Annotated in this window: 221 protein-coding genes, 9 pseudogenes, 1 riboswitch and 1 other annotated feature (1 of these 232 running past the window's edge); of the genes and pseudogenes, 139 read left to right on the plus strand and 91 right to left on the minus strand. The window is 44.1% G+C overall.

What is annotated here, in order from left to right:
* The 6 genes from LC20001_RS00260 to LC20001_RS00285 all read left to right on the plus strand — a co-directional run.
* Positions 1-813 carry the 3' portion of an efflux RND transporter periplasmic adaptor subunit gene (locus LC20001_RS00260; protein ID WP_003677733.1) on the plus strand. The gene continues 318 nt to the left of window position 1, outside the view, so only the last 813 of its 1,131 coding nucleotides appear in the window; its start codon lies off the left edge, out of view; the stop codon is at positions 811-813.
* Positions 806-1,501, plus strand: coding sequence for an ABC transporter ATP-binding protein (locus LC20001_RS00265; protein WP_003677731.1), 696 nt, complete (start codon positions 806-808; stop codon positions 1,499-1,501). The genes LC20001_RS00260 and LC20001_RS00265 overlap by 8 nt, the downstream gene beginning before the upstream one ends.
* Positions 1,488-2,702, plus strand: coding sequence for an ABC transporter permease (locus LC20001_RS00270; RefSeq protein ID WP_003677729.1), 1,215 nt, complete (start codon positions 1,488-1,490; stop codon positions 2,700-2,702). The genes LC20001_RS00265 and LC20001_RS00270 overlap by 14 nt, the downstream gene beginning before the upstream one ends.
* Positions 2,703-2,738: 36 nt before the next feature.
* Positions 2,739-3,272, plus strand: a complete 534-nt coding sequence (locus LC20001_RS00275) for a hypothetical protein (protein WP_010010503.1) — start codon at positions 2,739-2,741, stop codon at positions 3,270-3,272.
* A gap of 108 nt (positions 3,273-3,380) precedes the next feature.
* Positions 3,381-4,154 carry a helix-turn-helix domain-containing protein gene (locus LC20001_RS00280; RefSeq protein WP_010010504.1) on the plus strand — a complete coding sequence of 258 codons (774 nt, stop codon included), beginning with the start codon at positions 3,381-3,383 and terminating at the stop codon, positions 4,152-4,154.
* The gene (locus LC20001_RS00285; RefSeq protein WP_056943306.1) at positions 4,151-4,618 is read left to right on the plus strand and encodes a GNAT family N-acetyltransferase; all 468 of its coding nucleotides are present in this window, start codon (positions 4,151-4,153) and stop codon (positions 4,616-4,618) included. The genes LC20001_RS00280 and LC20001_RS00285 overlap by 4 nt, the downstream gene beginning before the upstream one ends.
* A gap of 3 nt (positions 4,619-4,621) precedes the next feature.
* On the opposite strand, the gene LC20001_RS00290 is transcribed toward LC20001_RS00285, so the two are convergent.
* Positions 4,622-5,397 (minus strand): IS5-like element ISLpl3 family transposase gene (locus LC20001_RS00290; protein WP_086989537.1). Its coding sequence is split into 2 segments (ribosomal slippage): positions 4,622-5,073 and positions 5,073-5,397, totalling 777 coding nucleotides; the frame shifts between segments, so codons are not numbered across the junction.
* A 159-nt stretch (positions 5,398-5,556) separates the two neighbouring features.
* On the opposite strand from LC20001_RS00290, the gene LC20001_RS00295 reads away from it, so the two are divergent.
* From LC20001_RS00295 to LC20001_RS00315, 5 genes and pseudogenes are all read left to right on the plus strand, one after another.
* Positions 5,557-6,096, plus strand: a complete 540-nt coding sequence (locus LC20001_RS00295) for a hypothetical protein (RefSeq protein WP_010010506.1) — start codon at positions 5,557-5,559, stop codon at positions 6,094-6,096.
* A 16-nt stretch (positions 6,097-6,112) separates the two neighbouring features.
* Positions 6,113-6,481: a DUF6483 family protein gene (locus LC20001_RS00300; RefSeq protein ID WP_010010508.1), complete on the plus strand. Its 369-nt coding sequence runs from the start codon at positions 6,113-6,115 to the stop codon at positions 6,479-6,481.
* Positions 6,478-6,666, plus strand: a complete 189-nt coding sequence (locus tag LC20001_RS00305; protein ID WP_010010509.1) for a hypothetical protein — start codon at positions 6,478-6,480, stop codon at positions 6,664-6,666. The genes LC20001_RS00300 and LC20001_RS00305 overlap by 4 nt, the downstream gene beginning before the upstream one ends.
* A 533-nt stretch (positions 6,667-7,199) precedes the next feature.
* Positions 7,200-8,645 (plus strand): annotated as a pseudogene (locus LC20001_RS14750) (IS6 family transposase).
* Between the two features lie 290 nt (positions 8,646-8,935).
* A complete protein-coding gene (locus tag LC20001_RS00315) occupies positions 8,936-9,421 on the plus strand; it encodes a pyridoxamine 5'-phosphate oxidase family protein (protein WP_010010510.1) in 486 nt (161 codons plus the stop codon).
* Between the two features lie 113 nt (positions 9,422-9,534).
* Here LC20001_RS00315 and LC20001_RS00320 read toward each other — a convergent pair whose 3' ends face one another.
* The 3 genes and pseudogenes from LC20001_RS00320 to LC20001_RS00330 form a co-directional block, all read right to left on the minus strand.
* Entirely contained in the window at positions 9,535-10,014 is a 480-nt protein-coding gene (locus tag LC20001_RS00320) for a helix-turn-helix domain-containing protein (protein WP_010010511.1), read from the minus strand.
* A 1-nt stretch (position 10,015) separates the two neighbouring features.
* The gene (locus LC20001_RS00325; protein ID WP_010010513.1) at positions 10,016-10,456 is read right to left on the minus strand and encodes a GNAT family N-acetyltransferase; all 441 of its coding nucleotides are present in this window, start codon (positions 10,454-10,456) and stop codon (positions 10,016-10,018) included.
* Between the two features lie 653 nt (positions 10,457-11,109).
* A pseudogene (locus LC20001_RS00330) lies at positions 11,110-11,346 on the minus strand (transposase); the annotation flags it as partial.
* Between the two features lie 85 nt (positions 11,347-11,431).
* Between LC20001_RS00330 and LC20001_RS00335 the strand changes: the two are divergent.
* Complete coding sequence (locus LC20001_RS00335; protein ID WP_244901111.1) at positions 11,432-12,127, plus strand: zinc-binding dehydrogenase; 696 nt, start codon at positions 11,432-11,434, stop codon at positions 12,125-12,127.
* A gap of 261 nt (positions 12,128-12,388) precedes the next feature.
* Here LC20001_RS00335 and LC20001_RS00345 read toward each other — a convergent pair whose 3' ends face one another.
* Positions 12,389-12,928 carry a biotin transporter BioY gene (locus LC20001_RS00345; RefSeq protein WP_010010519.1) on the minus strand — a complete coding sequence of 180 codons (540 nt, stop codon included), beginning with the start codon at positions 12,926-12,928 and terminating at the stop codon, positions 12,389-12,391.
* A gap of 176 nt (positions 12,929-13,104) precedes the next feature.
* On the opposite strand from LC20001_RS00345, the gene LC20001_RS00350 reads away from it, so the two are divergent.
* The 4 genes from LC20001_RS00350 to LC20001_RS00365 all read left to right on the plus strand — a co-directional run bounded on the left by LC20001_RS00350 (position 13,105) and on the right by LC20001_RS00365 (position 18,033).
* Positions 13,105-14,178 (plus strand): LCP family protein, encoded by a 1,074-nt coding sequence (locus LC20001_RS00350; RefSeq protein WP_010010522.1) that lies wholly within the window; start codon positions 13,105-13,107, stop codon positions 14,176-14,178.
* 256 nt (positions 14,179-14,434) lie between these two features.
* The gene (locus LC20001_RS00355) at positions 14,435-15,271 is read left to right on the plus strand and encodes a CPBP family intramembrane glutamic endopeptidase (protein WP_010010523.1); all 837 of its coding nucleotides are present in this window, start codon (positions 14,435-14,437) and stop codon (positions 15,269-15,271) included.
* A 47-nt stretch (positions 15,272-15,318) separates the two neighbouring features.
* Positions 15,319-15,558: a binding site (T-box leader), on the plus strand.
* A gap of 72 nt (positions 15,559-15,630) precedes the next feature.
* A complete protein-coding gene (locus tag LC20001_RS00360) occupies positions 15,631-17,280 on the plus strand; it encodes a peptide ABC transporter substrate-binding protein (RefSeq protein WP_010010524.1) in 1,650 nt (549 codons plus the stop codon).
* Positions 17,281-17,355: 75 nt separating this feature from the next.
* The gene (locus tag LC20001_RS00365) at positions 17,356-18,033 is read left to right on the plus strand and encodes a Crp/Fnr family transcriptional regulator (RefSeq protein WP_010010525.1); all 678 of its coding nucleotides are present in this window, start codon (positions 17,356-17,358) and stop codon (positions 18,031-18,033) included.
* A 57-nt stretch (positions 18,034-18,090) separates the two neighbouring features.
* Here LC20001_RS00365 and LC20001_RS00370 read toward each other — a convergent pair whose 3' ends face one another.
* The 6 genes from LC20001_RS00370 to LC20001_RS00395 form a co-directional block, all read right to left on the minus strand.
* Entirely contained in the window at positions 18,091-18,435 is a 345-nt protein-coding gene (locus LC20001_RS00370; protein ID WP_010010526.1) for a hypothetical protein, read from the minus strand.
* A gap of 37 nt (positions 18,436-18,472) precedes the next feature.
* Complete coding sequence (locus LC20001_RS00375; RefSeq protein ID WP_010010527.1) at positions 18,473-18,859, minus strand: iron-sulfur cluster biosynthesis family protein; 387 nt, start codon at positions 18,857-18,859, stop codon at positions 18,473-18,475.
* Between the two features lie 51 nt (positions 18,860-18,910).
* Positions 18,911-19,686, minus strand: a protein-coding gene (locus LC20001_RS00380) for an IS5-like element ISLpl3 family transposase (protein WP_086989537.1) whose coding sequence is annotated in 2 segments (ribosomal slippage) — positions 18,911-19,362 and positions 19,362-19,686 — 777 coding nt in all. Because the reading frame shifts where the segments join, the coding sequence is not laid out codon by codon here.
* Positions 19,687-19,854: 168 nt separating this feature from the next.
* Positions 19,855-20,700 carry an acetoacetate decarboxylase family protein gene (locus LC20001_RS00385; RefSeq protein WP_010010528.1) on the minus strand — a complete coding sequence of 282 codons (846 nt, stop codon included), beginning with the start codon at positions 20,698-20,700 and terminating at the stop codon, positions 19,855-19,857.
* 14 nt (positions 20,701-20,714) lie between these two features.
* Positions 20,715-21,575: an SDR family NAD(P)-dependent oxidoreductase gene (locus LC20001_RS00390; protein WP_010010529.1), complete on the minus strand. Its 861-nt coding sequence runs from the start codon at positions 21,573-21,575 to the stop codon at positions 20,715-20,717.
* 115 nt (positions 21,576-21,690) lie between these two features.
* Entirely contained in the window at positions 21,691-23,640 is a 1,950-nt protein-coding gene (locus LC20001_RS00395) for an NAD(P)/FAD-dependent oxidoreductase (protein ID WP_010010530.1), read from the minus strand.
* Positions 23,641-23,811: 171 nt separating this feature from the next.
* Between LC20001_RS00395 and LC20001_RS00400 the strand changes: the two genes are divergently transcribed.
* A complete protein-coding gene (locus tag LC20001_RS00400) occupies positions 23,812-25,275 on the plus strand; it encodes a PucR family transcriptional regulator (RefSeq protein ID WP_010010531.1) in 1,464 nt (487 codons plus the stop codon).
* On the opposite strand, the gene LC20001_RS00405 is transcribed toward LC20001_RS00400, so the two are convergent.
* Together LC20001_RS00405 and LC20001_RS00410 are read right to left on the minus strand one after the other, a co-directional pair.
* A complete protein-coding gene (locus LC20001_RS00405) occupies positions 25,259-25,801 on the minus strand; it encodes a dihydrofolate reductase family protein (protein ID WP_010010533.1) in 543 nt (180 codons plus the stop codon). The genes LC20001_RS00400 and LC20001_RS00405 overlap by 17 nt on opposite strands.
* Positions 25,802-25,870: 69 nt before the next feature.
* On the minus strand, positions 25,871-27,244 hold the full coding sequence (locus LC20001_RS00410; protein WP_010010534.1) for an NAD-dependent succinate-semialdehyde dehydrogenase: 1,374 nt from the start codon (positions 27,242-27,244) through the stop codon (positions 25,871-25,873).
* A 298-nt stretch (positions 27,245-27,542) separates the two neighbouring features.
* Here LC20001_RS00410 and LC20001_RS00415 point away from each other — a divergent pair, with 298 nt between their 5' ends.
* On the plus strand, positions 27,543-27,878 hold the full coding sequence (locus tag LC20001_RS00415; RefSeq protein ID WP_010010535.1) for a VOC family protein: 336 nt from the start codon (positions 27,543-27,545) through the stop codon (positions 27,876-27,878).
* A gap of 55 nt (positions 27,879-27,933) precedes the next feature.
* Here the strand turns inward: LC20001_RS00415 and LC20001_RS00420 are convergent, their stop codons facing one another.
* From LC20001_RS00420 to LC20001_RS00435, 4 genes are all read right to left on the minus strand, one after another.
* Positions 27,934-28,764, minus strand: coding sequence for a transporter substrate-binding domain-containing protein (locus LC20001_RS00420; RefSeq protein ID WP_010010537.1), 831 nt, complete (start codon positions 28,762-28,764; stop codon positions 27,934-27,936).
* Between the two features lie 106 nt (positions 28,765-28,870).
* A complete protein-coding gene (locus LC20001_RS00425; RefSeq protein WP_003677701.1) occupies positions 28,871-29,608 on the minus strand; it encodes an amino acid ABC transporter ATP-binding protein in 738 nt (245 codons plus the stop codon).
* Between the two features lie 14 nt (positions 29,609-29,622).
* Positions 29,623-30,306, minus strand: a complete 684-nt coding sequence (locus LC20001_RS00430) for an amino acid ABC transporter permease (protein WP_010010538.1) — start codon at positions 30,304-30,306, stop codon at positions 29,623-29,625.
* Positions 30,287-30,946, minus strand: a complete 660-nt coding sequence (locus LC20001_RS00435; protein ID WP_003677697.1) for an amino acid ABC transporter permease — start codon at positions 30,944-30,946, stop codon at positions 30,287-30,289. Before LC20001_RS00435 ends, LC20001_RS00430 begins: the two co-directional genes overlap by 20 nt.
* Before the next feature lie 708 nt (positions 30,947-31,654).
* Between LC20001_RS00435 and LC20001_RS00440 the strand changes: the two genes are divergently transcribed.
* Positions 31,655-32,296: a pentapeptide repeat-containing protein gene (locus LC20001_RS00440; RefSeq protein ID WP_003677695.1), complete on the plus strand. Its 642-nt coding sequence runs from the start codon at positions 31,655-31,657 to the stop codon at positions 32,294-32,296.
* Between the two features lie 144 nt (positions 32,297-32,440).
* Complete coding sequence (locus LC20001_RS00445) at positions 32,441-33,118, plus strand: GntR family transcriptional regulator (RefSeq protein ID WP_010010539.1); 678 nt, start codon at positions 32,441-32,443, stop codon at positions 33,116-33,118.
* A 50-nt stretch (positions 33,119-33,168) separates the two neighbouring features.
* Here LC20001_RS00445 and LC20001_RS00450 read toward each other — a convergent pair whose 3' ends face one another.
* Entirely contained in the window at positions 33,169-33,648 is a 480-nt protein-coding gene (locus LC20001_RS00450) for a GyrI-like domain-containing protein (protein WP_010010540.1), read from the minus strand.
* A gap of 170 nt (positions 33,649-33,818) precedes the next feature.
* Between LC20001_RS00450 and LC20001_RS00455 the strand changes: the two genes are divergently transcribed.
* The 4 genes from LC20001_RS00455 to LC20001_RS00470 all read left to right on the plus strand — a co-directional run bounded on the left by LC20001_RS00455 (position 33,819) and on the right by LC20001_RS00470 (position 40,593).
* A complete protein-coding gene (locus LC20001_RS00455; RefSeq protein WP_003677693.1) occupies positions 33,819-34,736 on the plus strand; it encodes a helix-turn-helix transcriptional regulator in 918 nt (305 codons plus the stop codon).
* 116 nt (positions 34,737-34,852) lie between these two features.
* Positions 34,853-36,838 (plus strand): cation:proton antiporter, encoded by a 1,986-nt coding sequence (locus LC20001_RS00460; RefSeq protein WP_010010541.1) that lies wholly within the window; start codon positions 34,853-34,855, stop codon positions 36,836-36,838.
* Between the two features lie 192 nt (positions 36,839-37,030).
* Positions 37,031-39,742, plus strand: a complete 2,712-nt coding sequence (locus tag LC20001_RS00465) for an HAD-IC family P-type ATPase (RefSeq protein WP_010010542.1) — start codon at positions 37,031-37,033, stop codon at positions 39,740-39,742.
* Between the two features lie 206 nt (positions 39,743-39,948).
* The gene (locus LC20001_RS00470; RefSeq protein WP_010010543.1) at positions 39,949-40,593 is read left to right on the plus strand and encodes a hypothetical protein; all 645 of its coding nucleotides are present in this window, start codon (positions 39,949-39,951) and stop codon (positions 40,591-40,593) included.
* A 60-nt stretch (positions 40,594-40,653) separates the two neighbouring features.
* Here LC20001_RS00470 and LC20001_RS00475 read toward each other — a convergent pair whose 3' ends face one another.
* On the minus strand, positions 40,654-41,334 hold the full coding sequence (locus LC20001_RS00475; RefSeq protein ID WP_003677690.1) for an EAL domain-containing protein: 681 nt from the start codon (positions 41,332-41,334) through the stop codon (positions 40,654-40,656).
* Positions 41,335-41,512: 178 nt separating this feature from the next.
* On the opposite strand from LC20001_RS00475, the pseudogene LC20001_RS00480 reads away from it, so the two are divergent.
* Positions 41,513-42,849 (plus strand): annotated as a pseudogene (locus LC20001_RS00480) (FAD-dependent oxidoreductase).
* Positions 42,850-42,906: 57 nt separating this feature from the next.
* Here LC20001_RS00480 and LC20001_RS00485 read toward each other — a convergent pair.
* Complete coding sequence (locus LC20001_RS00485; protein WP_010010544.1) at positions 42,907-43,653, minus strand: nitroreductase family protein; 747 nt, start codon at positions 43,651-43,653, stop codon at positions 42,907-42,909.
* Positions 43,654-43,845: 192 nt separating this feature from the next.
* Here LC20001_RS00485 and LC20001_RS00490 point away from each other — a divergent pair, with 192 nt between their 5' ends.
* The gene (locus LC20001_RS00490) at positions 43,846-44,463 is read left to right on the plus strand and encodes a flavin reductase family protein (protein ID WP_010010545.1); all 618 of its coding nucleotides are present in this window, start codon (positions 43,846-43,848) and stop codon (positions 44,461-44,463) included.
* A 1-nt stretch (position 44,464) separates the two neighbouring features.
* Here LC20001_RS00490 and LC20001_RS00495 read toward each other — a convergent pair whose 3' ends face one another.
* Entirely contained in the window at positions 44,465-45,043 is a 579-nt protein-coding gene (locus LC20001_RS00495; RefSeq protein ID WP_003677686.1) for a DUF2179 domain-containing protein, read from the minus strand.
* A 110-nt stretch (positions 45,044-45,153) separates the two neighbouring features.
* Entirely contained in the window at positions 45,154-45,672 is a 519-nt protein-coding gene (locus LC20001_RS00500; protein WP_003677685.1) for a DUF1836 domain-containing protein, read from the minus strand.
* Positions 45,673-45,796: 124 nt separating this feature from the next.
* On the opposite strand from LC20001_RS00500, the gene trhA reads away from it, so the two are divergent.
* Positions 45,797-46,432: a PAQR family membrane homeostasis protein TrhA gene (gene trhA / locus LC20001_RS00505; RefSeq protein ID WP_003677683.1), complete on the plus strand. Its 636-nt coding sequence runs from the start codon at positions 45,797-45,799 to the stop codon at positions 46,430-46,432.
* 178 nt (positions 46,433-46,610) lie between these two features.
* Positions 46,611-47,789 (plus strand): annotated as a pseudogene (locus tag LC20001_RS00510) (IS256 family transposase).
* 177 nt (positions 47,790-47,966) lie between these two features.
* On the opposite strand, the gene LC20001_RS00515 reads toward LC20001_RS00510, so the two are convergent.
* Together LC20001_RS00515 and LC20001_RS00520 are read right to left on the minus strand one after the other, a co-directional pair.
* The gene (locus LC20001_RS00515; RefSeq protein ID WP_016376044.1) at positions 47,967-48,476 is read right to left on the minus strand and encodes an HdeD family acid-resistance protein; all 510 of its coding nucleotides are present in this window, start codon (positions 48,474-48,476) and stop codon (positions 47,967-47,969) included.
* Between the two features lie 322 nt (positions 48,477-48,798).
* The gene (locus LC20001_RS00520) at positions 48,799-49,728 is read right to left on the minus strand and encodes an IS30-like element ISLpl1 family transposase (RefSeq protein ID WP_015473476.1); all 930 of its coding nucleotides are present in this window, start codon (positions 49,726-49,728) and stop codon (positions 48,799-48,801) included.
* Between the two features lie 244 nt (positions 49,729-49,972).
* On the opposite strand from LC20001_RS00520, the gene LC20001_RS00530 reads away from it, so the two are divergent.
* Complete coding sequence (locus tag LC20001_RS00530; RefSeq protein ID WP_003680692.1) at positions 49,973-51,391, plus strand: IS5-like element ISLrh3 family transposase; 1,419 nt, start codon at positions 49,973-49,975, stop codon at positions 51,389-51,391.
* A gap of 27 nt (positions 51,392-51,418) precedes the next feature.
* On the opposite strand, the gene LC20001_RS00535 is transcribed toward LC20001_RS00530, so the two are convergent.
* A protein-coding gene (locus LC20001_RS00535) for an IS5 family transposase (protein WP_099267083.1) occupies positions 51,419-52,206 on the minus strand; the annotation gives its coding sequence in 2 pieces (ribosomal slippage) (positions 51,419-51,939 and positions 51,939-52,206; 789 coding nt in all).
* Between the two features lie 280 nt (positions 52,207-52,486).
* Between LC20001_RS00535 and LC20001_RS00540 the strand changes: the two genes are divergently transcribed.
* The 4 genes from LC20001_RS00540 to LC20001_RS00555 all read left to right on the plus strand — a co-directional run bounded on the left by LC20001_RS00540 (position 52,487) and on the right by LC20001_RS00555 (position 57,003).
* A complete protein-coding gene (locus LC20001_RS00540) occupies positions 52,487-52,918 on the plus strand; it encodes a CopY/TcrY family copper transport repressor (RefSeq protein ID WP_002816262.1) in 432 nt (143 codons plus the stop codon).
* A 250-nt stretch (positions 52,919-53,168) separates the two neighbouring features.
* Positions 53,169-55,322, plus strand: a complete 2,154-nt coding sequence (locus LC20001_RS00545) for a heavy metal translocating P-type ATPase (RefSeq protein ID WP_056943339.1) — start codon at positions 53,169-53,171, stop codon at positions 55,320-55,322.
* Positions 55,323-55,438: 116 nt separating this feature from the next.
* Positions 55,439-56,113 (plus strand): helix-turn-helix domain-containing protein, encoded by a 675-nt coding sequence (locus LC20001_RS00550; protein ID WP_010009086.1) that lies wholly within the window; start codon positions 55,439-55,441, stop codon positions 56,111-56,113.
* Entirely contained in the window at positions 56,110-57,003 is an 894-nt protein-coding gene (locus LC20001_RS00555) for an IS3 family transposase (protein WP_010009085.1), read from the plus strand. Before LC20001_RS00550 ends, LC20001_RS00555 begins: the two co-directional genes overlap by 4 nt.
* An 85-nt stretch (positions 57,004-57,088) precedes the next feature.
* On the opposite strand, the pseudogene LC20001_RS00560 reads toward LC20001_RS00555, so the two are convergent.
* Together LC20001_RS00560 and LC20001_RS00565 are read right to left on the minus strand one after the other, a co-directional pair.
* Positions 57,089-57,775 (minus strand): annotated as a pseudogene (locus LC20001_RS00560) (MFS transporter); the annotation flags it as partial.
* Positions 57,776-57,784: 9 nt separating this feature from the next.
* Positions 57,785-58,572, minus strand: a protein-coding gene (locus tag LC20001_RS00565; protein ID WP_099267084.1) for an IS5 family transposase whose coding sequence is annotated in 2 segments (ribosomal slippage) — positions 57,785-58,305 and positions 58,305-58,572 — 789 coding nt in all. Because the reading frame shifts where the segments join, the coding sequence is not laid out codon by codon here.
* A gap of 283 nt (positions 58,573-58,855) precedes the next feature.
* On the opposite strand from LC20001_RS00565, the gene LC20001_RS00570 reads away from it, so the two are divergent.
* Genes LC20001_RS00570 through LC20001_RS00580 form a run of 3 tightly spaced genes read left to right on the plus strand, consistent with a single transcriptional unit; the run spans position 58,856 to position 61,470 of the window.
* Positions 58,856-59,599 carry an ABC transporter ATP-binding protein gene (locus tag LC20001_RS00570; protein WP_003581836.1) on the plus strand — a complete coding sequence of 248 codons (744 nt, stop codon included), beginning with the start codon at positions 58,856-58,858 and terminating at the stop codon, positions 59,597-59,599.
* Positions 59,577-60,794, plus strand: coding sequence for an ABC transporter permease (locus tag LC20001_RS00575; RefSeq protein WP_010009081.1), 1,218 nt, complete (start codon positions 59,577-59,579; stop codon positions 60,792-60,794). Before LC20001_RS00570 ends, LC20001_RS00575 begins: the two co-directional genes overlap by 23 nt.
* Positions 60,795-60,798: 4 nt before the next feature.
* Positions 60,799-61,470, plus strand: a complete 672-nt coding sequence (locus tag LC20001_RS00580) for a TetR/AcrR family transcriptional regulator (RefSeq protein WP_005691104.1) — start codon at positions 60,799-60,801, stop codon at positions 61,468-61,470.
* A 103-nt stretch (positions 61,471-61,573) separates the two neighbouring features.
* Here LC20001_RS00580 and LC20001_RS00585 read toward each other — a convergent pair.
* Positions 61,574-62,308: pseudogene (locus LC20001_RS00585) on the minus strand (nicotinate phosphoribosyltransferase); the annotation flags it as partial.
* A gap of 65 nt (positions 62,309-62,373) precedes the next feature.
* Between LC20001_RS00585 and LC20001_RS00590 the strand changes: the two are divergent.
* A protein-coding gene (locus LC20001_RS00590) for an IS5 family transposase (RefSeq protein ID WP_099267085.1) occupies positions 62,374-63,161 on the plus strand; the annotation gives its coding sequence in 2 pieces (ribosomal slippage) (positions 62,374-62,641 and positions 62,641-63,161; 789 coding nt in all).
* Between the two features lie 4 nt (positions 63,162-63,165).
* Here LC20001_RS00590 and LC20001_RS00595 read toward each other — a convergent pair.
* Positions 63,166-63,405 (minus strand): annotated as a pseudogene (locus tag LC20001_RS00595) (hypothetical protein); the annotation flags it as partial.
* 261 nt (positions 63,406-63,666) lie between these two features.
* Here LC20001_RS00595 and LC20001_RS00600 point away from each other — a divergent pair.
* Entirely contained in the window at positions 63,667-65,040 is a 1,374-nt protein-coding gene (locus tag LC20001_RS00600; RefSeq protein ID WP_145955950.1) for an IS701 family transposase, read from the plus strand.
* A 134-nt stretch (positions 65,041-65,174) separates the two neighbouring features.
* Here the strand turns inward: LC20001_RS00600 and LC20001_RS00605 are convergent, their stop codons facing one another.
* A complete protein-coding gene (locus LC20001_RS00605; protein ID WP_003567312.1) occupies positions 65,175-65,732 on the minus strand; it encodes a hypothetical protein in 558 nt (185 codons plus the stop codon).
* A 94-nt stretch (positions 65,733-65,826) separates the two neighbouring features.
* A pseudogene (locus LC20001_RS00610) lies at positions 65,827-66,696 on the minus strand (DUF2075 domain-containing protein); the annotation flags it as partial.
* Positions 66,697-66,795: 99 nt separating this feature from the next.
* Here LC20001_RS00610 and LC20001_RS00615 point away from each other — a divergent pair.
* Together LC20001_RS00615 and clpL are read left to right on the plus strand one after the other, a co-directional pair.
* Positions 66,796-67,725, plus strand: a complete 930-nt coding sequence (locus LC20001_RS00615; protein WP_015473476.1) for an IS30-like element ISLpl1 family transposase — start codon at positions 66,796-66,798, stop codon at positions 67,723-67,725.
* A gap of 216 nt (positions 67,726-67,941) precedes the next feature.
* Complete coding sequence (clpL, locus tag LC20001_RS00620) at positions 67,942-70,056, plus strand: ATP-dependent protease ClpL (RefSeq protein ID WP_099267087.1); 2,115 nt, start codon at positions 67,942-67,944, stop codon at positions 70,054-70,056.
* A gap of 181 nt (positions 70,057-70,237) precedes the next feature.
* On the opposite strand, the pseudogene LC20001_RS00625 reads toward clpL, so the two are convergent.
* Positions 70,238-70,983 (minus strand): annotated as a pseudogene (locus LC20001_RS00625) (transposase).
* A 507-nt stretch (positions 70,984-71,490) separates the two neighbouring features.
* Between LC20001_RS00625 and LC20001_RS00635 the strand changes: the two are divergent.
* From LC20001_RS00635 to LC20001_RS00650, 4 genes are all read left to right on the plus strand, one after another.
* Positions 71,491-72,669: an IS256 family transposase gene (locus LC20001_RS00635; RefSeq protein WP_099267088.1), complete on the plus strand. Its 1,179-nt coding sequence runs from the start codon at positions 71,491-71,493 to the stop codon at positions 72,667-72,669.
* A gap of 172 nt (positions 72,670-72,841) precedes the next feature.
* Positions 72,842-74,410, plus strand: coding sequence for a glucosaminidase domain-containing protein (locus tag LC20001_RS00640; RefSeq protein WP_010011213.1), 1,569 nt, complete (start codon positions 72,842-72,844; stop codon positions 74,408-74,410).
* A gap of 811 nt (positions 74,411-75,221) precedes the next feature.
* Positions 75,222-75,836, plus strand: coding sequence for a histidine phosphatase family protein (locus tag LC20001_RS00645; protein ID WP_010011214.1), 615 nt, complete (start codon positions 75,222-75,224; stop codon positions 75,834-75,836).
* 40 nt (positions 75,837-75,876) lie between these two features.
* Complete coding sequence (locus tag LC20001_RS00650) at positions 75,877-76,224, plus strand: hypothetical protein (protein WP_010011215.1); 348 nt, start codon at positions 75,877-75,879, stop codon at positions 76,222-76,224.
* A 24-nt stretch (positions 76,225-76,248) separates the two neighbouring features.
* Here the strand turns inward: LC20001_RS00650 and LC20001_RS00655 are convergent, their stop codons facing one another.
* Together LC20001_RS00655 and menB are read right to left on the minus strand one after the other, a co-directional pair.
* The gene (locus tag LC20001_RS00655) at positions 76,249-77,664 is read right to left on the minus strand and encodes an o-succinylbenzoate--CoA ligase (RefSeq protein ID WP_010011217.1); all 1,416 of its coding nucleotides are present in this window, start codon (positions 77,662-77,664) and stop codon (positions 76,249-76,251) included.
* A 2-nt stretch (positions 77,665-77,666) separates the two neighbouring features.
* Positions 77,667-78,488 carry a 1,4-dihydroxy-2-naphthoyl-CoA synthase gene (gene menB, locus LC20001_RS00660; protein ID WP_010011218.1) on the minus strand — a complete coding sequence of 274 codons (822 nt, stop codon included), beginning with the start codon at positions 78,486-78,488 and terminating at the stop codon, positions 77,667-77,669.
* 31 nt (positions 78,489-78,519) lie between these two features.
* On the opposite strand from menB, the gene LC20001_RS00665 reads away from it, so the two are divergent.
* Positions 78,520-78,894 carry a hotdog fold thioesterase gene (locus LC20001_RS00665; protein WP_010011219.1) on the plus strand — a complete coding sequence of 125 codons (375 nt, stop codon included), beginning with the start codon at positions 78,520-78,522 and terminating at the stop codon, positions 78,892-78,894.
* A 242-nt stretch (positions 78,895-79,136) separates the two neighbouring features.
* Here the strand turns inward: LC20001_RS00665 and LC20001_RS00670 are convergent, their stop codons facing one another.
* Entirely contained in the window at positions 79,137-79,427 is a 291-nt protein-coding gene (locus LC20001_RS00670; protein ID WP_010011220.1) for a hypothetical protein, read from the minus strand.
* Positions 79,428-79,564: 137 nt separating this feature from the next.
* On the opposite strand from LC20001_RS00670, the gene LC20001_RS00675 reads away from it, so the two are divergent.
* From LC20001_RS00675 to LC20001_RS00770, 20 genes are all read left to right on the plus strand, one after another.
* A complete protein-coding gene (locus tag LC20001_RS00675) occupies positions 79,565-80,479 on the plus strand; it encodes a DMT family transporter (protein WP_056943333.1) in 915 nt (304 codons plus the stop codon).
* A 320-nt stretch (positions 80,480-80,799) separates the two neighbouring features.
* Positions 80,800-81,678 carry an IS982 family transposase gene (locus LC20001_RS00680; RefSeq protein ID WP_010500113.1) on the plus strand — a complete coding sequence of 293 codons (879 nt, stop codon included), beginning with the start codon at positions 80,800-80,802 and terminating at the stop codon, positions 81,676-81,678.
* 48 nt (positions 81,679-81,726) lie between these two features.
* On the plus strand, positions 81,727-82,122 hold the full coding sequence (locus LC20001_RS00685; protein ID WP_056943308.1) for a WxL domain-containing protein: 396 nt from the start codon (positions 81,727-81,729) through the stop codon (positions 82,120-82,122).
* A 266-nt stretch (positions 82,123-82,388) separates the two neighbouring features.
* Positions 82,389-83,099, plus strand: coding sequence for a response regulator transcription factor (locus LC20001_RS00690; protein WP_010011225.1), 711 nt, complete (start codon positions 82,389-82,391; stop codon positions 83,097-83,099).
* Complete coding sequence (locus LC20001_RS00695; protein ID WP_003678138.1) at positions 83,080-84,483, plus strand: sensor histidine kinase; 1,404 nt, start codon at positions 83,080-83,082, stop codon at positions 84,481-84,483. The genes LC20001_RS00690 and LC20001_RS00695 overlap by 20 nt, the downstream gene beginning before the upstream one ends.
* A 256-nt stretch (positions 84,484-84,739) precedes the next feature.
* Entirely contained in the window at positions 84,740-85,669 is a 930-nt protein-coding gene (locus tag LC20001_RS00700; protein WP_010011226.1) for a glycosyltransferase family 2 protein, read from the plus strand.
* A 63-nt stretch (positions 85,670-85,732) separates the two neighbouring features.
* On the plus strand, positions 85,733-85,879 hold the full coding sequence (locus tag LC20001_RS00705) for a teichoic acid D-Ala incorporation-associated protein DltX (RefSeq protein WP_010011227.1): 147 nt from the start codon (positions 85,733-85,735) through the stop codon (positions 85,877-85,879).
* Positions 85,880-85,907: 28 nt separating this feature from the next.
* The gene (gene dltA, locus LC20001_RS00710; RefSeq protein ID WP_010011229.1) at positions 85,908-87,410 is read left to right on the plus strand and encodes a D-alanine--poly(phosphoribitol) ligase subunit DltA; all 1,503 of its coding nucleotides are present in this window, start codon (positions 85,908-85,910) and stop codon (positions 87,408-87,410) included.
* The gene (dltB, locus tag LC20001_RS00715; protein WP_056943309.1) at positions 87,403-88,620 is read left to right on the plus strand and encodes a D-alanyl-lipoteichoic acid biosynthesis protein DltB; all 1,218 of its coding nucleotides are present in this window, start codon (positions 87,403-87,405) and stop codon (positions 88,618-88,620) included. Before dltA ends, dltB begins: the two co-directional genes overlap by 8 nt.
* A gap of 25 nt (positions 88,621-88,645) precedes the next feature.
* Positions 88,646-88,879 (plus strand): D-alanine--poly(phosphoribitol) ligase subunit DltC, encoded by a 234-nt coding sequence (gene dltC, locus LC20001_RS00720; protein WP_010011231.1) that lies wholly within the window; start codon positions 88,646-88,648, stop codon positions 88,877-88,879.
* Entirely contained in the window at positions 88,876-90,135 is a 1,260-nt protein-coding gene (gene dltD, locus LC20001_RS00725) for a D-alanyl-lipoteichoic acid biosynthesis protein DltD (protein ID WP_003678129.1), read from the plus strand. Before dltC ends, dltD begins: the two co-directional genes overlap by 4 nt.
* Before the next feature lie 14 nt (positions 90,136-90,149).
* Positions 90,150-91,304, plus strand: coding sequence for a serine hydrolase domain-containing protein (locus LC20001_RS00730; RefSeq protein ID WP_010011232.1), 1,155 nt, complete (start codon positions 90,150-90,152; stop codon positions 91,302-91,304).
* A gap of 96 nt (positions 91,305-91,400) precedes the next feature.
* Entirely contained in the window at positions 91,401-92,669 is a 1,269-nt protein-coding gene (locus LC20001_RS00735) for a PTS transporter subunit EIIC (RefSeq protein ID WP_003678126.1), read from the plus strand.
* A complete protein-coding gene (locus LC20001_RS00740) occupies positions 92,666-93,514 on the plus strand; it encodes an alpha/beta hydrolase (RefSeq protein WP_010011233.1) in 849 nt (282 codons plus the stop codon). The genes LC20001_RS00735 and LC20001_RS00740 overlap by 4 nt, the downstream gene beginning before the upstream one ends.
* Before the next feature lie 127 nt (positions 93,515-93,641).
* Positions 93,642-95,066, plus strand: coding sequence for a C69 family dipeptidase (locus tag LC20001_RS00745; protein WP_003678122.1), 1,425 nt, complete (start codon positions 93,642-93,644; stop codon positions 95,064-95,066).
* A 202-nt stretch (positions 95,067-95,268) separates the two neighbouring features.
* On the plus strand, positions 95,269-96,474 hold the full coding sequence (locus LC20001_RS00750; protein ID WP_056943310.1) for an acetate/propionate family kinase: 1,206 nt from the start codon (positions 95,269-95,271) through the stop codon (positions 96,472-96,474).
* Between the two features lie 485 nt (positions 96,475-96,959).
* Entirely contained in the window at positions 96,960-98,342 is a 1,383-nt protein-coding gene (gene ltrA / locus LC20001_RS00755) for a group II intron reverse transcriptase/maturase (RefSeq protein WP_069700543.1), read from the plus strand.
* A gap of 287 nt (positions 98,343-98,629) precedes the next feature.
* A complete protein-coding gene (locus LC20001_RS00760; protein ID WP_010011235.1) occupies positions 98,630-99,928 on the plus strand; it encodes an ammonium transporter in 1,299 nt (432 codons plus the stop codon).
* Positions 99,929-99,964: 36 nt separating this feature from the next.
* Positions 99,965-100,345, plus strand: coding sequence for an SMU1112c/YaeR family gloxylase I-like metalloprotein (gene gloA2, locus LC20001_RS00765; RefSeq protein WP_003678115.1), 381 nt, complete (start codon positions 99,965-99,967; stop codon positions 100,343-100,345).
* A gap of 332 nt (positions 100,346-100,677) precedes the next feature.
* Positions 100,678-101,307, plus strand: a complete 630-nt coding sequence (locus LC20001_RS00770) for an LVIS_2131 family protein (protein ID WP_010011236.1) — start codon at positions 100,678-100,680, stop codon at positions 101,305-101,307.
* Positions 101,308-101,345: 38 nt separating this feature from the next.
* Here the strand turns inward: LC20001_RS00770 and LC20001_RS00775 are convergent, their stop codons facing one another.
* Entirely contained in the window at positions 101,346-103,688 is a 2,343-nt protein-coding gene (locus tag LC20001_RS00775) for a cation-translocating P-type ATPase (RefSeq protein WP_003678113.1), read from the minus strand.
* A 176-nt stretch (positions 103,689-103,864) separates the two neighbouring features.
* Between LC20001_RS00775 and LC20001_RS00780 the strand changes: the two genes are divergently transcribed.
* From LC20001_RS00780 to LC20001_RS00795, 4 genes are all read left to right on the plus strand, one after another.
* Positions 103,865-104,356, plus strand: coding sequence for a hypothetical protein (locus LC20001_RS00780; RefSeq protein ID WP_010011238.1), 492 nt, complete (start codon positions 103,865-103,867; stop codon positions 104,354-104,356).
* Between the two features lie 210 nt (positions 104,357-104,566).
* Positions 104,567-105,544, plus strand: a complete 978-nt coding sequence (locus tag LC20001_RS00785; RefSeq protein WP_010011240.1) for a ribose-phosphate diphosphokinase — start codon at positions 104,567-104,569, stop codon at positions 105,542-105,544.
* A gap of 116 nt (positions 105,545-105,660) precedes the next feature.
* Positions 105,661-105,930, plus strand: coding sequence for an ACT domain-containing protein (locus tag LC20001_RS00790; RefSeq protein ID WP_010011242.1), 270 nt, complete (start codon positions 105,661-105,663; stop codon positions 105,928-105,930).
* 14 nt (positions 105,931-105,944) lie between these two features.
* Positions 105,945-107,288 carry a PFL family protein gene (locus tag LC20001_RS00795; RefSeq protein ID WP_003678108.1) on the plus strand — a complete coding sequence of 448 codons (1,344 nt, stop codon included), beginning with the start codon at positions 105,945-105,947 and terminating at the stop codon, positions 107,286-107,288.
* 197 nt (positions 107,289-107,485) lie between these two features.
* Here the strand turns inward: LC20001_RS00795 and LC20001_RS00800 are convergent, their stop codons facing one another.
* Positions 107,486-108,904, minus strand: coding sequence for an aminotransferase-like domain-containing protein (locus LC20001_RS00800; protein WP_010011244.1), 1,419 nt, complete (start codon positions 108,902-108,904; stop codon positions 107,486-107,488).
* Positions 108,905-109,033: 129 nt separating this feature from the next.
* On the opposite strand from LC20001_RS00800, the gene LC20001_RS00805 reads away from it, so the two are divergent.
* From LC20001_RS00805 to LC20001_RS00815, 3 genes are all read left to right on the plus strand, one after another.
* Complete coding sequence (locus tag LC20001_RS00805; RefSeq protein WP_003678103.1) at positions 109,034-109,648, plus strand: LysE/ArgO family amino acid transporter; 615 nt, start codon at positions 109,034-109,036, stop codon at positions 109,646-109,648.
* Between the two features lie 25 nt (positions 109,649-109,673).
* On the plus strand, positions 109,674-110,210 hold the full coding sequence (locus tag LC20001_RS00810; protein ID WP_010011245.1) for a DUF1697 domain-containing protein: 537 nt from the start codon (positions 109,674-109,676) through the stop codon (positions 110,208-110,210).
* Between the two features lie 74 nt (positions 110,211-110,284).
* Positions 110,285-111,061 carry a Cof-type HAD-IIB family hydrolase gene (locus tag LC20001_RS00815; RefSeq protein ID WP_003678101.1) on the plus strand — a complete coding sequence of 259 codons (777 nt, stop codon included), beginning with the start codon at positions 110,285-110,287 and terminating at the stop codon, positions 111,059-111,061.
* A 94-nt stretch (positions 111,062-111,155) separates the two neighbouring features.
* Here LC20001_RS00815 and LC20001_RS00820 read toward each other — a convergent pair whose 3' ends face one another.
* The 3 genes from LC20001_RS00820 to LC20001_RS00830 form a co-directional block, all read right to left on the minus strand.
* Complete coding sequence (locus LC20001_RS00820; RefSeq protein WP_003678098.1) at positions 111,156-111,710, minus strand: ferritin-like domain-containing protein; 555 nt, start codon at positions 111,708-111,710, stop codon at positions 111,156-111,158.
* A 62-nt stretch (positions 111,711-111,772) separates the two neighbouring features.
* On the minus strand, positions 111,773-112,000 hold the full coding sequence (locus tag LC20001_RS00825) for a heavy-metal-associated domain-containing protein (protein ID WP_035457152.1): 228 nt from the start codon (positions 111,998-112,000) through the stop codon (positions 111,773-111,775).
* A gap of 185 nt (positions 112,001-112,185) precedes the next feature.
* Entirely contained in the window at positions 112,186-114,084 is a 1,899-nt protein-coding gene (locus LC20001_RS00830; protein ID WP_003678095.1) for a heavy metal translocating P-type ATPase, read from the minus strand.
* Positions 114,085-114,633: 549 nt separating this feature from the next.
* On the opposite strand from LC20001_RS00830, the gene LC20001_RS00835 reads away from it, so the two are divergent.
* Positions 114,634-115,944 (plus strand): IS1380 family transposase, encoded by a 1,311-nt coding sequence (locus LC20001_RS00835; RefSeq protein ID WP_099235821.1) that lies wholly within the window; start codon positions 114,634-114,636, stop codon positions 115,942-115,944.
* A gap of 253 nt (positions 115,945-116,197) precedes the next feature.
* Entirely contained in the window at positions 116,198-117,520 is a 1,323-nt protein-coding gene (locus LC20001_RS00840) for an MATE family efflux transporter (RefSeq protein ID WP_099267089.1), read from the plus strand.
* Positions 117,521-117,929: 409 nt separating this feature from the next.
* On the opposite strand, the gene greA is transcribed toward LC20001_RS00840, so the two are convergent.
* Positions 117,930-118,394, minus strand: coding sequence for a transcription elongation factor GreA (greA, locus tag LC20001_RS00845; RefSeq protein ID WP_010011248.1), 465 nt, complete (start codon positions 118,392-118,394; stop codon positions 117,930-117,932).
* A gap of 214 nt (positions 118,395-118,608) precedes the next feature.
* Between greA and ppdK the strand changes: the two genes are divergently transcribed.
* From ppdK to LC20001_RS00895, 10 genes are all read left to right on the plus strand, one after another.
* Positions 118,609-121,257 (plus strand): pyruvate, phosphate dikinase, encoded by a 2,649-nt coding sequence (gene ppdK, locus LC20001_RS00850; protein WP_010011250.1) that lies wholly within the window; start codon positions 118,609-118,611, stop codon positions 121,255-121,257.
* A 68-nt stretch (positions 121,258-121,325) separates the two neighbouring features.
* Entirely contained in the window at positions 121,326-121,970 is a 645-nt protein-coding gene (locus LC20001_RS00855; RefSeq protein ID WP_010011251.1) for a helix-turn-helix transcriptional regulator, read from the plus strand.
* A 247-nt stretch (positions 121,971-122,217) separates the two neighbouring features.
* On the plus strand, positions 122,218-123,003 hold the full coding sequence (locus LC20001_RS00860) for a pyruvate, water dikinase regulatory protein (protein ID WP_003679300.1): 786 nt from the start codon (positions 122,218-122,220) through the stop codon (positions 123,001-123,003).
* A 141-nt stretch (positions 123,004-123,144) separates the two neighbouring features.
* Entirely contained in the window at positions 123,145-124,080 is a 936-nt protein-coding gene (locus LC20001_RS00865) for a Dyp-type peroxidase (protein ID WP_010011253.1), read from the plus strand.
* A gap of 4 nt (positions 124,081-124,084) precedes the next feature.
* The gene (locus tag LC20001_RS00870; RefSeq protein WP_029508028.1) at positions 124,085-124,690 is read left to right on the plus strand and encodes an SGNH/GDSL hydrolase family protein; all 606 of its coding nucleotides are present in this window, start codon (positions 124,085-124,087) and stop codon (positions 124,688-124,690) included.
* 214 nt (positions 124,691-124,904) lie between these two features.
* Positions 124,905-125,975: a MupG family TIM beta-alpha barrel fold protein gene (locus LC20001_RS00875; RefSeq protein ID WP_010011256.1), complete on the plus strand. Its 1,071-nt coding sequence runs from the start codon at positions 124,905-124,907 to the stop codon at positions 125,973-125,975.
* Positions 125,975-126,865 (plus strand): N-acetylmuramic acid 6-phosphate etherase, encoded by an 891-nt coding sequence (gene murQ, locus LC20001_RS00880; protein ID WP_010011257.1) that lies wholly within the window; start codon positions 125,975-125,977, stop codon positions 126,863-126,865. The genes LC20001_RS00875 and murQ overlap by 1 nt, the downstream gene beginning before the upstream one ends.
* Before the next feature lie 21 nt (positions 126,866-126,886).
* Positions 126,887-128,344: a PTS transporter subunit EIIC gene (locus LC20001_RS00885; RefSeq protein WP_003679286.1), complete on the plus strand. Its 1,458-nt coding sequence runs from the start codon at positions 126,887-126,889 to the stop codon at positions 128,342-128,344.
* A gap of 69 nt (positions 128,345-128,413) precedes the next feature.
* Positions 128,414-129,262 carry a MurR/RpiR family transcriptional regulator gene (locus LC20001_RS00890; protein WP_003679285.1) on the plus strand — a complete coding sequence of 283 codons (849 nt, stop codon included), beginning with the start codon at positions 128,414-128,416 and terminating at the stop codon, positions 129,260-129,262.
* 13 nt (positions 129,263-129,275) lie between these two features.
* Positions 129,276-129,764: a PTS sugar transporter subunit IIA gene (locus tag LC20001_RS00895; protein ID WP_003679284.1), complete on the plus strand. Its 489-nt coding sequence runs from the start codon at positions 129,276-129,278 to the stop codon at positions 129,762-129,764.
* A gap of 49 nt (positions 129,765-129,813) precedes the next feature.
* Here LC20001_RS00895 and LC20001_RS00900 read toward each other — a convergent pair whose 3' ends face one another.
* Genes LC20001_RS00900 through LC20001_RS00910 form a run of 3 tightly spaced genes read right to left on the minus strand, consistent with a single transcriptional unit; the run spans position 129,814 to position 132,682 of the window.
* Positions 129,814-130,845 carry an ABC transporter substrate-binding protein gene (locus LC20001_RS00900; protein ID WP_010011258.1) on the minus strand — a complete coding sequence of 344 codons (1,032 nt, stop codon included), beginning with the start codon at positions 130,843-130,845 and terminating at the stop codon, positions 129,814-129,816.
* Between the two features lie 14 nt (positions 130,846-130,859).
* Positions 130,860-131,657: an ABC transporter ATP-binding protein gene (locus tag LC20001_RS00905; protein ID WP_003679282.1), complete on the minus strand. Its 798-nt coding sequence runs from the start codon at positions 131,655-131,657 to the stop codon at positions 130,860-130,862.
* Positions 131,654-132,682, minus strand: a complete 1,029-nt coding sequence (locus LC20001_RS00910) for a FecCD family ABC transporter permease (protein ID WP_010011260.1) — start codon at positions 132,680-132,682, stop codon at positions 131,654-131,656. Before LC20001_RS00910 ends, LC20001_RS00905 begins: the two co-directional genes overlap by 4 nt.
* A gap of 186 nt (positions 132,683-132,868) precedes the next feature.
* Between LC20001_RS00910 and LC20001_RS00915 the strand changes: the two genes are divergently transcribed.
* From LC20001_RS00915 to LC20001_RS00935, 5 genes are all read left to right on the plus strand, one after another.
* The gene (locus LC20001_RS00915; protein ID WP_003679278.1) at positions 132,869-133,276 is read left to right on the plus strand and encodes a molybdenum cofactor biosynthesis protein MoaE; all 408 of its coding nucleotides are present in this window, start codon (positions 132,869-132,871) and stop codon (positions 133,274-133,276) included.
* Positions 133,273-133,521, plus strand: a complete 249-nt coding sequence (locus tag LC20001_RS00920; protein WP_029507605.1) for a MoaD/ThiS family protein — start codon at positions 133,273-133,275, stop codon at positions 133,519-133,521. The genes LC20001_RS00915 and LC20001_RS00920 overlap by 4 nt, the downstream gene beginning before the upstream one ends.
* 142 nt (positions 133,522-133,663) lie before the next feature.
* Entirely contained in the window at positions 133,664-134,659 is a 996-nt protein-coding gene (gene moaA / locus LC20001_RS00925) for a GTP 3',8-cyclase MoaA (protein ID WP_003679276.1), read from the plus strand.
* 5 nt (positions 134,660-134,664) lie between these two features.
* Positions 134,665-135,846 (plus strand): nitrate/nitrite transporter, encoded by a 1,182-nt coding sequence (locus LC20001_RS00930; protein ID WP_003679274.1) that lies wholly within the window; start codon positions 134,665-134,667, stop codon positions 135,844-135,846.
* A 124-nt stretch (positions 135,847-135,970) separates the two neighbouring features.
* Positions 135,971-138,055 carry a DNA topoisomerase gene (locus LC20001_RS00935; RefSeq protein WP_010011264.1) on the plus strand — a complete coding sequence of 695 codons (2,085 nt, stop codon included), beginning with the start codon at positions 135,971-135,973 and terminating at the stop codon, positions 138,053-138,055.
* Between the two features lie 262 nt (positions 138,056-138,317).
* Here LC20001_RS00935 and LC20001_RS00940 read toward each other — a convergent pair whose 3' ends face one another.
* A complete protein-coding gene (locus LC20001_RS00940; RefSeq protein WP_010011266.1) occupies positions 138,318-139,121 on the minus strand; it encodes a putative ABC transporter permease in 804 nt (267 codons plus the stop codon).
* A gap of 277 nt (positions 139,122-139,398) precedes the next feature.
* Here LC20001_RS00940 and LC20001_RS00945 point away from each other — a divergent pair, with 277 nt between their 5' ends.
* Positions 139,399-139,635 carry a DUF1858 domain-containing protein gene (locus tag LC20001_RS00945; RefSeq protein WP_010011268.1) on the plus strand — a complete coding sequence of 79 codons (237 nt, stop codon included), beginning with the start codon at positions 139,399-139,401 and terminating at the stop codon, positions 139,633-139,635.
* A complete protein-coding gene (locus LC20001_RS00950; RefSeq protein WP_010011269.1) occupies positions 139,622-141,235 on the plus strand; it encodes a DUF438 domain-containing protein in 1,614 nt (537 codons plus the stop codon). Before LC20001_RS00945 ends, LC20001_RS00950 begins: the two co-directional genes overlap by 14 nt.
* Positions 141,236-141,271: 36 nt before the next feature.
* On the opposite strand, the gene LC20001_RS00955 is transcribed toward LC20001_RS00950, so the two are convergent.
* From LC20001_RS00955 to LC20001_RS01020, 14 genes are all read right to left on the minus strand, one after another.
* On the minus strand, positions 141,272-142,249 hold the full coding sequence (locus LC20001_RS00955; protein ID WP_003679269.1) for a polyprenyl synthetase family protein: 978 nt from the start codon (positions 142,247-142,249) through the stop codon (positions 141,272-141,274).
* 15 nt (positions 142,250-142,264) lie between these two features.
* On the minus strand, positions 142,265-143,248 hold the full coding sequence (locus LC20001_RS00960) for a hypothetical protein (RefSeq protein WP_010011270.1): 984 nt from the start codon (positions 143,246-143,248) through the stop codon (positions 142,265-142,267).
* A 46-nt stretch (positions 143,249-143,294) separates the two neighbouring features.
* Positions 143,295-143,549 carry a hypothetical protein gene (locus LC20001_RS00965; protein ID WP_010011271.1) on the minus strand — a complete coding sequence of 85 codons (255 nt, stop codon included), beginning with the start codon at positions 143,547-143,549 and terminating at the stop codon, positions 143,295-143,297.
* A 76-nt stretch (positions 143,550-143,625) separates the two neighbouring features.
* Positions 143,626-144,387: a flavodoxin family protein gene (locus tag LC20001_RS00970; protein WP_010011272.1), complete on the minus strand. Its 762-nt coding sequence runs from the start codon at positions 144,385-144,387 to the stop codon at positions 143,626-143,628.
* A 207-nt stretch (positions 144,388-144,594) separates the two neighbouring features.
* Positions 144,595-145,254: a response regulator gene (locus tag LC20001_RS00975; RefSeq protein WP_010011273.1), complete on the minus strand. Its 660-nt coding sequence runs from the start codon at positions 145,252-145,254 to the stop codon at positions 144,595-144,597.
* Positions 145,255-145,513: 259 nt separating this feature from the next.
* Positions 145,514-146,542, minus strand: a complete 1,029-nt coding sequence (locus LC20001_RS00980) for a sensor histidine kinase (protein WP_010011274.1) — start codon at positions 146,540-146,542, stop codon at positions 145,514-145,516.
* 247 nt (positions 146,543-146,789) lie between these two features.
* The gene (locus LC20001_RS00985) at positions 146,790-147,227 is read right to left on the minus strand and encodes a GAF domain-containing protein (RefSeq protein WP_010011276.1); all 438 of its coding nucleotides are present in this window, start codon (positions 147,225-147,227) and stop codon (positions 146,790-146,792) included.
* 111 nt (positions 147,228-147,338) lie between these two features.
* A complete protein-coding gene (locus LC20001_RS00990) occupies positions 147,339-147,566 on the minus strand; it encodes a hypothetical protein (protein WP_010011277.1) in 228 nt (75 codons plus the stop codon).
* A 4-nt stretch (positions 147,567-147,570) separates the two neighbouring features.
* The gene (mobA, locus tag LC20001_RS00995; RefSeq protein ID WP_225358806.1) at positions 147,571-148,167 is read right to left on the minus strand and encodes a molybdenum cofactor guanylyltransferase; all 597 of its coding nucleotides are present in this window, start codon (positions 148,165-148,167) and stop codon (positions 147,571-147,573) included.
* Complete coding sequence (gene moaC, locus LC20001_RS01000; protein ID WP_010011279.1) at positions 148,124-148,606, minus strand: cyclic pyranopterin monophosphate synthase MoaC; 483 nt, start codon at positions 148,604-148,606, stop codon at positions 148,124-148,126. Before moaC ends, mobA begins: the two co-directional genes overlap by 44 nt.
* Positions 148,606-149,100 carry a molybdopterin-guanine dinucleotide biosynthesis protein B gene (gene mobB, locus LC20001_RS01005; RefSeq protein ID WP_010011280.1) on the minus strand — a complete coding sequence of 165 codons (495 nt, stop codon included), beginning with the start codon at positions 149,098-149,100 and terminating at the stop codon, positions 148,606-148,608. The genes moaC and mobB overlap by 1 nt, the downstream gene beginning before the upstream one ends.
* A complete protein-coding gene (locus LC20001_RS01010; RefSeq protein WP_010011283.1) occupies positions 149,079-150,299 on the minus strand; it encodes a molybdopterin molybdotransferase MoeA in 1,221 nt (406 codons plus the stop codon). The genes mobB and LC20001_RS01010 overlap by 22 nt, the downstream gene beginning before the upstream one ends.
* A 9-nt stretch (positions 150,300-150,308) precedes the next feature.
* Positions 150,309-150,776, minus strand: a complete 468-nt coding sequence (locus LC20001_RS01015; protein WP_010011284.1) for a MogA/MoaB family molybdenum cofactor biosynthesis protein — start codon at positions 150,774-150,776, stop codon at positions 150,309-150,311.
* A complete protein-coding gene (locus LC20001_RS01020) occupies positions 150,776-151,813 on the minus strand; it encodes a HesA/MoeB/ThiF family protein (protein WP_099267182.1) in 1,038 nt (345 codons plus the stop codon). The genes LC20001_RS01015 and LC20001_RS01020 overlap by 1 nt, the downstream gene beginning before the upstream one ends.
* 393 nt (positions 151,814-152,206) lie before the next feature.
* Here LC20001_RS01020 and LC20001_RS01025 point away from each other — a divergent pair, with 393 nt between their 5' ends.
* From LC20001_RS01025 to ahpF, 6 genes are all read left to right on the plus strand, one after another.
* Positions 152,207-155,875 (plus strand): nitrate reductase subunit alpha, encoded by a 3,669-nt coding sequence (locus LC20001_RS01025; protein ID WP_010011286.1) that lies wholly within the window; start codon positions 152,207-152,209, stop codon positions 155,873-155,875.
* Positions 155,865-157,424 carry a nitrate reductase subunit beta gene (narH, locus tag LC20001_RS01030; RefSeq protein ID WP_010011288.1) on the plus strand — a complete coding sequence of 520 codons (1,560 nt, stop codon included), beginning with the start codon at positions 155,865-155,867 and terminating at the stop codon, positions 157,422-157,424. The genes LC20001_RS01025 and narH overlap by 11 nt, the downstream gene beginning before the upstream one ends.
* On the plus strand, positions 157,417-157,989 hold the full coding sequence (gene narJ, locus LC20001_RS01035) for a nitrate reductase molybdenum cofactor assembly chaperone (RefSeq protein WP_003679795.1): 573 nt from the start codon (positions 157,417-157,419) through the stop codon (positions 157,987-157,989). Before narH ends, narJ begins: the two co-directional genes overlap by 8 nt.
* Positions 157,990-158,688, plus strand: coding sequence for a respiratory nitrate reductase subunit gamma (gene narI, locus LC20001_RS01040; protein ID WP_003679793.1), 699 nt, complete (start codon positions 157,990-157,992; stop codon positions 158,686-158,688).
* A gap of 200 nt (positions 158,689-158,888) precedes the next feature.
* Positions 158,889-159,452 carry an alkyl hydroperoxide reductase subunit C gene (ahpC, locus tag LC20001_RS01045; protein ID WP_003679791.1) on the plus strand — a complete coding sequence of 188 codons (564 nt, stop codon included), beginning with the start codon at positions 158,889-158,891 and terminating at the stop codon, positions 159,450-159,452.
* Positions 159,453-159,567: 115 nt separating this feature from the next.
* Positions 159,568-161,133: an alkyl hydroperoxide reductase subunit F gene (gene ahpF / locus LC20001_RS01050; RefSeq protein WP_003679788.1), complete on the plus strand. Its 1,566-nt coding sequence runs from the start codon at positions 159,568-159,570 to the stop codon at positions 161,131-161,133.
* Positions 161,134-161,179: 46 nt separating this feature from the next.
* Here ahpF and LC20001_RS01055 read toward each other — a convergent pair whose 3' ends face one another.
* A complete protein-coding gene (locus LC20001_RS01055; RefSeq protein WP_010011290.1) occupies positions 161,180-162,502 on the minus strand; it encodes a metallophosphoesterase in 1,323 nt (440 codons plus the stop codon).
* Between the two features lie 105 nt (positions 162,503-162,607).
* On the opposite strand from LC20001_RS01055, the gene LC20001_RS01060 reads away from it, so the two are divergent.
* Together LC20001_RS01060 and map (LC20001_RS01065) are read left to right on the plus strand one after the other, a co-directional pair.
* Positions 162,608-163,315: an aspartate/glutamate racemase family protein gene (locus LC20001_RS01060; RefSeq protein ID WP_082602224.1), complete on the plus strand. Its 708-nt coding sequence runs from the start codon at positions 162,608-162,610 to the stop codon at positions 163,313-163,315.
* Between the two features lie 132 nt (positions 163,316-163,447).
* Positions 163,448-164,242 carry a type I methionyl aminopeptidase gene (map, locus tag LC20001_RS01065; RefSeq protein ID WP_010011296.1) on the plus strand — a complete coding sequence of 265 codons (795 nt, stop codon included), beginning with the start codon at positions 163,448-163,450 and terminating at the stop codon, positions 164,240-164,242.
* Positions 164,243-164,280: 38 nt separating this feature from the next.
* On the opposite strand, the gene LC20001_RS01070 is transcribed toward map (LC20001_RS01065), so the two are convergent.
* Positions 164,281-165,216 carry a helix-turn-helix transcriptional regulator gene (locus tag LC20001_RS01070; RefSeq protein ID WP_010011298.1) on the minus strand — a complete coding sequence of 312 codons (936 nt, stop codon included), beginning with the start codon at positions 165,214-165,216 and terminating at the stop codon, positions 164,281-164,283.
* An 83-nt stretch (positions 165,217-165,299) separates the two neighbouring features.
* Between LC20001_RS01070 and LC20001_RS01075 the strand changes: the two genes are divergently transcribed.
* Positions 165,300-165,929 (plus strand): FMN-dependent NADH-azoreductase, encoded by a 630-nt coding sequence (locus LC20001_RS01075; RefSeq protein ID WP_010011299.1) that lies wholly within the window; start codon positions 165,300-165,302, stop codon positions 165,927-165,929.
* 43 nt (positions 165,930-165,972) lie between these two features.
* On the opposite strand, the gene LC20001_RS01080 is transcribed toward LC20001_RS01075, so the two are convergent.
* Together LC20001_RS01080 and LC20001_RS01085 are read right to left on the minus strand one after the other, a co-directional pair.
* Entirely contained in the window at positions 165,973-166,905 is a 933-nt protein-coding gene (locus LC20001_RS01080; protein ID WP_010011301.1) for an FAD:protein FMN transferase, read from the minus strand.
* A gap of 3 nt (positions 166,906-166,908) precedes the next feature.
* Positions 166,909-169,296, minus strand: coding sequence for an NAD(P)H-dependent oxidoreductase (locus LC20001_RS01085; RefSeq protein ID WP_010011303.1), 2,388 nt, complete (start codon positions 169,294-169,296; stop codon positions 166,909-166,911).
* A gap of 299 nt (positions 169,297-169,595) precedes the next feature.
* Between LC20001_RS01085 and LC20001_RS01090 the strand changes: the two genes are divergently transcribed.
* The 3 genes from LC20001_RS01090 to LC20001_RS01100 all read left to right on the plus strand — a co-directional run bounded on the left by LC20001_RS01090 (position 169,596) and on the right by LC20001_RS01100 (position 173,286).
* A complete protein-coding gene (locus LC20001_RS01090; protein ID WP_010011304.1) occupies positions 169,596-170,525 on the plus strand; it encodes a LysR family transcriptional regulator in 930 nt (309 codons plus the stop codon).
* Positions 170,526-170,808: 283 nt separating this feature from the next.
* Positions 170,809-171,765: an NAD(P)-dependent alcohol dehydrogenase gene (locus tag LC20001_RS01095; protein ID WP_010011305.1), complete on the plus strand. Its 957-nt coding sequence runs from the start codon at positions 170,809-170,811 to the stop codon at positions 171,763-171,765.
* A 249-nt stretch (positions 171,766-172,014) separates the two neighbouring features.
* Positions 172,015-173,286 (plus strand): ISL3 family transposase, encoded by a 1,272-nt coding sequence (locus tag LC20001_RS01100; RefSeq protein ID WP_099267091.1) that lies wholly within the window; start codon positions 172,015-172,017, stop codon positions 173,284-173,286.
* Between the two features lie 122 nt (positions 173,287-173,408).
* On the opposite strand, the gene LC20001_RS01105 is transcribed toward LC20001_RS01100, so the two are convergent.
* The 3 genes from LC20001_RS01105 to LC20001_RS01115 form a co-directional block, all read right to left on the minus strand.
* Positions 173,409-173,807, minus strand: coding sequence for a hypothetical protein (locus LC20001_RS01105; RefSeq protein WP_010011310.1), 399 nt, complete (start codon positions 173,805-173,807; stop codon positions 173,409-173,411).
* Between the two features lie 47 nt (positions 173,808-173,854).
* Positions 173,855-174,835 carry a hypothetical protein gene (locus tag LC20001_RS01110; RefSeq protein ID WP_010011311.1) on the minus strand — a complete coding sequence of 327 codons (981 nt, stop codon included), beginning with the start codon at positions 174,833-174,835 and terminating at the stop codon, positions 173,855-173,857.
* Between the two features lie 83 nt (positions 174,836-174,918).
* The gene (locus LC20001_RS01115) at positions 174,919-175,209 is read right to left on the minus strand and encodes a hypothetical protein (protein WP_010011313.1); all 291 of its coding nucleotides are present in this window, start codon (positions 175,207-175,209) and stop codon (positions 174,919-174,921) included.
* Between the two features lie 159 nt (positions 175,210-175,368).
* Here LC20001_RS01115 and LC20001_RS01120 point away from each other — a divergent pair, with 159 nt between their 5' ends.
* Positions 175,369-176,400 (plus strand): IS30 family transposase, encoded by a 1,032-nt coding sequence (locus LC20001_RS01120; RefSeq protein ID WP_169925056.1) that lies wholly within the window; start codon positions 175,369-175,371, stop codon positions 176,398-176,400.
* Positions 176,401-176,650: 250 nt separating this feature from the next.
* Here the strand turns inward: LC20001_RS01120 and LC20001_RS01125 are convergent, their stop codons facing one another.
* Positions 176,651-177,433: a hypothetical protein gene (locus LC20001_RS01125; RefSeq protein WP_010011315.1), complete on the minus strand. Its 783-nt coding sequence runs from the start codon at positions 177,431-177,433 to the stop codon at positions 176,651-176,653.
* 169 nt (positions 177,434-177,602) lie between these two features.
* Positions 177,603-177,647: riboswitch (PreQ1 riboswitch) on the plus strand.
* 23 nt (positions 177,648-177,670) lie between these two features.
* Between LC20001_RS01125 and LC20001_RS01130 the strand changes: the two genes are divergently transcribed.
* Both LC20001_RS01130 and LC20001_RS01135 read left to right on the plus strand, forming a co-directional pair.
* Positions 177,671-178,657, plus strand: coding sequence for a nucleoside hydrolase (locus LC20001_RS01130; protein WP_010011317.1), 987 nt, complete (start codon positions 177,671-177,673; stop codon positions 178,655-178,657).
* Positions 178,657-179,211, plus strand: a complete 555-nt coding sequence (locus tag LC20001_RS01135; RefSeq protein WP_010011319.1) for an ECF transporter S component — start codon at positions 178,657-178,659, stop codon at positions 179,209-179,211. Before LC20001_RS01130 ends, LC20001_RS01135 begins: the two co-directional genes overlap by 1 nt.
* Before the next feature lie 40 nt (positions 179,212-179,251).
* Here the strand turns inward: LC20001_RS01135 and LC20001_RS01140 are convergent, their stop codons facing one another.
* Positions 179,252-180,196: an alpha/beta hydrolase gene (locus LC20001_RS01140; protein ID WP_010011320.1), complete on the minus strand. Its 945-nt coding sequence runs from the start codon at positions 180,194-180,196 to the stop codon at positions 179,252-179,254.
* Between the two features lie 420 nt (positions 180,197-180,616).
* On the opposite strand from LC20001_RS01140, the gene LC20001_RS01145 reads away from it, so the two are divergent.
* On the plus strand, positions 180,617-181,309 hold the full coding sequence (locus LC20001_RS01145; protein WP_010011321.1) for a DUF975 family protein: 693 nt from the start codon (positions 180,617-180,619) through the stop codon (positions 181,307-181,309).
* 289 nt (positions 181,310-181,598) lie between these two features.
* Here the strand turns inward: LC20001_RS01145 and LC20001_RS01150 are convergent, their stop codons facing one another.
* Both LC20001_RS01150 and thrC read right to left on the minus strand, forming a co-directional pair.
* Positions 181,599-181,856: a hypothetical protein gene (locus LC20001_RS01150; protein WP_010011327.1), complete on the minus strand. Its 258-nt coding sequence runs from the start codon at positions 181,854-181,856 to the stop codon at positions 181,599-181,601.
* A 266-nt stretch (positions 181,857-182,122) separates the two neighbouring features.
* Positions 182,123-183,619, minus strand: a complete 1,497-nt coding sequence (thrC, locus tag LC20001_RS01155; RefSeq protein ID WP_010011328.1) for a threonine synthase — start codon at positions 183,617-183,619, stop codon at positions 182,123-182,125.
* Between the two features lie 957 nt (positions 183,620-184,576).
* Here thrC and LC20001_RS01160 point away from each other — a divergent pair.
* The 5 genes from LC20001_RS01160 (at position 184,577) to LC20001_RS01180 (ending at position 190,505) form a co-directional block, all read left to right on the plus strand.
* Entirely contained in the window at positions 184,577-185,743 is a 1,167-nt protein-coding gene (locus tag LC20001_RS01160; RefSeq protein WP_010011329.1) for a 2-isopropylmalate synthase, read from the plus strand.
* Complete coding sequence (gene leuB, locus LC20001_RS01165) at positions 185,740-186,801, plus strand: 3-isopropylmalate dehydrogenase (protein WP_010011331.1); 1,062 nt, start codon at positions 185,740-185,742, stop codon at positions 186,799-186,801. Before LC20001_RS01160 ends, leuB begins: the two co-directional genes overlap by 4 nt.
* Positions 186,801-188,174, plus strand: a complete 1,374-nt coding sequence (gene leuC, locus LC20001_RS01170; RefSeq protein WP_010011332.1) for a 3-isopropylmalate dehydratase large subunit — start codon at positions 186,801-186,803, stop codon at positions 188,172-188,174. Before leuB ends, leuC begins: the two co-directional genes overlap by 1 nt.
* A gap of 156 nt (positions 188,175-188,330) precedes the next feature.
* Entirely contained in the window at positions 188,331-188,918 is a 588-nt protein-coding gene (gene leuD / locus LC20001_RS01175; protein WP_003676883.1) for a 3-isopropylmalate dehydratase small subunit, read from the plus strand.
* Between the two features lie 297 nt (positions 188,919-189,215).
* Positions 189,216-190,505, plus strand: coding sequence for an MFS transporter (locus LC20001_RS01180; RefSeq protein ID WP_010011333.1), 1,290 nt, complete (start codon positions 189,216-189,218; stop codon positions 190,503-190,505).
* A gap of 46 nt (positions 190,506-190,551) precedes the next feature.
* Here LC20001_RS01180 and LC20001_RS01185 read toward each other — a convergent pair whose 3' ends face one another.
* The 5 genes from LC20001_RS01185 to LC20001_RS01205 form a co-directional block, all read right to left on the minus strand.
* Positions 190,552-191,415, minus strand: coding sequence for an ROK family protein (locus LC20001_RS01185; protein WP_010011334.1), 864 nt, complete (start codon positions 191,413-191,415; stop codon positions 190,552-190,554).
* A gap of 115 nt (positions 191,416-191,530) precedes the next feature.
* Positions 191,531-192,460, minus strand: a complete 930-nt coding sequence (locus tag LC20001_RS01190) for an ABC transporter substrate-binding protein (protein WP_010011335.1) — start codon at positions 192,458-192,460, stop codon at positions 191,531-191,533.
* A 55-nt stretch (positions 192,461-192,515) separates the two neighbouring features.
* Positions 192,516-193,517, minus strand: a complete 1,002-nt coding sequence (locus LC20001_RS01195; RefSeq protein WP_003676877.1) for a FecCD family ABC transporter permease — start codon at positions 193,515-193,517, stop codon at positions 192,516-192,518.
* Entirely contained in the window at positions 193,514-194,494 is a 981-nt protein-coding gene (locus LC20001_RS01200) for a FecCD family ABC transporter permease (RefSeq protein ID WP_010011337.1), read from the minus strand. The genes LC20001_RS01195 and LC20001_RS01200 overlap by 4 nt, the downstream gene beginning before the upstream one ends.
* On the minus strand, positions 194,491-195,306 hold the full coding sequence (locus LC20001_RS01205) for an ABC transporter ATP-binding protein (RefSeq protein ID WP_010011338.1): 816 nt from the start codon (positions 195,304-195,306) through the stop codon (positions 194,491-194,493). Before LC20001_RS01205 ends, LC20001_RS01200 begins: the two co-directional genes overlap by 4 nt.
* Positions 195,307-195,768: 462 nt before the next feature.
* On the opposite strand from LC20001_RS01205, the gene LC20001_RS01210 reads away from it, so the two are divergent.
* Both LC20001_RS01210 and LC20001_RS01215 read left to right on the plus strand, forming a co-directional pair.
* Positions 195,769-196,014 carry a YdeI/OmpD-associated family protein gene (locus tag LC20001_RS01210; protein WP_010011339.1) on the plus strand — a complete coding sequence of 82 codons (246 nt, stop codon included), beginning with the start codon at positions 195,769-195,771 and terminating at the stop codon, positions 196,012-196,014.
* 100 nt (positions 196,015-196,114) lie between these two features.
* Positions 196,115-196,450 (plus strand): hypothetical protein, encoded by a 336-nt coding sequence (locus tag LC20001_RS01215; RefSeq protein ID WP_010011340.1) that lies wholly within the window; start codon positions 196,115-196,117, stop codon positions 196,448-196,450.
* A gap of 187 nt (positions 196,451-196,637) precedes the next feature.
* On the opposite strand, the gene LC20001_RS01220 is transcribed toward LC20001_RS01215, so the two are convergent.
* The 3 genes from LC20001_RS01220 to map (LC20001_RS01230) all read right to left on the minus strand — a co-directional run bounded on the left by LC20001_RS01220 (position 196,638) and on the right by map (LC20001_RS01230) (position 199,098).
* Positions 196,638-197,834, minus strand: coding sequence for a DUF2075 domain-containing protein (locus LC20001_RS01220; RefSeq protein ID WP_010011341.1), 1,197 nt, complete (start codon positions 197,832-197,834; stop codon positions 196,638-196,640).
* 40 nt (positions 197,835-197,874) lie between these two features.
* Positions 197,875-198,123: a hypothetical protein gene (locus LC20001_RS01225; RefSeq protein ID WP_010011342.1), complete on the minus strand. Its 249-nt coding sequence runs from the start codon at positions 198,121-198,123 to the stop codon at positions 197,875-197,877.
* 183 nt (positions 198,124-198,306) lie between these two features.
* Positions 198,307-199,098: a type I methionyl aminopeptidase gene (gene map / locus LC20001_RS01230; RefSeq protein ID WP_003676869.1), complete on the minus strand. Its 792-nt coding sequence runs from the start codon at positions 199,096-199,098 to the stop codon at positions 198,307-198,309.
* Between the two features lie 186 nt (positions 199,099-199,284).
* On the opposite strand from map (LC20001_RS01230), the gene LC20001_RS01235 reads away from it, so the two are divergent.
* From LC20001_RS01235 to LC20001_RS01245, 3 genes are all read left to right on the plus strand, one after another.
* Positions 199,285-199,638, plus strand: coding sequence for a DUF1827 family protein (locus LC20001_RS01235; RefSeq protein ID WP_010011343.1), 354 nt, complete (start codon positions 199,285-199,287; stop codon positions 199,636-199,638).
* A 195-nt stretch (positions 199,639-199,833) separates the two neighbouring features.
* The gene (locus LC20001_RS01240) at positions 199,834-200,022 is read left to right on the plus strand and encodes a hypothetical protein (RefSeq protein ID WP_010011344.1); all 189 of its coding nucleotides are present in this window, start codon (positions 199,834-199,836) and stop codon (positions 200,020-200,022) included.
* 148 nt (positions 200,023-200,170) lie between these two features.
* Positions 200,171-200,476: a hypothetical protein gene (locus LC20001_RS01245; protein ID WP_010011346.1), complete on the plus strand. Its 306-nt coding sequence runs from the start codon at positions 200,171-200,173 to the stop codon at positions 200,474-200,476.
* A gap of 77 nt (positions 200,477-200,553) precedes the next feature.
* Here the strand turns inward: LC20001_RS01245 and LC20001_RS01250 are convergent, their stop codons facing one another.
* Positions 200,554-201,864 carry an NCS2 family permease gene (locus tag LC20001_RS01250; RefSeq protein ID WP_010011347.1) on the minus strand — a complete coding sequence of 437 codons (1,311 nt, stop codon included), beginning with the start codon at positions 201,862-201,864 and terminating at the stop codon, positions 200,554-200,556.
* 296 nt (positions 201,865-202,160) lie between these two features.
* On the opposite strand from LC20001_RS01250, the gene LC20001_RS01255 reads away from it, so the two are divergent.
* Entirely contained in the window at positions 202,161-203,018 is an 858-nt protein-coding gene (locus LC20001_RS01255; protein ID WP_010011348.1) for a glycosyltransferase family 2 protein, read from the plus strand.
* An 18-nt stretch (positions 203,019-203,036) separates the two neighbouring features.
* Positions 203,037-203,711, plus strand: a complete 675-nt coding sequence (locus LC20001_RS01260) for a carbonic anhydrase family protein (protein WP_010011349.1) — start codon at positions 203,037-203,039, stop codon at positions 203,709-203,711.
* A gap of 51 nt (positions 203,712-203,762) precedes the next feature.
* Here the strand turns inward: LC20001_RS01260 and LC20001_RS01265 are convergent, their stop codons facing one another.
* The 3 genes from LC20001_RS01265 to LC20001_RS01275 form a co-directional block, all read right to left on the minus strand.
* Positions 203,763-204,095 (minus strand): hypothetical protein, encoded by a 333-nt coding sequence (locus LC20001_RS01265; protein WP_010011350.1) that lies wholly within the window; start codon positions 204,093-204,095, stop codon positions 203,763-203,765.
* 8 nt (positions 204,096-204,103) lie between these two features.
* The gene (locus tag LC20001_RS01270; protein ID WP_010011351.1) at positions 204,104-204,874 is read right to left on the minus strand and encodes a tyrosine-protein phosphatase; all 771 of its coding nucleotides are present in this window, start codon (positions 204,872-204,874) and stop codon (positions 204,104-204,106) included.
* A 113-nt stretch (positions 204,875-204,987) separates the two neighbouring features.
* The gene (locus LC20001_RS01275; protein WP_003676859.1) at positions 204,988-205,224 is read right to left on the minus strand and encodes a hypothetical protein; all 237 of its coding nucleotides are present in this window, start codon (positions 205,222-205,224) and stop codon (positions 204,988-204,990) included.
* Positions 205,225-205,399: 175 nt separating this feature from the next.
* On the opposite strand from LC20001_RS01275, the gene LC20001_RS01280 reads away from it, so the two are divergent.
* The 14 genes from LC20001_RS01280 to LC20001_RS01345 all read left to right on the plus strand — a co-directional run bounded on the left by LC20001_RS01280 (position 205,400) and on the right by LC20001_RS01345 (position 218,339).
* The gene (locus LC20001_RS01280) at positions 205,400-206,470 is read left to right on the plus strand and encodes a permease (RefSeq protein WP_010011354.1); all 1,071 of its coding nucleotides are present in this window, start codon (positions 205,400-205,402) and stop codon (positions 206,468-206,470) included.
* 123 nt (positions 206,471-206,593) lie between these two features.
* Positions 206,594-207,988: an FAD-binding oxidoreductase gene (locus tag LC20001_RS01285; RefSeq protein ID WP_010011355.1), complete on the plus strand. Its 1,395-nt coding sequence runs from the start codon at positions 206,594-206,596 to the stop codon at positions 207,986-207,988.
* A gap of 329 nt (positions 207,989-208,317) precedes the next feature.
* Positions 208,318-209,034, plus strand: coding sequence for a D/L-lactic acid transporter LarD (gene larD / locus LC20001_RS01290; RefSeq protein ID WP_010011356.1), 717 nt, complete (start codon positions 208,318-208,320; stop codon positions 209,032-209,034).
* Between the two features lie 72 nt (positions 209,035-209,106).
* Positions 209,107-209,529 carry a GNAT family N-acetyltransferase gene (locus LC20001_RS01295; RefSeq protein ID WP_010011357.1) on the plus strand — a complete coding sequence of 141 codons (423 nt, stop codon included), beginning with the start codon at positions 209,107-209,109 and terminating at the stop codon, positions 209,527-209,529.
* Between the two features lie 120 nt (positions 209,530-209,649).
* Entirely contained in the window at positions 209,650-210,384 is a 735-nt protein-coding gene (gene rsmG / locus LC20001_RS01300) for a 16S rRNA (guanine(527)-N(7))-methyltransferase RsmG (protein WP_056943245.1), read from the plus strand.
* A 28-nt stretch (positions 210,385-210,412) separates the two neighbouring features.
* Entirely contained in the window at positions 210,413-211,177 is a 765-nt protein-coding gene (locus LC20001_RS01305) for a ParA family protein (RefSeq protein WP_003676850.1), read from the plus strand.
* Positions 211,170-212,039: a ParB/RepB/Spo0J family partition protein gene (locus LC20001_RS01310; RefSeq protein WP_010011359.1), complete on the plus strand. Its 870-nt coding sequence runs from the start codon at positions 211,170-211,172 to the stop codon at positions 212,037-212,039. The genes LC20001_RS01305 and LC20001_RS01310 overlap by 8 nt, the downstream gene beginning before the upstream one ends.
* A gap of 80 nt (positions 212,040-212,119) precedes the next feature.
* Positions 212,120-212,311 (plus strand): DUF951 domain-containing protein, encoded by a 192-nt coding sequence (locus LC20001_RS01315; protein ID WP_010011360.1) that lies wholly within the window; start codon positions 212,120-212,122, stop codon positions 212,309-212,311.
* Between the two features lie 286 nt (positions 212,312-212,597).
* Positions 212,598-213,698, plus strand: coding sequence for a redox-regulated ATPase YchF (gene ychF, locus LC20001_RS01320; RefSeq protein ID WP_003676846.1), 1,101 nt, complete (start codon positions 212,598-212,600; stop codon positions 213,696-213,698).
* Positions 213,699-213,713: 15 nt separating this feature from the next.
* Complete coding sequence (locus LC20001_RS01325) at positions 213,714-214,418, plus strand: DUF1129 domain-containing protein (protein ID WP_010011362.1); 705 nt, start codon at positions 213,714-213,716, stop codon at positions 214,416-214,418.
* A 267-nt stretch (positions 214,419-214,685) separates the two neighbouring features.
* The gene (gene guaB, locus LC20001_RS01330) at positions 214,686-216,173 is read left to right on the plus strand and encodes an IMP dehydrogenase (RefSeq protein WP_010011363.1); all 1,488 of its coding nucleotides are present in this window, start codon (positions 214,686-214,688) and stop codon (positions 216,171-216,173) included.
* A 142-nt stretch (positions 216,174-216,315) separates the two neighbouring features.
* Positions 216,316-216,750 (plus strand): SHOCT domain-containing protein, encoded by a 435-nt coding sequence (locus tag LC20001_RS01335; protein ID WP_010011365.1) that lies wholly within the window; start codon positions 216,316-216,318, stop codon positions 216,748-216,750.
* A 27-nt stretch (positions 216,751-216,777) separates the two neighbouring features.
* Entirely contained in the window at positions 216,778-217,407 is a 630-nt protein-coding gene (locus tag LC20001_RS01340) for a hypothetical protein (protein WP_010011367.1), read from the plus strand.
* A gap of 29 nt (positions 217,408-217,436) precedes the next feature.
* Positions 217,437-218,339: a YihY/virulence factor BrkB family protein gene (locus LC20001_RS01345; protein ID WP_010011369.1), complete on the plus strand. Its 903-nt coding sequence runs from the start codon at positions 217,437-217,439 to the stop codon at positions 218,337-218,339.
* Positions 218,340-218,350: 11 nt separating this feature from the next.
* Here LC20001_RS01345 and rbsK read toward each other — a convergent pair whose 3' ends face one another.
* Together rbsK and LC20001_RS01355 are read right to left on the minus strand one after the other, a co-directional pair.
* Positions 218,351-219,280, minus strand: a complete 930-nt coding sequence (gene rbsK, locus LC20001_RS01350) for a ribokinase (RefSeq protein ID WP_010011370.1) — start codon at positions 219,278-219,280, stop codon at positions 218,351-218,353.
* A 108-nt stretch (positions 219,281-219,388) separates the two neighbouring features.
* Complete coding sequence (locus tag LC20001_RS01355; RefSeq protein WP_010011371.1) at positions 219,389-219,574, minus strand: hypothetical protein; 186 nt, start codon at positions 219,572-219,574, stop codon at positions 219,389-219,391.
* A gap of 144 nt (positions 219,575-219,718) precedes the next feature.
* On the opposite strand from LC20001_RS01355, the gene LC20001_RS01360 reads away from it, so the two are divergent.
* The 5 genes from LC20001_RS01360 to LC20001_RS01380 all read left to right on the plus strand — a co-directional run bounded on the left by LC20001_RS01360 (position 219,719) and on the right by LC20001_RS01380 (position 224,214).
* Positions 219,719-220,045 carry a hypothetical protein gene (locus LC20001_RS01360; protein WP_010011372.1) on the plus strand — a complete coding sequence of 109 codons (327 nt, stop codon included), beginning with the start codon at positions 219,719-219,721 and terminating at the stop codon, positions 220,043-220,045.
* Between the two features lie 406 nt (positions 220,046-220,451).
* Positions 220,452-221,552: a prephenate dehydrogenase gene (locus LC20001_RS01365; protein ID WP_003676838.1), complete on the plus strand. Its 1,101-nt coding sequence runs from the start codon at positions 220,452-220,454 to the stop codon at positions 221,550-221,552.
* 2 nt (positions 221,553-221,554) lie between these two features.
* Entirely contained in the window at positions 221,555-222,079 is a 525-nt protein-coding gene (locus LC20001_RS01370) for a shikimate kinase (RefSeq protein ID WP_003676837.1), read from the plus strand.
* A complete protein-coding gene (locus tag LC20001_RS01375) occupies positions 222,069-223,271 on the plus strand; it encodes an MFS transporter (protein WP_010011373.1) in 1,203 nt (400 codons plus the stop codon). Before LC20001_RS01370 ends, LC20001_RS01375 begins: the two co-directional genes overlap by 11 nt.
* 127 nt (positions 223,272-223,398) lie before the next feature.
* Entirely contained in the window at positions 223,399-224,214 is an 816-nt protein-coding gene (locus LC20001_RS01380) for a DUF3114 domain-containing protein (RefSeq protein ID WP_010011375.1), read from the plus strand.
* Between the two features lie 30 nt (positions 224,215-224,244).
* Here the strand turns inward: LC20001_RS01380 and LC20001_RS14505 are convergent, their stop codons facing one another.
* From LC20001_RS14505 to hflX, 3 genes are all read right to left on the minus strand, one after another.
* Entirely contained in the window at positions 224,245-224,397 is a 153-nt protein-coding gene (locus LC20001_RS14505) for a hypothetical protein (protein WP_010011376.1), read from the minus strand.
* A 34-nt stretch (positions 224,398-224,431) separates the two neighbouring features.
* On the minus strand, positions 224,432-224,581 hold the full coding sequence (locus tag LC20001_RS14340; protein ID WP_010011377.1) for a hypothetical protein: 150 nt from the start codon (positions 224,579-224,581) through the stop codon (positions 224,432-224,434).
* Between the two features lie 106 nt (positions 224,582-224,687).
* Positions 224,688-225,968: a GTPase HflX gene (gene hflX, locus LC20001_RS01385; protein ID WP_010011378.1), complete on the minus strand. Its 1,281-nt coding sequence runs from the start codon at positions 225,966-225,968 to the stop codon at positions 224,688-224,690.
* A 272-nt stretch (positions 225,969-226,240) separates the two neighbouring features.
* Here hflX and LC20001_RS01390 point away from each other — a divergent pair, with 272 nt between their 5' ends.
* Complete coding sequence (locus LC20001_RS01390; RefSeq protein WP_010011379.1) at positions 226,241-226,618, plus strand: DUF1694 domain-containing protein; 378 nt, start codon at positions 226,241-226,243, stop codon at positions 226,616-226,618.
* 15 nt (positions 226,619-226,633) lie between these two features.
* Here the strand turns inward: LC20001_RS01390 and LC20001_RS01395 are convergent, their stop codons facing one another.
* The 4 genes from LC20001_RS01395 to LC20001_RS01410 form a co-directional block, all read right to left on the minus strand.
* Entirely contained in the window at positions 226,634-227,809 is a 1,176-nt protein-coding gene (locus LC20001_RS01395; RefSeq protein ID WP_010011380.1) for a multidrug effflux MFS transporter, read from the minus strand.
* Between the two features lie 132 nt (positions 227,810-227,941).
* On the minus strand, positions 227,942-228,736 hold the full coding sequence (locus tag LC20001_RS01400) for a metal ABC transporter permease (RefSeq protein WP_003676826.1): 795 nt from the start codon (positions 228,734-228,736) through the stop codon (positions 227,942-227,944).
* Positions 228,729-229,445, minus strand: coding sequence for a metal ABC transporter ATP-binding protein (locus tag LC20001_RS01405; RefSeq protein WP_010011382.1), 717 nt, complete (start codon positions 229,443-229,445; stop codon positions 228,729-228,731). Before LC20001_RS01405 ends, LC20001_RS01400 begins: the two co-directional genes overlap by 8 nt.
* Positions 229,446-229,700: 255 nt before the next feature.
* Positions 229,701-230,603 (minus strand): metal ABC transporter solute-binding protein, encoded by a 903-nt coding sequence (locus LC20001_RS01410; RefSeq protein WP_010011383.1) that lies wholly within the window; start codon positions 230,601-230,603, stop codon positions 229,701-229,703.
* Positions 230,604-230,686: the final 83 nt, after the last annotated feature.

A 230,686-nucleotide genomic window follows, 5' to 3' on the forward strand; every position in this document is an offset into this window, starting at 1 on the left:
GAGGCTAACCAAACTGTAGCGAAAACCGAACTGGCGATTCAAAATGATCAGCAGGCAATTACAGCGTTGAAAAAACAGTCAAATCAGCCGACAACAGAAGTCACTGGTGATACTGATAGCTCAGTTGCTGACTCAGGTGCAGCTGCTGATCAGCTGCAACAAGCACGGAATACATTGGCGGCGGACCAACTGACATTACAGCAGACTAATGATAGTTTGACGCGTTTACAAGCAAAGTTAGACCCACAAGTGACGGCCAAAATTGCTGGTACGATCGTATTGGATACCACAAATAATAGTAATACTGGCATTCCGGATATGCAGATCATCAGCGATGGGCAGATCATTGACGGTCAAGTGACTGAGTACGATTATGCCAAGCTCAAACAGGAATTGGCAGTCACAGTTATGCCTGTTAGCAACACCGATCATTACCAAGGCAAAATTGTGACCATTGACCAAACGCCGCAAGCGGCTACACCAACAACAAGTACGGCGCAAGCTGGCGGCAGTGAAGCCGCAACCTATCAATTCACTGTAAAAATCGACCATAAATTGACTAATGGCTTTAATGTGCAAATTCGCGTTCCGCAGAATACGATTCGTTTACCTGCGGCTAGCTTAGTTAAAAAAGCTGGTACGCACTATGTCTATGTGGTTAAAAAGCATAAAGCCTATCGGCAAAAGGTGGTGGTTAAAAAAGTTGATGGCTATTGGCATCTGATGTCAGGACTACAACTGAAAACGACGATCATTACCAACCCTGATCATCACTTAAAGAATGGGCAAGAGGTGACGGTCAATGCTGATTGAGTTAAAATCCGTCAATAAATACTATCAAAATGGGGCACAAAACTTTCATGTCTTACGCGATATTAATTTAGCCATCGATCGCGGTGAATTTTTATCGATCATGGGACCATCTGGCGCAGGTAAAACTTCGTTGATCAATTTAATTGGTTTTATTGATCGCCAATATGAAGGTGAGTACCTATTTAACGGTGATTCTTATCAAAAAGCTAGCGATAATACGTTGGCGCGTATCCGCAATCGCAGTGTCGGCTTTGTCTTCCAAAACTTTAAGTTGATCGGCAACAACACGATTCTAGAGAATGTTGAGCTGCCGTTACTTTATGGCGGTATGACTAAGCGGGCCGCTAAGCCAGTCGTTGAGCAAGCCCTGATTCGTGTCGGATTACCTAACAGTAGCCAAAAGGTTCCCAGTGAACTTTCTGGTGGGCAACAACAGCGAGTCGCAATTGCGCGGGCATTAGTGCATCAGCCTAAATTTATCATCGCTGATGAACCAACGGGCGCGCTGGATACCAAAACTTCGGCGGAAATCATGCAAATCTTTCGTGACCTTAATCGCAATGAGGGGACCACAATTGTTTTAGTGACCCATGATCCTCAGGTTTCGTTATATGGTGATCGGCTGATCAAGATTCTTGATGGTGCGATCACAGCCGATGAGGAGGTGACGCAGCATGCGCTTCGCTGAAATTTGGACCACCGCACTACGTTCGATCCTAAAAAATAAACGCCGCAGTATTTTGACCATGCTAGGGATCATTATCGGGATTGCGGCCGTTGTTACGATTTTAGCGATCGGCGATGGTTTCTCCAATTGGGTGACTAAAAGCATTACTAGCAATAAATCTGGTAAAGTCGAAACCCAGATTGTTTACATGCCAAACGATACTGCCAATACCAGTGCACAACCCTTTAATGAGCGTGATCTGACTTTAGTGCGTCAAGTCAAAGGCATCGCTAAAGTGAAGCAGAGTAGTTCGGATTCCGATTATGCGCAGCTTACGTTGCCGGTAAAGAATAAGACCAAAAGTGTGTTGGTCCATTACACCAAAGGTAAGAGTAGTAAAGTGATCGCAGGCCGACGTTTGACCGCGATGGACAATGAAATTGGTAATCAAGTTGCAGTGATCGATGCCAGTTTGGCCAAAAGTCTATTCGGTGGCACAACTAACGCTTTACATCATGGGATTACCGTTGACGACCAGTTATATGAAATTGTTGGTGTCCGCAGTTCAGTAGCTAGTAGCGTTAATTTTACTGATGCCATGAGTGGACAAATCCCGACAAATATCACGATCCCGCGTAAAGTGCATCAGTACTATACGCGCAGCGAACGCACTGGTGATTTATTGACGTTGTCGCTAACTAAAGGTGCTAAAGCGAGTCGTGTAAACAAACGGGTACTGCATATACTGAAAACGCAAGGTAGTATGCGCAGCCAGGGAGAATATCAAAGTAACGATCCAACAGCGCAAGCAGATACGTTCGGTAAAGTCCTCAATGCGATCACCTATTTTGTTTCGGCCGTTGCTGGGATATCGTTATTTATCGCCGGTATCGGCGTGATGAATATGATGTATATTTCAGTTGCTGAACGGACTACCGAAATTGGGATTCGCCGCGCGATGGGCGCCCGGCAACAGGATATTCGGCTACAATTCTTATTAGAAAGTGCAACTTTGACAATTCTAGGTGGTTTGATCGGTTATGGACTGGGCGTGTTGTTGGCGTTAGGGGTTAGCGCGCTGCCAGTGATGCCGTTTAAGGCCAGCTTTAGTTTTGGTGGGTTTGCGTTAGCGTTTGGCGTCTCCACTGCCGTCGGTTTAGTCTTCGGCGTGATGCCAGCTAATGCTGCTAGCCGCAAGGATCTGATTGAGATTATTCGTTAAAAAACTCGTCATACAACTTATTTGGAGGAAATTAAAATGAAAAAATGGTTCAGTCAAGCTAGTGCTAATGACACAAAAATTTGGATCACCTTATATTTCATCGTTGATTTGGTATTAGCCTACTTTGTTGCATTTGTTTACCCGCCAAAAGCGTTATTAGTCAATGCACCGGCAATGGTCAAATGGGTCACCTTTGGTAGTAGTGCGATCGGTTTGGTAATTGGCTTGTTTTTATCAACGTATATCGGTTATTTGATCTATTTCATCTGGCGCAGTATTTTGCACGAGGAGCCAGCCAACACAGCTGCCACTAAGCGAAGTTTTTATTTAACGACTTGTCTTTCTGGTATATTAGTTAGTTTGGTGCATTTAGTGATGATCATTATTACTGGTGGTGTGATCAATCAAACTGTTACGATTATTTTGGCAGTAGTTAGTGCAATTGTGACGGCAGCGTTGATCTACACATTTTTTACAGTGTTACTGCATAAAATTAAATTAGGTCGGGCAGTTGCACTGACTTTGCTGGTGATCGATCTGATCCCAACGATAATTGGGTTATTTAGATAAACTTTAAGGCTAGGTGTTGTAACTGACACTTGGCCTTATTTTATTGACAACTAAAGAGTGCTAGCGTTTTTAGACAGATACACCTATAGTTTAGGCGAGGTGATCGATATGTTATTGACCCAGCAATTGAAGCACCTGCGTGAAAAAAATGGCTATAGCCAAACTGATCTGGCGTATGAATTGGGCATTAGTCGGCAGTCGGTTTCCAAGTGGGAGCGGGGTGAAAATTTTCCCGATATCAATAATTTGTTGCGCTTAAGTGAACTCTATAATGTTTCCTTGGATGAATTAGTCCGTGGTAGCCAATTTTTGCGCCGACCGTTTGTGGTGGGGCGCAAAGTGCATTGGCGACGGTTGATCGTTGATTTTGTACTATGGACGGTGACTTGCTTGCTGTTAACGGGATTTGGTTATCAACCGTGGTGGCTGTTTGGCGGTATTTTTCTGTGTGGCATTATCCTAGTAATACCAGTAGATTTTGACGATTACTGGATCGTTGAAAAAACGCAGATCAGATTTGTTCAGTATGATCGACGGTCGCTGCACAAATTTTTGCAGGTGTTGGGCCTAGCACATAAAACAATCAGTAAAATTCCGTATACAATGATCGACAACAGTGAGTTACTCTATAACAAACGGCAACGGATGCCGTTTGATTGGTATCCCGATAATTTTGGTTTACGACTGTACTTAAAGGATCAGCGGCAGATTTATTTGCCACTTAAGCAAAACTTTACACAATATCTGCCGCAATTCATTCTTTCGTTGAAGAAAAAGGGCATTGTGACTAGCGATGCTCAGCAGCTGCAGACTGCGATCATGAACAAAGAAAATCTCTACACCTATATGGAAAAACGACTAAGTGATGGTGATGTGAAATGATTAAAGCAAGAAAGTTTGTGGCTGGGGATGCCACAGCAGTAGCGCAATTAATCGCGGCAACGTTACGAACAACTAATCGTAAAGATTACTCAGCTGCTTACATTGAACATGATATTCAGCAAATGGATGCTGCCTTTTTCAAGCAAAAAGCGCAGCAAACGCATTTTTATGTTTTTACTGATGCTGCGCGAATTATCGGGACTGGTGCGATTGGCTCGTACTGGGGTAGTCAAACGGAATACAGCCTGTTCGATATTTTTGTTCATCCGGAATATCAAGGTCACGGCATCGGTCGCCAAATTATAGCTACTTTAGAGACAGATGACTATTTTCAGCAAGCGACGAGGGTTGAAATACCAGCCTCGATCACTGCGTTAGGTTTTTACCAGAAAATGGGTTATCAGTTCAAGGCTGGCGTGGCGGAAGTCGATGCGGAACAATTATACCGACTAGGGTCCGTCTGAAAACTACTTAAGTAAGATGCAAATTGAGGCAATGTAGACCGTAGCCAGATAAACATGAGCGAGCTTATCATAACGCGTTGCAATCCTACGAAAGTTCTTCAACTGATTGAAGAAGTTCTCAATCAAATGGCGCTCACAATAAACGTGGTAATCACAGGTCCACTTGTCTTTGGTATTTTCCTTTGGCGGAATGGTATAGACGCCTGCTTTATCTTCAATATACTGGCGAAGTTTCGCGGTGCCATAGGCTTTATCCGCGATAATATTTGATTGAGAAATATCGAAGCCTTCCAGCAACTCACTGGCAACTTGGCTATCATGTACTTGACCACCTGTTAGGCGAAAACCCAAGGGATTCCCTAATCCGTCAACGAGTGCGTGAATCTTGGTCGTTCGGCCACCTCGACTTAGTCCAATAGCTTGATTTTCGACCATACATTCGGCGTTTTTTTTGCCCCAGTGGCCTTTTGATGCGCTCGAACGATCGTTGAATCTAAGCTCAAGTTTTCCATGTCGGGATCGTCAATCAATTCGAGAAAAACCTGTTCGAACAAGCCTGAACTTACCCAGGCTCGGAAGCGACTATACACCGTTTTCCAAGAGCCATAGCGTTCAGGTAGATCACGCCAAGGAGCCCCGCTGCGCATGAGCCAGAGGATAGCGTTGAGGGCGGTACGGTTGTCTAGGCTTGATGGACGGCCAGTCCGGTATGGCGGGAAGTATCCTTTGATTCGGTCCCACTGAGCATCTTCCAGTTCGTATCGTTTAGGTGTTGTCATCGGAATGCCTCGATTCGTTTTTCCTCAGATTATACCTGAATTTTTAGTTTTCAGACAGTCCCTAGAAAAATACCCAAATCATTAACTTTGAATGCGCTTTCTAAAAATGGCTGTTACAGGTATAATTAATCTATAATAGTGGTTAATGGGGGCATTTTGATGCAAAAGTGGTTCAGCCAAGTCGGTAAAAAGGATACGAAAATCTGGGTGATACTGTATATTATAGTCGGTATTGTCTTGGCGTATTTCAGTACGATCGTTTATCCGCTGTCGGTACTACTTGCGCAAATGCCTGGGCGGGTCAAGTTTATAATGTTTATCGCCAGTATTTTGGGATTGGTGCTGCGACTATTTATTTTTACGTATGTTGGGTATCTCGTTTATTTACTACTATGCAGTGTCTTGCATGAAGCGCGCGCCGATAAAACGGCCACTAAACGCAGTTTATATTTAGCCGTTTGCATCTCTAGCGTTATCGTTGCTTTGTTACAGTTGGTTGCGATCATCGTAACAGCGGGCAATATTAGTCAAATTCTAAGCATCGTCTTGACTGGTTTAAATGCGGTAATGTTGGCTTACTTAAGTGCACAATTTTTTGCACAACGACTGCATAAAGTCCACTTAGGCCGTGCGGTAGCTGGAGTGCTATTTATCTTGGGATTAGTGCCAATCGGGTTGAATTTGTTGTTGCCGCAATGAAAGTGAGCATCAGATAATGCAAAACGAAAGTGACTATATTATGCGCCAGATCAAGGCCTTCGCTGAGGGTCTTGGTTATATGCTGAGTAAGAACAAAAATAATACCGACACTGAAATTATATTTCATATGGATGAACCGTTGTTGCCACATCAATTCGAGTTGCAGCAACTGATTGATAAAAAGCAGTACGCTGCGGCAGCCAAACGATTGCTGAGCCTGAGGTACGCCATATCAGAAACGGATTTCTTCAAACTTGGTGTATGGTTTTATGATACGTTGAATCAGCGTAGTGATACCGAATTACAGCAAAACAATTATTCGCGCGCTGCGATCGTTGCCGGGCTAAAACAATTGCAAGAACTGCAAGATGGAGGAGACCGATGAAGAAGCGTAAAAAGAATTATTCAGCCTGGCTGAGTGGGGCAATTGCCTATTATGCGATGTTAAGCGCTTTGCTAGCGATTACCGTAGTTTTAATGATTAAAGGAAAAAATCCTAGTGTGCCGCTGGGCGTTGCTTCCATGGGTCTGGCTATTTATTTTATTACGTATGCACTTCAACGCAAATAAATTGCAAGATGGAGGAGACTGATGAAGTCGTGGAAGCATAATTATGCAGGCTTACTGGCAGGTACGATCGCTTTTTTGTTGTAGCTCTACTGGCAATTGAGCTGGTTTTAGTTATTAAGGGGGGAAAATTACAGTATCCCATTCTGAATTATTTTGATTGGCACAACCACCTTTTTCACTAGTTATCTTTATTTACTGAAACATCCGCTAAAACGTTAAACTAAAGCCAGCAGCCTTAATCAAGGTCGCTGGCTTTGTTAATGATTTGGATCATTTTAGTAACTGCCGCTGGGATAGTTAATTCAGTCGTGTCTAATTGTGCCGCAACTTGTTTCGTAATCGTCGTTTTGCGATACCCATGGTGCCGCTAACAAAAATTAGTTTTTTCATCGTTTTACCTCGCTATTTATACCGGTACTGTCAAACGTACCTCGTTTTTGTTATTAATTTCCGAATATTAAAAAACACCCGAACGTCTTTTTCTGGTATTCTTGGTGTGCGAACAACAAGAAAATCCAGAAAGAAGGATTCGAGTGCATACACCATTAATAGCCTATTTAGTTCTAATAATCAAGCTCCAAAGACAAATTATTTTGATCCTTTTAGCTCAGTTGGCTGAGATCTTTGATCATTCACGGCTGCCAAGCGCTGATAAACCGGTATTCAAGCGTTTTAACCAATTTCAGGTCGATGAGAAAGTCCCACTACTTCAAGCTGATATCGGTTCTGAAGCCCTCGACTACCAGCAGTTGATCGCTGAGTCGCTTGAAAAGAACGGTAAGCCGATACTGCCAGTCAGGCGGCGTAAACCAATCAGCTTTGCGGCGCAAGACTGTCCGCGGTGCTCGGCACCACAGGACTATCTTTACGCCAATAACGGTGCTGGCGGTCAGCTACGGTGCAAGGTCTGTCAGTTCAAGTTTCAAGATGGTCACGCCGAGAAGAATAAGACGGTCGCTTTACGTTGTCCTTATTGCCAGAATCGCCTGAGTATTCACAACCGTCGGACCAAGTTCGACGTCTGGTGTTGTTACAACGATAAGTGCGCATTTCGCCTTGGTGCGATTGCCTCAATGTCACCCGCTGAAGTCGCTGACTTCAACGTCCATCCAACTGCCCACAAGGTGCGCTACACTTGGCGAACCTACAACTTTGAACTTAAAGGCATTGCGCCAGAATCGCCGATCCAAGCACCGGTAGACCTCGATCGGATTCAAGCCAGCCCTGAAGTGCTGGGCTTGGTGCTGACCTATCACATCAACTATGGTCTGTCAGCGCGGCGAACCGCGGCGATCATGTACGATATTCATGGCGTTAAAATCTCACACCAGACCATCCATAACTACGAAATGGCGGTAGCCGCTGTTGTCCGGCCTTTCTGGGCGAATTATCCTTACGCACTGTCCGATCAGATTGTTGGTGACGAGACTTACGTGCGCGTGAAAGGCAAGTAGCACTATATCTTCTACTTCTACGACGCCAAGTGTAAGCTCATTCTCGCCGACTACGTGACCCCTAATCGCACAACCGAATCAGCGGTCATTGCGATCAACCAAGTCCTCCAAAAGATGCCTCAGATCCCTGAGAAGCTTAACTTCGTCGTTGACGCGAATCCGATCTACCAAGTTGCCCAGATCTATTTTGCACAACAGGGCATCAAGTTTGGCATTCACCAGGTTGTTGGTCTTGAAAACAAAGATGAGATCAGTCGTGAGTACCGCTTCTTAAAGCAAACCATTGAGCGCTTGAATCGTTCCTACAAAGAAAATTATCGTTCCAGTACCGGCTTTGGCTCTGCCACAGGTTCAGCGAGTTACACGGCACTTTATTCAGCGGCCTATAACTTCTTGCGGCCTCATGAAGCACTGCATTACCGCATTCCTGTTGAGTTACCACAACTCAAACCGTTTGAACGAATGCCGGACAAATGGCTGGCGCTAATTGAACTAGCGCAGTCTCAATTACCAACAGCAGCCTAGATATTCTGAAAAATCAGACTAACTAAGGCTTAATTTGTGTACCCTAGAACACATAAAATAGGCAAGATCCAGTGAGAAGCAACACCTGAATTAAGTTCGATTCATCCGTGAACGGTGATTCCATATATTAATCGTCATCCCCCCTTGAACATCCGGTTTTGAACTTGGGTTTCATGGAACTTTAGACGTTACCTTTATACCAATTATTATGCCATTAATTATGAGATTATAGTTAAAAAATTCTACAAATAGCGTATACTAAACGAAAAACGATGAAGAAGATGAAGTTAATGCGGCGAAAAGACAGAGAAGTTACTGATACAACTGAAATCGCGGCGATTTTACAAGCTGCGCATGTGATCCATCTTGGTATCCAAACACCAGATTATCCGTATGTGGTGCCAACTAATTACGGTTTTGAATTTGTTGATCAGCAGTTATTTATTTACTTGCACGGTGCACCAGTTGGACGTAAACATGATTTGATCGCTCGGTACCCTAAAGTTGGTTTTGAGATCGATGACGGTGGACATTTAATGACGTCAACCAATGGTGATCCTAGCAAAAATTCTTTCGCCTATCGTAGCATTATTGGGACTGGTAATGCTGAATTAGTGACCGACCTTGCGGCTAAGCAACACGCCTTACAGACGATCCTAGTGCATGAGACGGGGCACGCTTGGCCTAACATTAAGGAACATGACGTTGAGTATGTTGGTGTCATTAAAATTACAGTCAATCAATATAGTGCTAAAGCCCATTATGATCCTAAATAATAGCGTGGCTCCGTCAACCAATGTTGGTTAGCGGGCCACGCTATTTTGCTATACGGTTTGTTTTTTTTAAATATCTGATTTTTGGTGAAAAGTATAGCCTAGATGAGACTTGCTTAGTACAACTTGATTACTGCACTAGTTCCTACTACCTTAAATAATTCCGCCCAACGATTGATCGAAAGTGAAGTCTGTGCGCGTTCGGCCTTAGCAATCTGTGCTTGCGAAATATGCCCAACTTTGGCAGCGACTTCTGCTTGAGTCATTTTTGCTTGTCGCCGTGCTATTTGAAATTTAATAGCTGTTTTAACTTCAGGTGTCAGCGGAAGAACTTCACTAAGATCTTCCCCTTTAGCACCGGCAACGATCAATTGGGCAATTTCATGTTCAGTGATTGGATGGTCTAGATGATGACCGATTAAATAAAAAATGCGAATTGGAACATTTGAATCAAGCAGTTCATTATTAGCTGCAGTAGCCGTCATAAACTCGTGTGAATCTCTGGGATAAGTTTCGATGATATGTGCAATTTCACGTCGCTTTGCTTCTACCGCGGCGATATCAGTTAAATCAATTGGCTGATTGGTGATTTGCATATTATAACCTCCGATACTTAGATAAATATTTCTCTATTACTTGAGTGCTGGCATACTCGTCAAAAATAACCTGCTGGCCAAAAAATTCACCGCCAAGTTGTTGATAAAATTTCTCAACCCCACTAGTTTTTGTTAGCAGTTTTACGAAGCCATCAAATCCATGAGCGAATGAATCTTGCATCACTAATGCCAATAATCTCGCGCCAACATGATGATGTTGTGCGGCAGCAACTACTTCGATATTATAAACAAAATTGTAACGATCGCTTGAAATTCGTTCAAAATTGGCTATGCCGACCAATTGATCTTTATAATACGCAACAATAACAATTGAATGTTGGTTTTCATCAAGGATTTGTTGCCAATTGAATTTAAACTGAGAGTTAGGTTGAAAATTATCTAGGAACTCTGCCGATGTAGACGTTGTATACACTACCTGCATAACTACATTATAGCATAATATTCATAAAATGAATATTATGCTAATCTCCTTTTATTTTAATTAGGGATACTAAGATAAAATTATCATCGGAGTATCTAATTAAAATATACGTAAAATAACGGCTAATGGTTTATTTTAATCGTCACTATGTTTTATACGACTCCAGTTAATTACATAGATGAGGAAAATGATTAAAGAACCGATGATCAATGAACTTATGATATTGTCCCACGTAGTTAAAGTGGTCAGAAAAACAGCCTACGCACTTTGCACTAGGTGACTTATACTGTGCAATAGATACCCATAATAATAGCGTTATGCAAGGCTTTTTGTCGGGCCTTTTTTAAATTTTCGGTCGTCACTTTACAGATTTTTTAAACACAACTAGCACAAGACTGATAACGGCTGTAAACATATCCTTAACCCTTCTATAATGTTTTTTTCCAACTATTCCAGCAATTTCGTCACGCATTCTTCACATTTTCTGGTTATAGTAATAGACATAGAGATGAAGGACCCCACCTAAATCCCTAACCCAAAACTTAATTTTTTCATTACCCCCCAAGTAATGAAAAACCCAACTCCTTTTCCAGCGTAAGCCCATACGCTGGTTTTTTATTGGTGGCAGATTGCAAGAAATAACTTGAACAAATTTAGTAACGCAGATTACGCAAAAAGATCTCAATCGGTGTTCGCCAATTTAAACATTTGAGTGGTCGGGAATTCAAATACCAGTTAATTTGAATCAATTCATCATCGGTAATCTCATCAATCGGTTGACCTTTGGGAATGAAGCGGCGTAGTACTCGGTTGCGATTTTCATTACTGCCTCGTTCATGTGGCGAATAAGCGTGCGCAAAGTACAGCGGAACACCGGCCTGTTCTTCAATGGTTACGAAGGTGCAGGCGTAGTCGCTGCGGTTGGCGCCGCGGGTTTTCTTTGCTGATGTTCCGCTAGCGCAGGCTGAGTACGTCGTGACACAACCGGAAAAGTTGATCCCGCTGCCGGACACAGTTAGTTTTGAGTTGGCTGCCAGTATCGCTCTGCAGGGATTGACCGCTGACTTTTTAGCACATGATTTAGGCCGTGACCAGCCAGGCGCAACTGTTTTTGTGCATGGTTTAACTGGTGGTGTTGGTCAAATCTTAGCGCAAATGTTGACTGCAGATGGGATCAATGTTATCGGGGTGACTGGTAATGAAGCTAAACGACAGTTAGCGCTGCAGCAAGGTGCTAAACAAGTTTTTTTACGTTCAACTGATTGGGTGGCGCAAGCCCAAAATGGCGCACCGATCACTACTGTTTACGATGGCGTTGGGTCTACGTTGGCCGCCAGTTTAAACATTGTGCAATCGCGGGGAAAAGTTGTTTTCTTCGGTATGGCGGCCGGTGACCCAGCACCGGTTGATCCTATGGCAATGCTTAGTTCGTCTAAAAGCTTATTAACTGGCGATTTGTGGGATTACTTAAGTGATCATTCAGCGCGCTTAAAACGCAGCTGGCGCCTGTTTAGTTATTTTCAAGCCGGTAAAATTAACTTAACGCCGGCCCAAAAATTTGATTTAAGTGCTGGTCGTGCTGCATATGAGCGGTTATTAAGTGAGCATACTGGTAAAATTATTTTAACGATTGGAAATAAATCGTCTGATGTAGTGCGCACCGCGGATTAAAAGCGTGCTGACAAAAAGGGCACGTGCCAGTTTGATATTGTGTCCAAGTGAGTTCATGGCGGCAATTGCCACAGCACACTACTTTTGCTGTCGGTGTCACCGGCATAGCAACAAAGTGGTGAGTACGCATGGCATCATGGCACTGGTAGCAAGCAAAATATTGCTGACAGCGTGCACATTTATTGGCGACGACATCAGTGGGACCATGATAGTGTTGACAACGACCATCTGCGGTCAGTTGCAATCCAAGAATCAGCGCGCTCATTTTTCTACCGCAGCAAATTGATCGAGTAGGCGTAAGCGCCGATGCAGCGCAATGGCAATACCTGACTTCAAGAGATCACCAGGTAGAAAAACGAGGCCAGCCAATAGTGCTTTGGGCAAGGCTAGATGGGTGGTGACACTTAGCCATAATGCGCCGCTTAAATTGATGAACAGCACACCAATCAAAATTGTGGCGCCGATTTCCCAAGCTAAATGCTGGTGGTTGTGTAATAACGTACCTAACAAAAATGGTGTGACCAGCCAAGCGTAAATATAGCCAGCTGTGGGACCGACAAACACAGCGGCGCCACCGTGGCCACCAGATAGAACAGGGAAACCAACGAATGCCAACGCCACAAATAAGCCCACCGCGTAGCTACCATTTTTTCGACCTAGTAGTAGGCTAGCGAGGATGATCCCCATATTTTGTAGCACTAATGGTACAGGAATTAGGCCGATCGGAATTGGGGGGATGTAACCAAGGACGATGATGACAGCCACCATAACGGCAATTTGGGTAATATCACGAGTTTTCATTGACTTAGCTCCTTTGGTTAACCATATATCTTAATTGGTTAACGTTGATTATAAAATACCACGTCTATACGCATTTGCCAATGAAAATATTAAATTTATTAAAAATTACAGCTATGTGCATTAAAAACGGGTAAACTAATGATGACAAGGTTTTGAAAAGGTAGGTATTGGGGTAAATGGATCAGAATACTCGGCGTGATGAGCGCAGTACAAAAAAGCATAAACATTTGGGTTTGAAAATTACTTTAGCAGTTGTTGCTTTGTTGGTGATCGGCATCGGGGCCGTTTTTGGCATGATGTGGAATCAAACGCAATCAACATTTAATAAGATCTATGATAGTGACGGTACTAAGCACGATACGACGATCAAGCAGAAAAAACCGTTCTCGATTCTGCTGCTAGGGGCCGATACCGGTGCTGATGGTCGGATTAGCCGTGGGAATTCCGATACGATCATGGTAGTCACGATCAATCCCAACACGCATAAAACCGTCGTTACTAGTGTTGCGCGGGATACATTAGCTGAAATGGTTGGGACCAAGTCGCTGAATGTGCAGAAATTGAACGCTGCCTATAACATTGGCGAATCAAAGATGGCGAAAGCTAGTGTTAAAAAGTTACTCAACGTGCCGATCAACTACTATGCCGCGATCAACATGGGTGGCTTAGAAAAAATCGTTGATGCAGTTGATGGGGTCACGATCACTTCATCAATGAACGTTACGTTTGATGGTATTACGATCACCAAAGGCAAGCATCATTTGAACGGGAAGCAGGCGTTGGCTTATTCTCGGATGCGTTATCAGGATCCCCGCGGCGATTATGGTCGGCAGATGCGTCAGCAACAAGTGATGATGGCTGTTTTGAAGAAGTTAGCGACGCCAAGTGGGATCACTAAATACAGCGCGCTGATGAAGACGTTGGAACCTTACTTGCGTACTGATATCACGTTGGATGATGCGATGAAACTAGCGACCGATTACCGCAGCAATTTGGATAACGTTTCTTCGAAGCAATTGACTGAAAAATCAGCAATGATCAATGGCAGTTCTTATCAGGTTCCATCCACGGAAACCTTACAATCCGTTTCTGATGAATTACGGACACAGTTGGGCTTGTCTAAGGAAACGCTAAGTAATCAGAATACGCGCTTGAACAAGTTAAATGCCGCATTCTTTAATGACGAAAGTAGTACAACTTACAATACTGATGGTGCGGTTACGCAGTATTACACGAACACCACATATTAGTAAATAAGGAGCTGGAACGATTTTAGTTGCGGCTCTTTATTTTTTTGCCTTGATCAAGGGTGGCGCGATTCTTTAATGGAGTAGGTAATTGATTCTCAGAACGCTGAAGCTTAGCGGGCACCTAACTAGTTTCAGTCACAGGTCATCTAGTTTAAATATGATGATTAGCTAAAAAATAATTGCACAATGCCCCATGTTTAGCGTAAGCTAGTTAAGGACCAATTTCGACCGAAGTTAGTTAGTATGGAGGAAAACAATGCAACACGTTAAAAAGATCGTGCAGGTTACTTTAATTGCAATCGGCTGGTTTGTACTGGCTCAATTGCTAACACTGCTGGTCAAGTACTTACTTTTGCGCCATATCACAGTATTAAATCATGGTCTTGGTGCAGTCGCAGCAGAATTATTCAGTACTGGTATTTTAATACTATTACTTTATTTTTATTATCGTCGGCGAGATCCAGCGGTTTTACCGTTTCCACGCAAAAAATGGTTTTGGTACTATGGTTGGGCCTATCTTGCTGGACTGTTCTTTTTTACGTTAGTCTGGTTAGGCACATTAGGACTAAATGCGGCAGCTGTCCATTCGGTCTTGCGTTCTGGCGCTTGGTTGTGGTTACTGATCCTCTTTTTCGGCTACGTGATCCAAGGCTTCAGTGAGGAACTGCTGACCCGTGGTTACATAGTGGGTAAGTTACTTAAAACCGAACGGACCTATGTCGTGGTGATCATTAATTCACTGGTTTTCGCAGGGTTGCATTTAATGAATACAGGAATTAACGGCCTGGCTTTTATTAACATTCTAGCCTTTAGTATTCTGTTAACACTGCTACGGTTGCGTTTTGCTAATTTATGGGTCGCGAGTGCCTTTCATAGTGCCTGGAATTTTGCGGAGGGGCCACTATTTGGGGTACCAGTATCCGGTGGCGCTAGTGATGCATTGGTTTTAAAAACGACTTCACACCTAGGCTTTGATCTGATCAATGGCGGTAGTTTTGGCTTTGAGGGCGGCTTCGTTATTTTATTGGTTTTATTGATCGCCATTGCTGGTTTTGTCTGGTGGGAGATCCAGCGGCCCAAAATTAATGATTGACAGCTAGTCTATCTGGTTGCATAATAAACACAATTAAAGCGGATCAATTCAATGCGTTGACGAGAAGAGTAATGTGCTGAGCAATGAACAGAGATGGCGGTAAGCTGAAAAAGCCACATTGCAATGAACATGAAGATGAGCTCTGAGCAGGTTGTTGGTATAAGCTAACAACTCGTGGGCAAGCGTTACTTTGCCGGGTATCAAAGTCTGGGCACAGACTGGCGTACCGGCGAGGTGTCGTTAGCGACACGAATCAGGGTGGTAACACGCAAAGCTGCGTCCCTAGTCTAGTTAAATCTAGGCTGGGGGCGCAGTTTTTTTGTCCAATTGAAAATGACCGTGTGAATGGAGGATTTGATATGCGTAAATTAAGATCCGTACTAGCAGGTGCGGCGTTAGTGATATTAGTCGGGGTGCTGAGTGCCTGTGGACAGAATTCCAATCAGCAGGCGGCCACAAAACAAGTTTTGAATTTACCAGCCAGCGCTGCGTTGGACACGATCGATTTGTCTAAAGCCACTGGTTATGGGCAGACTGGGAACGTTTTTGAAAGCTTTTATCGCTTAGGTAAAAATGGTAAGGCCACTGCTGGCTTAGCTAAATCAGCTAAAGTATCAGCGGATGGTAAGCAGTACACTTTCACGTTGCGCAACGCAAAATGGAGTAACGGTGATCCAATCACAGCACAGGATTTCGTTTATTCGTGGCGCCGGACGTTGAATCCGAAAACGAAATCACCGTACGCGTATTTATTTGAAGGCATCCAAAACGCTACCGCAGTTAGCCAAGGTAAAATGGCGGCCAGCAAGTTAGGCATCAAAGCCACTGATCAGCACACAGTGGTCGTAACCTTGGATAAGGCGATCCCGTACTTTAAAGTTTTGATGGCGTACCCACTTTTTGCGCCTCAAAACCAAAAAGTTGCCGAAAAGTACGGTAAAAAATACGCGACTAAATCGCAATATATGGTTTACAGTGGCCCATTTAAGATCACCAATTGGAAAGGAACTAACAATAAATGGTCATTTGTCAAAAATAATCAATACTGGGATAAAAAAGTAGTCAAGCTGCAGAAAATCAACTTCACTGTCGTTGAAAATGCTTCGACTAGTTTAGATCTGTATCAAAGTGATAAATTTGATTTAACGCAACTTTCTAGCGAACAAGTGGCAACGTATAAGAATAGTAAGGCCTATATCCAGTACCCATATTCTTACGTTAGTTACGTTGGTTATAACTTCGCCGACAGTGACGCTACCAAGCGTAAGGTGCTAAATAATCAAGATATCCGCCAAGCCTTTTCATTAGCAGTCAACCGTACACAGTTAGCGCAGAAAGTGATTGGTGATGGCACGTTGATCCCGACTGGTTTTGTTTCAACTGATCTAGCCAAGAATCCTACCACTGGTAAAGATTTTTCTGTTGAGCAAAAGCGTGGAAATACAATGTCACATGATGAAAAACTAGCGCAGCAGAAGTGGCAAACTGGTTTAGCGGCAACGGGTGTCAAAAAGGTTAGTCTGACCTTACTAGCTGCCAACGATAACGGCAGTGATCAGGCCACGAGTAAAGTAACGCAGTACCTGAAAGGGCAATGGGAGAAGCTTTTCCCAGGTTTGACGATCAAAATTCAGGCCGTACCATCGCAAATTGCCTTAACTGATCGGCAAAAAGGTGACTTTGATTTAACTTTAGCGGGTTGGGGTGCCGACTTTAACGATCCAATTTCCTTCTTGCAGATTCCAACAACAGGAACTTCTTACAACTATGGTAAGTACAACAATAGCGAATACAACCAATTAGTTGATTCAGCTACGAACGCTGACGCAAATGATCCCGCTAAAAGGTGGCGTGATTTAGTCAGCGCCAGTCACGTTTTACTCGATGATCAAGGCATTACGCCACTGTATCAAAGTGTTTATTCATACTTGCAACGCAGCTCAGTTAAAGGGATTATTCATAATACTGCCGGCACACAGTGGAATTATAAATACACCTATATCAAGTAATACTTGATTTGAATCAATTTTTTTAGAGTCATTTAGGTTTATAATAATTTTGAAATCTAAATGGAGGCGGAAATCATGGCTCATAACGGCGAGCACGCAGAACAATGTATTAAACTAGTCCCAATCTTTCAGACTTTGTCAGATGCTGAACGCGCAGAAATTGCGCCCTTAGTGCAACATCGCCATTTTACAGTTGGTGAAAGCTTATTCGCAGCTGGTGATGTCGTTGAATCATTGATGATCGTGGCGCATGGTCAAGTAAAAATCACGCAAATTGCAGCTAATGGGAAAGAACAGCTACTGTATCTACTGAATCCTGGCGACTTCGACGGAGAAGCCGCGCTATTTACAGCTAGTACGCGTCAAAACTTTGGCACTGCTTTAGCGGCGACTGATGTTTGCATGATCCGCCGCCAAGATTTCCAAAAGCAACTCAAGGTTTCACCGCAATTAGCGCTGAATATTTTAAATGCTTTCGGCCAGCGCTTGGCCAATGTAGCCGAGCAATCAACGCAAGCAACGACGGCTTCGATCGAAGAGCGGTTAGCTAATTACTTGTTGGAAACGGCAGGCGATACTGCTGATGATTTCAAATTACCAATGAAGAAAAAAGATATTGCTAGCTACCTTGGCACCACACCGGAAACGATCAGCCGCAAGTTCCGTGAATTTACGGATGACGGTTTGATTGAAAAATTAGCGGTCAATCGTTTTCGAATCTTGGATGCTGACGGGTTAGCATTGGTTGAATAATAAAAAAACGTGCGGCTAACGCCACACGTTGAAGTAAGTCTACATTTCGGTGTAGACTTATTTTATTGCCCGAATTTCGCCGATGATTTGACTGAGATGTTCTGCTGCCAAACGATACGGTTCTAATTGATCGCCGTATTTAGCGTTGAAGGCAGCTAAACCATTCGCTGCGAATTCATATTCATATTGATAAACTGTATCGTAAACACCAGTAAAACGGACTAATAAGTCATGTTGATCTTGTGCTAGTTGCAGCGCTAGTTGAATCGTACGAAAGTCGGTATAAGCCAGTTCGAACTGAACTGCCCAGGCGCGCATGAAATCGTGTTGTGCGGCGATATGTCGATAATGATGTTCAGTCGTCCAAGCTAGCCGATCAAGTGAATCAGATACATCAAGCATAGCGTAGCCTCCTAACTTAAGCGCGCTGAATAATCAGTTAGCGCGCTGGATTTTCTTTGAGTCCAGCGTTATTTGGTTCAGTGAAATCGATAAAACCAAGGTTATCATCGATCAAGCCACCATCACCGGATAAACTGAGTGTACCCAAATTAGCGTTTAAGTGTACGACCATGTTCTCATCCAAACTATCCATGGAGTAACCTTTAACTAGAAAATCCCCGATATTGCTGGTGATCGTTTGATCATAGCCGGGTGCTTCCATATCTGAATTAATAATGTTAATCGAGAATTGAACTTGCATATGAATCATGGCATGTTGTGAATAAGGCCCAACCCCGTCTTCAAAGGTTAGTAGTAATTTCTTACCTGGTGCCAAATGTGCTTGAATTTTTGCAGCAGCTGCATCATCAAATTGAATCTTCATTATCATTCACCCCACTCTAAATTTTTGTTTTGACTAGGGTCCGTCTGAAAACTACTTAAGTAAGATGCAAATTGAGGCAATGTAGACCGTAGCCAGATAAACATGAGCGAGCTTATCATAACGCGTTGCAATCCTACGAAAGTTCTTCAACTGATTGAAGAAGTTCTCAATCAAATGGCGCTCACAATAAACGTGGTAATCACAGGTCCACTTGTCTTTGGTATTTTCCTTTGGCGGAATGGTATAGACGCCTGCTTTATCTTCAATATACTGGCGAAGTTTCGCGGTGCCATAGGCTTTATCCGCGATAATATTTGATTGAGAAATATCGAAGCCTTCCAGCAACTCACTGGCAACTTGGCTATCATGTACTTGACCACCTGTTAGGCGAAAACCCAAGGGATTCCCTAATCCGTCAACGAGTGCGTGAATCTTGGTCGTTCGGCCACCTCGACTTAGTCCAATAGCTTGATTTTCGACCATACATTCGGCGTTTTTTTTGCCCCAGTGGCCTTTTGATGCGCTCGAACGATCGTTGAATCTAAGCTCAAGTTTTCCATGTCGGGATCGTCAATCAATTCGAGAAAAACCTGTTCGAACAAGCCTGAACTTACCCAGGCTCGGAAGCGACTATACACCGTTTTCCAAGAGCCATAGCGTTCAGGTAGATCACGCCAAGGAGCCCCGCTGCGCATGAGCCAGAGGATAGCGTTGAGGGCGGTACGGTTGTCTAGGCTTGATGGACGGCCAGTCCGGTATGGCGGGAAGTATCCTTTGATTCGGTCCCACTGAGCATCTTCCAGTTCGTATCGTTTAGGTGTTGTCATCGGAATGCCTCGATTCGTTTTTCCTCAGATTATACCTGAATTTTTAGTTTTCAGACAGTCCCTAGTACGGCTATTGGAAACGATTTTATTATAGGTCCTTTAGCTAATACTGACAATTTTTTTGGCTTGAAAAAGCTACCGTAAAATGAACTTGCGGTAGCTTTGAGCTTAGATGATAAAAGTAGTTACGTTGGGATTGATGATGCCACGATCGTAGCGTCCACTGACTAAATAAGGCATGATTTTACCGGCATCAGCATCTTCTAATTTGATCGTATTATGCATGACAGAAGAAGCCACGTGATACCAAGCTGCACCAAGTGGTTTGATTACCTTTAGTTCGCCATAGGGATCATCCTCAGAAGAGGCTACTTTAATCCTTAGGCTGCCGGGTTCTAAGCGATCAGTGATCACCGATTGCTGTGTACTAACTAGTGCTGCATCGTGAAATACGTTCGTGCCGTCAGCAGCTTGATCCATTTGATATTTGTAGAACAAACTCGCTTGTTCGACTTGACTGTTTAATTTGAGTTGGCTAAAGACTTGTTGCGCAGTTTGCGGATCGTTGGGTGTCCCGGCAGTCCAAGTGACTTCTAGTAGGCGTACACCATGGCGTTCGACGATTGCTGTTGCTTGTTGGTCATTACGACGAATCTCCATGTGGTCGGCCATTTTTTTAGGAATCCCTGCACCTTCACGACCAGAAATAATACCAGTTTCAGCGCCAGGACCATGCAGCATCAAATTAAACGGATAAGCACCAACCACTTTATCGCGATAGTTAGCTAATACATAAAGGACTGATTCTAAATAGGGTCCACCAAAGCTAGGCTTACCCATCTGGACTACATAGCCACAAACCATAGGTGCGACAAGTTTTAATGGTGGTGGTAATAATTTAGCAAGTACTTCAGCTGGTGCGGCGTAAGCGAACATGACCCCTTCTTGATCATCCAAACGAGGACGAACTAGGAATTGTTTCATTTCACTAGGATCGATAAGAAAACTACTCATCATTGCTTCCTCCTCTACATTAAGCCATTCATAACGGAAACATCAGGACCATCACCATTAACTATTCGTTTGACGCGGTCACCGATCAGTGTATTGAAGACTGGGTGAGTCAAAATATAAAATTCGTCATCCTCAATAGCTTGAAAAACCGTCAGTGCAATTGAATCGATCGGCATCCCAGTTTCGATCACATATTTAGCGAATTGTTGGCCACCCTTGAAGATTGCACTTTGATAATAAGGATCATCAGGTGCTTGATATCGTTCTGGCCGCCGATCTTCGGTATGATAAAGGTCAGTTTGTACAAAGCCAGGGCACATGACGGAAAGTTTGATATTAGCGTTAGCGCGTTGTAAATCGTAGGCGGTAGCTTCAGTTAAGCCAACACTGGCAAATTTACTAGCGTGGTATGCTGGCATCCCTGGCGTATCGATCAAACCAGCAATCGAAGCAACATTAACGATATGGCACGCTGTTTTTTGTTTGCGCATGATCGGGATAACACGCTGCATCGCATAAACTTGGCTCATCACGTTAACATGCATGATCCATTCCCAGTCACGTGAGGGGAGTTGCCAAACCGTTCCTGGTAGTGCAATACCAGCATCATTGATCAATAAATCAATTTGACCGAAACGAGCCATGGCGGCTTTGACCATTTTATCAACGTCTTCTTCTAATGAAACATCGACAGTAATACTTTCGACTTGGGCACCAAGGTCAGCTACTTGCTGGACAGAACGCTTCAAGGCGGGTTCATCGATGTCAGCTAAAACTAATTTCATCCCCCGACGTGCAGCTTCTTGGGCAAGCTCAGCGCCAAAACCATGAGCTGCACCAGTGATCAAGGCAACGCGATTCTTAAATTCCTTCATTATAGATTCCTCCTAGGCGGTATTGAAAAGTATTACTAGGTTGGTTTTCACAATTTATATGTGGTTGAAAAATCACGAAATAAGCTTTTCAACACAGGTTAACTAAAAGTTTTGCTTAGTCATTCGCAAAAACGTAGGCTTTCGTATAGCCATCACGCATTGCCTCAGCAACACGGCCGCTAGCTTCAGCGTCACCGATGATTTTAGTTTGATCAAAAGCGGCAATAAATGGTGCGCTAATGCTTGTGTCTGGCGTAACACCTAATGCTAAAATAACGGTGTCAGCGACAATATCACTCATCCCGTGATCGATCATATCAAGAACTTTGACGCCATGTTCACCAGCGCCAACTAAACGTTTGCCGGTCATGATCGTTGGTTCGTATTTATTTAACCGCTGCATTAAGTCAAGCAAAATCGTCGGGTTAACACCGGCACCAACTTTTGCCTGCATTTCAACGATCGTAACTTCGTGGCCTTCACCAGCTAGTTTTTCAGCGGTTTCTAAGCCGGTCATACTGCCACCGATCACGGCGACTTTACCGCTGACCGGCGCCTTACCATAGAGATAATCTTCGGCAGTGATCACATTTTTGCCAGCCATTCCAGGTAATTGGGGAACAATTGGCTTTGCACCGCTAGCGATGAAGACGCCAGCTGGTTGCAGCGCTCGGACTTTTTCCACGGTTGCTTTTTCGTTTAAATGAAGCTCAATATTTTGGTTCGCTTCAACTTGATTGATCAATTGCTGATTTAATAGGGTGATCTTATCCTTTAATGGTGTCTTATCAGCGGTATTCAAAGTGCCGCCTAAAACTTTGTGTTGTTCGAAAAGCGTAACTTTGAAGCCGCGTTCAGCTAAAGTCTTCGCTGCGGTCATCCCGCCAGGACCTCCGCCGATCACCGCTACTGTGCGTTGAGCACCATTATGATTTAAGGTCGCAAATTCACGTTCACGGCCTAGTCGTGGATTGACCGCACAGATGATATGTTTACCGGCTTGTAAGGCACCAAAGCATAGTAAACAGCCAATACAGGTTGTGATTTGATTGCTATGGCCGGTAGCCGCTTTACGGGCCCAATCAGGATCAGCCAAAGTCGCGCGGGCAACGCCAATGTAATCACAAACGTCATCAGTCAGTAATTGTTCAGCGATTTCAGGTGTTTTAATGTTGTTAACGGCAATCACTGGGATCTTAACGTTCGCCTTGATCGTTTTGGCGAGCTCTTTTTTCCAGCCTTGAGCGTAGGAACCAGGCTCAACGATCGTTGGGGCACTTTCATAGATACCACTAGAAACGTTGATTGCGTCAATGCCATAGCTCTCTAAAGTACGCGCAATTTTGACGCTATCGGCAATCTTTAAGCCGCCAGCGACAAATTCATCTGCGCTGATCCGTACACTGATCGGAAAGTCAGCACCGCACATATATTTGATCCCGGCGATAATTTCTTGAAGAAAGCGCAGCCGGTTATGAAAGCTACCCCCATAACGATCGGTTCGTTGATTAGAATAGGGTGAGAGGAATTGATTGAGCAAATACCCGTGGGCGGCATGAATTTCAACACCATCGATCCCAGCAGTTTTAGCGATCACGGCGCCTTTGATAAAGGCTTTAACTAAGGCTTGTACCTCTTCTGTTGATAATGCTCGTGGAACTTCCTTAACGGTTTTATCTGCAATCGCAGAAGGCGCAACTATTTGTTCACCATTTAGTAATTGCGAAGTGGTTTCACGTCCAGGGTGATGCAATTGAACAAAAATTTTCGTATCATATTTATGCACGGCATCGGCTAAGCGCTGTAATTGCGGGATTTGTTTAGGATCAGTCACGGCTAATTGCTTATAAGTTGCAACGCCGTATTTGTCATCAATTCGGGTCACTTCAGTGATGATCAAGCCGACACCCCCGCGAGCACGTTCTTCGTAATAACGAATAATATCATCGCTAGCCTCACCATTAGTACGTGCGAGTGAAACCCCCATTGCGGGCATCACAACATGATTCTTTAATGTGAGTTTACCAATTCGGCCGGGTTGAAACAGTTGCGGAAAGTCAGTCATCAAGAAAACCTCCTTAAATTGTGAAGAAATAAACTTAATTGAACGGTTTGTTTTTGAATACATCTTCACAATAGCATAGTTAATTGCTATGATTAAGGTACAGTTCGTCCAGTTTTTATCAAATAAACTGTGCAATTTGCCTAGTGGGTTGAGTGTTAAGGGGTGCGGGGTATGAAATATAGTGAACTAGTAAGCAAGCTTGAAAAGAAATTTATTTTAACCGATATTCAAATCCATCAAGATAATGAAATCAACACGATTCAAATTGGGAACGGCACACAGCCGCATACTCTATATATTGAACAGGCGGTAGCAGGACCACTTAAATTAGTCAGTTGTGCCGATCATGCATGCGTTCGTTGTCCTTGTATCAGCCAGACATCTACGAACCTAAGTAATCAAGCCGTTGTCGCTTTATTCAATGACGCCAACGAAGTATTAGCAGCTGAGCAACAACAGGAAGTGTTGTTTAGTGGCATTTTGCAGTATAGCTTGACGCATGATCATCAAGCGGTGATCGATTTTGCGGCGACACAGCTTAATAATACGTTGATGATCATTGACGATAATTATCGAGTGTTGGCTTATTCGCACACTTTTCCATTTCCAGATCCGTTGTGGCAACAAAATATTGACCAGGGTTATTCGCGGCTAGATTTTATTCAAGGCATCAAAAAAATGTTGGCGCAAACTAAGCCTTCTGCGCAAGCCAGTTATCGTTTTCCTTGTCCAGTTTCACCGTATCAACGTTTAGTGGCACGCTTGTACTTTCAGCATGAATTAGTTGGGTATGTTGTAATGTTCAATGATCAGCAGGATTTTACCGTTGCGCAGCAGCAATTACTGCCGCGGACTGGCCAAGTTTTAAGTGATTTATTAGGTCGCGCGGCGGCGTTTAAGGATTATCAGGTGTCAGTAAGAGCACAACTATTAAGCGACTTATTAGAAGGAATCAACGTTAACGCGATCAAAGTTAACGCGCAGATCGTTGGCTATACAGTGCCACAAAGCATGTGTTTAGTAGTTTTAAAAGCAGCAGATCGATTGGCACGACTGTGTCAGAAAATGCGGGAACGTTTCCCTGAGGCGTTGGTCGTAGTTTATCAGGAACGGGTCGTGGCGTTATTACCAGGGTCGTTGCCGACACTAAAAAAAATCACTTGGTCTGATTTGCAACAACAGCTGCAATGCCAAGTGATCGTTTCGAATTGCTATCATGATTTTTTTGCTACCAAAGCGCAGTATATCATCACTCGCCATACGGAAAAGCTTAGTTTACAGTTACAGGATCAGGCCCAGTTGCTTTTTTGCCGCGATTATTATTTTGCGATCATGTTAGATCGTATCAAACAACGTGATGTATTGACTGCCTTTATTGATCCTGGTGTGCAACAATTACAGCAGTATGACTTAGCAAACCAGACTGAATTGATCACGACGCTGGCGCAGTATATTCGTTGTGGTGGCAATCAAACAATAACAGCCGAGCGCTTATTTATTCACCGCAATACGTTATTAAATCGATTACACAAAATCGAGGATTTGACGGGCTTGGACCTTAAGGACAGCCAATTGTGGTTTCAGCTGGAATGCAGCTTACAAATGCAGCGTTTGTTAGCTAGTTTGAATCGGTAGTTTTCTTCCGTTCATAAGTCACCATTACACCCGGACCAAAAACCGTGGTTGATTTTAATTGCAGTAGCAATGGCTTTGTGCGTTGGCCAAATAGGGGAACGCCTTTACCAAGAATAACTGGTGCGGTGAATAGCTGGTATTCATCGATCAAATCGGCTTCGATCAATGGCTGAATAACAGAACCGCCGCCGAAGATCCAAATACCTTTACCGGACCCTTGGCGTAATTTTTTGACAAGTTCAACCACAGAACCGTTGATGAAATGGCGCTTTGGTAAATCGGTTTTGTCTTGATGGGTGAGAATATAATTGTCTTTTTCAGCATAGGGGAAGGTGGGGCTTAACTTCAGGGCGTCACGATAAGAAGTTGCGCCCATGACGATCGTATCAATACTGGACATGAATTGATCGTAGCCCCAATCGAGATCGAAGCCCACGGTAGCGTCGATCCAATCCACACTACCGTGCTCGTCAGCAATGTAACCATCGATCGTGGTGGCGAGTTGCAGAATCACTTTTTTGGGCATTATACAGCCTCCTAAATCATATTTAGATGAAAAAAAGATCTGTCTAAATGGCAGATCGTCAGTATAACATTATTTATCGGTAGCGTTAATAACCAGATGCTCATTAACAAAGGCGTTGAGCCCGAGATCACTTAATTCACGACCGTAGCCGGAATTTTTGACCCCACCAAATGGTAATTCTGGTAAGGATAACCAGCCAGAGTTAACAAAGGACATCCCAGTTTCGATCTGTTCAGCCACATAAGCAGCGTGTCTTGGGTCTTTCGAGAAGACAGAGCCGCCCAAGCCGTAACTAGAATCGTTAGCTAAAGCAATTGCTTCGGCGTCGTTTTCGACTTTATAAACAACGGCTACTGGGCCAAACATTTCCTCGTTATAGATTGGATTGTCTTTAGTGACGTCAGTTAAAATCGTTGGTGGGAAGAATTGACCAGGTAAGTCAATTGGTTCGTTACCATAGTAGACTTTTGCACCAGCAGCGACTGCTTTTTTAACTTGGCCGACTAATTTTTCTTTAGCCCGCTGTGACGATAGTGGTGCTAAGGTAGTCTTTTTGTCCAACGGATCGCCAGGCTTAACCGCTGCAAAACCAGCTTTTAAGTTCTCCAAGAATTCATCGTAATATTTAGCTGTAACGATGAAACGTTTGGAAGAGGTGCAGACTTGGCCAGCATTATATAAACGCGCTTGTGGTGAAACTTTTTTGACTAAATCAAAATCAGCATCATCTAGAACGATAAAGGCGTCATTACCGCCAAGTTCCATCGTTGATTTCTTCAAGTTTTCACCGGCAACTTTGGCGACTGAACTACCGCCGCGTTCTGAACCGGTTAACGCTACCCCAGTAACACGGGGATCAGCGATCGCTTTAGCAACTTGATCGTAGCTAACAAATAGGTTCTTGAAGCTGCCAGCAGGCGCACCAGCTTTTTGCACTAATTTATCAAAGGCATCAGCTGAGCCAGGGGTGTTAGAAGCGTGCTTGAGGATCATTGGATTGCCGACCATAAAGTTAGGGGCAAATACCCGCACGATTTGGTAAAGTGGAAAATTCCACGGTTCAACCGCAAAAATAACCCCGGTCGCTTGTTTAGCATAATAAGCATTACCAGCATCAGTTTTCAGTGGTACTGGTTTTAAAAGATCAACGGCGTGGTCAGCGTAGTAATCAACGATGCTTGCACATAAGTCGACTTCGCCTTCCGCTTCACTCAATAATTTGCCCATTTCTTTGGTCATGATCGTCGCCAATTCTTGTTTTTCCGCCCGTAACAAGTCAGCGACCTTCTTTAAATATGGTGCCCGCGTTGATATGGGATCGTTGCGCCATTGATGATATAATTTATCACCAGCAGCCAACGCCTGTTCAAGCTCAGCGTCAGTTGCGTCGGGATATGTCTTCAAAACCTCATTCGAATATGGATTAATTGATTGGTATGCCATTGTGTAACCTCCCTTTCATATACAATCCATTATAGCGATTGCAGAAAGCGGCTTCAACTATTTTGAGTAAATTTCTATAAGTGGTATAGTTAACCATTTCACATATATACGCTATTGAAGCGGAATTTATTTAATCATTTTTCAAAAATTGGTCTATCTAGCGCATAGCTGGCAATCGCGCTTGATATCGGTTACAATTGTGATGATTAATTAATGAGCAACATGCTAAAAATGATACTAGGAAGTGATTTACGTGAAAATTTCTCATGTCGCGATCTATGTCGATGATCTCTAAAAAATGCGTGACTTTTATGAAACTTATTTTGCAGCGCAGGCCAATACAAAATATCATAATCCACGTACCGGCTTGTCGACTTACTTTTTAAGTTTTGCTGACCAAACACGGTTGGAAATTATGCAGCGCCCAGATATTTTAGAACATCCCACTAAATTATTACAGGGTTACACGCACGTTGCGTTTAGTGTGGGTGATTCAGCGGCGGTGGACGCCCTGACGACTAAATTAGCGCAGGCTGATTACCAAGTGATCAGTGGGCCACGAACGACCGGGGATGGCTATTACGAAAGTGTTGTCCTTGATCCAGAAGGGAACCAAATTGAAATTACGATTTAAAAAATCGCCGTGCATGCAACCAAATTAGGCTGCAGCACGGCGATTTTGTTTAGTGTTATTTGATGACGATATCTTTGGCAGTAACGTCAGAACCGAAGTATGGCTTCAAGTTTTGATTGTAGTTCTTGTCAAAGAAACCGTTGTTGTTCAATTTAGTAATTTCTTTGTTCGTCCAGTTCAACAGGCTCTTGTTGCCTTTTTTGATCCCTGGTGCGATGTATTGATTTGGACCTAAATGTTTGATACCAACGGTGTACTTAGGATTGTTCTTGACCCAAGCATATAAGTAAGAGTTATCATCAGCTAAAGCAGCAGCACGACCGTTTTTCAAAGCGTTAAACTGTTGTGTCTTTGAATCGTATTTTTGCAAAGTGGCACCTTTGGAATTCGTAGTGAAATATTGTTCTGCCGTGGTCCCTTTGTTGACAATCAAGTTTTTACCTTTCAATTGGCTGACCTTAGTGATCGGCTTGCTCTTAGGTGAAATAACCCCGATTGAGACTTTCATGTAAGGCTTGGCGAACGAAATCACTTGTTTCCGTTCAGGTGTAACGGTGAAATTAGCTAAGACGAGGTCAACTTTATTAGAGTTGAGTGCGTCGACCCGGCTATCCGCGTTAACTTGTACGTATTTAACTTTAACGCCGAGATCCTTACCAACTTGTTTGGCTAAGGCAATATCATAACCTTGGCGCTTACCATTTTTGTCGACCCAACCATAAGGTGGCAAGTCACCAAAAACTGCAATTTTAATCGTGCCGCGTTTTTTGATCGCGCTGACGCTAGTCGTTTCTGCTGCTTGTGCTGGCTGAGCAAAGCCTGCAAATAAACCAAATAATGTAACCAAAGCCAAAAAGGCTGCAATCAAACGTGTGTGTTTCTTCATAAAAAATCCCCCCAAAATTTAAATAAGTGCTGAAACGTGGTTGAAAAAGCCCTGTTACTCATTTTCGGCAACGCTCCGTAATCTAAGTGCTTTTGCAACAGATTCTTTAGAAATCCATACTATTCAAGAATAGTTGGGCCCGTTCGGTTTGTGGCTGCGTGAAGAATTGTTTGCCTGGTGTGCGTTCAAGAATATGGCCGTCTTCCAGGAAAATAACTTGATCAGCGATCTCACGGGCGAAATTCATTTCGTGTGTGACGACTAACATGGTCATCTTTTGCTTCGCCAAGTTGCGCATAACTTCCAAAACACCGCGGACCATTTCTGGATCTAGCGAAGCGGTCACTTCGTCGAATAACATAAACTCAGGATTCAACGCTAGGGCGCGGACGATGGCGATCCGTTGTTTTTGACCGCCAGAAAGTTGTCGTGGATAAGCAGCTTGGTAATCAGCTAGCCCCACCTCCTCTAATAATTTAATTGCTTGCGCCTTGGCTTCAGCTTTAGCGCGGTGTTGCACTTTTAGCGGACCGAGCAAAATATTGTCCAGTACCGTTAAATTAGGAAATAAATCGTAACTTTGAAAAACCATGCCGATTTTTTGCCGTAGTTGTTGCCAAGTTTTCGGGCTAGGGGTAACGGGCTGGCCGGAGAAGGTCAGCTGACCGCTTTGAAAGTCCTCTAAGCCGTTGAGGCAGCGGATCAGCGTACTTTTACCAGAACCAGAAGGCCCCAGTAAGACGGTGACACTGCCAGTTGGAACGGTTAAATTAATATCGTGTAAAATGTGGACATCGCCGTATGATTTTTCGAGATGTTCCACCTGTAATAATGGCGTGGCCATAACAGTTCGCTCCTTTATGCGTTATTATTTTGTCGCCGCTCGAGATGTCGGGCCCAAGCCGAAAGCGGGTAGCAAAGTAAGAAATATAAAATGAAAATTAATCCGTATACCCAGAAAGCACCGTCGGGATAATGCTGACGGTTGGCTTCGATAATTTGCTGACCGATATTGATCACATCCATGACACTGATCAGTAGCAGTAGTGAAGTCGTTTTGATCACCCGGGTCATTAAGTTGATCGTCGCCGGAATCATCAAGCCAATTGCTTGTGGTAATAGGACATAACGAAAAAGCTGTGGTCCATTGAGCCCAATGGCGATTCCAGCTTCACGTTGGTGTTGCGGTACCGAGATCAATGCGCCACGAACGATATCACTCATTTCAGCCCCGACCCACAAAGCGAAAACTAACATGGCAACTGCCTGAGCGTTCAAATTGACGTTAAAGTTTTTCGGTAAAATATAATAGAACAGAAATAGTAGAACGACAGTAGGTACGATGCGGAAGAATTCCAAATACAATCGCAAGATCACTCGCAAAATGGGATTCTTCACTGTTCTTAAAGCACCGAGAAAGATTCCTAACGCAATTCCGAAGACCAACGCTACGATCGAAATCTTTGCCGAGATCCATAAACCGCCAAGTAAACGGCTAAAATTAGTGCCGGCAAATAAAATATTAATTCCCGAATGTGCCACGACGCGCCCTCCTCTCTAACCAAGTCAGTATCAATGATAATGGGATCAAGATAATCGCGTATGCAATCACTAAAACAAACAAGGATTCATCGGTATGATAGTATAAACCGATTTGATCCAGTGCCGTATTGGTTAACTCTGGAATCGCAATGACGGTAAAAATCGAGGTTTCCTTGATCAGAAAAATCACATTAGCAGCGATTGCTGGTACGCTAAGGGTTAATCCTTGGGGAAACACGACATAACGGGCGAGCTGTCCGCGGCTGAGACCGATGGCTAACCCTGATTCCACTTGAATTTTAGCGACGCCTTGTAGTCCACCATAAATCGCCTCAGCCATGTAGCTTCCACCAAGGAAGATCAAGCCGCTGATTCCAGCTGCGGTAGCAGAAATTTTGATTCCAAGCTCCGGAAAGGCGTAATAGATGAAGAATAATTGAATCAACAAGGGTGTATTTCGCGAAATCTCGGTGTACGCGGCGCTGATTTGGCGTAACACAGGCACTTTAAAATAACGTAGAAAACTGGCGATCAGGCCGACGATAATAGCGCCGATAATACCATAGAATGAAAGCTTAAGCGTTAGCCAGAAAGCTTGCGCAAAAACAGGAATACTTTGTTGGATGACAGTCCAACTCATAATGACACCTCCAAATAAAAAACCGACACCGCAAAAAGCAGTGTCGGGACGTAATGACGTGTTACCACCCAGATTTGTTCGTACCTTGCGATCCGAACCTCGTTCAGTCATAGACTGTGCAGTGTATCGCCTGCAAAACGACTAAGTCAGCTTGCGTAAACCGACTAGTAAAGCTCCAAGTTCATCTTCAATCATAAAATAACGCTTCTTTACACCAAAATAGAAGCTCACTGTAGTTACTTTATAATCTACTCTTCTCTTCATAGCTTAATCTTTCTAACTTGATTTTAATATTACACTATTTTTAAGGTGTGTCAACGGGCTTATTTACAAAAAGTCAGGAAATTAGTATGCTGGAAGCAATATCTATTTAGAACCATGCTTTAACTTGGTATTTTTTGCCGTAGTTGAATGGACAACCGACTGCGACTTGGACTTGCTGGTCTTCGACTTAGTCCAATCGACAGCGGGAAGCAAGATCTGTTTGGCGAATAAGATCCAGTAATGAATGTTTGCTAAACAATAATTTCCAGAAAACGAGCGATAGTGTAACATCAGAAACTAATTAACCTTAATAGTGAAATAGGGCCATGTTTCAACTTGGTGGTTTTCACCATAGTTGAATGGACACCAACTGTAACATCAGAAATTAATTAGCGGACTTGGCTGATTAATTAACTTTAATAGTGAAATAGGAGCGATCACGCCATGGTTCAACCAAAAATTACGGCACCGCGTTTAGCGGCAGACTTGCCGCTGGGCACGCTTGATTTAAGTAATGAAGCCTTTATTCAAAATGTACGTTTAGAAAATCAGCACGTCAGTGAGCAGGTTTTTACTGGCGTTTATTTTAAAGGTGTGCAGTTTGACCACGTCACGTTTGATCAAATTAATTTTGAACGCTTTGAATTACAAGATGTGATTTTTACACACTGTACATTTTTAAATTCGGAAATGATCGAAGCTAGTTTCAAACGGGTAGTATTTGATGATTGTAAGTTGACTGGTAGCAACTTTGCGGGCGCGGTTTTTAATGAACTTAGCTTCACCAATTGCAAGGCGGACTATTTGAGCTTGGCCGGAGCACGGTTGCGCCACGTCCAATTTACACAAACAGACCTGAGTGAATTGGACTTTAGTGAAGTCAACTGGCAGTCACTTAGTTTTACTGACTGTCAGTTGACCCACGCCAATTTTTTACATACGCGTTTGAAGGCGCTGGATTTTAGCCATAACGAAACTAGTGGTATTAGTTATAGTTTAGACTTGTTGCGCGGGATGATTATTTCGCCGCAGCAAGCTTTAGATTTAGCATTGGCGTTAGGGGTAACGATCAACGATGAGCCTTGAGTCTGATTCAGAAAAAGACTATAATCTGATATATCAGCTAAGCCTAAATCTGGTGCTTGGCACTGCAAAAATATCCGCGACCACCCTGTATAGATAAGTACTAATATACAATCACGGATACTGTACATATGAAAGGACTTGAATATGCCATTACCGAAAAAAGTTTCCAGTTCATCTAAATTAAACGCAAAAGATCGTGTTTATCAGCAATTGCGTGCTTGGATCATCACTGGGACATTAGCCCCGCAAGAGAAAATCTCTGATCAAGCGATTGCTGCCTTATTTGGGGTCAGTCGGACACCCGTGCGTGAGGCGTTACAATTGCTGGCAACGCAGGAGTTTGTCGAAATGATTCCGCGAAGTGCAACGCGTGTGACGGCTGTCGCTACTGATCAGATCAGCGCAATTTATCGACCACTGGCAGCGTTACAAGGCTTGGCGGCTGAACTAGCTGCGACTAAGATCACGGCGACTGAATTAGAACGGCTAACTGCGCTAAATCAGCGTTACGAACAGGCTCAGCAACAAAATCAGCCACAAGCGGTGTTAGTTGCTGATAACGACTTCCATAACTTTATTTTGCAAGTCGCTGCTAATCAGTACGTCAGTGAATTTTCCCAGCTGGTCAATGCCCACGCACAACGGATCGAGAATTTTTATCTAGATCAGTTGAACGTGCAACAGCCAGACGCGGTACGCGAGCATAATGAGATCATTATGGCGATCGCTGCTGATGATGCGGTCGCTGCACGGGAACAAATGGAACGTAATTGGTTACGTTCATTGCGTATGCTTGAAGCCTGCGTTAAAAATGAAGGCTAATTAAAAAAGTAGTCACCAATTCAGTTGAAATTTGGTGGCTACTTTTTTTATTATTTGCTAACCGGAATGCGCAATTCAACAACAGCATCAGCGGGATTGCCGTTCAGCAGAGCTTCGATCACAAAGCTGTCTTCCTTATAGAGTTGCGGGTTTTCTGGTAAAATTTTGCTGAAAAATTGGCCGATCAGTTGATCGAATAATTGGCGGCTAGGGCCACCTTGGCCAGTTAGGACAACGTAATCACCAGCAGGTACAGTACGTGTTTCTGCAGCTGTGGGTGTCACTGTTGTATTGGCACCGGCAAAATATTCGAGTTGTTCATCGGTCACGCCACTAAGGGCGTAGCCAATTTTATCGCGACTAGCGCTCATTAGTTCACCAAATTGGCCGCTTTGGGCTAAGGTCATAAAATGGTGGCTTTTTAAGGTAGAAACTTCTTGAATATTAGCCATAGTTGGTAAAGGGAGTTGTGCTGCGTAGCCGGTGATCGTTACCGTGGGGAATTGTTTGATCGTATAGTTTTGTGTCATGATATCCTTCTTTCTGTTAGCGTACAGCACGGGATTTTTGATGTTGCCCGCTAAATTGCTGCTACGCGTCACTTTAAAAATTTTAGGGCTAAAGTTAAGCTCATGTGTAGTAGAATAACAGGTAATACCTGACAAAAAGCTGTCATATTTTATGAAAAGGTGGCAAAAAGATGCGAATCAGTCGTTTGATCAATATTATGCTGATTTTATTGCGCAAAGAATTGATTTCAGCGCGGGAGCTAGCGACGTTATTGGAAGTCACTGAACGCACGATCTATCGGGATGTTGAGGCGTTAAGTATGGCGGGCCTACCAGTTTATACGACCCGTGGGCGCAATGGTGGCATCGGCTTATTACCCAACTATAAAATCGCCCAAAATTTTCTAACGGCTAGTGATGTACGCAATCTACTAACGGCGTTGTCCAGCGTGCAGACATTGATCGAAACGCCAGAGATCAAAGCAACTGTGCAGAAGTTACAAGCGATGTACGGTACTGACGAGTTTACTGAACTTTTGATCCAAGATGTGAATTGGCAAGGGGCGGCAGAGATCAAAGCATTAGCGCAGCAATTTAGCCAGGCCATCAAGCAACATCAGTTAGTCGAATTTATGTACAGTGACCGTAACGGTAAGTTAAGTCAGCGCCAGGTTGAGCCATACCGCTTGGCCTATAAAGGTGACCGTTGGTATTTGCAGGGCTATAGCGTGGAACGTCAGGATTTCCGTACCTTCCGCCTAGCGCGGATGGAGTCAGTACAGGTTTTGACCGCTGAATTTGTGCCGCGGTCGCTGCCAATGGCGCAGCTGGCCTTTAGCAATAAGTTTCCCCACGCCGAGCTAACGACGATCACCGTTCGCGCGGCCAATAGTGTGCGCGATGTTTTTGCGGAACGTTATGGTAGTACGGCGATCAAACAGCTGACAGACGGCCATTTTGCGGCAACGCTGACTCTACCAAATAACGAATCTGCTTATCGCTTTATTTTGTCGCTCGGAAATAAGGTCAAAATTATGAGTGGGGCGGCTTTTCGCAGTGGCTTCAAAACTTATTTAGCGCAGGTGAATCAACTGTATCGGGATAATTGAAGCCTGATTACCATGCGTTGTGTGCTTTTTTGGTATAATTTGGGCTGCCGTAGCGTGCTTTTTTAATTGGCAAAGGGCGGTTAGCTGTAAATAACCTTGATTGAGGGGCTGGAATTGTGGAAGCTGTTTTTGCGATCGTTTTACTATTAGGTGCGGTGGTGGCCGCCAATATTTTATACGGACTCTATTCAAAAATTCCCTTAGCATTCTATCAGATCGGCATGGGCTTGCTGTTTACCTTATTACCGTTATACCATCATTATCAACTTGATCCATCGATTTTTCTGTACGCGATCATCACGCCGCTGATGTTCAATGATGCGCAAAATACGTCACGGCGCAGTTTATCGCGTAATTTAGGCACAACGTTATCCTTAGCAATCACTTTAGTTGTGGTGACCGTTTTAGTTTTAGGTTTCAGTATTCACGCCTTATTACCACTGTTTACGCTGCCGCTAGCCTTTGCGTTAGGGTCAATTGTCAGTCCAACCGATGCAGTGGCGGTAAAATCGATCACGGCTAGTATCTCGTTGCCCAAACGAATCATGAATACGTTGGAAAATGAGTCACTATTTAATGATGCAACAGGGATCGTTGCTTTAGCGTTAAGTTTGGCTGCTTTCCGAACTGGTCATTTTTCGCTTGGTCAGGGGATCACTGACTTTCTGTATGTCTTTTTAGGTGGCTTGTTGGTCGGTGCGGTGTTAGGTTATCTGATTGTCCATTTACGGATTCTGTTGCGGCATTTAAATATTGGTGCGGTGCAAATTCTATTGCCGATTCAGATTTTAACGCCGTTTGTGGTTTATTTTATCGCTGAGCATATCGGCACATCCGGTATTTTAGCGGTGGTGGCTGCGGGGCTGATCCATGGCATCGAGCAGGACCATTTAAAGTTGACTTCAACTAAAGTGCAATTTGTTTCGCAGACAACTTGGCAGATCATTAGTGATATTTTGAATGGCTTCGTCTTTGTTTTGCTAGGCTTAACGCTACCGACAGTTATTTACGCGTTGAGTACGCAACATACAGAGCAGTTTTTCATTTTGCTTGGGCTAGCCTTGCTGATCTATTTAGTTGCGTGGGCGCTGCGCTTTGGCTGGGTTTATTTGGGCTTCGTTAAAGTATTTAGTCGTTCATTGTCAAAACGGACGATCAGTGCATTGATCGCTACCGGTGGCATTCACGGAACGATGACGTTATCCTTGGCACTGTCATTGCCATTTACAGTGGCTGGAAAAGCTTTTCCGCTGCGGGATGAACTTATCTTTGTCGCTGCTAGTGTGATCTTATTTAGCCTGCTTGTGCCCACTTTTGTCATGCCTTGGTTAGTGCCTAAACCACAGCCGACTAAAGCGCCGATCAATTTGCGTTTGGTGCGTAATGATATGTTGGAATACGCGATCATGCAATTGAAAAATAATCCTGATGCGGATTCAGTTGCTCAGCAAGCAGTTTTAGGAACGCTGTACCGGCAAAAACAAGATTCGACACGGCCAGCGCGACAGCAGGTCGCAGCAATTTTTACTCAAGCTGAAGCGGCCGAACAAGCTGCAATAGCAGAACTGAAACAACGCGGTGACTTAACGCCAGAAATGGAAGCGTGGTACCAACGCTTTTTGACGACCAGTAACTATATGGCGCAGCATTCAGCTTGGCGCTTATGGTTTACGCGACTTAAATTGATTTTTAAATTTCGTAGCCGCTTTTTCAAAAAGAAGCAAAATTACGCACAGATACAGCACAAGCGTGCATTAACGATCGATCAGTTGAAGCAGCAACGACAGCAAATGGTCGTGGTTGAAGAATATGGTTATAACGCAGTTAGTACCTTTTTGAATCAGCAGACGACACCAGAAAACTATGCCGCAATTTCGCTGGTGCGGCGCACTTATAATGTGCGCCACCGCCGTTTTAGTAATTCGGAAACCGCGAATCAAGCGCAAACTCATCTCTTCATCGCGGCATTTCAATATGAATATGATTACGTTGAAAATCAGGTGCGTGATCAACAGATCGACCATGCCACCGCCAGCGCACTACGCGAACAGATTTCATATGATGAAATTGTTTATATGCAAAATAGTCGTGATCGGGATTAAAAGTTATTGCGTAGTTTACTGAATAGTGACACTCAATTAAAACCGGGTCTGCACATAAGATTTAAGTAATAATACTTTCGCAACGATTTCTGCCTATGCTATACTGAATTATCAAGAAATACTGCTAAGTTAGTTTTTAGCGCTAGTTTAGCCGCTTTTTTAACGCAAAGAATACGGAGGATGATGTACTTCATGGAAAAACAACCAACTGTTCCACCCGATGCGAAACCTGGACCGGCGCCGCTATTTACGCAAAGCGAAACGCAGGTGGTGACTAAGTTCGACAGCAATCTCGAACAAGGACTTAGCGCAACCACTGCGAGTAAACTTTTAGCACAAAATGGCCCCAATGAATTGACTGCGCACGTTACCCCCAAATGGGTGATGTTTTTGCGGCAATTCAATAATGTGATCATTTATATTCTGTTGTTTGCGGCGGCGTTAACGTTGCTACTGCGACACTATTCTGATGCGATCGTTATTGGCTTAGTCGTCATCATTAACGCACTGATTGGTTATTTTCAAGAAGTCAATGCTAGTAATTCACTAGAAAAAATTAAGTCGCTGCTGTCTACCGAAGCAACGGTTATTCGCGACGGACAGCGCACCGATATTCCGGCTAGCCAGCTGGTGATCGGCGATATCGTTTATTTAGAAGCCGGCGATAACGTGCCAGCAGATATGCGCTTGCTGGATGCCGATAATTTGCGGATCCAAGAAGCTGCGCTGACCGGTGAGGCCGATTCGGTGCTGAAAACTTTTGCACCGTTGACCGATGCACGCACACCGCTAGCTGAGCGGACTAACATGGCCTATGCCAGTACGGCGGTGACTAATGGTAGTGCCACTGGGATCGTGGTCGCAACTGGCCATGATACTGAGTTAGGCCAGATCGCTGATGACGTCAGCAATGTTAAGGCTGCGAAGACGCCATTGATGAAGGAATTAGACGATTTAGGTAAATGGATCTCGTATTTTATTATCGGGATCGCGATCGCCTTATTTGTCTTTGGTTGGTGGATCAACCTCTATGCCTTGCCGACACTAGCCTTAGCCGTGGTGACCATGGTGGTTGGTTCGTTGCCGGAAGGATTGCCGGCATCGACCTCGGTAATTTTAGCCATGGGTGTCAATAAAATGGCGAAGCATAATGCCATCGTTAAAACACTGCCGGCAGTGGAAACTTTAGGAGCAGTCGATGTGATCGCCACCGATAAAACGGGGACGTTGACTAAGAATGAAATGACGGCGCAGGATATTATCACACAGCGCCATCATTACCATGTTACCGGGACCGGCTATGCGCCGGAAGGACAAATCTTGTTGGACCAGCAGCCGGTTGAAATGGATACGGACGTTATGCTATCCAAGTTGTTGCTTGCTGGTTTTGAGGCTAACGACACGATGCTGCAGCAAGAAGATGGCCACTGGGTGATCAATGGTGAGCCGACGGATGGTGCGTTTTTGACCTTATACCATAAGGGCCTAGGCGCAGCAGCACCAGCTGTGACTGAATTGGATCGGATACCGTTTGACTCGGATTATCGTTATATCGCACGCCTAGATATCAATGAACAAGGGCAGCACGAGATCTTTATCAAGGGTGCTCCCGATAAACTGTATGAAATGGCCGCTGCTGCTGATCCGCATTTTGACCAAGATCATTGGAATGATGTGATCCAAGATTTGACCCATCAAGGTAAGCGGGTCGTGGCCGTGGGGCATAAAATCGTTGGCGCTGACGTCAATGAAGTGACCCATGAGATTTTACGGCAGGGTATCAACTTTCTTGGGATCGTGGGGATCATTGATCCACCACGGGAAGAAGTGATTGCAGCGTTGAAAGAAATGCGGACCGCGGGGGTCAAGGTAAAAATGATCACTGGGGACCATCCGGATACAGCGGCTGCGATTGGCCGTCAACTAGGCTTAGCAGATGATATTCAGTCGATCACTGGGGCGGAGTTGGATCAAATGACCCCCGAAGAGTTGCGCGAAAATATTAATCGTTACGATGTTTTTGCCCGCACAACGCCAAGCAATAAGTTAGCGATCATTGATGCCTACCAGCAAACCGGTAAAGTAACCGCGATGACTGGTGATGGGGTCAATGATGCACCGGCGCTGAAAAAAGCTGATATCGGGGTGGCGATGGGGATCAAAGGAACCGACGTGGCTAAGGATGCTGCGGATATGATCCTAGTCGATGATAACTTTACCACGATGACCAAAGCGATTCGTGAAGGCCGGCGGCTGTATACTAATATTAAGAAGACGATCGCTTTCTTATTACCAACGAGTTTTGCGGAAGGGTTGATCGTTGCTTTTAGTATTTTAATGCAACAACCATTGCCATTAGTGCCAACGCAATTACTATGGATCAACATGGTTTCTGCGATCACGATCCAGTTTGCCTTTATCTTTGAGCCAGAGGAACAAGGTATCATGCAGCGGCCACCGCGTAAAACGGGGACGTCGTTATTAAATAAGCATGATGTGTTCCAAATGACATATGTCTCCATATTGATCGCTGGTATGGGCTTGTGGGCCTTCGATTGGCTGACTGCTGGTGGCGTTTCGCATATTATTGCCAGCACGATCACCGTCAACATTATTGTATTAGGTAAAGTCTTCTACTTGTTCAATATTCGGACACCGCATCTCGCCTTTTCCCGTCATTTTTGGAGTAACCCGATGGCCTTCGCGACGATTGCTTTATTAATGGCTTTACAACTATTATTGGTTTACTTACCATTTATGCAAGGCGTCTTTAAAACCGGCAATATGAATTGGGGCCAGTGGGGGATTGCGATTGCCGCAGGGTTTGTTACCTTGATCGTAACCGAAACCGATAAAATTATTCGAATTTTAATCGACCATCGTCGGCGTTCAGCGATGCGTTAATATTGGAGTTAAGCGTGCTTTCAAGTGCGCTTAACTTTTTTTGCATTAAAATGTAACCGCTAACTTTAAAAATAATTAAAAAATCTTTTAATGCGATAAAATCGCTGTTTATGACGCTTTCATTAATTGTGGTTTTTTGTGCTAATTAACGATAACCTTTTCATTATGAAGATTATAAAAAATCGATTTGCACTAACTGAAAGTAAATGCTAAGCTTAGACCCCAAGCAAGGTTTAGTCGCTGCAGTCACTTTGATTTTCGCAGGTTTTGGTACCAAAACATTGGCCGATAGTTTCTGGTCTGGGCATACCGATGTTGAGGCAATCAACGCTGCTCTGGATAAGATCAACGGCCAAATACAAACTAAAAATAAAGCATTAGCTGACGCAAAGACGGCTTTAACTGACAAACAAAATGAATTAACGACAGCACAACAGAACTTGACAACTGCGCAACAAGATCTAACCAATAGCAAGGCGCAAGTCACGGCGCTACAACAGCAATATAATACATTAAAGAATCAATACGACACGGATACAAGTTCCCTGCATCAACAAATTCAGCAGAAAATCACTGAAGGTGATGAAAAAGTAGCCGCTAAACAGACAGAATTTGATGCTAAACAAGCAGAATTTACGGCTAAGCAGAAAGAATTAGATACTGCTAATCAAACGATTGCTAGCCTAAACACTAAAATTACTGATTTAACGCAGCAATTAAATACAGCTAACAAAGCCGCTAGCAGTAAATCTGCTGAACTGACTCAATCCGAACGTGACGCATTGCAAGCAAAACAAGATGTCAGCCAGACACGCGCAAAGGCTGAAAGAATCGCCAACGCTAACGAATAAATTGAAAAAATGAGCTAGACCATCACTGGTTTAGCTCATTTTACATACACACGCTTAAATTTAATCGGGGTCATCTGGTTGTAGCTTCAATAGATGCGGTTTACCGTAGTAATAGCCTTGGCGTAGGTTGATTTTTAATTGGTTAGCCGTAGCGTCATCCGTGGCGTCCTCAATACCCTCCAAAATGAAACGTAGATTATGCTTAGCAGCAAGATCACGCCAGAAAATTACTTTTTGCTGCATGGCGGACATTTGGAATGAGGTGGTAAAATCTTGTAGCGCAAACTTGATCTCGGTGGCGTAAGGAATCAGTGGTTCAATGTGAGCTAATTGATTTTCGCCAGTGCCAACGTCATCTAAACTGACTTCCATGCCGCGGATCGTGAAGTTTTCGATCATCGGCAGCAACTGCTCGGTGCGCCAGTGTTCATCGCCTGGTTCTTCAGTTAATTCGACGACTAATTTAACTGGGCGCAGCTGCATTTGTGAACGGATGATTGCCTCGTCGATCTGCGAATCCATTAATTGGGTACGGTTGAGATTGACGGAAACCGAACCGATCTTTAATGCCAATTGTTTGGTCGTAGCTACCAGCGTTTCGGCGATGATCTTCGCTGGTATATCGGAGAAATGCTGTGGTGGTCGCCAGCCATCGGTGGTGTACTTTTTCATCAATAATTCATAGCCGATCAGCGAGTTATTGATTTTGTCTAATTGTGGTTGGATAAAATAACGATACATTGTATACTCACTTTCATACGCTTAGTTACAGCGTAAATCCACTTCAACAATAGTAACCTAATGGTCTATGTTCTAGATTCTCATAGCTTGTTTATTCTATAACGTATTATAATATAAATTGAACATATTGGTTTAGCTTTTTGTTTTGAATAAACAATTTCATGAAAGGAAAATTATTATGAAAGTAATTGTAGTTGGTTGTACGCACGCCGGAACGGTAGCGGTGACACAGATTTTGCAAGAACATCCAGAAGCCGAAGTCACAGTTTATGAGCGTCATGATAATGTTTCGTTTCTATCGTGCGGAATCTCGCTATACTTAGGCGGTCAGGTGAAACGTTTGGAGGACATGTTTTATTCTAGTCCAGAACAGTTGCGCGATTTAGGTGCTAAAGTAAAAATGAAGCACGATGTTTTGAAGATCGATGCTAAGGCTAAAACGGTGACGAGCGCAGATTTGGTGACGACAGAGTTGACCACTGAATCCTATGATAAATTAATCATGGCCACAGGTTCTTACGTGGTGGTACCACCGTTGGTCGGTATTGATAATTCACGGGTGTTATTGTGCAAAGATTATGCACAAGCGCAGGAAATTTATAAAACAGCACAAAACCATAAGCACGTGGCGATCGTTGGTGGTGGTTATGTCGGGGTTGAACTAGCTGAAAGCTATGCTGACACGGACCATGAAGTCACGTTGATCCAAAGTCGTGATCAGCTTTTAAATAATTATGTAGATAAAGCCTTGGCGGATAAAATCGCCGCAATGTTAACTGACCACGGGGTACACGTTTATTTAAATGAGCGCGCACAGGCTTTTAGTGGGGCCGAGCAAGTTGTTGTTGAGACTAATGCCGGAAAACATGAGGCGGATCTTGTGATCGTTTGTACGGGCTTTGTGGCTAATACGGAGCTCTTGCGTGGTCAAGTGGATATGGATCGCCGCGGTGCCATTATTACCAATGAGTATCTGCAAACATCAGATCCAGATATTTATGCGGCTGGTGATGCTTGCACGGTACATTACAATCCAACTGGTAAATCAGCTTACATCCCATTAGCATCTAATGCAGTGCGCCAGGGTATTCTGGCGGCAACCAATATTTTTGGCCATATACAGAAATATATGGGGACTCAAGGTACTTCGGCAATGGCAATTTTTGGGCACACTTTAGCTTCGACTGGTTTGACTTTAAGTGCGGCTAAAGCAGCTGGTTTTGATGCAGCAGCCGTAACTTTTCATGAGAACTATCGGCCAGAATATATGCAGCCATGTTAACGATCGTGCTGGTTTATGATCGTGCCAATCGCCGCATCTTAGGGGCACAACTATTCAGTAAACATGAAGTGGCGCAATCAGCTAATACGATCTCGGTTTGCATTCAAAATCAAAATACGATCGATAATTTAGCTTACGTGGACATGTTGTTCCAGCCTAACTATGATCAGCCGTTTAATTATTTAAACTTAGTTGCGCAAATGGCAGTTGCCCAGGAAAAGCAAGCTCAGTGAATTTGACTAAATAAACTAAAAAACGTTTGGGCAGGATAATTCCTAACCCAAACGTTTTTAATTGGCTTCATTTAGGAAACCTTGTTGCTGTAGTACTGCTAATAGTTCGCGCCGTGGCGTTTTTGAAAGCAACGCACCGCGGATCACTTGAGTGAAATCTGCTTGCCGAGCGTTGTGACTGCGCGCTTGATAATACTGCTGTAAGGTTTGCTGATAATCGGCTAACGCAGCAGTATAGGCAGTTGGTTCTTGATAACCATTAGTGAAATGAACTGCCGCTTCCGGTAAACGTGGCTTGAGTTCGTTTTGTCCGTTGGGATAACCAACTAATAACCCGAATACTGGCATCGTTAATTTAGGCAAGTGTAGTAATTCGATCAATTTGGCGGCATCGTTTAGCACACTGCCGAGTACCACGGCACCTAACCCTAGGCTTTCCGCGGCCGTAATCAAGTTTTGGCTGGCTAAGGTGGCATCTTCAACACTTGCTAAGAAGCGGTCAGCGCCGCCTAAAAGTTCTGGCGTTAATCCTTGTTGGCGCGCTAAAGTTGCATTGCGATGCTGGTCAGCGATCACGATCAGTAGGTGGCCGTTTTGCTGAACGAATGGCATCGTGGTGATCGCCGCAATTTGTTGTCGCAAGGCCGGGTCAGTAACGCTGATAAAACTATAGGCTTGTAAGAAAATACTTGATGATGCGTGTTGTGCTGTGGTGATCAACTGTGAGACTGTTTCTGCGCTTACTGGCTGTGTAGTAAAATCGCGTTGTGAGCGATGTTGATTAAGTAATTCAAGTGTATTCATGGGGTAAAAGCTCTTAATTCATATGCAGATTATTTTGACAATGAATCAAGCTTAGCATTTTTAGCTAAATAATACTGTCAGTTTGCTTGCTAAATTAAAGAAGAAAGGCTAGGCTTGTGCTTAAAAATATACGGCTGATCATGCAATAAATGATTAGCGCTTGTAGTCAATTAGAAATGTGAGGTTCAGGCAATGCATCATTTTACGCGTCAAGATCTATCGGCACGACAACAATATAAATTTATCAGTGGTAGTATTATTCCGCGGCCGATCGCCTGGGTGACCACCTTGGCTGGTGCTGTGGTCAACTTAGCGCCGTTCAGCTTTTTTTCCAGTATTCCCGGTAGTGAACCCCTGATGACGCTAGCAATCGGGCGTAAAACACCACAGCAGCCGAAGGATACTGCGGCTAATTTATTAGCAACCGGAGAAGCCGTGGTGCACATTGTTTCTGCTGACTTGGTTGAGCAAATGAATGCTACTGCGGCTAATTTACCGGCGTCTGAAAGTGAAGTTGTTGCCACGCAATTAGATTTGGTGACTAGTCATTCAGCTGCAGTACCAGGTTTAGCAGCTGCTAAAATTCGCTTTGAATCCACGGTTTATCAGCATTTAGTGATCAACGATCATACCGGGCAGGCGATGGCTGATTTATTTGTACTGCGGGTCAGTGATTTTTATTTTGCTGATGAAGTGTTCGATGCGACGCATGATTATATTTTACCAGCTGCGTTAAAACCGGTAGCGCGCTTAGCTGGTGCCGAGTACGCTGAATTAGGACCGACTTATCAACTAACGCGGCCCCAGTAAGTTATTTATTTTTACGATCGCGTTGGGCAATCAATTGGCGCCGGCGCTTGAGGCGCTTGACCCAGAAGCCACCATTGAAGGTCGTTGGTTCCAACGAGAGCATAAAAGCCCGCGGATTAAAGGCCAGAACCATATCGTAAATCGTTTTTTCATCTTTACGCGGCACTAAAACTTCCAGTACCATCCGGGCACCGTCACGACCAATACCGTCAAATTCGGTCACGCCATAGCCGGCATCACGCAATAAATGGACCAATGTTTTTTTGTCTTGGTTTTCTTCGCCTTGGGGAATGATGATCTGCACGATCACATAACCAATGGCGAGCCAACGATCGATCAGCATACCTAGGCCGATCCCGAGCCCAAAACCCAGTGCGTAAGCCACTAGGTAGAGCGGATTAGCCAAACTATTTAAAACGTAATTCAATCCCATCGTGTATAAAGTGATCTCGACCATGCCAAAAAAGGGTGCCACCCAGATCAACCCTTTATTTTGAAAAATCAAACGTAGTGTGTTGATCGTGAGGTAAAGTACGTTAATGCCGAAAACTAAGAAGATAAAGCCGATATTAATATGCATATATGAGCGCTCCTTTATTTCACAACTAAACCAATATCATAAAGCTACATGAGCCAATTCTAAACTGGTAACAGCCAATCAGCAAATCGTATTAAAAAAGCGGCACAAGTTTAGGCTTGCGCCGCTTTTGGGGTTGCGCTATGCAACGTATGTTGAGTGATGATCTGGTATAAAATCGCACGAATCGCTGCCTTTTGCGTCAGAACTTCGGCACTATCAGTGGCGCTAAATAAGGCCGTTGTTGGCTGGACCAGGCTAGCCAGTTCTGTGTTGCTTAGCTCAATGAAGCGATCGTAGGCTGTTTGCGCATTCGTTGTGGTGACCGCTTGTTGGATTCCAGCGTGGATCGCCTCCAGCGGAAATACCGCCTTAAACAGACTCACAATGATGATCTCAGCTAAATGTGTCCGAGTGTAGTGTTTTTTGTCGGGATGATGAACGATTTTGCGTTTGACGTAGCTATTAACCATACTTTTGGTCAATGGTTCGATGCCCAGTGGTCGTAAATAGCGATCAGTTTCGGTGATCACTTGATCCATATAAAGATCAAATTCAGGAAGCTCATGCCATTCAGGTAAGCGAACTGCCGCTAATTCGCTTAACCAAGTATTGAAATCAGTCTCTGCCATTATTTTTCCCCCAAGATAGTTTATCTCTATTATGCCATATAAAAAAATAATTGCATCATCTAGACTTTGTGTCTACGTGTGGTAAACTATAGTTAAAGATAAACAAATAGTAGGGGGCATTTTTATGACTGCGAATATGAAGCATCAAGTTGTCGTATTGGAAATTTGGAATGCAATTACGCATGGTGTCGGCTTTATCGGTAGTGTTGTGATGTTTGTTTTATTAATTCGGCGCGGTTTGTCTGAGCCGGAACCAGGATTATTAGCATTGATAATTTATGGAATCACACTAATGTTGCTTTATTTAGCGTCGACTTTATACCATTGTTTATCACTAACCCGGGCCCGGCGCGTATTTCAAATTTTTGATCATTGTAATATTTATTTGCTGATTGCCGGAACGTATACCCCTTATTGTTTATTGGCGATCCGTGGCGGCTTTGGCTTAGGGATGTGTCTGGCGATCTGGGGTCTAGCGCTAGCCGGTATTGGGCTACATATTCTGAGTGGGGCCCGGCAACAAAAATTAGAAACAACGATCTATGTTGTGATGGGGTGGCTGTGTTTAATGGCGATGCGCCCATTATATCTGCATTTAGGCACACTAGGTTTTAGTTTATTAGTTGCCGGTGGGGTGACCTTTACGCTTGGTGCCGTGATCTATAGCTTTCCTAAAGTTCCATACTTACACTTGATTTGGCACTTTTTAGTTATGCTGGGAACGACCCTGATGTTTTGCTCGATTTATTGGTTTATTTAACAACAATATCTATTTTCAGGTTATTTTGAACATAATTTTAAACTTATTTCAGTTTTCGAGACAGAATGCTTGAGAGTATAAAATAGTTTGTGTAAATGAATAAAAGTCCTGTTGAAAAGGGAATCCCTTCCCCGTATGATTAAATCATCCAAATCAAACCAAAACGGAGGGATTCCCCATGGATCAGTTTACCAAAAATCTAACCAAAACTCTATTGTCAAATGGCGATGTTAAAGAACTTTTTCGTCAACAACTCGAAACGGCTATTAATCACATCTTGCAAGCTGAACTAACTGCCTTACTTGGTTATGATCCTTATGACCGCAGTGGCTTTAATACTGGCAATTCTCGTAATGGCCAGTATTATCGTTTAATTGACTCTGAATATGGTAAGTTGAAAATTGCTGTGCCGCGTGACCGTAAAGGCCATTTTCATAACCACCTGCTTCCAGCCTATTCTCGTCGTCAGGACGCTTTAGCAATAACAATCATTCAGCTTTATTCCAAGGGCGTTACGACCCGTGAAATTACAGATTTGATTGAAAAAATGTATGGCGCTTAGTATTCACCTACTACTGTTTCTAATATCACTGTTCAGGTAACAAAACAGATTGAAGCTTTTCATCAACGAACTATTAAGGCAAACTATGTTTGTCTTTTCTTAGATGCAACTTACTTACCTTTGCGCCGCGATTCAGTTCAAAGAGAAGCGGTCTATATTGCTTTAGGTATTACATCTGTCGGCATCAAAGAAGTTCTTGATTATCGAATCGCTCCAAGTGAAAATGCAGGAGTTTGGTCAGAAATGGCAGAAGATCTTAAAAAACGTGGATTAGAACAAGTCCAGTTGATCATTGCAGATGGAATGGTTGGTCTGCAGCCAGCATTATTGCACGCTTTCCCGAAAGCTAAATTTCAAAGATGCCTAGTACATGTTATGCGCAATATTGGTTCGCATGTGCGTTTAAAAGATCGTGAGGCGATCTTAAATGACTTTAAAGAGTTGCATTCAGCGACCGATGTAACTGCAGCACACAAGATCTTAAATGATTTTTATGGTGCATGGGGGAAATCGTATTCCAATCTGATCCAGCAACTTAAATCCATTGAAAATGAACTATTAGCTTTCCTGAGTTTTCCCCCGGCCATTCGACCAACAATTTATTCAACCAATATCTTAGAATCACTGAACAAAAGAATCAAACGCAAGACCAAACCAAAGGAATAATTTCCAAACGAAAAATCTTTAGACAATTTCATTGGAGTTCAAGTCATAAGCTATAACGAAAAGTACTTCAATCGTAGCCATCGCGGATTTGGTCAAGTCAAAGACACGTTAGAATCACTTTTCGATTAATGGTTTAATTTTACAAGGGAAAGGGATTCCCATTTACACAAACTTCTTGACACTCCCAAAAACTCATCTCCTAAAACGACTTAGCTTTTAAAGTCATCAATGTTTGGACTTATTCCCGTACACAGAATCGAACTGCGTCTAGTCACCAGAACGGGAAGCGGCATTTAATTTAGTAAATTAAATTGAGTGAATAATCGCACTAATCCCAGTAATCATAAAGAATAATCCTACTAGGTAATAGATTGATAAGATTGAAAAGGCGGGATAAATCAATAAAAGAACACCTAAAATAATGCCAATTACGGATAAAATCACGTCAACCATAAAATACTTTTCGTTAACTAACTTGATAATGTTCGAAAGCCATAACGATATTATTGAATCCATCAAGAACATAATTGCAAACGAAATTGCAACAAATAGAATGCCAAACTTTCCGTTGAACAACATTAAAATTCCGATAATAATGTCAACGACCGCGTTAAAAACGACCCATCCAGAATTTTCTAAAGCACCTCTAAGAACGGTTAACTTGTAAATCCCGGACAAAATTGCGGTAATTGCTGCAATAACGACTACCGCACTGAAGGTTGCTAGGGGATTTCTTAAAGAAATGACCGCAACGAAAATACTTAAGATCCCGACGACAAACATAAATGGGTCAAATCTGTCCAATAACTTATTCATATAAAATTCCTCCCAATAATGTACAGCTTTTATAGACATCAGATTGTTGGTCGTAAATTAAATAATGCTATAAAAATTGATTTCGGTGTAATTTTACATTTGTGGGTTAACCTTATGAAAAATAATTTGATTTTAACCCGTATTATACAAGCAAATAATAAATAAAAAAAGAAAAGTTAACTGGTTTTGATTAATTATCTCTTACGCTAAACATACAAAAAAACCCGCAATTGCGGGCTGATTTAGTAAACTTAAAATGATGTAGGCGCGGAGGACATTATGCCCCAAAATACCTTAATTAAGTTATTGGTAGGTTGCAAATTTAATCCGAATTTTTGGACAAATTTGTCAGCATAACCTGATACGGTGTTTGCCAGTCGAGTATTTTAAGCGGTCGCTGGTTAATTTGGAGTAACGTCGTCGTTAAATCTTGAGCACTAATGTGCTCAAAACGAGTCCCTTTAGGATAAAAATAACGTAAATTCCGATTAAAGCGTTCATTACTACCACGTTCAGCTGGCGTATAAGCATGGCAGTAATAGGTCTTAATACCATATTGTGATTCAAGTGATACTAGCCCACTAAACTCAGTGCCACGGTCCACAGTAAAGCTGTGCACCGGACCATTAAAAGTGGTTAGGAACTTAGTTAGTGCTTCATTAACAGTCGCTGTCGTCCGATCTTTTAACCGGTATGCCCAAAGGAACCGTGATTTGCGATCGATTAAAGTTAATAAAACTGCCTTACTATGCCCACGAGGACCAACGACGGTATCTAGTTCAAAATCGCCGATGCGATTACGTTGATTAATCATCATGGGACGCTGTTCAATTGATCGCCCCAAAGATTGATTATATTTGGATCGTTGGTCAACGTTACGCCGTTGGCGTACGCCATGTTCAGGTAGATCATTCAAGGAGAAATCAATTCTCCCCTGATTTAGCCAATTATAAATAGATTTAGTAGCTAGTTTAAATTCGTGAGCAATCATTCCTGGTGACCAGCTTAGACGTAAATGGTTGAGAATTTTTTGCTTTAACTCATCGCTCAGCTTAGTTTTCCGACCACATCGTGATCGCTTGTATTCGGCATCTGTTTGTGCTAATTCAGCCTGATAAGGTTGACATCGAGATAATTCATAAGAAATTGTTGACGGTGATCGGTTCAGCCGAACGCCCATTTGGATATTGGACAGCCCTAGTTCACAAAAGGTTTCGATTTTAATTCGTTCGGAATAGGTTATACTAGACAAAAGATCAGCTCCTAAAAGATGGGTTTGTGGTAAACACCATTTTAAAGGAAGCTGATCTTTTTTGTCCGAACAGCGTTCGGATTAATTTTACAATCTACCGAATACTATCTAGTGGCTGGTGAAAGCAGCATAACTGCAAGCTTTATTGGCATCAAAGAATAGTAAAGATTATAATTAGTGCAAAGTAAACATGGGCTAACGCCTGTTTTCCTTGCACTTTTTATTTTTCCTGGAGGAAACCATCATGGCTTATCGACATCGTGCTACCCAATTGTCATTTCAATCCTTTAACAACGGCCTTGGTGTGCCACTTTCTTCCGACAATGAGTGGGTTCAATTAGCCGACATGCTCCCGTGGCAACAGCTCGATGAAGCCTATCAACTTCTTTTTACTGAGATGGGTGGGCGCGCTGCTAAACCCTTTCGTCTGCTTTACGGTGCCAGTTTGATCAAGCAAGCAGAACATCTAACCGACCGTTCGGTCGTTACCGCTATTCGTGATACCCCGGCTTACCAGTACTTTATCGGGCTAGACACCTACACAACCGACCTGCCGTTCAACCACTCAACCTTGGTTTATTTTAGACGACGCATGGGTCAAATAACGGAACTAGTGCGAAATATCATCAGTGATACCTTGCGCGAACAAATCCAAAGCTTATTGCCAGATGATGAGCTCCGTGTCTTGATCACAGACGCTACTGCGGTGCCAATTGAAATTCGTTTTCCACAAGATACTTCGCTGCTAAATCAAGCTCGGCTCAATCTAGAAGAAATGTTATTAGACATGGCTCATCAGTTGCAAATCAAGCCTCCACGAACCTACAAACGTGAAGCAAAAGCTAAGTGGACCGCTTTTGCTAGAAAACCGCGGCGTTGGGCTAAGGAAACACGCAAGCAGATCAAAGTACAGCTCCAGTATGTCCGACGTGATCTACGTTATATCGATGTGCTGTTGGCCCACGGTGCCTCTCTTAACGAAAGGCAAACCAAACGATTGGCTGTGATTCGTGAACTTTTTGACCAGCAAATGTTCATGTATGAAAATCGGACCCATCGGGTCCCAGGACGGATTGTTAGCTTGGCACAACCGTGGATTCGCCCGATTAACCGTGGTAAAGCCAAACAACGAACCGAATTTGGTCCCAAGATTGATGCTTCAATTGCCGATGGCATGATCGATATCGAACGATTTGATTTTAAGGCGTTCAATGAAAGCCAAGATTTAGCAACAACCATCGATCATTATTTTGACGTGCATGGTTATTATCCCGATGAAATCTTAGCTGACACACTTTATCGTACCCGCGAGAATCGTCAGCTCTGTCAACGACTAGGCATTAGGTTGTCGGGACCACGTTTAGGACGTAAGCCTAAAAAGATGGATGCTAAGCAGCGGCAAGTTGATCGTAACGCAGAGAAGCGGCGCGGGAAAATTGAACGCGGTTTTGCCTTCATGAAAGGCCCTTTGGGCCTTTCATTGGTGCGGACTAAAACGGTAGCCAGCATCGCAGTGACGATTGATATTGCGATCAATCTAGCCAATCTAAAGATGCTACTAAGGCTTTTTAATGGACCAATTTTGATTTTCGTAAAATATAAGCAGGAATCCATCTTAATTCACTATCAAATTCACGTTTCAGGTAGCCGGAATGTTGCCTAATTCACCAGCCACTATCTAAGAACCTGTCTAGTATCTTTTAAGAACTATCTTCAGGAAGGCCAATACAACCATTTGAAGACTGCTGTTAAGGGCACGTTCACAGTTTTTCCAAAGTCGCCGACATTTGTCTAGCCAACTCCATGAACGTTCAACGATCCATCGTTGCGGTAACACCGTGAACATATGCAACTCGTTGCGTTTAGCTACCGTCGTCTTAGCATTCAAAATGAGCTTCACCTGATCCGCAAAGTCATTGCCAGTGTAGCCACCATCAACCATGACATGCTGAACCAGCTCTAAATTTTGGCTAGCCAAACTAAGCATAGACAATGCACCTGAACGATCTGATACATTAGCTCGTGTCACGAGAATGGCTTGTGGTAAACCATTAATATCAACCGCCATATGACGCTTAATCCCTGAAATCTTTTTGCCGCCATCGTAGCCACTATTTTTCGTTAAATCAGTGGTTTTAACACTTTGAGCATCAACAATCACAAACGACGTTCGGGCCGATCGGCCCTGTGCAAAACGATAGGAAGCGACAGTTTTTTTAAAAGCCTTTCTAATAGCGAATCAGCTGTCGGGTCTGGTTTATCTCGCCACATATCGTAATAGCGGTAGACAGTGTGCCATTCCGGGAAATCGTGCGGTAATTCACGCCATTGACACCCTGTAGTAAGCGAGTAAAGGATGGCATTGAATACGTCATAAAGATCATAACGACGCGGTCTTGTATGCTTGCGGAAGTTTTCTAAATCAGGTTGTATTAACGCAAATTGCGCGCGAGAAATATTGCTTGGATAATCTGGCATGACAAACTCCTCAGTCGGTTTTCCACAATTCTACCAGATTCAGCAGATACTAGACAGGTTCTAAGAGGCATTTCACCATACTAACAAGAAAGCCAAAAATTCCCAGATCATTAATTTAACATATCGTATCAAACCACGCCTGGAATATTATCTAGGCGTTTTTTTAGTGTCATGGTATTTTCTGGCAGAAAGGTTGCATTATTGTGACTACGGTTGTAAACTAATAAGCGTTAAGAGACTACAAACGTAAACTTAGAATTCAATTAATGGAGGAGGCCAATTGAAGGATGCAAAGAATGTAACCATCACCGATTCTGAATGGATGGTTATGAGAGCAATTTGGACAATGGGACATGCGACTAGTCGTGAACTAATCGATGCTATGAACGAATTAGAAGGCTGGTCAGCTTCAACAACCAAAACGCTACTTCACAGGTTGATTCAAAAACAGGCGGTTGCGCAGCATGGCGGCAGTCGACCATTCACGTATAAGCCGGTTGTTGGCGAGAAGGAATCAATGGCGGCAGCGGCAGATGATTTGTTTGACCATATGTGTGCGATGCGGGCTGGTTCAACAATTGCCGGCGTTATTCAGTCAAGGGAACTCTCACGGGCGGATATTGCGAACTTACAGGCGATTCTAGCTGAAAAGGCCAAAACAGCGCCCGAGGAAGTTCAGTGTAACTGCTTGCCGGGTGATCAAACGTGTTAAGACTGTGGTGTTCTGTTTACTTTTAGGATTGCTGCACAAAAATCCAGAATCTGGGATTTCTGATGGCGGAAACTTATGAATTTTTGTCGTAATTCTCATTCATATAGTGGCATGGTGCTCCGCAAAGCAGAAGCCTAAATATAAGAACCTGGTGGAAAAATCCCGAGCCCGGGGATTTCCACACAAGGAACTTATATTCCAGCTTCTAACCGCTTTGCTACGCACACTTATTTTTAGGGGGTCGATAATCATGGCAAATAAAGAGGACCATATGAACATGAAAAACATGAGTGCTAAGAATATGGAAAATAATGAATCAAATATGAGTCATATGGATCACGATATGGCCGAAATGGATCACAGCCAAATGAACATGAATCACGGTGATATGGATATGGCTGGGACCGACATGATGATGCACGGTGGCTCAATGATGCATATGGGGAATTTGCAAGTTAAATTTTGGGTCTCCGTTGTCTTAGCGATTCCAGTTTTACTGTTAGCACCAATCATGGGTTTAAACGTTTCCATCCTTAGTTTCAGTTCACCGCTAATTGTTGGCATTATCATCGTTTTGTTTGATACAGCACTTTACTTTTATGGCGGAATGCCATTTTTAAAGGGGGCTAAAGCGGAAATTCAGAATAAATCTCCTGAAATGATGACGCTAGTAACCCTTGGAATTTCCGTTTCGTATTTCTACAGTTTGTACGCATTTATTGCCAACAACTTCTTGAACCCGGCAAATCATGTAATGAATTTTTCGTTCGAACTTGCAACCCTGATTTTAATTATGCTTCTAGGACACTGGATTGAAATGAATGCATTGATGGGGGCTGGGGATGCCTTACAAAAGATGGCGGCCCTGTTGCCTAAGACGGCCCATCTAGTTACAGATAATGGTGAAACAAAAGAAGTTCCAGTATCTGATTTAAAAGTTGGTCAAGCTTTCCAAGTGCGTTCAGGTGAGAGTATTCCAGCCGATGGTGTTATTACGGCTGGGGAGTCGACCGTGAATGAAGCACTGGTAACCGGTGAATCTGCTGCCGTTACCAAGAACGTTGGCGATAAGGTCATTGGTGGTGCAACCAACAATAACGGGACGCTAACGGTTAAAATTAGTGGTACTGGTGACTCCGGCTATCTTTCTCAAGTAATGAAAATGGTTCAAAATGCCCAGCAAGCTAAATCTAAAGCAGAAGATAAAGCTGATTTAGTTGCCAAGTATCTATTTTACGCGGCACTTGGTGTTGGGATTATTGCTTTCTTTGCCTGGTTACCCCAGGGATTGGCGACTGCAATGACGATCATGGTGACCGTCTTCGTGATTGCTTGCCCGCATGCATTAGGATTAGCGATTCCATTAGTGGTTTCTCGTTCTACTACGATTGGCGCTCAAAATGGGCTATTAGTTCGAAATCGCCAAGCCATTGAAGCAAGTCAACATGTTAGCCACGTTCTCTTGGATAAAACTGGCACGTTAACAGAAGGTAAATTTACGGTGAATGCATTGATTCCAAATGATGGGATTGACGAAACAACGTTATTAAGCCGACTGGCCGCCCTTGAAAATAATTCGACTCATCCGCTGGCCCAAGCAATCATTACTGAAGCCCAAGCGAAGGACATTGAAGTCGTTGCGGCTGAAAAGTCTCAAAATATTCCGGGCGTTGGTATTTCCGGTAATGTTGATGGCACTGACTATACGATTGTTAATGGTAACTATTTAACGAAGCAAGGGATCAGGTTTGACGAGGCCGCTGCTAATAAATGGGCTGCTAAGGGTAATTCCGTCAGCTTCCTATTGCAGGGCACCCAAGTTCAAGGAATGGTTGCTGAAGGCGACACCATCAAAGCGGGTGCTAAGGAATTAATTAGTGGTCTTCAGAGGCGAGGAATTACCCCCGTAATGCTCACTGGCGATAATCCAAAAGCCGCGGAACACGTTGCTAACTTACTAGGATTGACTGAATTCCATGCAGGCCTATTACCAGATGATAAGCAAAAGATTATTGCTGATTATCAAGCAAAGGGCAATCACGTCATCATGGTTGGTGACGGCGTAAATGACGCACCAAGTCTTGCCGCGGCCGATATTGGAATTGCAATTGGCGCCGGAACCGATGTTGCCATTGATTCCGCTGATGTTGTGTTGGTTAAATCAGAACCCAGCGATATTTTACATTTTCTTGATTTGGCTAAAATCACAAATCGGAAAATGGTTCAAAATCTCTGGTGGGGAGCAGGCTACAATATTGTCGCAATTCCACTCGCTGCCGGTGTGTTATCATTTATTGGAATCATTCTAGACCCAGCCGTTGGTGCTGCGGTCATGGCGATGTCGACAATTATCGTGGCAATTAATGCGATGGGATTGACTGGTGAAAAGATTAAAAACGTGTAATTAAGTGATGACAAAAAGAGGAGAAAGATCAGCTGGTAGTCTGGTTGCGATAATCCCTTTATGGTTGTCAGATGAAATACTATAATTCATCTGACTAATCATAGGGGGATTTTTGTATGCCTAGATCGAGACACACGCTTCAGGAAAAGTTGGCGCTGTTAGCTGAATTCAAGCAATCAGGTTTATCAATTGGGACTTTTACCAGACAACATGGTATCCATCGAGAAACGCTCATGCGTTGGCAGTCGCGCCTTGAACGTGATGGGTTGGCAGGGCTCACGGAAGCGCACACAAATAATCATTATTCCAACGAATTGAAACTTAAAGCTGTTCAGGCTTTTTTGGCCGGTGAAGGGTCACTGCTGGATTTAGCCACAAAATTTGGTTTACGTTCATCAACACAACTCGACAACTGGGTTTCCAGGTATAATAGGGATAAAACCTTGACGGCCAGACCGTCTAGAAAGCGGGTCCCTACCATGAGTCGGCAAACAACTTTTGAAGAACGCATCAAGATCGTTGAATATGTGACTAAAGCTAAACACTCGTATACCGAAGCCGCGGATCACTTTCAAGTCTCCTACCAACAGGTCCGTACTTGGGTGATCAAGACTAAAAGTGGCGGCTATGAAGCGCTCGTAGATAACCGTGGGCATCGAAAAGCCAATCATGAATTAACCGAACTAGATAAGGCTAATCTCCAGATCCGAGAACTAAAAGCACAACTGGCAGATAAGGAACTCTACGAGGCCTTCATAAAAAAATTTCAGGAACTTCAGCGCAGGGGGTGAACAAACCACATCGGCTGGCTTACCACGCTATCAAGGTAGTCAGCCAAGGTAATCATGGTGCCGTAACGAAACTTTTAACCGTTATCGGCGTCAGCCGACAAGCTTATCATAAAGGGCTTAGACGACAGGAAACAACATGGGAAAAGCACAATAAACAACTCAAAACACGCACCCAATATTGGTTTGATTTTCACCACCAAGGTATCGGTGCTGGAAATCTTCTGACTAACTTACAAGCGGATAAACTAATTGATTTTCCGGTAACTTTGAAGCAAGTTCGCCGGGTCATGCGTGAACTTGATATTCGCTGTCAAGTACGGCCAAAGAAGCATAAACGGGCCAAACAAACTGAACAATATTTACTCGACAATGTTTTAAAGCAAAACTTTCAAGTGACAGCGCCCAATAAAGTTTGGTTATCTGATTCAACTGAACTAACTTATGGGCTTAATGGTGAGTACAAAGTCCGCTTAAGTGGTGTCTTGGATTTATATGGTCGCCGACTCTTGGCATACAATCTCAGCGCCACAGAAACGAGTGCCGCTGAGATCCAGGTTTTTCAGCGTGCCTTTACTGCAGTTGGTAAGGTCCCATCACTTATTCACACCGATCGTGGTTCGGCGTATACCTCAAGAGCGTTCAATCATTTCATCAATCAATTTGAGATCACCCGCAGTATGTCGCGTCCAGGAACACCATATGATAACGCCCCGATGGAGCGCTGGTGGAATGAATTTAAACTTCGCTGGATGGCGCGTCATCCGCGAGCAAAGACCTATCAAGAATTAATAACGCTCGTTGAATCAGGAATCGAATATTTTAATCATGACAATCGCTCAGCACAAAGAAATGGCCTCACCCCGGATGAATACTGGAATGAAGCCATCTAAGTGACCAAAAACTTTATATTATTTCATTTGTCAACTTGACAGGGCCTAGTGCAGGTCTTTCTCCTCTTTATGATCATCATGTTAATTACTTATCTGGTTGCTCAGTTAATTTCGCCAATTTTTGATGCAGCCTAATGTCATATTGCCTGGTAATTGGCATTAACACCGCGACCACCCCGCAAATGGCAGCACCGATTCCTGCAATCACAAATAGGCGTTCAATGCCAATCACATCAGCTAGGGGACCGGCAAAAATTAAGCCAATTGGTCCAGCTAGATTCAACAAAGAATTCAAAACGCCTAGAATCCGCCCTAACTCTTCTGCTGGATAACTTTGTTGAATCATTGCCATTAAAAGCGTTGTAAAAAATGGGGTCGCAATTCCTTCAATGATGTTTAAAGCTGCGAACCATAAAAATCCGGTTTGGTTACCTGGCAAAATGCCGCTAATACCGGTTGGAATGCCAACCAGGAAAAACGCGATGATTACGGGCTTCATCCGGTCCTGCCACTTACCAAAGAGGCCAATGATAGTGCCGCCGATTAGCATGCCAGTTGAATAAATGGCTTCAATTAAGCCAGCCTGACTAACGGTTCCCTGAAAGTATTTCATGGTCATGAGTGGATACATGCTGGCAGCAGGCATGTAGGTTAGTGTGAAGACGGCGCCGATCAACGTAATGTACCACAAGCCCTTGTTGTTCGTAAGTTGTTTGATCCCCAAGCGGGTGTTGTGGAGCACATGCATTGGCTGATCAATTTTTTCATTGTTAGAACCTGTCTAGTATCCTTTAAGAACTATCTTCAGGAAGGCCAATACAACCATTTGAAGACTGCTGTTAAGGGCACGTTCACAGTTTTTCCAAAGTCGCCGACATTTGTCTAGCCAACTCCATGAACGTTCAACGATCCATCGTTGCGGTAACACCGTGAACATATGCAACTCGTTGCGTTTAGCTACCGTCGTCTTAGCATTCAAAATGAGCTTCACCTGATCCGCAAAGTCATTGCCAGTGTAGCCACCATCAACCATGACATGCTGAACCAGCTCTAAATTTTGGCTAGCCAAACTAAACATAGCCAATGCACCTGAACGATCTGATACATTAGCTCGTGTCACCAGAATGGCTTGTGGTAAACCATTAATATCAACCGCTATATGACGCTTAATCCCTGAAATCTTTTTGCCGCCATCGTAGCCACTATTTTTCGTTAAATCAGTGGTTTTAACACTTTGAGCATCAACCATCACAAACGACGTTCGGGCCGATCGGCCCTGTGCAAAACGATAGGAAGCGACAGTTTTTTTAAAAGCCTTTCTAATAGCGAATCAGCTGTCGGGTCTGGTTTATCTCGCCACATATCGTAATAGCGGTAGACGGTATGCCATTCCGGGAAATCGTGCGGTAATTCACGCCATTGACACCCTGTAGTAAGCGAGTAAAGGATGGCATTGAATACGTCATAAAGATCATAACGACGCGGTCTTGTATGCTTGCGGAAGTTTTCTAAATCAGGTTGTATTAACGCAAATTGCGCTCGAGAAATATTGCTTGGATAATCTGGCATGACAAACTCCTCAGTCGGTTTTCCACAATTCTACCAGATTCAGCAGATACTAGACAGGTTCTAAAACATTGCTAACGCTTATATCAGTGCTGCTATTTAATTAAAATGCGACATCCCAACAACGGGGTGGCGCATTTTTGTTTACAATGCGGTGACAAATGGGCCGGAAACAAAATAAGTGAGTGATAACTCATTTTAATGTTGATAAACCGAGATGTACTGATTATACTAAAGCCATTAAGTGAGTGAGTATACACTCACTTTGAGAAAGAGGGTTCTTAAAATGGCAACGGATTATGTCATCGCCAAGCAGGTCAGCAAGCACTTTGGTCATCAGCAAGTGCTCAATCAGATTGATTTGACACTGCCGGCTGGAATGATTTATGGCTTGATTGGGCCATCAGGAGCTGGGAAGACCACCTTGATCAAGAGTATTTTAGGGATGGAAGCTGTGGATAGTGGCACTGTTAAAGTCATGGATACGGTGATGCCCAATAGGGCGGTAATGGCACAAGTAGGGTATATGGCCCAAAGTGACGCTTTGTATGAGACACTAACGGCCCGTGAAAACCTGACCTTGTTTGGGCAATTGATGAGCGTTCCAAAAATAAAGTTAGCACAGATGATTGATTATGCAGCCGGATTAGTTGATTTAACGTCCCAATTAGACAAGCGGGTCAGTGGCTATTCGGGTGGGATGAAACGGCGCTTGTCGTTGGCAATTGCCCTGATTCAGGATCCCCAATTATTGATTTTAGATGAACCGACCGTTGGGATTGATCCAGAATTACGGCAACAAATTTGGACCGAACTAAATAAGCTCAAGGATACCGGTAAGTCGATGCTCGTGACAACGCATGTCATGGACGAAGCAGAACGGTGTGATTATCTCATGTTGATTCGGCACGGGATTGCGCTTGCTGAGGGGACACCCGCGGCACTGAAACAACAGTATGCAGTAGATACGATCGAACAGGTCTTTTTGAAAGCGGGGCGGATGCAAGATGCGAACGATGGCAATCGTTAGACGAGTTTTTAAGCAAATGTTACGTGATAAGCGTACCTTGGCGCTGATGTTTTTGGCACCACTCTTAATTATGGCGTTGATGTATTTTTTGTTTCAAAATAACACGACTCAAGTGGCGACTTTAGGTGTTCACAATGTTGATCATCAGGTGGTCAAAGCCATTAATACGAAGCATGTCGATATTCACCATTACAGCAGTAACCAGGCAAAAGCGATGATTAAGCAGCATGATTTGGATGGATATTTGACGCAAAAAGATGGCAACTTAACGATCACGTATTCTAATAGTAATCCGACCAATACGTCATTGATCAAAGCTTCTTTGCAAAGCGGACTGGTCAAATTAAAAATTCAGACGTTGGTCACGGCTACTAAAGCACAAAAAAAGGTGTTGCAAACGCAAAAACAGGCAACGGTTAGCAAGCTAAAGACGGCCTTGGCCCAAGCACAGGCAAGTGGGAATACGGCTGCTGCGGCTAAAATTCAAAAGCAATTGAGGCAGGCTACAGCGAGTGCTACGGCGCCAACAAATAGTCAATCACAAACGACAACCTATACCACTAGCAGTCATTATATTTATGGTAGTAGTGATTCAACGTTCTTTGAAAACTTTTTGCCAGCCTTTCTCGGTTTCTTTGTCTTCTTCTTTGTGTTCTTGATTTCTGGCGTTTCACTTTTGAATGAACGCACTACTGGAACCCTAAGCCGGCTACTTGCAACCCCAATTCGACGGAGTGAAATTATTATGGGCTATCTAATTGGTTATGGGGGCTTTGCCATCATTCAGACTGTCCTGACCGTTGTTTTTACAATTACGGTCTTCAAGATTCACTTAGTTGGTAGTATTTGGCTGGTCTTTCTGACTAACTTATTATTAGCGTTAGTGGCTTTGACCTTGGGTATCTTTATTTCCACCTTTGCTAACTCAGAATTTCAAATGATTCAGTTTATTCCACTGATTGTTGTACCACAAATCTTTTTTGCTGGGTTGGTTCCAGTCGATGGCATGGCCAGTTGGTTGCAAGCAATTGCCCACATCATGCCGTTATACTATGGTGCTAATGCGTTGACGGCTGTTGTGACAAAGGGTGCTGGGCTTGGCGATATTGGTGTCAATTTGTTAATATTAGTAGGGTTTATGGTCGTACTAACAATGTTGAATATTGTTGGAATGAAACGTTATCGGAAGGTGTGAGGATATGGAACGACCACGGATACGGGATTATTTTCAACAGGATCTGAGTCAGAATGAAACGATTACACCTAAGCAACGGGCCATCCTCCAGGCAAGTCTCGATTTGTTTGCTGAAAAGGGTTTTGACCAGACCAGTACTAGTGATATTGCACAACGGGCCGGCGTTGCGGAGGGGACGGTCTATCGGCGGTATAAGACTAAGGCTGCCTTACGGGATGCCATCTTAGCACCAATTGCCGCGCACATTGTGCCAATTTTAGCGAGTGATTTTTCAGAGGATGAATTACGGCAGCGTTATCCCAGTCTACAGGCATTCGTCACAGCAATTTTTACGGACCGAGTTGCATTTGCTAAAGCTAACGTGAAAGAGTTAAAGGTCATTTTTGAAATGGCAGCTTTTGACACCGAACGACGCGAACAGATTCTTAGCCAGATTGCGCCTAAGATGGTCAAGCAGATGGGAAGTGTCATAAATCAACTAAAAGCAGATCATTTGATTGTGGATTGGCCGAATGATTTGATACTGCAAAGTTTGTTATCGCAGCTATTCGGTTACCTAGCGCGGTTAATGCTGGAATTGCCGGGAACTGAAATTGAGCGCGAACAAGCGTATTTGATTACGGTGATGACCAAAATATTGACCCCGGGTGAACATGATCAAATTACTGGTCAGTGAGCTAACTGTTACTTGATATAAACTAAAGCCACTTCTGTACTTAGCGGTCATTTGAACGCTAAGTACAGAAGTGGCTTTGGTCGTTGCTACGCGTGTTCGTTTGTTAATCTGCTAGTATCGTCATTTTATTCAACAAACTAGTTTGTAACTGGCTGAGTGTGGTCGTCATGTAGACCGGGTAAAGATCTGGGTTGACGAGCCGCTGGGTTGTTCGTGGGAGCTCGGCAAGTTTAGCCTGGGTCGTTGCCTGAATGGTTGTAACCGGAATTGACGTGGTGTTGGACAAATCTACCGGCGCGAGTAAGGGCCGGACTTCAAAATGGGTGAGTCGCTGTTGACGGTCGACACTGAGTGGGTCACTGTTGACGACGGTTAGGCTGGTCGCATCAACGATCGTCTCGGTAGCTAGTGCAATCAAATCAGCAAAGGCCCGCTGAGTTCCTGGTTCGTACAGACGATAGACTTGCTTATCACCAGGAATCGTTAGTTTTTCGCGACTGGCACTGACCTTGATCTTGGGGGTGCTCTGACCATTGCTCTCAGTTGCCGCAAGCTTGTAGACGCCACTTAGAACCGGTGCGGACGCGCTAGTGATGAGCTTTTCACCGATACCAAAATTATCGATCGGTGCGCCTTCGTGCAACAGCGAGGTAATGATGTGTTCATCCAATGCGTTAGAAATAGTGATTTTGGCGTTGGGAAAGCCAGCCGCGTCCAATTGTGTCCGGGCAGCTTGTGATAAAGTCGTGACGTCCCCCGAATCGATTCGAATACCGACGGGTTCATGCCCAGCTGCTCGTAGCTCCTTAAAGACCGTCACCGCGTTAGGGATCCCAGAGTTAGAACCTGTCTAGTATCTGCTGAATCTGGTAGAATTGTGGAAAACCGACTGAGGAGTTTGTCATGCCAGATTATCCAAGCAATATTTCTCGCGCGCAATTTGCGTTAATACAACCTGATTTAGAAAACTTCCGCAAGCATACAAGACCGCGTCGTTATGATCTTTATGACGTATTCAATGCCATCCTTTACTCGCTTACTACAGGGTGTCAATGGCGTGAATTACCGCACGATTTCCCGGAATGGCACACTGTCTACCGCTATTACGATATGTGGCGAGATAAACCAGACCCGACAGCTGATTCGCTATTAGAAAGGCTTTTAAAAAAACTGTCGCTTCCTATCGTTTTGCACAGGGCCGATCGGCCCGAACGTCGTTTGTGATGGTTGATGCTCAAAGTGTTAAAACCACTGATTTAACGAAAAATAGTGGCTACGATGGCGGCAAAAAGATTTCAGGGATTAAGCGTCATATGGCGGTTGATATTAACGGGTTACCACAAGCCATTCTCGTGACACGAGCTAATGTATCAGATCGTTCAGGTGCATTGGCTATGTTTAGTTTGGCTAGCCAAAATTTAGAGCTGGTTCAGCATGTCATGGTTGATGGTGGCTACACTGGCAATGACTTTGCGGATCAGGTGAAGCTCATTTTGAATGCTAAGACGACGGTAGCTAAACGCAACGAGTTGCATATGTTCACGGTGTTACCGCAACGATGGATCGTTGAACGTTCATGGAGTTGGCTAGACAAATGTCGGCGACTTTGGAAAAACTGTGAACGTGCCCTTAACAGCAGTCTTCAAATGGTTGTATTGGCCTTCCTGAAGATAGTTCTTAAAAGATACTAGACAGGTTCTCAGAACTGCTCATTGCTGCACTTGTCTGTTTCTTGTCAGACTCAATTGTGTCTTGGCTAATTGCCGCTTGTCCGCTCGCATCGTTCTGGTGTGAGGATGGATCGGATTTTGGCGCCGCACGGTCATGTTCGGTGATGTTTGTCTCACCGTTGTCGGCTACAGGGACAACGGCGCTGCCGACCTGGGTCAGCATCAACATCGCCAACATGACGATATGGATCAACTTCTTAGGCATCTGTGCGCCTCCTTCCATTGTTTCCGGCGTCTCTCTTCTTCCAACACCAGCTTAACAAGTTGACCCCGCGCAAAGGAATGATAATGTTCGTTATTTAACAAGATATTTTTAACAGTGCATACTTATTGACATTATAGGTATTAATCTGTACATATAATCAGCACTTTACAGCTTTTTAAAAAAATTTGGATATAAAAAGGCACGAATGCCTATTCTTTGCTAAAATGAGTTCGACAAAAAACCATTTAGAAAGAAGGATTCGTGTTGAACTCATTTTATCAAAAATCATCACTTTTAACCACCCTCCACGCCTATTTTTCTGATTTAAAAGCGGCTGGCTTGTCTAAGCCAATGGGCCTTAACTATTTTTGGTTGTGTCTAGCGTTGTTAGTGATCGGTGACCGCCACTCGATCCGCCACTTATTTGAACAATTTCTGGGCCGGGTGACGAAGCATTCTTTGAACACGTTTTATCGGGCTTTGGCAGTGATCGGTAACCACTTGCCACAGTTAGAAGTGCGCAACTTGACGTATTTACTGACCTTGATTCCCACTACTTGTCAGGACTTGCCCTTATTATTGGTTCTGGATGACACGGTCCAACCCAAGTTCGGCCACAAATTTACCGGCGTCAAATATCTATTCGATCACGCCGCACATACGGGTAAGCGGCTCGTCAATGCCCATGATTTCGTTACTTTAGGTCTGATGATCCCAACACAGCGGGACCAAGATGACCAGCTAGTTTATACGTTCTTGCCGTTAGCCACGCACCTTTATCAGGCGGAACAGGCGACCAAATACCAGCAAGCGGCGCAAATGATCAAGACGACTTTGAAATCGATCGCCAGCGACCAACAAGTGTTCCTACTGTGTGACAGTTGGTATCCCAAAGCTGAGATCAACCAACTGGTCATGACGCAACCTAATCTAGCTATGATCGCCAATGTGCGTAAAGATACCGCCATGTTTGGCTTACCCAAACGCACCGGTAAGCGCGGCCGGCCGCGGAAATATGGTGACCAGATCCATTTGGGAAATATTGCATTAAATCTTTGTTCGGCCGGAGATCAGATCGGTATAGTGCGGTGTCTGACACGCTTGATGCCCCAGCCAGTTTACATGATCCGCGTACAACGCAAGACGACTTGTCGTCTGTTCATGGCGACGAGCGCGCCCGAAGAATTAGCGGCGGTCACAACCGAAACCCTAGCCGTTGATCCGACCCAGCTCACCTATCGGACGCCGGAGACCAGCGCCCCTGCGCCAGCGCTACGAGCGTTGGCCTACTATCAAAAACGTTGGGCGATCGAGACCTATTTTTATGAAATGAAAACATTCTGGCACTTCGGTGATTACGCCGTGCGTTCAGTAGCCAAGATTGAAGCCGATCATCATTTATTGAATACGGCGTATACCTTGATGATCGTATTGCCATTGACCCAACCTAGTTTAGCTTTTTTGGTAACCAAAAGTTTGCGTGAACGCAAACTCTGGTTAAGTCGGCAAATTCAAGCGGCGCTGTTTTTGGCTAGTTTAGCGCGGCAAGTGCAAAGGCGGTTAAAAACAACACCGGCCAAAGTGGTGATTCAGTGGTTGGCTTCTTGTTGGTCGGGGGTCAGTGAAAAGCTGTAAAGTGCTGCATATAATGTAAAAAGCTCTATTTATAGGTAAATAAGGTCTTCAAACCCAAAAGTAGCCTTGAAACAGCCGGCGTATTGCCAGTAAGTTCCAAGACTACTTATAGGTTATTTATTAAACTAATTAGTTTAAGCTTTGATGATTTTCCCAACTGCAATTGGTAAAGTAACGTGGGCATCGTAGTTCATGACAGTTCCTTGAACAGTAGCCGGTAGCTTCAAGGTATCCGGCACACCATGAATATAAATGACCCTTTTATCGAGCTGCAAATCGTCACTGCCAAAAGCGGCTTTAAACGCTGTCTGCAATTCCTTCAGATCAACGAGTTTGTCATAAGCATAGTGACCTTCTGCATCAGCCACTGGGTAACTGTCATTTGGCACATGCATCTTGGCCGGTTCAGCGTCAAATGGCACCATCGTTGTACCGGAAACCGGTTCTGTTTCTGGCAGATCAACGAAACCGTCACCATTAGCATCTTGTGCCGCTGTGGCGATTTCTGCTGGCTTACCATCCGGGAATCCGTGGAAATGTTCCCAATGCTGCACATTAGCAGGTGTATCAAACATATCGATATGAATCTTCATTTGCGCACCATCAATCGTGAATGTCGCGGCACCGTGCGGCGCGGTGCCAATCTTCTCAGCGTTCAATGGCACAATTTCTGCTGTATACTTTTCAGCCATGCAAACCACTCCTTTTAGATTTAGACTCAGTTTCAGTATAGTGCTAACTGGAACGACTCACAATCTATTGCATTTCAAAAGTGAGGTTGCAAGATTATTTGGCCAATTGCAATAACCGTTGGCGCAAAGCAGGATCAGCTGCGTAAAGATAAAGCCCGTGCTTCGCCCTCTTCAGCAGAATATTAATGGCATTCATGATAATCGCGGCTTTAGCGTCGGTGGTGTCGGCCAAATCAGGGCGCTTTTTGAAGGCTTCCTTGTCTTGGTACTGCGCCAGATCAACCGTAAGTCGGTCTTTTGAGGGATCATAGCCTAGACTCGGCCCTAGAATCACACCTGCGTAATTCAAGTCAAAGCCTTGAATAGTATAAATGGAACCAACTTCATGCAATGTCTCAGGACGTTGTGCCCACGGGCGATCGGTGAAGTTGATCTTGTCCCAAGGCAACCGCAGAGAGCCAGCTTGGACATACCAGGTTTTACCATCGAGCACTGTGAATGGATAGTCAGCTGTCGCAATCATGCGCGAAAGGCCGGTTTCGGCATTGCGCCGCTGAATGAGGTCATACATCGGCTGACCATCAGAAAAAACTTGAAAATCAAAATGTTGCGGATGTGGCAAAGGCAACACTTTTCCACGAACAAAATGATCAATCCAATCATTCACCGCCGCATCGCCTACCCGCATCTGTTCGGTCAGATGATAATGTGTCACTGCGTAATCGCGCGTCACTCTTTTCAATAAAGCAGGTGTCCAAAAACTCTTTAGCTTGACTAGCTGGTGGAAATCGAACACGAGCACCACCACTCGAGCCAACTGAAGAATATCAGCAAGCTGATTATGCCCACGGAATTTATTATACGGATCAGGCATCGTCAGTAGTAAATGGCCTTCATCGATCAGCACGACATCTGCCCGCTTACCGGCTTTGCGGTACGCGTTAATAAATGGTGTTGGTTTCATGGTAGATTGTAAAATTAATCCGAACGCTGTTCGGACAAAAAAGATCAGCTTCCTTTAAAATGGTGTTTACCACAAACCCATCTTTTAGGAGCTGATCTTTTGTCTAGTATAACCTATTCCGAACGAATTAAAATCGAAACCTTTTGTGAACTAGGGCTGTCCAATATCCAAATGGGCGTTCGGCTGAACCGATCACCGTCAACAATTTCTTATGAATTATCTCGATGTCAACCTTATCAGGCTGAATTAGCACAAACAGATGCCGAATACAAGCGATCACGATGTGGTCGGAAAACTAAGCTGAGCGATGAGTTAAAGCAAAAAATTCTCAACCATTTACGTCTAAGCTGGTCACCAGGAATGATTGCTCACGAATTTAAACTAGCTACTAAATCTATTTATAATTGGCTAAATCAGGGGAGAATTGATTTCTCCTTGAATGATCTACCTGAACATGGCGTACGCCAACGGCGTAACGTTGACCAACGATCCAAATATAATCAATCTTTGGGGCGATCAATTGAACAGCGTCCCATGATGATTAATCAACGTAATCGCATCGGCGATTTTGAACTAGATACCGTCGTTGGTCCTCGTGGGCATAGTAAGGCAGTTTTATTAACTTTAATCGATCGCAAATCACGGTTCCTTTGGGCATACCGGTTAAAAGATCGGACGACAGCGACTGTTAATGAAGCACTAACTAAGTTCCTAACCACTTTTAATGGTCCGGTGCACAGCTTTACTGTGGACCGTGGCACTGAGTTTAGTGGGCTAGTATCACTTGAATCACAATATGGTATTAAGACCTATTACTGCCATGCTTATACGCCAGCTGAACGTGGTAGTAATGAACGCTTTAATCGGAATTTACGTTATTTTTATCCTAAAGGGACTCGTTTTGAGCACATTAGTGCTCAAGATTTAACGACGACGTTACTCCAAATTAACCAGCGACCGCTTAAAATACTCGACTGGCAAACACCGTATCAGGTTATGCTGACAAATTTGTCCAAAAATTCGGATTAAATTTGCAATCTACCACATATTATATTTTGATATACTAATTAACGGCAATTTATCCTGAAAGGGTTTGTTGTAATGGTATTTCAAAGTATCTCGTTTAATACACCGATAAGCACTTTACTTAATGATACATAAAAATCGTGATATAATTAGCTGAAGTTTTAAAGGATATTATGGTCACTAAGTTACACGTGTAAATTTTTATGGAGGTGTTGTACTATGGCGAATTTCTACGAAAATGATCCTTTTTTCAACAATGATATGGATGATGTTTTCAATCAATTATTTCGGCGCATGGATAATCAAAATTCGGAGCGTGCACGGTACTTAGTTAATGGAAAATCGTTGACACCAGATGAGTTTGCTCAATACCGAGCAACTGGTAAGCTACCCCAAAATAATAAAACAATAGAAGTATCTAAAGATGGTAAACAGGCTTTTAAAAAAGGAGGGATTTTAGAAAAGTTAGGGACTAATTTGACGGAACAGGCTCGTGATGGATTACTAGATCCAGTGATTGGACGTGAGAATGAGATTCAAGAAACTGCAGAAATTTTGAGTCGTAGAACGAAAAATAATCCAATCTTAGTTGGTGATGCCGGTGTAGGTAAAACTGCAGTCGTCGAAGGTCTGGCACAAGCAATTGTGGCTGGTAAAGTTCCAGAAACGATTCAAGATAAAGAAATCTATTCGATTGATTTATCGTCTTTGGAAGCAGGAACTCAATATCGCGGTTCTTTTGAAGAGAATATTAAACAGCTGGTAAAGGAAGTTAAAGCAGCTGGTAATATTATTCTATTCTTCGATGAAATTCATCAGATTATCGGCACGGGTGCCACTGGTGGTGAAGACGGTGGCAAGGGATTGGCAGATATCATTAAACCTGCTTTGTCACGTGGCGAGCTGACTGTAATCGGGGCTACGACTCAAGATGAATATCGCAATACTATTTTGAAAAATGCGGCTTTGGCACGGCGATTCAATGATGTTGTGATTAATGAACCGACGGCCGCTGACACTTTACGTATATTACAAGGTGTTAAAAAGCTGTACGAAAAGCATCATCATGTTGTATTACCAGATGATGTTTTGAAGGCGGCTGTGGATTATTCAATCCAATATATACCACAACGCACTTTGCCAGATAAAGCTATCGATTTGATCGACATGACTGCGGCTCATTTAGCGGCTAAAAATTCGCAAACTGATGTTGAGACATTGGATCAACGCGTTAAAAAATTAGAGGCAGCTAAGGAGGCCGCCGTTAAATCGGAGGACTTTAAAAAAGCCGCTGATATCAAGAAGTCGATCGAGGAAACCAAGCAAAAAATTAAAGAAACGGATCAAAAAGAAAAAATCACTGCCACGATTGATGATGTGGCACAATCGGTTGAACGTTTAACTGGTATACCAGTTTCTGATATGGGCGCTAATGATATTGAGCATTTGAAAAATCTTGATAAGCGTCTGAAAAGTAAGGTAATCGGTCAAGATGAAGCGGTTGAAATGGTAGCAAAAGCAATTCGGCGTAACCGTGCGGGCTTTTCAGAGGGTGATCAGCCGATTGGAAGTTTTCTGTTTGTGGGCCCAACTGGCGTAGGAAAGACTGAATTAGCTAAGCAATTAGCCTTAGATATGTTTGGAAATGAAAATGCGATTATTCGGCTAGATATGAGTGAATATGCTGATCGTACAGCTGTGTCGAAATTAATTGGTACCTCGGCTGGATACGTAGGCTATGAAGATAATGCTAATACTCTAACTGAACGGGTTCGGCGTAATCCATATTCCATTGTATTATTAGATGAAATTGAAAAGGCTGATCCACAAGTATTAACGTTACTATTACAAGTGATGGATGATGGGCGCTTAACGGATGGACAAGGCAATGTCATTAGTTTCAAAAATACGATTATTATTGCTACTTCTAATGCTGGCTTTGGTAATGAAGCATTAAGTGGTGACAAGCAACGAGATCAGTCATTAATGGATAAGTTAGCACCATTTTTCCGCCCAGAATTTCTGAACCGTTTTAATGGAATCGTGGAATTTTCACATCTGACTAAGCAAGACTTAAGTCAAATTGTCGATTTGATGTTGGCGGATGTACAAAAAACGTTAGCCAAAAAATCCATCAAACTTGAGGTAACTAAAGCGGCCAAAGATTGGCTGATGGAACAAGGCTATGATGAAGCAATGGGTGCGCGGCCATTACGGCGAGTAATTGAACAACAAATTCGTGATAAGGTAACGGATTTCTACCTTGACCACTTAGATGTCAAAAACTTGAAGGCTGATTTAGTGGATGGTGAGATTGTGATATCGGCAGCTTAGCTTAAATCAGTGTTCATAAATAACTTTATGTAAGAGGAGATTTATTGGGCAGGAGATCGCTTGATAGATCTCCTTTTTTCGTTGATTTTCACCATTTGATATTAATCTATTGAGTAAATATGGATATCGTCAAGAATCTTGTGTAAATGAAATACCTCCGTACATATAATATGTAGTTAATTTAAATAAAGGATGATTCCAGGGTGTCCTGAAGTCCGTTGAATCTGCGATGGATTCGCTTCATGGACTTCTCGTTGTAGACGTTAAACTGAGAAACCAGGAATCGATTCAGTGAATCTTCCGTTGGAAATTGTTCTTTGTGGTTGGGGTTGCGTTTGAGATGCTTGTTAAAGTTCGCAATCAAGTTGGTTGAATACAATGAACCGCTTCTTTTTGGACGGTGTCCCGCTTTAAAGGCAGGTAATTGGCATCTAAGAAGATGGCCGCATATTGCGAAGGCAGTCGCCGTTGCTGGAAAGCTTGAACTTGTTCATCAACGACTTTGGTCATGTTGGAAACCGTGGCTTTGGAGTAATGAGCACCGTACATTTTCTCAATGAGTTAGGCGATTTCGGTGGTGGTAATTCCCTTGGTGTATAGCTGAATAACCGTTGTTTCCAAGCTGTCACTGTGCCGACCGTAGGCTGGCAAGATGTGGTTGTGGAAAATACCATTGCGATCCCGCGGAATGGTTAAGTTGAGTTGACCATACTTCGTATCAAACGAGCGTTCATAACTGCCATTGCGGTTATTTCTAGTGTTAATTCCAGCATACGAGTGGCGCTCATAGCCTAAAAAAGCTGCCAGTTCGGTTTGAAGCAGCTGGTTAATCGCAATTTCGAGGTGGTGCCGAAAAACTTCGTCTAAATCTTGTTTTTGGACTAGCGTAGCGATAATTTCTGTGGTAAGTTCATTCCCTAGTTCTATACAATTTAGAAATCTTTTTATGCGTTTACACAAGTTATTTTACGCTCTCTGTTATCGAGCTTGCAACTTTGTATTATCAAAATAGAGGAGTATTAACGACCGTAAAGGACTTCCCGTATTCATTGCGTGTTTTGATTAATCAAGTTAAAATATAATCAACTTCTATTTATTTGGTATTGGCACATATATCAGAAAGACGTCATTCTTAATTGAGTGGCGTTTTTTTTGTGTATCTAATAAAATTTCGATTTTATAACGTGACAATCTCGTGACTTTATTTTCAGACGTAATATAAACGCATTCTCGTGCATTGTTTGCTTATACGTGTATATAGGTTGTCAAATGCGTGCTATGATTGTATCAATAACTTAGCATATACTTGAAAGGGTGGTAGATTTGACGAGAGTATAAAATAGTTTGTGTAAATGAATAAAAATCCTATTGAAAAGGGAATCCCTTCCCCGTATGATTAAATCGTCAAACCAAACCAAAACGGAGGGATTCCCCATGGACCAGTTTACCAAAGATTTAACCAAAACTCTATTATCAAATGGCGATGTTAAAGAACTTTTTCGTCAACAACTCGAAACGGCTATTAATCACATCTTGCAAGCTGAACTAACAGCTTTGCTTGGTTATGATCCTTATGACCGCTGCGGCTTTAATTCGGGCAATTCTCGCAATGGCCAGTATTATCGCTTAATTGACTCTGAATATGGTAAGTTGAAGATTGCTGTGCCGCGTGACCGTAAGGGCCATTTTCATAACCACCTGCTTCCAGCCTATTCTCATCGTCAGGACGCTTTAGAAACAACAATCATTCAGCTTTATTCCAAGGGCGTTACGACCCGTGAAATTACAGATTTGATTGAAAAAATGTATGGCGCTTATTATTCACCTACTACTGTTTCTAATATCACTGCTCAGGTAACAAAACAGATTGAAGCTTTTCATCAACGAACTATTAAGGCAAACTATGTTTGTCTTTTCTTAGATGCAACTTACTTACCTTTGCGCCGCGATTCAGTTCAAAGAGAAGCGGTCTATATTGCTTTAGGTATTACATCTGTCGGCATCAAAGAAGTTCTTGATTATCGAATCGCTCCAAGTGAAAATGCAGGAGTTTGGTCAGAAATGGCAGAAGATCTTAAAAAACGTGGATTAGAACAAGTCCAGTTGATCATTGCAGATGGAATGGTTGGTCTGCAGCCAGCATTATTGCACGCTTTCCCGAAAGCCAAATTTCAAAGATGCCTAGTACATGTTATGCGTAATATTGGTTCGCATGTGCGTTTAAAAGATCGTGAGGCGATCTTAAATGACTTTAAAGAGTTGCATTCAGCGACCGATGTAACTGCAGCACACAAGATCTTAAATGATTTTTATGGTGCATGGGGGAAATCGTATTCCAATCTGATCCAGCAACTTAAATCCATTGAAAATGAACTATTAGCTTTCCTGAGTTTTCCCCCGGCCATTCGACCAACAATTTATTCAACCAATATCTTAGAATCACTGAACAAAAGAATCAAACGCAAGACCAAACCAAAGGAACAATTTCCAAACGAAAAATCTTTAGACAATTTTATCGGAGTTCAAGTCATAAGCTATAACGAAAAGTACTTCAATCGTAGCCATCGCGGATTTGGTCAAGTCAAAGACACGTTAGAATCACTTTTCGATTAATACATTATTTTGCCAGGAGAAGGGATTTTCATTTACACAAACTTCTTGACACTCCCGAATGCTTGATATTTGGTGCCCAAAAGATTTAGATATAGGTGTGAATAGTAAAAACAAATAGATTAATTTGCGTATATTAAGAGTAGTACCTAATTTAATAATGGAGGGACATGAAATGACTCAGAAAAATTTAAAAATCGCACAGCGGGCGGCGACGGTAGCCTTATCTAGCATTCTTTTAAGCTCGACGATTTTGGCAGCGGTTCCGCCACTAGTTCATGCGACAGCAACGACTAGTACCGAACAGACGACCACTAAAAATGCCGCACAATTAGCTGCGCAGCAAGATGTTTTAGCCGATAAGGCCAGTGGCACCAGCAGTGATCCAGCCGGTGATGCGACATATCAAGCTGACTATCAAGCAGAGTTTACTCGTGGCAGTCAAGAAGTCGCACAAGGAAAAGCAGCGGCCGATTCTGATGTAACAAGTCAGAAGACGCAAAATACGAGCAAACCAGCAGGTAGTAGTGTTTATTACGCACATGGTTATGATACAGAATTTGTAGCGGCTACTGCGACCTTTAAAACTGGTGTTACCGCTGGTCAAGCGGCTGGCTATGCACAAAAGCCTAGTCAGCCAGACGCACAATTAGGCAATATTTATGCGGCTGGTTATGCGGTCGGTTACGCACAAGGAAAAGCACAACAGTCGGCTGAAGCCAGTACGGCTGCCAGTCAAGCTGCTGCGGCGAGTCAAGCAGCAGCTAAACCGGCAACGAGTACCGCAGCCAGTGGTGCAAATAGCACAAATAGCCAAGCCACAACTAAACCGGCAGCGAGTCAGGCTAAGCCAGCTACAAGTAGTCAGGCACAGCAACCAACTGCTAGCCAGGCGACGAGTGCAGCGACTACCAATGCGGCTAAGCCAGCCGCTGCATCCAAAGTCAATGCCGCAACTGAATCTAGTACAGCTACTGCGGCCATTGCAGTGACACCAGTTTTACAGCCAGCTCCAGCACCCGGTGACAATAACGGATTTAGCAATAATGTGACGAACAGTGATGATGGTTGGCTTTATACCACCGGAACGCCAGTGGCTTCGCACGAAGAATTCATCAAGCTTTTTGCTAAGGACGCCCAGAAAATTGCACAAACTAAGGGCTTATACGCATCAGTTATGATTGCGCAGGCTGCATTAGAAAGTAGCTGGGGGACTAGTACATTATCGCTGGCGCCTAATTATAATTTATTTGGGGTCAAGGGCAGCTTTGACGGGCAGAGTGCCTTAATGGCGACGCAAGAAGATAATGGTTTTGGTCAACTATATACGATCAAATCAAGCTTCAAGCGCTACCATAATTATAAAGATTCATTGACTGATTATGCTGATTTGCTCCGCGACGGTCCTGGTTTAGCATCTAATTATTATGCAGGTGCGTGGAAACAAAACGCTAAGGATTACCAAGCAGCAACCAAGGCTTTAACTGGTCGCTACGCTACAGATACTAAATATAATTTGAAGTTGAATCAAATTATTGCCACTTATCATTTAACCAAATACGATCAAGCACCAACGACGCAATCAACGACCGCCAGTGCTAAACAAGTTGATTTCACAGCAACATTGAAGCAAAAGCCACAATTAAAACAAGTTTTACATGGGTATTTTCTTACGAATAACCACCCCGCTTATTTGATCACGAAGACCAATTTGTTGCGGACGCCAATTATTTGGCATTTATAAGCCGGTAATAAAAAAGCGCACCGACAAAGTCAGTCCGCTTGATGAACCGGTGAACAAACAGCTTACGGGGGACGTAATCTGAGCTTTACCGGTATCATTAATAATGGTACCATTAATGCCGCCCAAATCAAGCTGAAAATGCATATTTATACCCAGTTAAGGATTCCTAATTTATGGGGATCCTTTTTGGTTCGATTGCATCCTCTGATAATTTTTAAAATAACAATTTTACTTGGAAAATAGCTGGTATACTTGAAGTTAACGGTTATTAGCACAAGAGATGCTTACAGCGGATGACAGTTATAGTTGGTGATGTTTTTAGGCATATTAAGTAGAATTAATTACGATTTTCTAACTAACATTGATAATTTCTGTACGCACTTATTTTTCTACGCGACGAAAAAGCTAATCACTAGGTATCAGTATAATTCGGTGCAGTAAATTAAGGCAAAAATTGCAGATGAGTATGGGCTAGTTGTTTACTTCTAGGTGGTTTTACCGCTATCTGTGTATTGTTCCATATGAAACAATACGTATATTTTCCGTCAAGTTATACAAAATATAACGATTAACTATGGTATATTTAAAGAAACTAGGCAGGAATTTATACAATAATTGTGAAGTAAGATCATATTCCTTGCGGCATGAATTATGTTACAAGAATGGATACGGTCGCTTGTTCTTAATAACACTTTTAAGCAAGTATTGAATTTGGGGCTTACTCGTTAGACAGAGTAGACTAATGCTGTAGTACGACAAGCCCAAGTGGCATCGTCCGTAACATCTGAGTTAATTAGTAGGAGGCTTTGAAATGACTGAATTTTACATTGTGCGTCATGGACAGACGCAGGCAAATACACAAGATATTAAACAAGGTACGATCAATACGCCAGCAACTTATTTGAACGATACCGGTAAGGCACAAGCACAAACGCTGCATGATAATTTTGATTTAAGTTTTGCTGATCGAATGATTGCCAGTCCATTAGAGCGCACCAAACAGACGGCCGCAATTCTGAATAGCGGGTACGATCTACCATTAAGCTACGATCAGCGGTTGATTGAAATTTCTTATGGCCGCTGGGATGGTCAGACGAATGCCCAGCTGCGCAAAACTTATCCGGAATTATTTAATCCGATCACTGGTGAAGTTTATCCAGATTATGCCATTCCAGCTAAAGGTGAAGAATTTAATGCGGTTGAAACACGGGTGCGTGCATTTACTGAAGAGATGACCCAGCGTTATCCGAAAGAAAAAATCGTGATCGTTTCGCATGGTTTTACGGTACGCAGTTTTGCGGTCAATGCAGTACAGCCGCAAGATCCGATGAGTATGCCAGAGCCAGAGAATACCAGTGTAACCAAAATAATCTGTGCACCAGGGACCTTACAACAATATTTGATTTACTATAATCGACGTTATTAGCTTCAATTTGTGCTATAGTCAAATTGATGGGGATGATCATATGGCTGAAGTTGAAGTAGCTGATTTGGAAAAAATTAAGCAACGGCTAAGAAAGTTAGCAGCGCAGATGCGTAAATTAGGTGGTAAAACTAGTGGTTTAAGCCAGCGCTGGACACAGGATCGAGCAATTCGTGAAGTGAACGCGATCGTAAGTGAAACTAAAAAGGCGACCGCTACTGGGCAACCCTTAACTACAGCTGAGCGCAAGTCACTCGAGTATATTGAAACTGAATTTGTTGATCTTGACGATGCACTCGTTAATTTACCCGATTCTGCGGATAAATTAAAAACAACTATGCTGAAGCAGGAAGCTTTGAAAGCTGTTCGTCAGCGATTAACACTAAAATAAGCGTTAGGCATTTTTGCCTAACGCTTATTTTAGTAAAGTCCCACTGTCCGGCGTTAATGCGCGCCGCTTTAACTTGCCATTACCAGTACGCGGAAAATCAGTGACCAAATAAAAAGCATGGGGAACTTTGTAATGCGCTAAATGATTGCGGCCATAATCGCGTAGCTCCGCTGCACTGATCGGTGTTTTTAACTGAAGATAGGCTAATGGAACGCTGCCCCAAGTGGCATCAGCATGACCGGCAACAACGATCTGCTTGACCGCTGGGTGCTGCTGATAAACAGCTTCGATCTCACCAGGAAAAATATTTTCGCCGCCAGAATTGATCATATCGCCGCTACGACCTTGGACAAACAGGAAGCCTTCGTCATCCAGATAGCCAATATCGTCGGTGTCAAACCAACCGTCATGTAGTTGGCGGTTAAATGCTGCTGGCTGATTTAAGTAGCCGGCGGCCAGGGTTGGTGTTTTAACCAAAATATGTTGATCAGTGGCGATCTTAATTTGAACAGGGAACAGTGGTTGCCCAGCCGAGCCTAATTTACGAGCGGCGTTAGCGAAATCTAGCGCCACGATCTGCGAGGCAGTTTCGGTCATGCCATATGACTGAATCACAGGAATCTGTCGTTGTTGACACTCATTCAGTGTCGCCCGATCGATCGGGCCGCCGCCGAGGAGCATACAGCGGAACGCAGCCTGATAATATTGGTCTGTTGGCAGCGTCTGCAGTAATTTTTGTAGCATGTACGGGACGACTGAAATCGTTGTGATCGGCTGTGTGCAGAGTAGGTGGTTGATCAGCGGGGCATCAAAATGATCGACCAATACAACGGTCATGCCGTAGATCAAGCCGCGTAACATGATCGATAAGCCACTGATATGAAATAGCGGCACACAACATAACCAACTATCGGCGGCAGTCAAGCCGAGATTTAGAACCGAACCGATTGCCGAATAAAAATGATTGCTGTAAGTTTGCAGCACGCCTTTTGCGTGGCCTGAAGTACCAGAAGTAAACATAATGCTCGCCACTGCCGCTGGTTCGAATTCAACTGGCGGGATTATGGGCAAGGGAGCCTGCTGGGCTAACTGACTAAAGCTGACCACTTTAACTGGCAGTGGCCGCACCAATTGATCGGCGGCCAAACAAAGAGTGACTGCAGCGTCAGTTAATTGCTGACTTAACTCGTCAACGCTCAGTCGCTGATTGAGCAAAACAGGGGTAAAACCCAATTGCTGCAACGCTAAAATGGTCAAATAACCAGGTAGCGTGTTATCAGTTAAAATGGCGATGCGCCCCGTTGGCTGCAATTGTTTGATCCGGCCAGCTTGTTGTAGAACTTGTTGCTGCAATTCAGCAAAGGTCAACTTTTCGTGTTTGGTCCGCACGGCACAGCGTTGCGGTGACAGCCGTGCGCGCTTACTTAACCAATTTTCCATCGTTAAGGGAACTTCGGGAACTGATCGAAATCAGGTTTGCGCTTCTCATTGAAGGCATCCCGACCTTCCTTACCTTCGTCGGTGGTGTAAAATAGCATTGTGGCATCGCCAGCGAATTGTTGTAATCCAGCTAAACCATCTGTGTCTGCGTTCATTGCGGCTTTGATGAAACGTAAGGCGGTCGGTGATTTAGTCAAAATCTCATTACACCAATCTAAAGTAACTGATTCAACTTCAGCTAATGGGGCAACTTTGTTGATCCAATTCATTTGGTAGGCTTCTTCAGCGCTGTAAAAATGATTCAAGAACCAAACTTCTTTAGCGCGCTTATGGCCGATCACGCGGGCTAAATAGCCAGAACCGTAGCCGGCGTCAAAACTACCGACTTTAGGCCCGGTTTGACCGAATTGCGCGTTATCAGCGGCGATCGTCAAGTCACAGATCAGCTGGAGAATATTGCCACCACCGACTGACCAACCTTTGACCATTGCGATAACCGGCTTAGGGATGATCCGAATCAAATGTTGCAGATCTAATACATTGAGGCGGGCAATTTTATCGGGACCCACATAGCCACCATTACCGCGAATACCTTGATCACCGCCAGAAGAAAAGGCTTTGTCACCGGCACCCGTTAAAATAATCACGCCAATACTTGCATCATCACGGCAGATCGTGAAGGCCTCGATCATTTCTTGGATCGTTACTGGCGTAAATGCGTTCAACTTTTTGGGACGGTTCATCGTAATTTTTGCGATTTTATTGGCCCGTTCAAAAATAATTTCTGAGTAGTCTTTGACGTTTTGCCAAGTTACACTAGTCATAAATACAACTTCTTTCTATATGGAGGTCAAAATGAATTTACTTGAATTGTTGGGCGTTAAAACGGTGCGCGCTACTGCTACTGAGGCGATCGTCGAAATCGCAGTGACTGACCAATTAAAGCAGCCCTTTGGTGTTGTCCATGGCGGCATCAATACCATTTTAGCTGAAACCGCGGCTAGCTTAGGTGCTAGCGCTGGTCTGGACACGACGCAACAAATAGCAGTAGGCGTCAATGTGGAAACGCACCACCTTTATACTGTAGCACAAGGTCGTCTGCGCGCCAATGCCAAACCGCTCCACGCAGGCAAGCGATTACAAACCTGGCAGGTTGAAGTTCACGAACAAGCCAGCGCACGGCTAACGAGTGTCAGCACCGTTACGCTTATGATCACAGCTCGTCAGTAGCGCAAAAAGAATTTTACGATCGTGATTCTAGCACGTTTATTTCCAAAGTACTGATTAGGTGCGTCTGGGTGTAAAAGCCCTTCGCTAGAACTGATATTGGGTCGTTTTAGATTACTGATTTTAGCTGAAAACTGAAGGAATCAATAGTAATTGGATCCTAGTTTACTAGGATGCCAGTTAAGCTCTAACCCCAGTGGGATTTATCCTGCGGGGGTTATCTTTTTACTTACAAAAAAACACCGTTACTGGCGTTTTTTCTTTTGCCCATTTTCTTCCGCTGGTTCCGGCACCATGCGCCGATAGCCCCAATAACCGACTAACAGTAAAATCAGCAGGTTGATCCCTAGATTGGTGTTTTGCAGCAACCGCGCACCGCCATAATTCAATAGCCGCACCACCGTGATTACACAATTTGCCACTAGCAGCCACTTGGTCAGCGTCAGCAAGTGCTGCTCGCGCATGTTGTGCAGAGGCACGTAATCTAGAATAAAGACGATCCCAATTTGCATCAGTAAAACTAACCAAACATCCATAGCGCACACCTCACTCAAATATTTATAATAATTATAGCGCTTACATAAAGTGTGAAGCAATCTTTTTCCAGGCAAAGTTGTTTACCGCCGCTGGTTTCCTGTTATGATAGAGGTAATGTTGAACGTTGGAGGGAATCATGCAAAAGTCACGAACATTATCAGGGGTCTTGCTTGCCAGTGGTGGCGCGGTTTTGTGGGGCATTTCTGGTATTTTTGGTAAATTATTATTTGAAGGGCCGAATGCAGTGACACCGGCTTGGCTAACGGCAGTGCGGATGCTTCTAGCCGGGGGGTTGTTATTGCTGTATAGTTTGGCGCGTCACGGCGATCCATTAGCAGTATGGCGGACGCCGAGTACGGCGATTCGGCAAATTTTATACGGGGTACTTGGTTTGTTGCCGGTGCAGTTTTTTTATTTTTTGGCAGTTGATTACGGTAATGCCTCGATTGCAACCATTCTACAGTTTCTGGGACCAATCGTGATCGCGTTGTACTACGTGATCTTTAAACGGCAGTTACCATCACGGGCCGAAGCAATTGGGATGTTGTTGGCGTTACTGGGGACCTTCATTTTGGTCACCCACGGGCACTTCAATCAATTAGTGGTCGCACCGTTAGCCTTATTTTGGGGTTTGATGTCGGCACTAGCAATTGCTGGTGATACGTTATTACCGCGGCCACTGTTACCAAAATTCGGCTCGATCAACGTCAATGCTTGGGGGCTTTTAGTCGGCGGGGTGCAGATGAATTTCATTCAGCCAGTCTGGGTCGGTGTGCCGCAGTTTACATGGCAATTGGCCGGCGAGATCACCGTGGTCGTGTTGTTTGGGACCTTGATCGCCTACGTGATGTATTCTAATAGCTTGTTGTATATCACGCCGACCACCGCCAGTTTATTAGATGCCTTCGAACCACTAGCAGCGACGATTTTATCGATTATTTTCTTCAGTATTCCATTTGCTTGGGCCGATGCTGTCGGCGGAATTTTGATTGTTTTGGCGGTGGTGATGCTGTCATTGAATGTACGACCGTTTAAGAAACGGCGTAAATGAAAAGAGCCTGTGGCATAAGTCTCAAAAAATAAATAGACCGACTGAAATTATTCATGTGGTCAGTTGAGCCATTTTTAGTTATAAGCTAAAGGTTGAAAGCATCAAAAATATCAAAAGGTTATGGCGCAATATATTACTAGTTTTTACTCTATTAAGCATTACCTCAGAGCTTGTCAAAGCTATGAGGTAATGCTTTTATAAATTCGTCAAAAATTATATTTAATGTACGTGTGGTGCTAGTTTGTAACATTTAGAAATTTAACAAAAAAGTCCAACCCAGTTAGACTCATAAGTGACAAAACTTAAAAGGAGTAATAACTGTGTTGAACCACCTCAAGTTTAAGCAAAATCGTCACGAATTACAAGTTAGTTTCCATTACTTTTACCAGTTATGTTCATTGCTTTATCAGCGTTATTGTCCGCGTAGCGTCATTGAGCGGCGCAACGTTGAACATACTAAAATTACTGATATTAAACTTTTAGCTTTACTGTGCTTACAAGTCACACTGGGAATTCAATCGCAACGCCGCTTCTATTATCTGATGGCAGCGTTTATGCCGCGGCAAATGGTGGTATCACGTTCACGTTTCAACCGCCGCGCGCAACAATTACTGGCAGTAGTCAATGCCATTCGCTCAGGTATCACTAAGGATTATGCTCATTCGGGCGACCTAGCGATTATCGACAGTTTACCCAACCCACTATGTGCCAAAGTTCGTAATTTCAGAGTTAGAATTTTTGCTGGGAAGGCCAACATTGGCTATAATGCCACCAAGAAAATGCCATTTTATGGGTTTAAAACCCACATGGTCGTCACGGCTAATGGCTATATTCTGAATTATGTGATCACGGCGGCCTCAGTTCATGATGCTAAGGTAGCGCCTGAGCTAATTAGCGGTTGTCCTTGTCCCAATATTTTGGCCGATGTTGGTTATGTTGGGAAAAAACTCAAGACCAGTTTTAGGGCCCTAGGCTATAACTTATGGACGCCTTATCGTTCTAATATGAAAGGTGCTAAACAGCATAATAAGCGTCAACTCAAGGCGTTACGGCGGACAATAGAGTCACGCTTTTCAATTTTAGCCCAGCAATTTGGGATTGAAACCAATCTCACCCGTAGTCTATTTGGTTTTCAATTAAAGATTGAATTGACGATATTGGTATACAATTTAGGCTTTTTTGATTTTATGACGAACTAGCAACACGCGTATCATGATATTACTGAGGGTAGTGCTACTGCCAACTTAGTGGATGGTAACGTTAATCGTGATGCAACGCAAAATTCTGATCAGAGAATCAATTTGACCGATACGCGTAGCACTGATCGTAATTGGCAATTAAAAGCTGTAATGACTGACTTTGAAAATGGAAATGATACGATTACAGTTGGTCTTGGTAGTGGGATTGGCTTGGATATAGAAAATGGTGGTGCTGCAGTTGTAAACCCGATTGATAGTAGCGGCGCCCAGGTTGTCATTAGTTCCGAAAATGCCATCCATCATCGTGACACTAATCAACAGTATAGCTTAACTACTAATACTGATTTAACATTAGATCGTAATGAGTTGTTGCCAACTACTGCTGCTGGTACGACATTCCAATCTGATATTACTTGGACATTGGAAGATGGGTTAACATTTTAAAATAGATTAATTTGAATAGCTGGTAGTACACATTTTATAAGGACGTTACTTTCATTAAGAAAAATCTAGAAATTAATATTCCTGTGATAAAGTGAACCTCCAAGGCTGGATTTGGTGTCTAACCTTGGAGGTTTTACTATCTCCAGATCTTTGTTCTTGAATTTGATTATTTTAAGTTAATATTTCTTAAAAAACGTTGCTTTTTCTCATTGCTACATTCTACTATAGATTCAATGAGTCTAATTGTATCAAGGAGAAAATTAAAAATGGGTAAAACGATTCTATTGGTCGAAGATGAAGATAGTTTAATTTCTTTTTTAAAAACTGAACTAAAGTTTGAAGATTATACGATAATTGTAACTAAAGATGGTCAGGAGGCGTTAACTAGCTATGCTAGTAACCAGCAGCAGATCGATTTGATTATATTGGATTGGATGTTGCCTAAATTAGATGGACTGGAAGTAATGCGGCGCATTCGCCGCCACGATGATGTACCGATCATTATGATGACGGCGCGTGACTATATTGGCGATAAGGTAGCCGGGTTAGATAATGGGGCCGATGATTACATTACGAAACCGTTTGAAATTGAAGAGTTATTAGCGCGCATTCGTGTCATTATTCGGCGGGAGCAAAGGCATGATGAGCAGACACAAACCAATTATCAAATTGCTGACTTAGCATTAGATACCAAGTCGCGGCAGGTGCACCGAGCCGGTAAAATAATTCAGTTAACGCAACGCGAATATAATTTATTGCTGATATTGATCAAACACATCGGAGAAACTTTAACACGTGATGAGTTATTGGATCTGGTGTGGGGCGTTGATTTTGAAGGCCAGCTAAATATTGTTGATGTCTATATTCGCTATTTACGGCACAAAGTTGATTTTGAAAGCCAGCCGTTGATCCATACCGTACGGGGTGTGGGCTATACGCTGAGGGATGATAACGATCATGCGAAAAAAGCAGAATAATACTAATACGAGCGCAGCACAGATCACTAAGGCATACGCCATAATTTTAATTTTAATTACGTTACTGATGAGCGGTTCAATTATCACGGTGGTTGGTTATCGGCTAGTTACAAATAAGCGTGAAGAAGCGCAGTCACTGATGAGGATTTTAAAGCAATCCTTGGTTGGGGACCAACCAGATTGGGTACGCTGGCGCGGTGAGACTACCCTCGATACTAGTAACACGTTTGTAAAAGTAAAAGTAGATCCGCCTACGCGCACACAAGCTGTCTTTTATTCGCCGCGCACCAAAGGCTTTTTGAATGAAAATTATCACGCATGGCCACTTTTTAAAGATGTTCAGTATCGCTCTAAACAGGGGGTCTACTATCATATTATTGATTACGATCATGCTAGTGAGGGCCCCAATAAAAAGCCAGAAATTAAGTACGAAATTTGGTTAAGTTTAAATAATATGGTCCATATATTTAAAACGATCTTAGAAACAATTAGTTTAATCACCATATTTAGTTTCTTAATTGGCTTATGGTTTATTTCTAAGTTAGCGCGGCGGTTGAATCAACCATTGGTAGATTTAACCAAGGCAACCCATGAAATAAATAAGGCTGAGAATATTACCTATCATGAATCTTTACCAATTTCTGGTAATCCACAAGAAGTGCATGAATTGAGTATTGAATTTAATCGGTTGTTAAGTTCGCTCAACCAGCAAATATTACGTGAGCATCAGTTTGTTTCCGATGCTTCACACGAATTAAGAACGCCGTTAGCCGGTGTACGGGGTCATATAAGTTTAATTCGCCGACATGGTCAAGCGCATCCAGATATTGTGCCGACCTCACTAGATTATATTGATTCCGAATCGCTACGGATGCAACACTTAATTGAAAGCCTATTGCAACTATCACGTATGGATCATGCTGAATTAACCTTGGAATATTTTAATTTAAGTGATTTATTAGCCAAGATTTGTGCGCGCTATCAGCAACAAATTCCCCAGCAATTATGCTTAAAAATTCTACCGACTACAATTGTTTATGCTAACTGTGATAGTGTTGAACAGATCATAACGGCATTATTAGATAATGCACATAAATACTCACCTACCGCTGCGACTATTACGCTTGAAGTAACGACTGATCCTAATGATATTGCGGTGAAGGTTTTTGATGAAGGTAACGGAATCAGTGATCAGGATAAACCGCATATTTTTGATCGTTTTTATCGTGCTGATCAATCTCGTTCCCAAAAAATCACTGGTTCTGGTCTCGGGCTAGCAATTGCCGCCCGCTTGGTTGATTTGAATCATGGTAAGATTGCGGTGCAAGATAATGTACCGCACGGTAGTTGTTTTGTTGTCATTCTGAAAAAAACTAAACCTTAATTCTGAGAAATTTAAAGAATTTATTCAGAAATTATTAGTAGACCCGATTTAAATAGCTAACTACAATTCCTATTGTAATCAACTGTTTGAACTGGGTCTTTTTGTGTGATCAATTATTCAATTGTCGGTATAAGCTATTTTGATTGAGCTAGAGCATAGTTAATTAAGCAGCAATTTTACACCATGTGCTAAATAATCGCGCTTCTAAACTGAATATTGGCTTTACTGATAATTTCTAAGGAAAGGAGTAACACTAATGGCGACTATGTCACTGGTTATCCCATGCTATAACAATGAAAAGATGATTCCGTTATTCTATGCCGCGGCTGCAGAAGTGGTTAATACGATTCAACAGACTTGGGAAAATATTGATGTTGAGTATTGGTTTATTGATGATGGCTCGTGCGATCGAACTTTAGATCAATTGCAGCAGCTGCAGGCTAGAGCAAAATTTGTGCATTATATTTCTTTCTCACGTAATTTTGGTCAAGAAGCGGCAATCTATGCTGGCTTGCAACAGGCCACTGGTAAATACGTGGCTTTAATGGCGGGTGATCCACAGATACTACCTAATTTATTGCCACAAATGCTATCTGCCATTATTGAAGAACATTACGATATCGTTGTTGGCACTAGACAAGCAGCCAGAACAGAAGTGCCTAATTTACGGGCCTGGTTTATAAAAAAAATCAACCATTTTACTAAAGTGAAAGTTAATGCGCCTGTTGGGGATTGTCGGCTGATGACTAGGCAAGTGCTTGATGCTGTGATGTCATTGCCTGAATATAATCGATTTTCATTAGGAATTTTCAATTGGGTCGGCTTCACAACAAAGTATTTAGCCTATCAAAATGATGAAGACGGCGATGGGCAGCCCACTAGAGGATTTTGGCAAGTGATCAGTGATTCAGTGAATGGAATCAGTGGCTTTTTGAGCGGGCCATTAGCTTTAGTTTTTTATGTTGGCTTAACTTCTTTTATTGCGGCGCTGATTGTGCTAGTAGTCATTGTTATGCGGCTATTAGTGCTTAATGATCCGGCCAATGGTTGGCTAGCACTTATTTCAATCATCCTGTTGCTTGGCGGGATTCAGCTATTATGTTTGGGCATCGTTAGTAAGTATATTGCTGAAATTTATTTAGAAACGAAACATTGGCCTATTTACATTGCTAAAGAAATTAAATAGTTCAAATAAATACTTAGTCAGAAATGATCGTAACTAGTGACTGAGTGAAAGGGGGCGGACTGAATGGAACGCTTAAAAGCGATTATAGCACGGCCAGGTGTTAAGTTTATTTTACAAACTATTTTTTATTTTTTTATCTTGTTAATTCTGGTTTATTTGTATAGTTATAGCGGAATCAGCAATAGCAAGTTTATTTACACTGAATTTTAGATACCATGTTTTTGGGGGTAAAAGAACGATGATAGCAGATATTATTAAGGCAATCGATATGGTTGCCATACAAACACCTAGTGCAGTAGCTTATAATTATTTAGGTCAAACTAATACGTATGCTGAACTAAAACACTTTTCCGATTCACTAGCTAATTACATTGATCATCTGGATTTACCGGCGGGCTCACCAATCATAGTTTACGGTGATCAGACTTTTTCGATGATCGCGGTTTTTTTGGGCTGTGTTAAATCAGGTCACGCCTACATCCCAGTAGATCTGCATTCACCAAATGATCGGTTGACGATGATTCAGGCGATTGCCCAACCACAGCTGGTTATTGCCGTAAAACCATTACCAGTGAAATTACTGGTGGCTAATACTATTGAAGCACCGCAACTACAAGCTATTTTTCGCCAAGCTAATCCGTACCAATTAACCCATGCGGTGAAGGATACTGATAATTTCTATATTATTTTCACTTCTGGAACTACTGGTAAGCCCAAGGGCGTGCAGATCAGTCATCAAAATCTACTTAGTTTTGTCAATTGGATCTTGACTGATTTTGGGCTGCCAGAAAAACCGACCAGCTTAGCGCAAGCACCATATTCATTTGATTTATCGGTGATGGATCTCTATCCCACCTTGGTCATGGGCGGTCAGCTGCAAGTGTTGCCTAAGGCGATAACTGATAATTTCAAGACCTTGTTTGCCACCTTACCTAGTTTATCTTTAAATATCTGGGTATCAACCCCTTCGTTGATCGATATTTGCCTGTTAGAGCCAAACTTTAAACAAGCAAAGTATCCCCAATTGTCGCATTTTATGTTTTGTGGTGAAGAATTAACGCATCAGACCGCTGCTAAATTAAAGCAACGCTTCCCAGCCGCCAAAATTTTTAACACTTATGGTCCCACCGAGACCACGGTGGCTGTGACTGGTATTGAAATTACGACTGCGATACTTAATGATTACCAACGCTTGCCCATTGGTTACGCTAAAGCAGACACTACGGTTAAAATTGATCCGATAACACCGACAAAGCAATCTGGCGAGCTTATTATTAGTGGTCCCAGTGTTTCAAAGGGTTACCTTAATTCACCAGAAAAAACCAAACAAGCTTTTTCTGAAAAAGGTTATCGTAGCGGCGATTTAGTGACGATGACTGCGTCCGGTTTAATTTTTTATCGCGGGAGAACCGATTTTCAAATTAAATTAAATGGTTACCGAATTGAATTAGAGGAAGTTGATCATTATCTAAGTCAGCAGAAACTGATCAAGCAAGCGGTGGCCGTACCAAAATATAATCAACAACACAAAGTTACCGCATTGTTGGCTTATGTTGTTTTACAGACTGCGACGGATCGACCTGCATTTGAAGTTACCAAAATTTTGAAGCAGCAATTGCAGCGGGAAATGATGGCCTACATGATTCCGCAACGATTTATCTATCGTTCCTCATTGCCACTGACTATTAATGGCAAAATTGATGTTAAAGCCATGATTAAAGAGGCCAATACAAATGATTAATTTACAGCCATATAGTAATCCGATGTATTTTGTTTGGCTCTTAGTGAGCCTATTGCCATTGATGATTGGGTTATATTTTGGTAAGCGGTTTGTGGCCTATCAAACGATTATTTCTGGGATATTTTTATTATTGATTTTTGGTGGCTCAAAGTGGCAACAAGGCTTAGCGCTAATTGGCTATATTATTTTTCAGTTTATAGTTGTTGATGGCTATGTGCGCTATAAAAAGCGGGCCAACCAGACCTGGGTATTTGTTGGTGCCGTGTTACTAAGTATATTGCCACTGGTTATTGTCAAAATCACGCCGGCAGTTCAAGTGGGCCGGAAGTCTTTGGTTGGGTTTTTAGGAATCAGCTATTTAACCTTTAAATCAGTCCAAATGATTATGGAAACACGTGATGGGACCATTAAAAAATTTGATCCGATCATGTTTGCTCGGTTCTTACTATTTTTTCCCACCGTTTCATCAGGTCCAATTGATCGGTATCGTCGCTTTCAGCATGATTATTTAAAAATACCGGATCGGGAACGTTATTTAGAAATGTTAGGTAAAGCGGTGCACTATATTTTTCTAGGTTTCTTATATAAATTTATACTGAGCTATTTATTTGGTACTGTTATGTTGCCGCACATAGCCCATATTGCCATCATGCACCGGGCCGCATTTTTCCATACGGGAATTTCACTAGCCTTAGTTGGCTACATGTATACGTACAGTATGTATTTATTTTTTGATTTTGCCGGTTACAGCCTATTTGCGGTAGCCGCCAGTTACTTGATGGGTATTGAAACACCGATGAACTTTAACCAACCTTTTAAGGCGCATAATATTAAGGATTTTTGGGATCGTTGGCATATGACGTTGTCATTTTGGTTTCGTGATTTTATTTTTATGCGTTTAACGTTCTTTATCATGAAACATCATTTGCTTAAAAAACGCGTTCGTATTTCACAGGTCACTTATCTAGCCAACTTCTTAATTATGGGCTTTTGGCATGGTGTGACCTGGTATTATATCGTTTATGGGCTTTTCCATGCGAGTGCAATCATCACTAATGATTATTGGTTAGCGTTTAAGAAAAAACATCGCCGATTGCCGCATAATCGGTTGACTGAAGGTATCGCGATTTTTATCACGTTTAACGTCGTTTGTTTTAGTTTTTTAATTTTTTCAGGTTTTTTGAACACGCTTTGGTTTCAGGCACATTAAATTATATAAATAAGGGGTAATCAAGATGGATACAAAACAAGCAGTAGTCGCTATTTTAAAAGAATTAACTGGCACCGATGTCAGTAATAATTTAGATGATAATTTATTTGATTCCGGGATGATCGACTCCATGGCAACAGTTGAAATGTTATTGGAGTTGCAAGAAAAATTTGGGATCGACGTACCTGTATCTGAATTTGATCGCAGTGAATGGGATACGCCTAATAAAGTTATTGCGAAGGTGGAATCAATGAAATGAAGGTTAAGGGTAGTCAACTATGGTTGATATTTGGACCGGTGATCGTTGCTGCTAGTTTATTGGTTTTATTTTTATCACTACCACTTGGACTGGGTCATTTTAGTGCGCAAACCCAAAAAAAGGCTGCAGTTTCACTATCATCCAAGGTTTTTCGGGGTCGTAAAATTAAACAGCAGGCACTGCAAAATGGTTATGTACCCTTTTTTGGCTCATCAGAGTTATCACGGCTGGATGCGTTTCATCCAGCTGTTTTGGCTGCCAAGTACCACCGAGCTTACCGACCATTTCTGTTAGGTGCCGCGGGGTCACAGTCATTGACTCATTATTTTATAATGCAAAATTTAGGCCGTCAGTTAGAGGGGAAAAAGGCAGTTTTCATTATTTCACCTCAATGGTTTACTAAGTCAGGACAGCGGCCTGATGCTTTTGACTTTTATTATTCACCCTTGCAAACAACTGATTGGATTATTAATGCCAAAAACAATATTGCTGATCGTTATACAGCTAAGCGCTTGCTCCAGATGCCATCAGGCCGTGCTAGCCAAGTCACTGCAGCAGCGCTTAAAAATATTGTAAATGGTAAACCAATTTCAAATTTTCAAAAAATTTTTCTACAAGGTAAAGAGACGATTCTATTAAATGAAGATTCATTATTTTCACGGTTTCAAGCGAATAAAAACCTAGCTGAAGTCCAAAAAGGTGAAAAATTTTTACCCCCGCATTATTCAGTTAGTCAACTAAATCGTCTGGCCATAAAAGTGGGGCACCATGAAACCAATAGCAATCAACTAGGCATTAAAAATTCGTTTTATAAAACGCGATTAAGTGGTGATCGAATCAAAGTATTAAAAAATTCGCAGAATAATTTCGATTATCGCCAGTCTCCAGAATATAGTGATTTTGAACTTGTACTAAATCAATTTGCTAAATGGCACGTTAAGGTTCAGTTTATTATTCCACCGGTTAATGCGCGCTGGGCGAAGTATACTGGTTTGTCTATGCCAATGATCCGACAAACTGATCAAAAAATTGAATATCAGTTACGACAACAAGGTTTTAATAATGTGTTGGACTTAACCAATAACGGTAGCGAAAAGTATTTTATGGAAGATACGATCCATTTAGGCTGGCGCGGCTGGGTAAAGGTCGATCAAACCGTTGATCCATTCTTAACCAAGCAACAACCGCAACCAAATTATAATATTCAAAATAGATTCTTCACTAAAAAGTGGCAAACAGCCACGAAAATCGAATAAAGGGGCTGTTTGCCTTGCTAAATCGATCCCGGATGGTCAAAGTCTTATTTATTGTCGGTTTTGTTTTGCTGGGGCTGGTTTTAATCAGATTTGTTGCCAGTGGGTCGCGCCAAAGTGTTACGCCAACGCATAGAATTGCCGCAGCCAGCGTTGAACCAACACACCAAAATACCGCAGTTAAACAGGCAATTAATTCTAAGTTTCAAACTAAGCTAGTTCAAACCCTAAAACAAGATAATTATTCTGGATCGGCCATTATTTATGATAATGGACAGCAAGTAGCTAGTTATAATGCCGGCTACGCTAACTATTTAAGCCGAATTAAAAATCAAGCTAACACAATGTATGAGATCGATTCAATTCAAAAATCAATTACGGGTGTGTTAGTCATGCAGCAAGTGGCCAAACGTCAACTAGCATTATCCGACCGGCTAAATAAGTTCTACCCGAATGTTCCTGGTAGCCAAAATATTACAATTCGACAAATGTTAAATATGACTTCTGGGTTGATTATGACTGGTCCAGTTGGGCCTATGGTAGCCAAAACAGATACACAGATTATTCAGAGTGATATTTCACGGGTACATTATCTTCGTGTAATGCACGGTCGTTGGAATTATCAGGCGATTAATTTTAATTTGTTATGTGGTATTTTAGAAAAAATCACTCATCAAAGCTACCAACAACTGTTTTATGAGCAAATTATTGAACGGCTCCATTTGCAACGCACGGCCTTTGCCTATAAATTACCTAACAGTACGATAGCCGCAACCGGATACGATGGCCTGATCGGTAAGAATCAAAAACTAATTTATACCAAGCCTAGTGTTAGAAATCAAGCATTAGAGCAAGATGAGTTGGGCACCGGTCAAGTTTACATGAGTGTCGGTGATCTTTATCGAGTTGAAAGCGCAATTGTGTCTGGTAAAATAGTTCCATTGCAATTGCTGCAACAGCTTTATCAAGGTGGCTCATATAGTAAATATGAAGCTGGTTTTTACACCCATAAGCAGGTCAAATCAGCTAATGGTTCCGGATATGGTTTTGAATCTTCCATTCACATCAGTCCTAATGGTAAAAATGCCGTTATTTTACTCAGTAATTATCAAGAACCATTGTTTAGAGTCAGAAGTTTAGCACAAAAATTTGATTATTTATTGTTTAATTAGAGCGTATCTCAAAGGGCGCTCAGTCTGCTAGCCACGGCTACGCTGATTGGCTATCAATCAATAACTTTTAGTTGCAAGCTACCTTAGGAGGTCACTTTGTTACGATTAAAACATCAATGGGCCAATGACTTGGTTAATTTTAGTCAGTGGTTAAGTGAACGTAAATTTTATCAAGTAATCCTAATGTCATTGACGACTATCTTTCCAATCGCCGCTGTAGGTGCATTTATTACTTTGATTGATAAAATAATTTTTATTCCCACCGGAGTGTTTAATCAATTTTATCAGGTTAGTAAATGGCTACCATTTTATGCTGAATGTAGTAATTTCTGGTCGAGCCTAGATATTTTAATCAATAATTTAGTTGTTATTTGGTTGGCCTTTTTAGTGGCAGCCAACGCGGCTAAGTTGAAGCAGCAAAATGAACAGTTAACCGGAATTGTCAGCGGTACATTTTTGTGGCTAGGTAATCAATCACTATTCATGAGTGCCACTAAGCATGGCATGCTGCAGTTAACATTAAATTTTAGTGGTTTGGCAATGCACGGTGTTTTTGCAGCAATTATGGTTGGCTTCTTCGTTAGCTGGTTGCTAGGGCGCTGCCCTAAACACCAGCTGTTAGCGATGACCTTTTTAATTTTAATTGGCGCTGCCACCGCAGCCGGCTTTCATACATTCATTCCTGATAGTTTTACGGGAATGCTAATGTCAAAGTTAACGCAAGTCACTGCTAACTGGGGAACCAATATTTTTCTAATGGTCTTGATCGTTCTAATTAGTAATTTATTGATGATTTTCGGTATAATAGGGCCGCTTAATTCGGGTGATGGATATAATGATGCAGTATTTTCAATCCAGAATTTGAATTACGCTTTACAGTATCATCACCTAGGCAATATACCATACCCCATTAATTTACATGCTATTTATGATACCTATGCTTTTGTCGGGGGTAGCGGCATGCTGCTGGCACTATTAATTGCTATTTTGTGGCGCGCGCGTGATCAACGAGTACAACAAACTGCAAAAATAAGTTTTTTACCGGTCCTTTTTAATTTGAATTCGCCGATGTTTGTGGGATTGCCGGTTCTATTTAACCCACTATTAGTGATTCCTTTTATTGTGACCCCGATCGTAGCGTGTTTAGTTGCTTGGCTATTTGTTAGTTTACATTTGATGCCAACTGCCGTTTATCCAGTACCGCTGACCACACCAGGATTTTTGAAAGGCTTTTTAGCAACCGGTGGTAATTGGGTATCCCTATTGGTCGGCATCCTTAATCTGCTGATTGCCACAATTATTTATTTACCGTTTGTCACCTTGAATGATAAATATGACTTAGTTAGTAAAGTTGGTGAAAAATGAGTAAAAAGAGAATCTTGTATAGTTCATTAATTTTATTAATTACGGCGGTCGTTGGATTGTCAGGCTACCAGTGGCAAAAGCAAGCGATTGGTTTACAGCAAAGACAGTTTCGCTCACCAATGGATCCAATTTTCTTAGTGCCTGGTAGTTCGGCCAATCAAAATCGATTTGATTCGTTAGTAACGTTACTAAATAGAGGTCGTTCTAAGCGTAGCCTTTTAAAAGTAACGGTCCAAACGAATGATCAATTGAAATTTAGTGGTCATTTACAGCCGGGGGACAAACATCCTTTTATTGTCGTTGGTTTTCAGAATAATCGTGATGGTTACGCCAATATTGAACGCCAAGCACGATGGTTCGGCATTGCTTATCGAAAATTAGCTACGATCTATCATTTCAACCATTTTTCGGGAATGGGTCATTCAAATGGTGGCTTAGTACTGACCTTTTTCTTGGAAAAGTATTTGCCTAAAAACAATACCGTCGATCGGTTAATGACGATCGCCTCACCATTTAATTTAGAAAGAAATACAACAAAAAAAACGCCGATGTTGAAGAATTTGATTGCACATAAGGCTAACTTGCCCAAAAAGATGAAAGTCTATTCAATTGCAGGAACTCAAAATTATAAGGGTGATGGGATCGTTCCCTTCGTTAGTGTTGATAGTGGTAAGTATATTTTTCAAGATCAAGTCGCCGGCTATACAGAAATAATTGTGACCGGGGCAAATACCACACATTCCAATTTACCAAAAAACCGCCAAATTGTTCATATTATGCGTCAATATATTTTGCAGGAAGACAATTCAAAAACAGTAAGGCATAAGCAAATGCGGACACCATAGAATACGTGAATGAGTAGAAAGCTGATCTCGATAAGGCTCGTCTTTGTCGGGGTCGGCTTTTTGCCACCCCTGCCTAAAAGCGGTAAAATAGGCAAGAATACAATGTAATAGTAGAGGGGATATTTAAATGGCACAATATGAACGCGCGTGCACGTCGATTTTGGTCGGTAAAAACGCGAGCTTAGATGGCTCAACACTGATTGCACGTAACGATGATACTTTTTTGCCCAACACACCACAGCGTTTCTTGGTCCATCCAGCGGTCAAAGGCCAGAAAAAGACGCTGACGTCTTATTTAAATGGCTTCAAAGCCGAATTACCCGCTGACGCCTACCGCTACCAAGCGGTACCTAACGTTGACCTGAATAAGGAAGGCGTGTACGACGAAAGTGGCTTCAACGAGAAGAACGTTGCCATGAGTGCGACTGAGAGTACTTATGGTAATGAACGGACTTTGGCCTATGATCCTTTGGTGGTTGATGGCATGGACGAAGATACGATGCAAACGATGGTTTTGCCTTATATCGATTCCGCCGTTGATGGGGTTAAGCGTTTAGGCGCGCTGATCAAACAATACGGCTCACCGGCTGGTAACAGTGTGCTGTTCAGCGATAAGGACGACGTTTGGTATATGGAGATCGTCACCGGCCATTTGTGGGTCGCCCAACGGATCCCTGATGACGCCTACGCTGTCGCAGCCAATCAGGTGGCGATCCAGCAAGTCGATTTTAACGATCCAGCTAACTTTATGTGGGCGGACGGCATCCAAGACTTTGTTGAAAGTCATCATTTGAATCCGGACAAAACCGGCTGGAATTTCCGCCACATTTTTGGCACAGACACGGAAAAAGATCGCCATTACAATACACCGCGGGTCTGGTTTGCCCAACGTTATTTCAATCCGGAGATCGAACAAAATCCGGAAAGCTCTGAATTACCATTTATTTGTCATACTGACCGCAAAATTGGTGTCGAAGATATCGAATATATTCTCGGCTCCCACTATAATGAAACGCCATTTGATCCGTTGGGTCATGGCAGTGACGCTGACAAATACCGTTACCGGCCGATCGGCTTGAACCGCACGCAAAATTCGCACGTTTTGCAAATTCGCAATGACGTACCAGAAGCACAAGCGGCGATCATGTGGATGGCGTTTGGTTATCCGGCATTCACCCCGTACGTACCGTTCTACGGTAACGCCAACGATACGGATCCTAGCTACAGCGAAACCCCATTGAAATTTGATTTCAAGAGTGCTTACTGGATGTACCGTGCGACTTCTGTTTTAGTCGAAAGCCACCACAGCAAGTTCATTGAAGCCAACAATGCTTACCTAAAGGATGCCCGCGAACAACAACGGCGTTTAATTGCTGCGACGGATGCCGCGGCAAAGCAGTTAAGTGGTGCGGCATTAACTGACTATTTAACGAAGCAAAACTACGCCATGGTTGCGGATATGCGCCAGCGGACGATGGACTTCTTCGGTGAACTGATCATTGCTGGGTTAGATCTGTCCAAGTTAACGTTTGATATTGATAAGAATCTATAGATTTAGGAAAGAGTCGTATTTTTTGTGGCTCTTTTTTTCGCGGCATTTTTTAGAAGTTTGTTTCTAAGTTAAAGGGGTATACTGGCTAAATTTCCGAGCGCTTTTTGTAAGCGCTTGAAAAATAGTTGGAACTCCTTTAGAATTAAGCGTATGATCTGCGCAGACGCGCGCGACAAGTTTCACGAAGATGGAGGAAATTCGGATGGCAAAAGTATTGGCAATCAACGCCGGCAGCTCAACACTTAAATGGAAGTTGTTTGAGATGCCAGCTGAAACCGTTGTGGCTTCGGGGATGATCGATCGCTTGGGTTTAGCTGACTCGGTGTTCACCGCAAAATATGGTGACGGGCAAAAGTTTAAACTCACTCGCGACATCAAGACCCACGATTTGGCAGCAACGTTATTATTAGAAGAATTAAAGGATCTCGGTATTATTGATCATTTTGAAGAAATCACCGGGATCGGCCATCGCGTGGTTGCTGGTGGTGAAGATTTTAAGGATTCTGTGGTTATCACTGAGCAAACGCTGAGCCGTATTGAAGCGCTGGCCGAATATGCACCATTACATAATCCAACGCAAGCTTATTATATTCGTGTGTTCCAAAAATTATTACCGCGGGTCATTCAAGTGGCCGTTTTTGATACTTCATTATTTGCCGGGATGCCGAAAGAAAACTATTTGTACAGTATTCCCTATGAATACTATCAAAAATTTGGCGCACGTAAATATGGCGCTCACGGCACGAGTCATCGTTATGTGGCGGCCCGAGCGGCGGAATTATTAGGCAAGCCGCTAAGCGAATTGAAGCTGATTACGCTACATTTAGGTAGTGGGTCATCGATCACCGCCTTTAATCACGGTCAAGCAGTGGATACGTCGATGGGTTTCACGCCACTGGCTGGGATCACGATGGCGACCCGCTCCGGTGACATTGACGTTTCATTGTTACCCTACTTGATGCGTAAATTAAACATTACCGATATGGCGGAAATGATCGATATTCTGAATCATAAATCCGGCTTGCTGGGCTTGTCGCAGCTGTCGCCGGATCAACGTGACCTGGAAGAAGCTGCCGCGACTAATAAATTGGCGCAGCAGGCGTTAGCTATTTTTATCAACCGGGTTGTCAAATACGTTGGTTCTTACGTGGCAACGATGAACGGTCTGGATGCACTAGTGTTCACCGCGGGTAGTGGCGAGAATGGCATTGAGTTGCGCGAAAACATCGCCGCACAATTACACTATTTCGGGGTTAAATTAGATCCAGAAAAGAACCACGTACGCGGTAAAGAACGTGATATCAGTGCAGCTGATGCGAGTGTGACCACCTTATTGATTCCAACTAATGAAGAATTAATGATCGCGCGTGACGTCATGCGCTTGGGCCATAATGATACGGCGTTATAAAACAGTTTGGATCGTACTTCAAGGTACGATCTTTTTTTGGTGCGCCCGGCATGGGCGTCAACTAGGTGGTGAAAGTCCACTGCGGGCCGTAGTAGTCGGAACCGCTAGCCAAAGGCAAGGCCTTTATCGTGAGGTGAAGACTGAAGGAAGCCTGATGAGCAAAGTACTGCACCGATGAACAAGAAGCAGCTATAAGGCCGGAAGTAACTGGATAAGGTGGCCAAACACACTGAAGTCCGATACTACCCGAAGTTACGACAGTAAAGCTGACGGTGACATGGTACGAAAGTTGACGTTCTTACCCGGGGAGACCTGTACACACAATCCTGATTTTCTTAGGGAATACCCAAATGACAAGGAAATATGAGTTCAAAGCAAGTCAGAAATGGCTGGTTAAGTGTACAGGAGTCAGCCGAGGTCATAGTAGTGGGTAACCATGAAGGACCAAACAATAATAACTCATATTGCGACTGGAAGTGAAGACGATGCGAAAATCGCAGAAAACAGAACAAGCTGACCGCCAGCGGATGATAGGTCTGGAAGACCAAAGACAAACTGGGGCGCGTAGTATCGCCTCCGGTGAAGGAGAAAAGATGAGTGGCACTCAGTTTCAAGCATTAGTTTTGGCCCGCAACAACCTGAATTTGGCTTATCAACGTGTGGTCAGGAACAAAGGGGCGGCCGGAGTTGACGGTATGACCGTTGATGAATTGAAACCGTACCTGAAAGTACATCGCGAAGAATTACTCGCAGAATTGGCCAATGGGACTTATAAACCGGCACCAGTCAAGCAAGTCTCAATTCCAAAGCCCAACGGTGGAACGCGTAAGCTTGGCATTCCGACCGTGATCGACCGGCTAGTCCAGCAGGCCGTGGCCCAGGTCCTTTCGCCGATATATGAACAGATCTTCGCCAACAATAGTTTTGGTTTTCGACCCCAACGCAGTGCACATGACGCAGTTCAACAGGTCGTTCAGCTAGATAATGCGGGTTATCACTATGTGGTTGATCTGGATTTGAAGGCCTACTTCGATACGGTTAATCATGACATGCTTATGAAGTTTCTCAAGCAGCGAATTAGTGACCGCTGGATACTACGGCTCATTCGCCGTTTTCTGACTAGTGGCACCATGAATGGGCAATTGTTTGAACGCAGTGAGAAAGGCACACCGCAAGGCGGGCCGATCTCGCCACTGTTAGCGAATATTTATCTCAACGAATTCGACCAAGAACTAGCTAGGCGCGGTCATGAATTTGTCCGTTACGCCGATGACTGCAATATCTTTGTTAAAAGTCCACGCGCGGGCCAACGAGTCCTCGCTAGTGTGACTCGTTTTCTCGAGCATGAGTTAAAACTCACGCTCAATCAGGAAAAGACACAAGTGGTCGCCACCAACAGAATGAAGTTCTTAGGTTTTACGTTGGGCCACACTAAAGGCAGGGCTTTTCCCTATCCGGTGTGGTCAGCGAAGCAGCGAGTTAAACAAGCATTGAGGCGGCTGACTAAGCGTAATCGTGGTGTATCCGAAGACCAAATAATGGCAGAGATTCGTCAAAAGATGCGCGGTTGGTTGCAGTATTACAGCTTGGGTAGAATGAAGCGGTTCATCACGGAATTAGATGCGTGGCTGCGGTCACGTATTCGCCAGTACATTTGGAAACAATGGAAGAAAGCCAAAACTAGAGAGAACAACTTGAGCGGATTAGGATTTACGAAAGATGAAGCTAAGCTATCCGCTAACACGCGTAAAGGGTACTGGCGGACAGCGCATAGTAAAACGCTGTGCCGTACCCTAACTAACAAAGAGCTGGAACGTCGTGGACTCATTAACTTGAGTCAGACGCTCCAGCAAATTCAGAGTGCTTAAATTATTGAACCGCCGTATACGGAACCGTACGTACGGTGGTGTGAGAGGACGGTAACTTACAATTACCTCCTACTCGATTGATTAAATCTAACATTAAACGTAACTGAACGAATGACTATTTACAGCGCTGTTAAGCCGGATTGTGCTTATTTACAATCAACACGATAAAAGCGTTTCCACCACTTTATTTGAACTAACATTAAAAAAACGCCACTAAAAGATTAATTTGATGTTATAATTTCTAACATAAAATTCATTCAGCATTTAAATGAAGTGGAGGAGATCTAATGAGTACAGCAAACACAGCTTTTATTCTGGTCGCCAGCATTTTGGTTTTATTCATGACCCCCGGCTTAGCCTTTTTCTATGGTGGCTTAGTTTCACGGCGCAATGTAGTCAATACAATGTTGTCGGTTTTCTTCATTTGCGGGATCGCAATTTTATTGTGGGTCGCGATTGGCTATGAATTAGCGTTCAACGGTGATATTGGTGGTGTGATCGGTACCGTACATCACTTTTTCTTAACCAATCTTAATTTAAACCATGTGATGGCCAATGGGCTGCCGACTGGGGTGTACTTATTATTTCAAATGATGTTTGCGATTATTACACCAGCATTGTTTGTTGGTGCGATAGTCGGTCGGACTCGGTTTAAATTTTTGCTGTGGTTCATCGTTTTGTGGTCAGTACTGCTTTATTATCCGATGGTACACATGGTTTGGAGTGCAAATGGACTCTTAGCGCATATCGGGATGATCGATTTTGCTGGCGGCACGGTGGTGCATATTAATGCTGGGATCACAGCGTTTGTACTCTCTGCTTTTCTGGGCCGGCGGCATAATTACGGGCAAGAACTGCAACATTATAATTTGCCGTGGGTGTTACTGGGAACGACGATTTTGTGGATCGGCTGGTATGGGTTCAATGCCGGTAGTGCTTTAGCGATGAATTCGGTGGCGTTGCAAGCAGCGCTGACGACAACGGTAGCGACAGCCACTTCAATGATTGCATGGATGATTTTAGATATCATGATCGTGGGTAAACCGACCTTGGTCGGCGTCTGTACGGGGACACTGTGCGGCTTGGTCGGAATTACGCCTGGTGCCGGTTACGTCACGTTGGCAGGTTCATTTTGGATCGGCATTTTAGCCGTGGCGGCTAGTTACACTTTTATCACGTTATTGAAGCCGCGAATCGGTGTCGATGATGCGCTGGATGCTTTTGGTTGTCACGGCGTTAGCGGCATCATGGGCAGTATTGTGACTGGGTTATTCGCGACAAAAACGGTCAATGAGACGATTCCGGAAAATGGTTTGTTTTACGGTGGCGGCTTTAAATTATTGGGCGCGCAGTTATTTGGCACCGTGGCAACAATTATTTTTGTCGCCGTGTTGTGCGTCATTTTGATCAGTTTATTGCGGTTAGTCGTCCCGATGCGAGTGGATGCGGCCGAGGAAGATCTAGGCTTAGATCAAGGCGAGCACGGTGAAAGTGTCGATTATATTGTTAAAGGTGATCGCGATATCCTTAATCATCAGGCCGAATTCCAAGGGCAGATGGCGCGGTTGCAGCAGCGGCATAAGTAGCTGTGGTAAAATGAAAATAAAAAAGGATACTGACTAATGCAATTAAATCAACTACACCATATCGCAATCATCTGTTCCGACTACACTGCCAGTAAACATTTTTACTGCGATCTATTAGGTTTTACCCCGCTGCACGAAGTTAAGCGCGCTGACAAAGGTGACGTTAAGTTAGATGTTACCAATGGTAATTTGCAATTGGAATTATTTATTAAAGCCGCCGCGCCGCAACGAATCAGTTACCCGGAAGCGCAAGGGTTACGCCACATTGCCTTTAAAGTTGCCGACGTTGCGGCCACCGTTGCGGAATTAAATCAGCGCGGCATTAAAACTGAGCCGATCCGCCAAGATAGCGAGACGGGCGCGGCGATGACTTTCTTTTTCGACCCGGATGGTTTGCCGCTAGAATTGCATGAATGATCTTATAGATACTGTTATATACTGTTAGATACTGTAAACTAGCTGCGTAAACGTGGTTAAAAAAGCAGATTATGGGCGGTATAGCAACGCTAGTTGAACGAGCCACTGTGTGTCTCTTATCGTCTAGCTAAGCTATACGTCATAATCTGGGCGCCTTTCTAACTGCACTCTGAATATTTTTGGTGGTCATTCCCCGCGACTGTCGGTATAATCATAGGTGTTACCAAAGTTTAAGATCTGCTGATTTGGCTGATAAAATAGGTTGAATGTTGTAAACTTAAATCAGGTGATGATCGAAGTTAGATGATCTATAGTAACGAGGGGGGAAAAACGTGGCACTAGTGAACATACTTGGTATTGTGTTATGGCTGATCGTGTTGGCCTTTATCTGGTACACGATCCACAATATTCGTAGCCGTCGTCTGCGGCGTTTAGTTAAACACCAACGGAATTTTAGCGGTAAAGACTTCACCATATCCACGATCTTGGTGCTTGTAGCAGCTTTATTGCTGGGAACGGCCAGTTATTTAACGTTCTTCCGCGACGTTGATCTAGAAGATCAATCAGCGGTAACACTGAAATACAGTTATGAACCGTTAGTGATGACTGAGGTCGGCGGGAAGTTCTATGACGTTAAGGTTGAAAACGGCAATGGCAAGCAGCCGCAGCAGCATTACACGTACTGGGTAAAAGGCGCACGTTACCAAATTACCAGTAACAATGCGACGGTGGCAGCCGGCGCTAAACCAATCAACCTCACGGCAGCGAATTATCCATGGCCCCGTAAAGAATTAGCACGCAAAGATAAGCAATACGAACAGACCTTTGCGGCCACTTTACAAGCTACGTATAAGGAAACTTGGTTAAACGGTCTTGGCCTACGCGCTGGTCGTACGGCGACGCACTTTACCATTATTCGCGTACCAAACTCATCAGTAATTTATATGAAACCAGTAAAATAGATAATAAAAAAGTTGCCGGCATCGCACGGCAACTTTTTTTAACGCCAATGAATTCGCTGGATCACAAAATATTCCATTAAGACTTGTAGACCGCGAAACAGCGGGTAGCTCGCGCAGATCAGTGGCAAGTAAATCAACGCCAGAGACCAGTTGAACAATGAGATCAACGAGAAAAACTGGCCGGCTAGCGGGAACATTAAAATAAATGCAGTGATCAGGCTACCAACGAGTAGACTTTTCCAACGATTAAACGGTCGGGTGATCGAAATCAGCGCACTGAAGCTGACAGTGCCGGTTAGCAGCACGCTTAAGGTCGAAGTTTGCGCGTGGTTAAGCTGCAGCTGACCACCTAACAGGTGAACGAATAAAATGTAACTGACGATCAACGCTGCAGCGGGTACTGCGGTGCGCATGACTTTCGCCATAAAATAGCCGGTGATCCGCTGATAATTTGGCGCCATCGCTAGGAAGAATGAGGGGATTCCCACCGTCAACGCGGCGATCGGGGTTAATTGGATCGGCGCAAACGGATAATCTTGGTTAAGAAAGATAAAAACGAAGCCCAGCACCACGGAGTAAATGGTTTTGATCAAGTATAGTGCCGCCACCTGTTCAATGTTGTTGATCACGCGGCGACCTTCGTTTAATACATGCACCATGGCGTCAAAGTTAGAGTCTAGCAGGACAAAATCAGCAACACTTTTGGGTGCTTCGCTGCCACTGGCCAAAGCCACGCCGCAGTCAGCTTGGCGTAACGCTAAAACATCATTAACGCCATCGCCGGTCATCGCGACTGTATGGCCAGCAGCTTGATAAGCACGGATCAGCTGTTGCTTTTGTGTTGGCGATACCCGACCAAAAACCGTGTAATCACGAATCAATTGATCGAAGTCAGCCGTTTCGCCTTGGGTGTGCATGTCGATAAAATGGGTACTATCGGCGATTCCAGCACGTTGGGCAATATTAGCCACCGTTGTTGGATTATCACCGGAAATCACCTTGATCGCAATATCTTGAGTCGCAAAATAGCTGAACGTTTTGACTGCGGTCGGTCGGATTTCGTCGCGTAGCAAAATGAGTCCCCAAAATTCAATTGCAGCCGGTAAATCAGCGGTCAAGCGCGCTTGACTACGCGCTAGACATAAAACACGTTCTCCTTTTGCTGTGTGTTGAGCGATCAATTCTTGTTGTGCCGGCGTCAGTTGGGGCAGGACATATTCAGGGGCACCGATAATAAAACTGCCTTGCTCGGCAAAGGTGACGCCACTCCATTTACGTGCCGAAGAAAAAGGCATCGTTTGTACTTTCTGCCAGGTGGCCGGTTGCGGTAAAGCGGCTTGCAAGGCAGCGGCAGTGGGATTATCTTCATTTAATGTATTGACGGTTTGTGCCAATGCTTGTTCCAGCTGCGTTTTGGTGTGTGGAGCTACTGGCAACAAATCGCTCATGGTAAGTGCGCCGCTGGTGATCGTGCCCGTTTTATCAAGACACAAAACGTCAACGCGGGCTAGTGCTTCGATCGCTGGTAAGGTGCGGACTAAGACTTGCCGGCGGCCTAAGGTGAGCGCACTTACGGCTAAGGCCACTGATGTCAAAAGAACCAAGCCTTCAGGAATCATGCCGATCGTCGCTGCGGCGGTGCCTAAAATAGCATGATTGAGGTGGCCCCGTTGCCAATAGGCAGAAATGAATAGCGCTACACCTAAGGGCACAATAATAAAGGTCAGTACTTTAATGATGCGATTGATCGTATCTAAAAGGACGCTGGTCAGCTTTTTTTCCTGTTTGGCCGCATGGGCTAACTTAGCGACAAAGCTTTGCTGACCAACTGCAGTGACTTGAACTAATGCTTGACCACTAACGATAAAGCTACCTGATAATAACTTAGAATCGACGGTTTTATTGATCGGTTTGGCTTCGCCAGTCAACTGTGACTCGTCGACTTCGAGGCCATCAGTTTGGCGTACACGGCTATCGGCTGGCACCTGATCGCCGCGGGATAAAAATAAAATATCATCACGGACAATATCAGCCTGTACGATGGCCTGTTTTTGCTGCTGCCGGATCACGGTTAGTGGCGATTCCGCCAGTAGTGAAAGCTGATCGATTTTGTGCTTCTCGCGCAGTTCTTGAACGATCCCAATTATCGTATTAAAGGTCGCCACGCCGAGAAAAAGTAGATTACGATAACTACCAGTAGTGACGATCAACGCGCCTAAAATGAGGTTGATCAGATTAAACAGCGTTAACGTATTATCGCGCAAAATTTGTTGTGTACTCCGCGTCAATGAAGGTGGCGGTGTATTTTTTTGCCCGGTAGCGATCCGCTGCTCAACTTCAGCGGTCGTCAAGCCAGTTTTTAGATCAATTTTCGTCTGCAAAATCGTCACCTCCGAGCCGGAATTACTTTTGTAATAGCACGTTTTAGTTCTATTAAAAGTATAACATGGACTATTTTGTCTAACATTAAAACAGAATTGGCGAATTACGTGGCAAGACTTGCAAAACCGTTTTCATAACGACATAATAAAAGAAAAAGACTAGTGAGGCGTTTTTAATGGATGAACAAGCAATCAAACAGGCTAGTTGGAAGATTAGTTTTAAGAAGCAGCCGCAGGAACAAAAATATAGTGGCGATGTCGAATTTAATGGCGGTGCACTAGCAGCAGCGGTGGTCTATATTCAGTTGATGACGACGATCGCCAAAAAAACGCAAGTGGTCAGTGATAAGCGTAAATTTTATTTAGCAACTAAAGAAATTGGGCTACGCGATGGCTTTGCGGCCGATCAATATAAGATTCAATACATTCAAAGTGCGTTATTAGATAGTGGCTTTGATTTTACTTTAGAAAAGGCGGTTGGCGCTGAACTTGATGATAGTACGGCGACGATTCATTTTGCGGCTGATCCAATGAGCTGTGTTTGGCCAACTGAAATTATTGGTAAAGCATTGGCGGCACAATTGACTGATACGGAGCGCGCTAGCTTTAATCAAGCGGTGACGACTGCCGCCGACACACAAATGGCGTCATTGGAGCAGTTAAAATGAGCAGCGGAACGATTGGCAACCCCGATGCCCAAGTGGTTAAGTTATTTGGCTTAGATCGTTTGGCCAAAAAGAAAAAAGTTGTGAAAACTCAACAAAATAAGTCTAAAAAAAGCAAATGATTTTAGCGCTAATTGCTAAAATCACTTGCTTTTAGTGTGTAAAATGCTACTATTTTCTTGATAGATAATTCCTAAAAAATGGAGGACCAGCATGACAGAACATAATTTGGACCCGGAACTCAAGCTGATCGCTTTAAATGCTAACCGGCCATTGGCAGATAAGATTGCTGCAGCGACTGGTGTTCAATTAGCAAAAACATCAGTTAAGCAATTTAGTGATGGTGAGATCCAGATCAATCTTGAAGAAAGCATTCGGGGCGACGAAGTGTTTGTCATTCAGTCAATTTCCGATCCAATCAACAAAAGTTTGATGGAACTTATGATCATGATCGATGCGCTGCGCCGTGCTAGTGCAAAATTCATTAATGTCGTGATTCCATATTACGGCTATTCACGGCAGGATCGTAAAGCACGTTCCCGCGAACCGATCACCGCTAAATTGATCGCCAATTTATTACAAATGGATGGGGCAACGCGGGTGATCGCTTTAGATCTACACGCTGCTCAATTACAGGGTTTCTTCGATATTCCAGTTGATCATTTACAGGCAGCCCCTTTGTTGGCTAATTATTTCAAAGCGTGCGGCTTAACTGATGTGGTGGTGGTTTCACCGGATCATAGTAGCGTTGCGCGGGCACGGCAAATGGCAACCTTATTAGGCGGTGCGCCAATTGCGATCATTGATCGACGCCAGTCAACGACAACCGGCGAAAATCTCAGTATTATCGGCGATGTGGCGGGTAAAAAAGCAATCGTGGTTGACGATATGATCGATACTGGGCATCGAATCATCAGCTCAACAGAAGCGTTGAAGCGCGCTGGTGCAACTAAAGTTTATGCTGCTGGAACCCATGCCGTGTTTTCCGACAATGCGACCGCTAAGCTGCAGGCATCAGCAGTTGAACAAGTGGTTGTCACCGATTCGATCAATATTCCGGATGAAAAACATTTTGCCAAATTGGCAGTGGTTTCGGTTGGTGAATTGATCGGTAAAGCAATTCAATTGATCCATGACGATCAACCGATCGATGTTTTGTTCCATACTGTAGCTGATAAAAACGAAGATTAAGGACTTGAAGACAGTGAACCTTTTTACAGGTCACTGTCTTTTTTTAAATAAAAATGGCAATTTAATGAATAATCGATTAGAATTAACTTTATCAAATTTAAAAAGGGTGGTCATTTATGCGTGCAGTATTAACCGTTGTCGGGCGAGATAAGGTCGGAATCGTTGCCGGAGTTAGTCAAACCTTGGCCGAATTGAAGTTTAATATCGTCGATATGAGCCAGACGATCATGCAAGGGAGTTTTACCATGATGCTGATGTGTGAGTTACCCGCCACTGACGTTGATTTTGAACAAGTCCGCAGTCAATTAAATGAACTGGGACAGCAACTAGGCGTCCAAATTCGGATCCAACGTGAAGAAATTTTTGACACGATGTACAAAATTTAAGGAGGTGCCGCAGCTTGGAAACTAGTCAGATCTTAGAAACGATCCGTATGATCGATGAAGAAAATTTAGATATTCGGACGATCACGATGGGCATTTCGCTACTCGACTGTATCGATCCAGATATTGAGCGGGCCTGTGATAAAATCTATCAAAAAATCACTACCAAAGCGGCACATTTGGTTGAGGTAGCGGCTGCCATCGAAGCTGAATACGGGGTGCCAATCATTCACAAGCGAATCGCGGTAACGCCGATCAGTATCATCGGTGCCGCCACGGCGGCCATCGATTACCTACCGTTTGCACAAGCTTTGGATCGGGCGGCAAAAAAAGTAGGCGTTAACTTTATCGGCGGTTTTTCCGCGCTGGTGCAAAAAGGGTACCAAAAGGGCGATGAGATTTTAATTCACTCGCTTCCCCAAGCGTTGAGCCAAACCGAATTTGTGTGCGGCTCGGTCAACGTTGGTTCCAGTAAATCAGGCATCAACATGGACGCTGTTCGCGATATGGGCGAAGCGGTTAAAGCGGCCGCCGCACTTTCGCCGCTAGCGCCGGCTAAGTTAGTCGTTTTCGCTAATGCGGTGGAAGACAATCCCTTTATGGCTGGCGCCTTTCATGGTGTCGGTGAAGCGGATGTGGTGATCAATGTTGGCGTCAGCGGCCCTGGCGTGGTCAAGCGTGCGTTGGAAAAGGTTAAAGGCGAACCCTTTGACGTGGTCGCCGAAACAATCAAGAAAACCGCCTTTAAGATCACACGTGTCGGCCAATTAGTCGGCCATATCGCTGCCGAACGACTTGATGTGCCGTTTGGTATCGTTGATCTTTCGCTGGCGCCAACGCCGAAAGTTGGCGACTCGGTAGCCCGTATCCTCGAAGAGATCGGCTTGGAAACTGTTGGTACGCATGGCACAACCGCTGCTCTAGCAATGCTAAACGATGCAGTCAAAAAAGGTGGTGTGATGGCCTGCAACCAAGTTGGCGGCTTATCAGGTGCTTTTATCCCTGTTTCTGAGGATGAAGGGATGATTGCTGCCGCCACTAGTGGGGCGCTAAATTTGGAGAAGTTAGAGGCCATGACGGCGGTTTGTTCGGTGGGGCTGGATATGATCGCCATTCCGGGGGATACCCCGGCAACGACGATCGCTGCCATGATCGCTGATGAAGCCGCGATCGGCATGATCAACAACAAAACCACTGCTGTCCGGGTTATTCCGGCGGTTGGCGCTAAGGTCGGCGACAACGTCGAATTTGGTGGCTTATTAGGGCGCTCGCCGGTGATGCCAGTTAATACTGCCTCGTCGGCGGACTTTATTGCCCGCGGTGGTCATATTCCGGCACCAATTCATTCGTTTAAAAACTAAAGTCAGCAAAAAGAGAGTGTGACATAAGGCGCTCAGCTTTTGAGTATTAGCCTAGAGCGGCGAATAATTCACGTAGTGGATTATTTGACGATCGTAGCTAAACGGAAAAAGTTGCCTTATGGAACACGTTTTAACTATATTATTTGGAAGTACAAAAGAGGAGCTGTGACATAAATTATTTATGTCACAACCCTTTTTTAGTCCTTTCTAGCGCGCTTGATCAACTGGGCTAGAACGGCGATTCCCTGGCGAAATTCTGCCGGTGCCACGTAAGCAAATGATAGGCGTAGCGCCTGGTTAGTACCATAAATCGTCCCCGGATTAAACAAAATATGCCGCTTAAGCGCCGCTTGAAATAGCCGTTCAACATTGATCGTTGGGGCTAATTTGAGCCAAATATAAAAGCCACCGCGGGGGATCTGCCAAGTGGCAACGTCAGCTAAATAGTCTTGCAAACTAGCGAGGGCAGCGTCACGGCGTTGGCGCAGTTGCTGACGTAATTCAGTCAGGTAAGCGTCATAAGCTGGATCAGTTAGTAGCGCCGCTAACAGTTGTTGCGCCAGTGAACTTGCACCATAATCGGTTTGCATTTTGACGTCACTTAAGCGGCGGATGACTGCAGCGGGGCCGACTAGCCAACCTATGCGTAAGCCGGGAGCCAGTGTTTTTGAGATCGTACCTAGATATAACACGTTGTTGGCGCGATCCAGTGCTTTTAATGGCAATGGCGGTGGAGTTTCTAACCAGAGTTCCTGGTAGGCGGTGTCCTCGATGATCGGCAATTGATGTTTCTGGGCAAATTGCAGCAGTTGCTGGCGGCGTTGTAGCGACATCACGCTGCCAGTTGGATTTTGGAAGCTGGGGATCGTGTAAAGCAATTGTTGGGTCGTGCTGTGCGGCGGAATTTGCCAATAACAGAGGCCAGCGTCATCTTGGGGGATGCCGGTTAAAGTAGCAGCCGCCGACTGGAAAACTTGCAATGACTTCAGATACGTGGCGGCTTCGGTATAAACGGTTGCGCCGGGTTTAAGTAGCGCGACTGAAATTAAATCCAGCGCCTGTAGCGAGCCCGTGGTGATCAAAATATTTTCCGGTTGGACGTCAATGTGCCAGCGTTGTAGCCGTTTCGCCAGTGCTTGGCGTAAATTTAGCGCGCCTAATGGTTCCAAATAGTTCATCTGCGTAATTTGCGGCGTGATCGCCTGTAATTTAGCTTGCACCAATTTTTGAGGAAATAATTCTGGCGCTAATTCACCGGTGCTCAAGCGTAAGTAATTTTCGCCTTCTAGTCGATTGATCGTTTGGATCGTTGGTAAATTCGCGTTGAATTGCCCGTGTAAATAGGGCTGCCAATCTAGCGCTAACGACCAAGTGTTACTGGCAACGCGGGTACCGTCACCGTACGCACTGCTTAAAACGCCATCGGCTTGTAGATCGTTTAATGCGGTGACGATCGTGCTCCGGTTAACGTTAAATTGAGCGGCTAACTGGCGCTGAGCCGGTAATTTTTCACCGACTAACCAGTTGCCTTGTTGGATCTGTTGGCGGCAGTAAGCGCTGATTTGTTGATATAGTGGTGTGGTGACCTGCGGATCGGGTTGCCAATTAATTTCCATCGTTTGTTCGCCTCTTTTGTAATGGTTGGGAAATTTTTTTGAATTTGGTTGGGTGCAACGCTTGAATTTAACTCTATAATAACCACCTATTAGCGAAAATAAAAGTTTAATTAGTAAAGGTTGGTTGGTATGGCACATTATTTACAGGGATTATTATTTGGTTTAGCTTACATTGCGCCGATCGGGCTACAGAATTTATTTGTGATCAATACGGCCCTAGCCCAACCACGGCGGCGGGCGTTACGGGTGGCAATGATCGTCACTTTCTTCGATATTAGTTTGGCGCTGGCAACTTTTTACGGCGTCGGTAAATTACTGACGTGGTTACCGTGGTTGAAAATGGTCGTATTAGGTATTGGCAGCCTGATCGTGCTCTACATTGGCATCAGTTTATTGCGTGCGCAGGCACCACAACTGAAAAAAAGCGCCCCGACACAATTTAGTTATTGGCGGGCAACGCTGGCGGCCTTTGCGATTGCTTGGCTGAATCCGCAAGCACTTTTGGATGGGACGTTACTATTAGGGGCGTTCCGTGCTTCGCTGGCGCCGTTAGCAGCCAATTTTTTTATTGTTGGCGTTATGACGGCATCGGCTGTTTGGTTCACTGGTTTGACGCTACTAATTGCCTGGTTGCGCGACCGTTTCACGACTAAATTTCTATTGTTGCTCAACCGAATCTGTGGCGTAGTTATTATTTTATACGCCTTGAAGCTGATCAGCGAATTTTGCCAGTCAGTTTGGTAAAATTATCAAAAAGGAGTGAACGGGTATGCGGTATTTGATCTTGTTGCGTGGCGTCAATGTTGGCGGTAATCATCGAGTAGTCATGGCTGAATTGCGTCAGCAGCTGACTGATTTGGGTTTCAGTGAAGTACGTTCGTATATCGATAGTGGCAATTTGCTGGTTGATAGCCCATTAGCACTGGCTGAAGTTCAGGCGGCGGTGACCACGCTTTTAGCGACCCAGTATGATTTTCCGGTGGCTGCGCTGGTTATTGAAAAGGAAGCTTACTTGACTGACTTGGCGCAAGTGCCTGAATGGTGGGGCGCGGTTGGCGATTTGCGGCACAATGCATTGTTCTTTTTGCCGACCTTTACGGCGGCGATGCTGGAATCACTACGCCAAAAAATAACCACATATGATCAAATTCACTACGGCCAGCACGCGCTATTTTGGACGGCGCCCGCCAAACAGAATTACTCCCGCAGCCTGTACGCCAAATTATTACCAATGGCCTTATACTCGGCAGTGACGATCCGCAATCGCAATACAGCGCTGAAGCTGGCTATGTTGCTGCAGAAATAATGCATTCTATAAGGTGTGTAGTATAATAAAAGTAGATAAATAGTTTTCATTTTACGCAAAGGAAGGACTTCTGAATGTATAAAGCTGTTGTTTTTTTTGATTTAGATGGGACTTTATTTGACAACGATAAACAGGTGACGCCGGCCAGTATTAAGGCGATCGCACAGTTAAAAGCCAATAACATCTTACCGGTGATCGCAACGGGACGAAGTTTATTTGAAATTACCGACACATTGGCGCAGGCGGGAATTGATTCCTGTGTTTGTGCGGATGGTAGCTATATTCAAGTTGCCGGACGGCCGCTGAAAACGGAGTATCTGAAAACGGCTGATATTACGGCAATTACTGAATACGCACAAAAGACGAATTTGGCGGTTTCTTACTATAATCCTAATGGGTTTGTCGTCAGCCATGAAAATAAGCTGGTGCGAGCCAATTATCATGAACTAAAAGAACGGATCACGGTGGCGCCAGAAGCGTATTTGACGACTAAGGTCAACATGTTATTTGTATTTAGTCAGGAAACGGATAAGCAGGATGATGTCTATCGCAAGCAATTTGATGGGACGTTTAGTTTTTACCGCAATAATTGGCGCGGCCTTGATGTGGTCAAGTATGGGGTGTCCAAGCGTTCAGGAATCGAATATTTACTGAACCACACCGATTTAGAACACGTGCCAACATACGGTTTCGGTGATTTTTATAACGACTTGCCGATGTTCGACGTGGTCAAAACACCGATCGCCATGGGCAATGCCGTTCCAGAAATGAAAGCCAAAGCCGCCTGGGTCACTACCAGCAACATGGATGATGGTATCGTTAATGGCTTAAAGCACTACAATCTAATTTAAGGTAAACAAAAAGTTTAGCCAACACGTCGTCGGCTAAACTTTTTTTAGTGCTTAGATCATAGGAAAAATACGATATTTATTTTTTCAATCCCCATTAATCTTCGTCGTCATCGTCTTCTTCAACTAAGCCTTCCCAAGCTGTTTTGCCTAAAACAGCTTGCAAGCGGCGGATCGCACGGTTATTTTGGCCCCGTAAGTCAGTTAAGAAGGCGGCCATTGCTGGGCGTTCTTCCTTAGCGGCTAAGGCAATGGCGCGGTCGATAAACATATTCTGCGTTGCGTAATCATGCGCCGTGATGTCCACTAATTCCGCGTTGCTGCGGTATTTGTTGCGACCATCTTCTTCAAGCATGCTGTATTGTGTGTATTCAGCTAAGGTTGAAGGTGGTAACTCGTTTTCGTCCAACAATACTTCAGCTAAAGCGTCAAAGCTCTTGCGACCAGCGCTGATCAATTCAGTGTAAAGTGGCCGTAATGCTTCAGCGGCAAAACCATCTAAAAACCAGCTAGTTTGATGAAGCTTGATGTTGTTTACGTGGAGATTAGCCAAAATATGGCCCGTCATTGCACCGGCAGTTGGTGTGTGGTGATCAATGTCGGCTTGTTTGATTTCAGTTTGGTAACGTGCTTCGATTTCTTCTTTACTCATAGGTTTATTCCTCCAAATTTGAATGGCTAAGTTTTTATTTATTGTGCTAGTCGTAGAAAAAATTAAGCCTTAACTTTAACTTTTTCTACGGTGTAGCCTAGTTTAGTCACGACGTCGGCTAGAGCTTCAGCGCTGGTTTGTTCGTCGTTGAAGTCAGCTTTGACTTTGCTGGCGTTGAACAAAACTTTTACGTTTTCAACACCAGTATGGTTCTTGACAGCATTTTCGATTTTTTGCATGCATGATGGGCAAGTTAATGCGCCTAATTGTAAAACTGCTTTTTTAGTCATATAGAATGCAACTCCTTTGTTTAACTTTACTTGATGGTTATAGTGTACCGCCGAGTGGAGGCAGCGGAATTGACGGTGGTCAAGTTTTGGTTACTTTTTTGAAATTAACCGAATAGATAGTTATTGTGATAGTGAAAACGCGTGTTGTAAGATACTTGAAATCTCTACAACACGCGCTTTTTTGTCTATTTCACTGTCGATAACTCAGCCGCTGAGTCAGCTTTCTCATGGCCGTAATTGATCAAACGCATTGCGTTGAAGATCACGACGAGGATGCTGATTTCATGGACGAACATCCCACTAGCCATGTAGATGAAGCCGGCGACTAAGCCTAGTAGTAAGAAAGCAACGACGCCGATGGCGATGACGATGTTTTCCTTGGTGTTAAGGACGGTCTTTTTCGCTAAGCCGTACGCATGAACTAAAGCGTGGAAGCTGGATTGCATTAGGACAACGTCGGAAGTTTCGATGGCAACGTCGGTGCCGCTACCCATGGCGATCCCGATGTTTGCAGTGGCCAGTGAGGGGCTGTCATTGATACCATCGCCGACAAAAGCAACGGTGCGGCCGTCTTGCTGGAATTGTTTCACGAATTCGACTTTTTGTTCTGGCATTAATTCGGCGTGCACTTCGTCGATACCAACTTGTTGAGCGACGTAATCGGCGGTGGCCTGGTTATCGCCAGTCAGCATTACTAAATGTTTAGCGCCTTTTTCCCGTAAGTGTTGTAATTCAGCTGCAACTTCTGGGCGGATGATATCAGCGATGCCGAGCATTAATTCAAGTTTGCCGTCAACGGCGACTAGTACGATCGAGCTGCCTGTGGTTTTCAATTCAGCGAGATCTTCCTGTTGACTGGCGCTTAAGTGAACATTGTTAGCAGCGAGTAATTTATGATTACCGGCTAAAACCGCATGACCGTCGATGGTAGCAACGAGGCCTTGCCCTTTAATGGTTTGATTGTCGGTGATGGTCAGCTCTTGATAGTGATAATCGTTTTGGTCTGCATAACTGACAACGGCGCGGCCTAGAGGATGATCGGATAAGCTTTCGATCTTTGCGGTCAAGGCAAAAGCTTGTTCGAGTGGTAAGTCGTAGTTATTGACTTTGGCGACGGAAGTATTGCCTTTAGTCAGTGTGCCGGTTTTATCGAAGACGAAGGTATCGACTTTTGAGAAGGTGTCCATCGCGTCGCCACCTTTGATCAAGATACCACGTTTGGCGCCATTACCGATACCGGCAACGTTAGAGACGGGGGCACCAATAACCAAGGCACCGGGGCAACCTAGCACTAAGACAGTGATTGCCAGCTTGAAGTCACGGGAGAAAATGAAGACTAACAGGGCAATGATCAAAACGGCTGGGGTGTAATATTGGGCGAAACGATCGATAAACTTTTCAGCGTGGGACTTAGTGTCTTGGGCGTCTTCAACTAATTCGATGATCTTAGCAAAAGTGGTGTCATCGCCGACTTTAGTGGCGCGCACTTTTAAATAGCCGTCGCTGAGCATGGTGCCGGAGAAGACGTTGTCGTCAACCTGTTTAGTGATTTCCCGTGATTCACCAGTTACGGCGGATTCGTCGGTATAGCCGTGGCCATCAACGATCACACCATCGACTGGAATCGAGGCACCAGTTTTGACTAAAACGATATCGTCTTCTTCGACGTCATCTACGTCAACTTCTTCAGTGGTACCATCGTCGTGGACCAATGTGGCGGTGGTCGGTGCCATTTCTGTTAGTGATTTGATCGATTCACGGGTTTTGGATAAGGTCCGTGCTTCTAAGTAACTACCGAACAAGAATAAGAAGGTCACGATCGCGGATTCATTGTATTCACCAATGATGAAGGCACCGATCACGGCGATACTGACTAACAATTCAATACTGATGACTTTTGCCCGTAAGGCTTGGTAGGCGTGGATCATGATCGGCACAGCGGCGATGATCGAAGCAACGGCCAACACAATGTTGTAAGTGAGTAGGCTGCCAGCAAATTTACCGGCGTAGCCTAAGACGATCAAGACGGCGGACAGTAACGTGATTTGGTTGATGTGATTTTGAATCCAGTTTTGAAATTTCATTTTCCCGCACTCCTTTTAATTGAGAGTGTGTTCGGAAAAGCGGTTAGATTCTGAGCACTAGCCTAACTGGGCAATAGCAGCACGAAGTGATGCGTTTGACCAGTGTAGCTAGGCGCAGGAAGCTGCTTTTTCAACCACGTTTCTACTAAACTAATTATAAAAATTAACTTAGTGGTGATTTCCGGACACACCTTGTTTCAACTTGATGACTCTACTATAAGCGCTAGGGGGTGTGCAGGAATTGATAAGGGTCAAGTTTTGCAAAAAGTTTGCGTTTAGCGCTATTTTTTTCGCTGACGTTCAACTATAGTAATGATTAGGTTGAAAAATTGGCTGTGCGGTAAAGTGTGAGTAAGGGGATGCACCATTGATAACCAGCATTAACCTGAATTATTCACCATAAGTTCTCCAAGTACAGTGTCACCCCGGTATCATGGGCGGTACTGTGTTTTTTATTTTTCACCTTTTTAGTGCAGAAAAAGAACCTCCGATTTGGTATAGTTGATTCACCACAAGTCAGCTATCCACCAAAAGAAAGAGGTCCTTCTCATGGCAACTTTACCGGAAAAACGAGTTAATTTCAATCCTAAATTACATATTTCGCACACTGGTGGTGAACTTTCCACTGATGCTGGGCTAGTGTTGGTCAAAGAATTAATGGCGCAACTCAATTTCACGACCTTAGCGTATCAATTAATCCATTTTGATGACCAGCGCCATTACGCTCGTTACAGCAACGTTAGTCTACTAGAACAGGTCGTGCTGCAGTTGATCGCCGGTTACCCGGCCGATCTAGCTGCCACCAGTTTGCGCAATGACCCCACATTTAAATTACTATTGGCACAACCGCAATTGGCCTCACAACCGTCGTTATCCCGTTTTTGGCAACGCTGTGACGAGCAGACCATCACCTCATTACAAACGTTGAATCAAGCATTGCTTGACCAAGCGTGGACTGGCGCCAAGCAACAACAGCTGATCCTCGATATTGACTCGACTCACGCCGATACTCATGGTCATCAGGAAAAAACGGCCTTTAATGCGCATTACGGTACCACGGGTTACCATCCGCTGGTCGCTTTTGACGGGCAAACGGGCCACTGTTTAAAGGCTCAATTGCGCCCAGGTAATGTTTATACCAGTACGGATATTGCCCCCTTTATCACACCACTACTACAGCACTATCATCAAGTCAAACCGAACGCTGATATCTTGGTCCGCGGGGATAGTGGCTTTGCGACTCCAGAATTATACGAAACTTGTGAAGCCAACGACACTTTTTACTTGATCCGCCTGAAAGCCAATCGGCGGCTGAACCAACTGGCTGAACGTTTTGTTCAGATCAGTGATGAGCAGAATTGGACTGAGACCGAGGTCCATTATTATCGCGCGTCTTATCAAGCCCGATCATGGCCTAAGCCGCGCCAGATCTATATTAAATCAACTCGACCAGCTGGTGAATTGTTATTTCAACATGAATACCTTGTGTCCAATTTAACGAGTTTTGTCGCCGAAGATGCGTTTCAAGCCTATCATCAACGGGGCCAAATGGAAAATTATATCAAGGAAGCCAAGGCTGGCTTTTACCTGGATAAAATGACTAGCTCGCAATTTATACCAAATTATGCCCGCATGATGCTCAGTGTCCTCGCTTATAATTTAGTCAGCTTGATGCGCCAATTGTTGCCTGTACAACATCAGCGATTACAGGTTACAACCTTGCGCTTATGGCTGTTTAAAGTAGCGGGTAAGCTGGTGACCAGCGGCCGGCAACTTTATCTAAAATTAAGCCGCCACCACGTCTATCAGGATTTGTTTTATCAACTGTTAGCTCGAATCCAAGCGCTACAGTGGGGCTAAACTGGTGCAATAAATCAAAAAAAGTCGGTTCGGCCAAGGGGCAAGTATGCTCAAAATTGAGGATCAAAAATTTATCCAGCCCCATAATTTGGTAGCCTTTAGCAAAAACAGTACATCTTGGTTTGACTACACCATAGCAGCACGAGAATTGGTCCAAAATTGTGCGGTATGCCGATATTAAACCTCGTATGAATAATTCGGGATTAAAACTAAATTTAAAGATATTTTGGCACGATTCTTTTCCGGTGAAGGCATGTCCTATCGTGACGTGTTTTCGTTGCTATTGCCGGTGGTGGTCGATCAATTTTTCCTGATCGGCTTTAACTTCATCAACACGGCGATGATCAGTTCGTCCGGCGCGGCGGCGATCAGTGCCGTTAATATCGTCGGCAGCTTGAACGCTTTATTGGTGCAATTATTTACCTCGATCGCCCTTGGCGGCACAGTGCTGATTGCCCAATATTATGGTCAGAAAAATTATAAAATGATCTGTAAAATGGTCAACGGTGGTGTCTACGCAACTGTACTAGTGGCGACCACGGCGGCGATTTTATTCATGTTGCTACATAGCCCAATTTTGGCGTTGCTATTCGGTGCTGCATCGCCGGCGGTTATTCACGGTGCACGGATCTACATGATTGGTATTTTATTTAGTTATGTTGGTGAATCAACCATTGAAGGGGTCAACGGCTGTTTGCGTGGTATTGGCCGCACTAAAGTTTCCCTGCAGTTGTCATTGTTGATGAACACGATCTACTTGCTGTTCAATTTTTTATCTGTGACGTTCATGCACTTGGGGGTATTCGGCTTGACCTTGTCGTTAAATATCTCCCGCTACAGCATTGCGGTATTGGCGATTTGGACGTTATACCGCAATCGGGCGCACTTTGGCCTAAACTTTAAAACGCTACGTCACGTTGATTTGGGCCTGACCAAACGGGTTTTAAAAGTCAGTGTACCGTTCGCCGCGGAATCAACTTTCTTTAACGGGGGCAAGATCATTATGCAGATGATGATCGTGACACTAGGTACGGCGATGATCGCCGCTAACGCGATCGCTAGCTCATGGATCCAATTGTCGGAGATCATTCCTAATGCGCTGAGTGTGGCGTTGGTACCGATCGTTGGGCAGTGCATCGGCCGCAACAATATCGGTGATGCTAAAAAACTGACCAAATCGTTTCTTGGTTTAGGTACGCTGGCCTTTTTAGCAGTCGATCTGGGCTTATTACCGTTCTTTTCGATCGGGATGCGGCTATTTGCGCCAGCGCCAGCCACGATTCCGATCATTTTTCATATTTATCTAGTGGTGATCGTGATGCACGCGCTATTTTGGAGTTCCAGCTTCGTGTTGCCGTCCGCGTTACGAGCTGCTGGCGACGCCAGATTTACGACGGTAGTTTCACTGATCTCAATGTGGAGCTTCCGCATCGGTTTTGGCTACTTAATTGGGATCGTGCTCGGTTACGGTATTTTCGGGATCTTCGTTGTGATGTCCTCCGAGTGGGCGATCCGCGCGATCGTATTCCAGCTGCGCTTTCATGGCGGTCGTTGGTATCGGAATAAGTTGATTTAAAAGTGCGGTCTAGCTTAACACCAATTAGATCATTGCACAAAATTAGTTTAGCCATTGGTTATTTTTTTAAATAATAGGGTTTTAAAACAATCATTTATTTTATACTTCACTTATATATACGTTTGAGCAGGCGCTTTTGTCTCGCTCTTTTTCAAAAAAAATAAATTCCTGTTATGAAACATTGAGTTATCAACGTTTATAGCAGGAATTTTTTTAATGCAGCTAGTTATTTTATTAAGGCGTAACTGACGAAACATCAGTCTAAAGTGATGTTTTGTCAGTTGCAGGTGATCTTTCGTCAGTCTAAAGTGATGTTTTGTCAGTTGCAGGTGATCTTTCGTCAGTCTAAAGTGATGTTTCGTCAGTTTAGCACGACATTATGTCGCGGATGAATGATGTTAGATCAAATTTAGGCGACCGTCAAAATTTTAACTTGATAAGTTGCCTCCGGGGCTGTGACCGTGATCACCACATTCGCTTTTTGACCGCGTAACGCTTGGCCTAGCGGTGAGGCGGTGGAAATTTTACCGGCAGTCACATCGACTTCTTCTTTCCCCACTAGCTGATAAGCGACTTGATCGTGGTCATCAAGAAATTCCAGCGTGACTGTGTTGCCGATGTCGACGGTGCCATCAGTTTTAGGCGCGATGATCTGCGCGTATTGTAATTGTTTATTCAAATAGCGCAGGCGGCTTTCCAAATGGCGTAGGTCGCGTTTAGCCGAGCTGTATTCCGCATTTTCCGAGAGATCGCCTAATGCGCGGGCCGCTTGTAAAACTTTGATCCGCTGTGGCTTTTCCTGTTGTAATTGCGCGATTTCGGCGGCGATTTGGTCATAACCGTTTTGTGTCATTTTGTTGAAATAAGGTTCCATGAAGGGCCTCCGTTTTTTGTTTCTCGGCTGGTTAGGCAAATAGGTGCGGCTATTTTTTACTGCGATTTCAGCCACTCTTCAGTTTAAAACAAAAATTCGACAACGACAACTTCAGGGGCGGCGTTAATTTTTTAAAATAGAAAAGGCTTGCATTTTATTAGTATGTCATATATATTTAATGACGTACTAATAAAATAAAAAGGTGGCTATCAGTATGCAACAAATCTATTTCTTCAATGAAGGTCGACGGGATATGCGCGCACTCCTTGGCGGTAAGGGTGCTAATTTAGCAGAAATGACGCACTTAGGTCTGCCAGTGCCGCAGGGCTTTACCATTTCGACAGTTGCATGTCACGATTACGAAAAAAATCAAAATCAACTATCTGATGAATTACGTGCTGAAATAGCGCAAGCGTTAACGCGTTTAGAAGCACTCACTGATAAAAAGTTCGATTCAATGCAGACACCGTTATTGGTTTCGGTCCGCAGTGGTGCGGCGATCTCGATGCCAGGGATGATGGATACCATTTTAAATCTCGGCTTAAATGATCAAACGGTGCTCGGTTTGGCGGAACAAACACATAATGAACGCTTTGCTTGGGACTGCTACCGGCGGTTATTACAAATGTTTGGTAACGTGGTTTATGGGATGCCGGAACAAACTTTTGAAAGCGTATTAACTAGTTATAAGCGGCGCAACGGCTACCACAATGATCTGGATTTGACCGCTGGTGATCTAAAGGCGATTGCAGCTAGATTTCAGGATCTGTACTTGGAATCTGGCCATGGGACGTTCCCACAATCACCGCAAGAACAGCTAGAATTAGCGGTAGCGGCCGTCTTCACCTCGTGGCAAAATCCACGGGCGCAAGTTTATCGCGAACTGCATCATATTGATAACACGATCGGTACTGCGGTCAATGTGCAAGCGATGGTTTTCGGCAATAGTGGTGCTGACAGCGGTACTGGCGTAGCCTTTACCCGTGATCCAGTTACTGGGGAGAAGAAAATTTTTGGTGAATTCTTACAAAATGCACAGGGTGAAGATGTCGTTTCTGGTGTGCGCACGCCGCAAGGGTTACCAGCGATGGAAAAAATGGCGCCGCAAGCCTATCAACAATTTTTGACCGCTGTTGCGAAATTGGAAAAGCATTACCGCGATATGCAGGATGTGGAATTTACCTTGGAACACGGCAAGTTATATTTCTTACAGACTCGTAATGGTAAACGGACGGCCAAAGCGGCAGTTAAGATTGCAGTGGATCAAGTTAACGAAGGTTTGATCGAGCGCAACGCTGCTTTGCTTCGAATCGATCCGGAACAGGTCAGCAATTTATTGCATCCTGAATTTGCCGCTGCAACGTTAGCTGCACACACTCCGTTGACTAAGGGCTTACCCGCTAGTCCTGGCGCGGCCAGTGGCAAGATTTATTTCACGGCGTCTAGTGCTAAAGCGGCACATGAAGCTGGTGAACAGGTCATTTTAGTTCGGCAAGATACGTCACCAGAAGATATTGAAGGGATGGTCGTCAGTGAAGCAATCGTCACTTCGCGCGGGGGCATGACCTCTCATGCAGCCGTTGTTGCCCGTGGGATGGGTAAGTGCGGCGTCGTCGGTTGCGAGAACTTGGTGGTCGATCAAGAAAAGCAGCAGGTCACGATCAACGGAAAAGTTTTCCCAGCGGGCAGTGAATTATCAGTCGATGGTGCTTCGGGACAGCTCTATCAAGGGCACCTAGAAGCCACACAAGCGACGCAAGATCAAAATTTACAGATTTTATTGTCGTGGGCGCAGGAAGCAGGCCAACTAGATGTTTACGCCAATGCGGACACGCCGAATGATTTTGTCCAAGCACTTAATTTTGGTGCTAAAGGAATCGGCTTGACACGTACGGAGCATATGTTTTTTAAAACAGACCGGTTACTGAAGATGCGGCGCTTGATCATTGCGGGTACGGCGCTTGATCGTGTGGAACCATTAGCTGAGTTACAAGAATTGCAGACCGAGGACTTCTATCAACTTTATCGCTTGGCCCAAGGTAAAACCGTGACGATCCGCCTATTAGATCCACCATTGCATGAGTTTTTACCACACGACGCTAAAGAAATGGCGCGGGTGGCGGCAGCACTGGATATGCCAGTTACGGCATTAGCAAAACGGGTGGCTGTTTTACATGAAGCTAATCCGATGTTAGGTCATCGCGGCTGCCGCTTAGCAGTAACGTACCCCGATATTTACGAAATGCAAGTCACGGCGATCATTCATGCGGCGTTACGGCTAAAAAAAGAAGGCGTGCCAGTTAAGCCACACATTATGTTACCGCTGATTGATACGTTGCCTGAATTACAGTGGCTCAAAGCGCGTTTAGTGGCAAAAATAAACGATTTGTTAGCGGCTGCGCACACCCCGCTGCATTATCAAATTGGGATCATGATCGAAATGCCACGGGCATGCCTGATCGCCGACCAATTGGCTCAAGCCGCCGACTTCTTCAGTTTTGGCACCAACGATTTGACGCAATTAACATTCGGTTATTCACGTGATGATATCGGTAGCTTTTTACCAACGTATTTGGATCAAGGTATCTTAAAGGCTGACCCATTTAAAACCTTGGACGTTGAAGGCGTGGGTAAATTGATGAAAATGGCCGTCGATAAAGGCCGCTATGAACGCCGCTCGCTGCCGATCGGTGTTTGTGGTGAACTCGGTGGCGATCCAGCATCGATTCGTTATTTTGCTGAAATCGGTATCGATTATGTATCCGTTTCGCCCTTCCGCGTCCCAAGTGCGATCCTCGCTAGTGCTCAATCAGCGTTACAGCGCAACTATCAGGCCAGCAAAGTTGCCGTGCAGGCACATTAAAAATCAGCTATACTAAAGTGTGTCTTAGCACTTTTTCAAATATGCTAAGCTTAATTATGAGATGAAGGATGGCGCTGGCCGTGGAGTTTACTAAGCGACAACGAGAAATTATAGCGATCGTAAAACGCGAACAACCAATCAGTGGGGCAAAGATTGCTGCTCACCTGAATTTAACGCGGCCAACATTGCGTAATGATCTATCAATTTTAACAATGACGGGCATGCTAGATGCCAAACCAAAAGTGGGCTATTTTTACGCAGGCCAACAGGTGGCTAATCTGTCATTTGAGGCCTTGTATGAAGCGCCAATTGCGACGATCATGTTGGCGCCGGTGTTGATCAAGCCGACGACCACGGTGCAGGATGCAGTGACTAATCTGTTCATGAATGATGTGGGCTCGCTATACGTAGCGGATGAACAACAGCAGCTGCTGGGCGTGATCTCGCGTAAGGACTTACTACGCAGCACAATAAACGGTGGTGATCTGCGGCAGAATTACGCCTCATTGATCATGACGCGGATGCCAAACGTAGTCACGACCACACCCAATGTGCGGATCCTTGACGCCGGCTATTTATTAAAGGAGCACCAGGTCGATTCGCTGCCAGTGCTAGCCGAAGGAACGCAAAAAGTTGTCGGCAAGCTCACCAAAACACGCTTAATGGCCTATTTTGTGGAGCAAGGCTTAAAATTCGAACAGGAACGGCTTTGATTTAACCTTAAAAGTGAAGTAGAGCCATGTTTCTTGCGGTGAGGTCTCTGCCACAAGAATGGCTATCGTCCGTAACATCAAGGTTAATTAGCGCACTTTGCTAATTAACTACCTTAAAAGTGAAGTAGAGCCATGTTTCTTGCGGTGAGGTCTCTGCCACAAGAATGGCCATCGTCCGTAACATCAAGGTTAATTAGCGCACTTTGCTAATTAGCTACCTTAAAAGTGAAGTAGAGGAAGTGGCGTTGTGATTATTTACATTATTTCGGATGCCGTTGGGGAGACGGCACAGCGCGTAGTGCAGGCGACATTGCTGCAGTATCCGCAACTGAAGCCAACGATCCGCACGTATCCGTTTGTGACAACAGTCGATGAATTAGCGCCGATCATGCAGGATGCTGTCGCAGAACAAGCGGTGGTTGCGACAACTTTTGTTACCGCAAAATTAGCGACTTGGGCGACTGATTTTGCCGCGCAGCATCAGTTGCAGTTGGTCGACTATATGTCGCCATTAATGCAAGTGCTCACGACGCAAACGGGTACCGCGCCATTAGCGCAGCCGGGGATGCTGCATACGATCAATGGCGATTATTTCAAAAAAGTGGCGGCGCTGGATTTTGCCGTGGCGCATGATGACGGGCAGAATTTACAGACGCTGGCTAAAGCTGATCTATTGATCCTAGGCGTGTCGCGGACGTCCAAAACCCCCGTTAGTCTTTATTTAGCGGAACAGCGCTTGAAGGTCGCTAATATTCCGTTATTACCCGATAATCCGCTGGATGAAGCGGTGTATCAATTGCCTAAGGAAAAAATTGTCGGTTTGACGATCAGTCCGCAACGGCTACAAAAGGTTCGTCAGACACGAATGGCGGCGCTAGGGTTAACCGCTGATAATTATTATACTGACGTTGCTTCGATCGAAAAGGAACTCGATTACGCAGCGGCAATTTTTACCAAATTGCAGATCACGCCGATCGATACGACTGAACGCTCAGTCGAGGAAACTGCGGCGTTGATCATGCAACGGCGGTAAATGAAATAGGCGTGCCAATCTGAGGTACGTCTATTTGTGTTGTATAAGCGAATTGTTTTTACAAAATTAGCGACTTCACGTATAATGACTATATTAGAATCAATCTAAATAGATAACCGTTATAGGAAAGAAGGACTATTAATGCCAATTGATGTTCGCGATGCGCAAGCTGTATATAAAGATGCTGGTGAAAGTGTTATTTTTCAAACCCTGTTATTGAAACGAGAGGATCAGGTACAAGAGTTAGCCGCTGTGCAGGATCTAGCCGCCAATATGCAGTCAGTGATCAATAGTATGAATGTTCGTTATCCAGATGGTCGTTTGAGCGTGACTTTTGGTTTTAGTGCGCCGGCCTGGACTTATTTATTCCCTGAGGCACCACGGCCGCAAGAACTAGAAGAATTCACTACGATCGAAGGACCTAAATATACCGCACCCGCAACTGGTGGCGACTTGTTTTTCCATGTCCGTGCGCATAATGAAGCGATCACGTATGAAGTGATGGATCAATTTAGCAGTTTTATTCAGGCTGCTACGACCGTGCTGGATGAAACCCACGGCTTCCGTTATTTTGAAGGTCGCGCGATCATCGGGTTTGTCGATGGCACTGAAAATCCAGCGGCGGTCGAAGGGGCTGACTATGCGCTGATCGGTGATGAAGATCCCAAATTCATTAACGGCTCGTACGCCTTTGCCCAAAAATATATCCATAATATGGAAGCTTGGAAAGCACTGAAAACTGAAGAGCAGGAAAAAGCCATCGGTCGCCGGAAATATTCTGATTTGGAATTAGCTGACGATGAAAAGGCAGAGAATGCCCATAATGTTGTTGCGCAAGATAATGAAAATGGCGTCGAACACAAAATCGTTCGGATGAACGTGCCGTATTCTGATCAAGGTGTCACCGGGACCTATTTTATCGGCTATGCCCGCGAGTGGGCGATCACCAAACGCATGCTGACCAGCATGTTTACCAAAAGTGATCGGTTATTAGATTTCAGCACACCGATCACTGGCGCCCTGTTCTTTATTCCTTCAAAAACTGTGCTCGACCAAATCGCCGAAGACGCGCTGTAAGTCGATGACGCTTCAGCATTATTGTGCCATGGGCGACAGCATCACTGACCCCAGCAACCAATTAGTGAAAAAGTGGTACCACGACTGGTTAAAAGATTGGTGGCAGCCTAACCAAGTTAGTTTACTGGCGGTTTCTGGCGCAACGATCAACGCTGATTATGCATCAATGGCGCAAAGCTGCCGCTTGATACCAGCTGATTGTGATCGACTAACGATTTATGGTGGGATCAACGATTTTGGGATGAGTCAGCCGCTAGGTCAGTTAGGTAATAGTGATAACGTCACTTTTTATGGTGCGTTAGATCAATTATTGCGTCGCGTACTGCAGGCCCATCCGCAAATGGCGGTTTACTTTGTTTCCCACGTTAAGATTGGCCATGATTTTTTTCCAACGACGAATCAGTTAGGCTTGCAACAGGCTGCTTACGAGGAAGCTATCGCCGCAGTGACTGCGGCTTATAGTGTGCCGCATTTAAGTTTGTATCGAAGTTGGCTGAACTTTGCCGATCCGGTTATGGCGGCACAATATAGTATTGATAGTCTGCATCCCAATGATGCCGGGCAACTCGTCATTGCGCATATGATCGATGAATTTGTCCGAACACAGTAAGCGGCGTTTGATTTTAGTTTATGTGTTTTTTGTTCCTGAGTTTTGAATAGTGAACTTTATTTAATAACAACAAGAAGGCGGAATGCCTTTTTTTAATACTATTATTGTAATTAAATTACAATAATAGTATTTTTTAAATTATATGCTTGTAATTAAATTACAAACAGGCTATACTTATTTTTGTGAAAACGGTTAACAAGGCGGTGGATAGATTATGTTAGGCTTTTCAGTATATTTAGCAGAGGAATTAACTGATAACCAGTATCAATATTTAGCTTCTATGCAAAATCATGGTTTTACAGGTGTTTTTACGTCATTACATATCCCAGAGGATGATCCTAAGTTAGTAATGACACGTTTTCAACGCTTAGTTCAATGGTGTAAAACATTGAATCTAGAATTAACGTGTGATTTATCACTACAAGGTCTTGGACGATTACATTTAAGCTATGATGATTTATTATCAGCAACTGTATTTAAAAATATCGGGCTTCGCATCGACGATGGCTTTTCATTGCGGCAGATTGCTCAACTATCGCAGCAAACTAAAGTGATGTTAAATGCCAGCACGATCACCGTAGATGAATTAGTACAATTACGTCAGTTCCAAGCTGATTTTTCTAATTTGGAAGCTTGGCATAATTATTATCCACGTCCTGAAACCGGCTTAAGTGCGATTTGGTTAAGTGAAAAAAATGAATGGCTACAGCAACAAGGCTTGCGGACAATGGCTTTTGTGGCTGGTGATGCAGGTAAACGTGGACCAATATATACTGGTTTACCAACTTTGGAATGTGATCGACAACGTCATCCTTTAATAGCTATTGTAGATTTATTAAAAAAATGGCATACGGATAATGTTTATATTGGTGATCCTGAATTATCAGTTTTGGGTCAGCAACAAATTAGCGCCTACTTTGAGCAACGGGCACTTGTGTTGCCGATAACGACAACACATCACTTTTTGTATCGGCAGGATTGGCACAGTCGTCCCGATATTGCGGCACAAGTTGTGCGTTTGATTGAAGGACGTGTGCAGCTCGGAACTCGCGTTATTCATTCAGATAATACTGTAGAACGTTGTTTAGGAACAATTACACAAGATAATGAGCGGTACGGGCGTTATATGGGTGAACTACAGATTTGTCGTACAAATTTAACTGCAGATCAGCGCGTAAATGTTATTGGCCATGTGGCAGCTCATAGTCAAACTTTGTTAGCTTTAGTACGACCTAAACAAACAATTCGTTTTATTAAGGAAAATATTCATGAGGAGGAACAGTAATGGTCAACTTGGAAAGTTTAGCAACAGAAACACGGAATACAAAAACAATGCATTTAGATGAGGAATCGATTCACCAAATATTAAGTGATATGAATCAGGAAGATCAATCGGTGCCACAAAAGATTGCGCATTCGCTTACTGAGATCGAACAAGCTGTGCAACAAATTATTCGTAGTTTTCAACAAGGGGGGCGATTATTTTATATTGGCGCTGGCACTAGCGGACGTCTGGGTGTGTTGGATGCTGCCGAATGTGTGCCGACATTTGGTACAGAACCAGAAATGGTACAGGGTTTGATTGCTGGTGGCATGCAGGCGATGACAGTTGCGGTTGAAGGCGCTGAAGATTCGTTGACGTTGGCTATTGATGATTTAAAAGAACGCAACCTATCGGCTAAAGATACGGTGGTTGGTATTGCTGCGAGTGGCCGTACGCCATATGTGATCGGTGGCTTAGATTACGCTCAGTCAATTGGTGCCGGTACGGTCAGCTTGGCTTGTAATCGTGATGCGGTTATTAGTCAACACGCTGCAATTAAGATCGAAGTAGAAGTTGGTCCAGAAATTCTAACTGGTTCAACTAGATTAAAGGCAGGAACCGCACAGAAGTTAGTCCTAAACATGTTATCAACTACCGCCATGATCGGCATCGGTAAAGTCTACAAAAACTTAATGGTCGATGTTAAGCCGACTAATGAAAAGTTGGTAGCCCGTGCTAAACGAATTATCTGCCAAGCAACTGAATGTTCGGCAGAAGTTGCTGAGCAAGCGTTCTATGCTGCTGATCAAAATGTGAAGTTAGCGATCGTTATGGTATTGACTGATTTACCTAAGCACGAGGCTGAGCAACGTTTACTTCAAGCTAATGGTTTTGTTGGAAAAACAATTTAGTTTTATAGGGAGGTTATTATTATGGCTGAAGATAAGGTAACGCGACTTGCGCGTGAGATTTATCAAAATGTTGGTGGACCAGAAAATGTTTCCAAGTTGATTCATTGTATGACTCGTGTGCGGATGACGATCAAAGACACGTCGAAGGTTGATATGGCTGGCTTAAAGGCAATTGACGGTGTTATGGGTGTTGTGGAAGAAGATACGTTACAAGTTGTTGTGGGACCAGGAACCGTGAATAAGGTAGCCGCCGCAATGGTTGAACAGGTCGGCGTGGGCTTAGGTGAAGATTTTCCGACGGCAAAAGCAACTGGTGTTGAGGCGGGTTTAACTGATCGTGAAAAAGTGGAAGCACGTGCAGCAGAAGTTAAGGCAGCACAAAAAGCTAAACAAAAACAAACGCCGATCAAGCGAATTCTAAAATCAATTTCAAATATTTTTATTCCTCTGATTCCAGTATTTGTTGGTGCCGGGTTAATTGGCGGGATTGCGGCGATAATGTCGAATCTCCTTGTTGCCGGTGATATTGGTAAGAGCTGGACTGATTTTGTAGCGGTGCTTAATGTTATTAAAAACGGGGTCTTTGCTTATTTAGTGATCTATGTCGGTATCAATAGTGCCAATGAGTTTGGGGCAACGCCAGGTTTAGGTGGCGTGATCGGTGCCGTTACATTGTTGAATGGAATCACACCAGAAGCGCCCTTGCATAATATCTTTAATGGCCAAGCTTTGACAGCAGGCCAAGGTGGTGTGATCGGTGTTATTTTCGCAGTGTGGGTTCTAGCTATTATTGAAAAACGACTGCATAAAATCATTCCGGATTCGATCGATATTATTGTAACACCAACAATCTCACTTTTAGTAGTCGGTGTCTTTACAATTTTCTTAGTCATGCCAATTGCGGGGGTAATCTCAAACTCACTAGTTGGTGGCATCAATTGGGTATTAGAAGTTGGCGGTGCTTTTTCTGGGTTCATTCTTGGACTATTCTTCTTACCAATGGTTATGTTTGGGCTCCATCAAATTTTGACACCAATTCATATTGAGATGATCAATAAAACTGGTGCAACTCCATTACTGCCGATTTTAGCGATGGCTGGGGCTGGACAAGTTGGTGCAGCTCTAGCTTTATGGATTCGTTGTCGTAAAAATAAAGAATTAACTAATTTGATCAAAGGCGCGTTACCGGTTGGTTTCTTAGGTATTGGCGAACCATTGATCTATGGGGTAACGTTGCCACTAGGTCGACCATTTATTACAGCTTGTATCGGTGGTGGTATTGGTGGGGCTGTTGTAGGTTGGTTAGGTAATATTGGTGCAATTGCTATCGGTCCTTCAGGTATTGCATTGATTCCACTGATCAATAACGGTCACTGGTTGGGCTATGTTGCAGGTTTATTGGCGGCTTACATTGGTGGTTTTATCGCAACTTACTTCTTTGGTGTACCTAAGGAAGCAACTTTGCCTAAAGAAGCATAATGAGGTAGCGACATATAGCTAATTCCGTTATGATAAGGTTAATTTAGAAAATGAAACGGAATGACATGTATGCAAAATATACTATTTGAAATTCATAGTCAATTAAGTAAACTATCACCATCAGAGTCAAAGGTAGCGGCTTATATTTTAAAGCATCCTCGTAGTGTGATTGAAATGAATACGGCGACTTTTGCGCAAAAAGCTGGCGTCAGTACAGCAACGATCATTCGCTTTAGTAAGAATATTTGTCCGGAAGGTGGTTTTCCAGCATTAAAGTTGCGTCTTTCAGCGGAAACGGAAATTGATGAGCGGCTTTATAGCGAGATCAATCCTGGAGATAGTTTGGCTGTTGTGAAAAATAAGTTTGCTATGCGGGTCAGTCATACGATCACACAAACTAATCAGGTCTTAAGTGAAGCATCAGTACAAACTGCGGTGCAACAACTAACTGCAGCTGCAACAATTTTTGTTTATGGTTTAGGTGCCTCGAATGTAGTGGCACAGGATTTTCAACAGAAGTTTATCCGAGTAGGTAAATCAGTAGTTCAATCATTAGATACACATTTATTAGCAGCTGGTTTAACTGCACAAACACAACCAACGGTTTTGGTACTCATTTCTAATTCTGGTCAAAAAAAAGATAGTCAAAATCTAGCTAAGTTGGCACGAGATCAACAGGTGCCAGTGATCGTGCTAACCCATGCGGCTAAAAGTAAACTCGCTAAACTTGCGACAACACTGCTATTGCATGATGATAGCGAAGAAAATATGAATACGCGTAGTGCAGCGACAACTTCCTTGTTGGCCCAACTATATGCAGTTGATCTACTTTATTATGCTTATGTGGCATCTAATTATCATGCTAGTATTTTACCGATCGTCAACTCACATGACGTGATCGGTAAGTATTTTGACTAAGTGGAGGTTCGATATGTTTAACTTTTTAAAAAAGAAAAGTAGTCCAAAAGATGAATTACACGCGTTAGCAACTGGTAAACTGATACCGTTAGAACAAGTAGCTGACGATGTTTTCTCACAAAAAATGATGGGCGATGGTTTTGCAGTTCAGCCAGATACTGGTGAAATCGTTGCACCAATAACCGGTAAAATTGAAAGTATTTTTCCAACTAAACATGCGCTAACGATCAGTACATCTACTGGTCTAGAATTAATGTTGCATTTGGGATTGGACACAGTTGAATTAAATGGCGCACCATTCTCATTAAATGTTAGTGAGGGTCAAATGGTTACGGCAGGTGAACCACTTGTAAAAATGGATCTAGCAGCAGTGACAGCTGCTGGTAAAGAAACAACCGTTATTGTGGTCATCACGAATATGGATGTGGTAGCTGAATTAACCACAGTTGAAACACGATCAGTTACCGCTGGCGAAGTTGTTCAAGAAATTAGTCTTAAATAAGTATGTACCACTAAAAAAACACGCTCACTGAGCGTGCTTTTTTGTTTGACTAAGCTGGTTTTTCCCCGGCCAAGATACGTTTGGCTGCCGCTTTACTTAAGTCATAGTGATAGTACTTTTCGTAAAATTGTTGCGTTTTTTGGATCATGTTTAATTGTTTGAATTGAGCGGGATGTAATTTTTTCGCCGCCCATAAGACTTGTAAGGCCTCTTCAGCACTATAGCGATCCCAGGCAAAGGTACCTTGCGGGTTACCATACACCCGGCCAGCTTTGACAGCTTTTAAATTTGCAAAACGAGAATCCGCCCGTAATGTTTTTAGCGCCGCTTTGCTAGTGGTGCTGCCAACGATGATCACATCGGGATTAGCCGCAATGATCTGCTCGGCAGTCACTGCTTTCATATTACCTTTGATCGTTAGCGCATTTTGACCGCCACTTAATTTGATCCATTCATCGACGATCGTATCGCGCCCGTCAACTTTCAGTAGATCTTGGGCGTTGACGATGTGCAAGACCTTAGGCTTTTGCGTGCCTTTTTTAAGATGTTTCGCCACGTAATTAATATTGCCATTCAGTTCCTTAGTGTACGTTTGGGCGATGGTCGGCGCGTTACCGCCTAATACTTGCGCGGTTACTTTGACCGATTTTTTTAAGCCGGCAAAATCTTGGTACATCAGGTTAACAGCGGGAATACCGGCTTTTTTGGCTTGTTCCGCTTGGCTGGCATCTGCAGTCAGCACTACATCTGGTTTTTGTTTCAGTAATTCTTCTGTTTGGAGATCACTGCCGCTTAGCGGTGCAGTCACATTTTTGATCCCCGGGTACACCGTGGTGAACCAAGGCATCTGCTTGATCGTATCCGTGGTAGCAACTAATTTTTTCTGGCCATTTAACAATAAAACAACCTGATTATTGGCGTGCCAGAGGTCGGCAACACGGGTCACTTTTTGTGGCAAAGTGACTTTGGTGCCGGTTAGATCAGTTACCGTACGCGCACTGGCAGTTTGGCTAGGTGTTGCCATGATCGTAGTCGCTACCAGTAAACCAGCAACTAGAGCACATTTTTTCCAAAGTTTCACGAAGAATCCTCCTTTTAAATCGTGGTAAAAGTGGTTTGATCGACGATACAAGTTTCTTGGTGGCTGTCCGGTAGTTCCAGAACACGCAATGGTAATTGGTAGACTTGGCTTAGGTGGTCACTGGTTAAAAGTTCGGCTGCTGTACCGCTGTGCCACTGGCCATTTTGCGCTAGAGTACTAACTTGGTCATTAAGTAAAAGCGCTTGGTTAGGGTCGTGAGTGGTCAAAACAATGCCGTAACCAGCGTGAGCAAGTTGGCGAATCAATTTGAGTACGCGCACTTGATTGGCGACATCTAAGGCAGAGGTGGGCTCATCAAAAATGATTAATGCCGGTTCCTGCAGCAACGCACGGACAATACTAGCGAGTTGCTGCTGGCCACCGCTGACCGCCGAATAACTGTTATCAGCGCGCTCGCTTAGGCCAAAACGGTCCAGCAGCTGATCAGCTTTGGCAATGTCTTTTTTGCTGGGAGCAGCGAGCAAACCGAGATAAGGTGCGCGGCCTAATAAAACATAGTCGCGTAAACTAAATGAGACAGGCGTACGTTCACTACTCATTTGCGGCACGTAGGCGATTTTACGGGCGCGCTGAGTCGGTGTAAGCGAAGTTAGTGCGTGCTGATCCAACTTGATCTGGCCGTCAGTCGGTTGGTAAGCACCGGCTAAGCAGTTGAGCAATGTGGACTTGCCGACACCGTTAGGCCCTAGGATACAGTGAATTTGACCACTTTTAAGGTGAAAATTGATCCCGCTAAACAGTGGCGTCGCTTGGTAAGCAAAACTGAGATTCTGCGCTGTTAATTCAGTCATGATAAGGTCACTCGTTTCTTTAGCAAAAGCCAGACGAACAGTGGGGTACCGATGAAACCAGTCAGAATACCTAACGGAATCTCACCGGCGCTGACGGTGCGTGCTAAACTGTCCAACAACAATAGGAAAATAGCGCCGAAAATAGCAGCGAGCGGCAAGGATTTGGCATTGTTTTGGCCTGATACTAAACGCGCGGCATGGGGAATGACTAAGCCGATCCAGCCGATCGTGCCACTGAGGCAAACTGCACTGGCAGTTAAAATCGTTGCGCATAAAATGACGATGCCTTGTTCTAAGCGTAAATTAGCGCCTAAAGTGGTGGCTTCCAGCGGATTCAAGCTGAGTAAATTCAAACGCCAGCGTAACGCATAAAGCACGATTCCAGCTAAGAGTAAAGTCGGTAAATTAAGTCCAAGATTGGTCAAGGTGACTTTTTCCAGACTGCCTAGTTGCCAATAAGTAATACTCGGTAGTTGCTGATCAGGATCGGCAACGTATTTTAATAGCCCGATGATTGCTTGCATAAAACCGCTGATGATAATCCCAGCTAGCACTAAGGTCAAACTACCGCGCGTGTGTAATAAACGCTGGATCGTGATCGCTGCAGTCACTGCCAATAGTCCCCCGATAAAGGCGCTAAACTGAATACCGGCTGTATGTGCGCCTAAAATAATCGCCAACGCGGCACCAGCGGCAGCCCCATTGGACACGCCTAGTAAGTCCGGTGAAACTAGTGGATTATGAAAAATAGCTTGAAAGGCGGTCCCAGAAATTGCCAACGCCGCACCGATCACTGCTGCGGCAATAATGCGCGGTAATCTTAATTCGAAAATAATTTGTTGGTCAGTGGCACTTAGCGCCGGTGCCAAATGCAGTGGATGCAATAGAAAACGGGTGATCGTTGTGGCTGACAAGGGGTAGCGGCCAACGCTAAGCGCAACCAGCGCGACTACCAGCAACAATAAACTACTACCGCCGATCAATTGCCGATTGCTGAGTTGATGTTTTTTTTGAATGTGAGCCACCGGCCTTCTATGGTAGAAAAAATTTGCAGAATATCTTTATCTGCTCGTTTCAATTATAGCATGTGGCGTTTTTCACGCTTATTAGGGAATTGACTAATTTAAATTCGTGTAAGCGTCTGCCATACTGAAGGCAACAAATGATAAAATTCGCACATTCTTTGGAATGGTAGAAGTGAGGGAAACGCCGTGCATTATGTTGCCATCGCAGCGCAACCATTAGATGTTCAAGCGCTGTATGAAAAATTAAAAGCGCCACAATTTGGCGGTATCGTGACCTTTGTGGGTACGGTACGTCAGTGGACCGATGATGTGGAAACGCAGTCGCTTGAATACAGTGCCTATACAGAAATGGCCATCAAAGAAATGACTAAGTTAGCCGTGGCGATCGAAGCTAAAGGCGCCAACGTGGTGATCGTTCACCGAGTGGGTCATCTAGCGCTAACTGAAGAAGCTGTTTTTGTTGGTGTGGCAGCAGCCCATCGCGGTGAAGCCTTTAAGTGGTGTGAGTACCTGATCGATACTGTGAAGAAGCAAGTGCCGATTTGGAAGAAAGAATTTGATACCGACAAAGTGCGCTGGGGAGGTCCGCAATGATGTTCAACGTCAAGTTATTCGCGATTTTAGCTGAGCAAATTGGCCAAACTGAAGTTCAATTGTCACTTACGGCACCAATCACAGCCGCTGCAGTCAAGGCTGCTTTGCAGGAACAATTTCCACAAACAGCCGCTGTTTTAGCCGATTGCCTGGTTGCCATCAACCAAACGTTTGTCAGTGAGGAGCGTTTTGCCCCTGACGAGGTTACTGAGATTGCCTTAATTCCACCAGTCAGTGGTGGTTAGAGTGGGTTGGAAAAACTGATTTTCCAACCACATGTAGGCTAAATTAACAGTGTTCAGAAATATTTGCTGAACTCTGCTTGATTAGTCAGATATAGTCACGTGTTTAACGTGGCAGCATAATAGGGTATGGGAGGAACTTTTCATGAAACAATTATACGACCGCTATGATCGCTTGCATAATTATATTCGGATCTCGATCACTGATCGCTGTCCGTTGCGTTGCGTCTATTGTATGCCAAAAGAAGGACTACCGTTTTTCCCGACGGAGCGTGTTCTATCGCAAGACGAGATCGTCCAAATGGTAGAAAACTTTTCCGAAATGGGTATTTCTAAAGTTCGTTTTACTGGCGGGGAACCTTTGTTACGCAGTGATGTTGTCGATATTGTCCGCCGTGTTCATGAGATTCCTGGCATTGACGATATTTCGGCTACAACGAATGGACTGTATTTACCGCGCAAAGCTGCAGCCTTAAAGGAAGCGGGTTTGCAACGGCTAAATATTAGTTTAGACACCTTCGATGCGGATCGTTACAAAAAAATCACCCGTGGTGGTAACATTAAGCAGGTGCTTAAAGGCATCGAAGTCGCCGCTGAACTTGGTTTTATGATCAAATTAAACGTCGTGGTGATCAAGGGACAAAATGATGATGAGATCATCGACTTTTTGAACTATACCCGGACACACAACGTAAATATTCGCTTCATCGAGTTCATGCCGATCGGCAATCCGCTAAAAACATGGCAAAAAGAATACGTTGGTTTGAAGAGCGTCTTCGATGTTTGTGCGGAAAATGGGCTAGAGTATGAACCAATTGAGTTAACGGGTAATGGCCCGTCGGAAAATTTCCAAATCAAGGACGCTGTAGGGAGTTTTGGTTTGATCCACCCTATTAGTAATAAATTCTGTGAGACCTGCAATCGTTTGCGGATCACACCAGATGGTTATGTAAAAGCTTGCCTATACTGGGACGAAGAGATCAATATTCGCCAAGCTATTCCGGATAAGGAGGAATTTCAACGCTTGATCCAAAAAGCCTTAGATAATAAGCCGCTTAACCATGAAATGGCGATGGCGGATGCGGATAAGGTGGTCAACAAAGCCCCGACATGGCGTCATATGAGTCAAATTGGAGGTTGAGAGCGATGCAAAAAGAAGCAAGTTCCAAGTCTAGCGCGATAATAGCTTTGATCATGGGTACTTTGGCCATGGCGGGCTGTTTTATGGCTTGGTCAAGTTTTGCGCCATTAGCAGCACAGATTCAAGAAACATTGGGCTTATCCATGTCACAACGGACATTATTATTAGCTACCCCGGTATTACTCGGATCGATCATGCGGATTCCAGTGGGGATTCTCAGTGATCGTTATGGTGGTAAAAAAGTGTACATTGCCTTGATGATTTTTGTTTTGATTCCATTGTTCTTAGTACCGCGGGTACATTCATTTGGCATGCTATTATTTGTTGCTTTATTATTAGGAATGAGTGGGACCTCGTTTGCTGTCGGAATTTCATACGTGTCGGTTTGGTTCCCACCAGAGCGCCAAGGTTTGGTTTTGGGGATCGCTAGTCTCGGTAACATCGGTAATGCAATCTCTGCATTGACGTTACCGCGGATTGCCGCAAAATGGAACTTCAGTATGGTTTATAACGTGCTGATCGGTTTATTGTTGGTACTGATCGTTTTGTTCATCGTACTTTGTAAAGAAATGCCAGTCGATAAAACTAAAACGTTAAAAGGTTCTTTAGCAGTAGCGAAAGACGCCAATACTTGGTACTTATCCTTATTTTATGCGCTGACTTTCGGCTTGTTTATGTCGTTTAGTAATTTAACGCCAACATTATTGGATAGTTTGTTCCAAATGAACCCCGTTAATGCCGGCATGTGGGCGGCAGCGTTTGGTGCGCTGTGTACCTTTGTTCGTCCCGTCGGTGGGATGTTGTCCGATCATTTACGGCCGATGCAGTTGCTACAATGGGTTTTGATCGGCATTGGCGTTTTTGCCATTGAAATGGGATTAACGCTTAGCGGCATTGGACCATTTGTCACTGGCTTAGTATTGATTGGTGTGGTCGCTGGTTTAGGTAACGGGATCATTTTCAAAATGGTGCCGTACGTCTCTAAAGGTAACACCGGTGCCGTTACTGGCTTTGTTGGTGCCATCGGCGGTCTGGGGGGCTACTTCCCACCAATTTTATTAGGTAGTTTAAAACAAATGACGGGCAGTTATACGTGGGGCTTCTGGCTTTTAGCCGTATTTGCGGTTATTTGCTGGTTCGTCCTGTATCGCGAATTTATTCGTGGTGGCTCGCACATTGTCCAATAATTATTTTATCGTTACACCAAGCTAAGGCGGATTCGCCTAGCTTGGTGTTTTTTTGGCCTAAATAGTATAGAATTAATCAAGTAGAAAATATGTTCGCATAGTGGATATAAAGGATGGTAACTCAATGATCGATATGTTAATTTTAGCCGAAAAATCCAGCGCTGCTAAGCACATGGCCAAAGCGTTTGGTGGGATGACTGGCAGTGTAGTCGGGAAGACATATAAAATTGTTCACGCTCACGGACACTTAATGGAATTTAAAGATCCTGAAAAAATGGTAACTACAGAAGCAGATAAACAGCGCTATAGTTCGTGGACGGATATGCAGACGATGCCCTGGAATCAGGATGATTTTTCCTGGGCGAAAACCTATGCGAAAGCTTATAATGCCTACACGAAAAAGTCCAAGTCGACCCGCGCTGATGTGACTGCCATTAAAGCAGAAGCAGCCAACGCTAAGGCGATTTTAATGGCGACGGATAATGATCCTTCAGGTGAAGGCGATTTATTGGGCTGGGAGATCATCAATGCGATCAAATGGCACGGGCCAGTGTATCGCATTCGTTTCGCCGATGAAACTCCTAAATCGTTAAATCAAGCCATACGACAAATGGTTGAGATCACGGATCAATTTAAGCAGGGAGAATATCTGAAGTCAGATGCGCGCAGCAAGTGGGATTTTTTGTCGATGCAATTGACGCGGATCTCGACCTACGCCGCACGGCAGGCCGGTTATCGGGTCAAGGTGATCAATCAAGGCCGCTTAAAATCAGTGATCGTTTTAAAAATTTGGCAGCAACAACAATTGATCGATAATTACGTCAAAACGCCGTATTTTGAAACTAAGTTTAAGGATCCGGCGGGACATATTTTTGCTCGTGAACTTAAAACCGAAGCACAAAAACAAGCCGCGCGCTTTGCTGATGAAAAAAGCGGCCAGGCAGATGTAGCCCGCTATACCAAAAGTCCAGTGATTAAGCTTAAACGGGTACATAAAACTCAGGCGCCTGGCGCTTTACTTGATTTAGCTAAATTAGGCTCACTTTTAGCGCGGCAAGGCTTTAACCCTAAGGAAGTGTTGGCGACTTATCAGAAAATGTACGAGGCGGAGATCGTCTCCTATCCGCGGACGGAAGATCGGAAAATCACACAAGAACAGTACAACGAACTTTTGCCTGTGGCCGACCGCATTGCTGCCGTGATCGGTGTGGACCCACAATTGCTGACTCATCGAACGTTACGCAGCAAGCATCGCGCTAGTTCGGCCGCCCATGGTGCTAACCGTCCTGGCGTCAAGGTGCCGCAGTCATTGGCTGAATTAGCTAAATATGGCCCCAGCGCTCAAGCCATTTACAAAACGTTAGCTGCCAACTATTTAGCTATTTTAGGTGAAGATTACGAATTCGATCGCATTACCGCCGAATTGCAGTTGTATCCGGCATTTAAAACGGGTTTCAATGTGCCCGTAAAATTGAACTACAAGGCGATCTTTGATGATGCTGAAAAAGGGGTACCGGAAAGCCAGCTAGCTAATCAAACAGTTGGCCCTGAGGCAGCACCCTTTATGTACCAAGGCGCTAATCCTAAACCGACACGGCCTAGCGCTGATTGGATCGGCAAGTTTTTGGAAAAGCATAATATTGGTACTGGTGCGACGCGGTTGAGTGTCCAAGCGCAGTTGACCAGCGGCAAAAACGCCTTTATCAACGAAAAGCGCGGTTTTTATACTTTGACGCAACCAGGGACGATCGCAGCGATTTTAGTGCGGGAGACTTGGATCGGCTCACCGCAAATTACAAAGCAGCTTTTTGATCATATGGATGCTGTTGGTAAATTAAATGAAGCCCCGGCGGTCGTGGTCAATTCAGCCACCAAAGTTATCGCCCACGATTTACCGCTGATCTTAAGAAATAGTCAGGAGCTGGCCCAATTTGTCGGCCAACAATCCAAAGCGCGTACCACTAAAAAATACAAAACTAAGCCTAAAACACAAGGACAGTATCGTGATGGCCAGACGGTGGAATTCAATTCAACTTGGGGCGGCCATAAGTTTAGTGCGGAAGAAATTCGCAAATTGTTACAAGGCGACACGATTTCCTTTAATGCCACCAGCAAGTACGGTAAGGCCTATACTGCTACGGGCGCTTTAAAGCAGCAAACATTTAAAGGCAAAAGGTTTTGGGGCTTCAAAGCTGATTTTGGCAAATAAAAAACGAGCGTGTGTATAAGGCACGACGCAACGACTACGCCACAGTAGCAGTTGATTTTCATACTGAAAATCTTTGACGTTTCGGCCATTGACCATTCTTGGGGCAAAAACCTTGCCGTAAGAAACATAGCAAGGTGAAAGCCATCAAGTTAAAACCTGGTAAGCAGCAAAAGTTGCCTTATATCACATGTTTTAGCTACATCGTTCGGAAGTACAAAGAAGGAGTTGGACAATGATGTCACAACCCCGTTTTAAAATCGTCTCAGCGCCGCTTTTTACGTAAGAAATCAACAATGCGCGTTATATCGGTTGGCGATGTGGTGGTACGTTTGAATTTAATATTCGGGAATGCCCGAAGCAAGCGGCGTTGTACGTAGTTCAGTTTGGGCTGTTGGTCGATCAACTTAATATTCGTACGGAAATTTTCAAACCAAGCAAGTGGCCTGCTTAACTTGGTATCAGTTGTAACCTGATTTTTCAGCTCAGCTTTCAACGTTTCCACGGTGTTGCCAATCCGTTGGGTGGCCGCGCCAAAACCAATCACGTTGGCAACCGTAAAGCCCAAGTCAAACATTAGCAGATCAGTCAATACGACGCTAGTGGCGATCGCCGTAACACTAGGTAAACCTAAAATAATATGGCTGACAAACGGGTGGACCAGCTTGACGATCACCACCACACCAAAACCCCAAAAAAGCGAGATCGGTAGCGCCACGCGGCCATTTAGATTCAGTGGTAGCGTGCTGTAATCCCACCAGCGTGCTTGAAAAAGTTTTTCCATCAACCAGCTGGTGACGTATTCGATCAACGTGATCAACAGGGCGCCAGTGATGAAAAGTAGGCCGATGTTATTTTTAAATGGTTCAAGGATTAGCAGTACAGCCAGCATACTGAAGCCGTAAACTGGGATGATTGGGCCAATCAAAAAGCCTGAGTTGGTCAGATGCTTTTTACGCACACTGACGTAGGCACTTTCCCATAGCCAGCCCACCAAGGCGTAAGCAAAAAAATAAAGAATCAGCAAGGAAAAACGTAATTCAGCTGGTGACAATAAAATTTCGTGCATGTAGCTCCCTCCATTTTGCCAGATAATAATTTAATGTTACCACGACTGGCAGTGTTCGTCTGTGTGGAACGATTCGCCACGTTTTTCTAAGGGCTGACCCTAATTTTTATTGAGAATCGTTCTCATTACCGTGGTTACCTGTTATAATAAAGCTAGTTTTGAAAGACGCGGTCCGGCAGTAATTGTTGACCGCGTGGTGTGTCAATGCCAGTACATAAAGTCGAAGCGCTTTTTGGCACACGTTAAATTAACCACCGTTTTGAAAGGGGATCGACACATGGCGACACTTGATCTGCAACAATCAGTTTATGAATTAGTAACGGCACACCCAGAAGTGGCCGATGTATTATATGAAATTGGTTTAAAAGATATTAAAAATCCGGCAATTCTTAACACGATGGGGCGCTTCATGACGATCCCCAAAGGTGCAGCGATGAAAAAGGTGCCGTTGGCGCAGATCGTTGCTAAGCTGGAAGCTAAAGGATTTGAGGTGATCAATGATGCCGGAAATTGAACATAATAGCGTTTATCGTCAGAAAAAAATCGTTGAAATTTTAAAGATGCTCCATGAAGGCGGTAGTTTTGACGAAGCTAAACGAATCTTCGATAGCACCTTTTCCAGTGTCGATGTTTCCGAGATCACTTCAGCGGAACGTGAATTGATCGGCAGTGGTTTGAATCCGATGGAAATCCAGCGACTATGTAATGTGCACGCCGCGGTTTTTAAAGGGTCGATCAATCCTGGTTCTGGTGACAGTGTGGAAGAAGTACCCGGTCATCCAGTCGCAGTGATCAAATTGGAGAACACCGTGATCACGTCATTATTGGATGATGAATTATTGCCAGTTTTAAAGAAATGGCAGCAGTCCAGCAATGATGCAACGCCTTCAGCGCAAGATCAAAGTTATTTACAACGGATGAAAACGGCGTTAAGCGACCTTTTGACGATCGACAAACACTATCAGCGTAAAGAAAATCTGATTTTTCCGATCATGGACCGCTATGGGATCACTGCACCGCCTAAAGTGATGTGGGGCGTGGATGATGATATTCGTGGTTGGATCAAGGATGCTTTGCGCTTGGTCAACACTGAGCCAACGCCACCTAAATACGATATCGAAGCTGCTATTGAAAAGGCACGCAAAGATATTGAAGAAATGATCTTCAAGGAAGAACAGATTTTGTTGCCAATGGTTTCCGAAGTATTTACGCCAGATGATTGGGCGTTGATCCAAAGTGAAAGTGGCGATATTGGCTACACGCTGATTCCTGAGCCGTTACCATGGCAACCGTCAGAGCGGGATTACGCTGAAGCAGCAAAACGCAAGCCATCTAAAATGGCGCAAGAATTAAATGCGATGGCGCAGTCGATGGCTGACGAACAGGATCTCGCCAATAAGCAGCATATTGCTGAACCAGAATCAGATGCGGCACCAGTGATTCCAGATGATTTAAAGGCGAAAAAAGATGATCCGGCGGCAATCAATGCCCTGCCATTGCATTTACGTGCCGAAATGGGTCAAGTTCAAGCCGAGCAGCCAGCCAAAGAAGACGCGCGTGCGCAGATCAACGTCAATATCAGCAAACAACCGGCTGCGAAGAAAGAAATGCCAGAATTTGTTAAGCAAATGTTGGCTGATGAAGCAGCTAAGCCGGCTAGCAAGCGACGGCCGCGGATCACGGAATCACATTTAGAAATTGGCGCGGACAATCACGCCACGATCGTGATGCCGACTGGTGACCTTGATTTAAACCAATTAACTGGCTTGTTCAGTGTTTTACCGGTAGATGTTACTTTTGTTGATGCCAACGATATCGTACGCTGGTTCTCTGACAATGGTGAACGGATCTTCCCCCGGACGCGTGCGGTGATCGGCCGTGCGGTGGTCAACTGCCATCCACCTAAGAGCATGGATAAAGTGCAGAAGATCCTCGATGATTTCCGTAGTGGCGCGCAAGATCACGCCGATTTCTGGATCGATTTACACGGTACTAAAAAAGTCTATATCCGTTATTTTGCGGTTCATGATACGAAGGGCACCTATCTCGGTTGTTTAGAGGTTTCACAAGATATCACAGAAATTCAAAAGTTAGACGGCGAAAAACGACTATAATCAAAAAAGCTGTTCGCATAAATTTGCGAGCAGCTTTTATTTTTGGCGCTTCAACAAACGCCGGGTCAATTTTTCTAAGTCATTACGGGCACGAGAATCTGGTAGGGTCTGAATATCGATCAAAGCTTGATCAGTCAATTCGTTCGCCATTGTTTGAGCCTGGGTGACGCCACCGCTGTTGATCACAAGTTGTTGTAACTCTTGTAATTCAGCTGTCGTCAGGCGGGCTTTCTTGCTAAGAAACGCCCGTGTCGCCGTTGGTTGTGCTTCTAATGTGAATAATAATGGCAAGGTATAGATGCCATTTTGAATATCCTGCAAAATCGGTTTGCGGATGCTGTCTTGGGTGCCGGTGTAATCTAGAATGTCGTCTAAGATCTGGTAAGCTAAGCCTAAGGAGCGGCCAATTTGTTCGCCAGTTTCCACAATGATCTCATCGGCGTGAGCTAATTTAGCGCCTTGCGCACAGGCTAGCGCAAAAAGTTTAGCCGTTTTACCTTCGATCTCGCGTAAATATTGGTCGACCGTTTCGTTGAGTTGGTAATTGAGATTATATTGATCAAGTTCGCCGGTCAAAATACCATGCATCGCTTTAACGTTAGTATCGATATCAGCAAATGTTTCTGCCGAACGCAATACTTGATCAAAGTACAAGGTGAACAGCAGATCACCCGCGTAAACGGCGTTGCGGTTACCGACGCTAGTTTGGACGGTAGCGGTGTGGCGCCGTTCAGCGGCTTGATCGATCACGTCGTCGTGGATCAAAGTGGCTAAATGGAGTAATTCAATTGCAGCGGCACCAGCTTTTAGTCGTGCTTGATCAGGTGTCGTACCGAATTCGCTAAATAAATAAAATAGCCCGGCGCGGACTAATTTACCCCCGTTGTGGATCAAGGCTTGCACTCGCTCATTGACGGCAGGCTGTTTGATCCGTGCTGCCTCAAGTAAATAAGGCGTCAGCGGGGTTAATTTTTCTTGAATGTAGGGGAAGTCATCCCAAATTTGAAGCGTCATAGGCTACCTCTTGTTCTAGTGATTAAATTTGGCGATCTCGGCAGTCAACTGTTCAGTCAAAGGCATGAAAACAGCGGTAAACATGCGCTCGAGATCTTTTTGAGTCGTTTTGGCATCAGTGGCCAACTCGCTAGATTTATCCCACGCGTCTTTGCGCATAGTTGAAAGCAAGCCACCTTTGATGTGGTTCAGATGTTTGGCTAATTTTGAATTAGCTGCTGCGTATTTACGTAAGAAATAGTAGAAAATTTCATGAAAAGTATTGTCAAGATCCCAGAAAAAAGTATTCCGTAAAATACGATCATTCATGGCTTGACCAAATAGTTGTTCGCCAACAATTTCGTGCGTGGCAAAGGCGGCAGCAGAGGAAATTACTGCTTTGACTTCATGATTATCAGATAAATAACGACTGAATTGTTCTAATTCAGTATCAGGTAACTTGAAACCAATCGTTTTTTCACGTTCTGCCGCTGACATTTCGGTCAGTTGACCAACAAATTTTGGTGCGATCTTTTGACTGTCGGTGATCAGATCAGCCACCATTTCTTCTAATAAAGCCTGGTTTTTCGCTAAATAGATCTTAACTTGGGCCCAGATTTTATCAAAAGCAGGGGTGAAGTCGCTGAATAGCTCATCGGTGGTGGTGACCAACTCACGCTCGACACTAGCCTTTTCAGTATGCGCTTCAAATTGTACCACTAATGGCAGCTCAAAGGTATCCTCACCGGCAATTAAGCCTTCTGTTTGGCGTTTTTTTGCCGTGTAATCACGTAATTCCTGTAAGTCGAGTAACCCTAATGGTGCGATCGTCAACTCAGAATTAGTGGCCATGATCTGCAAAGCAAATGGTGTCGCTGCATCCTGATTTTCGGTAAAAGATTTTAAAGTTGTCAGCAGAGTTGATCGATTTTTCAAAGGGTCTTCCGGATCTGCATAAAAGCCGGAAGTATAAATCGGTGTATTTTCATATTTTGCGTTAAGTTTATTTTGAATGTCCATCTACTCATTCCTTTGTGGGTGCATGATGTGAGTGTCTGCTTAATCGTTAATTTTTGTGCGCGGCCAAAAATTCTTCACCTGCAGGTGTCAAACTGGCGTTGCGTAAATCAATGCTAGCGACTGGTTTGTTAGTTGGGTCTTCAACTGAAGCGTCAGCTAGTAACTTTTCTTGGACGGCATAGTAAGTTGTTTGGTAAAGCATTGATTCAGGATTGATGCTCCGGGCTTCCCGGAAGCGGTGGTTGGAAACATCGGTTAAAATGCCAATCAATTCTTCTGTGCGGCTAACATTATGGGCCATAAGTATTCCTACTTTCTATAGTAATTATTTTGAGGTCAAGGCCTGGCATTAGTGGTGTTTTAAAACTACTTCAACTTTAGCGTCTGCGATGGCGTAAAAAGGTGAAGAAATGTAAGATACTTGCCAATAAGACGTAGAAAATAATCACAAAAGTAGCGTAAGTCATCCAAAACTTACCGGTGGCAAAAACGCCAAAAATCAATTGTTGCAAGCCCATAGTTATAAGTGCCATTACGGCAATCATGCAGAATAATTGTATGTATCGTTTCACGGTGTTGTCGTCCTTCTTTTGTTTAGTGGCTAATTTAGCGCCCCAATGTTCACAAAGTGCTAACTTAGCGGGATCAGGTTGTTTGGTGCCCCAAGTACCAGTACCGACGATTTCAGTGACTTTGATCAAACCAGCGCCGGTTAGCGCACGATCGATCGTTTTAAAAGTGTCATCAGTGATACCGACGAAGAAATTTTCCAGACTTGATTGAAAGCAGGTCGTCAGTGACAAATAATGTTTGTCCTTAAACTGCGCCGGTAGTGTATCGGCAGCTTTTGTCATTCGTACCATCCGCGGCCGCATACAATCTAAAAAGTTTTTCATAAGTCCAGAAAGGGTGCCCCAATAAGTGGGTGTCGCCATGATCCAGATATCACTTTCTTGCAGCTTTTTCTCCAATTGATCTAAAACCGGATTTGGCTGACCAGTGTCGGGCTTGATCGTGTATTCAGCTAAGTAAAGTAATTCGTAGTCAATATTTGCGGGTAATCCTTTAGCGATGGCAGCTAAATATTGACCGGTAAAGCCATCCTTTTTATGTGCGCCTAAGATACCTAAAACTTTCAAAGTATATCCTCCAGAACCTAAAGTGTGTTTGGAAAAGTGCTAGATTTTACGCACTGGCTGACTATGTTTAGGTCGAATCAGCGGTGAGTACTAATGTTGGCGTATTTTTCAAACACAACCTTTATATAAAAAGCTATATACCGCAGTATATAGTTAATAACTCCTATGATAATAATTTCACGAAACTAACACCATTAGGGTTTTACCTCAAAAGTCGATCAACCCATGGTGTAAGGCATAATGAACTAGATCAACCCGGTTTTTAAAACCAAGCTTACGGTTAATGCTGGCTTTATGTGCTTCGACCGTTTTGATCGAAATATATAATTTTTTGGCAATTTCTTTATTTGAATAGCCTAACGCGATCAATGGTAAAACTTCGCGTTCACGGCTAGAAAGGTCTGCATATCCCTCAATTTTCAAGTTAACATCGTTATCGTTTGAATTGATCTCAGCGACATCCGTTTTAGTTAAGATAATATTCTGATCGACATACGTCCGGTGATTAGCCACCGCCTGCAGAGCACTGAGTAATTCAGTATCCGGTGAACTCTTTAGCACGTAAGAGTCAGCACCATTTTGCATGGCACGATCGATATAATCCTGTTCTTCGTGCATCGATAAAATAACGATACCGACTTTAGGAAAACGGTCATGGATCCGCTTAGTCGTGATCAGACCATTTTCGCCAGGCGGCATATTTAAGTCAAGGACGATCAAGTCGACACCAGCGCGCTCAACTTCAAAATAAGCTTCGTTGCCGCTGGCTGCTTGCGCCACAACGTGAAAATTAGGTTGCTGATTAATGAGGAATGACAGGCCGCTGCGCACGATGGCGTGGTCATCGGCAATCAAGACTTTATACAAGCGCGGTCCCTCCCTGTCTATAGTATTAGAGTGTGTTGAAAAAGTGCTTAGCTTATGGAATGATCTGCGATTGGAGCCGGACGGCTTTTGACAATAATCAAAATGGTTTGCCTTACGAACTTTGCAACTACCTGTCGCTTTTTGCACCGCCAAAACGGCTCCCTCTAGTTCAACCAAAAACGAGTGACAATGCTTTTTCAATCACGTTTACACTAAGTAAATAGTAAAAACTAACTTAGCAGTATTTTGCAAATATCACTTAAGCGATCGGGAAGGTGGCGGTAACCGTAGTCCCACTACCTGGCTCCGACTTGATTTGGAAAGTACCGTGCAATGACTTGACGCGCTCGTTCATATTGATCAGCCCCAGTGAGTGACCATTAAAACTAACGTGTTGTTTAACATCGAAGCCAGTACCATCATCAATGATCTCTAAACTGATCTCGTGTTCATGCGCCACTAAAAATAAGTTGATTTCGTTAGCCTCCGCGTGTTTGATCGCGTTGGTCATCGCTTCTTGTGCGATGCGATAGAGTACAGTTTGGACATCCTCGGATAATTTCAGCTCTTCTGCATCCCGGGTAACCACGATAATATCAATGCCGGTATTTTCCTCTAAACGTTTAGCTAATGCTTTCAACGCAGCCATCAGTCCAAAACTATCTAACACTGATGGCCGAATATCTAGTGCCATCCCTTTGATTTCTTGCAAGGTGGCGTAAAGCTGACTTTCGATCAATTTAGTTTGGCGAGCAAAAGCCTCTGGATCGGCATTATTCACGGTTGATTCCAGATGGCGTACGCCCATGATCGATGAATAGACCCCTTGCGCGATGCTGTCATGCAGATCCTGTGACAATCGTTTACGTTCCTCTTCGTGGGCGCGATTGACGTATTGAACGAGTTTACGCTGTTGTGCCAATTGATCGACACGTTGCATTAAGTCGCTACTCTTCAAAGTTAGTGAATAAACGTTTTGTGCGGCATCTAATTCAGAATAAACCAGGAAAAAGGAGAGCGAGTGCGCACCTTTGACTGGTAAAGTGAACGGAATTGCCGTCTTCGCCATATCCAAAACGACACAGTTAAAACAATCATTGGTGCGTGACTTTTGTTGTTTGACGACACTGTTCATTAACTTAGTAATATAAGCGGTGCTCAGCGCGTAGTCAGCTTGCAGCGTTTGCGCGGCATGATTGCTAACTAGCAGTTGATCATCACGAAAAATGAAAACCGCATCTGGCGTTTCATTGAAATTTTTTTCGACCCAACTGACAGATTCTAACATGTGATTCACCTACTTCTATGGATAAACTTTGTTAAGTTTACGGCAACTTAACCAATATAATAATAACAGATTGTAGAAGCGCTTACAGCTACTTTTAACTTATACAGGTTGTGGTTCATTAGATTGCGAACAATTATGCCGTGTATATGAATAGAATAGCCAAGTATTAGCTTAAGAGGCAAGCTTTTTGGTTATATAGTAATAAAAAAAGTGACAAGGAGATCCTTGTCACGTGATGGATCGTGATTTACTGGAATCGCTGTAAATATTCCTGCAACACGTGACCGGAGTGAGCAGTGACTTTTTGTTGGTGTCGATAACCAGCGAGTAAAACGCCGATAATAAGCCGATCTTGATCAAAAATAGGTATCGCCACCGCACTGGTTAAGTGCTCGATCATCGTGATCGGCTGCGACATGTAACCCGCATATTGATGGTGTGCTAGGTCATTTTCTGCAAAGGGCTCACCTGTGCGGATCACTAAACCAGCAATCCCAATTCCGCTACGCAAGATAATTTTGCGGAAACGCTGGCTGGTATTGCCAGCTGCATAGCGCCAATGAATTTTACGCCAGCTGGTATTATCTTGTAAAGCAACGCCAACAAACTCGAAGTCCTCTTGTTGATAGATCAACTGGACTAAATCATGGTAAGCGATATTTTTGGCGATCTTCTCGTCACCCATAATCAATGTCACTCCTCTCTGAGTATAGCATAGTCTGGTCATGATTTTACGCTAGAATTAGATTTTAATTACATATATGTCTAAAAAAAACGGTTAAATTTATAAATTATGTTAAATATCTTCTGTTAAAAATTGTTTATAGTGATCGTAATCTTCACGAATCGGCCGAATTTGCTGTTCTAGGTTCTCGATCGCTTCATCTTGTTCTAGTGTGCGCAGATCAGCACGTTGGTCAGCAATTTCATTTTCTAACAGTGTCCGGTGAATCCGTAGATCCATTAAGGCAATCTTTAATAATTTTTGGAAATCAGCGTCGGACATCTCGTTTTTTTGTAGCATGGGTTCACTTCCTATAATTTAAATTCTGTAACGCCAGATCAACGGCGACCATTACGGGCTGGCATTGGGCCACGTTAACGATAAAAGTTTGCAAGCGGCGTTGGCCACTGGCTAAAAATTGACGTACGGTAGCATGATCAGTGTAAAAATGGGCCAAAGCGTAATGTGCTTGCGCTGTAGTTGCAAGATAGCTACGCGGCTGCTGGGCCAAGGTTAGCAGCAATTCACTGGTCAAATAAGGATAATCGGTGGCAAGCAGTAAATAGTCATGGCACCGTGGTTGTGCTGCAGTCGCGGCGTATAAACCACCAAGTGGACCACAATCAGTAAAATCAGCGTGATCCACACAAATATGTACCTGCGGTAAGTCGATAAATAGGGTGGTTAGCGCAGCGGCATTTTGGGTGTTGGCAGCAACATAAATTTGGGTCGTTAGCGGCAACAATTTGTGTACAGCTAAAACCACATTTGGTTGTGTTTGCTCCGGTAAGACGGCCAAGGCTTTATCACGCCCAAAGCGGCGCGAATGACCGCCAGCTAATACGATTCCCGTCGGCTTATTTTGCGGCATCGTAAGTGAAATGGCCGCTTTTACCGCCATCTTTTTCCAGCAAATGGACGTCATTGATCACCATGCCGCGGTCGATGGCTTTACACATATCGTAGATCGTCAGTAGGCTGATCTGGCAAGCCGTCAGCGCCTCGATCTCAACGCCGGTGACGTGTTTGGTTTTGACGGTGACCACTGCAGTGATCGTATCTTGATCGTTATCGCTAAAGTGAATGTCGACGCCAGTTAAAGGAATCAAATGGCACATCGGAACTAAATTACTCGTCTGTTTGGCCGCCATAATACCGGCAACTTGGGCGACAGCGAGGACGTCGCCTTTTTTCATTGTACCAGCATGAATACGCGCTAATGTTTCCGGATGCATCGTGATTTGGCCGGTTGCTTTGGCAATCCGTGCAGTTACTTTTTTGGCGGTGACATCGACCATCCGTGCACGATTTTGATCATTGAAATGAGTTAATTCAGCCATTAAAATCCTTCTTTCTGCAAATAGGTCGTAAACCAAGCTTGGCGTTGTACGCTAGTGCTGAAATCTAAACAGGTACTGAACTCTGGGGTATGCAAGCTAGCGTATGCCGTAATGTGGCTTAATTGCTCAAAGTCGATCGGCCGTTCGCCAGGCCGTACTAACACGAGCTTAGGGTAGGCTGCCGCCTTGAAGCCTTCCAGTAGACAAAATTGCTCGGGCTGGGCGTAAGTGGCGATCAATTGCGCCGCAGTTGGCGGCCGAGTGATCTGCTGTTGTACCATCGTTGCCTGATCGGTTGCCAATAAAACGGTTTGCGCGCCAGCAGCAGTGAAACGAGCGGTATCAGTTCCAGCTTGATCCATTTGTGCATTATGCGCGTCATGCTTTAACACGCACACTGGCTGGTGCTGTCGCTTTAGAACGGCTAGAAAATCGTTGATCGCCGTGGTTTTACCGCTTTTCTTAAAGCCAACTATTTGAAGGGGAGCAACCATGTTTCCACCTCGGCATTTAAGGGTAGTGGTTCATGACTATGCGGTATCTTGAAGAGGCAAGTAGTCGATTGCAGATTGCCCAGTGAGCCGGATACATCGCTGCCATTTAGCTGAACTTGATAACGACCGTCGTTTAACTGATAGGTACCGCGCAAAATTTTATCGTAACCGTTAGTTTTAGGATAAATGCGGGCTAAGTTTGCGGTCACTTTCTGACAATGTGATGGCTGAGCAACAAAGCGCCGTAAAATTGGTTCAGCAAATAAGTAAAAGCCGGTGTAGCAAGCCCCCGGATTACCAGATAAGGCGATGATCAAGGTATTGTCATCAACAAAAGCGGTCGTAACACTGCCAGGCCGCATTTTTAACTTGTTAAATAATAACTGCTCTGAATTGCGGGCGGTAGTAGCTAAATAGTCAAAATCGCCGACCGAAACGCCACCATCAGTGATAACTAGGTCGTTGGTTTGCTTAAGTCGTTCTAAATTGGTTTGTAATAATTTATAATCATCGACTAATTGAACGGTTTCAGTGACGATCGCGCCGCTTTCTGCGACTAGATTAGCGATCAAAGGCCCATTACTATTAAAAATCTTACCTGGCTGTGGGGTGTCGCCAGGATTTAGTAATTCAGTGCCAGTCGTGATGATGGCAACGCGTGGTTGCCGGTAAACCTTGACTTCAGTGGTACCAAAGGCGGTTAGCAGACTGAGCCCACCAGGATTCAATTCGGTGCCAGCAGCGATCAGCAGTGCCCCTTGTTTAAATTCGGAACCGGCGGGGGTAATGTTGTCGCGGTCTTGGCTGACCATAATTTTCACCTGATCAGGTTGTTCAGGTACCGACCGCGTTTGCTCTAACATAATGACTTTAGCTGCGTTATCGGGAACAAAGGCACCAGTCATGATCCGTGCGGTTTCATTTTCACCTAGATCATGATCAAAGGTAGCGCCGGCTTGAATTTCGCCGACCACATGGAAATTTTTCGGGAAATCATGGTCATCGGCAGCACGAATGGCGTAGCCGTCATAACCAGAACGACGGAAATTGGGATAATCATACGCAGCTACGGCATCTTCGGCTAAAACGCGATGATTAGCGTCAGCCACCGGAATCGTTTCTACCTGTTGGGGTAATTTTAATGCGGCTAATTTTGCTTGTGCTTCTTCTAATGTAATTGGTTTACGACGTTCTAACATACAAGTTACCTACTTTCGTCTTTCAAATAACAAATGTTGCCATTCAGGTAAGATCAACTGCTGTAACGCGGTTTGGCAGGCATTGGTCGAACCAGGCAGCACAAAACAAAGTTGATCGCGAACATTAAAACCGGCTAGCGCCCGTGAAGCCAAGGCGCGCGTGCCGATCTCAGTAAAACTGATCTGCCGGAAATGTTCGCCAAAACCAGGGATCGTTACGGGCAATAAAGGTTCTAAAGCATCAAAAGTGACATCGCGTTGAGCGATACCCGTGCCACCATTGGTGATGATCATGTCAGGTTCCGTTAATTCTAATTGTAAAAATGCGCTTTGGATCGCCACGATATCATCAGGCACCACTAAGCGCTGGGTAACGGTGATCTCAGCGGTACCCAGCGCAGTGGCGATCGTTTGACCACTTTTATCATTATCTAAATTACGCGTATCACTGACCGTTAAAATTGCTGCCGTTGTCATTATGGCTGACCTTCTTTCTGTCGCGGCGCTTTGAGTAGCTGCCACAGCGCACGGTAATGCTGCTGTGCTTGTTGCTCATTTAGTTTATAAAGTTGCACTTTACCGGTTTTAAAGTAGCTAGCCGGTGCGTCGTGCCACTTAAAGGTGATCATGCTTGGTGTAACGCGATAAGCGACATGTTTAGCGGCTAAAGTGGCGGCTACCTCAGCAATACTACGTGTTTGCGGTAAATAAACTGACCAAGCATTGCTGCCACATAAGCGGCGCAACAACGTTTTATCATTTAACGTGATCGGTACCTGTTTGTGCTGGCAAACTGGGCAGTCAGCGCGTTTTTTCACTTTAAAGTGCTGCTGCGCTGGTGGCCAACAGCTAACCGTCGTCAATTGATCCAAGGCACCAGCGCCGCTGACAACATAGCGCAACGCCAACGAAACTTGGATGCTGGAAACCAGCGGAATCAGCGGTGTAGCGACGCCGAGAATGTCGCAGTCGCGCTCTTTTAACTTGGTGATATCGGGAAAGGCACACTCAAGGCACGGACCAGCAGTAGGATCAACCAGCATTAATTGGCCGGAAACGCCGGCACAAGCTGCAAAAACGAAGGGAAAGTGCTGATTGAGTGCCAAGCGATTAAGCAGGTCACGGACACTAAAATTATCACTACAGTCTAAGGCCAACGTCAACGGCTGCATTTGCGCCAGTAATTCGGGGCGCAGTTCCACCGGAAAAACATCAATGGTGACGTTGTGATTGATCTGGCGTAATTTAGCTGCTGCTGCATCGACTTTAAACAGTTCATTAGTGGCATCAGCTTCTGTGAAAAGACTTTGGCGCTGTAGGTTAGTTTCACTGACGGTATCAGGATCCACTAAATAGAGTGTACCGACACCGGCGCGCACCAACTGTTCAGCTGCATAAGTTCCTAAGGCGCCACAGCCGACGATCAGAATCGTGCTAGCGTTGATTTTAGCTTGACCAGCGGCGCCAATTTGTTTGACGCGCATTTGCCGATCATAACGTTCGATGACGCTCACCTCCGTGTGCATAGACAAAATGCATTGAAATAACTGCTAACTAATCCTTGAGCAAAAACAAAAAACCACTAGTTGAATACTCTTATTTTTAACAAAAATTTCTGTATTTTTCATAAAATTCGGGCAATTCCCTAATCGCAGTATAGCATTGTAAATGATATTGTGAATATTAGGGAAAAGTCTTACTTTTGTGCGCAACTTTTGCCGGAGAAGTTAGCTCGCGTTTGTGATTATATTTGGTATTAAGGTAGTTAAAAAATATTCAATGTGGAAACGTGTTGAAAAAAGCAAAATGACCTATCGCCGTATTAGCCAAACAACTAGCTAGGCGATACGTTCTATAATCTAAGCGCTTTTTTCAATACTTTAGTTCTGGAAGGGACGTGAATAATCGTGAAATCTCGCTTTTTTAAGCAAGTCGAGAAATTTAACGGCAGTTTTACGCAGCTGGAAGAAAATAATCGCCGCTGGGAAAAACTGTATAAGCAGCGTTGGGCCCACGATAAAGTTGTTCGAACGACTCATGGTGTCAATTGTACTGGCTCGTGTAGTTGGAACGTTTATGTGAAGCAAGGCATCATTACGTGGGAACATCAAGCGACTGATTACCCATCGTGTGGGCCAAACATGCCGGAATTTGAACCGCGGGGCTGCCCACGTGGCGCTAGTTTTTCGTGGTATGAATATAGTCCGGTACGGATCAAATATCCTTACATTCGTGGCAAGTTGTGGCAATTATGGACTGAAGCTAAGCAAAACGCGGCAGATCCAATTGCTGCTTGGGCGAGTATTGTTGAAGACAAAGAAAAGACACATTACTACAAGAGTGCCCGCGGTCATGGTGGCTTAGTTCGGGTGCATTGGGATGAAGCACTGGAATTGATCTCAACGATGCTGATCTATACATTGAAAAAATATGGCCCTGATCGGATCGCCGGTTTTTCACCGATCCCCGCGATGTCAATGATCAGTTATGCTTCCGGCGCACGTTTCCTTTCCTTGCTTGGCTCGGAAATGTTGAGTTTCTATGATTGGTACGCGGATCTACCACCGGCGTCACCACAAGTTTGGGGTGAACAAACCGACGTTCCTGAATCCAGTGATTGGTACAACAGCCAATATATTATGATGTGGGGTTCTAATGTGCCGTTGACCCGGACGCCGGATGCGCATTTTATGACTGAAGCGCGCTATCACGGGGCTAAGATCGTTGCCGTCAGCCCAGATTATGCGGAAAATGTTAAATTTGCCGATAACTGGTTGGCGCCACATCCAGGGACCGATGCTGCTTTAGCTCAAGGGATGACCCACGTCATTTTAAATGAATACTATCAAAAACGGCAGGAATCGCAATTTATCAATTATGCGAAACAATTTACCGATCTGCCATTCTTAGTTTTCTTAGACCCGAGTGCGGCTAATGATCATCACTTTACATCGGGGCGCTTTGTGCGGATCAGTGATTTATCTAGTGACAAGGTGGCTAACGCTGAATGGAAGCCAGTGGTCTGGGATCAAAATACCCAGCAGATCGTGGTACCAAACGGCACGGTCGGTCAACGGTGGGAAGATAATCGGCAGTGGAATCTGACGCTGCAGGATGACGCTGGCAATCCGATCGATCCTGAATTAAGTGTCGGTGCTGACAGTGAGAATGTCGTTGTTGATTTCCCAGTATTTGATCGGCAAGGCAACGCTGTTTTAGTTCGGCATTTACCGGTTCGTTCAATTACTTTAGCCAATGGACAGCAGAAATTAGTCACTACTGTTTATGATCTAATGATGAGTCAATACGGTATCAAGCGCACCGCCAATGATGATTTAGCGGCGCAAGGTTACGATGATGCCGCCAGCATTTACACGCCAGCGTGGCAAGAACAAGTTACCGGCGTTAAACAGAGCTTAGTCGTGCAGATCGCCCGTGAATTTGCCCAAAACGCCATCGATACTGGTGGTAAATCAATGGTGATCATGGGCGCTGGGATCAATCACTGGTTCAACAGCGATATGAATTACCGGACGATCATCAATATGCTGCTATTATGCGGCTGTGAAGGTGTTTCCGGTGGTGGCTGGGCCCATTATGTTGGTCAAGAAAAGTTGCGGCCAGCTGAAGGTTGGGCAACGATCGCCTTTGCCAATGACTGGCAACCTGGTGGTGCGCGCCAACAAAACGGCACGTCCTTCTTCTATTTTGCCAGTGATCAATGGAAGTACGATGAATTAGACAATCGGGCGCTGAAGTCACCGGTCAAAAAAGTGAAGCACAGTTACGATCATCCCGCGGACTACAACCAAATGGCGATCCGCCTAGGCTGGCTGCCGGGTTATCCGCAATTCGATCGTAATTCGCTGAACTTTACTGAACAGTACAAAACCACTGACATCGGTGAGCTCAGTCAAAAGGTGGTCCGTGATCTGAAGTCTGGCGACTTGCATTTTGCCGCTGAAGATCCCGATGCGCCACAGAATCAGCCGAAAGCAATGTTTGTTTGGCGCTCCAACTTATTTGCTTCTTCCGGTAAAGGCCAAGAATATTTCATGAAACACTTACTCGGTGCGGAAAATGGTTTATTGGCTAAGAGTAACGATAACTTTAAGCCGACAGAAATGAAATGGAATGATGAAACCATTGAAGGTAAGCTCGACCTGTTGGTTTCCTTAGACTTCCGGATGGTAACCACGCCGCTATACGCTGACGTGGTTTTGCCAGCGGCAACTTGGTACGAAAAGGAAGATCTATCGTCCACCGATATGCATCCCTTTATCCATCCGTTTAATGCGGCGGTCAGCCCACTATGGGAATCTAAGAGTGACTGGCAAACCTTTGCGGCGCTGGCACGAAAATTCTCGACGATGGCAGCCAAATACATGCCGGAACCAGTTTATGACTTGAAGACACAGCCGTTAGGACATGATTCTAAGGCAGAGATTTCCCAACCATTAGGTGAGATCAAGGATTGGAAGTACGGCGAAGTTGAACCAATTCCGGGCAAAACGATGCCAAGCTTGTCCTTAGTTAAGCGCGATTATACCCAAGTTTATTCGAAGTATGTTGCGCTAGGGCCACACGCTGATGGTAACGTCGGTGCGACTGGCTATTCATACAGCGTTAAGCCAGAATACGCTGAGTTACGTGATCGTAATTCAGTTTGGGACGACGGCATCAATGTCGATTGTCCAAAATTAGACCAAGATAAGAAAGTCGCTGAAGCGGTCTTACTACTTTCCAGTGCCACCAATGGTCACGTAGCACAACGGGCGTGGGCGGATGCTGAAAGTAAAACTGGACGTAAGCTACAAGATATCAGCGCTGGCCGTGCCGAGGAAAAGATCACCTTTAAGGCGATCACCACCGAACCACGCGAGGCGATCCCAACGCCTGTCTTTAGTAGCTCGAAGCATGATGGTGATCGCTATTCACCATTTACCTTGAATGTTGAGCGCTTAGTACCGTTCCGTACCTTAACTGGGCGGCAACAATTCTATCTTGATCACGAAACGTTCCAAGAATACGGTGAAGAATTAGCCACTTACAAGCCAACGCTGCCGCCGACGGTGATGGGACCTAAGGATACGAAGATCACACCGGAAGCTGATGAATTGACGTTGCGTTATATGACACCGCATGGTAAGTGGAACATTCACACGATGTACTATGATAATTTGGAAATGCTGACCTTGTTCCGGGGCGGCCCGAACGTTTGGCTCAGCCCACTAGACGCCGATAAAATTGGTATCAAGGACAACGATTGGTTGGAACTTTACAACCGTAATGGGGTCGTTACTGCACGGGCAGTGGTCAGTCACCGGATGCCGGAAGGCTCGATGTATATGTACCATGCTCAAGATATGGAAATCCAGGAACCATTATCGACGATCACGGGTAACCGTGGTGGTAGCCATAATGCGCCAACCCAGATCCACATCAAACCGACGCAAATGGTTGGGGGCTACGCGCAATTAAGTTACGGCTTCAACTACTATGGTCCGATCGGTAATCAGCGTGATTTGTACGTTAAAGTCAGAAAATTAAAGAAGGTGAACTGGAATGAGGATTAAAGCACAGATCGGTATGGTCTTAAACTTAGATAAATGTATCGGCTGTCATACGTGTTCGGTCACGTGTAAAAACACTTGGACCAACCGTCCCGGCGCAGAATACATGTGGTTTAACAACGTTGAAACTAAGCCCGGGGTCGGCTACCCGAAACGTTGGGAAGACGAAAGCCATTATCACGGTGGCTGGGAACTTAATAGCAAAGGCAAGCTACAACTGAAGGCCGGCAACAAACTTAACAAGATTGCTTTAGGTAAGATTTTTTACAATCCTGACATGCCAGAGCTTGATGATTACTATGAACCGTGGACTTATGACTACCAAACGCTTTTTGGCCCAGAAAAGAAACATCAGCCAGTTGCGCGGGCAAAGTCACAGATCACCGGCGAATATATGGATCTTAAAACTGGCCCCAACTGGGACGACGATTTAGCAGGTTCGCCGGAATACTTGCAACAAGATCCGAATATGGCAAAAATTGAAACGGATATCAAGGCTAATTTTGAACAAGCCTTCATGATGTATCTACCACGGCTATGTGAGCATTGCTTAAATGCACCTTGTGTCGCTTCATGCCCATCTGGTGCTATGTACAAGCGTGACGAAGATGGTATCGTGTTAGTCGATCAAGAACGCTGTCGTGGCTGGCGTTTCTGCATGACTGGCTGCCCATATAAGAAAGTTTACTTCAACTGGCGGACGAATAAAGCTGAAAAATGTACCTTCTGTTATCCACGGATCGAAGAAGGCATGCCAACAGTTTGTGCTGAAACTTGTGTCGGCCGGATTCGTTACATTGGCGTGATGTTGTATGACGCTGATCGCGTTGCGGAAGCAGCCGAAGAACCCGATGATTCTAAACTGTACGAAAGCCAACTGAGCTTATTCTTGGACCCTAACGATCCAGCAGTGATCGAACAAGCCTATGCTGACGGCATTAGCGATGAAATGATTACCGCTGCCCAGAATTCACCGATTTACCGGATGGCCGTTACGGAAAAAATTGCCTTCCCATTGCATCCCGAATATCGGACAATGCCAATGGTTTGGTACGTGCCGCCTTTGTCACCAATCATGAACTACTTTGAAGGCCGCGATTCGATCAATAACCCAGAAATGATTTTCCCAGGGATCGATGAAATGCGTATTCCTGTTGATTATTTAGCTAGCCTATTGACTGGCGGCAACACGGAAGCCATCAAAGCAGCGCTATACAAATTAGCGATGATGCGGCTTTACATGCGGGCACGGACTAGCGGTAAAGATTTCGACACGGAAAAATTAGGTCGCGTTGATCTAACTGAACGTAGTGCGACTTCTTTATATCGCTTACTCGCAATTGCCAAATACGAGGATCGGTTTGTCATTCCAACTAACCATAAAGAACAAGTTGAAGATGGTTATGATGAACAAGGGACATTAGGTTATGACGAATGCCAAGGTTGCAGCTTAGCACCGCAACATAGCAGTATGTTCCGCAAGGCTGAGGCCGGCAAGTCAACGGCAGAAATCTATGCCGAAACATTCTATGGGGGGATCTGGCGTGATTAATATTGAACGCGTGGACCAAATGCGGCCCGGCTTCGTCTATTTTTCGCACTGGTTAGATTACCCCAGCGACGAATTATTGCAGCCAACGTTGGTCGCTGACTTTGCCCGCGACTATCCGGAAACACCTAATAAAGCAGCGTTAGTCGCTTGGATCAAACAATTACAACAAAAGTCATTGTTTGACCTGCAACAAGAATATTCAAATCTTTTTGACCTGAATAAGCGTTTTACGCTATATTTAAGCTATTATCGCTACCAAGACTCTCGGGAACGCGGGCAACTGTTAGCAAAATTAAAAATGTTGTACGAAATGTTTGGCGTCTCCGTTGAGGGTGACGAGCTAGCTGATTATTTTCCATTGATGCTGGAATTTTTGACCTATGGTAATTGGGATCAAGATGAACGGCAACAAGATATTGGGCTTGTGTTCCAAGTCATTGAAGACGGCACTTACAATTTACTGAAAAATGAAGCCGAATATGCTGGCGAAGCCTATCTCGAATTGATTCGCTTACTGCGGCAAGAATTTAAATCCTGCATCGGCGCACAACAGGAGGTGTCATAGATGATCGCGAGCCATCCGTTTCAATTTTTCTTGTGGAGTATTTATCCGTATCTCATGCTGGGATCATTTTTCTTCGGCACGATCATCCGCTTTGCCTTTTTCCACCCAACCGTTACTGCCAAATCCAGTGAACTGTTGGAAAAAAAGACCTTGATGATCGGTAGTATTATGTTTCACGTCGGCATTATCGGTGTATTTTTTGGCCATATTATCGGCGTGTTGATCCCAAAAGCCTGGACGGACGCACTGGGGATCAGCGATGAATTTTATCATCACATTATCGCCATGCCAGCCGGTGCTTTCTTCGGGATCTTGGCCACGGTCGGGGTATATATCCTTTGTTTCCGTCGCTTTCATGATCACCGGGTGTTCCACGCTAGCTCAACGGGTGATCTAGTGGTGATCGTCGCATTGACCGTGGAGATCACACTGGGGATGCTATCTTCCTTTGTTGCGGGGCCGATCAATCCTGATTTTAATTATCGGACGTCCTTGGCAATTTGGGCGCGGCAGATCTTCATGTTCCATCCTGATTTCCGCTTGATGCTGCAAGTGCCACTAATGTTCAAGATGCACGTTATCTTCGGCTTTATGATTTTTGGCGCCTTCCCGTATACGCGCTTGGTTCACGCGTTGGCCTTACCATGGCAATACGTTTACCGTCGTTTCATCGTGTATCGACGCCGGCCACAGATTTAATCACATTTAGGACGGTCACCGCTAAAATAGCGATCGCCGACTTTCTGTTTGTTATCTGCAAACAGTTAAGTTGGTGGTCGCTATTTTTTAGTAACCGAATACAAATTAATCGTTTCTATTTTAGATTTAGACTTGACTTAGAATGATTATCATTTAGAATAAAGGTTGCAGGCAATTAAATTTTAGGAGGCTACCATATTTTGTCATTAGTTGGAAAAAAAGTTGGCGAATTTAACGCACATGCATATCGGCAAGGTGAGTTTGTTGACGTTTCAGATAAAGATTTACTCGGTCATTGGAGTATTATCATGTTTTATCCAGCGGATTTCTCATTTGTTTGTCCGACTGAATTAGAAGATCTTCAAGATAATTACGCACAGTTACAATCATTGGGTGTTGAAGTTTATTCCGTTTCCGCGGATACACACTTTGTACATAAAGCGTGGCACGATGATTCCGAAGCAGTTGGTAAAGTCGAATACACTATGATCGGCGATCCATCACAGAAAATCATCCGCTTATTCGATGTTTTAGATGAAGAACAAGGCCTTGCTCAACGGGGGACGTTCATTCTTGATCCTGAAGGTGTCGTTCAAGCCATGGAGATCAACGCTGATGGTATCGGCCGTAACGCTGGTGAATATTTGAATCGGATCAAGGCTGGCCAATATGTGGCCGCGCATCCGGGTGAAGTTTGCCCAGCTAAGTGGAAAGAAGACGAAGCCACACTGACGCCTGGCTTGGATCTTGTCGGTAAAATTTAGCGTCGTTAGCTGAAAGAAGTTGCTTTGTTAATTACGTTTTAGAGTAAAGCATGTTAAAAGGCCGCGAGTTCGGCCTTTTTCGATAGAAGTAAATCTTCAAGGAGGTTTTACAGCGATGGCAATTGATGCAACAGTTAAGCAACAACTGGTTGGTTACTTAAAATTATTAGAGCATGATGTGGTGATCACCACCGATCTAGGGACCGATCAGCGTTCGCAAAAAGTCAGTGACTTTGTAAATGAAGTCGCAGCGTTGACGCCACGGATCACCGTTGTCAGTGGCAAACTAAAACGACAACCAAGTTTTGCGCTTGATCAAGCGGGTCAAGCTAGCAGCGGGATTGAATTTGCTGGGGTACCATTAGGACACGAATTCACGTCATTTGTGCTGGCGTTACTTCAGGTTTCCGGTCACGCACCAAAAATTAGTGCGGCGACGAAACAGCGGATCACCGCTATTAACACGGATTTACATTTTGAAACTTTTGCCAGTCTAAGCTGCCATAATTGTCCCGATGTGGTACAAGCGCTGAATATTATGAGCGTGCTCAATCCACACGTCAGTCATACGATGATCGAAGGTGGCATGTATCAGGATGAAGCCACGGAAAAGAATATCTTGGCTGTGCCGACGGTCTTTTTAAATGGTGAAGAATGGCATAATGGCCGAGCAACGTTGGAAGAACTAGTTGATAAAGCTGCTGGCGCTGCACCGCAGCATGTTGCTAGTGATTGGACTGACCAACAATTTGATGTCGTGATCGTTGGTGCTGGCCCAGCAGCTGGCAGTGCAGCAATTTATGCCGCACGTAAAGGGATCTCGACAGCAATTGTAGCCGATCATTTTGGCGGCCAACCACTGGATACGTTGGGTATCGAAAACTTAGCTGGTACCGACTATGTTGAAGGTGAGCAGCTGATGGCCAATATTCAAGCGCAAGTTGAAAAGTACGGCGTCAAAGTACTGACAGGCCAACGGGTTGAACAGATCGTCAAAAATGATGTGGTCGAATTGACTTTAGCCGCTGGCGATGTGCTTAAAGCTAAAACAGCGATCATCGCAACTGGTGCGCAATGGAAGACTATTGGCGTTCCCGGCGAAGCTGAATTTAAAAACAAAGGCGTCGCCTACTGCCCACATTGTGATGGTCCATTATATGCCGGTAAAGAGGTTGCCGTGATCGGCGGCGGTAATTCTGGCATTGAGGCAGCCATTGATTTGGCTGGCATTTGTCAGCATGTGACCGTGCTTGAATTTGCACCTGAACTAGGCGCGGATAGCGTTTTGCAGGCTAAAGCCAATGCGGCAACTAACATTACGCTGCTCACCAACGCCGCCACCAAAGAAATCACTGGTGCGGGCCGGGTTAACGGTCTAACTTATACGGATCGTGCCACCCAAACGGAACATCATTTGGATCTAGAAGGGGTCTTCGTGCAAATTGGGTTAGTACCAAATACGGACTGGGTCACTGCGCCGATCGAAGTCAACGCGCATCATGAAATCGTTACGGATGCACGCCAAGCAACCAATGTTGACGGTATTTTTGCCGCCGGCGACTGCACTGATTCGGCTTACAAGCAGATCATCATTGCGATGGGCGCCGGTGCAACCGCAGCCTTAAGCGCTTTTGACTATTTGGTTAGAACCAGCGTTAAAGCTGAAAAAGTCATGGCGTAATTGCTAAAAATCACTTGGTAGTGCAACTGACTACCAAGTGATTTTTTTAATAGCGCAATGTCAAATGGTGATCCGGCAAATTATGATCACCATTTAATGTGCCTAAGGGGCCGCTTAACTGTGAATCATGGGCCGCCAATTTGTAGCCTGACGTTTGCTTCAGTTTCGCTAATTGTGGGGCCGTCATAAAGTCATTGCCGGTTTCGAAGCGCCAATTGGCATTGATCAAGAAATTAATTTCGACATTTGCTTGCTGCTTAGTTAGCCTATGATTGGCGTTGATGTGCTGCGCTACCATGTTGTCATTCATTTGCTGGAACAACTTTTTCAAGTGGCGTTGATAGTGAACCAATGACGGCTGCTGGCGCTGTTTGGCGGTCAGGTAAGGCGTCAGCTTGAGTTGCCGTGTTTGGTAGTGTAGTTGGTGTGGCGTCGATGTTACCACGCCATAACTGGCCGGAGTCATAGAAAAGCTACCGCTAACGATCTCAATTGTGGCGTGCTTTTGCTTCGGCGCAGCCATAATATCTTGCGCGTGAATGTGGCCAGAAAATAAGACTGGCACATGATACCGATTCAGGATGTGCCGCAACGCAGCGGCATTATCCAGGACCCAACCTTGCTTCATCATTGAATGGGCATAAAGATTGTGGTGTGTGAACACCAGCGTTTGCTGGCCAGCGGCTTTAGCGCTATGTAGTTGACCTTCGAGCCACAGCAGCGTACTCTGTTTCAATTTTCCACCCGTATTCGGCGCGTCAGTTGAGGTGTGGGTTGGATAAGTATTATCGTCCAACAATAATAGCCGGTAACGTTTATTCAAATTAACCGCGTAGCTCAGTGAATCATTATCGACGGCGCAAGCATTTTGATAACCGTCAGCAAAAATCTGGCGCCAAGCGCTGGGACTGATCTGGGGAGTGGGGCTTTGCTGCTTGCCGGAAAATTTGCGCGCCCAACCGCCATTAATATCATGATTACCGGGGATGATCAGCAGGTGAATGCCAGCTTTTTGCAGTGGCCGCAGCCGGCGGGCTAAACTTTTTGCACTGGCTAATTCACCGTTAAACGTTACGTCGCCAGTGATGATCACTGCCGTTGGCCGCTTTTTTAAAGCCGTTTGGACTAAGGCATGCAAGGCAACTGGCTGGTCGGTCAAGTCTTTGCCAGCTGCGGTCTGGGTGATCTGCTTAAAAGCCGCCTGCTGGTCGTGTAAGCTGGGCGCAATAAAATGTGGGTCCGACAGCACCCAAAAACTCGGCTTAGTATTGTTAGTTAAATCGTGGTCAGCGGCTTGTGTGGTTGTTAAACCTAAAGCCAACAAGCAGCCTGTGATCAACATAGTTAAAATAATCGTTGCCCGGCGCACGGCCGTCACCTCCTTGCGTTTATTGTAGAAAATTAACTGGCTAAACACAAATGCCGCTATTGCCTAAGCTAAATTATTATTCTACACTTAGTGTTATTAACTTTAATGAAAGACCGTGAGCAAATGCAAAAAGTCGGCATTATTGGTGGCTTAGGCCCGGAAGCAACGATGATGTATTATCGCGCAATTATTAGTCAGTTTCAACAACATCAAGGCAATCAAACGACATTACCAGAATTAATGATCAACAGTGTGAATATGTACCAAATGTTTGCCTGGCTAGAAAAAGAAGATTACACTGCGGTGGCCAATTATTTATCCCAGGCTGCCCAGCAATTGGCTGCCGCTGGCGCTGATTTTGTGGTCATGTGTGGGATTACACCGCATATCGTGTTTGAGCAAATTCAGCAGCCGGTACCGCTGCTAAGCATGGTAACGGCCAGCTGCCAACACGCGCAAAAATTAGGTCTGAAAAAACTTGGTTTACTGGGAACTGAATTCACGATGCAACACGACTTTTTTAAACGCGCCTTTCGTGACGCTGGCATTGAAGTGATCACGCCAAATTCACAGCAGCAACAATTTATTCACCATAAAATCGTAACTGAGCTGGAAAACGGAATTGTTAAACCAGCGACACGACAGGATTTTTTAGCCATTATTAAGCAATTGCAGTTCGAGCAGCAGATCGATGGCGTTGTTCTTGGTTGCACCGAATTACCTTTATTATTAAAAACAACGGATGTGGCATTACCATTGTTAGATCCGGCGGCCATCCATATTGCGGCGATCGTGGCCCAAATTTTCAGTTGACTGCAGAAAACGTAATGTTTTTCTTGATGGGCCACCACAGCCACAAAAACGGCTATAATAGAACATGATCAGTTAATAGGCGACCATACAGTATAAACTATTTTTGGACCTAAATTAGGAGGAACTTACGCAATGTCACTCATTACATTAAAATCAGCTCGCGAAATTCGTGGGATGCAAAAATCAGGTGCCGTTTTGGCGGGGATGCACCTTGGCCTACGCAAAATTATCAAGCCGGGTATTTCTAGCTGGGATATTGAAAAATTCGCGCTACGTTATTTGGCTGAAAATAACGCTAAACCAGAGGAAAAGGGTTTTGAAGGCTACGAATACGCCACTTGTGTCAGCATCAATAATGAAGTTTGTCACGGTTTTCCGCGCAAGGATGTCCTGTTGAAAGACGGCGACTTAGTTAAAGTTGATACCGTCGTTTCTGTCGATGGCTATATGTCAGATTCCTGCTGGGCCTACGCGGTCGGCGAAGTCAGTGATGAAGTCAAACATTTGATGGCAGTTACGAAAAAGGCACTTTACCTCGGAATCGATCAAGCCGTCGTCGGCAATCGCGTCGGCGATATTGGCCATGCGATCCAAACTTATGTTGAAGATGAGCAGGGTTACGGCGATGTGCGTGAATACGTAGGGCACGGCATTCAACCAACGATGCACGAATCACAAGATGTTCCCGGTTATGGTAAAGCAGGCAAAGGCTTGCGTTTACGGGCCGGCATGACGATCACCATCGAACCAATGGTTAACGTTGGTGACTGGCGCTGCGATAGCTCTGCGCCCGATGGTTGGACCGTGACCACTGAGGACGGCTCACTTAGCTGCCAATATGAACATACGTTAGTGATCACCGATGATGGTCCGAAAATTTTGACCTCACAGGATCCAGAATACGATGCTAAATATTTACTCAAATAAGTTTTAACGCACTGACGCGGTTATGTCAGTGCGTTTTTTTATTGATAGCGTGCAATCATTGTTTGTAATTGCTGCAAATAGCTGTTTTTGAGTTGTTCTGGATATTCGATAGTGACGTGCTCGCCAAAGGTGATCAGATAGTGGGTCATGTAGGCCAGTTCTTCTTGATTATAGCTGCCGGTGATATACGGGACCTGATCAATCGTTTCTAAGGTCATGTTCGGATAATTATTTTTTAAAAAGAGTTCCTTGCCGAAGGCGGTCAAGCGGCATTTAAATGGAATATCGTGATAGTGCTGTTCGTAATCTCGTTGTAACTGACTTAATTCAGCCTGAGAGTAGGCGGCGGTATGGGCATGATCAATTGCCAATTCAGTCATGTAGTCGCAGCGATACGTACCCCAATGTTTTTTCTGAAGATCGTAGGCACTGCAGAACCAAATTCCATTGCGATAAAAGAGTTCATAGATCTGTAGCTGCGTTGTTTCCGGCGTATATTGCGTATAAGTCACAGTAACGATTTTATTTTCCAAAATTGCTTGTGTGATCGATGCCAAGTTCGCCGGTGTATTGATCGGCGCCACATTATAATAATGAATCACGTCGAGTACTTTAGTGATATCAGCTTGTTGTGCCACCGGCATCGTCGCCAATAATTTTTGCCGGATCTGTGGATATGATTTCTCACAAGGGGTACTTGAGAGTGAATTCAACGCCTCTAAGGCAAAAAAGATGGCGCGGATCTCTTCTTCATTAAAATAAATCGGCGTTAATAATTTCTGACTGATCAAGTGGTAGCCACCATGCCGACCATTTTCCACGTAAAATGGTAGACCTAAAGTTTCCAGTTCGGCGATATCACGTAAAGCAGTTCGTTTGGAAATATTAAATTTGGTCATTAGATCGTGTAATTGAAAGACATGCTTAGCGCTGAGAAAAATAAGTTCTTGATTTAACCGTTCCGATTTTTTCATGGCTAACTCCTCGATTTAAAGGTGCCATGTTTTGGCGCCTTTTATATTTATACTCATTGTAACAAATGAAGAGGAGTGCTAACATGCAAACATTAATTATTAATGCACAACCAGATTTAACTAATAAAGCCCATTTTTCAACTAAGCTACAGGAAATGTTCTTGACTAAATTTGCGGCACAATTTCCAGAAAGCACAGCGACGATTTTAAATTTATACGATACACAAATTCCGCGGATCGAAGCAGCACAGTTACTCAAGGTTTGGGAGCAAGGTGCTACCTTATCATCAGAAGAAGTCGCATTAGCGCAAACCTCGACCGCATTATTAGCGCAATTTAAGGCCCATCACCGTATTGTGATCGTGTCACCGCTGCATAATTTTAACGTCACCTCACGTTTAAAAGATTATCTCGACAATATTTTGATTGCGCGGGAAACGTTTAAGTACACTGACGATGGGTCAGTCGGCTTAATGACTGATGATTATAAAGTACTGTTATTGCAAGCTAGCGGCTCAATTTACACGAATGATGATCGTTACACGTCACTGGAATTCTCGCGGTTTTATTTACAGAAGATGTTCGAAGAAATCATGGGTTTTGATCAATTCTACATTGCCCGCGCCCAAGGCACCGCTACTTTACCGGTCAAGCAAGTTCTAGCCAGTGCGGCCGCCGATCTCGATTCAGTCTTTACCCAATTTTACGCGTAAGCAAAAGGCCAAGAAAAGTGTTTTCTTGGACTTTTTAATGCATTTATTTAATTTGATACGTTGTATCCAACAGTTCAACTTTAGCGCGCAAGCCAGCGGTTAAATAGATCTGCTGATTTTTAGTCACGTAAATAGCGGCTAAATTCGGCTGTTGTGCGATCAATTTAGTACTGCTTAAGCCTTGGTAAAAGGCGATTGTCGTCCAAATATCAGCGGTCAGTGAGTCTGGGGCAATGATGGTCACGCTAGCTAAATTATTGGCGATCGGGTAGCCAGTTTGACTGTCGAACATATGATGATAATCGTGACCGTCAATTTGCAGATGACGCTCATAAATACCGGAAGTGACCACCGCCGCGGCCCCAGTGGTTAAGCGTAGGATCACATGGCCACGTTGCTGTTGTGGCGATTGAATGCCAACGCGCCACTGCTGCTGGCCAACTAATAGAATATTGCCACCGAGATCGATAATCCCTTCAGCCACGCCTCGTTGCTGCCATAATGTACGGATCGCATCGGCAATATAGCCTTTGGCGATGGCACCGAGGTCAAGTTCCATACCGGGTTGCCGCAGCCAAACGCTTTGCTGCTGATCATTTAGTACGATTTGTTGCGGATCGATCAATGGCAATTTAGCGGCAATCGCTTCTGGACTAGGTTTACGGGCATCGCTAAAACCGATGTGCCATAATTTAACTAGCGGACCGATGGCGGCATTGAAGCCTAAAGCTTGTTGACTGACCTTGACCGCTGTTTTGACCAATTGATAGGTCAACGTTGAAACTTGAACTGCGTGCCGACCGGCGGCATGATTGATCGTCATTACTTCTGACTGTGGCCGATTAACGGTCAGCACATCTTCATAATGTTGGATCAAATGGTAAGCCGCTTCAATATCAGCTACCGTTGCCGGCGCAAAAACAGTTAAGTTGATCAAGGTGCCGAGCGCAAAATAACTTTTCTTAATTGGTTGCATTGTTTATGCGTGGACGGTTTTAGCTAAGGCATTTTTAACGGCGCTCTTGATCGCGTTGCTGGAAGCTGAGGCACCAGAAACCGCATCAACATCGTAGCTATTGGCTGCAACCATTTTAGCTGGTAATTGTTCGACTGCTGCTTTGCCGACATCTTCACTTTCACTTTGTTTAACGACTTCAACTGCTTGGATCTTATCGTCAGCGTAAGTGACACGAACAACCACTTGGCCACCAATACCGGCTTCACTGACACCTAAATATTGGTTGGGGCCGACACTGATACCAGCTAATGAATCCTCACTGCTTAAATCATTGCCGCCAAGATCGACGTTAGCGGTTGTTGTTACTGGCGCAACCGTCGTTTCACCTTTGGCTTTTGCGGCATTTTCACCGGCAATTTTACCGAAGATCAAGCATTCGGCTAAGTTACTGCCACCGGCGTATTGGTTAGCGTTGGCGCCACCAAGTTCACCAGCACCGTATAAATGCGGAATTGGTTGTTGCTTTGTGTTTAAGATTTCTGCTTTTGCGTTGCGCCGTGGACCGCCTTGAGTGTTCAACATGCCGGATTCTAATTTAACAGCATAGTATGGACCAGCAGCGAAAGCCCGCATCGTTGCAGCATCACGATGCTGACTGTAGTCAACACCATTTTTGGCAAAACTATTAAATTCAGTCACGGTTTGTTGTAAAACGTCAGGGTTCAATTGCGTTTGCGCCGCTAAATCAGCCAAGCTATCTGCTTTGATCACACGACTGAAGAAATCAGGATCAGGTAATTGTTTTGCGGCCTTAAATTGATCATATTGTTTTTGATCGAAAATCAAATAAGGATGATCTTGCGCTGTTGGGATCCGCCAAGTACCGTGATCATACAAGCGACCGTGGCGGTTGGCTTCATCTTCACGGAAGTAACGACTACCATCGTCACCGACCACAAAAATACTGCCGGTGTACAGATCAGGCCAAGGCGCTAAAATTAATTTGCCTCGTTCGCCGGGATGGGTGGCAAACGTCATACCGGAAAGCAGGCCTAAACCTTCATAACTCTTCATATGCCACATGTCAGCGCCAATTTCTTCGGCCATTTTAATGCCGTCGCCTTGGTTATACAAAGTGCCGATCGGTGCCAAATGTGGGGCGCCTAAATAATCTTGGATTGCTTGCTTGTCAGTTTCAAAACCGCCGCAAGCCAAGACGACCCCGTTTTTAGCCTGTATGTTGACGCTTTGACCGTTACGCTTGATCGTGACCCCAATGATTGCTTTTGTAGTTGGATCTTGAATCAAATGTTGCGCTGGAGAAGCTAACCAAACATCGATATTTTGGTTGCGGTCAACAACGTGTTGGCGTAAGTTTTTCCATAAAGCAGCGTCGAAGAAACCTTCGTGCACGGTGGTTAGATCAAATGTATCGGCACCTTCATATTCCGGATATTCAGGCGCTAAGCCTTTAGCTACTTCGCCACGAGAACCATTTTTGTAGGTGTCGTTGTAGCTAACTGGTTCAACATCGAGGTAATCGCGGAAGTATTGGCGCATATTGACCATACCGTGAACGTAGGTCTGCAATAAGTCAGAATCTAAATCAATTGGACCGAGCATGGCTTTATAGTAAGCCAGCATTTTGTCGTAGTCGGAGCCAGTAGCAACGACTTGGCCAGCGTAGCGGACATTGCCGCCTTCGTGACCTTCTGGAGCGGCATCGGTCAATAAGACTTTCGCACCGTTATCAGCGGCAAAGCGGGCGGCAGTTGCACCAGCAGCACCGAAACCAATAACGATGACATCATAGGCACCATTCCAAGTTGTTTTTGCAGCCAATTTTGGGGCTTCCTTTCGATATGTGTGATTGATCACACGAGCAAAATCAAGATAATGCGTGAAACATTCTTCTAAAAAGCTGATCGTTTGGGCGTCTTTTAACTGTTGGTCGCCGTCAAAGGCTTCCTTAACGTGACCCAGTAAGAATTCATTGCCAGGTAAGACGATCGCACCGACACCAGGTGAATCTAAAATTTGACGCAAATGTTGCTGCGCCCGTGAAGTGCCTTGAGGACCATACGAGGCACCGACGATCATGACTGGTTTATGGGTCAGTGGGTGCACCTTGCAAGACAGCCACTCGATCGCACTTTTAAGGGCTGCTGGAATAGAATGATCATATTCCGGAGTGGCGATGATCACGCCATCAGCAGCGTCAATTTTTGCGGCTAATTGAGCCACGCTGCCAGGTGTTGGCGTGACGATATTTTCATTGAATAATGGTAATTGATTAATTTCACAAATTTCGATCGCGTGCTGCGCACCGAAGTGTTTTTGCATGTATTGGAGCAAAATACGATTGGTTGAATAGTCCGCATTTGTACCAACGATACCAATAAATTTCATTGAATAACCCTCTTTGATAGTGATTTTTGAGCCAAAGATTTCTGATGTTATGGACGCTGACCTTACTGGTGGCGGCAATCACGCTTATCAAAAACATGGCTTTGTAATATATTCTATAAACGATATAACGTGTTTTCATGCACGGAAAGTAATATCTTTTTTGAAGATCATTAGGATTAAATTAACCTTCATTTTCTATACTAGTCCATTTCAATAAATTGTGAAATAATTATTTTGTGTTAAAGTTATGCTATTTTTGGCATATAATGAATTTATCTAGTGGAATGAGGTGAACGGGCATGACACCATTAGCAAAAGATAAACAGTTTATCGCGATTTTAGAGATGGTGGCTAAATTGGGTAATATTACTGCAGCCGCTGAGGCATTATTTATGACTCAACCAGCCGTCAGCAAAATTATTCAGCAACGGGAAAATCATTTGGAAACGCGCTTGATCGAACGGCGCCATCATCCACTGCAATTGACTTATGCGGGCGAATATTATTTACAACGACTACAGCATATTACTGCTCAATATGATTCACTGTATCATGGCCTGGCCACGCTAAATGAAGCAGGGCACGGGCGTTTGACGATCGGTGTGACCCAGTCATTAGGGGCGCAGATCTTGCCCCAACTATTACCGCAGTACCACGCTACTTACCCCAATGTGGAGTTGCGTTTGGTCGAATATCCTAGCAGTGAAGTAGAAAATGAACTGGCTAATGACAATTTAGATTTATATATCGGCGTTTTACCAGTGGATAATCATAAAATTCACTATCAATTGTTTGAGCGCGAGCCGATTTATTTGCTGGTACCACCTAGCCACCCGGCATACCGTAAGCCCACCAAGGCAGTGACGGTGATCAATGATTGCCGCGATTTAATTGACCGGCAGCCATTAATTTTGGAAAACGAAAATTCAGGCTTTCAACGTTTGATCGCAGAATATTTAGCCAAAAATAATATTGATCCACAAATCGTTTTACGCACGGCCAGTTTGGATACGGGGATCAAATTGGTGCAGCACAACTTCACTGCCGCAACGTTTGTACCGTACTCGGTTTGGCAGAGTCATCCAGCAACAGCAGCATTAGCAACTTATCAATTAGCGACCACGGAGTTACAAAGCGAAACAGTGATCGCTTATAAACGTGACCGCCTGCTGACGAAGCAGGAAAAGGCATTTATCGATTTGGCAGTGGCAGTTGGGCGAGGAGTTTAGCAAATTTATAGTGTGGTGTATTTCGCATGATTTGCTGAAAGTAACGTTGATATTTAAATTATGCGTATCTCTAGCTATGCATAATTGTAATAGATAACCATAACAAATAAGTATGTTGTTGGGTCAAAGTTGTGGCTTACAATATATGTATAAATGTTATTTAACTACAGAAGGAGAAATGTTTATGCCTGAAACTAAAGTAGCAGCGCTGGAAGCAACTTGATCTGATTTCAAAACTTTTCATCATACTATAATCAAAAGAAGAGCATTACGACCAGATGATGTGGCAATTGACATTAAATATTGTGGAATTTGTCACTCAGATATCTCAATCGTTGAAGGAATTGATAGTATCTTTAAGCGCCCAATTGTGCCAGGGCACGAAATATCGGGAATCGTTAGTGCTATTGGCCAAAACGTTCATAAGTTTAATGTTGGCGATCGAGTAGGTGTAGGTTGTTTTGTTGATTCGTGCGGCAAATGTAAATATTGCCAAGCCGGCGAAGAACAATTCTGTGAAAAGGGCGTTATTTCTGTATTTGTTGGCGATGATTATGCTGGTAATCAATCAGAAGGCGGCTACTCTCAATCTATCATTGTTAAAGATCGCTTTGTTTTATCAATTCCCGATAAGCTAGATTTAGCTGAAGCTAGCCCGTTACTTTGTGCTGGTATCACAACATATAATCCTTTAAAACGTTATGGTATAAAGAAAGGATCTAAAGTGGCGATTGTTGGTTTAGGCGGATTAGGTCATATCGCTACCCAGTTTGCTAATAAGATGGGTGCGGAGGTTACAGTGATTGGACACTCAGAATCAAAAGCCAACGAAGCAAAAGAATTTGGCGCTAAAGCGTATGAGATACTAAAAACGCCAGAAGATTTCACTCGCTTGGATGGTCAATTTGATTTTCTTCTTAGTACAGTTGCGGTTAAGCTAGACTGGAATGAGTATTTTAAATTATTGAGCGTTAAAGGCATTGCTTGCAGTGTTGGCTTGCCTATCGAAAACCAAGAATTTAGTTTACAAGCGATGTTTAATCGGCAGAATACGTTAATCGTATCGAATGTTGGCGGGATCGCGTTGACGCAAGAAATGTTAAATTTTGCAGCGGAAAATGATGTTCATCCTAAAATAGAAATGATCGGTATTGATGATGTACCAGCCGCATATGAACGCATTCTGAATAGTGATGTTCACTATCGGTTCGTTATAGATATGAGTACTTTGAAGAAATGATGTGGGTCAGTTTGCTAACAGATGTTTGTCGATTTTAAAGTCACTGTGTGAACGGAAAAATTAGCGTAAAAATAACGGTGCAGCAGAATCTAATTAGATTTTACGGTTCTATACTTTTTCCTGTTGATAGCTTACTTAACATGGTAATCTATTAGCAGGATTTTTTAGTGCAAAATAAAAAAGGCCCATAAGCCTCGCACCTAAAAAATCCACCCACTACAGCATCATTTTTAAAGGACGTGAAAACTTATGGACCCTGTAGATAATAATATAAAATTTGCGCTCAGTATTAAAGACCCAAATGTAGTTTTTTACAAATATAACTATCAAGTGATTAAAGCTAAGCGCGCAAAAGTATATATAGCCACGGTTAAGTTCGACCAGAAACATTGCGCTAACTGTGGCTTTTGCGAGCTAAGTCATAATGGACACTACGTATCACGCGTGACCTATCTGGCAGCGAATGCGAGTGAACCAGTTTATTTAGAACTCCATAAAGAACGCGTCATTTGTCGTAATTGTAAAGCGTCGTTTATGGCTACTTCTGATGTGGTAGACAAGTACTGTTGTATCTCCCGAGCCACGCGTCAGAAAGTGTTTATGAGTCTACAAGACGACCGCACTCAAGCTAGCATTGCGATCGATGCCGGCATATCAGCTAGCACTGTCTGTCGTTACTTAGACAACTATGATGACTTATTTCGCAGAAATCTTAACTATCTACCGGTTCATCTCGCCATGGATGAATTTAGAGGAATTGGTGGTCGGCTCCATTTCATCTGTATTAATGGCGCTGGTGAGCATGAAATTCAACAAATTCTGCCAGACCGATTCAAGCAAAGTATTACTGATTATTTTAAACAATTTCCAGCAAGTGTTCGAGCACGTGTCAAAACAGTTACCGTAGATCTAAATAGTTACTATCAAGACATTGCCAAGGCAATGTTTCCGCAGGCAAAAATTGTGATCGACCGCTTTCACATCGTTGCAATGATGACTCGGGCTTTTAATCAAACTCGGGTGCAAACCATGAAAAAGTACAATAAAAGATCCTATGAATATCGCACGTTAAAGTTCGCCTGGCGGCTTTATTTGAAGTATGCCGGAAATCTAGATGAGGAACATGTCTTTTATGACCGACACCTGCGAAAACAACTCACACAACTAGAACGTGTAGAACAAGGACTGACAATTAACGAAGAACTTAAAGCATCGTACGAGTCGATGCAAAGCATCATGGAAAACCTTAAGAATCAAGACAAAGACAAGCTTGTGGAAGATCTATATACAAATCAAAATATAAGTCCCTACATGAAAGCAGTGTTTCAAACGTTCAAAAAGAACTTAGTGGTTGTACTCAACGCCAGTGAATCGGACTATACGAATGGCCCAGTCGAAGGCATGAATCGAATGATTAAACAAATTCAACGTACAGCATTTGGATTCCGTAATTACCATCATATGATTTCACGTATTAAGTTACGGCAAATGAGAACAAAACCAATGAAAAAACAGAGTTGAAAGTCGCATGACTTTCAACTCTGTAAAAGCTATTCATCAACAGGATTTGACAAAGAGCCGATTTTACCGCACCGTTATTTTTATACATAAGCATTTCAGTAACATTATTGTCGCTACTTTATTTAAGCACCCATTTCCCAATGCCCTAAATTACTGGCAGCAAGGGTTTCAAAATAGGCGAGTAATTCAATAGCAGCGTGCCGATCAACGCGAGCAAGCGCGTTAAATCCCGTACCCGTAGGCACAACGTTGGACATGCTGGTGATTTGATTGCCGTTTTCGATCGTGACTTGAGCGAAAGTGGCAGACCAATTGGTGCCCATGTTTTGCGCGAAAACAAAAAACAAATTAAAATCATCGCTGAGATAAGCAGGCATGGCCCACGCTTCTGCGTCCATCGGTTCAGGCACGACGTTATCGTGGAAAACCAATAACGGTGCAGTTTTGGCTGTAATTGGTTGCTTTAAAATAAAAATAGCATTTTCAAATTCAGGACTACCAGGTTCTGCGCTAAGATTCACGCGGGATCACTTACTTTCATTGAGGTTAAAGGCATTTGGCACGTTGTCTAAGAGAAATTATTTAGATAAAATGCGTATTTAGTCTTGATCTGCTTGATGGGTTCATCCATCACGTGCTCATAGCCCTTATCGTCGACCAAAAAATGTTGATGGACGATAGCCGACAAATGGTGCCGCAAAACAGCATTCGCAACCGGAATTGGCGTTGTATGGATATCAAAATGATTTAGATAGCCCGGCGTCAAGACCTTGGCAAAGTCATTAAAGGTATCAGCGAAGACTTGTGCATAAGCTTTATCGGCATACTTCAATTCGATCTCTTCCAATTTCGTATAATAAACGCGGTCTTCTAATTTTTTCTCATTTTTAATGATGTGCTGGGCATCATATTCATGAGTCAAATAAGCATCCCAGTCACGGAATGCATAGGCCGACAGACGGTCGACGAATTGCTGTCCTTCAGGGGATAAATTCTTGCGGTGCAGTTCATGCGAATCACTAATAAAGTAGGGGTGCGCTAAACGTTGAATTACAAAATCGTAAAAAGTTGCTGGTTCGATCGCGCGCACACTATCAGGATCATATAAAGGTCCCTTACCAGGCTTTTCAGGTAGTTTACGCAAGGCCTGCCGTGTCTGGTCAACCGCAAAGATCAAGTCTTCAATATCAGTATTATTTGGATCAGGGTCACGACTGATAACTTGTAAAATTTGCGTATACAAACGGATCAGGTCATTACACTCAGTCTTTTGATTCGTAAAAACGGCTTTTTGTGCCTCATACTTACGTGTTTCTTGTTCTAATTCTTCTTCCAGTGCCACTGCTAAGCGTTCAATTTTGACAGGCAGTACTGGTTGATCAAAGGATTCTTCCGCGACTGTGTGTACCGCTTGGCGCAATTGCGGCCGCATTTCGATAAAATCGGGATAATCAAATACGTTAGGAAAATCTTCCTTTGGTTTAGCTGACTTAGCTGATTTTTCCTGATTACCAGTTAATGCAGCGTGATCAATGTGAAAATGTGCCATGATGGGTTCACCTATCTTTCTCCGTAAAAACTATATCCACTATAAGCGTTTTCTACACAAAAGTGAATGGGTGAAATGCCTAATTAAAAATGATTTAAACGTCCAAATAGATTCAATAATATGACAATAAGAACAGCAAGATTGCCTAAGCAAGATACCATAATGATACCAAAACGCAGCGTAAAAATTTTATAACCACCGTGTACGTAGTCACGACGCTGGCGTCGGCCGCGATAGGCTAGGGCTGTCATGAAAGTAACAATTGTTAAAACCGCTTGCAAAAAGACGCCGATAAATACAGGATAAATCTGTCCAGTTAGAAAAGCGTAATTGACTAGTGTTAAAATACCAGTAATAATGGCTAATAAAGACATTAGGTCACCTCTAATACGTATTCTAACAAATTTACACCGCGCGTTTTATAATCAAGTTAGCCAAATACTTTTAGCTAATTGATAAAATAAAAAACACCCAGACAAATCTCTGTTATCATTGATGTTCCTACACAAACAATGAAAGAGGTTATTGTCTTGATGCAAGAACAGAATACCACAGTCAGAAAAAAAGGTCAGCACCTAACTTCGTTTGAACGAGGCAGAATTGCTACGCTGCACAGCCAAGGCTATTCCAATCGTGCAATTGCCAGAGCGCTTAATGTTTGTCATCAAACAATCAATAATGAATTGTGCCGCGGCGAGATCGACCAAGTAAAAAAAGTGAATAGTCAACGCCAATATTACGCTGTATACTCACCAGAAACAGCACAAGCTAAGTACGAAGCTAATCGAGCCCACTGTCATCGACCTTTGAAACTCGTCGGTGTCGCTGATTTTATCGACTATTTTACGACTCATTTGCGTCAAGATGGTTGGTCGCCTGATGCAGCAGTAGGACGGGCCAAACTTGAAGGCTTATATCAACCTGAGGAGATGGTCTCGACCAAGACGCTATACCACTATATTGATGCCCAGTTACTTGAAGTCCGTAATCTTGATCTACTCGAAAAAACGCGCCACCGTGCTAAACATCATCACTCGATCAAGCACAAGCGTCTGGCCGGACGGAGTATTGATGAACGGCCTAAAAGTATCGACCAGCGCCAAGAGTTCGGCCATTTCGAATTGGACACCGTGGTGGGCAAGCGCAACGGTCAAGAGAGTGTGATCTTAACGCTGATCGAGCGTCAATCCCGCTGCCAAATTCTACGTTTGATCGATGGTCGTGATGCCGATTCAGTCAACTATGAGCTGGCCAAGATCTGTCAAGAATACGGATCAATCATGAAGTCAGTTACTGCCGATAATGGCGCTGAGTTCTCGGAAGTTGGCGCTGTACTTACCGGTGTCGCTGACCTTTATTATGCCCATCCATATCGTTCCTCTGAGCGTGGGACTAACGAAGCGCATAATCGAATGATCCGCCGCGATGTACCCAAGGGTCTATCCATGGATATTTTGGGTCCTCATGATATCCAAGCAGTTGAGTCAAAGCTAAACAATTTACCGCGCCGGCAAACTGGCTATCAAACACCCAAAGAGCTTTTCTCCGCTGCTTCCGCCGGTTAAGTTAAGTCCATAAAATATGAATATTAATGAAAATACTGATTTAATAGGATTTATCGTGTGGCTAATTTGTTCTTGCAATTTGGGAACAAATTTACACCTAAATGGGTTGATTTTTTTGATAGAATTTGTTTCATGTGGAACGAGAAATTGAAGTTTATCAAAATATGGTCAACTGTAACCAAAAAAATGCTGTGAACGTCAAACCATTTTAGTGGTTTAACACGTTCACAGCACTTTTTAGTTGGAGCAGCTAATGTACCAGCCGTAATACTCGTAGTAGGCCATTTAGCAATAGGCTAATGATCACAGACATGATCAACCAACTGACGATCATTAAGCCAGCATGTTCGATCAGCTTGGCCGCGGTGTCGCTTAAACCTAAAATCGCAATCAAACCACTAATGACCAGTACTAACAGCAGCGTCGTTAATACGCCAGTGGCTGAGTTTTTGAAATCGGCTGGGCTTAAATCAAAACCGCCTAAAGTGATATTGGTTATTAACGCTAACCAAATCAGCAGTAAGGGTAACGAACTAAGCGAAAAGCTACCTAGTAGCCATTGCAATGCGTCGCCGCTGGGATTAGTGACAAAAGTTTCTAGACGCTGATAAGTCACTGGTAATAACAGGTAGGTGCTAAGGTACATCGCTGCGGTGCAACCGAAAATAGGCGCGATACCGATAAATAAATTACCCATTGTAGGCCAAAATCTTTTAGTTGCAGCGTGTTTGACGTAACCAAGCGCTTGCTCGGTCGAATTTGCATTGAGGTGCCAGGGTAGCACTAATAATCTATAATCGATAATTTTATGGTGAAAAAGTAACGCTGTTAGCAGATGGCTAGTTTCATGCAAAACAATGCCTAGACCGCCTAAATAAACTTGGGCTTGCAGGCCGAATTGATTGACTAACATCTGTTTAGAGTTGCGATTGAGGTAAGTAAGCACCAATACGAATAAAAAAGGTAGTAAAAATAGATAGCCGATCAGCGGCAAACAGATAGCTAAAAATGCCGCCATAAACTGTGTGAGCATTAATTTGATCCCTTCTAAATAGACTTAGTTTAGCAGTTTTAAGTGGTTGGCAAACGTAAATATGTTTTTTATAGTTTATTTTTAAAGTTTTGTTTGGGGCAACCTGCGCTAGGCAAAGCTACGGCTAACTTGTATACTAAAACTGTGCATTTATAAAAACAGGCGTCAGTCTGGTCTGGTTCGTGAACTTCCCAGGATAAAAAACCAAGTATCTCAATTGAAGAAAGAGGTTGGAGAATGAATGCGAAAAAAGTTATTATTGACTGTGATCCTGGCATCGATGATAGTTTGGCGCTGATGTTAGCGTTGGCGTCACCGGAATTCGATGTTATTGGGATCACGATTGTTTGTGGTAATGTGCCCACTGGTCTCGGTGCTGAAAATGCGCTGAAAATCTTGCAGCGGGCGCAACGTTTGGATATTCCCGTTTACATGGGCGCTACGCAACCACTAAAGCGCGACTATGTTAGCGCGCAAGACACCCATGGTATGGATGGACTAGGCGAATCGGCGCTAGCCAACGTCACTGAAGTGCGGCCGCACATGGGTGCAGTTAGTTTCCTGAATCACACGTTACAGGCAAATCATGATGTGACTGTGATCGCGTTAGGCCCACTGACCAATATTGCGTTGGCGTTGCAGCAGGATCTAACTGCTTGGCAACATGTGGCTGAGTTTGTGTCAATGGGTGGCAGCTTTCACAGTCCGGGCAATTGTTCACCAGTGGCTGAATATAATTATTGGTGTGACCCGGATGCGGCCCAGCAAGTTTATGCGACCATGCCGGTGCCGATCAAAATGATCGGTTTAGACGTAACGCGTAAAATAGTGCTCACACCTAGTTTGTTGGCCTATGCGCAGCGGGTAGATCCAAAAGTCGGCGGTTTTATCGCCCAGATCACCCAATTTTATTTTGATTTTCATTGGCAGCAAGAAAAAGTCATCGGTTGCGTGATCAATGATCCATTGGCCGTAGCCTATGCGATCAATCCTAGTTTGTGTTGCGGTTTTAGCAGTTACACCACTGTAGTCACGGACGGCATTGCGCTGGGGCAAACTATCAGTGACACCGCTAATTTTTGGCAGCGACCGACCAACAGTTTAGTATTAACTGAAGTCGCAGCTTTTCGTTTTTGGCAATTGTTCTTGAATCGGGTTATAAGTGCACAGGAACCTGAATTAAGTGTTATTTTACGACAATTACATTATACGGAGGCTGAATGATGGCACGAAAAATGAAACCACGGGTGCTAGTTTTCTTGGCATTGTGTGTGGCTTTGAATCTAGTTGGCGGCAACTTGGCGTTGTTGCTGCGGTTACCAGTATATTTAGATACGTTGGGTACGATTTTAGCGGCCGCATGTCTAGGACCGTGGGCTGGGATGTTGGTCGGCTTAACGGGTAGCTTAGTTACTGGTTTGACCACCGATCTATTCTCGCTATATTACTTACCGGTGCAACTGATCGTCGGCTTGACCGCTGGGTTGGTTTATCGTTATCGGCCACAAGCACAAGCCAAAAATGTTTGGTGGCGCGCACTGGCGATTTCATTACCTGGCACCTTGATCAGCACACTGATCACCGTGTTACTTTTTAACGGTATCACTTCATCGGGCTCCAGCTTACTGGTTCAACTTTTAGCTGGTTTAGGCCTGGGCAAAACGGCCGCCGTCTTCATCGTTCAAGTTGGTACGGATTACTTGGACCGTGTGATCGGTGTTGCTTTTGTTGCCGCCGTTTACCGCGTGGTAACGACACGACTAGCAGTGCATCACTAAAATAAAAGTCGACTAAGCATTAAATCGCTTAGCCGGCTTTTTATTTGCGCTCAGGTAAATATTTTTTTAGAAAAGCAACAATATGACGTTGATACCGTGCTGGATCGATCCAGAAACTTTCAACGTGGGTCGCATCTTTGACTAACCATAATTCGCGGGGACCTTGGGTGGCGCTGTAATTATCGAAGGCCATCTCGCTAGGGACAAAACTATCGTGATCACCATGGATGAAGAAAATCGGCAAGTGATTCTTTTTCAATTGGGTCGTCGATTGAACGGCGTTTAGATAGTAGCCTAAGCGTCGTTTGTTGATTAGGCTAACCAAGGGAACAAACGGATATTTTGGTAAATGAAATTGCTTTTTCAGTAAATAAGCTAATTCGGCTTCAATACTGGAGTAGCCACTGTCGGCGATCAAGGCTTTAACTTGGGTAGGCAGCTTTTCGCCACTCATCATTTCCACCGTGGCCCCACCCATGCTGGCACCAAATAAGACGATCTCTGCCTCGGGGCCAACTTTTTCGATGATCATTTGTAACCAATCTAAGTAGTCAACGCGGTCGAGCCAGCCGAAGTTGATATATTCACCAGCACTGCTGCCATGGCTGCGATTATCCGGCAACAAGACGTTGAAGCCGAGTTGATGAAACATTTGCGCATAGTTCGCCATCGTTGAACCGTTGCCTTTGTAACCGTGAGAAATGACAACGACACGCTTACTATTTTCAGCCGGAATGAAATGGGCAACTAAATGATTGGCAGCATCATTTGGGTGCAGCTGCCAGGTTGCCTTGTTTACCTGTTTGTACCAGTCCATATATTGCCAGTAAGCATCGGCATATTTTTGCTTTTCAGCCGAAGTTTCTGGCACATAATCGACGCGCTTGAACGCATAGTTGAACAGCCGCAAACTAGCGCCGAAGACACTTGAAGCCACTAACATGGGGGCCACTAATTCGGCGGCAGTTCGTTTGCTCATTTTCATGAAAGTAACACCTTCCTTTTGAGTAGTTATACTTTATTATACGCAGTTTTCATGGAAATACCTACTAGGTAGGCAGTTTAATTTAGTTGTAACAAGTACCAGCAGCGCGACTACTAACCACGTTTGGGCTGTGCGTTAAACGCAGCTACCTATGGTCGAAAGATATTGGCTAACTAAAAGCAGTGAAGAACATGTGCGCCGTAAAACATTCCTATCAGGACCATTAGCGGTAACAGAGGTCAATTGTTTATGTAGCCCATAACAATCTGCAGACACTGACTATTTCCCCCAATTTAATTTTTCAGTTATACTGTAAAGTGTGTTTAGAAATTATTTTATGTGTCAGCGATATTCTAGACATTAAAAAGAAATTGCAGGCTTGGGTTTCTTGCTGAGAATATAAAACGAGGAGCGAAAAACATGACGAAAACTCGAGCCGAATTAAAGGCTGAGGCAAAAGCTTTATTGCGTGGTCATTGGGGCACCGCAATTTTACTAAATTTAATACCAAATATTTTGACGTTTATTTTGTGGTTTGTGATTGTTTGGACAGGTATGTTGCGGGATGATGTCAGTATATTGGCGTGGTTATTCCAAGTGTTAAGCCGAATCGTTGCGACTTTAGCGGCAGTGGGGGTTTCGCTGACGTACTTACGTTGGCTACGTGATCCACAGCGTAAAATTAGACCATTTCGGGATCCTTTTTTCACTTTTGACGCTGGCTGGTTTGTGCCGCTACTAGTTTTGGCGATTGGGATCTATGTTTATACCACGTTATGGTCGCTGCTGTTTCTAATTCCTGGAATCATCAAGGCCTTTGCTTACAGTCAAGCGTACCTTATTTATCAAGATGAGCGATTGGCCGGAAGCAAGCCGGCAACACCACTGGCAGCGATCACGCGCAGTCGCGAGTTAATGTATGGACATAAAATGGATTACTTTATTTTAATGCTGAGTTTCCTAGGCTGGGATATTTTGGGAGTACTCACCTTAGGTATTGGGTTCTTGTGGATCGCACCTTATCAGTCAGCAACGTATGCGGCATTTTATAATGATTTGGTGCAGTTAAAGACACAAAAACAAACAGCTAATGATGAACAACCAACTGCATAATCTGATATATCAAAAAGACACTAGTAAAATGACGATCTGTTGCCATTTACTAGTGCCTTTTTATGTATATAAGTGACCGTGATAGTTACTAGCTAACAGGTCGCTTGAATCATATTGTTCAATGATTTTCTTTAGCATTGGGTTTCGCCGGTTCTTTGTTATGGAATAGTGATGAATTTTTGGATTGGCGGTTGATCCAGAGTACACTGGCTTGGCCAAGTAGAATAGGAGTGAGCAGGGCTACGACAATGATTCCAAGTGTTCTCAACATAGCTAACATCTCCCTTCACTAAACGGTCGCTGCACCTGGTACCATCCAATCAAAGGACAGTAGTTGGTGGAAGTGGCGGCCCACAGGAATCCACAAGCCAGCGGACAATATGTTTTTAAGCGCGGCCCAGAATAACGGGTCCTCACGCTGTTTTTTGGAAGTCTTAATGGTTAAAAGCTCACCGTTTTCTGCCTTAGCGACGATCTGCGGATAGGTTACGCTGACTAATTGAGCAGTGATAATGTTGCACATTTTTTTATCGTAATCAAGAATCATAATTGTTCATCCCTTTATTTAAATTGATCGTTTCTTAGTGAAAACCGCGAATAGCTGTTGCGTCTATTTTGTGGTAAAGTACGTCAAATTAAAACCTGACTTGCTTTAGTTGATAAATACAGTTTATCGACACTGGCTTAAAGTAACCCTAAAAAAGTGTGATCAATTTGTAGCGATTTGCTTAGAAAAGACTTAAGGGCTTAAGTAAAGATAAAGAAAAGCAGCCGTACCACCTGAGTTAGGGGGGCACGACTGCTCTAGTTTTGTTAAGCGTGTAATTTTAAGATATCGGCGATGATACTGCGCATTTGTTCTGGCGTGGTTTCACGTTTGTGTAAAACTGGTGCGCCAATCAATTCGCTGACTGCATTTGGTAGCGGTAAATTAATGAAATCGGCCAAGCGCTGATCGGCTAAAATACCGTCAGTAGATTCGCGCTCACCAGCTAAGGCAGCGAGCACGGTATTCGGAAATTTAAACGGACTAGCAGTCGAAACGGTAACGGTCAATGTTTTGTCACCAGTTTCAGCACGATACTGGCGGGCAACGGCGGAAGCAACCGCTGTGTGTGGGTCGATCGTATATTGATTTTCCCGAAAAATCCGATTGATCTCTTTAGTGGTGGCAGCTTCGTCGGCATACCCGGCGTAAAAGTCATTGAGTTCAGCGCGCATTGCTTCGTTGATCTCATAATGCCCACTGGTACTCAGTGTATCCATCAAACGCTTGGTTTCGCCACTATTATGGCCGGTCAGGCGGAACAATAACCGTTCTAAGTTGCTGGAGACTAAAATATCCATCGATGGTGATGAGGTGACATAAAATTCACGATTGCGGTTATAACTACCAGTATGGAAGAAGTCAGTCAAAACGTTATTGCGGTTAGAGGCACAGATCAGTTTATTAACTGGTAAGCCCAACAATTTTGCGTAGTAAGCTGCTAAAATATTACCAAAATTACCAGTTGGTACACTGATATTGATCTTGTCGCCTAAGTTGATCGCCTTTTGATTCAATAACTGAGCGTAAGTATAAATATAATAAGCGATTTGTGGCACTAAGCGGCCGATATTGATCGAATTAGCTGATGAGAATTGATAATGATTGCGCGCCAATTCTTGACGGAACGCTTGATCATTGAAGATAGCTTTGACTTGCGTTTGCGCCTGGTCGAAATTACCGGTCAACGCAACTACCGCCGTGTTTTCACCAGTTTGCGTAATCATTTGTTGTTTCTGAATTGGGCTGACCCCATCACGTGGATAGAACACGATGATTTTCGTTCCCGGAACATCCGCAAAGCCGGCCATCGCCGCTTTACCTGTGTCGCCGGAAGTTGCGGTAAGGATCACAATATCCTTATCGACGTGATTTTTCTTAGCAGCAGTGGTCATCAAGTAAGGCAGCAGCGATAACGCCATATCTTTAAAAGCAATGGTTGGCCCATGAAACAATTCTAGAAAATAGCCGTCCTGAGATTGGCGCAACGGCGCGATCGCCGGCGTGTCGAATTTTTTATCATAAGCTTGGTTGATACAATCGCGCAGCTCCTCTTCCGTAAAATCGCTGAAAAAAGCCTGCATGACAGTATAGGCAACTTCTTGATAAGAAGCGGTGCTTAATTTTGCAAAATCTAAGTTTAGTTGTGGCATTTCAACTGGGACGTAGAGGCCACCATCAGGGGTGAGTCCTTGTAAAATTGCTTGCGAAGCAGTAACTGCTTTGGCGGCTGCATCCCGCGTACTACGATAAAGTGTTTCCATATTCAATTCTCCTATTTCACAATTAAGGTTAATTTATTAGCCAAATACACTAATAAATTTTAGATGTTACACTGTTACTCGTTTTTAAATATATTGTTTGGCAGATATTCATTATTAGAACTTATTTGCTAAACAGTTTTGACTTCCCGATGTCGATTAGACTACGCCAAAATACGGCAAGTCTAAGTCGCATGCGGTGACCATTCTTGTGGCAAAGATTAAGGAGCGTAGTTGCACAGTCCGCAACTGCGTTTCCTCAACTCAACCCGTTTCGGTCACCGCAAGAAACATGGCCCTATTTCACAATTAAAGTTAATTTATTAGCTAGGCAATGATGTCTGTGCCCGACGTTGATGATTCATTAGTTGTTTTTTGATTGCTTTAATGTAAAGTTATTCAAGCGCTACCCAAATCATACCATATTGCTGGGTACTTTTTTCACTCCAGTGTATAACTTTTATGCATTTGAAATATTTAGCATATCATGAGTAGGTGATGAGTTAAAGATGAAAATTAAATTAAAATTAGTGTTGACATTAAAAAAATAAATTGTTAGGATAAGGACATCAAATCAAGCAAATCAATTTACTAAAAACAATTTGAAAGGGAGTTGATCGTTATGACGAAACAATTAAATAATCAATCGAACAACTCCTTATTCTTTGCCCTCCTCCTCTAGACAGGACTCTACACATATAAGTGTTGAGTCCTATTCGTTTTAGAGAAGTAGGGCTCAACGCAAGGCAGCAATTTAGCTTAGCACCCTATTTCTTAACCGAGATAGGGTGCTAATTTTTTTGCTGAGAGTGTTTGAAAAAGCGCTTAGCTTCTGAGCACTAGTTTAGTAAGACAATAAGCAGCACGCAGTGATGCGTTTGACTTACGTAGCTAGGCGCAGGAAGCTGCTTTTTCAAACACGTTTATGAAATCAAACCTAAAATGAGGAGCGTATTAAAAATGAAAAAAATTCAATTCTTCGACACAACCTTACGTGATGGTGAACAGACGATCGGCGTTAATTTTAGTATTGAACAAAAAGTAACGATTGCAAAACAATTAGAAAAGTGGGGCGTTGATGTTATTGAAGCAGGCTTCCCGATTGCTTCACCGGAAGATTTTGCGGCGTGTAAAGCTGTTTCCGAAGCGGTGACCCACACAATGATCACTGGTTTGGCGCGTTGTAAAAAGGCTGATATCGATGCCTGCGTTCAAGCGACGAAAAATGCGCGGATCAAACAGATCCACGTTTTTATCGCTACTAGCCCGATCCATCGTGAAGATAAGCTACATATGACCAAGGAAGAAGTCATCGCCAGTATTACTGAACATGTGACTTATGCTAAAAAGTTTTTCGATATCGTTCAATTTTCACCAGAAGATGCGACACGAACAGAGCTTGACTTCTTAGCGGAAGCAGTTCAGACCGCAATCGATGCTGGCGCTACCGTGATCAACATTCCCGATACGGTTGGTTACACTAACCCGGCTGAATTTGCGCATTTATTCCAGTATTTACGCCAGCATATCAGTAACTTTGACGACATTACATTTTCCTCCCATTGCCACAATGATTTAGGGATGGCCACTGCAAATACATTAGCCGCTATCGAAAATGGGGCGACGCGGGTTGAAGGGACCGTCAATGGTATTGGCGAACACGCTGGCAACGTTGCGTTAGAACAAGTAGCAGCCAACTTTTACGTACGCCACGATTATTACCAATGCGAAGATAATATCAAGCTAGAATACACCAAAGAAACCAGTGAAATGGTCAGCCGCTTCTCTGATATGGCGGTGGCTAACAACCAGCCCGTTACCGGCGTCAACTGCTTTGCAATCGAATCCGGCATTCACCAAGATGGCTTCTTGAAGAACCCACAGACTTACGAAATTTTGACACCAGAAACTGTTGGCATGCCAGCAACGGCTTTACCATTAGGCAAGTTATCTGGCAGCCACGCGGTGATGGATAAATTAAATCACATCGGCTACAACGTTGACCGTGGCGATATGCGGATCCTTTTTCCACGCTTCAAAGCAATCGCTGATCAAACCAAGTTAGTTTCCGACGCAGAATTACATGAAATGATGCAAGAATATAAAAAGGACGTGATCTCGGCATGAGCGCAACAATTGCAGTATTACCTGGTGACTATATTGGACCAGAAATTATGCAGGCTGGCTTAGCAGTATTAAAAGCCGCTGCTGCAGCAACGAATTTTGACTATCAGCTAAAAACTTATCCGTTTGGTGGTGCTGCAATCGACGCAACTGGCGAACCGCTGCCGGCAGCGACATTAAAGGGTGCGCAGGCCGCCGATGCCATTTTACTGGCCGCAATTGGCGGGCCAAAATGGGATAACGCGACGCAACGACCTGAAGCTGGGTTATTGGCGATCCGTAAGGCATTAGGCTTATTCGCCAATATCCGGCCCACCCAGGTATTACCTGCCTTAGTGCCGCGTTCACCATTAAAGGCCGACATTGTCAGCGGCACCGATTTTGTGATCGTACGCGAGCTGACTAGTGGCATTTATTTCGGCGAACCGCGTGAATTAGCTGCCGATCACGCTATTGATACCATGGTCTATCAAGCCAGTGAAATCGAGCGTATCCTCCGTGCGGGCTTTGAATTAGCCCAAACACGGCGCAATCACGTCACCGTCGTTGATAAGGCTAACGTTTTAGCGACTAGCAAGCTGTGGCGCCAAATTGCCGCACAAGTTGCACCCGATTATCCAACTGTAACCGTCGATTACGAGTACGTTGATGCTGCCGCAATGAAAATTTTGCAGCAGCCGACCCATTTTGATGTGATCATCACTGAAAATTTATTTGGCGATATTCTGAGTGACGAAGCGGCAACAATTACCGGTTCGCTGGGGACGATTCCATCAGAAAGCCGTGGTATCAGCGGTCCAAGTCTATACGAACCGATTCATGGTTCCGCACCAGATATCGCCGGTACTGGCAAAGCCGATCCGCTATCCATGATCAACTCGATCATGTTAATGTTGCGCAACAGTTTTCAAGCCAATGCGACTGCCGACAAAATTGCCCAAGCCGTGGCGGCAACCTTAGCAGCGGGAATCATGACGCCAGATCTAGGCGGCACTGCCACCACAACGTCAATGACCAACGCAATTATTGAACAAATTACAACGAAAGAAGCGATGTACTAATGGCACAAACAATGTTTGATAAAATTTGGGATAAACATGTGATTACGGGAGAAGCGGGCCAACCGCAACTAATCTATGTTGATCTACACCTTGTGCACGAAGTAACATCGCCTCAGGCTTTTGAAGGTCTACGGGAAAATAATCGAACCGTGCGGCGTCCTGAGCGAACTTTCGCCACGATGGACCACAACGTACCGACCGAAGATATTTTCAACGTTAAAGATGTGATCTCCCGCAAGCAAATGGATACCCTAAGAAAAAATTGTGAAGAATTTGGCGTTCGGTTAGCGGCGTTAGGTGACCGGCAGCAGGGGATCATTCATGCGATCAGTCCGCAATTAGGGCTGACACAGCCAGGACAAGTTGTGGTTTGTGGTGATTCACATACCTCGACACACGGTGCCTTCGGTTCGATTGCCTTTGGTATTGGTACTTCTGAAGTTGAACACGTTTTTGCCACCCAAACGATTTGGCAATCCAAGCCTAAAACGATGGGCATTCACGTTACTGGTAAATTACCACAAGGCGTTTACGCTAAAGATCTGATCATGGCATTGATCGCACAAAACGGTGTCGATTTTGGGACTGGCTACGCGATCGAATTTTATGGTGACACGATCGACCGTATGTCGATGGAAGAGCGCATGACTATCTGCAACATGGTGATCGAAGGTGGCGCTAAATCAGGCATCATCAAGCCAGATCAAACCACGTTCAATTACGTTGCCGGCCGCGAATACGCGCCGCAAGATATGGCCGCCGCTAGCGAATATTGGTCACAATTTTACACTGATGATGAAAGTGCCTTTGATAAACAATATGATTTTGATGCTACCCAATTGGCGCCATACGTTTCCTGGGGCACGAATCCAGGAATGGCGGTGCCAATCGATCAGCCATTCCCCGAACCAGTGGATATCAATATGCAAAAAGCTTACGACTATGAAGGATTGAAACCAAATGGCCAAGCCCGTGATATTGATCTAGGCTTTGTCTTCATCGGTTCCTGTACCAATGGTCGTTTATCCGACTTGGAGATCGCCGCTAACATTATGCGCGGTCGGAAAATCGCACCGAACGTGACTGCGTTAGTTGTCCCCGCATCACGCGCGATTCGCGATGAAGCCGAACGCCGCGGCTATGCTAAAATTTTCCAAGATGCTGGCTGCGAATGGCGTGAACCCGGCTGCTCCGCTTGTTTAGGTATGAACCCTGACCAAGTGCCCGCTGGTGTGCACTGTGCCTCAACGTCTAATCGTAACTTCGAAGGTCGCCAAGGTGCTGGCTCAATGACGCATTTAGCCAGTCCAGCAATGGTCGCCGCTGCGGCGATCCACGGCCACTTTATCGATATCCGTAGCGAAGCGATTTAGTTGGTATTGATTTATTTGAAACGTGGTAAAAAGGGCAGATTATTGCGTATAGCTACGCTAGTCAAACGAGTCACTTCGTGTCTCTTATTGCCTAGCTAGGCTATACTCCATAATCTAGGCGCCTTTTTTACCACTCTAATGAAGGGTGGCATTATTATGGAAGCAATCAAAATCGAAACAGGTAAAAGTGTTGCCTTAATGCGCAACGATATTGATACAGATCAGATCATTCCTAAGCAATTTCTGAAAAACATTTTAAAAACGGGTTACGGTATCCATGCTTTTTATGATTGGCGTTATTTAAAGGAAAGTGGTCGACCAAATCCCGATTTTATTCTGAATAAGCCAAGTTCTAAAGGGGCTACGATCCTAGTGACCGGTAATAACTTTGGCTGCGGCTCGTCGCGTGAGCATGCGGCTTGGGCAATCAAAGACTGGGGCTTCAAGGTGATCATCGCTGGTGGTTACAGCGATATTTTCTACATGAACTGTACGAAGAATGGACTATTACCAATTGTGTTACCACAAGCAGCGCGTGATATTCTAGCCAAAGCAACGCCTGAAGAAACGATCACCGTTGATTTAGAGCATCAAAAGGTGAAATACAACGATCACGAATTTGCCTTTGATATCAATCCAACGTGGAAAGAAAAATTCATCAACGGAATCGATGATATTGATCTGACTATGAGCCATGAACAAGAGATTGAAGCTTTTGAAGCACAGATCCCTAGTTTTGGGTAAAGTGTGTCGCAAACGGCAATTAGCTTTTGAGCATAGCCTAGATTTAAGATACACGTAGTGGTTCGTTGATAATCGTAGCTAGGTGGAAAAAGTTGCCTTTTTAGACACGTTTGATCTGAATATTGATGAGATAAGTACTAACAAAAAGCGGCGCTGAGACGATGACTCGGTGCCGTTTATTTTTAAAAATTTAGCATATGCGATGTTTGGCAAAGCTTGTTAGCTTATTTTTTGCCGCTAATTTAGCGTAAACGTAGCTAGTGCTCAAAATCTGAATAACTCTAGGAGGAACAGCAAATGGAAATCACTTCATTAGAACAGCGCATGGACAATAGCGCTACAACGCCATTATTTTATAAAATTTTCGCTTTAGTTTCCGGTGGCATGTTCCTCGATGCAATCGATGTCTATATGGCTAGCGGCGTCAGTAGTGTTTTACTAAAGTCCGGCTGGTCAACCTTAATGGAAAATACGATCTTTTTGTCAGTCGGTTTTATGGGCCTCTTCATTGGCTCGTTGCTAGCAGGTCTTGTTGGTGATCGTTATGGACGACGGCGTGCTTACCAAATGAATTTGTTACTCTTCGGTGGCTTTACCTTTTTGGGGGCGGTTGCGCCTAACATGATATTTCTGATCTTCTGCCGATTTTTCAGTAGTGTGGGTTTAGGCTCGGAAATTGTGACCGGCTACTCAATGTTAAACGAGTTTGCGCCAATCAAATCACGGGGGCGCTGGTGTGCAGCAGCTTCGTTGATCGCCAATTGTGGCGCACCGATCACCATGTTATTATGCACAGTCCTAATTCCTAAATTTAGTTGGCGGATCATGTTTGTTTTAGTTGGTGTGCTGGCAATCGTTTTATGGATCTTGCGCCGTGACATTCCAGAATCACCACGCTGGCTAATGGCACAAAAACGTTATCCGGAAGCGGAAAAGATTATTCAACAATTGGAAGGTAACCATACCCACCAACAGTCTGACTTCGCGACACCAGCAGCATCAGCAACGCACGAACCTAAAATAGGTCGTAGCCTAGTTGTAGCCATCGTTGCCGTTTCGGCGACAATCATTTGTCAGTATACGTTCACGACCTGGGTACCAACATTATTAGTCAAACGGGGCATCAATGTGGTCAATTCATTGAGCTTTTCAACGGTAATGATGTTAGGCGCACCAACCGGCGCCTTGATTGGTGTTTTACTAGTTGACCGTATTGACCGAAAAAAACTGATTGTGCCTACTTTTATTCTAACCGCTGTTTTTGGATTGCTATACGCTGTACAAACTAATGCGACAGCAGTGATGATCGTTGGCTTCTTATTGACGACCTGTTTTTACGTTTTAATGGCTAGTGTCGTCGCCGTCTACGTCGCGGAATTATTCCCGACCGCGTTTCGCTTCCGTGGCTCCGGCATCGCTAACGCCACCGCTAAATTATTGACCGTCGGCATGCCGTACGCGGTTGCGGCGTTTCTAACTTGGTTTAGCGCATCGTTGATTTTTGTGATGATCAGTGCGATCGCTTTGATCGCCGCTATTGTTGTTTGGTGGTTAGGTCCAGAGACACGGCAAAAAGCGATTCGTTAAGTTGAAAAAGGCACTATTTCCGATTGATTGGAAGTAGTGCCTTTTTTCAGCGTTGTTGCCAATAATTCACCGCCGCCCCACGTAAGTTGGCTTCAGCACGGAACTGGCACAAACGGACGTCAGGGCGCACGGTGGCGATTGAAACTTGATTCATGATCTGATCGACTGCCTTCTCAATGCCAGGTAACAGCGCTGGATTGGCGGAGATACCACCGCCTATAACGAAGCATTGTGGATCGATACTGTATTGTAGATTAAAAATCGTTTTGGCTAGTACGTGGTAGAGCTGTTGTAATGCTTGTTGCGCGTCTTTGTCACCGGTGCCCGCCAGATCAAAAATTTCCTGACCAGTTAGTGTTGTGTGGTGGCTTTGATTGTAGTATTGCGCCATTTTAACGGCGGTACCGGCTTCACTAACCGTGGCGGTGTCCGTTGTTAGCATATAACCGAATTCGCCACCTAGCAAATGTTGTCCGTGGCGGACTTGACCGTTAATGATAATAGCACCACCAACACCAGTGCCGATGACCAAAAAGACGACATCTTGCAGACCTTGCGCGATACCGGCTGTAACTTCGGCAAGGGCGGCACAGTTTGCATCGTTTTCGATAGCGACGGGCAGACCAAAGCGCTGCTCAAGTTCGGGCACAATTTTGAAGTTGTGAATATAGGAGATGGCGCTGGCTCCACGGATAATGCCGGCCGGCTGATCAACTGCGCCTGGAGAGCTGATACCAATGCCGGTTAAATCAAATTGCTGCCGCATTTGTTGTACCCATTGAGTGAGTAGCATGTAAAAATCAGCCAAATTATCTGGTGTTGGCTGGCTAGATTTAGCTATAATTTGTTGTTCCTGCCAAATACCTAATTTAATAGTGGTACCACCGATGTCGATCAAGCCTAAAGCCATTATGAACACCCCTTATTATTAGAACGTTTTCATTAATTATACCTTAATCTATTATCCCAAGAATCAAAAAAACGCCGTTTCTGTTCAATTTAAACAGAAGCGGCGTTACTTATTTCTACTTATCTGCTTTGATCAGCGCATCAGTCACGATTTTCAACTGTGCGCGCGTTGCGTATGGATCATAGTAGTACATTTTATTAAATGGCAACTCGATGACTCGGTTGGCTTTGACGGCAGCCAATGATTTCCAAATTGGGTTTTTCTTCATCGCTACTAACACTGGATCCTTCTGCCCCTTAGTACTGGATGTGGTAACGAACATATAATGGGCTTGGTATTTAGGCAAGGATTCAACGGATATTTCTTTGAATCCAGCACCGGAATCAACTTTTTGCAATGGTTTGGATAGTTTGAAGCCTAGTGCCAGCATTGCTTGGGCGCCACGACTAAAGCCAGAGCCATAAGCGTAGAGCTTGTTACTTTGCATCTCATAAACACCAAACGTACTCTTACGGCTGATCTTCGCCGCATTTAACCGCTTGATCTGCTTTTTCGCTGCGGTGTTGAAGGATTTTTTGAAGGCTTTGGCTTGTTTAGGCCGATTTAATAACTTCGCAAAATAGTTCATTGAGCTGGTGAATTGCTGCGTTTTTTGATAAGGAATTTGCACGGTTGGGGCAATTTTTTCCATTTTCTTAGTGTCGCTTTCGTTATTAGTGATGATCAAATCAGGCTTTAGTTTCAAAACAGCTTCGGCGCTCATCGGTGTGCCGACATCGGTCATACTTTTGATCTTAGCTTGATCTAAGTAAGGATTGGCCATCTCTAACTTTGTTGAACCAACCACATTAACGCCTAATGCCATCACTTGACCTAAATAAAGGCCAGCAACAACGCGTTTAGGATGGTTAGGGACTTGAATCGTCCCGTTGGCCGCTTTAAAAGCGTGTGTGTCCGCAGCCACAACTGGACGTGGTAAAAAGATAACAAGTAAAGCGAATGCAGCCAGCAAAACACTGACAAAACGCTGGAATTTCTTTGACATAATAAAGTCTCCCTCTATTTCTGTAGAAAAATGCCACAAGCAATATGGCTAAAATTTAGATTGTTTCCCGATCGGACTGGTGTAGCAATAAATAAATGAAGTATGGCATGGTGATGACTGCCACGACCAATCCTACTGGTAACTGACTTGGTGCAAAAATATTTTCTGCCACGACTGCCGCGAACAAGATCAAGTTGACCCCGACTAATGCTGTAACCGGTAAATAAAAGCGGCCGTGATTGCCGACTAAGCGGCGGGCAATATGTGGTGCCATTAAGCCGACAAAACTGATCGCGCCACCACCAGCAACGGCCAAACCGGCTAATAAAACGGCTAGCAGTAGTAACACTTGCCGCTTACCAGCGACGCCTAAGCCTAACCCGCTGGCAGCTTGCTGACCTAATGTCAACAGGTCGCTGGCCCATAAACCGCGTATAGTCAGGGGTAACAGGATCAGCAGACCAATACTTAGCACGGCAATGTAGGACCAATCTTGGTTCCAAAAATCGCCGCTGATCCAGACGATCAGTTTATCGAAATCAAACTGATTTAATTGCAGCTCAATTAATAGAATGATGCCGTTTAATAAAGTTCCACTGGCGATCCCTAACAATAAAAGTTGTAAGGGTTGCTGCAAGCGTCGTTGAACGAAAACAATACAAGCACCCACTAAGCTACCTAAAACGGCAAATAGCGGCAGACCGTAAGTTTGACTGAGCGGAATATGTAAATTACTGATCGCCAGAAAAGTTACCGCGCCTAAGCTGGCTCCAGAATTGATCCCCATAATACTAGTGTCGGCCAACGGATTTTCGGTTACCAGTTGCAAGATCGCACCACTTAAACTTAGACAGATGCCGCAGATCAAGCTGAGTGCGATCTGCGGTAGACGAAATTGTAATAGAACTAAATCGGCTTGTGCGCTGCCATGGCCGGTAAGGACTTGGCCGATTTCAGACCAAGTCAGGTGAATGCTGCCGTGGGTCAGCTGGAAAATAACTAAACCGATAAATAATAGGCTGAACGAGGCGCAAGTAATGCGAAATCGCTTTTTCATGTTGTCAGCGCCCCCTGTTTACGCCAGAGAAAGGCGAATAAGAATAGGCCACCGAGAATTGCGCTTAAGGCGCCTAAGGGTAGTTCAAACGGTGGGCGCGCTGATTTCGCCAGCGCATCACCGAAACTGAGAAAGGCGCCACCGGCCAGCAATACTTGACCGACAGTTTGTTTAAAGCGATGACCGCTAAGAATGGCGATACATTGCGGGATGCCTAAGCCGACGAAGGCGATGTTACCGGCTACCGCGACACAGCCACCAGCCGCTAATACGATCATCAGGGAAGCTAAAATACGGGTGCCATTGCGTTTGCTACCAAGGCTTTGGGCTAGTTGATCATTTAAAGTTAAGATCGTCAGCGAATCACGCAGATAAAATATCACGACTAATAACACTAATAAAATCACGGCCAGCAACCAGACTGAATCATAGGTGATCCCAGAGAAACCGCCAACCAATAAAGTGCGGTACTGGGCGGTGGTTTGGGTCAGCAAACTGACGGCATAAGCCACACTAACTAAAAAGCCAGAAAAAATACTGCCACCGAGAATCAAGCGCAGTGGCTGCATACCGTTACGGGTCATCGATAACCCCAGTACGACACAAAAGGCGATCAATGCGCCAAATAAGGCGAGCCCAAAGCGGGCACCGATGGTAAAGGGGATTCCCAGCACAGTACCGACAATTAAAGCTAAGTTAGCGCCACTGTTGACCCCAAGAATGGCTGGATCGGCGATTGGGTTACGCGAAATCGTTTGGAGCAGTTGGCCTGCTACCGCGAGTTCTGCACCGACTAGTACGCTAGTGATTGCTCGCGGTAAACGCACTGATAAAATCGTTTGTGTTTGTAAGCCGGCTTTAGGGTGGACCAAGGTCAATGGGCTGAACCAAGTCGGGCCGCTACAAAGATTAATAATGAAGCCACCAATCAGTAAAATAATCAAAATAAGATAAATTTGCCGTGTCCGTTGTGTCATTGTCGCGCCCCCGCAGGCGCTGCCAAAGGATCAAAGGTATCATAACTTGTGATCATTGGACAGTGTAATCGGGGTTCAGCCGCCACCGTTGCGTCGATCTGAAAGACTTTAGCTAACATGCGTGAGGTGAAAATTTGATCGGGCCGACCTTGGTACATAACTTGGCCGGCTTTCAAGCAGACCAAAAAATCGCAAAAGCGAGCCGCTTGATTTAAATCGTGGAGTACGATAATAATCGTTTTGTGTTGCGTCTGATTAAGTTGCTGCAGTAATTTCAAAATTTCTAACTGGTGGGTCAGATCGAGATAAGTGGTGGGCTCATCTAATAGTAGAATGTCGCTATTTTGGGCTAACGTCATTGCGATAAAGGCGCGCTGCCGCTGCCCGCCAGAGAGATTGGACAGCCGCCATTTAGCCAAGCCCTCAAGATTAGCGGCGATAAGCGCTTGTTTGATTGCTGCTTCGTCTTCGGCCTGCAGACCGTGTAATGGTTTTTGGTAAGCAAAACGGCCATAAGCGACTAAATCGCGTACCAACGTGTCTTCTGGAGCTTGCGGATTTTGCGGCAGACTGGCGATATTTTGTGCTCGTAATTTTGGTCGGTAATCGGTGAGTGGTTTGCCGTTTAAAACTACGGTACCCGCAGCAGGTTGCCGAAAACCGGAAAGTACATTAAGCAAGGTTGATTTGCCACTGCCATTGGGGCCAATTAGTCCAATGATCTGGTGGTCCGGAAATTTTATATTTAAATGCTCGATGATCATATGATTCGGATAACCGATGCATAAGTCGTGCCCTTCAAGTTGCGTCATAGGACGTTCCCTCCTTATTTTAGATTGAGGTGAGAATACACTGATCAATTTTAGTTGCTGTTCTGGTGCTCGTTTTTGAAGCTTATTCTCTAAACAACGCAGCGGTAGTTACCGCAGAAAGTATAATTCCAGTCTAACGAAAAAGCGCTTCATTTTAAACGAGAATAGGAAGACTTTTAGATAATGATGAGCTAAATTAGTTTAAGATTAAGAATTGATTAAAATGCATCTGTTTAGCTATTCATTTTAGCAGAAGAAACGGCGGCTGGCTAGGCTAAATGAAAAAAGTTCTCAATTAGAATAAGGATTAAATAATTCTTATTCATCCTCAGAGGCTTTTCACTTTTACCGCTATCTGCTATGCTAATGAACAGGAAATTAGTGGCAACCAAGCTGGTCATGGCTGAAGCTGGTCCTGAGTTGCGGCAACGTTAAAAAAAGAACGAGATCGGAGTAGATACAATGGTAGAAAAGAAAACGCTCGCTGATTATGAAGTCGATATTCCAAAGGTAAGTGAGTTACTAAGCGATACACCAGCAACTAAAAAGTTCTTTGACGAATTAACGCCGGGTTACCAGCGGGAATGGGCACGTTATGTTTTTGGCGCCAAGGCTGAGGCAACTAAGCAACGCCATATTGACGACATGCGCATGATCCTAGATGCTGGCTATAAATCAAAACGCGGCTACGGTCAGCGAGCTAAATAATTATCCAAAACGAGTTGGCAAATGCTGGCTCGTTTTTTGTTTTAAAGTATGCCAGGCCTAAATGATGGGCCAAATAGTTGGCGATACTAGACTAATACAGATGTGGTGCACCGTAGATAGTACTAATGGTGGGACACTCGATGGACCTTTAGGGAAAACATTCACTGCAGCGTTTAATTCTGACAGCTCAGCAACTGATTATACGGTGCCGGACATAACCACAAAAGATGAAATTGGTATCGATGTGTTCGTCAAATATGACGGCATCACGCCTGATTTACCGGTCACCAGTTCTGCTGATCATTTATGGATGTTGATCGTTACGACGTTAGTCTTAGTTAGTGGTAGTGTTACTTCAATCATCCGCACTAAACGTCGTCGTGAGCAAAATATTGCTGAATTAAAAAATTGCTTAAATAAGCAAGACCTAATTTGAGTAGTTCAAATGTTTAAACAATGATGCGAAATGAAATCAGTAGCGCTGTTTTTGCTTCTAGCTTTAATTCTAAGATTTAATGAATTAGAACAAAAAAGGCAGTCAACCCGAAAAATAGTTCTCAGATTGGCTGCTTTTGTTGTTTAATTAGGATTGACGCTTTTTTCTACATAGTAAATTTAAGCAATTACAGTGCCAACAATTGTGCGCGCAACTGTGGATCAGTGGCATAAAGGTACAAGCCGTAGCGGCCGCGTTGCAATAAAACGTTGATCGAATTAAGAATGATTTGCTGTTTGACTTGTAAAGCTTGTTGCGCGGTGAGATCAGCGCGGCGTTTAAAGGCTTCGTGGTCTTGGTATTTATCGGGTAATAATTTTAGTCGGTTGGTTGTGGCGTCATAAGTGACTGATGGACCCAAAATAACACCAACATAGTTAAGGTCAAAGCCTTGAACCGTATAGATTGAGCCGACTTCATTTAAGGTTTCCGGGCGCTCTGCCCAAGTGATATTTGGGTCCATGTTCTTATCCCAAGGCAACTGAAAACCTGGCGCGGTCACGTAATAGGTCTGGCCATCGAGCTTGTAAGGAAAGTCGGCTGTGGCGACGAGCCGCGAAAGGCCATATTCGTGATCACGTTGGCGCAACTGCTGGTACATTTGACTGGCATCAGCGAAGATCCGTAAATCAAAACTAGGATCAGTTGGTCGTGGCAATAGTTGACCTTGTGTGCCTAATGCAGTTAACCACTGTTGTGTTGTTGGTTGGGCGCACACGCGGAATTGTTGTGTTAAATGAAAAATTTCGTGGGGCTGTTCAGCTAATAATGTCGCTAATTTAGTCTGATCCCAGTAGCTTTTTATTTTTAAAACTTGGTGGGTGTCGAAAACTAAAATAACAACGCGGCTATGTTTGCAGATCTCGGTCAGTTGATTTTCCTGATTAAAACGATTGTAGCGGTCGCTTTTAGTCAACAATAAGTGGGCTTCATCAACTAAAGCAATGTCCGCGTGCGTCGCATGTTTGGTCATTTGGTTGATGAATGGTGTTGGCTTCATAAAGTCCTTTTTACGCAAATTTGGTTGGTCAGCCGCAATTTGCTTGTAAGTTTTCAGCATTTCGGGATGGTTGACTAACAAATAGTTATTGGTCTGGTAAAAAGGGCTGGCAGCGTCATTGCGGGCCTGCTGAAGGCTATTCATTAATGAGTTGAGGACCACACTTTTGCCGGTACCAGCAGCGCCTTCAATCACAAATAAACCTGTTTGCGGTGTAGTTAACTGCTGAGTGCAAAACTGGAGTACTCGTTGCTTTAGCGCTTGTTGCTGCGCGGATAATTTTGTTTCTGGAGCTAACTTGGTTGTAGCGGTATTTTCTAGCAATGAATTCAGCCTGCTTTCTGCGACTCACTCAGCACAGAATCTAGGGAATATAATGATTGATTGCTTTTTGTAAGTTGTGTATATCGAGTAACGTAATTTCTGGGAAGATTTTGAACACGAAAGAAGCAAAGGTATCGTGATGATACTTGTAATTCATTTTTCCAATCGTGTAACTAGTGTCGGCCTGCTGGCGGCGAACTTCAAGATCGTAGCTGGCTTCGGGGTGAAGCACGATATATGTATCGGTAGTGATCGGAATAGCTTCAATATGAGTGTCGGTAATCGGCATAAGGCTCAACTTCTTTCCAAGTGATAGCTCCATCATACAAACATACGTTCTGTTTTGTCAAGCTATTTCCACTAAGAATGAGCTAAGTTTCTCGGCGCGTGATTTACCCAATATGTCCGTAACCCCATAAGAATCAGTGTACAAAAAAAGCACCAGCATCGCAATGCCAGTGCAGCTTAAAAACTATAGATATTTAGCGTCAAATTCAGGATCTTGGGACGTTAGAATTTTTGGACCGTCTTTGGTGATCGCCAAGGTGTGTTCATATTGTGCCGCCATTGAACCGTCTTCGGTGACGTAATATTCCCAGTTATCTCGCGGTGTCATCCGGGTCGTTAAATGCCAAGTGCCACGCGTGATCATCGGTTCGATGGTGATCGTCATCCCTTCGCGTAAACGTAGCCCTTTACCGGCTTCACCATAATGAGGCACGCTAGGATCTTCGTGGATCGTAGGTTGGATACCGTGACCAATCAATTCGCGGACATCACCGTAATTATTTTCAACTTCAGTATATTGTTGGATCGCATGGCCAATATCACCGATCCGATTGCCGATCACTGCTTGATCAATACCTAAATATAGAGCTTTTTTAGTAACTTCCATTAGGCGTTGATTTTCTGGTGAGATTTCACCAACCGCATAGGTCCAGCAAGAATCACTTTCGTAGCCATCAAGATTAACGCACATATCGACTTTAACGATATCGCCGTTTTTTAAGTCTAAGCCGCGCCGTGGGATACCATGGGCAACTTCATCGTTGACGCTGACACAAGTGGCGTATTTGTAGCCATCAAAACCGATTTCTGAGGCAGTAGCGCCGTGTGATTCGATATATTGGCGCGAAAATTTTTCAATTTCCCAAGTCGATAGCCCCGGTTTGATCAAGTCGCGTAGGCCCAAATGAACACCAGCTAAAACAGCGCCTGACTTGCGCATACCCTCAATTTCACGTGCTGATTTTAATGTAATCAAAATAGTAGCCTCCATAATAGTAATCTCTATCATTGTAAACTTTTTTCGTAAAAATAACAGCACTTGGCTGTATAATGAGATCAAGCGCTACCGTGGATTAAATTGCTGGTAATTTTGCCATTTTTTCCTTAAAATAAAAATTAACCAAGCGTTAGTGCTTATTATTCAATAATAGGAGGACACATTATGAAATTGATCGAAGTACCAGTTAAAGTTAATGCTAGCTTACGTAAAATGATCCCTAATACGATCGCGTACCTCTATGGTGATTCGGCGATCCGCTATTTTCGCAAGTATTCGCTAGGTAACACCAGCGTCCACTACGTCGATAATTTTGACCATTTAGATGTGATCCTGACCAACAGCAATCGCCGCATCCGCGAAGATGAAATTAAATTTGTCTGCGAGCGGCTGTTACCGGGGCAACCTATCAGCGAAACCACACGCTTCAGCAAAGATGAGATCGAAGCGGCGCGGCACCACAAAATCCGCTCAATGAAGGATATCGTGATCATCGAAGCACCTAATCCAGCAGAATAGACAAAAGTAACAGCGTCAATCGCACTTCAATTGCGGATTGACGCTGTTTTTATATAATCGATTGAAGCTTGGTACATCCGATATTTCTACTAATTGGCTTAAAATAGAGCCTTGTTTTTCCGTGCTGCCAATTTCTATATTTCCGTGCGCAGTGCTGTTAGGCTTAAATTAAGCCAAACACGAGGAGGAACACGGATGCTGCTTAGAGTTGAAACGATGACTAACGAGGTTTTCTACATCAATGAGAACCAGATCACCTATATCGAGAAGTTAGATGTCACCAAGTCAGATGAAAAAAGCGCTTGGCAAGTACATCTAGCTGGGGAATCGCAGGCAACTTTCAGTGTTAACTACAATCAAATCACGCGCCGGCCATTCAAATAAAGATTGCGCAGATAATCGGGCAAAAGGTTATCTGCGCAATCTTTTTAAGTTCTTGCGTGAATATTTTCTTGCGTAGCTTTTTAATGTCAAACTGTGTCATTGGGGTTTGCTAAACTTTAACCAACGAATAAACTTTGGAGGTAGAGCGATGGCAGATGAAAAGAAGTTCCCCAGCAATCAGCGTATTCTTGATCTTGTTCTACGCATGCTGAATGGTGAAATAATTACGTTTGCAACGTGGAAATCCTACTATCATGGTAATGATCATGCTAAACGTACTTTTCAACGAGATATGCAAGATATTACGCATGCGTTGAAAAAGACGAATTCTAAACAGCGTTTGGTCAGGAAGCATGATGAACTGCGATCAGAAGACGAGCGAACTGAATACAGTATCGTTTGTACTGCCGTGGAGGATACGGATGTTGATCAGCATCCGCAGAATATTGGTTAGGGTTAAACGACTAAAAAGCGTGGTGCTAAAGAAATCGATATACGATTTCCTTGGCACCACGCCTTATTCTAAACTAGCTATTGATTCAAAATCCAAATGAACAGTACAAAGACAAAGAACAATGCGTACATCAGCGGGTGGACTTCCTTACCGCGTTTAGCGGCGATCATGGTGATTGGGTAAACGATGAAACCTAAGGCAATCCCGTCAGAAATACTATAAGTTAGTGGCATCCCTAAGACAATCAAGAAGGCGGGGATGGCAACCTCTAATTTGTCCCATTCGATTTCCCGTAGCGATTGTGCCATCAAAACACCAACGATGATCAAAGCTGGTGCAGTGACTTGGCTGGTGACAACGGCTAATAATGGCGAGAAGAACAAACCGACGATGAAAAGTAAGCCAGTTGTCACCGCGGTTAACCCGGAGCGGCCACCAACTGCGATGCCGGCCGAAGATTCAACGTAGGCCGATGTTGGTGAAGTTCCTAGCAATGAGCCAACTAACATGGAGCTAGAGTCAGCCAACAATGCGCGGCCAACACGAGGCATTTTATTATTGACCATGAAGCCTGCTTGTTCAGCCAAGCCGACCAAAGTGCCGGCGGTATCGAAGAACGTGACCAGCAAGAAGGTCAGCACTACTACCAATAATTGCAAGGAATTAATATCACTAATATGAATTGCACCGACGAGGAAAGTGGATTTAATACTAGGTGCACTGGCGAGAATGGCGCTTGGTGCCGCAATCAAACCTGTGATCAAACCGATAATCGCAGTTGCGACCATGCCGATAAAAATCGCGCCAGGCACTTTACGCACCATTAAAATAGCGGTGATGATCAAACCGAAGATCGTCAGCCAAGTCGTGCCAACGCCAAATGAACCGAGACCGACGACAGTTGATTTATTGGCGACGATCAGGCCACCGTCATGTAGGCCAAGAAAGGCAATAAACAAACCGATCCCAGCAGCGATGGCTAATTTTAAATTACGTGGAATTGCGTTGATGATCGCTTCGCGTAATTTTAAGACCGTGATCAACATGAAAATCAATGAGGCCACAAATACGCCGGCTAAGGCTGTTTCCCAAGGAATTTTCATACCGATAACAACTGAGTATGTGAAGAAGGCATTAACACCTAATCCAGGTGCGATGGCAATGGGATATTTAGCGAGAACACCCATCAGAATACAGCCTAAAGCACTGGCTAAAGCTGTTGCTGTGAAAACAGCCCCTTTATTCATTCCGGCAGCGCCGAGGACGGTTGGGTTGACGAATAAAATATAAGCCATGGAAATAAAAGTGGTGAAGCCAGCCAAGACTTCACGCCGGACGGTTGTATGTAGATTGCTTAGATCAAAGTAACGCACTAAAGTTTCTTTCACAATAATTGCCCCTTAATGGTAAAAATTAATAAGTGATCACAAGAAATTGTTCGTGTTTATCTTGCTTACGAGCTAATATTACTATATAACGTTCGTTATTGCAATATAAAACTTAATAATTTATTTATTTTAATCGGTAATGTTAGCCGTAAATGAGTTAAATGATGAAAAAGTGTGAATTTTTAGTGGATTTAGATTGATTATACGAACAATGTTGTAGCTTGAACTGCTGAATCCGCTAAATACATCAACGGCGCTAAGGTTTGGTATACTGTCACTAGGTAGGTGAATGCAACGTGGCAAAACGGTTTACAGTGATCGTGCCAGTTTATAATTTAGCGGCGTATTTGAATAAGTGTTTAGCGAGTTTGCAAGCACAGACGTACACGGGCTTCAATGTTTGGCTGATCGATGATGGCTCGACGGATGATTCTGTGGCGATCATGCAAGCTTGGGTTAAAAAGGACTCGCGGTTTCATCTGTGGCGGCAACCAGCTAATCAAGGTGTTTCGGCAGCACGCAATGTTGGCTTGCGGCAAGCACAGGGGGACTACATTTGTTTTGTGGACGGTGATGATTGGTGTGAGCCAACTTATCTAGTTGGTTTTGCGGAACAGATGGCACAGCCGCAAGTTGATATGGCTCTTTGTGGGTATTCCACAGATGGTGATCATTCGACTAAGGCGCAAACCACCAAGTTGGAACATAACGGTTTAAAGGTGTTGTTAGGTGACGATAGGCAACGGATGCTGACGCAACGCCAAATGTTGGCTGCTGTGCTTAAACCTAGTGGCGATATTCGGGGGTTCTTGTGGAATAAATGTTATTGGCTGGACGTGATTCGGCAGCAACATTTAGTTTTTGACGAGGAAATATCGCTATTAGAGGATCAATTATTTAATGTCGCGTACGTCCTACAAACGCAGCGTTTTTATTATGTAGCCACACCACAATATCATTATGTGACGCGTGAGAATAGTGCGATCCATAAATGGACACCGCAAACACTGCCAGCGGAATTACAGGCGTTAAGTCGTATCCAGCAACTGTTGAGTCAGCACCCAGAGTTACAATTTAGCCGACTATTAGCGCGCCGGCGCAAACAGATTCGCCACGATCTGGTTGCCCGCTTGCATCAACCGACCAGAAAATAAGATGGGAATGGTTTGTTTATGGTAGAAAGATTAGATTACACGCAACAAAAAGCATGGTCGTTTACTAGTGGTCAACAACAATCGCCAATTGCGCTGACAATGGCACCTAGCGATGTGATCGAGGCTGCCGATTTGTTCGAATGGCAAGTGCCTTATTATGGTGAAACGCTTAGCGACCAGGCAAATAACATGCAGTTGGCTGGTACTGGCTTTGCAAAATTTGATCACCGCAACTATCGCTTCGTGCAACTGCATTTTCACGCACCAGCCGAGCATACGATCGAAGGCAAACAAGCAGCGATGGAATGGCATTTTGTCCACGAAAACGCACTGGGTCAAAAAGCAGTAGTAGCTGTGACCGCGGTGATTGGTAAAGAAAATCCGCAGTTGAATCAATTGTTAGCGGCTTTTATCCCGAAAACAGCTATTCCGTTACCAGAGGCGATCTTATTGACCTCATTGTTACCAACCCGCGGGCTGATCTACCGTTATATCGGCTCACTGACCACACCACCGTTATCCGAAGGCGTTGAATGGTTTGTGGCCGCTGAGCCACTAACCATATCGGCGGAGCAGTTAACCGAATATCGCGAACTATTTCCACAAGATAATAATCGTGAACGACAACCGTTAAATCAGCGGTCGGTAATGGGTTATGACATCAGTAAGGGACACACAGAAACCGAATTTTAATTAAGTTAAAAAGACTGACCAGTTAATTTTTACTGGTCAGTCTTTTTAGTATTAATTATTTTCGGCAACGCCATTTTCGCGTAGCACATTGTTAGTTGTCTCTTTAAACGCTTGTTTATTTGTCACATCTTCGGGCTCATCATGTAAGCGTGCTTCGGCAATCGCCCAGTTGACTACTGTTTCGGTGACGCGGAGTTCATCAGCCAGTATTTTAAAATCGTAGTTAGTTGCCAACATATTTGTCAAATTTTTGTAGCGGCGGCGATTAGAGATCTCGCGAAAACTAGTACCATCCTTGCGACTAGTGGCTTCAAAAATCAAGAGTGGCGACTCGCGAGCAGCAGCAATAAGTTGATTTTGTAGTTGATGCATTTTCGGTGACATAATTGACCTCATTCTAAATAATTTGCGCGTAAAGTCGCGATATCTGCGGCTGTAAAGCCTAATTGATTGATCAAATAACGATCAATGCCGCCGAATGCTACAATTGTCGCAAAAACTGCGTCAAAATTGGCATCCTCGACGGATAAGGTTTGGTTCATACGATTAGTTAAGTCTTCGTGTTCATTTTGGGCAACAACTTGTTCGATACGCTTACGATTACCGGCACCGAAAATTTGGTTAGTTAATAAATAATCGCGCTTGATGGTTTCTGGCGCGACTTTAAGCGCGCTTAAAACTAGCATAGCGCCAACACCAGTGCGATCTTTGCCGGCAGCGCAATGGAACACTACGCTTTCATGCTCGCCGGTGGCATCGAGCATCGCTTGAAAAATAGCTCGCCATGCCTGTTGTGGATGTGGATCAGCAATCATTTGTTGGTAGATTTGTGAGAACATGGCCCAATTTTTGTTTTGCAAATGAATATCCAGCCCGCTTAAGGAATCACGCTCGCTAAATGGATAAACCGGTGCAGGAATCATTTTAGCGGCAGCTGGTAAGCGGTCGGGGAAAGAAGCCATTTCGTGTTCGGAGCGCAGATCAATATCATAGCGCAGGCCGTAATTACCTAAAGCGGCAATGTCACTCGGTGTCAATTCATCCAAGCCGCCGGCGCGCAAAACTTTTTGCCATTTGACCTTGCGCCCATCAGTTGTCGGATAACCACCAAGTTCACGAAAATTAATTCCGCCTTCCAAATCAAGTACCCGTTGTGGTTGCATGAAAATCGTTCCCTTCTTCGCACTAATATTAGCTTGATTATACCACCAGATGATAGTTTCTTTCAGCCTATAAAAAAAGTCTAAACAGAAAATTCTGTCTAGACTTTTGCAGCTTATAGACGTCCTGAGTAGATCATGAAACTGATGTAGCAAACATCACCGTCAGGCAATTTATAGCCAGTGTTGATGTTGCTACCATCGTCTTCATGAAGGACAACAAATTCGCCAGTACCGTAATCTTGTTGATTTAAGTAGTTGACTAATTTTTCGTCACATTCGGCTAATGTTTTGCCGGTGACAATACGTTTATTCCAGCCGCGATGAATCGCGTTATTTGTGTTTGTGTTCATCAAAATCATCCCCTATACGTGTCTAATCTAAGTATGAGCGTTACCTGATAGTCGGTCAAGTTTACGGCAACTAAATAAAAAATAGACTAACAAAATAAAATTATGTTTAAAAGCCGAGTGTATTGTGATATCTTTAAAGAAAGCGCTTTAAATTTGATTATTGGGGTGACACCGGATGCGAAATGTTGAATACAATGTGTCTAGCAATCATAAAAGTCTACGTCAGGCCTTGTTTATTCTATTATTTTTAGTCGTTTTAATTGGTGGTTTAGTCTATGTTAAATGGTATCCATATTGGCAAAAAGCGCTAGGGGCTAGCGCAACTCACTCCATCGGAACTGCTATTATCGCCGATATTGGGGCTAAGGCTAGCGGGCCATCGTTGCAGGCCGGTTGGCAATTCACAGTTGCTTATTTTACTTCGGTTTGGAAGGCGGTTATTTTAGGTTTATTAGTTGGCTCGTTAGTTCAAGTGCTGATTCCAACCAGTTGGATCAAGCGCTATTTAGGTGGCAGTCAATTTAAAGATTCGTTTGTGGCGGCTTTGATGGGTGTACCCACAATGATGTGTACTTGTTGTAGTGCACCAGTTGCTGTTGGCATGAAACGTTCCCAGGCTTCCAGTAATAGTGTCGTTGCTTTCTTTTTAGCCAATCCGTTACTGAATCCAGCCACCTTGGTATTTATGGGCTTTGTCTTAGGTTGGAATTTCACAATTTTTCGGATCATTTTTGGTTTGGTCACGGTTTTAGGAATCGCAAGTTTGGTTGCTAAATTCGGCGCACAAAAAAATGTAACTGTACCGAACAATAAAATGTTTGATCCGATTGATGAATCCAATGAAATATTGCTTGTACGTTGGCTTAAAGCGTTGGTACGTTTAATTGTTGAAAGTATTCCTGCATATGTGGTGATCGTCTATATTTTAGGCACTTTCCAAGGCGTTTTATTTCCGGCAATTCATAACGGGTTAAATGGCGGTTTGATGGTTATTTTACTGTTTGCCGTGGTGGGTACGTTGTTTGTTATCCCGACTGCTGGGGAAATTCCGATTATTCAAGCGTTGATGGCGCTAGGATTAACAACAGGTCCGGCAGCAGCGTTGTTGATCACGTTACCGGCGGTCAGCATTGTTTCTTTAACTTTATTAAAACCAGTTTTCAGTTGGAAAAATCTTGCTATTATTGGCGGTGGCGTATTGGTTATGGGAATCGTAGCTGGTGTAGTGGGCAGTTTTATTCTCTAAATATTTCTGAATTATAGGGATCGCAAGACTTAAAACTTGAGCTTACTTTTTGTAAGAATTATAATCAAACCATTAATAGAATTACTTCACTTTTTTATTAACATACGAAAGGGAGTTTTAAAAATGGCTTTTTTCCCAGCTTATGATGATACAGAAATTATCGATTACTTACGCGCCCAAGCGCCAAATGCAGAGGTTGTTTTCGAACCTAGTGAATTGGATAAACACCAATCCGGTAAATACGGAATGGGGACTGGTTCTGGTAAGCTATTGGCTTACGTAGAAGTGGCTGATGTAGCTGACATTCAAGGTGTTTTGCGCGCAGCACGCAAGTTCCATTTACCGGTGATTCCACAAGCAGCAGCAACTAGTACAGTAGCAGGTTCCGATGGCATCGAACATGGTCTCATGTTATCAACTCGGCGGATGAATAAAATCCTCGATGTTAGTCGTGCTGATCAAGTTGCGGTTGTTCAACCAGGTGTGATCAACCAAGATCTAGATAATGCAGCTCGGAAAGTCGGGATGTTTTATGCACCAGACCCAGGTTCTAAACCAATATCTGCAATTGGTGGTAATGTATCAACTAATGCTGGTGGGATGAGTACGGTCAAATATGGCGCAACTCGTGATAATGTTTTAGGGGTCAAAGTTGTTTTAGCCGACGGCCGCGAATTATCATTAGGTCATCGGACTTTAAAGCAAGCTTTCGGTTATAACCTGACCCAGTTATTCGTTGGTTCTGAAGGTACACTGGGTATCATTACTGAAGTGACCGTCAAATTAATGCCGATCCCATTAGGGCAACCAATTACGGGGATGGCCTTTTTCCATGATATGAAAACTTTAGCTGCTGCAGTGACTGAAATTCGTGCTTCTGGCGTTTACCCAGCAATGCTTGAAGCATTGGATGGAGCAACCGTTGAAGCGCTTGATCGTTATGAAGGAACACACTATGCTCAAGGTAAGGGTGCGCTATTGATCTTGCGGCTAGACAACGGTGGTGAAGAAGCCCTTAAAAAGGTGGAGGAGATCCTCGCTCAGTTTGCGGCACAGCATTTAAGTGTAACCAGTGATCCAGATGAACAGGCTGCAATTTTGAAATTACGGCAAGATATGTTGCCAGCGGTATTTGCTAACGGCAATCATGTTATGGAAGATATGGCCGTGCCGTTATCTAAATTGGCTGACATGATGGATTACATTGCGAAGATCGCCCAAGACTTGGATGTTGAAATTTATACTGCTGGGCATGCTGGTGACGGTAACGTCCATCCAACCTTAATTTGGCCAAAAGAAGAGACTGAAGTACCGCAGAAAGTGACCCAAGCATTACAATTAATGTTCCGTGAAGCTTTACGCTTAGGTGGCACAATTTCTGGTGAACACGCGGTAGGTTTATTGAAAAATCAATGGAACAATGAAGAGTTGGGTGAAAATGTTGATCAACTACAACATCAGATCAAAGCGTTACTCGACCCGATGAACTTATTGAATCCTGGCCGTAAAATCGATTAAATTAACGATGCTTAATAAGGAGAGCTTGGCATGAGAATGCTGAGCTCTTTTTACGTACTGTAAATTATTTTGCTAATGAAAACGGAATCATCTATTATCTAGCGTTAAATTATGGTATGGTTATGCAGATGGTTTTCATGCAAAGCGGTAAACAGCACCATATTTAGCCTGATAAATTTTTCTAGCACTTATACATATCGACAGGCTAAGGGGACAGTCGCAATCACGGCTGCTTTTTTGTTGCCAAAATGTCTGAATTTGCCATCAAAAACGACGTTGCTGGGCAAGCTAAATGCCGGTCACAGCCGCCAAATTCAGGAGGAAAAATTTTGGTTCATCATTTATTAGCGGAGTTTATGGGTACCGCACTTATGATTATCTTTGGTGTTGGCGTGCATTGTAGTGAAGTTTTAAAAGGAACTAAGTATCGTGGTTCTGGTCATATTTTTGCCATCACAACTTGGGGTTTTGGGATCACGATCGCCTTATTCATCTTTGGCGATGTTTGTATCAATCCAGCCATGGTGTTGGCACAGTGTATCTTGGGTAACCTTAGTTGGGCAGTATTTATTCCTTATTCAGTTGCCGAAGTACTCGGTGGTGTTATCGGTGCGATGATCGTTTGGGTAATGTACGCAGACCATTTCAAGGCTTCTGAAGAGGAAGTTTCACCGATCACGATTCGTAACTTGTTCTCAACAGCACCAGCAGTACGTAACTTGCCCCGTAACTTCTTTGTCGAATTCTTTGATACATTTATCTTTATTTCGGGAATCTTGGCAATTTCTGAAGTTAAAACACCAGGCATTGTGCCGATTGGTGTTGGCTTGTTAGTTTGGGCAATTGGTATGGGCTTAGGTGGCCCAACTGGTTTCGCGATGAACTTAGCGCGAGATATGGGCCCACGGATCGCTCATGCTTTGTTACCAATTAAAAATAAAGCGAATAGCGATTGGCAGTACGGAATCATCGTACCAGGTATTGCACCATTTGTTGGTGCTGCCTGCGCAGCATTGTTTATGCATGCTTTCTTCGGTATTGGTTAATTAGATGTTTGTAAAGTCTGCCTGCGGGCAGGCTTTTTTTGTGCTAAATTAGTAAGAAAAGAGGGTCTCAATATGCTGATACGGCGTGCAACCAAAAATGATCTACCACAATTAGCTCAGATTTATCTGCAAGTTCGGCAACGAACTTTTACTTGGGTCAAAGCACCGCAGTTAGCTGATTTTCAAAAAGAAACTAAAGGGGAGCAATTATTAGTTGCGGAAAACGAGGGTAGGCTCTGCGGATTTGCTGCTTTTTATGTGCCGGCGGCGTTTGTTCATTTATTAATTGTTGCACCAGATGCACAAGGCCAAGGGATTGGTCGTGCGTTATTGCGGCAATTACAGCGGGGACGGCGTAAACCATTGCGGTTAAAGTGTGTGAAAAGTAATCATGCTGCATTGGATTTTTACGCGCATTTAGGGTTTCAAATCGTGAAAGATAACGCTAGCGCAGAGCCAGCGAATTTTACGTTGCAGGCAACGCACGCGCTATAGAAAATTCCTAGAAACGGCTTGCATTTAAGCCTGATTTTCGGTACAGTTAGTAGGTACGTGAAACAGAAATGTTTCACGAGATTGGAAAATAAATTTAAATTAGATAGAGAGGCGGCAGTCATGACTCCGACTACTTTTCAGGCGACTTTAGCTGATCAGGGTATCGATTTATCTAGTCAGCAAATGGCGCAATTTCACCGCTATTTTGAAGTGTTAGTCACTGTTAATCAGCAGATGAACTTGACTAACATTACCGCGGAACCAGAAGTTTATTTGAAACACTTCTATGATTCGTTGACGCCAAGTTTTTATTTACCAGAATTACGGACAGAAGCGCTGACTATATGCGACATTGGTGCGGGTGCTGGTTTCCCATCAATTCCGCTGAAAATCGCCTTTCCCCAATTGCAAGTGACCATCGTTGATTCATTGAATAAGCGGATCAACTTCCTCAATCAATTGGCTGGGGAATTGGATTTAGACAACGTGGCTTTCTACCATGATCGGGCGGAGACGTTTGGCAGCAAACGCAGTGAGCACCGTGAACAATATGATCTGGTTACGGCGCGAGCGGTGGCACGACTTAATGTTTTAAGTGAACTATGCTTGCCGTTAGTCAAAAAAGGTGGTCAGTTTGTGGCGTTGAAGGGCCAGTTGCCTGATGGTGAGCTGGATGAAGCTGAATACGCGATCAGTAAATTAGGTGGTCAGCTAAATACGACTGCTGCCTTCGAATTACCGGAAACAGGGGATTCGCGGCACATTATCGTGGCCGATAAGAAGCGGCAAACGCCGAAAAGTTATCCTCGGCGCGCCGGTGTACCGAATAAGGAACCGTTGATCGAAAAAAATTAAACTTTAAAGTATGAAAGGAACTGAATTTATGGCACAAGTGATTGCCATCGCGAACCAAAAGGGCGGTGTAGGCAAAACGACGACCGCCATTAATTTAGGCGCATGCTTAGCTGAGCTAGGCGCACGTATTTTATTGGTTGATGCTGATGCCCAGGGTAACGCGACTAGTGGCGTGGGTGTTGAAAAAAGTCAGATCGAACATGATATTTATAATGTTCTGATCGATGAATATCCGTTACTACAAGCGATTCAGCACACCCAACATCAGAATCTTGATATTGTACCAGCGACGATCCAATTAGCGGGTGCGGAAATCGAATTGACTAATTTAATGGCCCGAGAATCACGATTGAAATTAAGCTTAGCTCCTGCGCGTGAGCATTATGATTATATTTTGATCGATTGTCCACCAGCATTAGGCAACCTGACTATCAACGCTTTTACCGCCAGTGATAGTATCATGATCCCGGTGCAAAGCGAGTATTACGCGCTAGAAGGGTTAAGTCAGTTATTACACACGATCAAATTGGTCCAGAAGCATTTCAATCCTGACTTACGAATCGAAGGCGTATTATTAACGATGTACGATGCGCGGACGAATCTTGGGGCTGAGGTTGTGGCGGAAGTGCGCAAGTTTTTCCCGCAACAAGTTTATCAAACAATCATTCCGCGTAACGTACGTTTATCAGAAGCACCTAGTCATGGTCTACCGGTGATCGACTACGATGCACGATCTAAAGGCGCAGAAGTCTACGATTTATTGGCAAAGGAAGTGTTAGCTGCCCATGAGTAAGCAAAATAAAAGTTTGGGTCGCGGAATGGATGCCCTCTTTAGTGACTTTGACGATTTCGCAACACCTCAGGCCAGCGAGCAAGTAACCGCGTTGGCACTAAGCGAGATTCGGCCTAATCCTTATCAACCGCGGCGCCAATTTGATACAACAGCGCTCCAAGAACTAGCCGACTCGATCAAAGAGAATGGTGTTTTTCAACCAGTGATCGTCCGTAAAAGTATCAATGGCTATGAATTAATTGCTGGTGAACGGCGTTTTCGGGCCTCTAAATTAGCTGGTAAAAATGAGATCCCGGCGTTAGTGCGTGAGGTTGATGAACCGTTAATGATGGAGATCGCGGTGCTAGAAAATCTGCAGCGTGAAGACTTGAACCCATTGGAAGAAGCAGCGGCCTATGATATGCTGATGAAGAAGCTGCATTTGACCCAAGAACAAGTTGCGACACGTTTGGGTAAAAGCCGGCCGTACATCGCCAATTATCTGCGATTATTGACCTTACCAGCTGAAGTTAAGAAGTTGGTTGAAGCTCACGCGCTATCAATGGGTCAGGCGCGGACTTTGTTAGGGTTAAAGGATAAAGGCAAGATGGCAGCAGTAGCACAACGCGCGATCAAAGAACCATTGACGGTGCGCGAGCTGGAGCGATTGGTTAGTCAGTTAAACGCTGAGAAACCAGCAAAGCCAGCACCTAAGCCGTTAAAGTCACCTTATTTGAAGGCTAGTGAAACACAATTGCAACAGCATTTTGGCACTAAGGTCAATATTGCGGCCCATGGTGATAAAGGCAAAATTGAGATCAATTATTTATCAATTGAAGATCTAAACCGTATTTTAGATTTACTGGGCGTGACTGAGTCCTGAGGCAACGCAGCAATTTTGAGGAATCATCAGCCGTAACAGCAAAAAATTATTCACTATTGTAGAGTAGAGGGGGGACAGCAGTGTTTGATTTAAATGATATCGTGGAAATGAAAAAGCCGCATGCTTGTGGTGCCAATCGCTGGCAGATCATTCGTGTTGGTGCGGATATTAAAATTCAGTGCACGCAATGTCAACATATCGTGATGATGTCGCGACGTGATTTTACCCGCAAAATGAAAAAGGTTTTGGAAAAAGCCGCAGATAGCGAGTAGCGGGTGGTTTTAATATTTTGAGGAAAATGTGTTTGAAAAGGCAGATTATGGGCATATAACTACGCAAGTCGAACGAGTTGCTGCTTGGTTATTAGTTAGGTTATGTTCCGTGATTTGTGTGTTGGTTTTAATATTTTGATGGAAACGTGCAAAAAAGGCAGGTTATTGCATCTAGCTACGCAAGCCAAATGCATCACGGTGTGCTGCTTATTGTCTTGCTAGGCTAGAACTCCATAATCTGGGCGCCTTTTTTTGCACTCTTAGAAAGTGAGTGTGACAGTTTAAGATGGCTTTAACAGCAGGTATTGTCGGGCTTCCTAATGTCGGCAAATCAACATTATTTAATGCAATTACTAAGGCGGGTGCGGAAATGGCGAATTATCCTTTCGCCACGATCGATCCTAATGTCGGAATGGTCGAGGTGCCCGATGATCGTTTAGCGCGGATCGATGAAATTATTCCGGCTAAAAAAATCGTACCGACAACATTTGAATTTACTGATATCGCCGGAATCGTTAAAGGGGCTAGCAAGGGTGAAGGCCTAGGCAATAAGTTTTTGGAAAATATTCGCCGGGTGGATGCAATCGTTCACGTTGTCCGGGCTTTTGATGATGATAATATCACTCATGTTACCGGCAAGGTTGCGCCACTTGATGACATTGAAACCATCAACTTAGAATTAGGGTTGGCTGATCTGGAAAGTGTCAATAAGCGTTTGGCTAAGGTAGAACGAGATGCTAAGTCACGCAATAAAGAAGCTTTGGCTGAATTAGCTGTTTTAGAAAAAATCAAACCTGTTTTAGAAGCTGGTGGTTCAGTTCGTTCAATCGAATTTGATGAGGATGAACAACCAATCGTTAAAGGTTTGTTCTTGTTGACGGCCAAGCCAATTTTGTATGTGGCTAATATCGCCGAAGACGATATGGCAGCACCGGAAGAATCAGCTTACGTTCAGCAGATCACCGAGTACGCCGCTAAAGAAGGCGCCGAAACAATTGCTGTCTGTGCGGAAACTGAAGAAGAAATTGCTGAATTAGATGATGCTGACAAAGCTGATTTTCTTGAAGCTGAAGGGGTCGAGGAACCTGGTCTGAATCGCTTGATTCGTGCTTCGTATCATTTACTTGGCTTAGGGACTTTCTTCACTGCTGGTGGCAAAGAAACTAAGGCGTGGACCTTCCGTCGTGGTATCAAAGCACCGCAAGCTGCTGGTATCATCCATTCTGATTTTGAACGTGGTTTTATTCGCGCCGAAACCGTTTCTTTCGCTGATCTAGATAAGTATGGTAGCATGCAAAAGGTCAAGGAAGCTGGCCGTTTGCGTTCAGAAGGTAAGGAATATGTCGTTCAAGACGGCGACATTATTGAATTTAGATTCAACGTTTAATTTGGAGGGGAAAATATGAGCAACGATAAGCAGGCGCGTAACGCTGGCGTACAGCAGCACCAAAAAAGCAAGCCAGCCAGTGATTTGCCTGAAGAATTAACCAAAAAGAATCAGGATTATTTATACCATTTGAAGAAAGCTTTGGCGGCTGAACCTAAATTGACCGCTGACAAACAACAAGCGGCAATCGATGAAGCAATTAGTAAAATGTTAGCCGGCCAAAAAACGGGTCAAACTGCACGGCAGTTATTTGGTACGGTGACTGAGCACGTGGCGAATATCATTGCTGGACCAAAAGCAGATCCGAACGCACCACAAAATAAGTGGTTGTTGATGCTGGATAGTTCACTGATGGTTTTCATGGTCTTCAACTTAATGTATGGGATCATGTTCTTCTTCGCGAATAATTCGAAAGTACAAACTGGCCAAGCTGGTATTCTTTCGGAACTTATTTTAGCTATCGTGGCTGGTTATGGGATCATGATGATGCAAACGAGTATGAGCGCTAGAGGTAAGAAACGGATTCCGTTATGGCGGATGTTGATCTATGGGGTTATTTTCTTCATCGTACTAACCGGAACTTACACGTTAGTGATGTTGATCCCTGGACCGTTGAATGCTAATTTACCTGCGCCGGTTTATATTGTGATCGGGGTTGTAGCGTTAGGATTACGAATCTATCTCAAAAGTCATTTCAATATCAAAAATACTGTCTTTTAACACAAAACGTGGCTACCAGCAATGGTGGCTACGTTTTTTTATCCGAACAATTATGGCTACTTTTACTATGCCATACGTAAAACACGAACATAAAATCTATTTTGTGAATTTTCGTTTATGAAAAAACGATTAAAAAGCCTTGACGCTATTAGATATCTCTGGTAAGTTAGTCGGTAAACTTAAATCAAAATACCGACACTATTTGCCGGCGTCAGACTTAATTTTTGTAAAAATCTAATTCAACTACCGAAGGGGTGGATAATCGCCATGTCTAATTGGGACACGAAATTTGCGAAACAAGGTTACACGTTTGATGATGTATTATTAATTCCTGCAGAGAGTCACGTTTTGCCGCACGATGTTGATGTCAGTGTGCAGCTTGCTAAGAACTTACACCTGAACGTACCGATCATGAGTGCTAGTATGGATACGGTCACGGAATCAGAAATGGCGATTGCGATGGCGCGTCAAGGCGGTCTTGGCGTGATCCACAAAAACATGACGATCAAACAACAAGCCGATGAGGTACGCAAAGTTAAACGTTCTGAAAGTGGCGTTATTGTCGACCCGTTTTATTTAACTCCTGAACATTCGATCCAAGAAGCTGAAGATTTGATGAAACGTTACCACATTAGCGGTGTACCAATCGTTGATTCATTAGCTAACCGGAAACTTGTTGGGATCATTACCTTCCGTGACATTCGTTTTGTTAGTGACTATGCGGTTGCTATCGATACGGTGATGACCAAGGAACCGTTAGTTACTGCACCTGAGGGGACACCTTTGGATAAGGCAGAACAGATTTTACAACAACATAAAATTGAAAAATTACCATTGGTTGATGATGAAGGTCGGTTAAGCGGCCTAGTTACCATTAAAGATATCGAAAAAGCAGTTGAATTTCCCAATGCAGCTAAGGACGATCAAGGTCGTTTGTTGGTTGCTGCAGCAGTTGGCGTCACTAGTGATACGTTTGAGCGTGCCGAAGCCTTACTTGAAGCCGGTGCTGATGCGATCATTATTGATACGGCCCATGGTCATTCTGCCGGCGTGATCCGTAAAATCGGCGAAATTCGGGCACGTTTCCCGAAAGCAACTTTGATTGCGGGAAATGTGGCAACAGCTGCGGCAACACGGGCTTTGTATGATGTTGGCGTTGATGTTGTTAAAGTCGGCATCGGCCCTGGTTCAATTTGTACTACCCGAATCGTTGCCGGTGTTGGTGTACCTCAATTAACCGCGATTTATGATGCTGCCAGCGTCGCTCGTGAATATGGCAAAACAATTATCGCTGATGGCGGGATCAAGTATTCTGGTGATATCGTTAAAGCCTTGGCTGCCGGTGGTAATGCCGTTATGCTTGGTTCGATGTTAGCTGGTACTGACGAAGCACCAGGTGAATTCGAAATTTATCAAGGTCGTCGTTTCAAGACTTATCGTGGCATGGGCAGTATGGCCGCAATGGACAGCACGCACGGTTCATCTGATCGTTACTTCCAAAGTGGCGTTAATGAAGCCAACAAATTGGTACCTGAAGGTATTGAAGGGCGTGTCGCTTATAAAGGTAAGCTAGCTGACATCGTGTATCAAATGGTCGGTGGCTTACGTTCAGGGATGGGCTATGTTGGCGCAGCTAATTTACAAAGTTTAGCTGACGACGCTCAATTTGTTCGTATCTCTGGTGCCGGTTTACGTGAATCACATCCGCATGATGTTCAAATTACTAAAGAAGCACCTAATTATTCTGTACAATAAATTTTCTGATCGCTGCCATTATTGGTGGCGATTTTTTATTTGATCATGTGTAATTGAAATTATCACGTGTGAATGTTGTACTTCAGCGATTAGCAAGGTAAACTTAAATTAATATGATGGACTAAATGAGGGAGCCTGCCTAATGGAAATTAAAGTGAAAAAACCCAATGCAGTTAAATTGACCCTAGATGATCACGATTTGCTGGTAGCGCACTCGGTTAAGCATGGCTTGAAACGGACTGTCGAATCCGTCTTGATTCCCCGTACTGCGCTGATCGGGATGGAAATGCATCAACCAACAGAAGATGATGACGGCCATTTTCAAGTCACTTATCAATTAGATAAAAAGTCAGCCGAGCAAATCGCTGAATTTTGGTTTAGCACATCTGACGCACCATTTGTACTTGAATTAAAACAAATCCTTGAACAACAGATCGATAAAAATAGTGAATGGGGCGAGGATGACTTTGTGGCCAATGGTCAGCTGATCATGGAATATCTGGAAATGCGTAAAAAAGGGTTATTGACCAACGAGGAATTTGAAGCAAAAAAGCGCGAAATTTTAAGGCTTGATTAAACCATAGTGAAGAGGAGGTCGTCGTTTATGGCTAAACAGCGGCAAAAGCAGTTAAAGAATAAGTTGAAGAACTTACAACGGGCAACGCAAGAGCGTCAGCAACGTTTGATTAAGCAGAAACCGCAAAAAGTTAGTGCACTGGCGCAGAACTTGGCACTATTATCCGACGATGAGCCTAAATCAAGCGCGCTCGAAACGGCGCTTGATGTTGAAAAAGTACCAATCGTGCATCATCCGGATTTATTGGCAACGCTACGACGCCTGATTGCCGCACAAAAGTTGACGGCCTTGCCGAATAGCCGCTTGACCACTACTGAATTGGCGGATCTAGCTACTACATTACCGCTACCGTTACCGCGTGGTTATCAACAAATGCTACGTGAGTTAGGTGCGCTGCAGGGATTTGGTTACTTTTTTGCCGGGCGGAACAATGAAAATGTGGCCGCGGACTTAGTTTATTTGAATCAAGCGGCCCGCGCTGATTTTCTTACTGAACAGCAAGCCGAAACATTATTGATTTTTGCTGCTAGTGAGCAGCGCTATCTAGCCTTTTCTTACGCGCAACCTGGTCCACCACGAATCGTGCGTGGTGACCAGCAGCATGAAGCCGAAGTTGCAGTAGATTTTGCGGCTTTTGTAGCGCAGTTGGCACAATAGCACAAAGTAGAAAGTGAGGTTCACCGGCGATGAAAAAGTTACGGCAGCGTTTAACCTACTGGCAACAAAAAACCGCACCGCTGGTGACCGCTTACCAAGAAGCTAATATTAGCAAAAACTCGGTGGTAGTGGCTTATTATGCGTTACTATCGATTTTTCCGTTGCTCATTTTTCTCGGTAACTTACTACCATTTCTAAATATTCCGGTTAATGAAGTTTTGAGTTACATTGAAGCGCTCGTACCAGCTTCAATCTATCGAACCTTAGCAACGCAGATCAAGGGCTTTCTGACTGAAGGTAGCGGCGGTTTATTGTCTTTAGGGGCGGTGATCACATTATGGTCAGCTAGTCGGGGGATTGTCAGTCTACGCGACAGCATTAACCAATCTTATGGTATTAAAACACCACAAAATGCATTGTTGGCACGATTATTATCATTAATACTCACTTTATTTTTTGTGCTGGTCATGATTTTACTAGTGTTGGTTTTCGGTTTTGGTCAAGATGTTTTGGACTACATTGTGCCGCGCTTGGGCTTGTCTGACGTGATTGTCCAGGTCTTTGCCCAATTAAAATTACCGGTTACTGGGCTCATGCTGCTAGCCTTGTTACTATTGCTGTTCTATTTCTTACCTAATGCACGGTTACATTTGCGTTGCGTTTTGCCAGGCACATTACTAACGGCTGCTGGTTGGCTGATTCTAGCACAGTTTTTCGCACTGTATGTGCGTTACTTTGCTCGCTCAGTCAGCAGTTACGGTGCGATCGGAACATTTATTGTTTTGATGTTCTGGCTAGTCTTTATCGCGCAGATTTTACTGTTGAGTGCTTTTCTGAATCGTTTGACCGAGGAACATTTTTATGGCAAAATTCAGCCGATCCCAGGCAAGTTGCGCGATTGGTGGGAACGCTGGCGTAGCAAAAAAGCGTGATTCGCTGTGAATCACGCTTTTTTGATCTCACCGTCAGCCAAGATTTCGCTTAAATGGGGGATCGATGGCTGGGCGCCTAGTTTTTGGACGGTCAGCGAAGAGGCTTTGTTGGCAAACAAAACGGCAGCAGGTAGGTTGCTTAAATCACTATTGAGCCGTGAACTGAGGGCACCGATGAAAGTATCACCAGCCGCGGTCGTATCGACAGCATCAACCTTAAATGCTTTAACGAAGCCATGATTGGCTTTTGTTTGGTAGTAAGCGCCTTTAGCGCCAACGGTAATGATCACTGCCTTGACGCCTTGCTTGATCAACGCGGTCGCCGCTGCGTTCATGCTGGCTTCGTCAGTCACTTTGATGCCCGTCAATGTTTCGCTTTCAGTTTCATTAGGAACGATCAGATCAGTTAACTTTAGTAATTCAGGGTCGAGATCAGTTTTAGCTGGTGCTGGGTTTAAAATGGTGGTCACACCAACTGATTTAGCGTAGCGAAAGGCAGCTAACGTTGTGGTCAATGGGGTTTCAAATTGTGTGATCAGAAAATCGGCGTTTTCGATGGTTTCGTGTGCGGTTTCGATATCACCAATTTTGATTTCTTGATTGGTACCACCATCAACGAGAATGCTATTTTGACCGTTGTCGTCGAGGAGAATGAAGGCTTCGCCGGTGTCGGCATAGTTGCTAGTGCTGATCTGTGTGGTGTCAATTTTAGCGTTTTGCAATGCTTTAAGCATCATTTTACCGTTAGCATCGTCACCAACTTTACCGATAAATGCGGTATCAGCTTCAGCGCGGGCTGCAGCAATGGCCTGGTTAGCGCCTTTGCCACCACCAGCAACTTGCTTACCGCTCATGGCTAGCGTTTCGCCAGGTTTGGGTAAGCGGGGAATTTGTAGAATCGTATCGACATTAATGCTGCCGAGGATCGTTACACGTGTCATAAAATAGCCTCCAAAGATAAATTTACTTACATTATACCTAAGCGAATCAAGTTTAGGCAAAAAAATGGAGCCGCAACAAAGATTTTGCTGCAGACCCCGATAAAAGAATTAGCGATATTGACGTAGTGCCCGTTGATACTCAGCGGTCGTTAGGCGGCCGGCTGCATATTCGCGTGCTAACATTGCACGACTCATTGGCCGTTGGGCACGTACTTTTACTGCCTGTAACTGCCGTGAATTAATACCGATCAAACCAGCCATTAAGAGGATCATCAGAATACTTACTTGGATCATCATGGTCACCACCACTTTCTGTACGATTCAATTACTATAAGTCTATTGTACCCCTTAAGTGCACTTTTTGGCGACGATTTAGTTTAAGAAAGTTTGAAAGTTTGGTAGAGTAAGAAGTAATTCTAAATAAAACGAGGTAGAGGCATGTTTGAACCAACAAAAAAGCGGCAAACCGCAGACGAAGTAAAAGAACGCGTACCAGAAGCAGTGATCAAGTTATTATGGCAGACACTAAGTGATTTTCGTAATCAAAAGAAAATCGTTTCGTCACCCTTGGCAATAGCCTTCAGCGATGATCATGATGATGAAAATATTTATATTTTAGTGATGCAGGAAAATGGGAATGTCGCCGAGGAAGTCACATTAGCTTATAATGGAGACACTGATTTTCTTGGTCAGGGAACGATTGTGATCATCACCGATAAAAAGAAAACGATTAGTATGACGATAAGCAAGCTAAATAAGGACTAAGCGCGATTTTAAGCGCGCTTGACTTAAGCTTTTTTGAAAAAATTTGACGGTTTTCATTCTGTATGCTATTCTCATAATAATTTAATAATCGATTTTGTCGCTACAATGACAAAAGTAGTGCATTACTTCAGTGAACAGAGAATTGGCGGTCGGTGCAAGCCAAGCAGGGTAATGACATGAATTATTTTGTGGTGCCAATGGGTTTAACCATTATCTAACAATAAGCGCAGAAATAATTCTGAAGCTGGGTGGTACCACGGTAAATCGTCCCTGTTGTCGAAAGACAGCAGGGACTTTTTTTTATAGAGTGCCTAAAAAAGACGCATAGCTACACGGAATAATCTGTCTTTTTAGCACGTTTCCGCAGCATTTTCTAAAAAATAAAACCGATCGGGAGGTGTCAGTTATGACAACAGTGATTATTGAAGGCTTAGGGTTAATTGGTGGTTCACTTGCGCTTGCGCTTAAACAGGAGGTGGCTGACGCCTATTTGATCGGTTTGGATCAAAACTTGGACAGTTTGCGCTACGCGAAACAAAATGGTGTGATCGATGAGATCGGCACTAACTTAGCGGCGGTCGCGCCACGGGCTGATGTGATTATTTTAGCGACACCGGTGAAAAATATTGCGGCATCACTACAACAATTAACTCAGGTAACGTTAAAACCCAATGTGATCGTCACTGATACCGGTAGTACTAAACAAACAGTGCTGGCTGCGGCGGCTGATTTAGTGGCGCAAGGGGTGACCGTAATTGGTGGTCATCCAATGGCGGGTTCACATAAATCTGGTGTGCACGCTGCAAACGTTGATCTTTTCCGTAGTGCGTACTACTTTTTAGTACCGAGTCAAAATACTGCCCCGTTACAAATCGCGCGGTTGCAACGTTTATTAGCCGGTACAAACGCTAAATTTTTGCAGGTCGCGCCAGCTGAACATGACCATATTGTTGGCATGCTTAGTCATGTACCACATATGTTGGCGGCAACTTTAGTCAATGAGACCACTAGCCAGTTTCAAGATTCGCCAACGGCCTTACGGTTGGCTGCGGGGGGCTTTCGTGATATGACGCGGATCGCTTCTTCGGATCCGCAAATGTGGGCCGATATTCTGCTAACGAATACCGAGTCCATTCAGCAAATTTTACATCATTATATTGCTGATCTGACTGAATTAGAGCAGGCAATGATGCAGCGTGATCAAGCTGCATTGTTAGACTTTTTTGGTCAAGCAAAGGTAACCCGTGATGCGATCAATCCGAAAAAGGCGGGTGCGATCCCTGGATTCTTCGATGTTTTTGTCGATATTCCTGATCGCACGGGCGCTATCGCTGAAGTGACAACGATTTTAGCGCAAGCAGAGATTCAAATTGTTAATATTCAGATACTGGAAACGCGTGAAGAGCTGAATGGTATTTTGCAGCTGACGTTTGCCAGCGCAGCAGCGCAACAAAAAGCGCAGCAACTGTTAGCTGCACAGCAGATCAATATTTTAAGGAGGGCGTAATTATGTTAGATGTCATTTTAGTCGGCTTCATGGGCACCGGCAAAACAACAGTAGGTGAGGTGTTAGCGGCTAACTTTAGACGCCCACAAATTGATCTAGACGCTGAAATCGTGGCAGCAGCCGGTAAGTCGATCAAGCAGATTTTCGCTGATTCCGGTGAAGCGGCTTTTCGTCAATTAGAAACCCAAGTTTTGCAGCAAGCTTTTGCTAAAAGTGGTATTTTATCGACTGGCGGTGGCGTAGTCGAATCGGCAGCTAACCGTAAATTATTGCAACAAACCAGTATTCCTGTTATTTATTTACAAACGGGTCCTGCAGCAATTTTTGACCGCTTAAAAGGCGACGATGGCCGTCCGCTAGTCCAACAATTAGGTCAAGCAGGGTTACGTGATCTGTGGCAGCGGCGCGCGCCACTGTATCAATCCGTGGCAACGCACACGGTTACCACGGATGCGCGGACGCCGTTACAGGTGAGCCAACAAATTCAACAATTATTAAGTCAGGAAGTGGTTATCCATGAAATCTAAACGCCTTATTTTAGGATTATATTTGAATTACTTTGTGCTGGGAATCAGTCAAATTATTTTAGCGCAAAATATGGACGCACTACGTTTGCATTGGCACACAACAACTGCGGGAGTTGCTTTTGTCATCTCTGCATTAGGCGTCGGCCGCTTATTGGTTTACTTACTTTCCGGCTTTCTATCGGATCGTTTTGGTCGCCGACCATTCGTGATGATTGGTATGGGTGCCTTCGTGGTTTTCTATGCAGGCATTTTGCTTAGCCCCAATATTTATATTGCCTTTGCGTTCAGTATTTTGTCCGGCGTGGCTAATTCTTGTCTGGATACTGGCACTTACCCTACGCTGATCGATCTATTTCCACAGCGTGATGGCGCCGCAACGGTGATGCTGAAAGCCTTCATGTCACTAGGCGAACTTTTCATTCCGCTGATCATTGGGTTGCTGACAGTTGGTCATTTATGGTATGGCTGGTCGATGCTATTCGTCGTCGCGGTGATCTTATTAAATGTGATCTTACTCTGGAACGCAGATTTTCCTAGCCAAGCTGAAGTCCAACAACTTAGCGCTAGTGAACAGGCGGCACAGAAGACACCAGCAAAATGGTACTTGGATGGTATTTTATTTGTAATGTATGGCTACTTATCAATGGCAACTTTCTATTTGATCGCACAGTGGTTGACCAAATACGGTGCGACCGTGGCAAATATGGGAAGTTTGGCTGCCCATGCGCTACTGAGTTACTACAGTATTGGCTCGATCGCCAGCGTTATTTTAACGGCAGTGATGGTCAATCGCTTAGTTAAACCGCTGACGATCCAAGTTAGCTACACCTTTATGGCGTTATTGGCGATCATGGCGATGTGGCAATTTCCCACGCCAGTCGTCCTGAGTGTCGGTGGCTTTGCAGTTGGCTTCTTTGCCGCTGGTGGGGTCATGCAACTAGGATTGACCACAATGGCGAAATTTTTCCCGATAGGCAAAGGTTTGGTCACCGGTATTTTCTATACTGCCGGCGCGCTGGCATCGTTTACGATTCCCTTGATCACCGGCGCGTTAGCACAAAATAATATGCACAGTATTATGTTGGTTGATGTGATCATTGCGGCGCTAGGTTTTGTCGTTTCAGTTGGCATCAGCGTGCGCTACCGGGTTTTATTTGGTAAAACAGCACCCGAATTGAATTTAGCAAAATAAATCAATGAAAAAGCATGGCTTCTATCTTCAGAGGCCATGCTTTTTTGGTCTGTATGTCGTAAAATCGACATAACCTGGCTGTAGTTCGTATACTGAATACAAGTACTAGCGAAGGTGAGGGATTGAAATGAAAGTAGGTTCGTTGGCTTATACTGAACAATTACAGCAAGAATTTATCAGCAATGCAACGCCACAGCACTGTCAAGCGTTACTAAAACAGTTATTTAGGCAGTTAGGTGCTTATTTTGATAGTCACGGTGATCTAAAACTTACGAATAAGTTTGCCAGCTCGTTGAATCCTCAGTCATCATTTTTTAGGGTTTTAGCACAAATTGTGCAGACTGCTTTTCCGGCTGGCTTAGCTGCAGGACCTAACGCGACACTAGCATTGCGGCGAATGGTCCATCAACTGCGCTATTATTTAGATCTGATCAACGTGCATTATTTGCGTCAACGTTACCCAACGGCTAAAAATGATTGGGCGCGGCTAGTGGCTTTTGATATTGACTGTTACCATGCGCAGCAACCAATGAGCCGGCCAGAACCAGCGCGACTGCACAACAAGCTAGATCGGCAATTAAATTTGCCCCTAACGCCTGGTTGGAATATTAAGCGTGTTTATGGCTTTCATGTAGAATTTATTTTGGATCAAGCGGGTAATTTCATGTATCTGGATTTAACTGATATCGGACAAGCTGATCCGGGGCAGATCATTAATTGTAGCTCATTTAATTATGCTGAGCGCAACGACAACATTCACCGCAAGCTGGACGTTTATTATAATACGCCAACAACGCGTTCTAAAGATCCGTGGTTGCGAACATTTTGGCTGCAAAGTACTAGATCACCGGCAAAGCAGAACCGCTATAATCAACTGCGTGAGACTAAACGACAGCTGGCTTTTCAGTTAGAACGTTGGTACCGACGTGTGATCAATAGCTAAGCCCCCGCGCAGAATCAGCGGAGGCTTTTTTCAACGTAAGATACGCAAGCGGATGAAGAAAAAGATGAAAATAATCCCAAAAGGAATCACTAACCACGGATTGAGCTGCGCTAAGAACCAAAGAACTAAGCCGATAGCGATAAGAATAAGGATGATCAGACCGTATCGTTTCAAATTAAACATAGGTTTGGCCTCCATTTCCAAAATGAGGATCAAATTAGCTCTGCCGGCGTGTTTTGATAAAGAGAATCGCAAGTGTCGGAATCAATGCGAATAACCACCAGCGGCTGATACGTGCGCTGAACCAGAGTTCGATGCCAACGACAATGACGAACGCTAGGATGAGCAAATAGTATTTCCAGGCCATGATTGGCTCCCTCCCGCTATAGAATCTCGCTGACTTAAGTATAATCGATGCTTAGCGCCAGCAAAATAAAAAAGCAGCTGCTCCCGAAGGAACAGCTGCAAATCAGTTAAACTTCAATAATATATTTAGCTAAGCGTTGACGATCTTCTGGGCTGACTTCGGCAGTGATCTGTGTGCCGCTAGCCGTGTAGTCCTGTTCCAGAATGTTGGCATGCTCATTCAAATAGTCGACCCATTTACCATCAGCAAAGGGGATCATGAAAGCAACTTTAGTGAGATCAGCAAATAACTCTTTGGTGATCATCTGCGTCAGTAACTCCAATGAAGCTTGATCAGTGGCAGAATAGACTAGATCGTGTTCGCCAGTTTGCAGTGGAAAAGCAGTATCGGTTTTACGATCAGCCTTGTTATAGGCATAGATCATTGGGATGTCGTCGATGCCCATTGTGTGCAAAGTCTTTTCAGTTACTTTGATCATTTCTTGATAGTTTGGATCAGAGAAGTCGATCACTTGAACTAAAAGATCTGCCGCCGCTGCTTCCGCTAAAGTTGAACGGAAGGCTTTGACCAATTGGGTTGGTAGTTTATTAATGAAGCCGACTGTATCGCTGAGTAAGAACTTTTTGTTGTCTGGCAGTGTGATCTCACGCACGCTAGTGTCTAGCGTTGCAAACAGCATATCACGCTCAAAAACTGTTTTAGCGTTCTCAGCGTCGGCATTAAAACGTCGTAAAAGACCATTCATCGTCGTGGACTTACCGGCATTGGTATAGCCGACTAAGGCAACGGTCGGAATTGCGGAACGTTCACGTTGCGCGCGCTTAGTTTGTTGCGCCACTTCCATGGTTTTTAGTTCGTGGCGTAATTGACTGATTTTATTTTTGATCGTGCGCTGATTCATTTCCAGCTTTGTTTCACCACTCCCACGGTTAGCGAAGCCAGGACCGCCGCCTTGTTGCATCAAGTTAGCCTGTTCACCAACCCGCAAGCGCGGTAATTCATATTGTAGTCGCGCGATTTGGACTTGCATTTTAGCTTCGCGACTTTGTGCACGATTGGCAAAAATAGCTAAGATCAAGCCAGTACGATCAAGCAAAGTCATTTTCAGTTCATGCTCGAGATTACGGATCTGTGAGGGGCTTAATTCATCGTTGACCACTAAAACTTGAGCGTCATTTTCTTCAGCCAATTGGCGAATTTCTTCTAACTTACCGCTACCAAAATAGGTAGCCGCAACTGCTCGCTCTAGGTTTTGCCGAATATCGCCAACGACGGTCATCTGGTTGGCTTTGACTAATTCGGCTAATTCGGCCATATCGCTTTCAAAATAAGCCTGGTTTTGGCTGACGCCGCCGATCAATACTTTAGTTAATTCGATTTCTTGCATATTTCCTCCATAGGTATAGTGACTTGAGTTATGGTCAATTATTGGGAAATACGTTTCTTGTTGGTCATCATACAAGTCTCCTTTACACTAACGCTGTACAATCGCACATTGTCAGTGTTGAATGTTGGTTGTGAATTTGTGACGGCGCCAACATTCGGTTGATTTGTCGCAACTTTATTGTAACATGACAGTAGAACAAAATCATTGTACCGTAGTTTTGGTAGCACAAATTAAACTACAAAATCAATCACTATTTAGAGGGGATGTTGTAAATGGCAGACGATATTCAAGATTATTTAAAAAGTCATGTTTTCGGTCAACCACAATTAAAGCCAGACGAAAAGCGCTCGTTTCTGGGTAATTTTCGCGAACGGGTAGCCTTGGCGTTAATGATTCAACAATTACGCACGGTTAAGGCTGAAAGTTTAGTGCGTAATGTTTTAACCCGTTATCCGGGATTGCGGATCTATATCAATGGGCGAATGGGTAAAACTTTGATCAACCGTTATTTAAAAGTGGCGGTCGAACTTGATTATCCATTTACGATCTTGGCGCAAAATGGAATGCGGGTGTCGCAGCCATTGACCGAGCAAGATTTTGGTTTAGTGATCGCTGGCACCCAGAAAATTACCCGGCCAATCGTCCTTTGATTTAGCGTTACGGAATTAATAACGTAGGCGGGCGAGGCGCCGTTGGTAAACAGCTAATGCAGCAATTTCACACAATAAGATCAAAACGGCCATCGGTAAGTAAGAATTTTGCCCCATTAAACCGACAAATGGTGACAGGATACCGCCAATTAGATTTTGGGTCAGCCCTAGTAACGCTGAGCCGCTACCGGCATTGGCATGGGCGTGTTGCATGGCCAGTGATGCGGCCACTGTGCTGACGATACCGACCATTGAAACAATAAGGAAAAGTGGAATCAACACTAAAACAAGGTTATGCGGGATAAATAGTGTGGCAAATAGTGCCAGTGCGCCGATCAATGCAATAATCACGCCACCTTGTAGTACCCGATACTCGTTAAAGTGTGTGGCTAAATAACCAGCCAGTTGGGACATGACGACAATGCCGAGACCGTTTAAAGCGTAGACCAAGCTAAAACCCTGCGATGAAAGGCCGAAAATATTTTGTAGCATAAAGGAAGAGCCGGAGATGTAGGCAAATAAACCACCAGAAACTAGGCCAGTTACCAACGTGTAGCCCATAAAAATACGATCACGGAGTAACATTTGTAAAATGCTTAGTGGTTTTTCCGGTGCGCTAGTCTGGTTTGGATGGGTCTCCGGTAAACCTAACCAAACGCTGATCAGCAAGATAATTCCGACTACAGCGAGAATATAGAAAATACCACGCCAAGTCGTAAAGGTGAGAACAAAGCCACCAATAATTGGGGCGATCACGGGAAAAATACCGTTGACTCCCATTAAAAGAGCGTAGAATTGGGTCAATTTTTTCCCGCTGAATAAGTCAGTAGCAATCGCACGTGAGGTGACTAAGCCAGCCGCGCCGGCCACACCTTGGACCGCACGCAGAAAAATTAACCACCAGACGTTGGTTGCTAGTCCAGCTAATAAAGATGCAGCGGTGAAGCCAACCATTCCTAGCAACGTGGGTAATTTGCGACCAACACGATCACTCCATGGACCGATAAAGATTTGTCCTACCGCTAAACCGATCAAACAAGTGGTGATCGATAATTGTGTTAATGATGCGCTCGTGTGTAGTTGTTGTTGTAACTGGGGTAGTGCTGGTAAGTACATGTCCATTGATAGTGGTCCGAACGCGCTTAACGTTCCCAGTAAAATCAATAACCAAAGTTCCCGTCGTTTACTCATTAAAAAGATCCTCCTAGATAAATGTGCGCCAAGTCTGAGCACTTTTTACACATGCTAATTAATTCCAAAAAAAATTAGACCCGCGTGAGCTATGAGCTAACGCTGTCTAATTTGTATTTAGTCGTGCTTAAATTATCCTTGCCGCCAATGATTATACCCTAAAGCAATGATATAAAACAAACATTCAAACGAGGCAATGAAGAAGGTAACCGGCCAGTTAGTGATGTAGCCGAGATACAGGCCACCCCAAACGCCGATCAACGACATGCCAACAGCTACAGCCATCATACTGCTGACCGTGTGGGCAAAGTAGCGCGCACTAGCTGCCGGCAACGTTAGTAAAACGAAAATCAACAACGAGCCGACGATTTGTGCAGCAACACTGACGGATAGCGCGAGTAGGACGAGAAAGGCAATTGATAAAACGTTGGTCCATAAGCCTTTAACGCGGGCTCCAATGTGGTCAAACGAATCGAATTTTAGATCGCGATAGATGAATAAGACCACTAACAAAACAACGGCGGACAAAACGATCACTTGGATCACGTTTGCGCGACTGATACCAATAATGCTGCCGAACAAAATATTGGTTGCGTAACTTGACGTTTTGTTGGCTAGCGAGAGAAATAAAATACCGAGCCCGATAAACAGACTAGAGATCGCACTGATCGAAGCCTCGCGCCGGGCAGCCTTTACGCTGAGTTGACCCACAATGACCGAACTGATCATCGTAAATAATAGCATCCCATTTAACGGCGGCCAGCCAGCGAAAATCCCGAAGGCAGCTCCGGCAAAGCCAATCTCAGATAAGGTATGGGTCAGAAATGACATATTACGGGCAATCACGAAGACGCCAATGATGCCGCTGATGATTGCAATAAAGGTACTCGCCAAAAAGGCATTTTGCATAAAAGGTAGGCTAAGCATTTGTCAGATCACCTCCACGTTCAGTGCTGATCAGCGCATCTTCTGGTAGCTCAGCGATTGGACCATATTCATAGCCTTTACGGCGTAATAATAAATAATCGTCTGCGTACTGCTTAGCTAATGGTAGATCATGGGTCACGAAAATAACCGTTAAATTTTGTTCGCGGTTAAATTTTTTGACGAGATCTAAAAGTTCGTATTTCATCATATTATCTAGACTGGCAGTTGATTCGTCTAAAATCAAAAGATTCGGCTGTTCAACTAAGGCTTGAGCCAAATAAGCACGCTGCTTTTCGCCACCAGAAGCCATACCCAGTGGCCGCTTAGCGATGGCCGTCAAATTGGTGCTGCGAATAGCAGTATCAACGGCCTGTCGCTCTTTGTGCGATAACCACGGTAAATGGATCCCGCTAAGATTAAGGCTGACGAAATCGCGAATCGATAATGGGTATTCTTCATCTAAATTACGAAATTGGGGCACATAACCGATCCGAATGGCTTTACGCTCTGGAAAAAAACGAATCGCACCGCTACTAGGTTTTAATTGCTGCAATAAAGTTCGAATCAAGGTTGTTTTACCAGCACCATTTTCGCCGACAATACTTAGAAAGCGGCCGCGTTGGAGTGTGAAATTCAAGTCTTGAAATACCTGATGGTCAGGGAAGTTGACCGCCAGATGCTCAACTGCTAAAAGTGGTGATTGCGTCATGATGACCTTCCTTTTTATAAGAGAGTGGGTTGAAATAGCGCTCAGATTTTGAGTACTAGTGTTGCTTGGATATCATATTTAAAATAGACGTAAACAGATCCGATTAGATTCCATTTCGGAGCTGGTGTATGGAATCTAACCAGCTCTGTCTTGATTCAATCAAACTTCAGAGTTTTAAAAATTAGTTAAAGGTTTTAATTATGATAGCTATGCGCAATAATCTGCTTTTTCAACCACGTTTACGATTGATCCTGCTCACTGTTCAGCGGTCTGGATCTTAGCTAATTGGTCGTATTGCTTTAACATCCACTGCCGATAATTAAGACCATGGGGCATCGTTTCGGTTACTTTAATGACGGGCACATTATGTCTGTGTGCCAAACTAACCAAGTTAGCGATGACTTTATCTGTTGATTGACTATTTTGAACGAAAAAGGCAATTTTACGATTGGTGATCGCAGTTTGTAGTGATTTGATGTCGCTAGGTGAAGGGTCTGTCCCTTCTTCAATGGCACGCGCAAAATGTTGATCACTAATTTGATAACCTAGTGCGGACAAGGCGTAATTGAAAACAGGTTCGCTGACTGCAACTTTTTGCTGTTGTTTATTTTGTTTTAATTGCGTTAATTTAGTGTTGATCGGTTGCAATGACTTAATGTACTTCTCGGCGTTGCGCTGGTAAGCTGCTTTGTGCTTTGGATCGCGCTTAGCGTAGACTTTAGCTAAATGGCGCGCTAATTTTGGCATCGTGTTTTTATTATACCAAAGGTGTTCGTTGGCGCCGGTTTTCTTGCCCATTAAATCCTCGCCGACGCGGATGTTGGTGACGTTGTCGTCACCATTGGCATTAATCAGTTTTTGCATCCAACCATCGTAACCGATTCCGTTAGCAATCACGACATCTGCTTTAGCAACGGTGCGCGCTGTTTTTGTCGTCGGTTCAAAATCGTGTGGGTCAGTATTCGGGCTGGTGATGATCGACGTCACCGTGCCATGATCACCCAGCACTGCTTTGGCAACTTCACCATAAAAGTTCAATGAACTAACAACGGTGATGCCATCATTCTTGGCAGCTGGTTTGGTGCTACAACCAACGAGGAGCAATAAAAGGCTGGCTAACAAGGTAATGCTAGCCCAAAGTTTGTGTTGCTTCATCATTAATCAATTCTCCTTAAAAAAGTGTAATATTCTTGGATCATCCACAGTTCAGGCCGACTAATTTGATATACTGAAGCTTGATT

Origin of the sequence: Loigolactobacillus coryniformis subsp. coryniformis KCTC 3167 = DSM 20001 (assembly GCF_002706425.1) — a bacterium.
GTDB classification, from domain to species: domain Bacteria; phylum Bacillota; class Bacilli; order Lactobacillales; family Lactobacillaceae; genus Loigolactobacillus; species Loigolactobacillus coryniformis.

Excerpts from the sequence above, each read along its gene's own strand:
- LC20001_RS00985 (WP_010011276.1), bottom strand. The coding sequence starts at position 147,227 with ATGGGTGACGAGAAGATCGCCAAAAATATCGCTTACCATGATTTAGTC.
- LC20001_RS00840 (WP_099267089.1), top strand. The coding sequence starts at position 116,198 with ATGTCCTATCGTGACGTGTTTTCGTTGCTATTGCCGGTGGTGGTCGAT.
- LC20001_RS00495 (WP_003677686.1), bottom strand. The coding sequence starts at position 45,043 with ATGCATATTAATATCGGCTTTATCTTCTTAGTTTTCGGCATTAACGTA.
- LC20001_RS01305 (WP_003676850.1), top strand. The coding sequence starts at position 210,413 with ATGGCACAAGTGATTGCCATCGCGAACCAAAAGGGCGGTGTAGGCAAA.
- LC20001_RS00360 (WP_010010524.1), top strand. The coding sequence starts at position 15,631 with ATGCGTAAATTAAGATCCGTACTAGCAGGTGCGGCGTTAGTGATATTA.
- LC20001_RS01260 (WP_010011349.1), top strand. The coding sequence starts at position 203,037 with ATGGTAGAAAGATTAGATTACACGCAACAAAAAGCATGGTCGTTTACT.
- LC20001_RS01340 (WP_010011367.1), top strand. The coding sequence starts at position 216,778 with ATGGCTAAACAGCGGCAAAAGCAGTTAAAGAATAAGTTGAAGAACTTA.
- LC20001_RS00475 (WP_003677690.1), bottom strand. The coding sequence starts at position 41,334 with ATGTATCGTTATTTTATCCAACCACAATTAGACAAAATCAATAACTCG.
- LC20001_RS00790 (WP_010011242.1), top strand. The coding sequence starts at position 105,661 with ATGCGTGCAGTATTAACCGTTGTCGGGCGAGATAAGGTCGGAATCGTT.
- LC20001_RS01060 (WP_082602224.1), top strand. The coding sequence starts at position 162,608 with ATGAAAGACCGTGAGCAAATGCAAAAAGTCGGCATTATTGGTGGCTTA.
- LC20001_RS01335 (WP_010011365.1), top strand. The coding sequence starts at position 216,316 with ATGGAAATTAAAGTGAAAAAACCCAATGCAGTTAAATTGACCCTAGAT.
- LC20001_RS01185 (WP_010011334.1), bottom strand. The coding sequence starts at position 191,415 with ATGGCTTTAGGCTTGATCGACATCGGTGGTACCACTATTAAATTAGGT.
- rsmG (WP_056943245.1), top strand. The coding sequence starts at position 209,650 with ATGACTCCGACTACTTTTCAGGCGACTTTAGCTGATCAGGGTATCGAT.
- LC20001_RS01355 (WP_010011371.1), bottom strand. The coding sequence starts at position 219,574 with ATGATCCAAGTAAGTATTCTGATGATCCTCTTAATGGCTGGTTTGATC.
- LC20001_RS00780 (WP_010011238.1), top strand. The coding sequence starts at position 103,865 with ATGGATGAACAAGCAATCAAACAGGCTAGTTGGAAGATTAGTTTTAAG.
- LC20001_RS01110 (WP_010011311.1), bottom strand. The coding sequence starts at position 174,835 with ATGGCACATTTTCACATTGATCACGCTGCATTAACTGGTAATCAGGAA.
- LC20001_RS01075 (WP_010011299.1), top strand. The coding sequence starts at position 165,300 with ATGCAAACATTAATTATTAATGCACAACCAGATTTAACTAATAAAGCC.
- LC20001_RS00500 (WP_003677685.1), bottom strand. The coding sequence starts at position 45,672 with ATGGCAGAGACTGATTTCAATACTTGGTTAAGCGAATTAGCGGCAGTT.
- clpL (WP_099267087.1), top strand. The coding sequence starts at position 67,942 with ATGGCGAATTTCTACGAAAATGATCCTTTTTTCAACAATGATATGGAT.
- narI (WP_003679793.1), top strand. The coding sequence starts at position 157,990 with ATGATCGCGAGCCATCCGTTTCAATTTTTCTTGTGGAGTATTTATCCG.
- LC20001_RS01150 (WP_010011327.1), bottom strand. The coding sequence starts at position 181,856 with ATGATTCTTGATTACGATAAAAAAATGTGCAACATTATCACTGCTCAA.
- LC20001_RS01275 (WP_003676859.1), bottom strand. The coding sequence starts at position 205,224 with ATGAACACAAACACAAATAACGCGATTCATCGCGGCTGGAATAAACGT.
- ychF (WP_003676846.1), top strand. The coding sequence starts at position 212,598 with ATGGCTTTAACAGCAGGTATTGTCGGGCTTCCTAATGTCGGCAAATCA.
- thrC (WP_010011328.1), bottom strand. The coding sequence starts at position 183,619 with ATGGAAACACTTTATCGTAGTACGCGGGATGCAGCCGCCAAAGCAGTT.
- LC20001_RS01390 (WP_010011379.1), top strand. The coding sequence starts at position 226,241 with ATGGCAGACGATATTCAAGATTATTTAAAAAGTCATGTTTTCGGTCAA.
- LC20001_RS14340 (WP_010011377.1), bottom strand. The coding sequence starts at position 224,581 with ATGGCCTGGAAATACTATTTGCTCATCCTAGCGTTCGTCATTGTCGTT.
- LC20001_RS00920 (WP_029507605.1), top strand. The coding sequence starts at position 133,273 with ATGATGTTCAACGTCAAGTTATTCGCGATTTTAGCTGAGCAAATTGGC.
- LC20001_RS01135 (WP_010011319.1), top strand. The coding sequence starts at position 178,657 with ATGGCACGAAAAATGAAACCACGGGTGCTAGTTTTCTTGGCATTGTGT.
- LC20001_RS00825 (WP_035457152.1), bottom strand. The coding sequence starts at position 112,000 with ATGACTAAAAAAGCAGTTTTACAATTAGGCGCATTAACTTGCCCATCA.
- LC20001_RS01360 (WP_010011372.1), top strand. The coding sequence starts at position 219,719 with ATGTTTGAACCAACAAAAAAGCGGCAAACCGCAGACGAAGTAAAAGAA.
- rbsK (WP_010011370.1), bottom strand. The coding sequence starts at position 219,280 with ATGACACGTGTAACGATCCTCGGCAGCATTAATGTCGATACGATTCTA.
- LC20001_RS01080 (WP_010011301.1), bottom strand. The coding sequence starts at position 166,905 with ATGCAACCAATTAAGAAAAGTTATTTTGCGCTCGGCACCTTGATCAAC.
- LC20001_RS01310 (WP_010011359.1), top strand. The coding sequence starts at position 211,170 with ATGAGTAAGCAAAATAAAAGTTTGGGTCGCGGAATGGATGCCCTCTTT.
- greA (WP_010011248.1), bottom strand. The coding sequence starts at position 118,394 with ATGGAACCTTATTTCAACAAAATGACACAAAACGGTTATGACCAAATC.
- LC20001_RS00870 (WP_029508028.1), top strand. The coding sequence starts at position 124,085 with ATGACGCTTCAGCATTATTGTGCCATGGGCGACAGCATCACTGACCCC.
- LC20001_RS00375 (WP_010010527.1), bottom strand. The coding sequence starts at position 18,859 with ATGAAGATTCAATTTGATGATGCAGCTGCTGCAAAAATTCAAGCACAT.
- LC20001_RS00950 (WP_010011269.1), top strand. The coding sequence starts at position 139,622 with ATGCCGGAAATTGAACATAATAGCGTTTATCGTCAGAAAAAAATCGTT.
- LC20001_RS00515 (WP_016376044.1), bottom strand. The coding sequence starts at position 48,476 with ATGAATAAGTTATTGGACAGATTTGACCCATTTATGTTTGTCGTCGGG.
- LC20001_RS00855 (WP_010011251.1), top strand. The coding sequence starts at position 121,326 with ATGGCGCTGGCCGTGGAGTTTACTAAGCGACAACGAGAAATTATAGCG.
- LC20001_RS00935 (WP_010011264.1), top strand. The coding sequence starts at position 135,971 with ATGATCGATATGTTAATTTTAGCCGAAAAATCCAGCGCTGCTAAGCAC.
- LC20001_RS01070 (WP_010011298.1), bottom strand. The coding sequence starts at position 165,216 with ATGAAAAAATCGGAACGGTTAAATCAAGAACTTATTTTTCTCAGCGCT.
- LC20001_RS00930 (WP_003679274.1), top strand. The coding sequence starts at position 134,665 with ATGCAAAAAGAAGCAAGTTCCAAGTCTAGCGCGATAATAGCTTTGATC.
- LC20001_RS01265 (WP_010011350.1), bottom strand. The coding sequence starts at position 204,095 with ATGTCACCGAAAATGCATCAACTACAAAATCAACTTATTGCTGCTGCT.
- LC20001_RS01160 (WP_010011329.1), top strand. The coding sequence starts at position 184,577 with ATGAAAAAAATTCAATTCTTCGACACAACCTTACGTGATGGTGAACAG.
- LC20001_RS00570 (WP_003581836.1), top strand. The coding sequence starts at position 58,856 with ATGGCAACGGATTATGTCATCGCCAAGCAGGTCAGCAAGCACTTTGGT.
- LC20001_RS00885 (WP_003679286.1), top strand. The coding sequence starts at position 126,887 with ATGGCTGAAGATAAGGTAACGCGACTTGCGCGTGAGATTTATCAAAAT.
- LC20001_RS00385 (WP_010010528.1), bottom strand. The coding sequence starts at position 20,700 with ATGAGTAGTTTTCTTATCGATCCTAGTGAAATGAAACAATTCCTAGTT.
- LC20001_RS00990 (WP_010011277.1), bottom strand. The coding sequence starts at position 147,566 with ATGCTACAAAAAAACGAGATGTCCGACGCTGATTTCCAAAAATTATTA.
- ahpF (WP_003679788.1), top strand. The coding sequence starts at position 159,568 with ATGGCAATTGATGCAACAGTTAAGCAACAACTGGTTGGTTACTTAAAA.
- LC20001_RS00740 (WP_010011233.1), top strand. The coding sequence starts at position 92,666 with ATGAGTAAAAAGAGAATCTTGTATAGTTCATTAATTTTATTAATTACG.
- LC20001_RS01400 (WP_003676826.1), bottom strand. The coding sequence starts at position 228,736 with ATGCTTAGCCTACCTTTTATGCAAAATGCCTTTTTGGCGAGTACCTTT.
- LC20001_RS01375 (WP_010011373.1), top strand. The coding sequence starts at position 222,069 with ATGAAATCTAAACGCCTTATTTTAGGATTATATTTGAATTACTTTGTG.
- narH (WP_010011288.1), top strand. The coding sequence starts at position 155,865 with ATGAGGATTAAAGCACAGATCGGTATGGTCTTAAACTTAGATAAATGT.
- LC20001_RS00405 (WP_010010533.1), bottom strand. The coding sequence starts at position 25,801 with ATGCCCAAAAAAGTGATTCTGCAACTCGCCACCACGATCGATGGTTAC.
- LC20001_RS00980 (WP_010011274.1), bottom strand. The coding sequence starts at position 146,542 with ATGTTAGAATCTGTCAGTTGGGTCGAAAAAAATTTCAATGAAACGCCA.
- LC20001_RS00300 (WP_010010508.1), top strand. The coding sequence starts at position 6,113 with ATGCAAAACGAAAGTGACTATATTATGCGCCAGATCAAGGCCTTCGCT.
- LC20001_RS01195 (WP_003676877.1), bottom strand. The coding sequence starts at position 193,517 with ATGAAAAAGCGATTTCGCATTACTTGCGCCTCGTTCAGCCTATTATTT.
- LC20001_RS01125 (WP_010011315.1), bottom strand. The coding sequence starts at position 177,433 with ATGCTCACACAGTTTATGGCGGCATTTTTAGCTATCTGTTTGCCGCTG.
- LC20001_RS00760 (WP_010011235.1), top strand. The coding sequence starts at position 98,630 with ATGAGTACAGCAAACACAGCTTTTATTCTGGTCGCCAGCATTTTGGTT.
- LC20001_RS00830 (WP_003678095.1), bottom strand. The coding sequence starts at position 114,084 with ATGAAATTTCAAAACTGGATTCAAAATCACATCAACCAAATCACGTTA.
- LC20001_RS01180 (WP_010011333.1), top strand. The coding sequence starts at position 189,216 with ATGGAAATCACTTCATTAGAACAGCGCATGGACAATAGCGCTACAACG.
- LC20001_RS00415 (WP_010010535.1), top strand. The coding sequence starts at position 27,543 with ATGCGTGACTTTTATGAAACTTATTTTGCAGCGCAGGCCAATACAAAA.
- LC20001_RS00420 (WP_010010537.1), bottom strand. The coding sequence starts at position 28,764 with ATGAAGAAACACACACGTTTGATTGCAGCCTTTTTGGCTTTGGTTACA.
- LC20001_RS01345 (WP_010011369.1), top strand. The coding sequence starts at position 217,437 with ATGAAAAAGTTACGGCAGCGTTTAACCTACTGGCAACAAAAAACCGCA.
- LC20001_RS00745 (WP_003678122.1), top strand. The coding sequence starts at position 93,642 with ATGGCACAATATGAACGCGCGTGCACGTCGATTTTGGTCGGTAAAAAC.
- LC20001_RS00400 (WP_010010531.1), top strand. The coding sequence starts at position 23,812 with ATGAAATATAGTGAACTAGTAAGCAAGCTTGAAAAGAAATTTATTTTA.
- guaB (WP_010011363.1), top strand. The coding sequence starts at position 214,686 with ATGTCTAATTGGGACACGAAATTTGCGAAACAAGGTTACACGTTTGAT.
- LC20001_RS00320 (WP_010010511.1), bottom strand. The coding sequence starts at position 10,014 with ATGCAAATCACCAATCAGCCAATTGATTTAACTGATATCGCCGCGGTA.
- LC20001_RS00805 (WP_003678103.1), top strand. The coding sequence starts at position 109,034 with ATGGCACATTATTTACAGGGATTATTATTTGGTTTAGCTTACATTGCG.
- LC20001_RS00350 (WP_010010522.1), top strand. The coding sequence starts at position 13,105 with ATGGATCAGAATACTCGGCGTGATGAGCGCAGTACAAAAAAGCATAAA.
- LC20001_RS00530 (WP_003680692.1), top strand. The coding sequence starts at position 49,973 with ATGGCTTATCGACATCGTGCTACCCAATTGTCATTTCAATCCTTTAAC.
- LC20001_RS00390 (WP_010010529.1), bottom strand. The coding sequence starts at position 21,575 with ATGAAGGAATTTAAGAATCGCGTTGCCTTGATCACTGGTGCAGCTCAT.
- LC20001_RS00635 (WP_099267088.1), top strand. The coding sequence starts at position 71,491 with ATGGACCAGTTTACCAAAGATTTAACCAAAACTCTATTATCAAATGGC.
- LC20001_RS01215 (WP_010011340.1), top strand. The coding sequence starts at position 196,115 with ATGTGGTGCACCGTAGATAGTACTAATGGTGGGACACTCGATGGACCT.
- LC20001_RS00695 (WP_003678138.1), top strand. The coding sequence starts at position 83,080 with ATGCGAAAAAAGCAGAATAATACTAATACGAGCGCAGCACAGATCACT.
- LC20001_RS00425 (WP_003677701.1), bottom strand. The coding sequence starts at position 29,608 with ATGGCCACGCCATTATTACAGGTGGAACATCTCGAAAAATCATACGGC.
- LC20001_RS00665 (WP_010011219.1), top strand. The coding sequence starts at position 78,520 with ATGAATTTACTTGAATTGTTGGGCGTTAAAACGGTGCGCGCTACTGCT.
- LC20001_RS01235 (WP_010011343.1), top strand. The coding sequence starts at position 199,285 with ATGAAATTGATCGAAGTACCAGTTAAAGTTAATGCTAGCTTACGTAAA.
- LC20001_RS01085 (WP_010011303.1), bottom strand. The coding sequence starts at position 169,296 with ATGAAATTTATTGGTATCGTTGGTACAAATGCGGACTATTCAACCAAT.
- LC20001_RS00835 (WP_099235821.1), top strand. The coding sequence starts at position 114,634 with ATGGCAACTTTACCGGAAAAACGAGTTAATTTCAATCCTAAATTACAT.
- map (WP_010011296.1), top strand. The coding sequence starts at position 163,448 with ATGTCACTCATTACATTAAAATCAGCTCGCGAAATTCGTGGGATGCAA.
- mobB (WP_010011280.1), bottom strand. The coding sequence starts at position 149,100 with ATGGTTGCTCCCCTTCAAATAGTTGGCTTTAAGAAAAGCGGTAAAACC.
- LC20001_RS01240 (WP_010011344.1), top strand. The coding sequence starts at position 199,834 with ATGCTGCTTAGAGTTGAAACGATGACTAACGAGGTTTTCTACATCAAT.
- LC20001_RS00275 (WP_010010503.1), top strand. The coding sequence starts at position 2,739 with ATGAAAAAATGGTTCAGTCAAGCTAGTGCTAATGACACAAAAATTTGG.
- LC20001_RS00965 (WP_010011271.1), bottom strand. The coding sequence starts at position 143,549 with ATGGCCCATAATGTTAGCCGCACAGAAGAATTGATTGGCATTTTAACC.
- LC20001_RS01325 (WP_010011362.1), top strand. The coding sequence starts at position 213,714 with ATGAGCAACGATAAGCAGGCGCGTAACGCTGGCGTACAGCAGCACCAA.
- moaC (WP_010011279.1), bottom strand. The coding sequence starts at position 148,606 with ATGGCTGAATTAACTCATTTCAATGATCAAAATCGTGCACGGATGGTC.
- LC20001_RS01405 (WP_010011382.1), bottom strand. The coding sequence starts at position 229,445 with ATGACGCAATCACCACTTTTAGCAGTTGAGCATCTGGCGGTCAACTTC.
- LC20001_RS00655 (WP_010011217.1), bottom strand. The coding sequence starts at position 77,664 with ATGGAAAATTGGTTAAGTAAGCGCGCACGGCTGTCACCGCAACGCTGT.
- LC20001_RS00690 (WP_010011225.1), top strand. The coding sequence starts at position 82,389 with ATGGGTAAAACGATTCTATTGGTCGAAGATGAAGATAGTTTAATTTCT.
- LC20001_RS00645 (WP_010011214.1), top strand. The coding sequence starts at position 75,222 with ATGACTGAATTTTACATTGTGCGTCATGGACAGACGCAGGCAAATACA.
- ltrA (WP_069700543.1), top strand. The coding sequence starts at position 96,960 with ATGCGAAAATCGCAGAAAACAGAACAAGCTGACCGCCAGCGGATGATA.
- LC20001_RS00580 (WP_005691104.1), top strand. The coding sequence starts at position 60,799 with ATGGAACGACCACGGATACGGGATTATTTTCAACAGGATCTGAGTCAG.
- LC20001_RS00285 (WP_056943306.1), top strand. The coding sequence starts at position 4,151 with ATGATTAAAGCAAGAAAGTTTGTGGCTGGGGATGCCACAGCAGTAGCG.
- LC20001_RS01365 (WP_003676838.1), top strand. The coding sequence starts at position 220,452 with ATGACAACAGTGATTATTGAAGGCTTAGGGTTAATTGGTGGTTCACTT.
- LC20001_RS14505 (WP_010011376.1), bottom strand. The coding sequence starts at position 224,397 with ATGTTTAATTTGAAACGATACGGTCTGATCATCCTTATTCTTATCGCT.
- ppdK (WP_010011250.1), top strand. The coding sequence starts at position 118,609 with ATGCAACAAATCTATTTCTTCAATGAAGGTCGACGGGATATGCGCGCA.
- LC20001_RS00345 (WP_010010519.1), bottom strand. The coding sequence starts at position 12,928 with ATGAAAACTCGTGATATTACCCAAATTGCCGTTATGGTGGCTGTCATC.
- dltB (WP_056943309.1), top strand. The coding sequence starts at position 87,403 with ATGATTAATTTACAGCCATATAGTAATCCGATGTATTTTGTTTGGCTC.
- LC20001_RS00295 (WP_010010506.1), top strand. The coding sequence starts at position 5,557 with ATGCAAAAGTGGTTCAGCCAAGTCGGTAAAAAGGATACGAAAATCTGG.
- LC20001_RS00605 (WP_003567312.1), bottom strand. The coding sequence starts at position 65,732 with ATGGCTGAAAAGTATACAGCAGAAATTGTGCCATTGAACGCTGAGAAG.
- LC20001_RS01120 (WP_169925056.1), top strand. The coding sequence starts at position 175,369 with ATGCAAGAACAGAATACCACAGTCAGAAAAAAAGGTCAGCACCTAACT.
- leuC (WP_010011332.1), top strand. The coding sequence starts at position 186,801 with ATGGCACAAACAATGTTTGATAAAATTTGGGATAAACATGTGATTACG.
- dltA (WP_010011229.1), top strand. The coding sequence starts at position 85,908 with ATGATAGCAGATATTATTAAGGCAATCGATATGGTTGCCATACAAACA.
- hflX (WP_010011378.1), bottom strand. The coding sequence starts at position 225,968 with ATGCAAGAAATCGAATTAACTAAAGTATTGATCGGCGGCGTCAGCCAA.
- LC20001_RS00435 (WP_003677697.1), bottom strand. The coding sequence starts at position 30,946 with ATGAGTTGGACTGTCATCCAACAAAGTATTCCTGTTTTTGCGCAAGCT.
- LC20001_RS00315 (WP_010010510.1), top strand. The coding sequence starts at position 8,936 with ATGCGGCGAAAAGACAGAGAAGTTACTGATACAACTGAAATCGCGGCG.
- dltD (WP_003678129.1), top strand. The coding sequence starts at position 88,876 with ATGAAGGTTAAGGGTAGTCAACTATGGTTGATATTTGGACCGGTGATC.
- LC20001_RS00650 (WP_010011215.1), top strand. The coding sequence starts at position 75,877 with ATGGCTGAAGTTGAAGTAGCTGATTTGGAAAAAATTAAGCAACGGCTA.
- LC20001_RS00675 (WP_056943333.1), top strand. The coding sequence starts at position 79,565 with ATGCAAAAGTCACGAACATTATCAGGGGTCTTGCTTGCCAGTGGTGGC.
- LC20001_RS00705 (WP_010011227.1), top strand. The coding sequence starts at position 85,733 with ATGGAACGCTTAAAAGCGATTATAGCACGGCCAGGTGTTAAGTTTATT.
- LC20001_RS00490 (WP_010010545.1), top strand. The coding sequence starts at position 43,846 with ATGCATCATTTTACGCGTCAAGATCTATCGGCACGACAACAATATAAA.
- LC20001_RS00875 (WP_010011256.1), top strand. The coding sequence starts at position 124,905 with ATGTTAGGCTTTTCAGTATATTTAGCAGAGGAATTAACTGATAACCAG.
- leuB (WP_010011331.1), top strand. The coding sequence starts at position 185,740 with ATGAGCGCAACAATTGCAGTATTACCTGGTGACTATATTGGACCAGAA.
- LC20001_RS01395 (WP_010011380.1), bottom strand. The coding sequence starts at position 227,809 with ATGAGTAAACGACGGGAACTTTGGTTATTGATTTTACTGGGAACGTTA.
- LC20001_RS01285 (WP_010011355.1), top strand. The coding sequence starts at position 206,594 with ATGGCTTTTTTCCCAGCTTATGATGATACAGAAATTATCGATTACTTA.
- LC20001_RS00465 (WP_010010542.1), top strand. The coding sequence starts at position 37,031 with ATGGAAAAACAACCAACTGTTCCACCCGATGCGAAACCTGGACCGGCG.
- LC20001_RS00945 (WP_010011268.1), top strand. The coding sequence starts at position 139,399 with ATGGCGACACTTGATCTGCAACAATCAGTTTATGAATTAGTAACGGCA.
- LC20001_RS00485 (WP_010010544.1), bottom strand. The coding sequence starts at position 43,653 with ATGAATACACTTGAATTACTTAATCAACATCGCTCACAACGCGATTTT.
- LC20001_RS00905 (WP_003679282.1), bottom strand. The coding sequence starts at position 131,657 with ATGACTGAATTAACAGCGCAGAATCTCAGTTTTGCTTACCAAGCGACG.
- LC20001_RS00445 (WP_010010539.1), top strand. The coding sequence starts at position 32,441 with ATGCCATTACCGAAAAAAGTTTCCAGTTCATCTAAATTAAACGCAAAA.
- LC20001_RS00820 (WP_003678098.1), bottom strand. The coding sequence starts at position 111,710 with ATGAGTAAAGAAGAAATCGAAGCACGTTACCAAACTGAAATCAAACAA.
- LC20001_RS01115 (WP_010011313.1), bottom strand. The coding sequence starts at position 175,209 with ATGTCTTTATTAGCCATTATTACTGGTATTTTAACACTAGTCAATTAC.
- LC20001_RS01245 (WP_010011346.1), top strand. The coding sequence starts at position 200,171 with ATGGCAGATGAAAAGAAGTTCCCCAGCAATCAGCGTATTCTTGATCTT.
- LC20001_RS00955 (WP_003679269.1), bottom strand. The coding sequence starts at position 142,249 with ATGACGCTTCAAATTTGGGATGACTTCCCCTACATTCAAGAAAAATTA.
- LC20001_RS00280 (WP_010010504.1), top strand. The coding sequence starts at position 3,381 with ATGTTATTGACCCAGCAATTGAAGCACCTGCGTGAAAAAAATGGCTAT.
- moaA (WP_003679276.1), top strand. The coding sequence starts at position 133,664 with ATGAAACAATTATACGACCGCTATGATCGCTTGCATAATTATATTCGG.
- LC20001_RS00700 (WP_010011226.1), top strand. The coding sequence starts at position 84,740 with ATGGCGACTATGTCACTGGTTATCCCATGCTATAACAATGAAAAGATG.
- LC20001_RS00440 (WP_003677695.1), top strand. The coding sequence starts at position 31,655 with ATGGTTCAACCAAAAATTACGGCACCGCGTTTAGCGGCAGACTTGCCG.
- LC20001_RS01130 (WP_010011317.1), top strand. The coding sequence starts at position 177,671 with ATGAATGCGAAAAAAGTTATTATTGACTGTGATCCTGGCATCGATGAT.
- murQ (WP_010011257.1), top strand. The coding sequence starts at position 125,975 with ATGGTCAACTTGGAAAGTTTAGCAACAGAAACACGGAATACAAAAACA.
- LC20001_RS00895 (WP_003679284.1), top strand. The coding sequence starts at position 129,276 with ATGTTTAACTTTTTAAAAAAGAAAAGTAGTCCAAAAGATGAATTACAC.
- mobA (WP_225358806.1), bottom strand. The coding sequence starts at position 148,167 with ATGGCGGTAAAAGCGGCCATTTCACTTACGATGCCGCAAAATAAGCCG.
- LC20001_RS00890 (WP_003679285.1), top strand. The coding sequence starts at position 128,414 with ATGCAAAATATACTATTTGAAATTCATAGTCAATTAAGTAAACTATCA.
- LC20001_RS01410 (WP_010011383.1), bottom strand. The coding sequence starts at position 230,603 with ATGATGAAGCAACACAAACTTTGGGCTAGCATTACCTTGTTAGCCAGC.
- LC20001_RS01270 (WP_010011351.1), bottom strand. The coding sequence starts at position 204,874 with ATGCAACCACAACGGGTACTTGATTTGGAAGGCGGAATTAATTTTCGT.
- LC20001_RS00455 (WP_003677693.1), top strand. The coding sequence starts at position 33,819 with ATGCGAATCAGTCGTTTGATCAATATTATGCTGATTTTATTGCGCAAA.
- LC20001_RS01010 (WP_010011283.1), bottom strand. The coding sequence starts at position 150,299 with ATGTTAGAACGTCGTAAACCAATTACATTAGAAGAAGCACAAGCAAAA.
- LC20001_RS00750 (WP_056943310.1), top strand. The coding sequence starts at position 95,269 with ATGGCAAAAGTATTGGCAATCAACGCCGGCAGCTCAACACTTAAATGG.
- LC20001_RS00545 (WP_056943339.1), top strand. The coding sequence starts at position 53,169 with ATGGCAAATAAAGAGGACCATATGAACATGAAAAACATGAGTGCTAAG.
- LC20001_RS01145 (WP_010011321.1), top strand. The coding sequence starts at position 180,617 with ATGACGAAAACTCGAGCCGAATTAAAGGCTGAGGCAAAAGCTTTATTG.
- LC20001_RS00325 (WP_010010513.1), bottom strand. The coding sequence starts at position 10,456 with ATGCAGGTAGTGTATACAACGTCTACATCGGCAGAGTTCCTAGATAAT.
- LC20001_RS00810 (WP_010011245.1), top strand. The coding sequence starts at position 109,674 with ATGCGGTATTTGATCTTGTTGCGTGGCGTCAATGTTGGCGGTAATCAT.
- LC20001_RS00940 (WP_010011266.1), bottom strand. The coding sequence starts at position 139,121 with ATGCACGAAATTTTATTGTCACCAGCTGAATTACGTTTTTCCTTGCTG.
- LC20001_RS00865 (WP_010011253.1), top strand. The coding sequence starts at position 123,145 with ATGCCAATTGATGTTCGCGATGCGCAAGCTGTATATAAAGATGCTGGT.
- LC20001_RS01225 (WP_010011342.1), bottom strand. The coding sequence starts at position 198,123 with ATGCCGATTACCGACACTCATATTGAAGCTATTCCGATCACTACCGAT.
- LC20001_RS00355 (WP_010010523.1), top strand. The coding sequence starts at position 14,435 with ATGCAACACGTTAAAAAGATCGTGCAGGTTACTTTAATTGCAATCGGC.
- LC20001_RS00365 (WP_010010525.1), top strand. The coding sequence starts at position 17,356 with ATGGCTCATAACGGCGAGCACGCAGAACAATGTATTAAACTAGTCCCA.
- LC20001_RS00670 (WP_010011220.1), bottom strand. The coding sequence starts at position 79,427 with ATGGATGTTTGGTTAGTTTTACTGATGCAAATTGGGATCGTCTTTATT.
- LC20001_RS00785 (WP_010011240.1), top strand. The coding sequence starts at position 104,567 with ATGACAGAACATAATTTGGACCCGGAACTCAAGCTGATCGCTTTAAAT.
- LC20001_RS01200 (WP_010011337.1), bottom strand. The coding sequence starts at position 194,494 with ATGACACAACGGACACGGCAAATTTATCTTATTTTGATTATTTTACTG.
- LC20001_RS00370 (WP_010010526.1), bottom strand. The coding sequence starts at position 18,435 with ATGCTTGATGTATCTGATTCACTTGATCGGCTAGCTTGGACGACTGAA.
- dltC (WP_010011231.1), top strand. The coding sequence starts at position 88,646 with ATGGATACAAAACAAGCAGTAGTCGCTATTTTAAAAGAATTAACTGGC.
- trhA (WP_003677683.1), top strand. The coding sequence starts at position 45,797 with ATGACTGCGAATATGAAGCATCAAGTTGTCGTATTGGAAATTTGGAAT.
- LC20001_RS00960 (WP_010011270.1), bottom strand. The coding sequence starts at position 143,248 with ATGGACATTCAAAATAAACTTAACGCAAAATATGAAAATACACCGATT.
- LC20001_RS00640 (WP_010011213.1), top strand. The coding sequence starts at position 72,842 with ATGACTCAGAAAAATTTAAAAATCGCACAGCGGGCGGCGACGGTAGCC.
- LC20001_RS01380 (WP_010011375.1), top strand. The coding sequence starts at position 223,399 with ATGAAAGTAGGTTCGTTGGCTTATACTGAACAATTACAGCAAGAATTT.
- LC20001_RS00800 (WP_010011244.1), bottom strand. The coding sequence starts at position 108,904 with ATGGAAATTAATTGGCAACCCGATCCGCAGGTCACCACACCACTATAT.
- LC20001_RS01190 (WP_010011335.1), bottom strand. The coding sequence starts at position 192,460 with ATGTCAAAGAAATTCCAGCGTTTTGTCAGTGTTTTGCTGGCTGCATTC.
- LC20001_RS01210 (WP_010011339.1), top strand. The coding sequence starts at position 195,769 with ATGGTAGAAAAGAAAACGCTCGCTGATTATGAAGTCGATATTCCAAAG.
- LC20001_RS00270 (WP_003677729.1), top strand. The coding sequence starts at position 1,488 with ATGCGCTTCGCTGAAATTTGGACCACCGCACTACGTTCGATCCTAAAA.
- LC20001_RS01100 (WP_099267091.1), top strand. The coding sequence starts at position 172,015 with ATGGACCCTGTAGATAATAATATAAAATTTGCGCTCAGTATTAAAGAC.
- LC20001_RS01090 (WP_010011304.1), top strand. The coding sequence starts at position 169,596 with ATGACACCATTAGCAAAAGATAAACAGTTTATCGCGATTTTAGAGATG.
- leuD (WP_003676883.1), top strand. The coding sequence starts at position 188,331 with ATGGAAGCAATCAAAATCGAAACAGGTAAAAGTGTTGCCTTAATGCGC.
- LC20001_RS01205 (WP_010011338.1), bottom strand. The coding sequence starts at position 195,306 with ATGACGCAACTTGAAGGGCACGACTTATGCATCGGTTATCCGAATCAT.
- LC20001_RS01140 (WP_010011320.1), bottom strand. The coding sequence starts at position 180,196 with ATGAAAATGAGCAAACGAACTGCCGCCGAATTAGTGGCCCCCATGTTA.
- LC20001_RS00395 (WP_010010530.1), bottom strand. The coding sequence starts at position 23,640 with ATGACTGACTTTCCGCAACTGTTTCAACCCGGCCGAATTGGTAAACTC.
- LC20001_RS01295 (WP_010011357.1), top strand. The coding sequence starts at position 209,107 with ATGCTGATACGGCGTGCAACCAAAAATGATCTACCACAATTAGCTCAG.
- LC20001_RS00450 (WP_010010540.1), bottom strand. The coding sequence starts at position 33,648 with ATGACACAAAACTATACGATCAAACAATTCCCCACGGTAACGATCACC.
- LC20001_RS00575 (WP_010009081.1), top strand. The coding sequence starts at position 59,577 with ATGCGAACGATGGCAATCGTTAGACGAGTTTTTAAGCAAATGTTACGT.
- LC20001_RS00470 (WP_010010543.1), top strand. The coding sequence starts at position 39,949 with ATGCTAAGCTTAGACCCCAAGCAAGGTTTAGTCGCTGCAGTCACTTTG.
- LC20001_RS01280 (WP_010011354.1), top strand. The coding sequence starts at position 205,400 with ATGCGAAATGTTGAATACAATGTGTCTAGCAATCATAAAAGTCTACGT.
- LC20001_RS00815 (WP_003678101.1), top strand. The coding sequence starts at position 110,285 with ATGTATAAAGCTGTTGTTTTTTTTGATTTAGATGGGACTTTATTTGAC.
- LC20001_RS01015 (WP_010011284.1), bottom strand. The coding sequence starts at position 150,776 with ATGACAACGGCAGCAATTTTAACGGTCAGTGATACGCGTAATTTAGAT.
- LC20001_RS00305 (WP_010010509.1), top strand. The coding sequence starts at position 6,478 with ATGAAGAAGCGTAAAAAGAATTATTCAGCCTGGCTGAGTGGGGCAATT.
- LC20001_RS00550 (WP_010009086.1), top strand. The coding sequence starts at position 55,439 with ATGCCTAGATCGAGACACACGCTTCAGGAAAAGTTGGCGCTGTTAGCT.
- LC20001_RS01370 (WP_003676837.1), top strand. The coding sequence starts at position 221,555 with ATGTTAGATGTCATTTTAGTCGGCTTCATGGGCACCGGCAAAACAACA.
- gloA2 (WP_003678115.1), top strand. The coding sequence starts at position 99,965 with ATGCAATTAAATCAACTACACCATATCGCAATCATCTGTTCCGACTAC.
- LC20001_RS00410 (WP_010010534.1), bottom strand. The coding sequence starts at position 27,244 with ATGGCATACCAATCAATTAATCCATATTCGAATGAGGTTTTGAAGACA.
- menB (WP_010011218.1), bottom strand. The coding sequence starts at position 78,488 with ATGACTAGTGTAACTTGGCAAAACGTCAAAGACTACTCAGAAATTATT.